Source organism: Arsenicitalea aurantiaca, assembly GCF_003994485.1.
Classification (GTDB): domain Bacteria; phylum Pseudomonadota; class Alphaproteobacteria; order Rhizobiales; family Devosiaceae; genus Arsenicitalea; species Arsenicitalea aurantiaca.
The window spans coordinates 228669-454213 of record NZ_RZNJ01000004.1 but is presented as its reverse complement, the minus strand read 5'-3'; the positions used below and the strand labels follow the sequence as shown (position 1 = coordinate 454213).

The window sequence follows — 225545 nt, the reverse complement described above, 5'->3', positions numbered from 1 at the left end:
CATTCACACGCATTCAAACTTGGCCCTGCCGCCGGCGCATGACGCGCGCGGAGGGCCGGAGATCCCCACATGTCCAAATCCTCCGAACCCCGCATCTTGCTGGGAGAAACCGAACACCAGACCCTGCTTTCGCTGGCCCGCAGCGGCAGAGGCGAGGCGCTGCTCGTCGAACTCGAACGGGCGCGGATCGTCCCTGACCGCAAGGTGCCCGACGACGCTGTAAGGATGGGCGCCCGCGTCACCTATCTCGCCGATGGTCGGCGCGAGGTCACCGTGCGTCTCGTTTATCCCGCCGAGGCCGATATTGCCGAGGGGCGGATTTCGGTGCTGACGCCGGTGGGCACGGCGCTGCTCGGGCTGCGGCCGGGCCAGTCCATCGCCTTCGAAGCCCCGGACGGCTCCGAGCGGAGCCTGACCGTAAAATCGGTCGAGGCCGGATCCCTCAAGGCCCTGCCTTGCCCCCGGGGCCCCGGCGCGCCTAAATGAGCGATGCGGGGCTTCAGCCCTGCGCCCGGGGCCGTTCCGGCACCGGTGGAGGCCCGCCCATGGCTCTGTCCCATCCCCCGCTCCGCCGTCTCGGGCGCCTGCGGCTTGCCACCGCCCACAGGCGCACGCGCTGGGCCGATGGCGTGCTGGCGCTCGTTCTGACTTTCGTTGCCGGTGCGGTCAATGCGGGCGGGTTCCTCGCCATCGGCTGGTACACCTCGCACATGACGGGCATCGTCTCGCTCGCCGCCGACAGCCTCGTGCTGGGCGCGCTCGATCTCGTCTGGCCGGCGCTTCTCGCCGTCCTCGCCTTCATTGCAGGCGCGGCCAGTTCGGCCGTGCTCGTCAACTGGGGCCGGCGCAACCGGCGGTCGCGGCAATACGCCTATCCGATCCTTTTCGAAGCGGCGCTGCTGCTGGGATTTGGCGGGCTCGCCGCGGTTCTCGGCCCCGATGGCCCCTTCGGCCCGCTGATCGGGGTTCTCTGCTTCATCATGGGGCTGCAGAACGCAACGGTGACGAAACTCTCGGGCGCCCGCATCCGGACCACCCACCTCACCGGCATGATCACCGATATCGGCATCGAAATCGGCAAGGCGCTTTATCGCGAGGCGCGGGACGATCCTGCCCACCCGGTCCGGGCCGACCGGGAAAAGCTGAAACTGCTGCTCGGGCTCGTCAGCGCCTTCTTCCTCGGCGGCCTTTCGGGCGCCATCGGCTTTTCGGTCCTCGGCTTCCCCTTCACCATCCCGCTTGCCCTCCTCCTCACCCTCATCGCCCTGCCGCGCATCGGCAGGCGAAAAGGGCGGGCGACGCGGCCTCTGACCCGACCCGGACCGGCCGCACCGCCGGACCGGGCCTGAGCGGAACGATCAGCCCTTTTTTTCGAGGTAGGGCGCGTGGAGGGCGAGGTCGGCGGGGCCGAGCCGGTCGGCGGCGGTGAAGGACTGGTGCCAATAGGGATAAAGGAGCGGGGGCTGACTGACGGCGTCGAGGCGCGCGCGCTCGTCCTCGGTCAGGTCCAGATTGACCGCGGCGAGATTGTCCTCGAACTGGGCCTCGTTGCGGCCCCCGATGATGACCGAGGTGACGCCGGGGCGCCCGAGGAGCCAGGCGAGCGCCACCTGTGCGCCCGACACCCCGCGGGCCTCGGCGACCGAGACGATCACATCGACGATGTCGTAGAGCTTTTCCCAGTCGCGCACCGGCGGCTCCTTCTGGACGCTCTGGTGGCGCGCGCCTTCGGGCTTTTGGGCATCGCGCCGGTACTTGCCCGAGAGCAGGCCGCCCGCAATGGGGCTCCAGACGAGAATGCCGAGGCCCTGATCGAGCCCGATCGGCACGAGCTCGTATTCGGCGTCGCGGGTGTGGAGCGTGTAGTGGATCTGCTGGGAGACGAAGCGCTGGGCGTGGCGCGCATCGGCGATGGCGAGCGCCTTCATCATGTGCCAGCCCGAATAGTTCGAGCAGCCGATATAGCGGACCTTGCCCTGGCGCACGAGGGTGTCGAGGGCCTCCATGGTCTCCTCGAGCGGGGTCTGCCCGTCCCATTCATGGCACTGGTAGAGGTCGATATAGTCGGTGCGGAGGCGTTTGAGGCTCGCCTCGCACTGGGCGATGATGTGGTGGCGGGAAAGCCCCTGGTCGTTGGGGCCGCTGCCGACGGGGAAGCGGGCCTTGGAGGCGATCAGCATGCGCTGGCGGCGGCCATCGGCGATTGCCTCGCCCATGATCGCCTCGGAATTGCCCTGCTGGTAGATGTTCGCGGTGTCGAAGAGGTTGACGCCGTGATCGAGGCAGAGATCGATCTGGCGGGACGCTGATTTCAGGTCGGTCGAGCCGATCGGCGCACCGGGCTCCTTCTTGCCGAAGGTCATGGTGCCCATGGTCATGACCGAGACCTTGAGGCCCGAGCGGCCGAGCAGGCGGTATTTCATCTTTGAGGCTCCTCGATTGATCAGGGGAGCCTAGCCCAAAGCGCAGCGCTTTGCATGGGCGTGGTGCGGGCGTACCGGAATCGGGGTTTGCGCCTCCTGCGCGGGGCGAAAATCTGCTAAGGGGGCGGCGCCAATCGCATTTTGCGCAAGGAAACGGGAAGAGCTGATGAACAGGATCGATCTAGAGGGCCAGTCGGCCGTCGTCACGGGGGGAGCGCAGGGGATCGGCTTTGCCATCGCGCAGCGGCTCGTCGCATCGGGGGCCAATGTCAGCCTCTGGGACATGGACGGCGCGCTGCTCGAAAAGGCGAAGGCCGCGCTGGGGGAGAAGGCGAGCACCGTGACGGTCAACGTGACGGATGCCGAGGCGGTGGTCGCGGCGGAGGCCGAGGCCTCGCGCGTGGCGGGGCCGGTCTCGATCCTCGTCAATTCGGCCGGCATCGCCGGCAAGATCGCCCCGCTCGACGAATATCCGATCGATGAGTGGAAGCGCGTCATCGACATCAACGTGCACGGCACCTTCCTCGTCAGCCGCGCCATCGTGCCGGGCATGAAGGCGCGCAATTACGGGCGGATCGTCAACATCGCCTCGATCGCGGGCAAGGAAGGCAACCCGAACGCCTCGGCCTATTCGGCCTCCAAGGCGGCGGTGATCGGCATGACCAAGTCGCTCGGCAAGGAACTGGCCAAGCACGACATCGCGGTCAACGTGATCACCCCGGCGACGGCCAACACCCGCATTCTCGACCAGGTGACGCCCGAGTTCATCGACTACATGCTCCAGCGCATTCCGCGCGGGCGGTTCCTTGAAGTGGACGAGGCGGCCAACATGGTGGCGTGGCTGGTCTCCAAGGAAAACAGCTTCACCACCGCCTCTGTGTTCGACCTTTCGGGCGGCCGCGCGACCTATTGAGCGCCCATGACGTCAAACAAAAAGGGGCGCCCGCCGGGCGCCCCTTTTTGCTGCCGGTGAGGCACAGGATCAGTAGCGATACTGCTCGGACTTGAAGGGGCCGGCCTGCGGGACCCCGATATAGGCGGCCTGGTCGGGCGAGAGCGTCGTCAGCTTGGCGCCGAGCTTGGCGAGGTGGAGGGCGGCGACCTTTTCGTCGAGATGCTTGGGCAGCACGTGGACGGCCTTCTCCATGGTCTCGCCATTGGTCCAGAGCTCGATCTGGGCGAGGGTCTGGTTGGCAAAGGACGCGCTCATCACAAAGCTCGGATGACCCGTGGCATTGCCCAGATTGACGAGCCGGCCTTCCGAAAGCAGCACGATCCGGTTGCCCGAGGGCAGCTCGATCAGATCGACCTGCGGCTTGACGTTGGTCCATTTGAAGTTGCGCAGCGCGCCGACCTGGATCTCGTTGTCGAAGTGCCCGATATTGCAGACGATCGCCATGTCCTTGAAGAGGCGCACATGGTCGACCGTGACGACGTCGCGATTGCCCGTGGCGGTGACGACGATGTCGGCGCGGTGGGCGGCGTCCTCGAGCGTCACGACCTCATAGCCGTCCATGGCGGCCTGCAGCGCGCAGATCGGGTCGACCTCGGTGACGAGCACGCGCGCGCCGGCGCCGCGCAGGGACTGTGCCGAGCCCTTGCCGACATCGCCATAGCCGCAGACGATGGCGACCTTGCCCGCCAGCATCACGTCGGTGCCGCGCCGGATGGCATCGACGAGGCTTTCGCGGGTGCCGTATTTGTTGTCGAACTTGGACTTGGTGACGCTGTCGTTGACGTTGATCGCGGGGAAGGGCAACTCGCCCTTTTCCTGAAGCTGGTAGAGGCGCATGACGCCGGTCGTCGTTTCCTCGGAGACCCCGCGGATGGCGTCGCGGATGCGTGAATAAAAGCCGGGCGACTTCGCAAGGCGCGCGCGGATGGTGGCAAAGAGGATTTCCTCTTCCTCATTGCCCGGCTTGTCGAGGACCGAAGGATCGGTCTCGGCCCTGGCGCCGCTGAGGACGAGCATGGTGGCGTCCCCGCCATCGTCGAGGATCATGTTGGGCGTGCCGCCATCGCCCCATTCCATCATGCGGTCGGTATAGGCCCAGTATTCCTCCAGCGTCTCGCCCTTGTGGGCAAAGACCGGGATGCCTGCGGCCGCAATGGCGGCGGCGGCGTGATCCTGGGTCGAGAAGATGTTGCACGAGACCCAGCGGACCTCTGCCCCGAGCGCGACCAGCGTCTCGATGAGGACGGCCGTCTGGATGGTCATGTGGAGCGAACCGGCAATGCGGGCGCCCTTGAGGGGCTGGCTGGCCGCATATTCCTCGCGGATCGCCATCAGCCCGGGCATCTCGATCTCGGCCATGCCGATCTCCTTGCGCCCGTAATCGGCCAGGCCGATGTCCCTGATCACGTAATCGGTGGTGCTGCTCATGCTCGCTCTGCCCGGATATGCCTCGTTGCGCGGCTTATACGCGGGGGCCGGCAGCCGATCAACCGGGATATAAAGAAAACTTTATATCCGCTCGCGATAGACGACGCGCCGGCGGCGGAAGGGGAGAACGAGGAGCCAGAGCAGGGCCGAGACGAGGAGCGAGCCGATGAAGAAGCCTGCGCCGGCATAGAGGAAGCCTTCGGGCGTGACGGGCACGGCAGGCCGGAAATTCTCGAGGGTTCGGAGCCCGATCTCGGTATCGGCATAGGCCGGCAGGCGCATGAGGCGCTCGAGCGGATCGGCATTGCGGATATCGGCGAGAAGGCGGCTCAGCTCGGCGTGGCGGGCAAAGGTGCGCGCCATGCTCTCTCCACGGCCCGAGAGGAAGCTGTCGCCGCTCTGGCTGAAGCGTGCGATCGCCGCCTCACGGGTAAGGCCAGCGTCTGTCGCGGCGGTATCGAATTCGGCCGCGATGATGGCGAGTTCGTCCACCGCGCCCCCGAGGCGCTGGGTGTATTGCTGGGCGTATTCGGGGAATTGCGAGAGCGCGATGGCGAGCAGGATGCCGCCGAGAAAGGCAAGGGTGCGTCGCATCGGGTGGGCGGCTCCGCGCAGGCATTGGTGGACGGCAAGGGTGCGCGGCAATCAAGAACGCGTCAACGGTCCGGGCCGCCTCTCACCGGCCTTGCTCTGCCACGGGGACCCGGCGCAAATATGGCGCATGCCGCACGCGCCGGCCGATTCGCCCCCCTGGTGTTCCATGCAGCTGAGCTTTCCCCATCTCGCGCCGATCCTCCTGCTGATCGGATCGAACCTCTTCATGACCTTTGCCTGGTATGGGCACCTCAAATTTCCCGGCACCGCGCTCTGGGTCGCGGTGATGATCAGCTGGGGGATCGCCTTTTTCGAGTACTGGCTGGCCGTACCCGCCAACCGGATCGGGTACGGCACCTATAGCGCAGCAGCACTGAAGACCATTCAGGAGGTGATCAGCCTCACCGTCTTCGCCGGGTTCGCGGTGCTGGTGCTCGGGGAAAAGCTCACCTGGAACCACGGCATCGGGTTCGGACTGATCGGGCTCGGGGCCTTCTTCATCTTCAAGGGGCCGTTGCGCTGAGGCAGTCGACGAGATCGGCCGAGAGCCCCCGGAGCAGCGCCGCATAGAGATCGGCGCCCGGCTCGAGATCGGCCCCTTCGGGATCGAGGATGCCGGTGCGCAACGCGGACCCCTCGGCGATGGCCGCGATGATGGCGGGCTCGAATTGCGGCTCGGCAAAGATGCAGACCGCACCCGCATCGGCGACGCGCGCGCGCAGCTGGTTGATGCGCTGGGCGCCCGGCATGATCTCGGGCGAGACGGTCACCGAACCGGCGACCGAGAGCCCGAAGCGCTGCTCGAAATACTGATAGGCATCGTGAAAGACGATGAAGGGACGATCCGCCACGGGAGCGAGCTCGGCCTCGAGTTCGGCGGCGAGATCGGCGAGCCGGCCGCGCTCGGCCTCCGCATTGGCCTCGTAGGCCTCGGCATTTTCGGGATCGGCCTCGGCAAGGCTCCGGGCGATGGCGTCGACCATCAGCGCGGCATTGTCGGGATCGAGCCAGAAATGCATGTCCGGGCCGCCATGGGCATGATCGTGATGGGCGTGATCATCGCGGCTATGGTCATCGTGGTCGTGGTCATCGTGGTCGTGGGCGGCATGATAGTGGTCATCATGGTCATGGTCATGGTCGTGGTCGTGGTCGTGGTCGTGGTCGTGGTCGTGATCATGGTCATCGTGATCATGAGCGTCGTCATGAGCATGGTCGTGCTCGTCATCATGGGCGTGCGGCTCGAACGCGCCGCCTTCGCGGGTCGGCAGCAGCGTCAGCCCGTCGATCTGGGAGAGGGCAATGGTCGTGGCGCCCGGCGCAAGGGTATCGAGGGCGTCCTCGAGGAAGGTTTCCATGCCATGGCCGGTCCAGAAGACGATCTCGGCGTTCTGCAGATTGCCTGCATCGGAGGGGCGAAGCGCATAGGTGTGGGGCGAGGCGCTGCCCGAGACGAGGAGGGTGGGCTCGCCGACGCCCGCCATCACGGCGCTGACCAGCGCGTGGACGGGCTTGATGGAGGCAACGACCGCAGGGGCGGCGAGGGCCTGGCTCGTCCCGGCCATGAGGATGAGGGCCATCGCCCCGGTGATCGTGGTCCCGGCTATGGTGGTCTTGCGCATCTTGTCCGCTCCGCTTGAAATTCGTCAATCAGCAACGAAATGTTATGACATAACGCTTTCGCGGCGTAACGCTATAACGTAGAGGTTTGCCCCTTACAAGACGGAAGACGCACGCAATGGATTTTGCTGTTTCGGACGACAGGCTGATCGAGATGAGCGGTGCCGGCGTGCGCCGCGACGGGCGCTGGCTCGTCTCCAACGTCGACCTCGCTATCGGGCGCGGGGAGATCGTGACGTTGATCGGCCCCAATGGTTCGGGCAAATCGACCACGGCCAAGCTCGTGACGGGGGTGCTGCGCGCAGATGCCGGCAGCATTGCGCGCGCCCCGGGGCTTCGGATCGGCTATGTGCCGCAAAAGCTCGCGATCGACTGGACGCTGCCGCTGACGGTGAAGCGCCTGATGACGCTGACCGGGGCGCAGAAGCCGGCCGAGATCGCGCGCGCGCTCGAGGCCGTCGGGATCGGGCATCTGGCATCGGCAAGCGTGCAGCAGCTTTCGGGCGGCGAGTTCCAGCGCGCGCTCCTCGCGCGGGCCATGCTGCGGCGGCCCGACCTGCTGGTGCTCGACGAGCCGGTGCAGGGGGTCGATTTTTCAGGCGAAGTGGCGCTTTACGAGCTCATCGCGCGGATCCGGGCGGAGACCGGTTGCGGCATCCTGCTGATCAGCCACGACCTCCATGTGGTGATGGCTGCGACCGACACGGTGGTCTGCCTCAACGGGCATGTGTGCTGCCGCGGCACGCCCCAGACCGTGCTGCAGAGCCCCGAATATCTGCGCCTCTTCGGGCAGCGGGCGGCCGGGGCGCTGGCGCTCTACCAGCACGATCATGACCACACCCATCTGCCCGACGGACGCGTTTCCGATCATGGACACGACCACGGGCACGCTCACGCCCATCATCACGCTCACGGGCATCATCACGACCATGCCGGGGAGAGCCCGCTCGGGCAGGTCGGGACCGGCGCGCCGCGGCAGGACGCTCACTGATGCTCGACGATTTCTTTTCCCGCGCGCTCATTGCCGGGGTCGGCCTCGCGCTCGTCACCGGTCCGCTCGGCTGCTTCATCGTCTGGCGCCGCATGGCCTATTTTGGCGACACCATGGCCCATTCGGCGCTTCTGGGGGTCGCGGTATCGCTTCTGCTCGAGATCGAGATGCAGGTCGGCGTCTTCATCATCGCCGCGCTCGTGGCCATGGCGCTCCTCCTGCTGCAGCGCCGGCCGGGCCTGTCGACGGACGCGCTGCTCGGCATCCTCTCCCATTCCACCCTCGCCATTGGGCTCGTCATGGTGGCGTTCATGAGCTGGCTCAGGATCGACCTCATGGGGTTCCTCTTCGGGGACATCCTCGCGGTGACGCGGGCCGATATCGCGCTCATCTATTTCGGGGGGGCGGTGATCCTCGGGATCGTCCTCTGGCTCTGGCGGCCCCTGCTCGCGGCGACCGTCAGCGCGGAGATCGCCGAAGCCGAGGGGTTGAAGCCGGCCCGCGCGCGCTTCGTCTTCATGCTGCTGATGGCGGGCATCATCGCGATCGCGATGAAGCTCGTGGGGGTGCTGCTGATCACCGCGCTCCTCATCATCCCGGCGGCGACGGCCCGGCGGCTGGCGGCGACGCCCGAACATATGGCGGGCATCGCCTCGGTGCTCGGGGCGATCGCGGTGGCGGGCGGGCTTTTCGGATCGCTGAGCTGGGATACCCCATCGGGCCCCTCGATCGTGGTGGCCGCGCTCGTCCTCTTCCTTTTGTCCATGCTCGTGCCGGCCTTCCGGTCCGGGCGCATTGCTGGCGGAGACACAAGATGACGCCGAACCAGGCGCTGACGCGCAATCAGGCTCTCGTCTTACAGGCCTTGACCCATGCCGAAGCGCCGGTCAGCGCCTATGGGCTGCTCGACCTGTTGCGGGCCGAGGGCCTGCGCGCGCCGCTGCAGGTCTACCGGGCGCTCGAAAAGCTCACCGAACTGGGGCTCGTGCACCGGCTCGAATCGCTCAACGCCTTCGTCGCCTGCGCGCATGGGCACAGCCATGACGCCGATGCCGGGCCCGTCGCCTTCGCCATCTGCGAGGATTGCGGGCGGGTCGACGAGTTTTCCGATCCCGTCGTCGAGGCGCGGCTGGGGGACTGGGCCGAAAAGAAGGGGTTCGTTGCCCGACGGACGACGATCGAACTGCGCGGTCGCTGCGGGGCCTGCGCGCGCGCCTGAGCCGTCACCTGCGCGTCACCGCAACCGGGTATGGTCTTTCAAAGCGCGCCGAACGCGCCTATATCGGTGGAAATGACACAGATGAACCAAACCGACGCGTCTGGGGCCGAGCTTCTCGACCGGATCGCGCTCAAGCCGTTTTCGGCTGCCATTTTCGACATGGACGGCACGCTGCTCGACACTGAACTGGTGTTCCGCGGCATCGTGTTCGACGTGTGCGGGGATCTCGGCTTCGAAATGACCGATGCACTCCATAGTCGCATCGTCGGGTCGAGCCACGAGGCGACCAATGCGCTGCTGGTCGAGGCCTATGGGGTGAGCTTCCCCTATGATCTCTTCGATGAACGCTGCCGCACGCACATGCACGAACGCATGCTCGAGACAGTGCCGGTGAAGGCCGGCGCGCTCGAAATCCTGACCGAGCTCAGGGCGCGGGAAATCCCGATCGCCGTCGCCACCTCATCGCGGGCGCGCCACGCCATGACCCATCTGGGGCGTGCTGGCCTGCTCGAGCTTTTCGAGACGGTGGTGACGCGCGACGACGTCACCCGTCCCAAGCCTCACCCCGAACCCTATCTCACCGCCGCCTCCCGGCTCGGGGTGGCGCCCGAGGCCTGCATCGCGCTCGAGGATTCCCATGCCGGGGTGCGCGCGGCCCATGCCGCGGGCATGCAGACCATCATGGTTCCGGACCTCGTGAGGCCATCCGCCGAGATCGAGGCGCTCTGCGCCGCGGTGATGGACAGCCTTCACCACGTGCACGCCGCCTTCCCGCCGCACCGGCGCTGAGTCGCCTCAAATTGCCGCGCTTCTGACGCCACTCCGGTCTCCGGGGTGGCGTTTTGCATTGCCTCCTGTCGCAGACGCGCAACACTCCGAAGATGATTGCAATTGCACCGATCCGGTTAGGGCCGGGCTCACCACGCAATCATGGATCTGTGCATGACCAGCATTTCCGGGGTGTTCAAGCGGCTGCGCGGTCGTTAACCCTGCTTTAAGAAGTGCGTGCGCATGGTTAACCAGCGGTAAAATTCAGGTTTCATCAACCATGAGCCTCCGCTAGGGTGCCGCAGCTTCGAGTAGACCAAAGACTGGCTCTGCCTTTTGGGGGTGGGTCGGGGGAAGGGACGGGCAATTGTCGCGACAGAGGTTCGCCACCGGTAAGCGCGCGCTTGCGAAACTGTTCACGGTTGCAGCTGCAGCGCTGACTTCAAGCCTTCTGAGCCTGCCCGCCCACGCCGTCGACCTCTCCGAAGCCCGCATCATTCCCGCCAGCCTTTCGAGCGCCGTGATGGCGCAGCGCGCACAGCCGGCCCTCGTGCACGTGCGGGTGACAGACGCGATGCTCGCCGCCTATGTCGAGCGCCAGCAGGCCCTGCGCAATTTCGACGGCTTCGAAGTGCCGAGCGAGGACGAGCTGACCGAAACCGTGCTGCTCGGCTATATCGCCCGGCAGCGCAACATGGCCCTCGAGGCCATCGAGCATGTCGATGTGAGCGGCGCGCCCGCCCTGACCCAGGCGGTTCTTTCGGACTATGCCCGTTCGGACTTCAAGCCGACCCGCAAGAAGGTCGAACTGGCTGCCGACGAGAAGCTTTGCCTCACCCAGGCGATCTATCACGAGGCGCGCGGGGAGACCGAGGACGGCCAGTGGGCCGTGGCCAACGTCATCATCAACCGCGCCTTCTCGCGCAAATATCCCTCGACCATCTGCGGGGTCGTCTTCCAGAACGCCGACAAGGGCCGGTATCGCTGCCAGTTCACCTTCGCCTGCGACGGGCGTTCGGACATGGGCAACGAGAAATCGGCCTGGCGTCGTTCGGCCCAGATGGCCGAGCGGGCCTATGCCGATTTCGTACGCGGTTCGCGGCCGGACGTGGTGCCCGATTCCACGCTCTACTATCACACCACCGCCGTCGCCCCGAGCTGGTCGCGCAGCTTCCGGCGCGTCGCGACCATCGGGTCGCACATCTTCTACTCGCCGGAGTAAGCGCCATAGCGGGCGACGCAAAGCGGCCCGCCAGCCTCCCCCCGACCTTCGCTTTTCCAAAGCATCGTCTCCAGCCTGACGGCTGGCTTTGCACGTCCACTGGGCGGGAGCCGGAAATGAAATCGCCCGCCTCCCTCCTGGGGAGACGGGCGATCCTGCCCGGGTGAGGAACGGGCGTTGGTTATTCGGCGGCAGCTGCGAGGCGTGGGCCGGCCTCGGCGGCCTTGGCCGCTTCGGGGCCGAACTTCCGGAAGTTCTCGACGAAGAGGCGCTGCAGCTTGCCGGCGGCCGCGTCATAGGCATCGGCATCCGCCCAGGTGCGGCGCGGCTCGAGGAGGGCCGGATCGATCCCTTCGAGCGCGACGGGCACGGCAAGACCGAAAAGCGGATCTTCGCGCATTTCGGCGTGGTCGAGCTCGCCCGAGAGCGCTGCGGCGAGAAGCCGGCGGGTGGAGGCGATGTCGATCCGGCGGCCGGTGCCGTAGCCGCCGCCGGTCCAGCCGGTGTTGAGCAGGAAGGTGCGCGCGCCGCTGAGGCGCAGCCGCTCGGCCAGCATCTTGCCGTAGACACTCGGATGCAGCGGCATGAAGGGGGCCCCGAAACAGGCCGAAAAGGTCGCCTGCGGCTCGGTGACGCCGCGCTCGGTGCCGGCCACCTTGGCGGTATAGCCGGAGAGGAAATGATAGACCGCCTGCTCGGGGGTGAGCCGGGCGATCGGAGGCAGGACGCCGAAGGCATCGGCGGTCAGGAAGACGACGGTGCGCGGCTGGCCGCCCGTGCCGCCCGGAGCAATGGCGGGCAGGGTCTCGATCGGATAGGCCGCGCGCGTGTTCTCGGTCAGCGACACATCGTCATAGAGCGGGCGGGAATCCTCCCCGAGCACGAGGTTCTCGAGCACGGTCCCGAAGCTGCGCGTGGCCGCGTAGATTTCGGGCTCGGCGCTGCGCGAAAGCTTCACCGTCTTGGCGTAGCAGCCCCCTTCGAGATTGAAGACGCCCTCGTCGCTCCAGCCATGCTCGTCATCGCCGATCAGCGGGCGCTCCGGATCGTTGGAGAGCGTCGTCTTGCCCGTGCCCGACAGCCCGAAAAAGAGTGCAACATCGCCCTCGCGCCCGACATTGGCCGAACAGTGCATGGGCATCACCCCCTCGCTCGGGGCGTGATAGTTGAAGAGCGAGAAGACCGATTTCTTGATCTCCCCGGCATAGAAGGTGCCGGCGATGAGGACGAGCCGGCGCGCCATGTCGAGTGCGATCACCGTGCTCGTGCGGGTGCCATGGCGGGCGGGATCGGCCATGAAGCCGGGCAGGTGCAGGATCGTCACGGGATCCGCACCGGGCGCCGGCATGTCGGGGGTCGGACGGATCAGCAAATTGCGGATGAAGAGGGCGTGCCAGGCGGTTTCGGTATAGACGCGGACGGCCACCTGGTGGGGCTGGGCGGCCCCGGCGCGCAGATCCTGCTGGTAGAGCGGCTTGCCGGACGCCGCTTCGAGCATGTCCGAAAGCAGGGTTTCGAACGCCTCTGGCGTCATGGCGCCCGAATTCTCCCACCAGATCTTGCCGTCGGTCTCTGCGTCGCGGACGACGAATTTGTCCTTGGGCGAGCGGCCGGTAAAGGCGCCGGTGGTCGTGGCGAAGGCGCCCTCGGCGGTGAGCCGTCCCTCGCCTGCGCCGAGCGCCTTGGTGACGAGGGCCGGCACGTCGTCATTGGCCGAGATCGGCCCAGCGCTCCGGGCGATCAGGGCATGAAGGTCGGCATGGAACTGGGCGGTCATGAGGCGCTCCCGGCATGGGCTGACGGGCCCCGACGGGGCCCCTGTTCCGCACACACCTAGGACAGGGCGCGGGCCCCGGCCATCTGCCAATCGGTCTTAAGACTGAAGTCGGAGCCGACCGATTATGCAGCCAAGTCTGGAATATAAGCGTTGCGTGCCTTAATTAAGCGCAAGTGTGGCAGTCAATCTCCGCCTCTCCGGCAGAGTTGGCGCAGGACGGCGCCAAGGAGAGTGCGCAGAGGCGCACGGCAATCGGGTGTCGCCAGACGAGCGGCGGCACGCGCACAATGAAAGGCTATTGCATGCCCAAGATCGCCCTCGTGGACGATGACCGCAACATCCTGACCTCGGTGTCGCTGACGCTGGAAGCGGAAGGCTATACCGTTTCGACCTATACCGACGGGGCCTCGGGTCTCGAGGGGCTGACGACGGACCGGCCGGACCTCGCCATCCTCGACATAAAGATGCCGCGCATGGACGGGATGGAACTGCTTCGCCGGTTGCGACAGAAATCGGACGTACCGGTGATCTTCCTCACCTCCAAGGACGAGGAGATCGACGAATTGTTCGGGCTCAAGATGGGCGCGGACGATTTCATCACCAAGCCCTTCAGCCAGCGGCTGCTGGTGGAGCGGGTCAAGTCGATCCTGCGCCGTGCGGCGCCGCGCGACCCCGCTTCGCTTGCCGGCCCGGCGGGCGAGGCGACGCCCGGCAAGGCGCTGATCGAACGCGGGGCGCTGGTGATGGATGAGGAACGGCACACCTGCACCTGGAACGGGCAACGCGTGACGCTGACCGTGACCGAGTTCCTGATCCTCCAGGCGCTGGCGCTGCGGCCCGGCGTGGTCAAGAGCCGCAATGCGCTGATGGATGCCGCCTATGACGACCAGGTTTATGTCGATGACCGCACCATCGACAGCCACATCAAGCGGCTTCGCAAGAAGTTCAAGGCCGTCGACGACGATTTCGAGATGATCGAGACCCTCTATGGCGTAGGCTATCGCTTCAAGGAGCAATAGGCCTGGCAGGAGCCCTTTAGGTGGCGATCACAGAGGAGGAGCTCTCCCGACGCAGCCGTGCCGCGGCACGGCGCAGGCGCCGGTCGGGCGGCACCAAGACGCGGATCACCCGCGGCGTGCTGACGCCGCTGCGTATGATGCTGCGCGCCGTGCAGCGCTTCCTCGCGCTGACGCTGTTCTCGAGCCTCACCAACCGCATCATCGTCCTGAACCTCGCGGGCCTCGCCGTGCTTGTGGTCGGGATCCTCTATCTCAACCAGTGGCGGGCGGGCCTGATCGATGCGCGCGTGCAATCGCTGCGCGTGCAGGGCGAGATCATCGCGGCGGCGATCGCCGCCTCGGCCACGGTCGACAGCGACGTCATCACGATCAATCCCGACCGGCTGCTCGATTTCCAGTCGGGCACGCCGATCTCGCCGCTGTCCTTCTTCGATCCGGCGCTCGAATTTCCGATCAATCCCGAACGCGTCGCGCCGCTGCTGCGCAATCTCGTCACCCCCACGCGGACGCGCGCGCGCATTTACGACAAGCAGGGATTGCTGATCCTCGACAGCGCCAACATCTATGCGCGCGGGGACGTGCTGCGCCAGCCTTCGCCGGCGCGCCGGGACGGCTTCTTCCTGACCGACTGGTTCGGCCGGCTGATGACCTGGGTGCCGGGCGACGATTTCCCGCTCTACCAGGAGCACGCCCCTGACGAGGGCATGCGCTATCCCGAAGTCGCGGCGGCGCTCTCGGGCAATGTGGCCGATATCGTGCGGCTCGACGCACAGCGCCAGCTGGTCGTCTCGGTCGCGGTACCGGTGCAGCGCGTGCGGGCGACGGTGGGGGTGCTGCTGCTCTCGACCCAGCCCGGCGAGATCGATGCGATCGTCACCACCGAACGCTGGGGCATCCTGCGGATCGCGCTCATCGCTGGAGCGGTGACGGTGATCCTTTCGCTGCTGCTTGCCGGCACCATTGCCGGGCCCATGCGGCGCCTTTCGGAAGCGGCCGAGCGCGTGCAGGGCTCGATGAACCGGCGCACGGAAATTCCCGATTTCACCGATCGCACCGACGAGGTGGGCCACCTCTCCCGCGCGCTGCGCGCAATGACCGATGCGCTCTACAACCGGATCGAAGCCATCGAGCGGTTCGCGGCGGACGTCGCCCATGAGCTCAAGAACCCGCTGACCTCGCTGCGGAGCGCGGTGGAAACCCTGCCGCTGGCCAAGAACGACAAGGACCGCGCGCGGCTTGCCGAAATCATCCAGCACGACGTTCGCCGGCTCGACCGGCTGATCTCGGACATTTCGAATGCGAGCCGGCTCGATGCCGAGCTGGCGCGCGAAAGCGCCGACCCGGTCGATATCGGCACGCTTTGCGAGACGATGGTCTCGATCCAGGGCGACGTGGCGGCCAAGCGGGAGGTGAAGGTCGTCTACGAGGCGCCCGAGGGTCGGTTCGCGCCGGTGGTGCTCGGCCATGACAGCCGCCTCGCGCAGGTGGTCAGCAATCTGATCGACAATGCGGTCTCGTTCTCGCCGCCCGGCGGCACGGTGCGGGTGGTCGTGACGAGTGGCGAGGACAATGTGGTGATCGCCGTGTCCGACGAGGGCCCGGGCATAAAGGGCGATATCGGCCGCATCTTCCAGCGTTTCTATACCGACCGGCCCGAGGGCGAGAGCTTCGGGGATCATTCGGGGCTCGGGCTTTCGATCTCGCGCCAGATCATCGACGCGCATGGCGGAACGATCAAGGCGGCCAACCGGACCGATCGGTCGGGCGCGCTCTTTACCGTGACGCTCGACCGGGCGCCCGAGGAGCGGGCCGGATTGCGGCTGCGAAAATGAAGCTCGGGACCACCCATGGGACGGGTCTCGTGCTCGGCCGGACGGGGGTTCTCATCCGCGGGGCGTCGGGAGCCGGAAAATCGCTTCTCGCGCTCGAGACGCTTGCGCGCTGGAGCGCGGGCGGACACCGGGCGCTGCTGGTTTCGGACGATCAGGTCGAGCTCTTCGGAGTGGGCGCAGGCCTCGAAATGGCCGCGCCCGCGACCATTGCCGGGCTCATCGAACTGCGCGGCCGCGGCATCGTCAGCCGGCCCTGGTGCGCGCGGGCGCCGCTGCATCTGGTGATCGACCTCGTCGACGCGCTCGAGCGCATGCCCGAGGAAACCGCATTCGAGACCGAGATTGCGGGCGTTGCCCTTCCAAGGGCGCCCATTCCCCGGCGGGGGGTGGTCGATCCGAGCCATCAGGGGCTGCTGCTCGATGAGGCGCTAGCCCAAATCTCGACCAGCGGCAGCGCCATGCGTCAAAAAACCACTTGAACCGGCGCGGTGGCGGGGCAAAACTCCCCTCGCGACCCCCGAGGGGCGTCGACGGCGGGGCGGATGCCCCGTCCATCGCACCGACAAGGACCCGGAGTCCGCCCGATCGACAGCTGTCTCCCGGGTCTTCCGGGGGGCGCGCAGCCCAAGGGATGATGCATGATTGGTCTGGTTCTGGTGACGCATGGCGCGCTCGCCAATGAGTTCAAATCGGCCCTCGAACACGTGGTGGGGCCGCAGGAGTTCTGCGAGACCGTGGCCATCGGCCCCGAGGACGACATGGAGGCGAGGCGCGAGGACATCCTCGCCTGCGTCGATGCGGCCAGTGACGGGGACGGGGTGATCATCCTCACCGACATGTTCGGCGGCACGCCCTCCAATCTCTCGATCTCGGTGATGCAGAACCGCAATGTCGAGGTGATCGCCGGGGTGAACCTGCCCATGCTGGTCAAGCTCGTGCGCGTCAGGGCCGAGCACGACATCAAGACCGCCGTGCGTGAGGCCGCCGAGGCGGGCCGCAAGTACATCACCGTCGCCAATGACGTGCTGGGCAGCTAGGCGAAAACCTCTCCACTTTTCGGCACGCCCGATTATGATGGGGCCATGACCACTGCCGCCAATCCGGGCCGCGCGCTCGCGCAACAATTGACCATCTGCAACCGCAAGGGCCTGCATGCCCGCGCATCCGCGCGCTTCGTGCGGACCGCAGAATGCTTCGATGCAGAGATCAAGGTGACGCGGGACGGAACGACCGTCAACGCGTCCTCGATCATGGGGCTGATGATGCTGGGCGCGGGCCCGGGCTCGACGATCCTGGTTTCGGCCTCGGGCAAACAGGCCCGCGAGGCCCTCGATGCCATTACGGTTCTGGTCAACAATGGCTTTGACGAGGACAGCGAAGGGCTTTCGGCCTGAACCTTGCCGACCGCGCGCCGCTCGGCTAAGCCTTTGGGACAAAAGGGGAGCGGGCAGATGGACAAGCGCAGCATCGCCATTATCGGCATCGGCAAGATCGCCAGGGACCAGCATATTCCGGTGATCGGGAAATCGGACCGCTTCGAACTCGCGGCCACCGTCAGCCAGCGCGGCATCGCCGAAGCCAGCCTGCCCGTCTTCCGCAGCGCGGCCGAACTCTATCGGGAGATGCCGGAGATCGACATCGTCGCGATCTGCACTCCGCCGGGCCCGCGCCACCTGCTGGTGCGCGAGGCGCTGGACGCGGGCAAGCACGTGCTGATGGAAAAGCCGCCCACCCAGACCCTGTCTGAATTCGAGGACCTCGTCCGTCATGGGGAAGCCCGCGGCCTCGTGCTCTTCCAGACCTGGCACAGCCAGTACAACGACGCGGTCGAGCGCACCCGCGAGATCCTCGCCGAGGAGGGCGTGCGCTCGGTCCGCATAGACTGGCGCGAGAGCGTGCGCAAATGGCATCCGGGACAGGACTGGGTCTGGGCGCCCGGCGGGTTCGGGGTCTGCGATCCGGGGATCAATGCCCTCTCCATCTTCACCCGCATCATGCCCATGCCGGTCTTTGTCGAGCATGCGCAGATGGCCGTGCCTGCCAACCGGCAGACGCCCGTCGACGTGGAGATCGGCTTCCGCACCGCCGACGCGCATGGCCCGGCCCTGAGCGCACATTTCAACTGGCTCGAGGAGGATGGCGAGGTCTGGACGATCGCAATCGAGACCGGTACCGGCCGGCAGCTCTCGCTCGAGCGCGGCGGGACGGTGCTGAAGATCGACGGGGAAACCCGGGTTGCCGCACCCTCCGAAGAGTATGAGCGGATCTACGAACGCTTTGCCGAGCTGCTCGACACCGGCCGGAGCGATGTGGACGGCACCCCGCTCAGGCTTCTGGCCGATGCATTCATGATGGCCGAGCGGGTAGAGGCCGAACCGTTCGACTGGTAGCGGGGCTCAGCGTCCAGCCTGGGTCAGCGTCTCCAGATCTTCCTCGGAAAGCTTGAGACTGACGCCGGCCACCAGTGTCTTCAGCTGTTCGAGTGAGGTCGCAGAGGCGATGGGTGCAGTGACCCCCGGCTGGGCGACGAGCCAGGCAAGCGAAATCTCGGCCGGACTTGCCCCAGTGCGGTCCGAGACGGCATCGAGCGCGGCAAGGATGCGGCGCCCCTTGTCGGTATTGTACTTTTCGACCCGCGGACCGCGGGCACCCTTCTTGAAATCCGCATCGGTCCGGTATTTGCCCGTAAGAAAACCGGCAGCGAGACTGAAATAGGGCAGCACGCCGATTTCGAGTTCGATGCAGGCCTGCTGCAGCGGCCCCTCGAAGCTCTCCCGGTCATAGAGGTTGTAGAGCGGCTGCTCGCTCTCATAGCGCGGCAGGGACTTGATGATCGAGATTTCGCGCGCCTCGCGGATCATCTCTGCGGTGTAGTTCGAGGTCCCGATGGCGCGTACCTTGCCCGAGCGCACGAGCACGTCCATCGCCCGCAACGTCTCCTCGTGACCGGTTTCCGGGTCGGGGCGGTGGCACTGATAGAGATCGATGTAGTCGGTCTGGAGCCGGGAGAGCGAGGCCTCGACCGCCTCGCGCACGTAATCGGCCGAGAGGCCCTTCTTGCCGGGCCCCATTTCCGAGCCGAGCTTGGTGAAGAGATGGATCTGGGCGCGATTGCCCCTGCTCTTCATCCAGCGCCCCAGGATCTCCTCGCTGCGACCCTTGCCATACATGTCGGCAGTGTCGATCGCGGTGAAGCCGGCTTCGAGATAGGCGTCGAGCACATCGAAGGCGGCGTCTTCCTCCAGCGTCCATCCCAGCACATTGCCGCCGAACACCAATGGCTCGATGACGAGTTCGGACCGGCCGATCGGGCGTCTCTGCATGAAAGCTCTCCTTGGGGAAGGGTCTGGCGTAAAGCTGGCAAGGGACTAAACGCCCGGATCGGCCATCGGTTCGACCAGGGCCGGACGCCGCGGCGCGCAATGGGCGAGCGCGAGGGTGATGTTGCGCAGCGAACCCCCAAGCGAGATGCTGCTGCCTGGCGGGAGCGGTCCTTCCTCTGAAAGAATGTGTGCGTGGGTGCCCTGCTCGAGCCGGTCGCGCAGCCAGAAGGCGTCGCCCTTGAGCCGGGCACCATAGGGGGTCTCGGTCGCAACCCCGTCGAAAGGTCGCTCTTCCTTGTCGATGGTGATCCGCCAGAGGCCGAGATCGCCACCCGGACGGCTGGTCGTGACATAGAAGCCGACCGAGAAATCGTCCTCGCAGCGCACGACGAGACAGGCATGCTCGCCAGCCGGAGCGTCATCCGCGCAGCCCATGGCCGCACGGTCCCCCTCTCCGGGCAGGGGTGAATAGCTCCATCCCGGCGCCTGCGCGAAAACCGGCAGCGCAGCGCCGGCAATGAGGAGCGTCGCAAGGACGCGTAGGGCTAGCATCAACGGCCTCCTCACCGGGTCGAGGGGCAATCTCAGCAGAGCGCCGCAGGAGACGCAAGAGAATGCCCCGGAACCGCCGCGCCTGCCGCGGATGTGACAGAATTGACCAAATGGTCAAACTCCCCATTGCGCGCGCGAAAAAAACAGGCTTTGTTGGCGACCAAGCTTGCCCGATACGCAATGGCAGGCAGAATTTTCGGGAAATGGGAGACTAAAAGAGATGACATCGGCACTCACCCGTATCGGGGCGGCGCTGCTTGCGAGCTCGATCCTCGTCAGCGCGGCCAGCGCGGAGACCGTTCGCTGGGCACGCGCCAGCGATGCGCTGACCCTCGATCCGCATTCGCAGAACCAGGGCGTGACGCACAATTTTGCGCACCACATCTACGAGACGCTCGTCGACCGCGACGTCGAGGGCAATCTGCAGCCGCGGCTCGCGACCGAATGGGCGGTGAGCGAGGAAGATCCCACCGTCTGGGTCTTCACCCTCCGGCAGGGCGTCACCTTCCATGACGGCGCCGAATTCACCGCCGAAGACGTGGTGTTCTCGCTCGATCGCGCGCGTTCGGAAAAATCCAACATGCGCCAGCTGCATGTGGACGTGGAAAGCGTGACCGCCGTCGACGACCACACGGTCGAAGTGAAGATGGCCGGGCCGAGCCCGCTCTATCCCAACAACCTGACCAACACCTTCATCATGGACAAGACCTGGTCCGAGGCCAATGACGTGGTCGAGGTGCAGGACTATGCCGCCGGCGAAGACAATTACGCGGTGCGCAACACGAACGGCACGGGCCCGTACGTGCTGACCTCGCGCGAAGTGGACGTCCGCAGCGTGCTGACGCTGAACGAGAACCACTGGGCCGAAGAGGCTCCGGCGGTCACCGAGATCATCTATCTGCCCATCGCCGAGAACGCGACCCGTATCGCCGCCCTGCTCTCGGGCGAGGTCGACATCGTACAGGACGTGCCGGTGCAGGACGTGGAGCGCCTCTCCTCGACCGACGGCATCAAGGTCGAGACCGGCCCTGAAAACCGCGTCATCTATTTCGGCTACAAGTTCGGCGAGGAGCCGCTGGCGTCCTCCAACATCACCGACCGCAACCCCTTCAACGATCCGCTGGTGCGCGAAGCCATGCACCTCGCGATCGATCGCGACGCCATCCAGCGCGTCGTGATGCGCGGCCAGTCGATCCCGACCGGCGTCGCCAACCCGCCCTTCGTTGCGGGCTGGACCGAAGAGCTCAACGCCTATTCCGCGCCCGATCTCGAGCGCGCCCGCGAACTGCTTGCCGAAGCCGGCTATCCCGACGGGTTCACCGTGACGCTCGACACGCCCAACAATCGCTACGTCAACGACGAAGCGATCAGCCAGGCCGTCGTCGGCATGCTCGGCCAGATCGGCATCCAGGTGACGCTGGCCTCGCGGCCGGTTGCGCAGCATTCGCCGCTCGTGACCAGCAACCAGACCGATTTCTACCTGCTCGGCTGGGGCGTTCCGACCTTCGACAGCGCCTATGTGTTCAACGATCTGATCCACACCAAGGACGGCAGCTACGGCGCCTACAATGGCGGGCTCTACTCGAACCCCGAGCTCGACGAGATGATCCAGTCGCTCGGCACCGAGGTCGACACCGCCGTGCGTGACGCCACAGTGGCGGAAATCTGGGCGACCGTGCAGGAAGACCGCGTGCTCCTGCCGATCCACAACCAGGTGCTGGCCTATGCGATGCGCGACGACATCACGCTCGCCGTGCATCCGGAGAACCAGCCGATGCTGACCACGGTCACCTTCGGCGAATAGTCCCCGTTAAAACGTCTGAACGCCGCGTCGGAGCGCACCTCCGGCGCGGCGGTTTGGTATCTTGATCGGAGACCACCATGCTGGCCTTCATCCTCCGGCGCCTCGCGCAATCGGTCATCGTCATGCTCGTCGTGGCCCTGATCGCCTTCATGGTCTTCCGCTATGTCGGCGACCCCATCGCTTCGATGGTCGGTGTCGACACGCGTCTCGAAGACCAGGAGATCATGCGCGACCGGCTCGGGCTCAACGACCCGTTCTACGTGCAGTTCGGCCGCTTCATCGGCAATGCGGTGCGCGGCGAATTCGGCATTTCCTATCGCCTGCAGCAGCCGGTGAGCCAGCTCATCCTCGAGCGGCTGCCCGCAACGATCGAGCTGGCCTTCGCCTCGGCGCTGATCGCGCTCGTCTTCGGGGTCGGGCTCGGGGTCTTCACGGCACTCAAGCGCGGCAGCTGGCTTTCGGGCTTCATCATGTCTGCCTCACTCGTCGGCGTATCGCTGCCCACCTTCCTCATCGGCATCGGGCTCATCTACATCTTCGCGGTCGAGCTGCAATGGCTGCCCTCTTTCGGGCGCGGCCAGACGGTGGACCTCGGGTTCTGGCGCACCGGGCTTCTGACCGAATCCGGCCTGCGCTCGCTGATCCTGCCGGCAATCACGCTCTCGCTCTTCCAGCTGACGCTGATCATGCGGCTCGTGCGGGCCGAGATGCTCGAGGTCATGCGCACCGAATACATCCGGTTCGCACGCGCCCGCGGGCTCTCCCAGCGCGCGATCCATTTCGGCCACGCCCTCAAGAACACGCTCGTGCCGGTCATCACCATCACCGGGCTCCAGCTCGGCTCGGTGATTGCCTTTGCGATCGTGACCGAGACGGTCTTCCAATGGCCCGGGGTGGGATCGCTCTTCATCAATTCGGTGCAGGTCGTCGACGTGCCGGTGATGGCCGCCTACCTCATGTTCATCGCGCTCGTCTTCGTCGTGATCAACCTGCTCGTCGACATTCTCTACTACGTGGTCGATCCGCGCCTGCGCGTGGACGCCGCCGGAGGCGCAAAGTAAGCCCATGAGCGAACTCAACACGCCAGGCACGGCCGTGCCCCTCGAACAAAGCCCGATCGCCCCCAAACCGCCGGGGCGGATCCGCCAGGCCCTCGACAGCGACATCGTCTATTCCTACACCCGCTCGCCCGTCACCATCATCGCCTCGATCATTGCGCTCCTGCTGATCCTGATGGCGGTGTTCGCCCCGCTGATCGCCCCCTACAACCCGTTCAATCCGGCGAGCCTCAACCTGATGGACGGGTTCACCCCGCCGAATTCCACGTCGTTCTCGGGCAATTACTTCGCGCTCGGTACGGACCACCAGGGCCGCGACGTGCTCTCGACCATCATGTACGGGCTGCGCGTTTCGCTTTTCGTGGGTGCGCTCGCGACGCTGTTTGCGATGGCCATCGGCATCTCTCTGGGGCTTGCCGCCGGCTATAATGGCGGGACGCTCGATGCGGTGATCATGCGTATCGCGGACATCCAGCTCTCGTTCCCGGCCATTCTCATCGCGCTCCTCATCTTCGGGATAGCGCGCGGGCTCATCCCGCCGAGCCAGCAGGAAGGCGCGGCGGTCTGGGTCCTGATCGTGGCCATCGGGCTTTCGAACTGGGCGCAGTTCGCCCGCACGGTGCGGGGCGCCACCATGGTGGAGCGGCAGAAGGACTATGTGTCCGCCGCCCGGATCATGGGCGTGCACCCCATCGTCATCCTCGTGCGCCATGTTCTGCCCAATGTAATGGGGCCGGTGCTGGTCATCGCCACCATCGGGCTTGCGCTCGCCATCATCGAGGAGGCGACGCTCTCCTTCCTCGGGGTCGGCGTTCCGCCCACCCAGCCTTCGCTCGGGACGCTGATCCGGATCGGCCAGCAATTCCTGTTCTCGGGCGAATGGTGGATCCTGCTCTTCCCCGCCATAACGCTCATCCTGCTCGCGCTTTCGGTCAACCTTCTGGGCGACTGGCTGCGCGATGCCCTCAACCCCAAGTTGCGCTGATGGCCGAACCCGTTCTCTCGGTTAAGAACCTGACCGTCCAGTTCCCCACGCGACGTGGGGTGCTGACGGCCGTGGACGACATCTCGTTCGACATCATGGCTGGCGAAGTGCTGGGCGTGGTGGGTGAATCGGGCGCTGGCAAATCCATGACCGGCGCCGCCGTCATCGGGCTCATCGAGCCTCCCGGGCGCATTTCGGGCGGAGAAATCCGGCTCAAGGGCGAAAGGATCGACAACATCGCGCCGGACGCGATGCGCGCCATTCGCGGGCGCCGGATCGGCATGATCTTCCAGGATCCGCTGACCTCGCTCAACCCGCTCTACCGGATCTCCCAGCAGATCATCGAGACGATCCGCACCCATCTGCATGTGGGCGAAGCCGAAGCGAGAAAGCGCGCGATCAAGCTTCTCGATGATGTCGGCATTCCGGATGCGGCCCGGCGGATCGACGATTATCCGCACCAGTTTTCGGGCGGGATGCGCCAGCGCGTGGTGATCGCGCTTGCGCTCTGCGCGGAGCCGGACCTCGTGATCGCCGACGAGCCGACCACCGCGCTCGACGTTTCGGTGCAGGCCCAGATCATCGATGTGATGAAGGAGCTCTGCCGGGAGCGCAATGCCGCCATCATGCTCGTCACCCACGACATGGGCGTGATCGCCGAGACCGCCGATCGGGTGGCGGTGATGTATGCGGGCCGGCTCGCCGAGATCGGGCCGGTGCGGGACGTCATCAAGAACGCCTTCCATCCTTATACGCAGGGGCTGATGGGCTCGATCCCCTCGCTCACCACCGATCTCGACCGGCTGCTGCAGATCCCCGGTTCGATGCCGCGGCTCTCGGCCATTCCCAAGGGCTGTCCGTTCAACCCGCGCTGCCCGAAAGTCTTCGACCGCTGCCGCATCGAGCGGCCCGATGCCGATCCGGTAGCTCCGGACCGTCGGGTCGCCTGCTGGCTTTATCCCGAGGTGACGCCCGCATGAGCGCCCCCCTTCTCGACGTTCGGCACCTTTCGCGCCGGTTCGACGTCTCCAAACCCTGGCTCAACCGCGTGATCGAACGCATTCCGCGCGTGCACGTGCGGGCCGTCGATGATGTGAGCTTCGAGATCGCCAAGGGCGAAACCTTTGCGCTGGTTGGAGAATCGGGCTCGGGCAAGTCCACCATCGCGCGGCTCATCGTCGGGCTTCTCAAGCCGTCCGACGGCGAGATCATCTTTGATGGCAAGTCGCTTGCGCGCGGGCTCAAGGGCGCGGAAGCCCGGCGGCTGCGGCGCCGCTTCCAGATGATCTTTCAGGATCCCTTCGCAAGCCTCAATCCGCGCTGGCGGGTGACCGAGATTGTTGCGGAGCCGCTCAAGGTCTTCAATACCCACAAATCCGATCGCGAGCGGCGCAAGCGGGTGGGCGAACTGCTGAGCCTCGTGGGGCTTTCACCCGAAGACGGGGCGAAGTTTCCCCACCAGTTCTCCGGGGGGCAGCGGCAGCGCGTGGCCATCGCCCGGGCCCTGGCGGCAAACCCCGAATTCATCGTCTGTGACGAGCCGACATCGGCGCTCGACGTTTCAGTCCAGGCACAAATCCTCAATCTGATGAAGGACTTGCAGGCCGAATTCGGGCTCACTTACGTCTTCATCTCGCACAATCTGTCGGTCGTGCGGCACATGGCGAACCGGATCGGCGTGCTCTATCTCGGGCGGCTCGTGGAGGTCGCGCCATCGCACGATCTCTTTGCCCGGCCGCAGCACCCCTATACCCGGATGCTGCTCGATGCGGTGCCCGATGTCGAGATGACCGGACGCCGGCGCAAGAAGGTGGAGGGAGAGATCCCCTCCCCGCTAAACCCCCCATCCGGCTGCGCTTTCAACCCCCGCTGCCCGTTCGCCAATGAGCGCTGCCGCATCGAAGTGCCGGCGCTGAAGCCATGGCGCGGGCAGCCCGTGGCATGCCACGGGATCGAGGAGGGCCGGATCCCGGACGGGCCCGCTCAGCCGATCGCGAGCGTCACTGCGCCATAGGCGAGGACGCCGAGGCCGAGGAACCAGAAGCTGCCGTCCCGCTCGGGCGGCAGCTCTTCTCTCAATACATTCAATATGATACCGCCGCCGAGAAAGGCGAGGAGCAGGGCTATCGCCTGCGCGCCGAGCAGCGTCATCGCACCGGCAAGCGCGCCGACCAGCACGGAGCCCGCCAGCACCCAGCGGCCCCAACGGGCGTAGCGCGCCTTGTGGTGAACCGCGAAGCGGCGATCATTCACGAGGAAATGCAAGGACATAGCGAGGGCGAAGGGCCAGGGGGACTGGCCTTCGACGAGGCCACCCGCCATTAGCAGATAGCCGACCAGGCCGTTATAGAGGGCGAAGGCGGTGAGGTGGAGGCGGAAGGCGAAGGGTGACGGGGTATCGTCCGAGCTCTCCTTGCGCGAAATTTTCACAGCATGTTCAAGGCCATAGAAGACGACGAGGCCCAAAAGTGCGGCCGAGAAGAGGAGGCGCTCGCCCCCCAGCGGGCCGGTCTCGGCGAAGTGCTCATATTCCGCGGCCGCGAGTTCGGGGAGCAGGTGGAGGAAGACGTAAGCTATTGCAATTCCACCAGAAATCGAGACGAGCGGACTGCGTGGGGCGCGCGCGTGGAAGCCGAGCAGCGGCGTCAGCACATGCAGGGCGGCGAGAAAAAGCGCGGCGATGAAAGGACTTGGCATGATTTCTCCCCGGAAACGCGGCCAGTGTCGCAGCGCCCGGTAGCGGGGACAAGCCTGCCCCAAACCCACCACAATCGAAGCGCTCAGCTTCACTTCGGGGCATCAAATTTGATGGAAATTACACAAAATGCGCATCATTTACGTGATCTGCGCGCTGCTCGTTGCCGTCGGCATTGCGGGGGCGGGATTTTTCGTCGGCGAGAGCCTGGTTGAGAGCCGTCAGCCGCTGCGACTGGTGACGGTGAAGGGGCTCGCCGAACGCGACGCCCAGGCCGATCTCGGCTTCTGGCCGATCAAGTTCACCGCGACCGCCCCGACGCTCGAGGGCGCGCGGACCGCGCTCGAGACCTCGGAAGGCGCCGTACGGAGTTTCCTTAATGCGCGCGGGTTCACCGAGGACGAGATCGCGGTCCAGAACATCATCGTCGAGGACCGGCTGGCCGGCTACAACGCGGCGGGCACGCCCGAGGACGCGCGGTTCGTTCTGACCGAGGAAATGCTGGTGACGACGGGCAAGGTAACCGAGCTCGCCGACGCCTCGCGCAATGTCGCGGACCTCCTGCGCGCCGGGGTCGTCATGTCGTCGGACGCCTATTCGGGCGGCGCGTCCTTCGTCTTTACCGGGATCAATGCGCTCAAATCGGAAATGCTGACCGAGTCGACGGCACGGGCGAAGGAAACGGCCGACCAGTTCGCCCGGGAATCCGGCGCGCAGGTGGGCAATATCCAGACGGCCAACCAGGGCGTCTTCGAAGTGCTGCCCGCGGTGGAAATTCCCAATGACCGGCCCGAAAAGCAGATCGGCAAGAAGGTGCGGGTGGTGACGACGATCACCTATTTCCTCACCGACTGAGCGCTCACCATCTGTTGTAGCGCGCCCGGGGCCCGCCGGGTTGGACCGGGCGGCCGGGCGCGCTAGAACGGGGCATGCGCATGCTGCCGCTCATCATGATCGTCCTGCTGCTCGCCGGGTTTGCCGCGCGGCCGGCGGTGGCCAATGCGATTTTTGCCTGCGATGCGCCGCTCATCGAAACCGCAATGGTTCTCGAGACCGCCGCTGCGGACGAGGCGCCCGCGTCGCCAGGGCTTTTCGGGCAGGCCTGCCACATCATCGGGGTGATGCCTGCGAGCCTCGTGCTGCTGCCGGACGGACGGCACGTGCGCCCCGAAGGCCATGCGCTCGCCGAGGGGCTTGCCCACCCGCCCCATGCGCCGCGTCGGCCGCCGCGAGGCTGAGCCCCACCGCCTTCTTCGTTTTTCCCTGCACTTTCAGGAGGGTGGCCCCAGCGGCTGCCGGACCATTCATGACGCAATTTCATCTGACGCGCCGGGCGATGATGCTCGGCGGCCTCGGGCTTGCCGCAACGACGCTCGCCGCCTGCACCACCACCGGCGCGCCGCGCCCTGAGGCACCGGCAGCGCCGGCCTTTCCTGCGCCCGGGCCCGAATATCTCTCCATGTACGGCCCCCTGCCCGCCGAACGCTTTCCCGTCCCGCGGGCGCGGATCGAAACCATCGACCCCACCTATTGGCGCCAGGAAGTGGACAACCCGACCGGGGAACCGGCCGGCGTCGTCGTCGTCGATACGCCCAACCGCTTCCTCTACTGGACGCTGCCGGGCGGCAAGGCGATGCGCTATGGCGCGGGGATCGGCCGGGACGGGTTTGCCTGGGGCGGACGGGCCCGCATCGCCTACAAGCGCGAATGGCCGCGCTGGACTCCGCCGGCGGCGATGATCGCCCGCCAGCCTGAGCTCGAGCCCTATCGCAACGGCATGGAGCCGGGGCTGGAAAACCCGCTCGGCGCCCGCGCGCTCTATATCCACGACAGCAGCGGGGACACGCTCTATCGCGTGCACGGCACGAGCGAGGAATGGTCGATCGGCAAGGCGGTGTCGTCCGGCTGCGTCAGGCTTCTCGCCCATGACGTGATCGACCTGCACGCCCGCGTGCCGGACGGGACGCCGATTCTGGTGCGGCAGTAGGGGGCCGGTGGGTGGGGCCTTTACCCCCACCTAGCCTCCCCCTGACAGGGGGAGGGATGGATCGGGGGTGGGGCGGGATTTGGTGCCAAGCACAGGGCTGCTCCTCCCCCTCCTTCAGGGGGAGGTTGGGTGGGGGTTTCCTGTCGAGGCGCACGCCAGCGTCTGCTCAAAGACTTGCTTGTCAGAAGGCTGATTGTCAGTAATTCTATTGTACGGACAATGGGGGCAATAATGTCATTTCGAGAAACAGTTGCTGATCTGGCAAAACGAGCGATCAGTGCTCAGGCAATAGCGCAAACGGAAGAGGCGACGAAGAATGCCATCGTCATGCCGTTCTTGCGGGTGCTGGGTTTTGATGTTTTTGACCCCGCGCAGGTGATCCCAGAGTTCGTTGCCGACCTCGGGCTCAAGAAGGGAGAAAAGATCGATTACGCCGTTAAAATTGCCGATCGCATCGAATACCTGGTGGAAGCGAAGTCCGTTTCCACCAACCTGCGGGATGCCCAATACAGCCAGCTGTTCCGATATTTTCACGCATGCGACGCTAATATCGGCATTCTGACCAACGGGCTGCAGATCTGGTTCTTCACCGATCTCGAAGCGCCCAACAAGATGGACGCCACACCCTTCTTCAAGTTCGACCTGCTGGCCTATGACGAGAATGATCTCAAGGAACTGGAGAAGTTCCACAAGGATCAGTTCAGCATAGACAATATCCGCACAGCGGCGTCGTCCCTAAAATATCTGCGGGCAACAATGCGATTTATCGAGGCCCAATGGAATGCGCCGACCGAGGAGTTCGTCCGGTTCGTGGCACGCGACTTTTACGATGGCAAAGTGACCTCAGCCGTGGTGGAGGCCCTGCGACCGATCACCAAGCGCGCGTTCGACGATCTCTTCCGCCAACGCGCACGGCAGCGCATCGACCACGCTTTCGATGGCGGTGAGGAAGAGACGCTGCCGACGGTGGATGCAGAAGGGCTCAAGATCGAGACCACGCCTGAAGAAATGCGCGGCTTCATGATCGTCCAGGCAATCGCGTCGGAACTGGTGCCTGTCAACCGCGTCGTTATTCGGGATGCGCAATCCTATTGCGCGGTGCTCTTTGACGACAACAACCGCAAGCCGATCCTGCGGCTACACTTCAACGGCAAGAACAAGTTTGTCACGCTGTTCAACGCGGAAAAGCAGAGCACGCGACACGACATTGGGCAGGTGGAGGATCTCTATCAGTTACGGGATCCGCTGCGGTCGCTGATCGGACATTACGCCTCTTAGAGAATTGGGGCTGTCGGGCCTCGTCTACCGTCGCCTTTACCCCCACCTAGCCTCCCCGTGATAGGGGGAGGGATGGATCGGGGGTGGGGCGGGGTTGGCGGATAGCACCGGGCGGCTCCTCCCCCTATCAGGGGGAGGTGGGGTGGGGGTTACTTCCTTCGCTGCCTCTCTCGGCTGAGGTCTGGATTGATCCGAGCTGGCGGGGCCTTGGGCCTTACCCCCACCTAGCCTCCCCCTGATAGGGGGAGGGATGGATCGGGGGTTGGGCGGGGTTTGGCGCCAAGCGCAGGACTGCTCCTCCCCCTATCAGGGGGAGGTTGGGTGGGGGTTTTCACGGGGAAAGTCCGTGCTAGCGTTGGCCATGAGCGATCGGATTTCTTTTGCGCGGGGATTGCGGCGGGAGCAGACGCCGGCGGAGCGGCGGTTCTGGCGGATCGTTCAGCCATGGCGCGCGCAGGGGTGGCACTTTCGGCGGCAATCGCCGGTTGGGCCATATGTGGCCGATTTCCGATGCACGCGGGCGGGGCTGATCGTCGAGATCGATGGTGACGATCATTATTTCGCCGATGGACGGGCGCGTGATCTGGTGCGGACCGCTTATCTCGAGCGACGCGGCTATCGGGTACTGCGGTTCAGCAATCTCGAAGTGATGGAAAATGCCGAGGGGGTGTTCGAGGTGATGCGGAAAGTGCTGGGCGAGCCGGGGGGATAGCTCGGTGCCTGGGGCCTTACCCCCACCTAGCCTCCCCCTGATAGGGGGAGGGACGGATCGGGCCTGGGGCGCCGATCCCGGACAGGCACCGCACTGCCCCTCCCCCTGACAGGGGGAGGGACGGATTGGGGGTGGGGCAGGACTTGAGGGCAAGCACCGGGTTGCTCCTCCCCCTGTCAGGGGGAGGTGGGGTGGGGGTAGGCCCCTAATGCGCCTCGTCCCAGTTGGTCGCGGCGTGCGCATCCACCTGGATGGGGATGGAAAAGCGGATGGCGGGTTCGGCGGCGGTTTGCATGATGTCGGTGATGACGGGGATGGCCTTGTCGGCGGTGCCTTCGGGGATTTCGAAGATCAGCTCGTCATGGACCTGCAGCAGCATGTCGGCCTCGATCTTCGCGGCCTTGAGGCCAGGCTCCATGCGGATCATGGCGCGGCGGATGAGGTCCGCTGCCGTGCCCTGGATGGGGGCGTTGATCGAGGCGCGTTCGACGAAGGCGCGTTCGGCGGGGTTTTTCGAGTTGGCGTTGGGGAAGAGGATTTTCCGCCCGAAGAGGGTCGTGACGAAGCCCTCCGATTTCACGCGGCGGCGCATTTCTTCCATATAGTCGCGGATGCCGGGGAAGCGCTCGAAATAAGTCTTGATGTAGTCGCCCGCCTCGCCGCGCGGAATGCCGAGCTGGTTGGCGAGGCCGAAGGCGGAAATGCCGTAGATGATGCCGAAATTGATCGCCTTGGCGCGGCGGCGGATTTCGGACGGCATGCCCTCGATCGGCACCTTGAACATTTCGGACGCCGTCATCGCGTGAATGTCGAGCCCTTCCTCGAAGGCGTCCTTGAGGGCCTGGATATCGGCGATGTGGGCGAGGATGCGCAGTTCGATCTGGGAATAGTCGGCGCTGACCAACTCATTGCCGGGGGCGGCGACGAAGGCGGTGCGGATCTTGCGGCCATCCTCGGTGCGGATGGGGATGTTCTGCAGGTTCGGATCGTTGGAGGACAGCCGCCCGGTCAGCACCGAATGCTGGGAATAGGTGGTGTGGACCCGGCCGGTGCGCGGATTGATGTAGCCGGGCAGCGCATCGGTGTAGGTGCCCTTCAATTTGGTGAGGCCGCGCCAGTCGACGATGACCTTGGCGAGCGGCACGTTTTCGCGCGCGGCGAGATCTTCGAGGACGCCCGCACCCGTCGCCCACTGGCCCGATTTGGTGCGCGTGCCGCCGGGGAGGCCGAGCTTGCCGAAGAGGATGTCGCCCAATTGCTTGGGTGAGCCGAGGTTGAACTTTTCGCCCGCCAGCTCGTGCGCCTCGGCCTCGAAGGCGGCGGCGCGCTGGGCGAAATCGCCCGAAAGCCGCGCAAGGATCTGCCGATCAACCGAAATGCCGCGCGCTTCCATGCGGGCAAGGACGGGGGCGAGCTTGCGCTCGAGCGTCTCGTAGACGGCGGTGGCGTTTTCCGGGACCAGCCGGGCCTTCAATATGTGCCAGAGGCGGAGCGTGATGTCGGCATCTTCGGCGCCATAGCGGGCGGCATCGGGGATGGGCACCTGGGCGAAGGTTTTCTGCGATTTGCCCGAGCCCAGGAGATCCTTGATCGGGATGCCCTCATGGCCGAGCCAATGCCGGGCGAGCTCGGCCATGGTGTTGAACTGCGGACCATCGAGCGCATAGGACAAGAGGATCGTGTCGTCGAACCCTTCGACCGGGAGGCCGAAGCGGCAGAGGACGCCGTGATCATACTTGAAATTGTGGAAGATCTTGAGGATCGAGGGATCGGCAAGGAGCGGGGCGAGGAGCGCGATGGCGTCCTTCATCTCCATCTGGCCCTCGGCATGGCCACCACCGAAAATGTCGCCCTCGCCCGAGACGTGCCCGAGCGGGATGTAGGCGGCCTGGCCGGGGGCGAGTGCCAGCGAGATACCGACGAGATCGGCAGCCTGATTGTCGAGCCCGGTGGTTTCGGTGTCGATGGCGACATGGCCCTGCTGGCGGGCGCCGGCGATCCAGGCGGCGAGCGTCTCGGGGTCGGTGATGGTGGTATAGGCGTCGAGATCGAAGGGGATGGCGCGGATCGCCTCATGGGTGCGATGGGCGTGGAGCACGGCGGGGGCATCGGCCTTGCCGTCGGCGGCGTGGCGGGCAGCACGGGCCTCGGCGCGGGCGGCATTGTCGAAGCCGACGGCGGAGACGGGCTTGGCGGCAAGCGCGGGATCGGCCTCCCAGGCGTCGGGATCGGCATCGAGGAGGGCGGCGAGGCGCTTGGTGATGGTGGTGAATTCCATCGCCTTCAAAAACGGGATCAGCGTGCCCGGATCGATCGGCTGGCGGGCCAGCGCATCGAGCTCGAGGGGGAGCGGGACATCCTGGCTCAGCGTCACGAGCTGCTTTGAGATGCGCGCGAGATCGGCATTGTCGATCAGCTTCTGGCGGCGGGCGGGCTGCTTGATCTCCTCGGCGCGCGACAGCAGGGTTTCGAGATCGCCATAGGTGTTGATCAGCTCGGCCGCGGTCTTGACCCCGATGCCGGGGACGCCCGGGACGTTGTCGACGCTGTCCCCGCAGAGCGCCTGTACCTCGATGACCTTGTCGGGGGTGACGCCGAATTTGGCGAAGACCTCTTCAGGGCCGATCCAGCGCAGCGGGGGCTGGCCGGGGCGGGGGATGGTGTCGAGCATGCGGATCGAGCCATCGGGCTCGATCAGCTGCATCAGATCCTTGTCCGAGGAGACGATGGTGACCTTGCCGCCGGCGCGGCGGGCGGCGCAGGCGTAGGTCGCGATGATGTCGTCGGCCTCCCAGCCCTCGAGCTCGATCGGGGGAATGGAGAAGGCACGGGTGGCGTCGCGCGTCAGGGGGAATTGCGGGGCGAGGTCTTCGGGCGCGGGGGGGCGGTGGGCCTTGTACTCGCCATAGAGTTCGTTGCGGAAGCTCTTGGCGGAATGATCGAAGATCACCGCCATGTGGGTGGGCTCGTCCTCGCCCTTCAGGTCCTCGGTCAGCTTGAAGAGCATGTTGCAAAAGCCCGAGACGCACCCGACCGGCAGCCCGTCCGACTTGCGCGTCAAAGGCGGCAAGGCGTGGTAGGCGCGGAAAATATAGGTCGAGCCGTCAACGAGCAGCAGATGCATCAGGTGATTCCAGTGAGGTCGGGACGAGGGGCACATTAGGGGGTTCGGGCGCCCAAGCGAAGGGGCAAGCGGACGCGATTAATCTCGATCATGGCGGGAACCGCAGCCCGACTGCCGCATTTGCACCTGAAGGCGGCGCGCTGGCCCGAGCACGCGCCTTTCGTTTATCCCGTTTCCAACCCGGTCCGGACATGCTGGCGATCAACCTCATTCCCTCTTGCGACCCGAACGCCGCGAGGGCGCTGCATGAATAGCCTCATCGACGAGCACGACGACACCAAGGCGCGGATCGGCATTGCGGGGCTCGACGACGTGCTCTCGGGTGGGCTGGCGCGTGGGCATCTCTATCTCGCCGAAGGCGCGCCGGGGACGGGCAAGACGACGCTGGCGCTGCAATTCCTGCTCGAAGGGGCAGGACGCGGGGAGACCGGGCTCTACATCACGCTTTCGGAAACGACGGACGAGCTCAAGCTCGCCGCGCGCTCGCATGGCTGGACGCTCGATGGGAAATTCGAGATTTTCGAGCTGACCCCGCCCGAGACATTGCTCGATCCCGACCAGCAGCAGAGCCTGCTCTATTCCTCCGAACTCGAGCTCGGGGAGACGACGCAGGCGATCTTTGCGGCGGTGGAACGGCTGAAGCCGGAGCGGATCGTGCTCGACAGCCTCTCGGAGATCAGGCTGCTCGCGCAGAGTTCGCTGCGCTATCGCCGGCAGATCCTGGCCATCAAGCATTATTTCGCGCGCCAGGGCGCGACGGTGCTGATGCTGGACGATCTGACGAGCGAAGGCATGGACAAGACCGTGCACAGCGTTGCCCATGGGGTGGTGCGGCTCGAAGAGTTGACGCCCGAATATGGTGCGGAGCGGCGGCGGCTGCGGGTGCTCAAGTACAGGGCGCAGCCCTTCCGCGGCGGATTTCACGATTTCACCATAAGGCGTGGCGGGGTGGAGGTGTTCCCCCGGCTGGTTTCGGCAGAGCACCATGCCGATTTCGCCCATGAGGAGCTCAAGAGCGACAATCCGGCGCTCGATGCGCTTCTGGGCGGCGGGGTCGAGCGCGGGTCGAGCTGCATCGTCCTCGGGCCCACCGGCGCGGGCAAATCGCTCGTGACGCTGCAATTCGTGTCCTCGGCGATCGCACGGGGCGAGAAGGCCGCGATGTTCGTCTTCGACGAGGAGCTCGGGCTGCTCATGCGGCGTGCCGGCGCGGTGGGGGTGGATCTGGAGCGCTTCCGGGCCTCGGGCGCGCTCGCGATCGAACAGGTGGACGCGGCCGAACTGTCGCCGGGTGAATTCGCCCACAGGGTGCGGGCGCGGGTCGAGGAGCTCGGCGCGCAGACCGTGGTGATCGACAGTCTCAATGGCTACCAGGCCGCGATGCCGGCGGAAAATGCGCTCTTGCTGCACATCCACGAGCTTCTGCAATTCCTCAACCGGCGCGGCGCGACGAGCTTCATCACCGTGGCCCAGCATGGACTGGTCGGGGACATGAAATCGCCCGTCGACATCACCTATCTCGCTGACACGGTGATCCTGCTGCGCTATTTCGAGGCGTCGGGACGGGTGAGGCGCGCCATGTCGGTGGTCAAGAAGCGCGATGGGGACCATGAGGACACCATCCGCGAATACAAGATCACGCGCGAGGGCCTCGTCATCGGGCCGGCACTGAGCGATTTCCAGGGCGTGCTTCGGGGCGTGCCCACCTATACCGGCGATCAGGCGCCGCTGATGGGAGAGCAATAGGCGTGAATGCGTCTGAACGCGTACTGATCCTGACGCCGGGCGGTCGGGATGCGAGCCTTGCACGGACCCTGCTGCGCGAAGCGCAGAAGGAAGCCGAAAGCTGCGCCGATCTCGGCGCCCTGCTCGCCGGGCTCAAGGGCGGGGCGGGCACGGCGGTGATCGCCGACGAGGCGTTGCGCGAGGGCGACGTGACGGCGCTCAAGAACTGGGTTGCCAACCAGCCGAGCTGGTCGGATTTTCCCTTCGTCTGCCTCTCTCAGCGCGGGGGCGGGCCGGACCGCAATCCGGTGCTCGCCCAGATCAATGCGCTCTTGGGCAATGTCATCTTCCTCGAGCGACCTTTCCATCCCGCAGCGCTGGTGACGGCGGTCGAGAACGGGCTGCGGGCGCGCCGCCGGCAATATCAGGCGCGGGCCAATCTCGACGCGCTCAGTGCCAATGAAAAGCGCCTCTCGCTCGCGCTCGGCGCCGGCCGGTTCGGCACCTTCCAGCTCGACATCGCGACGAGGACGCTCGAGTGCTCGGGCCTCTGCAAGGCTCATTTCGGGCGGCAGGCGGATGGCGAACTCGATCTTCCGGCCCTGATCGGGAGTGTTGCCGAGGACCAGCGCGGCGAGATCGAGCGTGCGCTCACCGTCGATCTCAGCGCGGGCAAGGACATCGCGTTCGACGTCCGGATCACCTGGCCCGACGGGAGCGTGCACTGGGTCGAGATGCGCGCAGGCGTGCTGCCCGACCGCTATGGGCGCGCCGTTACGCTTTCGGGCGTGACGTCTGACGTCACGGACCGCAAGGCGGTGGAAACCGACCGGGAGAGCCTGCTCGAGGCTCTCGCCATCGAGCGCGAGCACACCCAGCAGGCGCTGCGCGGGGAGAAGGCGTTTTCGGGCCTCCTGATGAGCTCGGTGCCGGCCGGGATCGTCGCCTATGACCACGAGCTTGCCATCGCCACCTGGAACCCGGTGATGGAGCGGCTGGTGGGGCTGACCGAACGCGAGGTGGTCGGGCGCAGGCTCTCGGAGGTGATTGCCGAGGACGTGATGGAAGCGATGCGCCCGCGCGTCGAGAAGGCGCTCGGAGGCGAGGCGGGCCCGATCGAGGAGCTGGAATTTGCGAGCGAGCACGGGCCCTCGCTCTGGCTCGAGACCCAGCACGCGCCGCTTTCGGGTGGCGATGGACAGATCGCAGGCGGGGTCGCCTTCTTTCGGGACGTGACGGAGCGGCGGCGGGCCGAGGAACAGCTGCGGCAGGCCCAGAAGATGGAGACCATCGGCCAGCTGACCGGCGGGGTGGCGCACGACTTCAACAATCTTCTCGCTGCGGTGCTCGGCAATCTCGAGCTTCTCGCCAAGAAGATACCGCCCGAGCCGGCACTGCAGCGCCATATCGACGGGGCGATGCAGGGCGCGCGGCGCGGCGCATCGCTGACCCAGCGCCTGCTCGCCTTTGCGCGGCGGCAGGATCTGAAACCCGAGCCGACCGACCTTTCGAGCCTGCTCGAGGGGATGCGCGCCTTGATGGAGCGCTCGCTCGGCCCGCTGATCGCCATCGATTACGACATCGAGGACGGGCTGCCCCCGGCAACGGTGGACCCCAACCAGCTCGAACTGGCGGTGCTCAACCTTGCGGTCAATGCGCGCGACGCCATGCCCGAGGGCGGGCAACTGGTCATTCGGCTCGACAAGCGCGAGCCTCGCCGCAGTTTGGGCCTATTCGGCTCTTATGTGCGTCTATGCGTGGAAGACAGTGGCGAGGGCATGGATGCCGAGACGCTGCAACGCGCAATAGAACCGTTCTTTTCGACCAAGGAATTGGGTAAAGGTACGGGACTGGGCCTGTCCATGGTCCATGGACTGGCAGTGCAACTGGGCGGGGCACTGAACCTCTACAGCGAAGTGGGTCGCGGGACCATCGCTGAACTCTGGCTGCCGGTTTCGGCCGGGCCGATCGAACACGTCAAGGAGCCTGTTGCCATGAACGAAGCTGCGCCCCGCTCGCGCATTCTGGTCGTCGACGACGATGCGCTGATCGCGATGAACACGGTGGACATGGTGGAGGACCTCGGCCACACGGTGCTCGAGGCGTATTCGGGCAAGCAGGCGCTCGAAATTCTGCAAAGCGACGCGGAGATCGACGCGATCATCACCGACTATGCCATGCCCGGCATGACCGGGGTGGAGCTGGCCAACCGCGCGCGCGAAATCCGGCCCGGCCTGCCGATCCTGCTCGCGACAGGCTATGCAGACCTGCCCTCGGGCACGACGACGGATCTGCCGCGGCTGGGCAAGCCCTATCAGCAGCGCGATCTCTCCGAGCAGCTCTCGCGGCTCCTGACCCAGCGCGAGGCGAGCGCAGGGGGCTGAAAGCCCTGCCACTCCCGGCGGGGAGCGGTTGCGTACCGGCGCTTTAACGCGCGCCGGCCCGTGCTATGGTCGGGAAAACCGGCCAAGGAGAGCATCACCTTTTGAACGCGTCATCGCCGGCCATCGACATCGCTGCGATCTTCGAGGCCTCGCCCAATCCCTATGTGCTGCTCGATCCCGGTCTCAGGATCGTGGAGATGAATGCCGCCTATCTCGCGGTGACCCATCGCACGCGCGAGGAGATCATCGGGCGCAACATCTTCGAGGCGTTTCCGAGCGCGCCGGGGTCCGAGAGCGAGCAGATGCTTCGCGCCTCGCTGCAGCGGGTGCTCGACACGGGCGAAGCGGACAATCTGGCGCTGATTCCCTACCCCATCCGGCTGCGCGACGGCACGATGGGTCTGCGCTACTGGAGCGCGACCCATACGCCCCTCAAAGGCCCCGACGGCAAGTTGCGCCATATCTTGCAGCACACGGTGGACGTGACCGAGCTCGAGGAGCTGCGCGCCGCCAACGAGGCGCTTGCCCGGCAGCGCGAGGACGGCATGCGCCGGCGCGCCGCCGCGGTGCAGGCCGAAAACGTGGTGCTGGCTGCCGAGACCCAGCAATTGCGCACGCTCTTCGAGCAGGCGCCGAGCTTCATGGCGGTCCTGTGGGGGTCCGATTACGTGTTCGCGCTCGCCAACGCCGCCTATCACCGGATCACCGGGCATCGGCAGATCCTCGGCCTTCCGCTGCGCGAGGCGCTGCCCGAGATCGAGGGCCAGGGCCTGTTCGAGGTGCTCGACCGGGTGCGCGAGACCGGCGAGCCCTTCATCGGCCGGGATTTTCCGGTGATGCTGCAGACCGCGCCCGACGCGCCGCTCGAGGAGCGTAGGCTCGACTTCGTCTACCAGCCGATCCTCGGGCCGATGGGCAGCGTGCTCGGGATTTTCGTGCAGGGGCACGACATTACCGACCAGAAGCAGGCCGAGCGGGCACTGGCGCGCCAACAGGAGCTGATGCGGCTCGCCCAGGAGGCGGGCGGGGTCGGCACGTTCGAATGGGATATCGAGAGCGGGCTCGTGATGGGCTCGCCGACCTTCCGCCGGCTCTACGGGCTCGACGAGGTCGGGGGCGCCGTGCCGGCGGCCCATTTTGCGACGATCGTGCATCCGGAGGATCGCGAGCAGCTCGCCGTGGCCGAGGACGGACAGCCGATCGAGGACCGGCTACGGACCGAATATCGCGTCGTGACGCCTGGCGGGATACGCTGGATCGGCCGGCAGGGCGAGATCGTGCGCGATGAGGAGGGGCGGCCGGTGCGTGTCGTGGGCGCGGCCTACGACATCACCGAGCGCAAGGAAAGCGAGACCCAGATGCGCCTGCTCATGCAGGAGCTGGCGCATCGGGTGAAGAACATGCTGGCCATGGTCGGCGCGATCACGACGCAGACGCTGCGCAATGCCAGCGACATCGCGACCGCGCGCGAGGCGATCGATGCGCGGCTGCTCGCGCTGTCACGGGCGCAGGATGCGCTGACGGCGGGCAAGGGCGCGAGCGCGCCGATCCACGAGGTGGTCGAAGGCGCGGCGCGGCTCTTGGGCGCGGACGATTTCTCGCGCTTTTCGATCCACGGGCCCGACCTGCTGCTGCCGCCCAAGACGGCGCTGGGGCTCGGGCTGCTGCTACATGAACTGGGGACCAACGCCATCAAATATGGCGCGCTTTCGGGCCGAAGCGGGCGGGTACGGATCGAATGGCGGCTGCCCGACCGGGAGACCGGCAAGACGCGCTTCAGCTGGGAAGAAACGGGCGGGCCGGCCGTAACCCCGCCCGAGCGCAAGGGGTTCGGCAGCCGGCTCATCGAGCGCGGGCTCGTCGGCTATCTCGGCGGGCCGGTCAGCCTCGACTATGCACCGCACGGGGTGCGGTGCAGCGTGGAACTGGCGCTGACCCAGGAAGACTAGGCGAGGCCCCTGCGCGGGGGCCTCGAGGCTCAGCGCAGGCCCGCCTCGTCGAGCAGGCCCTTGCGCTTGGCATCGTAGTAATAGCCGCGCGAATAGAGGCGCACCGCCTGGTCCTCGTTACGGTCGCCCACGATGTAGGCGCCGCGCAGATATTTCACCGCATAGTTGAGATTGGTCTCGGCATCGAGGAGGCCCGTCGCTTCGCCGCGATAGCCCATGGTGCGGGCCGTGGCGTGCTGGATCTGCATGAGCCCGAGGTTCGGGCCATTGCGGGCGCGGGGATTGTAATTGCTCTCGCGCCGGACGACGCGGTGGACGAGGGATTCGGGCACCCCGTGCATGGCCGAATATTTGGCGATCAGCCCGTCGAGCTCGCGCTCGGTGCGCGGCCCGGCAGGCAGGGTGCGGGAGGCGGGGACGGGCGCGGCATAGGCGGCGACCGTGGGGGTGGTCGAGCGGATCATGCCGAGCTGGTCGCTCGAACAGGCCGCGAGGAAAAGCGGCAGCACGAGGCCCGCAGTGACAAGGCGCGAAAGGTTCATTCACATACTCGCAACAGAAGACGGCCCGGCCGTCCGCAGAACGTCTCACTTCCCCCGAGCCCGATCCATACCAGAGGAGCGGTGATTTTGGAACCCGTCGGCGCGCGCGCGCCTTTGGGGCGGGCCGGAAAGCTGCTATGAGCGCGCCCATGCCCCAGCCGAGCCCCCAGACCTTCATCTACACCCCGCCCACCGAGCCCTGGATCGACCCGGTGGCGGTGGACGACGACATCGTCGTGCTCAACAAGCCGAGCGGGCTCCTCAGCGTCGCGGGCCGGGATCCGGCGCTGGCCGATTGCCTGCAGGCGCGGGTGCGCGAGCGGTTTCCGACTGCGACCATGGTGCACCGGCTCGACAAGGACACGTCGGGCATCGTGGTGATGGCGCGCCACAAGGGGGCGCTCGCCCATATCGGGCAGCAGTTCGAAAAGCGCGAGACCGAAAAGCGCTATATCGCGCGGGTGTGGGGCGAGGTGCGCGAGGAGGAAGGGCTCATCGACCTGCCCCTCGGGGTGGACTGGGCGAACAAGCCGCGCCAGCGGGTCGACAGGGAAACGGGACGGCCCGCGCAGACCCGCTATCGGGTGACGGGGCGCGAGGGGGGGATCACGCGGCTCGAGCTCGTGCCGCTGACCGGGCGGACGCACCAATTGCGCGTGCACCTGCTTGCCATCGGCCACCCGATCCTCGGGGATGCGTTCTATGCCGAGGGCGAAGTGCTGGCGGCGGCCGACCGGCTGCAGCTGCATGCGCAGATGCTGGGCTTCCGGCACCCGGCCGATGGGAGCATGCGCGGCTACAGCGCGCCCTGCCCGTTCTGAGCGCGCTCAGGCGCCCTGGTTCATGTGGCGCGAGAGCATGATCTTTTCGAACCAGATGTTGAGGCTGCGCCAGAGCTGAAGGCTCAAGGGCTGCAGCCCCAGATCGAAGCGCGCCTTCATGGCCTGGCCATAGGGCAGGTCGGCGCCCGCATCGATCTCGAGCTCGAAGGCAAACCGCGCCTCGAGCACCGGAGGCGGCGGCGCGCCGGGGGCCGCATCGGGGGGCGGGGCGACCGAGAGGTGATAGTCGCGCAGGATCCGCGCGGGTCGCGTGACGCTCTGGGTGCGCACGGGCCGGACCGTGACCCCTTCGAGGCGCGACCCGATGAGGTCGGCATCTTCCTGGGAGACCACGATGATGGCGGTGCGGGTATCGGTGGGGGGCAGGACGACGCCGAGCGGGTCGCCTTCTTCGACCTGGATGCCGGGCTCCAGCGCATCGGCAAGCTCGAAGCGGCCGGTGGCGGGCGCGGCGACGACGAGCCGGGCGACCGCATCCTCGGCAGACGCGATATCCTCGGCCGCGAAGGCCAGTTCGGCCGCGAGGAGCCCGGCCTCGGCCATGTTGGAGGCAAGGAGCGCCTCGTAGCGCCGCTCCTGGCTGACACGGCCGGCGCGACGGGCATTGAGCTCGGCATGCAGGAGCGGATTGTCGAGAAGGACGAGAGGCTCGCCCGCCGCGACTTCGCCTGCGACCCCGCGCGGCAGGGCGGTGACGATGCCAGCGCCGCCCGAACGCAGCACGCTCTCGGGCGGCAGGCGCACCGCGCCATCGGCGACGACCGCATAGGGGAGCGGGACGAGGAGGAGCCCGCCCAGCAGCACGAGGCCGATGGCGGCGCGGGTCAACACTTTCACCCGCACCGCACCATCGGCCTTTTTGAGGTAGTCGGCCGTGGTGCGGGCCTGTTTGGCGAGCGGCAGGACGATCATCGACATGGCTCCCCAGGCGGCGAGCACCACCCCGAAGACGAAGAAGCGCGGGAAGACATTGATCACCACGAAGAAGACGATGAAGAATTTATAGGCGGTGGAGCCGAGCCCGTAGAGCAGCAGCACGATGCGTTCGCCGGGCGGGGGCATGATGGCGGGCGCATTAGCATCGCCAAGGAAGATACGCCGCGAAAGCCCCCCGATCAGCGCCTGGGCGCGGGTGCCCAGATTGTCCATGCCGATGAGCTCGGAGAGGATGTAATAGGCATCGAACCTGAGGAGCGGATTGGCATTGAAGGCAATGGTGGTGATCGAGGTCAGCACCATGGTGTTGAAGGCGATGAGCCGGACGAAATCATCCGTCGAGACGAGCCAGACGATGAGCGCGCCGAAGGCGAGGACGAACTCCACCATCATGCCGGCAGCAGCGACCGCGATGCGCTGGCGGCGGCGCACGAAGAAGGCGCTGTCGGAGCAATCGACGAACGGGATGGGCATGAAGACGAGGAGCGAGGTGCCGAAATCGCGCACCTCCCCGCCCCAGCGCTTGCAGGCGAGCGCGTGGCCGAGCTCGTGGAGGAGCTTGACCAGCGGAAAGAGCACCGCCATCCACACGAGGCTGCCCGGGGCGAGCGCATGGGTCGCGCCATAGGCAAAGAGCTCATCCCAATTGCCGATGGCGAGGTAGACCCCGAACCCGACCATTGCGAGCCAGGCAATGAGCGCGGGCGGGCTGAAGAGAAGATGGGCGAGCGGGGCGAGCCGCTCGATCAGCGGATCGGGATTGAAAAAGGAAAAGCGCGCAAAGAGCGGGTTCTTGAGCGTGCGCATGAGAAGCCCGGGCTGGGCTATCGGCGCATAGCCCTCTGCGCGGCGCTCGAGGGGGAGGAGGAGCCCGTGATTTTCGGCTGCGCCGAGGATCTGCAGCACCTGCTCGGAAACCGCCGCGGCGCCGGCCTCGGGACGACGGGCCCCGGCAATGCGGGAGAGCTCGAAGACGGTGCGGCCGGCAGCGCAGGCAAGCAGCAGCTCGGCGGCGAGCGGGGTCAGCTCGAGCGTGCGGCCGCCCAGCCGATCATGAGCGCGATAGACGGTGCGCCCGCGCTGGCGGACCGAACCGATGCGCACATAGGGCGCAAGACGCGGGCGCAGGCCGCGCAGGCGCTCGAGGCGCGCCTCGGCATCCGAGGAGGAGCTCGCCGCGGGCGCGGCCCCGAGGGCGGCAGGGCTTACGGAATCCAGCGCCATAGCGCCATGCGGAGCCAGAAGACGAGATCGCGCGTCAGCGTCCAGATGCGGACGGTCTCGCCCGCCTCGATATGGACGACGCCCTTCATGCCGGGGCGGAAGGAGGGATGGGCCCCCTCGATGCCGGCACGGATGTTGAAGGCGCCGGTCTGGCTTTCGCTGTCGGCGGAGGGGGCCACGCGCTCGACCGCGACGGGAAAAGTCTCGAAGGGGAGCGCGGTCAGGCGCAGCGTGCCGGGCTGGCCCGCCTCGATCTCGAGAATGTCCTGCTGGGGCACGTCGATGGAAGCAACGAAGGCGGTGAGCGGGGCGAGGCGGAACATCATTTCGCCCCGGCGCATGGCCGAGCCGATGCGATCGGCCATGTCGCCCGAGACGATGACCGAATCCTCGTTCGCGACGATCCGCGACTGCTCGAGCAGGAGCGCGACGAGATCGCGCTCGGCCTCGAGCGCGTCGATCTCGGCATCGGTGACGCGCAGGGCGGCGGTGTTGAACCCGGCGGCGGCCCCTTCGCGCCGAGAGCGGGCCTGGGCGAGCTGGGCATCGGTGCGGCTCTGGCGGAGGAGGAGCTCGCGCGTGTCGAACTCGGCGATGAGTGTGCCGGCGCGTACGGTTTCGCCGGGCCGCACGTTGACGGCGGTCAAGAAGCCGTCGCGGGTGGCGACGACGCTGGTTTCATCGCGGCTCCTGAGCGTCGCTTCAGCAACGATCATGAAGGGCGCGGGCAGCAGCAGCCAGACCAGAAGCGCAACGCCCCCGAGTGCCAGCCAGGGGCGGAGGGCGAAGGGATCGAGCCAGGGATTGCGCCTGCTCGCAGCCTCCCGGCCGGGCTTCTTGCGCAGGGCGAGGAGCGTCGTCGCAAAGGCCGGCAGATCGGTCGCGAGACGGCGCAGAACGGGCTCGAAATCGGGCCCCGGCCGTTCGGCGCGCTCGGCGAGATAGACGAGCTCGCCCTTGCCATGGCGTTCGGGGAGCGCGACGGCGACGGCCTCGGCCACGCCCTCCCCAGAGGCGAGGACGCCGAGATCGAGATCGACGAGGGCCGGATCGCGCGGGGCGCCGGCCGCATCCTCATGACCCGAGACGACGATGGCGCGGCCCGAACCGGCAAGCGCGAGGATGGCGGCGCGGCGGGCCTGGCCGAGGCGGCTGCCGCGGGGCAGCGGATCCTGCCGGACGGTGCTGCGCACGATCTTGATGCGGCCGCGCCGGACGCGCGCGAGGACGGCGAAATCGGGCGAAAGGGCCGTTCCGAGCCGCTCGTAGAGACCCTGGGTGAAACCGGCCTCGCCCGGTGCGGCGAGGAGGGCGAGGCAATCGGCGGCCGAAAGCGGGGGCGGAGGCGCATCTGGCGCCACGGGCGCTTCGGCCGGGCCGGAGGCGGCGCGCGGCGATGGGCCCGGACGGGGTTCGGGCCGGGGCGCCGGGCGCGGGGCGGCAAGGGCCTCGGCGAGGCGGTGGACGGAGATTTCGAAAGTGGCCGCAAAGCGCGTGGCATCGGGCATGCGCAGGGCGACGGCGGCGAGCGCGATGGCGAGGGTCTGGCCGGCTACGACGAGCGGGATGGCCATGCCGGTGCGCAGGGGCGCATCGGGCAGGGGCGGGAGCGCTGCGAGCTTGAGCTGGCCCCGATCGAGCGCGATGCGCGCCAGGTCCTCGAGGGCTTCGGGGACCGGGCCGCCATCGGGGATGGCGATCGCCGCGGCAAGCCGGCCATCAGGGCCAACAAAGGGACAGGCGAGCACGAGCAGATGCGGCTCGGCGCCGGCGAGCGCATCATGCCATTGGCCGGCCAGCGCCCCGGGCAGCATGCCGGGACGCGGGGGCGGGGTGACGGCGGCGGGGCCGGGCCCGTTCATCGCACGGGCACCGGCGGGAGACGGCGCGCCCGGCTAGAGCTTGACCTCGCCGAAACGGGCTTCATAGGCCTTGACCGTCTGGTTGAGGATGAGCAGCAGGCGCTTGGCGGCATAGGGGCTCAGCACCATGCGGTTGGAGAGCTGGACCTCGACGGACTTGCCGTCCTCGACGCCGCGCCAGTTCTGGTGGGTGCCGAAGAGAAAGAAGAATTCCTCGCGCGTCGCGGTGACGGTGGCGATGTTGGAATACTTGCTTTCGATGTTGTCGTCGTTCCAGGTGATGTTGACACCGCGGTTCTCCCCGCCCGCATTGGCCGAGGCGAGGGCATCGATGGTGGTCTCGTTCATCAGTCACTCCTAAGGGTCTGGGGCCTTGCGGCCCTGTCAGCCTGCCGCGGGGCGGTTGCCGCCGGCAGGCGCTGTTTGGGACGCCTCAACGGCGGTACCATGATTGGCCGACGCCCCATCGGCGGGAATGGTGTTTTCCCCGATTATAAGGTGTTCGGCCAGAAGCTCCATATAGCGCTCGAGCATGATCTCGACCGAGGCGGGAAGCCTGTAGCCGTAAAGATCAAAGAGCGCCATGAGGATCGCCTCGCGCAGTTCGATCTCGAGATCCTCAAAGCCGATGCCGCCGCGCTGGTAAAGGGCGATGAGCGCCAGCATGTCGGGCGAGAGGATCTGCGCGCGCAGGATGGCGTCGAGCCGGTAGAGCTCGACATCGGCCACGGGATCCAGATCGAGCGGCGGGATGGGCGGCAGGTCGGTGAGCCGGTCCCCGTCGAGCACCGCCCAGGGGTCGAAATAGCCGCCATCGGCGAGGCCCCGCTCGTAGACGGGACGCATGAGCACGCCGGCGGACGCACCGAGCTGGTTGGTGCTGATGAGGTCGGTTGGCGCGATACCCAGATAGTTGAAGCGCACCACGATGCCGTTGTGGATGAGCACGCTCCCCTCATCGCCCATCAGCCAGTCGCGGATGGTGTCGCCATAGATGAGGTCGCCGGCGCCGGGCTTTCCGAAATTGAAGAAGCCCGCAAGGATGATGTTGTTGCCGCCACCGCCCTTGAGCACGTCGTCGCCGCCCTTGAAGGGGAAGCGGGATTCGAGGAGCTCCCAGCCATCGTGGAAGTTGACGTAGATCGCGTCATCGCCGTGGATGAGGTCATTGCCCTCCCCGCCATCGACGTAGTCGTCGCCATAGCCGGCGATGACGATGTCGCGCCCGCCATAGGTGTGGATGACGTCGTGGCCGCCCACCCAGTACTCGGTCGATTCGACCGAGCGGATGCGATCGAACGCGCTCTGGCCCGGATGGAGGGCGGGATCGAGGAGATCGAAGATGCCCCAGTCGCCGAGGACGAAATCGTTCGCCTCGCCGCCATGGATGACATCGTCGCCGCGCCCGCCGATGGCGATGGAATTGCCATCCGCAGTGTCGCCCGAGCCGAGCCCTTCATGCTCGCCGCGGCCATTATTGGTGTAGAGCGTGTCATTGCCCCAATGGGCGATGGCCTCGAGGGTGAGGGTCTTGAGCGCGAAGGGGGCGTGCGTATCGTCCCAGGTGAGGCCGGCATAATCGCCGATCACCACATTGGCCCCGCCATTGCCGGCGATCACGTCGTGCCCATGCCCGCCGATGATGATGTCATCGCCATCCCCGCCGCCGATCCGGTCGTTGCCGCCCTGATCGGGGGATTGGGTGGTGAGCGAGCGGGCGTCGAAATCGACGATCGCCCAGTCCCCGATGCCGATGTCGTTGCCGGCGCCCAGATCGATCAGGTCATCGCCATTGCCGCCCATGACGACGTCCGCGCCGCCGCCCGAGGCGATGACGTCATTGCCGCCGAGCTCGGTTGCAAGGCCCATGGCCGAACGCCGCTCGTTCTGGGATGCGAGCGCGGTGAAGGTGATCTCGCCATTGTCGCCGATGACGAGGTCGTCGCCATCGCCGGTGGTGACGTGGTCATCTCCGATGCCGGCGATGACGAGATTGTGCCCGTCGCCCAGGATGATGGTGTCGTCGCCCCCGAGGGCGAAATCGATGGAGCGGACGACCCCGATCCCGTCGATGCCGACATTGTCGATCTCGCCTGCGTCCCCGAGGACGATCTTGTCGCCATCGCCGAGTTCGATGTGGTCGTCGCCTGCGCCGCCGATGATGAATTCGCGGCCGGCGCCCCCGAAGATGTGGTCGTTGCCGCCCAGATCATTGTGGGTCGAGGCCATGTCGCGCAGGGTGAAGCCGGAATTGTCCGGGCCGGTGTCGTTGATGCGGGCGTGGCCGCCGGCGATCGCTGCATTGAGGACGCCGAAATCGCCGATGACGGCGAAGGTGCCTTCGCCCCCGAGCCCGTCCGGGGTGTGGCGGATGACATCGCCGCCATCGCCGCCGATGACGATCGCGTCGCCGCCGCCGGTGATGATGGTGTCGCTCCAGCCCTCGGTATCGGTGCCCTCGCGGGCAAGCTGCGTCTCGGCAGTGAGATCGGGTGCGCCGGCTAGGGCGCGGCCATAGAGGGTGACCGTGCCCAGATCGCCGAGGACGACATCGAAGCCCGAACCGGTCGAGATGGTGTCGGCCCCGCCACCGCCGAGGACAATGTTGTCGCCATTGCCGGCCGAGACCGTGTCGGCGCCCGCAATGGTGCTCGAATTGCCAGCCGCGGCGCTCGTTGCGCCGAAGCGGGTGTTGCCCGTCGCGTCGTGATCGGTGCTGAGCGTGGTCTGGCCGCGCGAACCGTTCTTGGCGGCTTCGAAGCGATAGGTGCCGGTATCCCCGAAGACGACGTCATTGCCATCGCCCGAGGAGATCCAGTCATCCCCGGCGCCGCCGAAGATGATGTCGCTGCCGCTCTGGACTTCATCGCGTCCACCGGTGTTGATGACGTCGTTGTCGCCGGCGTCGAACACGGTGGTGAGGAGATAGGGGCTGAAATCGCCCGAGGCACGCACATCGCCGTAATCGGCGAATATGATCATGCCCTCCGCCTTTGCCCGGAGGTCTTCGAAGCCGTAGAGGAGGCCGGTCTCGATGTAGTCGCCTTCTTCGGCATTGCGCGAGCCGCCTGCGATGATGATCGAGGCGGTGAGCCCGGTATAGATGACGTCGGCGTCATCGCGGGTGCTGATCATCGAGCTGATCTCGGTGATGCCGCGATAGAGATCATTGCCCCGGATTTCGGCATTGTCGCCGATGAGGATGTTGTTGCCGTGCCCGCCCGAGAGCAGATCCCGGCCGCCGCCGCCGACCAGCACGTCGGCAAGGCCCGCGCCAACCAGAATATCGTCGCCCTGCAGATCGGATTCGATATGGGTCGAGCGCACGAGGATGAGCTTGCCGGTCTGGGTGAAGCCGAGCTCGGCGAAATCGCCGATCATGACGTTGTTGAGCCCGCCCGCTTCAAGCACGTCATCGCCGGCGCCGCCGATGAGCACGTTCGAGCCCGAAACGCCCACGAGGCGGTCATCGCCATCGGCGATCGCGTCGGCACTGATCGTGTAGGCGCCCGAGGGCGTGAAATTGACCTGCGGGGTCGTCACTAGAGTGCCGCCGACGGTGATGGTGATCGTGCCGCCTGCGATGATGTCGTTGCCCGAGCCACCGAAGATCAGATCATTGCCCAGGCCGCCCTGGAGGATGTCATTGCCATGGCCGCCCGAGATGATGTCGTCGCCGGCGCCACCCTCGATCCAGTCCCCGCCATCGTCGCGGATCGTGCCTTCGACGAGGGCGCGGAAGTCGGCGACGAATTTGGCGGTATCGGTGACGTTGAGGCCGGCAATGCGATCGGCGAGCGCCACCAGATATTCGGCATCGGTGGTGTCGAGGTCGAACCGTCCCCAGCCCAAGAGCACGTCATTGCCCGAACCGCCGAGGATGATGTCGGCACCTGCGCCGCCCTCGACCCAGTTGTCGCCGCTGCCGGCGCTCAGATCGATCAAATCGTCGCCGCCGCCGCCGAAGACGATGTTGTTGCCGCCATGGGAGATGAGGGTGTCGTTGCCATTGCCCCCGAAGATGATGTCGTTGCCGGTGCCGGTCTCGATATAGACGCTCTGGCTGGAGGCCTTGGTCTGGGCGGTCGGGGTGTAGCCCGACATCGCCGCATTCACCTTGTCGCGGATTTCGGCCATGCCGGCCTCGTCAGGGGTTTTGCCCTGGAAGCGGCTCTGCAGCCACTCGCTGAAGGCGACGAGCTTGCCGTCATGCATGATCTCGAAATTGCCGTCGCCCACGACGATCATGTCGCCGGTGCTGTCGGCCATCTCGACGCGGTTGTTGCCACTGCCGAGGACGATGACGAGATCCTGGCTCGTCGCCGCGGGAAGGTCGCGATCACCCATCTGCTCGCGGATCTGGCCGTAGATCGAACCGGAACCCGCCACGGGCACGCCCGCGGCCGTACCGGTGCCCGCAGGCGCCGTGGGCGAGAGTGGATTGACCGCGAGCGGGGAATAGAGGGCGCCGAACATGGCAAAGCCGGCCATGGCATTGATCGCGGGCGGAGCGACATAGCGGATGACGTTGTCGCCATCGCCCGCCGAGATGATGCCCTGATTGTTGCCGACGGTGATGGTGTCGTTGCCCGAGCCCGTGAAGATCTGGAAGGAGATGTGGCTCGAGAGCCCCGAAAGGTCGATGACGTTGTCGCCCTCGCCGGCATAGATCAGCAGGGTCTGCGTGCCGCCCAGATTCATGGCGCGGCCGTTGACGACGATCTGGCCCTGATCGTTGATGTAGATGACGTCGCTGATGTCGTCCGGGCTGCCGCCGATGGCGCTGCCGGCGCGCGCGCCGACATTGACGGTGGTGACGCCATCGCCATCGCTGGTGAGATAGACGGGATTGGCGAGGAAATCATAGCCGAAGCGCCCGCCGCCCCCGACATCGATGATCTTCCAGGAGCCGCCGAAGGAGGTGAAGAAGAGGTTGATCTTGAAATAGACCGAGAGCGAGAGGCCCCAGCGATACTGGCCCTCGATGAGCGAGGTGATGCCCGGACCGTCGGTCAGAACCCATGCGATCTCGCCGAAGCGCAGCTTGCCGTCCTGATTGGGATCGTTGAAATCGAGCTGGAAGGCGAAATTGCCCGCGAGCTCGAGGCCGGCCTTGATGACGAAGAGGTTGATGCCGACCCGGGCATGGAAGCTGGCTTCGATACCGAAAAGCGGGCGGAAGGAATCGAAATACATGCCGTCGAGGATATCGACGGGGTCGCCCGTGCCGAGGAACTGGGCGATGCCGTAGAGATCGTAGCCGATCGTGATGCCGGCTTCGGCATGGAAGTAGAAACTCGCCGAGAGCCCGCCGAACAACACATCGATCACCTTGCCGGGCAGGAAGCTGACGGCGGATTTGATGATGTTGACGATGTCGATGTTGATGGTGATGTCGAGCAGGGTGAGGTCGACTTCGAAGAGCTCGACATCGGCAAGATTGCCGGTGATGAGGTTGAGGACGTTGGACACGTCCTCGAACAGCAGGAAGTTGAAGGCGATGCCGGGCTTCTTGTTGGCGATCGCCCCATCGAGGTTGAGGGAACTGCCCGTGCCCGTATCGCTGCCGGGGCGCAGATTGCCCATGGCGCGGCTGTTGGAGGTGTCGATGACCCCGGTGCTGCTGGCGGGCGAGAGCAGTGAGAAGCTGCCGAAATAGATGATGCCGCCGGACTGGCTCAGCCCGTTGATGAAGCCCATCACATCATTGAGGGTATCGAGCGCATCGAAGATGAAGAGGGCGGCCGGATAGATCCGCCCCACCGTGTCCTGCAGGATCGAATAGAGCGAATAGCCGCCGATCGCCGTCGTCTTGAGGAACTGGACGATGTTGTAGAGCGGCTCGACATATTTGTAGATCTGCTCGACGACGGGCAGGACGTTGTTGACGAGGAAGTCGCCCGCATAGAGCCCGACATTGCGGAACTCGAGCGTCTCCATTTCGAGCTCGCCGCCGATCTCGTAGCGGGCGTCGAGGACGAAATCGGCGATGGCGCTGGGGAGCTCGTCAATGGTCTGGCCGGTGACCGGATTGACGATGCTGGTCTTCATCGCCATGTCGATCGAGACGAAGAATTCGCCCCGGATCGAGACGGTCTTGTTGCCTTCGCCGGTTGCGGACTTGCTGGTCGACAGCTCGTTGATGCGCACGAGCTTGTCGTAGCGGTCGAGCCAGTCGGTCGCCTCGGTGCCGGGCGCGGTGAAATCGCGGCCGAGGCTGCCGAAGAGGTCGATGGCGATCTCGCCGCCGATCAGAACGCCATAATAGGTATCGTCGCCACGCTGGATGGCGTTGGCGGTGAGCGCGAGGCCGACCGCCGCGAGCGAGGCGGTGGCAACGAAGCCTTCGGACGTGGTGACGATCGCCCGCAGCAGGATTTCGGGGTCGGTTTCGTCGTTGAGGAAGAAAAAGCCCATCTTGTCGATGCCGAAGGCGAGGTTGATCGCGGCATTGACGGTGAACTCGAGAGCCGAGGATTCCCCGACCGAAAGGTTGAACCCCGGAATGCCCAGATCGAACCCGACATCGAGCACGGCACTGAAGAGGATGGCGTCGATATAGAGCTCGGCGACGAGGTAGGGATTGTCCTGATCGGTGTTGAAATAGGCGCGGATGACGTCGTCCTCGACGCCGAAGAGGTCCTTGATCGTGTCGTTGACGAGGCCGGTGAGAAGATCGACCGTGGTGGGCAGCGTGCCGTCTGCCTTTGGTGTGGAGGCGGCCTCGAGGATGGGCTGGACGATGACGCGCGAGATGTCGTCGAAGAAGCCGAGCGCCTGGGTGAGCGTGCTGCCGACGACGGGCAGGTTCATCACGTTGATGACGTTGCGCAGCGTCTTGTCGATCATCTTGAGGATGCTGTCGAGGCCGTTGGCCAGGAGCAGCGGATCGTTGATGATCGCGTAGGGGTTCAGATTGGCGAGGAAATCCTCGAAATCGATCGAGGGGATTTCGTAGCTGACATAGTCAGACGCGGTGAGGCTCGGCAGGACCAGCGCCGGCAGGAAGCCGACGAGGCCGCTATCGGTCGTCTCGAAGAGGTTGACCCCGAGGGTCAGCCGGTCAGTGTCGGGGCTCAGAAGGCCGAGCGACGCCTGCAGCGGCAGCACGACATCGAGCCGGGCGAGCGCTTCGAAGCTGACGATGTCGCCGATGCTGATCGGGGCGTCGGACGAGAAGAGATCGGCGATGGCCGAGAAGTAGAGCCGCCCATCGAGCGCGGCGTCCTCGCCCTGCAGGTAATTGTCGGCCGCATCATTGATGCCGAAGCGGATATAGGCATTGCGGTCGGCCTCGTCGCCGCTCCAGACCAGCGCCTTGCCGTTGACCACATCGACCGAGAGCGGGCCGAGGGCGAGGCGCATGTTGAGCCCCTCCTCCACCCCGGCGATGAAATCGAGCGCGATGCCGGTGCCGCGCAGCTCGTACCCGCCCACGGTGATAGCATCGGTGACGATGAAGGCGCGGGTGCCGCCGGTCTCGGTCTTGGCGGCGAGATCGGCGCCGCGGACGGTGAAGGCGCCGCTTGCGGCCTCGCCGAAGCCATTGGGTGCAAAGCCGAGCGCGGTGGCAAGATTGGAGCCGCCCAGATTGTGGACGAGGATCTGGGCCGAGCCCGCGGCAAGGCCCGTGAGGGCAAAGCTGATGGGATCCTTGCCGATCGCCTCGGCGAAATTGGTGGCCGTGAGCCGGAGCGCGCCATCGACGGTGAGATCGGCGATGAGGAGCTTGGCGAGCGGCAGGTCGACCGGCATGCCGAGCCCGATATCGGCGCGCGAGACCATGGTGGCGGCAAGCGCGGCATTGATCGCGGCGACGAAATCGGCGGGCGTGCGCGGATCATCGCCCGTCGGAAGGGCCGGGATGGTGATGAGGACGGGGTCCGCGCCATTGACGATGATGCGGAAGCTGTGCGCGGCGTCGAGATTGAGCCCCGAAAGGGCGTTGCCGGTGACGACGCCATCGACCGCCTCGAAATCGGCGGCGTTGTCCGTGTCCCCGAAGAGGGTGTTGACGCCGGCATAATTGGTCGGGACGACAGAGGTTTCGACAAAGGCGATGCTTGCGATGTCGGCCGCGGCGGCGGCGCCCGTCAGCGTGCCATCGGCGAAATCGGAGGCCTCGAGGGTCGTCGTCGTGCCATCGGCATGGTGGAGCACGATGGCGATGCCGCCATCGGCCGCGAGCGCGGCGTGGATCTTGCTGAGGGCCTCGCCGACGGTCTGGGCGCCGTCGAGCTCGATCTTGTAGTCCTTGTAGGTGGTGGGGCTGCCCGGCCCGTCCTTGCGCTCGACCGAGACCATGATGTCGCGGCCCTGATGGCCGGACTGGGCGGAGTTGAAGGTGACCTGGCTGACGCCCGCAAGCGCGGTGAGCGCGGTGGCGGCGGTGACCGCATCGAACTGGGCGCCGGCGAGCCCGGGCAGCTCGATGCCGAAGGTGAGGTCGAACCCGACATTGGCGTCGAGCACCAGCCGGCCCTCGCCCGTGACGTTGGCGAGGGAAGAAACGACACCGAGCATGGCGGAGAGGGTCGCGTCGCTGCCCGCGAAGCTGCCCAGCAGCTCCTCGAGGTTGAGCGAGAAATCATAGGCAAGCCCGGCGCCTTCGAGGAAGCCGAGCGAGAGCGAGACGTAGAAGACACCCTCGTCCCAGACGAGGATCAACTCGTCGCTGCCTAGCCCGAAGGCGGAGGCGAGCGCGCCCGAGATCTGGTTCAGCCCCTCATTGGGGTTGGACTTGAAGGCCTGGAGCTTGGCGGCCATTTCCTCGGCGAAATTGAGCGCATCGACGACCGATATGCCGAGGACCGGGATTTCCTCGCCGAGGAAACCCAGATCATCCGAAAGCCCGCCCAGCACCTGATTGACGAGGATCAGGGCGTTGTAGAGCGTGTCGATGAAATCGTCCTTGCCGAGCCCGGTGATGAGACTGGTGAGGGCGCTTTCGCCGAAATCATAGGCCCAGTCGGTGGGCGCGGTGACGTCGATGAGGCTGGCGGTGAAGCTTGGCAGAATGCTGCCGAGCCCGCCGACGCCAGCGACCGCGATATCGAGATCGGAGAGGACGAGCCGGGCGAAGGCGCCATCAGCGCCGACCGTGCCGACGAGATCGAGCTGGCCGATGAGCCCGGCTATGCCGGCGGTGCTGTTGGCCTTTTGCAGGAGCTCGGCGATGGTGAGGCGCTCGGAATAGACGCCATCCTTTTCGCCGACGAGGCTGACATCGAGCGCGGCGCCGATCTCGAAGCTGTTGCCCGCGGATCCGAGGGCGACCTCGACGATGCCGAGCTTTCCGGCGCCGGTGATGTTGGCCGCCGAAGCGCCGAGGGCGACGCTGAGCGCGACGTTTTCGAGGAAGACGTTGTCCGAAAGGCCGGACCCGCTGCCGGTGCCGAGGAGCCCGAAAAGGCCGACGCCGACATCGAAGCCGAAGGCGATATCGGCCCAGAAGCTGAAATCTGCCGAGAGGTTGAGGCTCGCCAGATCACCGAGGCCGCCCGAAATGGTCTGGGTGAACTCTTTCGTAAAGCCCATGCCGAATTCGGGGAGCTTCAGGATCAGCTCGCCCGTGCGCACGTCGAGCACGACATCGGCGGACGGCATGAAGGCGCCGAGGGCGCCCGAGACGAAGGCCTGCAGCCCGTCCAGGCTCGAGATGACGGTGGATTTCGAGACGTCGAGCGCGATGGTGTAGGAGACGTTTTGCGTGCTCGTGACCGTGAAGACGAGGTTGTCGTCCGATCCCGCCTCGACGTCGATCTCGATGCCGACGCCGCCGAATGCAGCCTCGAGCGCCTCGGCGAGGCTTGCAGCATCCCAGCCGCCGAGGGGGGCGTTGAGCGTGATGGTGCGGAAGAGGTCGGTGACGCTCTCTTCGGTTTCCCCGCTGCCAGTGGTGATGGTGCGCTCGACCGAGATCGAGAGCGGATAATTCCTGAGCCAGGGATCGTTGAGGAGCCCCGACAGGCTGCCCCCGGTGAGCGGGGTGCCGGTACTGACGGTGTTGTTCCGGACTTCGAGGCCGAGCTGGCCCATGACATTGCCGCTTGCCGAGGCTGCAGCGGCGAGGATGGCAAAGCCTTCGATGCCCGAGCCGCGAAGCTCGAGCGTGCCGCGCACGACGTTGACGAAGAGCATGTCGGCAAGGGTCGGGACCGGATCGCCGTCTTCGGCATTCGGGGCCTGGAGATGCGGGGTCGGGGTCGCGGCGAGCGCGAGCTTCAGCGCGGCACCCAGGGCAGCGAGATCGGCAAACCCATCCGCAGGGATGGCGAGAGCCACATTGTAGGGATAGGCGACACCCCCGACCGTGACGGCGATGGAGAAGGTGACGGTTTCCCCGCCAAGCGCGGCAAGCACCGAGCCATCGGTATAATCGACCGGCAGGCCGTTGAGCTGGAGGAGGTTGCCGATCGCCTCATTGGTGCCGGCGGACAGGCCCAGCACCGAGAGATCGACCTCCATCGGCTCGAGCAGGCGATCGACGATCTGCTGATAGGCCTTGGCAAGTTTGGAGAGATCGATCTGCTCGAGGAAGGGCAGGTCGAGATCGAGGAGGCGCGAGGCAAAGACGATATCGAGGCTCGACGCCATGGAACGCATGATTTCGACGAGCTCGGTGCCATCGAGCGCCATCAGCCCTTCGGCGAACGCTGCGATCTCGGCAAGCTCGGTTTCATGGCCCACCGAAATGTCGGTCGTACCGTCGAGAAGCTGGGCGGTGGTCGCGACCGATGAGGCGATGCCGGTCGTGCCGCCGGCAAGGGTGAAGGTGCCGGCGAGCGCCACATGGCCCTGATCGACGAAGTCGGCGCCATCGATATGGGCGAGGCCCCAGTCTATGGCGGCGCGGAAATCGATCGCGGCGAGCGCGTAATCGGCTTCCGGATCAAAGGGGACGGCGGACGTGCCGCCCACTTCGGTGACAGAGAGCGCGAAGACGTCGTCATCGGCCCCGAGCGCGCTGCCATCGCGCGTGAGTTCGGCGTTGAGCGCATAGTCGGTCGTCGAGAAACTGAGCGAGAGCGCGGTATCGCCGAAATCGAGCCCGAAGCGGGCAAAATCCATGCCGGTGACGACGCCGCCGACGAGACCGGCATTGAGCCCGAGCCCGTCGACGCGGTCGCCGAGGCCGTCGGGCGCGCCGCCCAGTTCGAGCGTCGCGCCATCGGCGCCCGTAAAACCTGAAACGGTGACGGTGACGGACTGGTGATAGGCGCCGGCGGCGATCTCTGGGCCCTGAACGCTCGAGGCGCCGATTTCGAAGGAGAGCGTGGTGCCGGCGAAAAGCTCGGCAAAGGCGGACCAGTCGGTCATCGTGCCGACGGTGATGCCCATGGCGTCATAGATGCCGTTGAGATCGGGCAGGAGATTGCCGATGAGGATATCGACGCCGATCCGATCGGTCAGGATCGCGTCGGGATCGGTTTCGCTCGCAATGCTCTTGAAGTCGATGATGGTCTTGTCGCCCACCATGATGTCCTCGAGGGTGAGGACGAAATTGGGGACGACGAAATTCTGGTCGAGGCCGGATGCAATCGCCGAGGCAGCCGTGTCGAGGAGGCTCGTGCGCAGCTCGGTCGTGAAGCTTTCGATCTCGGCGCTGGTGATGAGATCGGCTGGCGGCTCGGTGCTGAGCGGATCGACCGAAGCGAAGGAATTGGCCAGTTCGGCGGCATTGCCGAGCACGGTCTGGAAGAGCGCGCTGGGATTGAAGAGATCGGAGAAGCCGAAGCCCGCCATATCGGCGGCGATCCGGGCATCGACTTCGGCGCGGTAGCCCTCATCGAGCGCTCCGAGTTCGCCGGCGACCTTGCCCTGGAGTTCAGACGTGAGTTGGCCGCGGATCGTATCGAGGATGGACTGGAGTTCGCTGCCGAGCCCGTCCCGCACATCGGCAAGCATGGCTTCGCCAAAGCTCTGCCCCAGCGTGCCGAGCGAGGCAAAGACGTTGGCGAAAGGATCGGTGCGATCGAGGAGAAACGGATTGTCGTCGGGATTGGCGTAAAGATCGACTGCGCCCGCGAGCGCCGCGCCCAATTGGCCGCTCAGCCGGTCCCCGAGCGCACCCATTTCTGAGGAGAGATCGCCGGCGAGCGTCAGCAGGTCGCGGATGGCCTCGGTATTGTCTTGGGCGAACTGGGCGTTGAAGGCGGCGGCGAAGCCGAGATCGAGATCGGCGGCATCCATCATGATCCGCGGCTCGAGCGGCACGATGTCGGGCTGGGGCGCGCGGGCACGGGAGGCCGCGGCGACTGCTGCGCGATGCCGGTGGCGGGCTTCGGCCCGCGCCGCATGCAGGGCCGTGAAACGGGCGCGCGCGCCCAGAGCCTTCAGAACCTTGGTCATCTTCGACAGCCCCTGCACTGCCCGATCAGTCCCGGGCACGGACGGCAATAGTTTCAGAAAATACGATTCGGCCGCACGCGGCGGCCCAGCCTCGAAATCATCACGATCACAGGATTATTTCAATGCGGGCGCATGTGCAGGAGAGAGCTAAAAAATGCAGTTCTGTCTTAGGGTTGCATAGGTTGTGCAAAAAATTTTGAGACGGCGCTGACAGGTTTTCGCCACGATTTCGCCCTGTTGTGCTTGTGCGCCTGAAGAGGCGTCGGCGCGTTCTACTTCCGCATTTATTTTTCTATTTGCTGCAGATGTTTTGAGGGGCTCAGCGAAACTTCCCCGACCGTGCCCGGCAAGGGCGCCGGTCTTCAGTCTCGGCAGCTGACGACTGATCGCTGCTTTCTCGATCGACTGCTATCTTTCACGTATCGCATTTCATCGGCGCACTTTTCTTCATTGTCTATGCTTGTGATTTTGATATTTTACAGTCTTACAGCGCATTGCGAAGTCACCGTCCGCGTCTGAGCGCTTTGATAATCGACCGTTAATTCGAGATTAACCATTTTTCATTGGCGATCGACGACCCTTGCACTTGTAGACAAGGGCCGGTTTATTGACAGCGGCGCGCGACGCAGGATAGAGCGGAAGCCGACCCTTTTTTAAGCATAATGAAGTCTGAACATGGCGAGCGCGCGTGGTTTTGCCCTTAGTCTGCTGGCGGCGGCCCTTCTGGCCGGGTGCGGGCACCAGACCGGCCTCATTTCCGCACAGGCGGTGAATGGCGACCTAGCCCGCTGGAATGCGAGCGTTGCCGAGCAGGGCGTGCGCATGAACGCCTCGACCTCGGACCAAGTGATGGCGCTGGCCGCCGACCAGGAGGCGCTGCGGGCGCAGAACGCATCGGCGGTGAGCCTCGGGACGCTCTATGCCAACGGCATTGCCAACAATTACCATATCCGCATCGCGCAGCGGCAGACGGACGTGGCCGACGCCGAGCTCGTCAATGCGGCCATGCGCTTCTTCCCGCGGCTGAGCGGGACGGTGAGCGCGGTGCGCACCAACCAGAACATCCTCGATTCCGACAATGAGGTCTTCGAGCAGGGCCGGGCGGTCTACAACACCTACAATGCCGCGCTCGAAGCGAAGGTGCCGATCCTCGATCTCGAGATCCTCTTCAACTACCGCAAGACCGAAGTCGCGCAGCGCAAATCCTATGTCGAGTATATCGGCACCGCGCAGATGTTCATCCGCGACCTGATCGGGGCCTATATCGACATCGCCGAAGCCAATGCGGTGATCGCCGAATATGAGGAGCGCCTGCGGCTCGTGGGCAATCGCGCCCATGTCGAGCGGCAGCTGCAGGCCGCCGGCAGCGGCCGGCCGGAAGTGACGCTGAGCTTCGAGCAGCAGGTCAGCGACATGCAGGGCCAGCTGGTGGACCACAAGGCGCGCCGGCAGATGGCGATGAGCCGGATCTACGAGCTCACCGGGATGAATGTAGGTGCGGTCAGCGGGCAGGTGCGGGTGGCGGACGTGGTGCTGCCGGCCAACCAGCTGCACGATCTGCGCACGCTGGCGCTGCGCAACAATGTGCAGTACCTCGCCAAGCAGTACGAGCTCGACATGTTCACCGAGGAGCTCTACCGGGCGAGCGCGGCCGATTTCGGTCCGCGGCTCAACGCCTTCGGGACCTATGAGTACGAGGATCGCGGCGGCAGCCAGTTCGGCGGCGGCTCGACGACTGTGCAGGGCGTGGCGGGGATCGAGCTCAAGGTGCCGATCTTCAATGCGGAGGGCAATGGCTATCAGAGCCTGCCGGCCCGAGCGCGCCACGCCAAGGTGGTGGAGGAGCTGGCGCTGACGCGCCGCGAGATCGACACCATGCTGACCCGCGCGCATGCCAATTACGATGCGGCCCGGCAGCGGCTCGCCATGGACCAGCGCACGCTGGCGCGCGGGCAGGACATCATCTACCTCATCAACCGGCGCATCGCCGAGGCCAATGCGGTCAATACCGAGGGGCTGCAGACCCGGCTCGAACAGGCCGCCTATGAGCGGCAGCGCCAGCAGACCCAGTTCCAGATGCTGCGCGAGTGGCTGACGATCAAATATCTCGTCGGCGGGCTCAGCGAAGCCGACATCGCGCTGTTCTCGGGCGGTGCTTAAGGGCCAGACGATAGCTCGGCGCCTGGGGCTGGTGCTGTGGGCGCTGGCCGGCGTGAGCCTGCCGGCGATGGGCCAGGAGAGCGCGGTCAGCTGCCTGATCCTGCCCTGGGAGACGATCGAACTGGCCGCCCCCACCGAGGGGATCGTCACCGCAATCCATGCCGAACGCGGCGAGACGGTGGCCGAGGGGCAGCTGCTCGTGCAGCTCAACGACGCGCTGCAGCGGGCGTATCTGGCGACCGTCAGCGCGCGAGCGGGCGACGAGAGCGCGCTGAGGCAGGCGCAGGTGCGCGTCAACTTCACCCAGAGCGCGGTGGAGCGGAACCGGCCGCTGTTCAACGCCAAGCTGATGACGGCCGATGAGTGGGAGCAGGTGCTCGGCAGCCACGAGATCGCGCTGATCGAGGTTGAAGCGGCACGCGCGGCGCTCGACCAGGCGCGGCTCGAAGTGGACCGGGCCGAGGTCGCGCTGGCGCAGACGCGGATCACGGCACCTGCCGATGCGGTGGTGCTGGAGCGGCTTTCCTCGGTCGGGGAAGCGGCGGGCGGGGAGCCGGTGATGCGGCTCGTCGTCATCGACCGGCTGCGGGTGGAGCTCTTCGTTTCGGCCGAGAGCCATCAGCGCTGGACGAACGGGCGGACCGTCGAGATTTTGGCGCGGTTTCCGAGCGAAGCACGGCACACCGCGACCGTGACCGCGGTCGACCCGGTGTCGGATGCGGGCACGGGCATCCTGCGGGTGCAGCTGGCGCTCGACAATTCCGACCGGCAGATCCTTGCCGGCCAGCAATGCGGGCTCGCCGAGACCGCTGCGCCTTAAGGGCGGAGAGGCGCGGGGGAAACGGCGACCGGCTCAGCGCCCCCCGAAGAGATCCCCGATCAGATCGACGATGGTGCGGGTTTCGCGCACGGGCTGCTGCTGGACCGGCTGCTGGTAGATGTCCTGCGGCATCTCGGCCATGCGGGTATAGCTGCCCGGCAGTTCGGCGACCGTCATGCCCTCATGGGCCTTGGTCATGAACTGCGACCAGATGTCGACCGGCACGTTGCCGCCCGAGAGCGTGGTGGCGGAATTGTCGTCATTGCCGAGCCAGACGCCGGTGACCATGCGGGCGCTGTAGCCAACGAACACCGCGTCGCGCGCATTCTGGCTGGTGCCGGTCTTGCCGGCGATCGGCCAGCCATTGAGGCTCGCGCCCTTGCCGGTGCCGACCTCGAGGGCCGTGACCATCATGTCGTTCATCTCGCCCACGACTTCCGAGGAGATGACCTGGCCCGGGCCGGCCTGGCTGGCCTCGTAGAGGATTTCGCCATCATCGGCGGCCTGGATGCGGGTGATGACATTGGCAATGACGCCATTGCCGCCATTGGCGAAGGGCGCGTAGGCGGCAGTGAGCTCGAGCAGCGACACCTCAGAGGTGCCGAGCGCGATGGACGGCACGGCGAGCATGGGGGTCGAGATGCCGAGGCGCTGGGCGGTGTCGATGACGACCTGCGGGGTGACATCGATGGCGAGCCGCCCGGCAATGGTGTTCATCGAATAAGCGAGGCCGTCGCGCAGGGTGACCGGGCCGACATAGCGGCGGGAGGCGTTTTCGGGGCTCCAGCCCTCATAGGTAAAAGGCGCGTCCTCGGCGATGGTGTCGGGGGTGTACCCCTTTTCCATGGCGGCGAGATAAACGAAGGGCTTGAAGGCCGAACCCGGCTGGCGGCGCGAGGTGACGGCGCGGTTGAACTGGCTCTGGGCGTAGTCGGTGCCCCCGACCAGCGCGCGCACGGTGCCATCGACTTCCATGGCGACGAGCGCGCCCTGGGTGAAGCCGCGATTGGAGCCTTCCTTGGCGACCATCTCGCGCACGACGAACTCGGCATGCTTTTGCAGGTCCCAGTCGATGGTGGTGGAGACGATTACGTCTTCCTTCACCTCGCCGAGATAAGCGGTCATCAGGCTCTCGACCCAGTCGGCGACGTAGTATTCGGCGCCCGCGACGCGGGTGCGGATGCGCCGGTCCGGATCGATCGCGGCGGCCTGGGCCTCTTCGCGGGAGATATAGCCTTCGGCAGCCATTTCGTTGAGGACGACCCGCGCGCGGGCCGCCGCGCCTTCGGGATTGGAGGTGGGGGCGAGCCGGCTCGGCGCCTGCAGGACGCCGGCGAGGATCGCAGCTTCCCCAAGTGCCAGATTGCGCGCGGACTTGCCGAAATAGCGCTGCGCGGCCGCCTCGATGCCGTAGGCTCCGGCGCCGAAATAGACGCGGTTGAGGTAGAGCTCGAGGATCTGTTCCTTGGAGTAGTTCTGCTCGAGCCAGAGGGCGAGCAGCGCCTCCTGCACCTTGCGGCCAAGGGTCTGGTCGGGGGTGAGGAAGAGATTCTTGGCGAGCTGCTGGGTGATGGTTGAGCCACCGCGCGCGACCCGGCCTTCATTGAGGTTGTCGAGCGCCGCTGCGACGATGCCGATCGGATCGACGCCGAAATGGCTCATGAAGCGCTTGTCCTCGATCGAAAGGACGGCGGCGGGGACGTAATGGGGCAGTTCGCGATAGGAGACCGCCTCGCCGCCCATCTGGCCGCGATTGGAGATCAGCTGGCCATCGGCCGAAACGATGCGGATGTTGGCGGGACGCTCGGGCACGGCCCAGCTTTCGGCGCCCGGCATCTGCGCGGCATAGTAGACGACGATGCCGGCGACGACGACGCCACCCCAGATCGAGGCAACGAAGCCCCAATGCACGAGGGTGATGAAGATGCCCCCGAGCGAGAAGCCGCGGCGGCGGCGCTCCTTCCTGGTGCGCTTGGGCTTGCGACGGGGCTTTTCGTCCTCGTCGGCATAAGGGCTCATGGCAAGCTGCGGCTCGAGCCGTTCGCCCTTTTTGGGCTTTTTCGGCCGGCCGGGCGCAGCCTTGCCGCGCGATGGTCCACCACCCACACGATCGTCCGGGGAAATGTTGAAATCCATCGCGATGCCCTGGCAAATGAGGTGACGGGATCCGGCCGGCGCCGGGCGCCCCCGTGGGGGCAGGACGGCACCGATCTCCACCGGCGGCACGAGAGGATCACATGCCCTTTCGCGCTCCGGCCCGAATAGCCCTATCGAGGCTAAATGTGGCCGGTTTATGTGGGCTTAGCACGTTGGTACGCCCTCTGTTGCCCACCGGTGACACTGGACGCGGGCAAGCCCGCAAAGCCTTAATCAAACGTCAAGATTGGCGACGCTCAGCGCGTTGTCCTGAATGAATTCGCGGCGCGGCTCGACGAGGTCGCCCATGAGTTCGGAGAAGAGCTTGTCATTGTCGTCGCTCTCCTTGATCTGCACCTGGAGGAGCGTCCGCGCATTGGGGTCGAGGGTCGTTTCCCAGAGCTGGTCGGGGTTCATCTCGCCGAGCCCCTTATAGCGCTGCAGCGAGATGCCCTTGCGCCCGATGCCGGTGATGGTGGCAAAGAGCGAGGAGGGACCGAAGATATCGTAGCTCTGGTCCTTGCGGGTGAGGGTCGCGACCCCGCCATAGAGATCATCGAGACGCGTCGCGATCTGGCGGAGCTTGCGCGCGTCGGCGCTGCCCAGAAGCCCCGCATCGATCGCGTGACCCTCGGTGACGCCGCGCACGGTGCGGGTGACGCGCAGCCCCCCTTCCCCATCGAGCATGCCCTGCCAGCCGCGCTCGACCTCGTCGGAAACCCGGTCGAGCCGGTCGGAGATGCGCTGGACGACGGTTTCGGCGCGCTCGGGATCGAGCAGGGCTTCGGGATCGAGCCCGCCGACGATGGCCGCCTGCTCGACGAGCGAGCGGTTGTAGCGGGTGTTGAGATTGCCGATGGCGCCCACGATGTCGCGTGCCTGGCGCACGATGGCGAGAAGATCGGCGCCGGCATGGCTCGAGCCGGCACTGGTGGTGAGGACGGCATCCTCGACACCAGTGTCGATCAGGTAATCCTCGAGCGAGCGCTCGTCCTTGAGGTACTGCTCGGAGGAACCGCGCTTGATCTTATAGAGGGGCGGCTGGGCGATATAGATGTGCCCGCGATCGATGAGCTCGCGCATCTGCCGGTAAAAGAAGGTGAGCAGCAGCGTGCGGATATGGGCGCCGTCGACATCGGCGTCCGTCATGATGATGATCTTGTGATAGCGCAGCTTGTCGATGTTGAACTCTTCGCGCCCGATGCCGGTGCCGAGCGCCATGATGAGCGTGCCCACCTGGTCCGAGCCCAACATGCGGTCGAAACGCGCGCGCTCGACATTGAGGATCTTGCCGCGCAGGGGCAGCACGGCCTGGCTTGCCCGGTCGCGGCCCTGCTTGGCCGAACCGCCTGCCGAATCCCCCTCGACGATGAAGATCTCGGACTTGGCTGGGTCCTTTTCCTGGCAATCGGCGAGCTTGCCGGGCAGCGAGGAAATCTCGAGGGCCGATTTGCGCCGCGTGAGTTCGCGCGCCTTGCGGGCCGCCTCGCGGGCTGCAGCGGCCTCGGCGACCTTGCCGACGACGGTGCGGGCCTCGGCCGGATGCTCCTCGAACCACTGGCTGAGCTTGTCGTTGACGACGTTCTCGACGACGGGACGAACCTCCGAGGAGACCAGCTTGTCCTTGGTCTGGGAGGAGAATTTGGGATCGGGCACCTTGACCGAGAGCACGCAGGTCAGCCCTTCGCGGGTGTCATCGCCGGTGACGGACACTTTTTCGCGCTTGGCGATGCCGCTCTGGTCGGCATAGGCGGTGACCTGCCGGGTGAGAGCCGCGCGCAGGCCGGCCAGATGCGTACCGCCATCGCGCTGGGGGATGTTGTTGGTGAAGCACAGCACGTTCTCGTGATAGCTGTCGTTCCACCAGAGCGCGATCTCGACGGTGATCCCGTCCTTTTCGGCAATGAGGGCGATGGGCGCATCCAGAAGTGGCGACTTGGCCTTGTCCAGATAGCGCACGAAGGCCTCGAGGCCGCCTTCGTAGAAGAGCTCGACCTCGACCGGCTCGGGATGACGGTTGTCGCGCAGGATGATGCGCACGCCCGAATTGAGGAAGGCCAGTTCGCGCAGGCGATGCTCGAGCGTCTTGAAGTCGAACTCGATCATCGTGAACGTGTCGGTGGAGGGCATGAAGGTGACTTCGGTGCCCGAACGCCCCGGCGCTTCGGCGACGACCCGCAGCGGGCCATCGGCCACGCCATGGGAGAAGGCGATCTCGTGCAGCTTGCCCTCGCGCCTGATGCGCAGCTTGAGCCAGACCGAGAGCGCATTGACGACCGAGACGCCGACCCCGTGAAGCCCGCCCGAGACCTTGTAGGAATTCTGGTCGAACTTCCCGCCGGCATGGAGCTGGGTCATGATGACTTCGGCTGCCGAGACGCCCTCGCCCTTGTGGATGGCGGTGGGAATGCCGCGACCATTGTCGGTGACGGTGACCGAGCCATCGGCATTGAGGGTTACGGTGACCAGATCGGCATGGCCGGCCAGCGCCTCGTCGATGGCGTTGTCGACGACCTCGTAGACCATATGGTGCAGGCCCGAGCCGTCATCGGTGTCCCCGATATACATGCCGGGGCGCTTGCGAACGGCATCGAGGCCCTTGAGGACCTTGATGCTGTCGGCGCCATATTCGGAAGGATCGACTGGTTCTGGTGTGCTCATCGTGCCCGAATCATAGGGAATTCCACGCTCCAAGGTCTATCGGATCGGGCCCTCATACCCAAGACAAATGGGGTTTTTTGCCCCGAAAGCAAGGGTTGGCGGGGCCTCAGGGCTCCGCAAGGAAGCGTCCGTCGCGCACGGCGATGGTCTGGGCGCGCGCCCCGAGCGCGGCAAACAGTACCGGATCGGTGCCGGTCATGAAGGCCTGGGTGCCGAGACCCTCGAGCGCATCAAAGAGCGCCGCGCGGCGGGCGGGATCGAGATGGGCGGCGATCTCGTCGAGGAGCAGGAAGGGCGCGATGCCGGTCATCTGCCGCACGAGCCGGGCATGGGCGAGGACGAGCCCGATCAGCAGCGCCTTCTGCTCGCCGGTGGAGCCGAGGGCGGCGGGCATGTTCTTCTGGGCGTGGACGACCTCGAAATCGATGCGATGCGGGCCGAGGAGCGTGCGGCCGGCAGCTCGGTCCAGCGCCCGGTCCTGCTGCCAGCGCATGCGCAGCAGCGCCTCGAGCGCGTCGGGCGCCTCGGGCACCGCCATGTCCTCAAAGAGCTGGGTGAGTGCGAGGCCGGCCGCGGGGAAGGCTCCCGCTCCGAGGGTCTCGGCGATGAGCCCCTGGAGATGGGCAAGGCAATCGGCACGCGCGAAATGAATGGCGCTGGCGCGCTCGGCCATCTGCCCCTCGATCGCGCCGAGCCAGAGGGGATCCCCGTCCTCCTCGAGAAGCCGGTTGCGCTGGCGCATGAGCTTTTCGAATTCCCCCACGCTTGCGGAGTGATCGGGAATGAGGGTGGTGACCAGCCGGTCGAGAAAGCGCCGGCGTTCGGCGGCGGGACCAGTGAAGAGCCCATCCATGGCCGGGGTGATCCAGAGGATGCGCAGATAGGCCGAAAGCGCCTCGACGGCGCGGGCATTGGCGCCGTTGATGCGGACGCGCCGGCCGGTTTCCCCCGGACCGCTGCCGGTGCCGAGATCAACGGGCCCATCGGGCGTATCGAGCGTCGCCGCCACCGCCCAGGCGCCGTCCGAGCCATGCGCGGCGAGGGTTTCGAAGCCGGCGCGCCGCAGCCCGCGGCCCGGCGAGAGCAGCGAGATCGCCTCGAGCAGATTGGTCTTGCCCGCGCCATTGGGCCCAACCAGCACCAGATGGCGCGGGCCCAGATCGAGCGCGGCGGTCATGTAGTTGCGGAAGGCGTTGAGGCGGAGCCGGACGAGAACGCGGGCGGGTGTCATCGGCTCATCTGAGGGGCGGGCGCGATCGGCTCAGACCCGCATGGGCATGAGCACGTAGAGCGCGCGGGCCTCGCCCTCTTCCTTGACGAGGGTGGGGGAGCCGGCATCGTTGAACAGGAAGATCGCGCCCTCGGTGCGGATCTGCGCGATGATGTCGAGGAGATATTTGGCGTTGAAGCCGATCTCGAAGCCTTCGGGCTCGAACTCGACGGCCAGTTCCTCGCTTGCGGTGCCGTGGTCGGGATTGGTGACGGAAAGCTCGAGCTGGCCTTCGCGCAGGGAAAGCTTCACGGCCTTGCCGCCGCGGTCCGAGGCAATGGTGGAGACGCGGTCGACGGCGGTCGCGAAGGCGCCCCGGTCGACCAGCATCAGCTTGTCGTTGTTCTTGGGGGTGACGCGCTCGTAATCGGGGAAAGTGCCTTCGATGAGCTTGGAGAGCAGCACGACGCTTCCCAGGGTGAAGCGGATCTTGGTGTCGGAGACCTCGACGCTGACCTCGCCGTCGCCGGCGCCGTCGAGCAGTTTCTGGACCTCGCCTACGGTCTTCTTGGGCACGATGATCCCGGGCATGCCCTCGGCGCCCGACGGCGCGGGGGCCTCGGCGCGGGCCATGCGGTGCCCGTCGGTCGCAACCGCGCGCAGGACGGGCGCGCCATCGACCTCGAGGGCGTGGAAATAGATGCCGTTGAGGTAGTAGCGCGTCTCCTCATTGGAGATGGCGAACTGGGTGCGCTCGATGAGCTCGCGCAGACTGGCGGCGGGCATGGAGAAGCTGTGGGTGAAGCTGCCGGATTTGAGATCGGGGAAGCTGTCGGGCGAGAGGCAGGCCAGATGGAAGCGCGAGCGCCCCGAGGTCAGCAGCATCTGCTCGGCGCCCTCGGTCTCGAGGCGCACTTCGGCGCCGTCGGCGAGCTTGCGCACGATCTCGTAAAGGGTGTGCGCGGGGATGGTGGTGGTGCCCGGAGTGCCGACCATGGCGGGCACGCTTTCGGTGATCTCGATGTCGAGATCGGTCGCGCGCAGGTCGAGAGCACCATCGGCGGCCTTGATCAGCACGTTGGCAAGGATCGGATAGGTGTTGCGCCGCTCGACCACGCGATGCACGTGCGCCAGCGACTTGAGCAGATGGTTGCGCTCCAGAGTGATCTTCATAACCCAGTCCCCTTGCCTAAACCGCCCTGCAGCGGCGGCATCGGGGCCGGCGCGAAGCGGGCCGCGACCTTTGCAATTCGGCTCTCAAAAGGCAAGGGCGGACATGGGGTTTTGGACCGGCGGCAGAGGGTCGCGGGCGGTGGGGGCCGATGATCCGGGGGCTCCGCCGGATTGCCGGGACGGGCGCGGCAATGACGGGGGGAGGGATTGAGCAGATGAAGGGTCAGCGGGGCCGGTGGCGATGCCGGGGAGGGACGCGGGATGGGGTCCCCCTCATCCGCCCCTTCGGGGCACCTTCTCCCACGAGGGGAGAAGGGGGGGCGTGGGGTGGGGGCGGGGTTTGAACGCCGATGCCCCGACCGGCGGAAAGGCCTGCGGGGTCGGGGTGGAGGGCGCCCGGGCCCCTCGACCATAGGTCTCGGGGCGTTCGCCGCTAAAAACGCTCCGCAGGAGCGTTTTTGCCCGGCCCCTACGGGCCGGGCCGCGGTTCACTCCTCCAGCATGCGCTTGAGCAGTTCGATGTCCTGGCAGAGATCGCCATCGTCCTTCATCATCTGCTCGACCTTGCGGACCGAATGGAGGACCGTGGTGTGGTCGCGGCCGCCGAAGCGCCGGCCGATTTCGGGCAGGGAGCGGGAGGTGAGGGCCTTGGCCAGATACATGGCGATCTGGCGGGGCCGCACCACGTCGCGCGAGCGGCGCGAGGAGAGCAGATCGTTGCGCTGCACCTTGTAGTGGCGCGAGACGACGCGAAGAATGTCCTCGATGCGGACGCGGCGGGCTTCGCGCGAGCGCACCAGATCGGCCAGCGTGCGCTCGGCGAGCGGCACGGTGATCGGCTCGTGGGTGAGCTGGTTGGCCGCGACGAGCCGGTTGACCGCCCCGTCGAGATCGCGGCCATGGCTGACGACCACCCGGGCGATGTAATCGATCACCTGCTCGGGGAACTGCACCCCGAAGCGGGTCGCGGCCTGTTCGGCGCGCTTGGCGACGATGGAGCGCCGCAGCGTCACATCGAAGGTGGTGATGGGCACGACGAGCCCGCCCGACAGGCGCGAACGCACGCGCTCATCGAGCATTTCGAGATCGCGCGGGGGCGCATCGCCGGCGACAACGACCTGCTTGGCGCCGGTGAGGAGCGTGCCGATGGTGTGGCCGAACTCGGTCGCGGACTTGCCCTGCAGGAACTGCATGTCATCGATCAGCAGCACGTCGACCCGCCGCAGCCACTCCTTGAAGGCGAGCGCGGACTGGCCCTTCACAGCATTGATGAAGTGGTACATGAAATGGTCGGCGGTGAGATAGACGATGTTGCGCGCGGGATCCGCCGCGCCCGAGGCCCAGGCAATGGCGTTGAGCAGGTGCGACTTGCCCAGCCCGACGGTCGAATGAATGTAGACCGGATTGAAGCTCACCGTGTTGTTGGCCGCCGCATCGGCGACCTGCCGGGCAATGCCGAGCGCCATCTCATTGGGCGCGCCGACCACGAAGCTGTCGAAGGTCATCTTGGGATCGAGCGCGCTGCCATGGAGGGCGTCGCCCTTCAGAAGCCCCGCCTCACGGATCGACCGGACGGGCGCTGCGGGCACGGTGCCCGGCGCGGCCTGGGGCTCGGCTTCGGCAACCGGCGCGAGCCGGGGACGGGCCTGACCATTGACGCGCACGGTGAAGTGCAGGCGCTCGATGGCGGCATTCTCGGTCCGGAAGGTCTCGAGGATGCGCTCGGAATAGTTGGACTGGATCCACGAGCAGAGAAAACGGGTCGGCACCGAGAGATGGGCGCGATCCTCGACCATCTCCTCGAGCTCGAGCCGGGCGAACCAGGAATTGAACACATCCTCGCCGACGGCGACCTTCAGCTTGGCACGGACCCTGGCGAACAGCTCGTTCTCCGAACCTTCGTTGCCCTCATCGCCCATTGCCGCCACCGCCTGCTGTCGTTTGCCCTCTTCCGTGGATGCGGGGGTTTCCCCCCAATGCGTTCGCCCTGCCAAAGCGCCTGTGTTCATTCGTTCAGCCCCATTTGCCGCCTGTGCGCAGCCCCCTCAAAAGGCACTGCGAAACCCTTGGGCGGCCCGCATGCGAGACGCGCCCATTGCTTGGCCGCCGTTGCCCGGCGTCCTTTTCAGACTTTTGTTTTCATGGATCCGGTCGTAGTGGCCCCGGATGAGTCTATCTCTTACGCAAACGCAAGATGATACTGTTGTTACCCAATTACGCTCGGTACGATACCGGACAAAGACTTTCACCCGAGCCTATTTCAACTCGAGCGAGCGCCATGACACTGCCGGCAAGCCGCACCATCAAGCCCCAGAGGCGGAAATTGTCCCCGCTTTTCTTGACCTGACGAGGCCATTCTAGACAGGAGGATTTGGGCAGGCAATGCGCATTTCGCTCAAAATGGGGCTTGACTCTGGAGCCCGAAATCCCCCCCTCGCAGGCCCCGAAAACCCCCGTCCGGCAAGCGCTTGTGACTCCTTGCTGAATCACTTCGCGAGGGCGCCGAGAGCGAGGTCACATCGCCAGAAGGACAGACACGATTCTTTCGCATGACACGCGTGCATCAGACGCAACCCTCTGAAAATGCTTCATAAACAGGCTTGACAGCTTGCCTGACTGGAATCGCACCCACTGTCACATAGCTGCCACAGTGCCGTCACGCCGATGTCATGGAGAGCTGACGAGGGGCGCCTCGCCGCAGCAAAAGCGGACAAAGAAAAAGGCCCCTCGGAGGGGCCTTCGAAAGCGTGTCGGAAGCGTGCGTCCGGAGGGACCGGACGTCCCGATCAGGCCTGCAGAGCGCGCACGCGGCTATTGAGGCGCGACACCTTGCGAGCGGCGACATTGGCGTGAAGGATGCCCTTCTGGGCTGCGCGGTGCAGCTCGGGCTCGGCAGCACGGAGCGCCTCGAAGGCGACCTGGTGATCACCGGCGGTGATCGCTTCCTCGACGCGGCGCACGAAGGTGCGGACGCGCGAACGGCGGGACTTGTTGACGGCCGTGCGGGCCTCGATCTTGCGGGTGGCCTTTTTTGCCGAAGGAGTATTGGCCATGAAAATTCCTCTTGGCGCTGACAACCGGCACCCGGGCGACCTGCGCCCCGCCTGCCGGGAGATGAAATGAGATCGGCGGCAATCCGGCCGCCAAGTTGGGCGCGTTATAGTGAGCCCGCCCTGCCCCGTCAACAGCTTTCGCTGTGGCAGGACCGGCGGGAGGCCGCTCACGGCCCCTTCTGGCAGACCGGGCAGAAAAAGCTCGAGCGGCCCGACTGGACGATGCGCCGGACGGTGCCGGTGCAGAGCGGGGTCGGGCAGGGTTCGCCCTCGCGATCATAAACGGCGAAGCGGTGCTGGAAATAGCCCTCTCCGCCATCGGCCTGGCGGAAGTCGCGCAGAGTGGAACCGCCGGCCTCGATGGCCTCGACGAGCACGGTGCGGACCCCATCGGCGAGCCGGTCGAGCCGCGCCCCGGCGCGACCCGATTTCAGCACGAGCGCGCCAGCGGCACAGTCGGGCCTTATATGGGCGCGGTGCAGCGCCTCGCAGACATAGATATTGCCGAGCCCGGCAACGACCCGCTGGTCAAGCAGCGCCGCCTTGACCGGACCCCGGCGGCCCGCAAAGCGCTCGGCGAGGCTTTCGGCGCTGAAGGCGTTCGAGAGCGGTTCTGGGCCGAGGCCGGCGAGATAGGGGCTCTTTTCGTCTTCTTCCAAGAGATCCATGAAGCCGAAACGTCGCGGATCGGCATAGACGAGGGCGAGGCGGCCCTCGCGCGGATGGCGGAGCTGGACGACGACATGCTCGTGCCGGCCGGCGGGCGCCGAAGGACGATAGCGGGTGGGTTCGGCGAGCAGGCGATCGGCAAAGCCGAAACTGCCCGTCATGCCCAGATGGCCGAGCCAGGTGAGCCCGCCCGAAAGGCGGAAGAGGAGATATTTGGCGCGCCGTTCGATCCGTTCGATCCGCCGCCCGGCGAGGCGCGCAGCAAAGTCGGGCGGGAACGGGAAACGCAGATCGGCCCGGTTGAGCGCGACCGAGAGGATCTCGGCACCTTCGACATGCGGGGCGAGGCCGCGGCGCACGGTTTCGACTTCGGGCAGTTCGGGCACCGGCGCGGGGCTCCTCGGACCTGCGGCGCGCAGCCGCTATCGGGGTTTGCGCCATGGAAAGGGCGGACACTCTGGTCTATGGTGCCGCCAAATCAGCCAAGGCGGAGCCGCAATAGCATGACGACAGCCCGCGAGACGACCCATTTCGGCGAGCGCGAAGTGGCGCTCGAGGACAAGCAGGGCCTCGTCAACGACGTGTTCCATGCCGTGGCGGACCGCTACGACCTGATGAACGATCTGATGAGCGCGGGCGTGCACCGGATCTGGAAGGACGCGATGGTCGCGAGGCTCGCGCCCCCGCGCACCGGAACCCGTCCCTATCGCGTGCTCGACATGGCGGGCGGGACGGGCGACATCGCCGAACGGATCATCAACGCCTCGGTTGGCTATGCCGAAGTCGTGGTCTCGGACATCAATACGGACATGCTGCGGGTGGGCGCGGAGCGGGCGCGCAAATGGCGCTTTCCGGGCCAGGTCTCGTTCGTCGAGGCCAATGCCGAGGCGCTGCCCTTCGAGGATGGGAGCTTTGACGCCTATACCATCGCCTTCGGCATCCGCAACGTGCCGAGGATCGACCGGGCGCTCAGCGAGGCGCACCGGGTGCTGAGGCGCGGCGGGCGCTTTCTCTGCCTCGAATTCAGCCATGTGGACGTGCCCGGGCTCGATGCGCTCTACCGAACGTTTTCGGACCGGGGGATCCCGCCCATGGGACGGATGGTGACCGGGGACGCGCAGCCCTATCAATATCTCGTCGAGTCGATCCGCAAATTCCCCGATCCGGCGCGCTTTTCCCAGATGATCGCAGCCGCCGGCTTCCGGCGCATCACCCATACCCCGTTCTCGGGCAACATCGCCGCGCTGCACGGCGGCTGGAAACTCTAGACCCATGGGCATTGCCGCCTATTTCCGCCTGGCGCGCGCCGGCTACATCCTGGCGCGCGAGGGTGCGCTTTCGATCTTCGATCCCGCGATCATGCCGCCGCCGATGCGGCTCGGCATCCGCATCGGGCGGCTGATCGAGCGGCCAGAAGTGAGGCGCACCGGCCGGGTCGAGCGCCTGACGCGGGCGCTCAAGCGCCTCGGGCCGACCTATGTGAAATTCGGCCAGACGCTGGCGACGCGCCCCGACATCGTGGGCAATGAGGTCGCGGCGGACCTCGCCGTGCTGCAGGATGCGATGGATCCCTTCGATGCCGCGCTCGTGCCGGGGCTGCTCGAGGGCGCGCTCGGGCCACGGGCGGCGGAGCTCAAGGCGCTCTCGGAGCCCATTGCGGCCGCCTCGATCGCGCAGGTCCACCGGGCGGTGCTCGAGGACGGGGCGGGCGGCAAGCGGCGCGTCGCGGTCAAGATCCTGCGGCCCGGCGTCAAGGCGCGGTTCCTTGCCGACATCGAGAGCTATTATTCGGGGGCGCGGCTCGCCGAGGGCCTCGCGCCCTCCATGCGCAGGCTGAGGCCCACCGATGTCGTCGAGACGCTCGAGCGCTCCGCGCTGCTCGAGCTCGATCTGAGGCTCGAGGCGGCGGCGATCTCCGAATTTGCCGAGAACATCAAGGATGACGAGGGCTTCGTCATTCCCGAGGTGAGCTGGGACCACACGGCCGAGACGGTGCTGACGACGAGCTGGGTCGACGGTATCCCGATCCGCGATTTCGCGGCGCTCGAGGCGGCGGGGCTCAACCGCAAGGACCTGGCGCGCAAGCTTCTGCAGGCGTTTCTCCGCCACGCGATCCGGGACGGGTTCTTTCACGCCGACATGCATCCGGGCAATCTCTTTGCGGACCCGCGGACGGGCAATGTTGTCGCGGTCGATTTCGGGATCATGGGGCGGATCAGCCGGCGCGAGCGGCGGTTCCTCGCCGATATTCTCTATGGGTTCATCTCGCGCGACTACCGGATGATCGCGCTTCGTCATTTCGAGATCGGCTATGTGCCGAGGACGCAGTCGGTCGACGATTTCGCGCTTGCGCTGCGCGCGATCGGGGAGCCGCTGCAGGGCCGGACGGCGCGCGACATCTCGATGGCGAACGTGCTGGGCCAGCTCTTCACCACGACCGAGCTCTTCGAGATGCAGACGCGCCCCGAACTCGTCATGCTGCAAAAGGCCATGGTTCTGGTCGAGGGGGTGGCCCGTTCGCTCGACCCCGAACTCGACATCTTCACCATCGCCGAACCGGTGGTGGGGGACTGGGTGCGGCGCGAGGCGGGCCCCCTGGGGCGAATCGAGGATGCGCGAGACGGGTTCACCGTCGCCGCCGAGACGATCGGGCGACTGCCGGCCCTCGTGGCACGGGCCGAAACGGTGCTGGGGCAGATCGAGACCGAGCATGCGGCGCGCCAGGTGATCGTGGGACCGGTGCTGCTGCGGCTCGGCTTCTGGATCGTCGTTCTGACCTGCGTCACGCTGGTCTGGTCCAGCCTCACCTGATCACGCGATCGGTACGCCGAAAGCGGTTCCCAAGGCGCGGCGCTGTGGTCTAGATTGCCGGCCGGCAGCAAGAGCGCGCGAAACGGGAGGCGAGGGATGCATTTTCAGCGATTGGGCCGGGCGGCCGGCATGGTGGTGGCAGTCGGGCTTCTGGCGGGCTGCATCGACGCTTCGGTGGACATCGAGGTGCTGAACACGACCGAGGCCCGCGCCACGCTGAGCCAGACCATGGGCGCCGAATTCTACGCCATGGTGAAGATGGGCGCCGAGCAGGATGGCGCCGAACTCAATTTCTGCGACGAGGGGACGCTCGAGGAGCGTGCCGATGGCAGCGCGGTCTGCACGCTCGTCGACGAAGGCCCGTTCGATGAACTCGACATGGGCGAAGCCGAGGAGGGCGTGCGGTTCACCCTCGAGGGCCCGAACCTGGTACGCGTCAGCCTGCCGACCGCCGAGATGGCGGGCGAAGTGGGTGCCGAGGACGCGGCCGACCCCGAAGCCATGCAGATGATGCAGGCGATCTTCGCAGGCCGGGCAATCACCGTGACGCTGCGCGGCGCCGAGATCGTGGAGAGCAATCTGACGATTTCCGAGGATCGCACCAGCGCCGAGATCGTCATTCCCATGCTCGACCTGATCGGGGGCGATGCGGACCTGCCCGAAGCGCTCTATGCCGTGGTGCGGGTGGATTGATCCGGTGACCGATCCGATCGAGATCGGGCTTTGCGTCCTCCCCCATGGGGCGGGGCTCGACCTGCCCGAGATCCAGAGCGCCGGGGCCGCCGGCGCCGATCTGCGCGCGGCGATGCCCGAGGGCGAAACCCGCATGCTCGCGCCCGGCGAACGCGCGGCGATCCCCTGCGGGATCGCCATCGCCATCCCTCGGGGCTTCGAGGGCCAGGTGCGGCCGCGTTCGGGCCTAGCGCTCAAGCATGGGGTGACGGTGCTCAATGCGCCGGGCACGATCGACAGCGACTATCGGGGCGAGGTGCAGGTGATCCTCGTCAATCTGGGCGAGGCCGCTTTCGCGATCAGGCGCGGAGAGCGGATCGCGCAGCTCGTGGTGGCGCCGGTGAGCCCGGTACGGTTCGTTCAGAGGGAGGCACTCGATGAAACCCTTCGCGGCACTGGCGGGTTCGGCTCGACGGGGCGCTAGGGCGCTTGCGCTAGTGAGCGCGGCCCTCTACGGATCGGCGCTTCTTGCAGCGCCGGCGCTCGCGGGCGACAGCGCGCTGCTCGAGATCCATGGCTATTCCGAGGACGGACGGTACTTCGCCTTTGAGGAATACGGCATCCAGGACGGTTCGGGCTTTCCCTATACGAACCTGTTCGTCGTCGACCTTTCGGCGGACCGCTGGGTGAGCGGCACGCCGGTACGGGCGCGTGACGACAGCGAGATCGACACCCAGACCATGGCCGACCTGCAGAGGATACGCGAAGAGGCGCGGCAGGCAGCGGGGCCGGTGCTGGCCGAGCTCGACATCACGACGCCGGCACGGATCGTGGCGCTGCTCGGGGACGGCTCGCTCGAGGACGGAGAGACGCTCGAGTTCGGCATTCCGGGTTTTACCGGGCCCGGCTCGGTCGGGGAAACCTATCGGCTCGCGCTCGAAACCTTCGAGGCGGGGTCTCCGCACGATTGCGAGACCTTTCTCGGAACCCCTGCTCTGGGCTACGCGCTTTCGATCACCGGCGAGGATGGCGCGCGCGAACTCCATCGGGATGGCGCGAACCTGCCCGCTTCGCGCGGCTGCGCCACGGCCTATCGGCTCTATGGTGTCGTCATTCCCTACCAGACCTATGGGCTCGAGGCTGCGGTGGCGCTCGTTTCGGTCTATCCATTCGGTTTCGAGGGTCCCGACCGGCGGTTCCTCGCGGTCCCGCTCGGCCGATGAGCATGGCTCCGCTCGATGGCGGCGAAGCGCGGCGCTATGCGCGCCAGCTGGTGCTTCGCGGGTTCGGCGGGGCAGGCCAGCAGGCCCTGAAGGCGGGATCGGTGCTGGTGGTGGGTGCGGGCGGCCTCGGCAGCCCGGCCATCGCCTATCTTGCGGCAGCGGGGATCGGCCGGCTCGGCATTGTCGATGACGACCAGGTGGCGCTCTCGAACCTGCAGCGCCAGATCATCCATGACGAAGCGGGGATCGGCACTGACAAGGTGGCGAGCGCGGCGAGGTTCGCTGCGGCGCTCAATGCCGGGGTGCGGATTGAGACTCATAGGGTGCGGCTGTCGCCCGCAACGGCTCAACCGCTGATTAAAGACTACGACCTCGTGCTCGATGGCACGGATAATCTCGGCACCCGCCGGGCGGTGGCGCAGGCGGCCCGGGCCGCGGGAAAAATGCTGGTTTCGGGCGCGGTCTCGATGTTCGACGGGCAATTGACCGTCTTCAGCCCGGACGGCCCCGATTTCACCGCGCTCTATCCCGAGGCGCTCGAGGATGCGGACATGCCCGATTGCGAGGTGACGGGCATCATGGGCCCGGTCACCGGAGTGATCGGCGCGCTGATGGCCATGGAGGCAATCAAGATCCTGAGCGGGGGGGGGGAGCCGCTGGTGGGGCGGCTCCTCCTTTATGACGGACGACGGGCGAAGTTCACCGAACTCGGGTATTAGGCTCAGGCGTCCGGGTGCTTGAAGACGAGGGTGGCGTTGGTGCCGCCGAACCCGAAGGAATTGGAGAGCGCGATGCCGATATCGGCATTGTCGCGGCGCTGCCGGAGGATCGGCATGTCCTCGAATTCAGGGTCGAGCGTCTCGATATTGGCGCTTTCGCAGATGAAGCGCTCGCGCATCATCAGGATCGAATAGATCGATTCCTGAACGCCCGTGGCGCCCAGCGAGTGGCCGGTCAGCGACTTGGTCGCCGAGATCGGCGGGCACTTGTCCTCATTGCCGAAGACGGCGCGGAGCGCCTCGATCTCCTTGCGGTCCCCGACCGGCGTCGAGGTGGCATGGGGATTGATGTAGTCGACCGGGGCGCGGACGTTTTCGAGCGCGATACGCATGCAGCGCTCGGCGCCTTCGCCCGAGGGGGCGACCATGTCGTAGCCATCCGAGGTCGCGCCATAACCGACGATCTCGGCAAGGATAGTGGCGCCGCGGGCGCGGGCATGCTCGAGTTCCTCGAGCACGAGGACCCCTGCCCCGCCGGCGATCACGAACCCATCGCGGTCCTTGTCATAGGCGCGGGACGCCTTTTCGGGCGTGTCGTTGAAATTGGAGGACATGGCGCCCATGGCGTCGAAGAGGTTGGACATGGTCCAGTCCAGATCCTCATGGCCGCCGGCAAAGACGATGTCCTGCTTGCCCATCTGGATCTGCTCGTAGCCATTGCCGATGCAATGCTTGGAGGTCGCGCAGGCCGAGGAGATCGAATAGTTGATGCCCCGGATGCCGAAGGGCGTGGCGAGCGTCGCCGAGGCGGTAGAGCTCATGGCCTTGGGAACAGCGAGCGGGCCGATGCGCTTGGGGCCCTTTTCGCGGGTGATCTCGGCGGCTTCGACCACGGTGCGGGTGGACGGGCCGCCCGAGCCCATGACGATGCCGGTGCGCGGGTTCTTGATGTCGGCGTCCTCGAGCCCGGCCTGGGCGATCGCCTCCTGCATGGCGACGTAGTTCCAGGCTGCGCCCTTGCCCATGAAGCGGGTGGTGCGCCGGTCGAGCAGCTCGAACGGATCGAGGCTGGGAGCGCCATGGACCTGGCAGCGGAAATTGAGATCGGCGTAATCCTTGGCAAAGGAAATGCCCGAACGTGCGGCCCGCAGGCTCTCGGTCACCTCGGCCAGATTGTTGCCGATCGAGGAGACGATCCCCATGCCGGTCACCACGACTCTTCTCATGCCTGCCTCACTTGTTGTTGCAGCACCGTTCTAACCGACTAGATGTCGGTAAAAAGGCCGACGCGCAGATCGCGGGCCTCGTAGATCTGCTTGCCGTCGGCTTTGAGCCAGCCATCGGCAAGGCCCAGCACCAGCCGCGAGCGCATGACGCGCTTGATGTCGATGCCGTATTCGACATGCTTGACGTCATTGGTCACCTGGCCGGTGAACTTGATCTCGCCGCCCAACGCGCGGCCCTTGCCGGGCGATCCGCTCCAGCCCAGGAAAAATCCCGTCATCTGCCAGAGCGCGTCGAGCCCGAGGCACCCCGGCATCACCGGATCGCCCGCGAAATGGCACTGGAAGAACCAGAGGTCGGGGTTCACATCGAGCTCGGCGCGCACCTGCCCCTTGCCATGCGGGCCGCCATCGGCGTCGATATGCGTGATGCGGTCGAACATCAGCATGGGCGGCAGCGGCAATTTGGCATTGCCCGGGCCGAACAACTCGCCACGCCCGCAGGCCAGCAATTCTTCATAGCCATAGGCGTTCTGGCGATCTGCCATGGGGCAACCTTTCTTCGCATGCACCGGCGGTCCCGGCGGGATGGACATTCCGTGTAGAGACGGCGCGGCGGGGGGTCAATACGGCGCATGGGTGCCCGAGCGCGGGGTGCGGCACCCCGCTACAGGCCGGAAAGCTTGTAAGGGCCTCGTGCCAAAGCTATAAGTTGCGGCCAATCGACGACCCCAGACGGACCAAGGACCTGATGCCCGACCGCGCCCTGCCGAGCCGCCCCATCCCCTCGCGCAAGCCGTGCCTCACCGCCGTGCTGCGGATGGCCGGCCTGCGCCCGACGCGCCAGCGCGTTGCGCTGGCCGAGTTGCTGTTCGCCGGATCGCACCGGCACATCAGCGCCGAGCAGCTGCATGGGGAAGCCAATGCCGCCGATGTGAACGTGTCGCTGGCGACCATCTACAATACGCTGCACCAGTTCCAGCAGGCGGGCCTCTTGCGCGAAGTGGCGATCGACGCGTCGCGCTCCTATTTCGACACCGATACCTCGGACCACCATCATTTCTATCTCGAGGACGAGCAGCGGGTGGTCGACATTCCCTCGAGCTCCATCGTCATCCAGAACCTGCCCGATGCGCCGCACGGCATGGTGGTGACGCATGTGGACGTGGTGGTGCGGGTTAAGCGGCAGGACCCCGAGGCCTGAGCGTCAGGGTCGGGCGCCCCGACGGCGCTCGAGATCAGTCGAAAACCTCGTTGACATAGGCGCCCCAGAGCTCGCTCTGGGCGAGCATGCCGGTAAAGGTGCGCCCGCGCCCGCTTTCGGGATGATCGGTGGCGCGTACCTCGCACCAGCGTCCGTCGCAGGAGGAGAGCTCGACGCGAAAGCCCGGCGGCAGATGAGCGCGGACAGGCGCCGATTCGTCCCCGCGGGCGAGGAGCGGCACGGTTTCCCCGCTTGCGCGCCAGGGCGCGACGATGGCGGCGCGATTGCCCGAGAGCAGGTTCTGGTGGATCCAGCCTTCCGAGCCATCGACATCGCGCACCTTGCGCCAAGTATCGAACTCCTGAATGACCTCGACCGGCGTGCCCGGGCGGACATAGACCCAGGCGACGCCATAGCGCGTGCCGGGGCCGACGCGCACATTGATGGGGTTCGAGCGGGTGGTGACGAAGCGCGGCAGCGGCAGGCCGGTGGGCTGGGCGAAGGCAAGGGTCGCCGTCGCAACCCCGAGGAGCAGCGTCACGAGCGCAACAAAGGCCCTGAGACCGGCCCGGCCGGGCCGGCGGAGGCCGCGCGGAACATGGGCGTGGAGTGGGCCGATCATCACTTTCAACGCGTGCACTTTTTTTCTATCACTAGGCCAGAGACCTTAATGGTCGCTGAAGGGATCACTATGGCGGCGATGGGCGGGACGCGGGAGACGGAACGAGAATGACGGCCGGACGGCCATCGATCTTCGTTACCCGCCGCCTGCCCGAGGCGGTGGAGCAGCGCATGGAAGCCCTGTTCGATACCGCGCGCAACCCGTCAGATGCGCCGCTCGAAGCAGAAGCGATCCTTCATGGGCTCAGCGGGCGGGACGTGCTCGTGCCCACCATCACCGACCGGATCGACGCCGATCTCATCGCGCGGCTGCCCCAAAGCGTGCGGCTCATCGCGCAGTTCGGCAATGGCATCGACAATATCGACGTCGAGGCGGCCTATCGGCGGGGCCTGACCGTCACCAATACCCCGAGCGTGCCCACCGAGGACACCGCCGACATGGCGATGACGCTGATGCTGGCGCTGCCACGGCGGCTCGTGGAGGGCGCAACCCGGCTCCTGGCAGAGGGCGAATGGGCGGGCTGGTCGCCGACCGCGATGCTGGGGCAGAGGCTGCGCGGGCGCGCGCTCGGGATCGTCGGGATGGGCCGGATCGGCACGGCGGTGGCGCACCGGGCGCGCGCCTTCGGGCTTGCGATCCATTACTATTCGCGCCATCGCCGCCCGCCCTCGGTTGAAGAGCGGCTCGAGGCGACGCACTGGGCCGATCTCGACGCGATGCTGGGGGCGGTCGACATCGTGAGCCTCCACACCCCCCTCACCCGCGACACCCATCACATCCTCGATGCGCGCCGGATCGCGCTGATGCGCAAGGGCGCGATGGTGGTCAACGTCTCCCGGCCCGAGCTGATCGAGGAGGAGGCGCTGGTGGAAGGCATCGAGCGCGGGCATCTGAGGGGCGCGGCGCTCGATGTCTTCGAGCACAGGGCCGGGATCAACCCGCGTCTCCTCGCGCTGGCCCGCGAGGACCGGGTGGTGCTGACCGGGCACATGGCCTCGGCGACGCTCGAGACGCGCCTCGAGATGGGCGAGACGGTCATCGTCAACATCCGCGCCTTCATGGACGGCCACCAGCCGCCCCATCGTGTCCTGCCTGAAGGGCGATAGCGGCAACCGCAGGGCGGGGAGCGTCGTTGCCCTCTCCGACAAGGAGGCACGCAAAGTGCAGGCAAGCCATCAAATCGCGCCAATCGCGCGGATTTCTGAACCCGGGCGGTTCGCCGAATCAGGCCTGCGCGCTAGCCTTTTCTCTTTCGCCCGCATGTCGGGCCGCCAGCCGGACCGTACATGACCGCGACAGCCGAACCCGAGCCGAACCCGCGGCGACGCCTGCCGACGCCCCGGCCGATCACCCATTATCTCGTCATCCTCGTGCTCGTGGCGCTGCTGCCGGCCTTCGCCTTTTCGGCGATCCTGCTTCAGCGCAACAACGAGGCGCAGGAAAGGGTGGTGGAGAGCCTCATCATCGGCACGACGCGATCGATCGTGCAGGCGGTGGAGCGCGAGATCACCGCCAACATCACGACGCTGAGGATCCTCGCGACCACGCCCTCCCTGCTCGATGGCAATCTCGAAGGCTTCTATACCCGCGTGCAGATGGCCCTCGGCAACACCACAACGAACCTTTTCGTTCTCGACGAGACGCTGACCACCATTCTTTCGACCCGCGTCCCCTTCCCGCCCCAGCCGCAGCGCACCGCCGACCCGCAATCGGCGCAGGCGGCGATCGAGCGGGACGGGGTGGTGGTGTCGGATGTGTTGCTGGGCGCAGTGTCGCGCCAATGGGTCTTCAACATCCTGATGCCGGTCGAAAACGATGCGGGCGAGCAATATGTGGTCGCGCTCAACCAGGATGCGGGCGAGCTGACCACTGCACTGCTCTCAAGCGCGCTGCCCGATGGCTGGAACGTCGTGCTGATCGATTCGGACGCGACGGTGATCGCCGCCTCCCCTGACGGGGGAACGACGGGCGAAACCTTCGCGCTTGCCAGTGCGACAGACCTCACCACGAGCTTTGGCTGGCGGATCGTGGAGCGGGACGGGCGCGCCTATCGCGCGGTGATCCAGCGCTCGCCGCTGACGGGCTGGACGCTCTTTGCCTGGGCGCCGCGCGAGGTGATCGAGCGCCCGCTTCATGAAGCGGTCGCCTCGCTGCTGATCGGGGGGATCCTGCTTGCGCTCGCGGTCATCCTCGTCTGCTACTGGCTGGGGCTCAGGATCGGCCGCTCGGTGCGCGGGCTCGCCCATGACGCCAAGCGCCTCGGCGCGGGACAGAAGGTGACGCGCCACCATTATCCGATCGCCGAGATCGACACGGTTTCGGGCGTGATCGCGGAAGCGGGCGAACAGCGCCAGGCCGCCGAGACGGAGGTACGATTCCTGCTGCGCGAACTGGCCCACCGCTCCAAGAACCAGATGACCGTGATCGCGGCCATGGCCAAGCAGACCGCCAAGGGCGCCGACAACGTTCCCGAATTCGTCCAGAACTTCGAAAAGCGCATCTTCGGGCTCGCGCGCTCGACCGATCTGCTGCTTGCCAATGGCATGATCGGGGTGGACCTGCACGAATTGCTGAGCCGGCAGATCGACCCCTTCTGTCCGGTCGAGGGCAAGCGGGTCAGCCTTTCGGGTCCCGCGGTGCGTCTTAACACGCAGGCCGCGCAGATCATCGGCATGGGTGCCCATGAGATGGCGACCAATGCGGTCAAATACGGCGCGTTCTCGCGCGATGACGGCACGCTCGCCGTCTCCTGGCACCGGACGGGCGACATCGTCAGCCTCGTCTGGCGCGAGAGCGTCGGCACGCTAGCCGAGCGGCCCGACAGGCGTGGCTTCGGCACGACCGTGCTCGAGAACATGGTGGGTTCGGCGCTCGGCGCCGAGGTGACGCGCACGCTCCACACCGATGGGATGGAGTGGCGCTTCGACATTCCCATCGAGGCGCTCGACCCCAGCCATTCCCCCCATGGCGCGATCGAGGAAGAGGCCGGATCGAGCCCCGCTTAAGCCCTGTGCGCGCAGATTTGACTGGCAATCGGGCGCTTCATCGCCTATATGCCGGCCAGTCCGTCCGGGTCCGCCCGCGCGGACGAAATGGCATGCTCTGGACGACATCCCGGGGCATTGCGTCGTCAATCCTCTTTTCGAAAGGACGTTTCCGATGTCGATCACGCCAGAGCGCAAGGCTGCGCTCATCTCCGAATACGCCACCAAGCCGGGCGATACCGGCTCTCCCGAGGTCCAGGTCGCGATCCTCTCGGAACGCATCGCCAACCTCACCGAGCACTTCAAGAGCCACAACAAGGACAACCATTCCCGTCGTGGCCTGCTCAAGATGGTTTCCACGCGCCGCAGCCTGCTTGACTACGTCAAGAAGGGCGACGAGGCCCGTTATCGGAGCCTGATCGAAAGGCTCGGCCTGCGCCGCTAGGCACGGGTGACGACCGGGACGCGAGGCACGCCTCGCGTCCCTGCCTTTTTGGGGCCCGGCTTCGGCCGAACAGCTCCTCAAGGGCCAAGCGTAGGCCGGACAGTCATGCGGAGCATGGCGAGATCATCGGCCGTTCATGCGCCCTGCGGCGCAGCCTCTCCGGGGGCAAGGTGAACGGCTCATCGTCTTGTCCATGTTCCGCGCCCGCCAGAGCCGGCGGGCGCCGGCAACACACAGCGCCGATTTTGAGCCCGGGCCGCACATGGGGTGCGGGGACGGGGCTGGCGCAGCGGAACGATCGCGCAATCGGCTACGCGTTGCGCGTGCCAGTCGTTCCGGCAGAATGGAAAGACATGACATGTTTGATCACCACAAGGTAGAACTGAACTGGGGCGGCCAGCCGCTGACGCTCGAGACCGGCAAGATCGCCCGCCAGGCGGACGGCGCCGTGCTCGCGACGCTCGGCGAGACCGTCGTGCTCGCGACCGTCGTCAGCGCCAAGTCGCCCAAGCCCGGGATCGACTTCTTCCCGCTGACCGTCAACTACCAGGAAAAATACTTCGCGGCCGGCAAGATCCCCGGTGGCTACTTCAAGCGCGAAGGCCGCCCGACCGAAGCCGAGACGCTGACCTCGCGGCTCATCGACCGTCCGATCCGCCCGCTCTTTCCCGCGGGCTATCGCAACGAGACCCAGGTCATCATCACGGTTCTCCAGCATGACCTCGAGAACAATCCCGACGTGCTCGCCATGGTCGCGGCCTCTGCCGCGCTGACCATTTCGGGCGTGCCCTTCATGGGCCCGATCGGCGCAGCGCGCGTGGGCTATGTGGACGGCGAATACGTGCTCAACCTCGCCGTCGACCGGCGCGACGAGAGCAAGCTCGACCTCGTCATGGCCGGCACCGCCGACGCCGTGCTGATGGTGGAATCGGAAGCCCACGAGCTTTCCGAGGAGGTGATGCTGGGCGCCGTGATGTTCGGCCACGCCCAGAGCCGCAAGGTGATCGAGGCGATCATCAAGCTCGCGGAGCTTGCCGCCAAGGAGCCCCGCGACTTCCAGCCTGAGGATCATTCCGAGCTCGAAACCGCCATGCTCGGCTTCATCGAGCAGGATCTGCGCGCCGCCTACCAGAACACCAAGAAGGAGCTGCGCTACGCAGCCGTCGACGAAGCCAAGCAGAAGGTGAAGGATCATTTCGCCCTGCAGGTCGAGAACGGCGTCTACACCGCCGAGCAGATCGGGGGCGTGTTCAAGTCGCTCCAGGCCAAGATCGTGCGCTGGAACATCCTCGACACCGGCCACCGCATCGACGGACGCGACCTCAAGACCGTCCGCCCGATCGTCTCGGAAGTCGGCATCCTGCCGCGCACCCACGGCTCGGCGCTCTTTACCCGCGGCGAGACGCAGGCGCTGGTCGTCGCGACGCTCGGCACCGGGGATGACGAGCAGTTCGTCGACAGCCTCGAAGGCACCTCCAAGCAGAACTTCATGCTGCACTACAACTTCCCGCCCTATTCGGTCGGTGAAGCGGGTCGCATGGGATCGCCCGGCCGTCGCGAGATCGGCCATGGCAAGCTCGCGTGGCGCGCCATCAACCCGCTGCGGCCGAAAGCCGAGGAGTTCCCCTACACGATCCGCGTGGTCTCCGAGATCACCGAATCCAACGGGTCCTCGTCCATGGCGACCGTCTGCGGCACGAGCCTTGCGCTGATGGATGCGGGCGTGCCGATGGCACGGCCCGTGGCCGGCATCGCCATGGGGCTGATCCTCGAAGGCGAGAAGTTCGCCGTGCTCTCGGACATCCTCGGGGACGAGGATCACCTCGGCGACATGGACTTCAAGGTCGCCGGGACCGAAAAGGGCGTCACCTCGCTCCAGATGGACATCAAGATCGCCGGCATCACCGAGGAGATCATGAAGGTCGCTCTCGAGCAGGCCAAGGGCGGTCGCGAGCACATCCTGGGCGAGATGGCCAAGGCCATCACCTCGGCCCGCTCGGAAGTGGGCGAGTTCGCCCCGCGCATCGAATCGATCACCATCCCCACCGACAAGATCCGCGAAGTGATCGGCTCGGGCGGCAAGGTGATCCGCGAGATCGTGGAGAAGACCGGCGCCAAGGTCGACATCAATGATGACGGCACGGTCAAGGTCTCGTCCTCGGACGGCAAGGCGATCGATGCGGCCATCAAGTGGATCAAGTCGATCACCGATGAGCCCGAGGTCAACGCCATCTACCAGGGCACCGTGGTCAAGACGGCCGATTTCGGCGCGTTCGTGAACTTCTTCGGGGCCAAGGACGGCCTCGTGCACATCTCGCAGCTCGCCGAGCAGCGCGTCGCCAAGACCACGGACGTGGTCAAGGAAGGCGACAAGGTGTGGGTGAAGCTTCTCGGCTTCGACGAGCGGGGCAAGGTCCGCCTCTCCATGAAGGTCGTCGACCAGGCGACCGGCCAGGAGATCAAGAAGGGCGAAGAGGCCGTCGAGGCCTGAGCCCCGATCTTTGACGAAAAGAGCCCCGGATCCGATGGATCCGGGGCTTTTCTTTTGGCCGGTGGTCGTCAGTCGAACGTCATCTGCATGGCAAAGCGCGCCGTTTCCCCGGGCGGGAGCAGGATGGTGTTGGGCCTGTCCTCGAGCGCATCGCCCGTTCCTGCCTCAGGCGCAGTGCCGTGCCAGGGCTCGATGCAAAGGAACGGTGCGTCCGGCTTGGTCCAGAGGGCGAGGTCGGGCAGGTTCTCGGACCCGCACCGCACCCGGCGCCCGCCTTCGGCTGAAAAGACGAGGCCCGGCCCCGCGCCATCGGGGAAGATCATCGCATCCTCGGCGAAATGGGCGTGCCGGGGCTCGAGGACGCCTTTTACGAATGGGCTTGGATAGATGTGGCCCCGCCTCAGGAGCCCCTCCCCGTCCACCCGCCGCATTTCGGGCGCGCCACCGCTTTCGAGGGTGACCCTGTGGAGGCGGCCCTCGGAGCCCGGCAGGGGCCAGCGGAGCGCCGGATGAAAGCCGAAGCCGAAGGGCATGGGCACCGCGTCGCGGTTCTCGATCACCACCTCGGTTGCAAGCGTTCTGCCTTCGAGGGCGTGGGTTACGGTGAGGGCAAAGGCGAAGGGGAAGCTCTGGCGGGTCGCTTCGGTGTCGGAGAGGACGAAGCTGCAGCGCGTCTTATCGGCAATGAGCGGGGCAAAGACCGCAGTGCGCGTGAAGCCATGCGGGGCCATGGGAAAGCGCTCGCCCGCGATCGAGACGTGGCCGGCCGGGCTCTTGCCGACGACCGGGAAGAGGAGCGGCGCACGGCCTTTCCAGAAGGTCTCGTCGCCATGCCAGAGCCATTCGGCCCCGTCGGCGCCGGTGATCGATTGCAGTTCTGCGCCGAGCGGGGAAATCTCGACGCTGAGCTCGTCATTGGCGATGCGCATCTGCGCTCCTAGGCGGGGGTGAAGGCGAGGAATCGCCGCGGATTGTCGCGGAGAAGCAGATCGATGTCACCCTCTCCGAGCCCTGCCGCGCGCAGGGCGGGGACGATGGTGCGGGGGATGTGGGCGAAGCCCGGCCCGCCGCCCCAGGCCTCGTGATAGGAGCGGCGCGCCATGTCGCCTGCGATGAGGATCTGCGGGCCGGCGCCGGCCGCGAAAAGTTCGACGATCAGCCGGACGCGCTCGGCATCGGGGAGGTATTTGGCCTTGGCGAACTGGTCGAACCCGAAATAGGCGCCGGTGGCGGCGACTTCGCGGAGATAGGGCAGATCGGGTTTGAGATCGAGATGGCCGAGGAGGATGCGGTCGGGCGCTACGCCATGGCGGGCGAGGAGCTCGACCTGGCCGATGGCCCAGGTGCCCTTTTCGGTGTGGGTCGAAATGGGCGCATTGGTGCGCAGATGGGCGATGGCGGCGGCCTCGAAGACGCGGGCCTCGTTTTCCCCCGGACCATCGAGGCTGGAGGAGGCCTTGATCACCCCGCAGCGGATTTTGCGCGGGCCGGCGCCATTGGCGACGTCGGACGCCATCCAGTCGGCGATCTCGGCGGTCGATCGCGCGGCGCTCAGCCGGTCGGCGAACTTGCCCTTGTTGTAGCCGGTGGCGGCGACGATGTGGACGCCCGAGCGCAGGGAGAGATCGGCGAGGGTCTCGAGATCGCGACCATAGTCCACGGTCGTCATTTCGATCAGCGCGCCGCCGCCGACGGCTTTGAACCGTGAGAGCTCGTCCTCGGCTTTTGTCGGGTCGTCGAGCCGGAGGTCGGGATCGGCGACGTCTTCGGGCGGCACGGCATAGACATGCTCGTGCCCGAGGGTCAGCCCGAGGGTTTCGGGGGCGATGTCGCCCAGCACGGTGCGGATGATCATGAGAGGATCGCTCCCATTTCAAGGAGGCGGGTGCGCAGCGTTTTCGGATCGATCTGGGACGGTTCGGCGCCGTTCGCGACCGAGAGCGCGGCGGCGACGCCCGCGGCCTGGCCCATGGCGAGGCACTGGCCTATCGAGCGCACGCTCGCATGCGCATCATGCGAGGCGCTGAGGCAGCGGCCGGCGACGATGAGGCCATCGACCTGTTGCGGCAGGAGCGCGCGATAGGGGATGTCATAGGTGCCGCTATCGGGCACGTATTCCCAGCGCGTATCGCCGCCGGCATGGTGCTCCTCGATGGGGGCGCCGCACTGGGCGATGGCATCGTCGAATTTTGCCGCCGACAGCACATCCTCGCGCGTCAGCCAGTAGCGGCCCTTGATGCGGCGGGTTTCGCGCACGCCGATCTGGGTGGCGAGACCGCCCAGCACCGCGTTTTCGTAGCCGGGCACTTCGGCCTTGAGGAAGCGCGCGTATTCGAGCGCCTGCGCGCGGCCCTCGCGCTCGGCGGCGGAAAGCTGAACGATTTCGGTGCCGTCGACGCCCCCGACGCGGGTCATGTTGGTGACCATGACGCCCTCATGCGGGGTGATGTGAGCGCTGCCCTCCTTGCGGGGCAGACGGTAGCGATCCGATTTCTCGGCCATCAGCGCCCACATCTCGGCCTTGGGAAACGCCTTGGCGCGCGCGACGTCGACATTGATCATCTTGAAGGTGGTGGTGAGGGACTGGGCGATGCCGAGCGCGCCTGCATCCTCGAAGGGCGCGCCGGCGCGGGCGGCGACATGAGCGTCGCCCGAACTATCGACAATGATCCTTGCGCGGATCGCCTGCGGCCCCTTGGGCGTGCCGACGACGATGCCGGCGAGGCGATCGCCATCTTTCAGGATATCGAGGAAATAGGCGTGAAAGAGCACCGAGACGCCCGCACCGGCGGCAAGTTCGTCCCAGACGACTTTCAGCGTTTCGGGATCATAGGTGAGCCCGGCGCCGGCGCCATAGGTGTTCGGGCGCTTCAAGACCATCTTGCGCTTTTCGAGCCCGGCGATCACCTCGTCGGGGATGCCGCCGACGACTTTGCGCTCGACCGCGCCGGGGGTGTAAAAGCCATAGAATGTGTCGAGCACCATGACGCCGGTGCCGCCCAGAAACCCGTAACGCTCGACCAGCACCACGCGCGCGCCCTGGCGCGCCGCGGCGATGGCGGCGGCCGAACCGGCGCTGCCTCCGCCGACGACCAAGACGTCGCATTCGGCAAGCTCAGGCAGCTCCGCCCGGTAATCGATGCTGTTCATCCTGCCACTCCCCAGCCGCCGGCGACTTCGAGGACACTGCCCGTAACGAAGCCGGCGCGGTCCGTTGCGAGATAGGCGATGGCCTCTGCCACGTCGTCGGCCTTGCCGAACCGGCCGGTCAGGGGCTGGCGGATCTTCATGTATTGAATGGTCGTCTCGTCGGACTGGGCGCGGAGGCTCATCGGGGTTTCGATGAGCCCGGGCGCCACCGCATTCACCCTTATGCCATGGGTGGTGTAATAGGCAGCCATGGCGCGGGTGAGCCCGATGATGGCGGCCTTGCTCGCCGCATAGGCGTGGGTGGCAAAGAGCGCCGACGGCGCGTAGCCGAGCACCGAGGCGGTGTTGACGATGCTGCCCGATTTCGCCGCCATCATCGGCCGGAGCGCGGCCCGGCACATGGCGAGGGTGGTTTTTGCATTGGTGTCCATCACCGCGTCCCACCCCTCATCGGTGCATTCATGAGCCGGCCCGTCCCCGAAGCGGCGCCCGGAAATGCCGACGACGTTGACGAGGATGTCGAGCCGGCCGAAGCGCGCAAGCGTTTCGGCGACGGCGCGATCGGCGCTGCCCTTTTCGGTGAGGTCGGCCTCGATGGTCAGAAGATCAGGGAGTTCGGCCGAAAGCGCGGCGAGGTTTTGATCGCTTCGGTCGACGCAGGCGAGCCGATGCCCCTCCCCCGCCAGAAGCCGCAGCGTGGCGGCGGCGATGCCCGAGCCCCCGGTGACGAGCGCGACGCTTTCCCGATCAGCCGCCATAGACGATCTTCACCCGGTCGCGATAATCGTTATAGGCATCCTCGAAGCGCTGCTTGGAGGCTTCGGCGCCCATGGTGTGGGCGCTGGCCAGCACCAGCGGCATCTGCCCGCGTTGGGCAAGGTCTGCAGCGACGAGGCACTTGAGCGCGTTGACGACGGCAGTGTTGCCGATGGTCGAGCCGGGGCCGACGGGAACGTCGACGCCGGGCACGTCGACCATGCCGTCGCCGGGCACCGCGCAATTGTCGATGACGAGATCGGCGACGTCGGACAGTTTCTTGCCGGAGGAATGGCCGCTCTTCAGAAGCGCCGAATATTCGGCGGCGATGATGGCGATGACCTTCATGCCGCGCTTCTTGGCGCCGAGCGCGATATCGACCACGACGCCATTGGTGCCCGAGGTCGAAAAGACGATCATCACGTCATGTTCGCGGAAGACGAAATTGGAGAGGATGACCTCCCCGAACCCTTCCTGACGTTCGATCCACATGGCCTGGCGCTGGCCGTTGGAGCCGACCACCTGGGTATGATTGGTCATGGACAATTCGACCATGGGGTGAAAGCCGGGGAAGCTGCCATAACGGGGGAACACCTCCTCCACCGCCATGCGCGAATGGCCGGTGCCGAAGAGGTGGACGAGCCCCCTTTTGGCGATGGCGGCGGCGCACCATTCGGCCGCCTGCACGATGGCGTCCATCTGGGTTTCGCGCACCCGCTTCATCAGAGCGTCGGCGGCGTCGAGGTAATCAAGGGCCGGTTTGGTATCCATGGGCTCAATCGTGTTTGCGGGTGATCTGGGTGTTGCCGCCCGAAAGGGTGACGCGGAAGCTCGATTTGTCCCCGCGCCCCCAGCGGCGGGTGAATTCGACGGCCTGCCCGCGATCTGTCGAGACGGTGCGCTCGGTGTAGACGAGCGGGCTGCCTTCGGGGATGTCGAGATGGCGGGCGAGATCGCGATCGGCCGCGACCGCTTCGAGCGTCTCCTCGCCATGGGCGAGGACGAGGCGATAGCGCCGGCCGAGCAGGGCGTAAAGCGAGCCCGAGAGATCCTGCTCGAGGAGGTCTGGCGCGAGCGCCTCGTTGATCGCCGAGATCTCGTAAAGGAGCGGATCGGCATTGACGAGCCGCACCCGCTCGATGAGCGCGACGGGCGCGCCCGGCAGGATGCCGAGGGCGCGGGCGACGCGCGGATCGGCATTGGCGAGCCGGCGCCCGACGAGCCGCGAGGACGGTTCGAGCCCCTGGGCACGCATATTGTCGGAGAAGCCGGCAAGCAGCTCGAGGCGCTGCTCGACCTTGGGGGCATGAGGAAAGGTCCCCCGCCCCTGCCGGCGGACGAGCCAGCCCTCGATCTCGAGCTCCTGGATCGCCTGGCGCACGGTGGCGCGCGAGACGCCGAGCTCGGTCATCAGCTGGCGCTCGGAGGGGATCGGGCTTTCCGCATCCCAGGCGCCATTGCGCAGGCCGTGGAGGAGTGCTTCCTTGATCTGCACAAAGAGCGGCAGCGGGGCCTTGGGATCGATTGCGCTGCGCAGATCGGGCGGCAACATGAGCTCAGCTCTTGGTCTGGACATCCGGTGGTCCGTACCTTTATAGTCTCGGAACCGGCGTTTAGGCAAGGGCCACGAATTGACCCAGTCCACCCCATCAGGGCGCCTGCCCGCGACGATCGGCGTCGATATCGGGGGCACGCGCTACAAGATCTGCTGGCTCGGCGCGGAGGGCGGCCCGCGCGACGTCATCAGCCGCCCCACCGGTGGGCACAGGCAGGTGGGAACGGTGCTCGCGGAAATTGCGGAGGCGATCGCCGAAACGCGGGCCGCGGCCATCCATGCCGGCCATGACATCCTTGCGGTAGGCGTCGGCATCCCCGCCGTACTCGACCTTCAGGGCGGGCGGATCGTGCTGCTGCCCAATTTCTCCGGCTCCTGGCAGAATTTCCGGCTCGCCGCGGCGCTCGAAGCCCTCGTGCGCCTGCCCGTCCACATCATCAACGATGCACGCGCCTATACGCTCGCTGAATCCCGGCTTGGCGCCGGGCGCGGGGTGGCGGACCTGCTCGCGATCACGCTCGGCACCGGGGTGGGCGGCGGGCTCGTGCTTTCAGGCGCGCTCCGGTTCGGGCCCAACCACATGGCGGGCGAATTCGGCCACATCACCTACGATCCCCACGGGGCAAGATGCGGCTGCGGGGCGCGGGGCTGCATCGAGGCCTATGCGTCGGGCTCGGCGATCGCTGCGGCCGCGCTGCGCCCGCTGCTGCAGGGTCGCATGCCGATTTTGCGCGAGCTAATCGGCAACGAACCGGCGCGGCTCGATGCCGATGCGGTGGCGCGGGCGGCGGCTGCGGGCGAGCCCGAAGCGGAGGAGATCTATGCGCAGGTCGCCCATGTTCTGGGGCTCGGCATCGCCCATGTGATGAAGATCGCCGATATTTCCTGCGTCGTGGTCGGCGGTGGCGTCGCGGCGGCGGGAGAGGTGCTTCTCTCACCGCTCCGTGAAGCGGTGCGGGCGAACAGCATCGTATTCGGCGCGTTCCAGCCTCGTATCGTGCGGGCGGAGGTGGAGCAGGCCGGCGCTGCCGGAGCCGCCCTCTGGGCACGCGAAGAGACCATGAAAGGGAGCAGGGCATGAAGAGATGGCGTGTCGCAGGGATCAATTTCGACCACATGCATATGGGGGATCTCCTGCGCGAGGTTTTCGCGCACGAGGACGCCGAGATCGTGGGGCTCTGCGATGCCGATCCCGCCCGCATGCAGGACGCCATCGCCAATTTCTCGGTGCCGCCCGAGCGCGTCTTCACCGATCTCGACCGGTGCATGAAGGAAAGCCGGCCGGACCTCGTCATCCTCTGCCCGGCGACCGCCGAGCATGCCGACCATGTCGAGCGCGTTGCGCCCTACGGCACGGCGATCCTCGTCGAAAAGCCCTTTGCCGCGTCGCTGGCGGACGCCGACCGGATGCTGAAGGCGGTGGCGACCCATGGCAACCGGCTCGTCATCAACTGGCCGCTCGCCTGGTATCCGCCCCACATCACCACCAAGCGCCTGATCGATGAGGGCGCCATCGGTGAGGTGCTTGAAATCCATTATTATGATGGCAATCGCGGGCCGCTCTACCATCGCGCCGACAAGGAGGAGGTAAGCGAGGATGCCGCGATCGTCGAAAAGGCCTCGTCCTGGTGGTATCGGGAGGAAACCGGCGGCGGGAGCCTGCTCGATTATCTGGGCTATGGGGCGACGCTCGGCACCTGGTTCATGGATGGGCGCGCGCCGATTGCCGTGACCAGCGTCGTCGACCAGACGCCCGGGCTCGAAGTGGACGAGCATTCGATCACGATTGCGCGCTACGACACCGGGCTCTCCAAGTTCGAGACGCGCTGGGGCACGTTCAGCGACCCCTGGCTGACCCAGCCGCAGCCCAAATGCGGGTTCGTCGTCGTCGGGACCGAAGGCACCATCGCGAGTTATGACTATGAAGAGACCATTGCGCTGCAGACCAGGGCGCGGCCGGAAATCCATACCCTGCCCGTCGACGTGATCGCCGCCCCCAATCGCGGGCCGATCGAACACGTCCTCGCGTGCCTCGATACGGGAGCGCCCGTGACCGGTCCGCTCGACCCCCAATTGTGCCGGATCGCCCAGCGGATCGTCGACACCGCCCTCCTCTCGGCCCGGGAAGGGCGCACGCTGGAGCTGATCGGATGAACGAGACGAGACACATGGCCGAGGACAGCCAGTACGCGATCGCCAGCAGCGAGGTGCCGCGGATCGCGGCGCCCGACCTGCCCTATCGCCCGCCCCACCCGGAAACCTGGCGGCCCCGGATCGGGCTCGTGGGCGCAGGCGGCATCGCCCATGCACATCTCGAAGCCTATCGCGACCACGGGTTCGACGTCGCGGTGATCATGGACCGGCACGCCGACCGGGCAGAAGCGCGGCGGGACGAGTATTTTCCCGATGCCGAAGCGACCGATGATCTCGCTGCCGTGCTCGGGCGCGAGGACATCGATATCGTCGACATCACCACCCACCCCAAGGCGCGGGTGGAGCTCATCGAACAGGCGCTCGAAGCGGGCAAGCACGTCCTCAGCCAGAAGCCCTTCGTCACCGACCTCGATATCGGGGAGCGGCTCTGCCGGCTGGCCGAAGACAAGGAGCTTGTGCTGGCGGTCAACCAGAACGGGCGCTGGGCACCCTATTTCGCCTATATGCGCGAAGCGGTGCGGCGGGGGCTGATCGGCACGCTGCAGAGCGTGCATCTGGGAGTGCATTGGGACCATAGCTGGACCAAGGGCACCCGGTTCGAGGAGATCGACGATCTCGTCTTTTATGATTTTGCCATCCACTGGTTCGATTTCCTCGGCTCCCTGATCGGGGAGACGGCGACCAGCGTCTATGCCACCCGGGCCCGCGCCGCAGGTCAGGAGATGGCGCCGCCCATGCTGGCGCAGGCGCTGGTGGCGTTTCCCGGCGGGCAGGCGTCGCTGGTCTTCGATGCGCATGCGGTCCATGGCGCGCTTCATACGAGCTTCATTTCGGGCACCGAGGGCGCGCTGATCAGCACCGGCCCCGATCTCGCCGACCAGGTGGTGGAAATCCATACCGCCGAGGGTGTCGGCGTTCCGGCGCTCGGTGGGCGCTGGTTCAATGACGGGTTCGCAGGGGCGATGGGGGAACTCGCCGCCGCCATCGAAGCGGGGCGAACTCCGATCAACGGGGCACGCGAGAACCTTTCGAGCCTTGCGCTCTGTTTTGCCGCGATCGCCTCTTCGCATGGCGGCGGGGCGGTGAGCCCGGGCAGCGTCCGGAGGATCTCGGACTAGGCGTCGGGATCAGCCCGCCTCGGGCACGTTGGGAAAGCAGGCGCTGGCCGAAATGGTCTCGGCCCCGGTCAGGGCCGTCATCACCTGGGGCACGGGCGAGTTGAAGGGCGCCGAGACGACAACGCGCGAGAACCCGCTCGTTCCGGCGCAGGACACGTCGGGCTCGAGGGTGACGCCCTGATCGGCGAGCGCGATCCCCCAGCCGCGCGCGATCGACTGCACATGGGTGCGTGCGGTCGCGGCATTGTAAGTGCCCGAGAGCATGCATTCGGACTGGGGCACGGCGAGGCAGCGCGCGCCGGCAATGGCGGTTTCCTGCAGCGCCTGGCGCGTCCAGAGATAGCGGCCGAACTCGATCGAGCCGAACAGCAGCAGCAGGAGCGGGCCGATGATGAGCGCGAACTCGACCGCGCTTGCGCCCGTCCGGTCGAGGAGGAATTTTTGGCGCCGGATCACTGCACCTGCACCACCGCGCTCACGGGGATTTCCCCACCATCGACGATGCCATATCCGGCAAAGATCGGCTGATAGGAACGGCGCGCCTCGATCTCGACGAACTTGCCGGAAACGAGATTGGTGCCCGTACACTGGGTCGCGCAGGCGACGGTGCTCGTCCAGTTGATGGTGCCGTCGGCGCGGGGGCAGTAGCAATTGTCCGCCGTGGCGGTGCTGCCGCTGGCGGCGGGGTTGCCGCCCGCAACGGTGCGGGTCGCGCCATTGTTGACGGTGACGGTGACATTGGCCCAGCCGGTGCCGCGGCTGTTGGCGGCGACCGCGGCGACGGCCGTGGCGTAGTCGCCCACATCGGTAGCGGTGACGCTCTCGCCCTGCACCAGCGCATAGGCGGCGCTCGCCGAAACCGCCTCGTTGAGCTCGAAACGCGTGTAGAGCGCGCCGCCGAGATCGAGCGTCGCAACGAAGATGAGGCAGAGGACGGGCGCGATGAGCGCGAATTCGATCGCCGAAACGCCCGCCTCGTCCCGAAGAAAACGCCTGCGGGAAATCATTGGACGAGCCTCACCCTGCCGCCATTGGCGCCGCCCTCGGCCTCGGCGAGGACGCATTCGGAGGCTGCCGTGGTGCCCCCTTCGAGCGTGATGCGCGAACCCACCAGCTGGAGGCAGCGTTCGGCCCCGCCCGCCCCGCCAATGCTCGCGCCGCCGGTCATGCTGATCGGGCCGTTGGGCAGGTAGAAGGCGCCCGAGAGCACCGCATCGGCGCCCCCGCTGAACACGGCGCCATGAGTGATGGTGGGATCGGTGGGACCAACGACGGCAAGACCGGTATAAGGCCCGGTGGTGGGCGCGAGGAGCCGGACGTTGGAATAGCCGGCGGTGACGCAGAAGACCTGGTTCTGGCAGGCCCAGGAGGTGGAGGTGGTGCGCCCCGAAAGGACGATGGTGACGCCGGTGCCATGGAGCCCGACGCTCGTGCCGTTGCATGTCACCGCGCCGCCGCCATTGGCGCCGAGAGCGAAATGTCCGTCGATCGTATAGACGCCGGCGCCCATGATGGTGCCGCCGGCCGAGGTGAAATCGCCCCTGATATCGTGATGGGCTGCCGCCGGAATGGTGAGGCAGCTGCCCCCGCCCGAGGCAACATCGACATGGCCCGCCATTTCGAAACGGGGCGCAGGCGTCGTCTGGTCGCCCATGACGGTGATGGCGCCGCCGCCCTGGCGGATGGCCTGGCCGCTGCTCGAGGGGCCGAACCAGAAGCTCGATGCAGTGCCGACCCCGAGATTGAGCCGCGCTCCGCCGGTATTGAAAAAGCCCGAATGGAGCTCGAAGGTGCTCGGCCCGGCAATGGTGAGGGTTGAGGTATTGCAGATGCTGACGAGCCCGCCCCCGGAACAGTCGGACGCGTTGCGGCCCATGCGATAGGTGCCGGCGCCGAAGGTATTGACCGTACCACCGCCGGTGCGCAGCCCCTTGGCGAGTGTGAAATTACCGGCGCCGAACGTGTGGCCACCCGAGGCGTTGAGGGTGAAATCACCCCCCACATGCACATTGCCCGTGCCGAAGCTCTGCACGCCCCCGCCGCTGGTGGTGAAATTGCCCACGACGGTCTTGTTGCCATTGCCGAAGGTGTTGGTGCCCGTGAGCTGCAGATTGCCGCCGACATGGATGTTGCCATTGCCGAAAGTGGTGGTGCCCGCGGTCTGCAGATTGGCGCGGAAATTGTAGTTTCCGTTGCCGAAACTCATCGTCGAGGCGGTCTGCAGGGTGCCGGTGAAATTATAGGTCGTGGGTTGGGCTCCATTCGTCTGGAAGACGAGCTGGATGCCACCGCCAATGGTGAAATTGCCGAAATTATAGGTCTGGCCGGAATTGCAACTCATCGTCCAGCGCGCGGAGGGCGTCGTGGTCCAGACGGCAGTGCAGCCGCTCGGCACGCCGCTCTGGCTGTTCCAGGCGAGGTTGACGTTCGTCCCGTTGGGAACGGTTGGCGCGAGCGGGGCCGCCGGGGCGGCGGGCCCGGTGAGGGCGGCGACCGTCGGCATGCGCTGCTGGGCGAGGATGACGCCGCTGGCATCGGCGAGCGGATCTTCCGTTGCGGCTCGGTTGACCGGCCCGCTGATGCCGTTGCAGCCCACATTGGGCGGCGTGCCCGAATTGTAGTTGACCATGGCGGCCGTGATCCCGGTGCCGCACGGCACGGTGACCGTGTTGTTGGACGAGACCGCGCAGTCATGGGCGACGATGGATGTACCGCCGGTCAGCGTGACGCCGCTCTGCACGCCCGAGAGCGCAAGGATGCAGCCGGCCATCTGACGGGGCGCCGAACCGAGCTCGGCGAAGGCCTCGGCGCGGATGGCAAGGGTATCGGCGACGCCCGGAAGGATGGTCGCGAGGATCAGCCGGTTCTCAGAATTCACCCGGACATGGACGGCCTGGTTGTCGGCGGAGCGCGGCGAGCTGACGAGCTCGACCACCGCGGTCGCGCCATCGCGGCCATTGGCGGTGACGATGGCGCGGGCGGCCGCATCCATTGCATCCTCATCGCTCGTCGCGCTGAAGGCGAGCGCGCCGGCATAGGCGGCCAGATCGGCGATGCGCTGATTTTCGCTGTGGTCGATGAGGCCCGCGCCATATTCGGCGACGAGCGCACTCACCCCCAGGATCACCGGCAGGGTCAGCGCGAAGATCACCGCCACGCTGCCCGACTGCGCTCCGATGAAGCGGCGGGGGCGCCGGGCGCGCAGGACCCCAAGCTCAGGCCAAGCCATCTTTCCGGTTCATCCCCGATACGCTCGATACAGGCCCGTATCTCTACGCGCGCAGGCTTTAAGTTTCCGTGTAACGGGATCGTTCAAATGCCAGCCAAACGCGGCTTTGCCGCGGGGGCGCAAGTGGTTAGGCTATGCGGAGAAGATGAGGAGGAGAGCGCGATGAGCAAGGGCAGGACGACGGGCTGGGCGATATTGGGGACCGGCAACATTGCCCGGGCCTTTGCCCGCGGCATTGCCGAATCCGACACCGGACGGCTCGTTGCGGTGGGCACGCGCGATCCCGGCCGGGAGGGGCTCGCCGAGCATTTTCCGGGCGCCCGCTTCGCGGTCTACGAGGCGGTGCTGGCCGATCCGGAAATCGACGCGGTCTATATCGCGCTGCCCCATACCGGGCACGCCCAATGGGCGATCCTTGCCGCCGAAGCGGGCAAGCACGTGCTGGTCGAAAAGCCGATGGCGCTGACGGCCTTCGAGGCCGACGCGATGATCCATGCCGCCCGGAAGGCAGGGACTTTCCTCGGGGAAGCCTTCATGTACCGGCTGCACCCGCAGACGCAGCGCCTCATCGATCTCATCGCCGAAGGGGCGATCGGGGAGGTCCGGCTCATCCGCTCTTCCTTCGGGTTCAAGCTGCCCGGCTTCATGCCCGAGCACCGGCTCTATGCCAACGACCTCGCTGGCGGGGGCATTCTGGACGTGTGCGGCTACCCCGTCTCGATGGTGCGGCTCGTCGCGGGCGCTGCAACGGGCAGGCCGTTCCTCGATCCGGATCGGGTGGCGGGCGTCGCGCATCTGGGGCAGTCGGGGGTGGATGAATGGGCCTCTGCGGTGCTGCATTTTCCCGGCGGGATCATCGCGGAAGTCTCGGGCTCGATCTCGGTGGCACAGGACAATGTGCTGCGCATCTTCGGGACAGAGGGGCGGATCGAAGTCCAGGATTTCTGGTTCGGCAGCGGCAAGTTCGGCGGCACCGGCGAGATCGCGATCATCGCGCCCGACGGCACGCGCCGGATCGAGACCGTGACCGAAGCGCGCACGATCTACGCCTTCGAGGTCGATGCGGTGGGCCGGGCCATTGCCGAAGGGCGTCAGGAGTTTGCGGCGCCCGGCATGGACTGGGCCGACAGCCTCGGTACGCTCCGGGTGCTCGACACGTGGCGGGCCGATATCGGGCTCGAATATGGGATCGAGACGGCGGCCCGGCGCAGGACGACGCTTTCGGGCCGGCCGCTCGGGCGCAATGGCACGCGGATCCCCAGGCGCGAGATCAGGGGGCTTGCGCGCCCCGCTTCCGTGCTCGCGCTCGGCTTTGAGGACTTCCGCACGTTTTCGAGCGGGGCGATCCTGCTCGACGCCTATTTCGAGGCCGGCGGGAACGTCTTCGACACGGCCTGGATCTATCGTGCCGGGCAGACCGAGACGCTGCTCGGGCAATGGCTCGCCAATCGCGACGTGCGCGATGAGGCGCTCATCATCGGCAAGGGGGCGCACAGCCCACTCTGCCGGCCCGAATGGATCGGGCGGCAACTGACCGAGAGCCTCGAGCGACTCGGCACCGACCACGTCGATCTCTATTTCATGCATCGCGACAATCCGGACGTGCCGGTCGACGAATTCGTCGATGCCATGGACGCCGAGGTGAAGGCGGGGCGGATAAGGGGTCTCTTCGGCGGGTCCAACTGGAGCCGGGAGCGCATGGCGGCCGCGATCGACTATGCCGAGCGCAGCGGCAAGACGGCGCCGGGCGCGCTGTCCAACAATTTCTCGCTCGCGCGGATGGAAAACCCGATCTGGGCCGGCTGCGTATCGGCCTCCGAGCCGCAGTTCCGCGACTGGCTCGTCGACAGGCAGATGCCGAATTTCGCCTGGTCGAGCCAGGCGCGGGGCTTTTTCACCGAACGGGCGGCGCCGGGGCGGCTCGAAGACGCGGAGCTGGTGCACGCCTGGTATTCAGAGGCCAATTTCGCGCGCAAGGGACGGGCCGAACTGCTGGCGGCAGAGAAGGGCTGCAGGCCCATTCACATCGCGCTCGCCTATGTGCTCGGCCAGCCCTTCCCCTCGATCCCGCTGATCGGACCAAGGCGGCTCGGCGAGCTCGAGGACAGCCTGACGGCGCTAAAGATCACGCTCTCGCCCGAGGAGATCGCCTTTCTTGAAACCGGCACGCCGGCTCAGTCCGCTCCATAAGCCATGAGCTCGCGGCCATGGGCCTTGAGCCAGGCGCGGCCGCGCGCCATGTCGGGCAGGGTGCGCTCGACGGTGGCCCAGAAGGCAGCCGAGTGGTTCATCTCGAGAAGATGGGCGACCTCGTGGGCGGCGACGTAGTCGAGCACGAAGTCCGGGGCGAGAATCAACCGCCAATTGTAGTTGAGCCGGCCCGCGCTCGAGCATGAGCCCCAGCGGGTCGCCTGGCTGCGCATGGCGACGGAGCGGATTTCGACCCCGAGCCGGACTGCGTGGAAATCCGAGCGCGCCACGAGATCCGAGCGGGCTTCGGCCTTGAGCCAGTCGGCGAGGCGGCGGGGGAGGTGTTCGGGGGCGCCGGGCACGCTGAGGATGGGACCATCCTCCTCCGACGCGGTGATCTCGACCCGCCCGCGCAAGAGCCCGGTGCCGACGACCAGATGCGGCACGCCGCGCAGGGGCACGCGCGCGCCGGCGGCGAAGGGGATCGCAAGAGGGACGCGGGAGAGCCGGGCGGCAAGCCATCCGGTCTGGCGTCGGAGGAACGCTTCGGCCTCGCGCCACCGCCCGTGAGGGGGCAGCGTGAGCACCGGGCCACCGGCATGGGGGATGGCAAGACGGTAGGCGCGCGCTCGGGGGCTGACCCGCACCCGCACTACAACCTCGCGCCCATCGATGCGCAGGATCGTCTCGTCTGGCGGCCTGCGGGGGAAAAAGAGGTTCATGCCCGCCAATATTTCCGATTCGCGCCCTGCCGTCCCCGGGCGCGGTAACGGTCCCCGGCAACGCAAAAGGCGCCCCGTGGGGCGCCTCGATCAGTCGCGGTCCGCTCAGTAGCTGCGCGGGGTCTCGTCGGTATCGCCGGGGCGATGGTTGCGCTCGCGCATGAAGCGGTCGAACTCCTCGCGGTCCCGGGCGCGCCGCAGGTTCTCCATGTGCTCATGGAAGGCGGCGATCTCCTCGTCGAGGCGGCGACGCTCCTCTTCGAGGCGCTTCAGCTGCTGCTCGCGATAGTCATCGAATGCGGCATTGCCGCTCGAGGTCTGTGCAAAGCCCGTACCGAAGCCGGACTTGCCGTATTTGCCATACTTGGCCTTCTGGCTCTTAAAGAAGGCATCGGCCTTCTCGGCGGAGCCGCCGAATTTCTCGCCCCACAGGATGTAGCCCAGCATGGCGAGCCCAAGGGGCCACCAGAGGATAAAGCCAACCACCATCAGGGCGATGGTAAGCGGCGACCATTGCGGCTTGATAATCGCAGTGCTCATCGTCAGTTTTCTCCCAGTCACGAACTGTTGCTGATGTGGCCCGCATCGCGCCCGTATCAAGAATTGGGGGCAGAAAAAATAAGTCTTGAAATGGGGCGGAGTGGTCCCCATGCAGGGCGGCAAGGGGGGGCGGGACGATGATGATGGTGGACGAACAGAGCGCCGAACGGGCCAATCCGGGCTGGCGGGCCTTGCGGCTCGACACGCTGGTGCGCCTCAGATGGCTTGCCGTGACCGGCCAGACCGCCGCGGTGATGTTCGTCGAATACGGGCTCGGCTATCCGACCCCGCTGCTGGCCTGCATGGCACTGATCGGCGTCTCGGCACTGTTCAACCTCCTGCTGATGGTGCGGTTCGGGGCCGGGCACCGGCCCTCGCCGGTCTTCATCGCCCTTACCCTCGCCTGGGATTGCTGCCAGCTCGGCGCGCTGCTGGCGCTGACGGGCGGATTGCAGAACCCCTTCTCGCTTCTCCTGCTGGCGCCGGTCTCGGTATCCTCGACGACGCTGCCGCGGCGGGCGACCTTCGCGATCTCGGCGCTCGTCATCGCGATTGCCTCGCTGATCTCGCTCGTGCACCTGCCCCTGCCCTGGGATCCGCAGAGCCGGATCGTGTTCAACCGGATCTACGTCATCGGCATCTGGGTCTCGATCGTGTGCGGGGTGGTGTTCATCGCCGCCTACACCACGCGCGTCGCCCATGAAGCGCGGCAGCTGGCGCAGGGGCTGGCGGCAACCGAGCTCGCGCTGTCGCGCCATGAGCGGCTCAACGCGCTCGACGGGCTCGCGGCGGCTGCCGCCCATGAACTGGGCACGCCGCTCTCGACCATCGCGCTTGCAGCCAAGGAGATGAAGGCCGACATCCCGCCCGGACCGCTCGCTGAGGATGTCGATCTCATCATCTCGCAGGCGGCGCGCTGCCGGGCGATCCTGCAAAAGCTGCGCAATCTCGATGGCAACGCCGCTGCGCCCGACCCGTTCGCGGTGATGGCGCTGGGCGAGGTGGTGGCCGAGGTCGCCAAACCCCATGAGGGGGCGGGACGGACCATCCGCATCGTGAGGACCGGCGAGGAAGGGGCCCCCGAACCCGAAGTGGCGCGCAATGTGGGCCTGCTCTACGGGCTCGGCAATCTCATCGAGAATGCGGTGCAGTTCGCCCGGTCCGAGGTGCGGATCGACCTCAGCTGGGACGAGGCGACGGTGGGTGTGACGATCACCGATGACGGGCCGGGCTTCTCGATCGATCTGCTCGCCCGGCTCGGCGAGCCATATCTGACCACCCGTCCGCGCACCGGACCCAATGCAGACCCGACGCGGCCGGGAGGGCTCGGGCTCGGCGTGTTCATTTCCAAGACGCTGCTCGAGCGCACGGGCGCGCGCATCGCCTTCGGCAACGAGACCGATGCGGGCCACGCGCGGGTGCGGATCGTCTGGGCGCGGGAGCGCATCGCGGCACGCGGAACGGGTGAACCGGCGCCACCGGGCCGCGTATAGAGCTTTAACCGGGTGCGGCTTTGCTTTTTCCGCGCCAAGACCCTATGTGAGGGGCATCATGAGCACACTGGAAAATCTACCCGAGAACGAGCGCAGCCTGCTGCTGGTGGACGACGACAAGGCGTTCCTCTCGCGCCTCGAGCGCGCCATGGAACGTCGCGGCTTTGCGGTACGCAGCGCCGATACCGTCGCCCAGGGCCTCGCTGCCGTCGCCGAGAACCCGCCGAGTTTTGCCGTCGTCGACCTGAGACTCGAGGATGGCAACGGGCTCGAAGTGGTTTCGGCGCTGCATGAAAAGCGTCCCGATGCCCGCGTCGTGGTGCTGACCGGCTATGGCAACATCGCGACCGCCGTAACGGCGGTGAAGCTCGGCGCCGTCGATTACCTCGCAAAGCCCGCCGATGCGGACGACGTGATCAACGCACTTCTGGCGAGTGGCGAGACCAAGCCCGAGCCGCCCGAGAACCCGATGTCGGCCGATCGGGTGCGGTGGGAGCACATCCAGCGCGTCTATGAGCTTTGTGAGCGCAACGTGTCGGAAACGGCGCGCCGCCTCAACATGCACAGGCGCACCCTGCAGCGGATCCTCGCCAAGCGCGCCCCGCGCTGACGGCTCAGAGCCGGGGCAGCCTTTCGCCCGGATCCATCAGAAGGTGGATGCGCGCCGCCCCCAGCCGCGCGAGCTTGAGAAGCATCGCCTTGCGCCGCGCGCTGGCGAGAGGCTCGTGCCGCGCCTCGCGCAGGACCAGCGCGCCGTGATTGTCCGCAACCATCAGCCCTTCGGTCTCGGGGAAGATCTCGGCCTCGAGCTCCGGGGGCTTGGCGAAGTAGAAGCGGTCGCAGAAGTCCTTGTAGTGGTGCCATTTGGCGTCGACGCGGAAATCGGCGAGGCTCGACTTGATCTCGATGATCGTGATCTCGCCCTTGGGCCCGAGCCCCAATATGTCGGCGCGACGGCCGTTCGAGAGCGGCACTTCGGCATAGGCACAGACGTCGAGCGCTTCGCGCAGATGGCGCATGACGCCCCGCTGGATGCGGAGCGCCGTGGGCGACTGGCGCAGATCGACGATTGGCCCCGGTTCAGCCATGGGGCGTGACGGGGGCCTCGGCGGGAACGTATTCGGGCTCCTGCCGACGGCTCAGCGCCCGCGCGCCCCAGAGACCGGCGACGATCACCGGCAGGCACACGAGGTAGGAATTGCGGATGCCGAAATATTCGGCGACGAAGCCGAGCAGCGGCGGGGCAAGGAAGAAGACCACGAAGGTCACCTGCCCGAGCGCAGCGACATTGACCGAAGCGGGACGATCGGTGCGTTGCGCGGCGGCGGAAACCGCCAGCGGATAGACCGCGCTGCAGCCGGCGCCCATCAGGACGAACCCGAGGATTGCGAGATAGGGGTGGGGCGCAAAGCCCACGACGCTGACCCCGATGCCGCTGAGCACGAGGAGGGCCGTCGCGACATCGCGCGGGCCGAAACGGTCGACCACCGGATCGATGAAGAGCCGCACCATGGCCATGAAGAAGGCAAAGAGGGTGAGCCCGAGCCCGCCGATGAAGGGTTCGACAGCGAACACGTCACGCATGTAGATCGCCGACCAGTCGATGCCCGCGCCCTCGACGAGGAAGGCCGCCATGCCGATGACGCAGAAGGGCAGGATGGCAAGGGTGGGGAGGGCGATGAGGGGCGCCTTGTCGGTATTGAGCGCGGGGCGGGCGGGCGCATTGGCGATGCCCGACATCGCCCAGAAGCCGACGACGAGGACGATGGCAAAGGTGACGGCGAGATGGACCTCCATCGAGATGCCCGCCTGGCGCACGCTCGCCCCCAATAGCGCCGTGACGAAGAAGCCGAGGCTCCAGAACCCGTGCGAACGGTTCATGATGCGATAGCCGAGCAGCGCCTCGCGCCGGTCGGTTTCGATGTTGAGATTGATCTCGAGCGCGCCCATCAGGAGCCCGGCGATGAAGAGCGCACCGAACCCCCAGACCATGTTGGGCATCCAGGGCACCGTGGCGTAGACGAGTGCGGTGCCCAGGATGGTGATCAGAGCCGTGGTGCGCGCGCCCAGCCGTGCGATCAGCGGGCTCGAGAGCGTCAGCGAGATCAGCGACCCCACCGACATGCCGATCAGCATCAGCCCGAGCTGGGATTCGGTAGCGCCGAACTTGGTCTGCAGGTCCGGCATGCGCGAAAGCATCCCGCCCAGCGCGAAGGCGAAAAGGAAAAAGCACGCATAGATGCGCTGATGCGGCCGCAGGGCCATGATGTGGGACTCCATTGAGGCGGCGACCGGGAGGGCCCCGGGCAGGGCCGCTCAAAGACGATGAGGCCCGGTCTGGCGGGGACGCCGTGAACGGGATGCAAAATACTGAATGCGCGGGAGGCGCACAAGCGGGCGCCGATGCGAAAAGGCCGCCGACCCGGGGGGACGGCGGCCAGATCAGAGCCGAAGCCTGACGCGGGACCCCTCGGGCCGCCGCGACGGGCTCAGAGCTGGGTGATGCACACCTGGGTGTGGCCGGCATTGCGGAAACCGAGTTCCGTCGCGGCTGCCCGGGAGAGATCGATGATGCGGCCACGAATGAAGGGCCCGCGATCGTTGATCGTGACATTGATGGACCGGCCCGTGCGCTGGTCGGTGACCCGGACGCGCGTGCCGAAGGGGAGGGTCTTGTGGGCGGCGGTCATCGCATTCTGATCGAACCGCTCGCCCGAGGCGGCTGTCTTTCCGTGGAAGCCGGGGCCATACCAGGAGGCGCCCCCGCAGTGACCCCCGTTCGCTAATGTCGGTCCAGTAACGGCGAACGCTAGGCCCGTTACGAAGGTGGCGGCAACAACGATACGTTTAATCAAGCTACTGTCTCACACTAGTTTACTGACCGGGCCGAGCTATTGGGCGGAAGTGGCCACAATGTGAGGCAACTGCGACGTTGCGAATCCGCATGGGAACTGTTGCATTTGTGCACCAGAACATCTGTGCGAGGACTGGAAGAAGTGCGGCGAAATCGTGGCACGCCAGCCTGCACGATGTCGCAGTGGAGGGTTTTCGTCGCGAGATTTGACCAATTGATAAAAAAATCCCCCTGCGCTAGCGTTCGGTTCTGGACGCCTTCAGCAAGGGGGAGTGCAATGAGCCAGCCAGTCGTCAAACCCGGGATTGCCGCGGGGCGGCTTGCTCCGGACCGGTACCGGGAGAATTTCTCGGACCTGCACGCCCCGCTCGACAGGCACGAGGCGCTGGTCGAGGCCGATCGGTGCTATTTCTGCTTCGATGCGCCGTGCATGAATGCGTGCCCCACCGAGATCGACATCCCGCTCTTCATCCGGGAGATTTCGACGGGCAATCCGCTGGGGGCAGCCGAGACCATATTCGAGCAGAACATTCTGGGTGGCATGTGCGCCCGGGTGTGCCCGACCGAGGAGCTTTGCGAGGAGGCCTGCGTGCGCGAGGCGGCCGAGGGCAAGCCCGTGCGGATCGGGCTCCTGCAGCGCTATGCGACCGACGCGGCCATGGACGCGAACGCGCAGTTCTTCACGCGTGCGCCCCGGACGGGCCGCCGGATCGCAGTGGTCGGGGCGGGGCCGGCGGGACTGGCCTGCGCGCACGGGCTCGCGGTGCACGGCCATGACGTGACGATCTTCGATGGCCGCCCGAAAGCCGGCGGGCTCAACGAATATGGCATTGCCAGCTACAAAAGCCCGGACGGCTTTGCCCAGGCCGAGATCGACTACGTGACCGCGATTGGGGGCATTGCGATCGAGCTCGGACAAATGCTGGGGCGGGATTTTACCCTGTCCGACCTCGAGGCCCGGTTCGACGCGGTGTTCCTCGGCATCGGGCTTTCCGGCGTCAACGCGCTGCGCGCCGAAGGCGAAGAGGCGTCAGGGGTCGAGGACGCGGTCGATTTCATCGCCGAACTCCGCCAGGCGAACGATCTCTCGCTTCTGCCCATCGGGCAGCGTGTCGTCGTGATCGGCGGCGGCATGACCGCGATCGATGCGGCAATACAGGCCAAGCTCCTCGGCGCCGAGGAGGTGACCATCTGCTACCGCCGCGGCAAAGGGGAAATGAACGCCTCGGACTGGGAACAGGACCTCGCCACCTCCCGCGGGGTGGTGATCCGGCACTGGCTGGCGCCGCTTCGGGTCCTTACCGAGGATGGGCGGGTGTCGGGCATCGAGCTCGAATATACCCAGCTGGTGGATGGCAGGCTGCAGGGCATGGGCCACACGACGAGCATCCCGGCGGACCAGATCTTCAAGGCCATCGGGCAGACCCTCGAACCGCGCCATGCCGAAGGGCTGACCCTGATCGGCGGGCGGATCGAGATCGATGCGGAGGGCCGCACATCGCGCCCCGGCATATGGGCGGGCGGGGACTGCGTTGCCACGGGCGACGACCTCACCGTGACCGCGGTGGCGCAGGGACGCGATGCGGCCCAATCCATCCATCTCGCCCTCGCCGCGCGTTCGGCACCGGCACGGGCGCAAGCGGGAGAACGGATCCATGGCTGACATCAGAAGCAATTTCGTCGGGATCAAATCGCCTAACCCGTTCTGGCTCGCCTCCGCGCCCCCGACCGACAAGGCCTACAATGTCGAGCGCGCCTTCAAGGCGGGCTGGGGCGGCGTGGTGTGGAAGACGCTGGGCGAAGAGGGCCCGCCGATCGTCAACGTCAACGGTCCGCGCTATGGCGCGATCTGGGGCGCGGACCGGCGGCTCCTCGGGCTCAACAACATCGAACTGATCACCGACCGGGCGCTGCAGATCAACCTCCAGGAGATCAAGCAGGTCAAGTTGGCCTGGCCCGACCGGGCGCTTGTCGTTTCCATCATGGTGCCCTGCGAGGAGGAGAGCTGGAAGGCGATCCTGCCCGTGGTCGAGGAAACCGGCGCCGACGGGATCGAGCTCAATTTCGGCTGCCCGCACGGCATGAGCGAGCGCGGCATGGGCTCGGCCGTGGGGCAGGTGCCCGAATACATCGAGATGGTCACCCGCTGGTGCAAGCAATACACCCGCATGCCGGTGATCGTGAAGCTGACGCCCAACATCACCGATATCCGCTATCCCGCGCGGGCCGCCCACCGGGGCGGGGCGGATGCGGTGAGCCTGATCAACACCATCTCCTCGATCGTCTCGGTCGATCTCGACAGCTTCTCGCCCGAGCCTTCGATCAACGGCAAGGGCAGCCATGGCGGTTATTGCGGCCCGGCGGTGAAACCGATCGCGCTCAACATGGTGGCCGAGATCGCGCGCGACCCCGAAACGGCGGGACTGCCGATTTCTGGGATCGGCGGGATCACCACCTGGCGGGACGCAGCCGAGTTCATGGCGCTGGGGGCGGGCAATGTTCAGGTCTGCACGGCGGCGATGACCTATGGGTTCAAGATCGTCGAGGAGATGATCTCGGGGCTCTCGAACTGGATGGACGAAAAGGGGCACGCCGATCTCGACGCCTTTGCCGGGCGGGCGGTCCGCAACGTGACCGACTGGCAGTATCTCGATCTCAACTACATCGCCAAGGCGCGGATCGATCAGGACCTCTGCATCTCGTGCGGGCGCTGCCATATCGCCTGCGAGGACACTTCGCATCAGGCGATCATGAAGGAGAAGGACGGCAAGCGCCATTTCGAGGTGATGGACGACGAGTGCGTGGGGTGCAATCTCTGCGTCAATGTCTGCCCTGTCGAGGACTGCATCACCATGGTGCCGCTCGAACCGGGCATGCTGGACGAGCGGACGGGGCGGATCGTCGAGGATCGCTACGCTAACTGGACCATGCACCCCAACAATCCCTCGACCCGGCCGACGCCGGGCGACGTCTCGGTGGTGGAGCCGGCCGAATAGGGGTTGGTCGGTCGCGCTCTCTAGTTGAGCACGCGGCGCGGCTTGAACTGGCCGCGCTCGACATGGCCGATGGCGATCGCCTCGCCACGCAGGCTCGCCCAAGCGTCATCGAGCGCCACGGGTGCGCCAGCGCCGACGAGCAGCACCGGATTGCCGTGCCGGACGGCCGTCGCCTGATCTGGTGACAGGCGGATTTCAGGGAGGTCGGCAAGCCCCGCCGAGACCGGCAGGAGCGCAGCGTCGCGCGCCTCGAGCGCCATCGCCTCGAGCGCATCGATGGTGATCGCATCGACTTCGGAGAACGGGCCGACTGCGGTGCGCCGCAGCGCCGCGACATGGCCGCGCGTGCCCAGATGCTCGGCGAGATCGCGGGCGAGCGCACGCACATAGGTGCCCTTTTCGCAGACCATCTCGAGTTCGGATTTCACCTGCCCGTGCCCGATGAGCCGCAGGGCAGAAATCACCACCTGGCGGGGCGCCATCTCGACGGCCTCCCCGGCACGCGCCAGATCATAGGCGCGCTCGCCATCGATCCTTATGGCCGAAAACGCCGGCGGCACCTGGGTGATCGCGCCGGTGAACCGGGGGAGGGCGGCGAGGAGCTCGGCTTCGGTCGGGCGATGGTCGGACGTCGCGACCACCTCGCCCTCGGCGTCGTCGGTCGCGGTCTGCGCGCCCCAGGCGATGGCGAAGCGATAGGTCTTCTCGCCATCCTGGATGGCGGGGACGGTCTTGGTCGCTTCCCCCAGCGCAATGGGCAGTATGCCCGTCGCCAGCGGATCGAGCGTGCCGGCATGGCCGGCCTTGGCTGCGCCATAGAGCCAGCGGCACTTGCCGACGGCCTGGGTCGAAGTCATGTCGTAGGGCTTGTCGAGGACGATCCAGCCCGAGATGGGGCGCTTGTTGCGCTTGGGGGCACTCACGCCTTGGGGCCGTCCTCTGCTGCGTCGTCATCGTCCTCGGCGAGATCCTGCTGGACGCGGTCCGAGCGCAGGAGCGCATCGATGCGGCCATATTCCTCGAACGTCTCGTCGACGAAAAAGCGCACGTCGGGCGCGAATTTCAGGTCGAGTTCGGGCGCGATGCGGCCGCGGATGAACTTGCGGTGCCGGTTGAGCGCCGCGACGATCTCCTCGGCGCGCTCGCCGCCCAGCGGCATGACATAGGCGCTGGCGAGCTTGAGGTCGGGGGTCATGCGCACTTCGGGCACGGTGATGACGGCACTGCCGAGCGCCTCGTCCTCGATGTCGCCGCGGGTGAAGAGCGCCGACAGGGCGTGCCGCACGAGTTCGCCCACGCGCAGCATGCGCTGGGACGGGCCGGCGGAAGGTTTGCGGTCTTTTTTCATGCACGGCATCTAGGGGCTCGCCGGGCCGCCGTCAATCGCCACCGGCAGGGGAGGGGATTGCGACGCATGCAAATCGCCCCCTTGCCGCGCGTAACTAACATGCTAGTCTGTCCGTACAAGGCGTGGTTCTGGGAGGGGCAGCGTCTTGCAGAAGGCCCCGAAAAGGGGCGTGCCGGGCGCTGGCCCGGTGACATGGGAGGATGCCGTGCCCGTTTCGGAGCATTGCCAGGCGAGCGTAGAGCGCGTTCGCCAACGCGACAGGCTTGCCTGCATGACGAGGAGCAAGGCGTGACGCCGGGGGGCAGAGACGCGGCCTCGCCGCTCATCCGGCTCAAGGGCGTCTCCAAGGCCTTTGCCGGCATCCGCGTGGTCAAGGACGTGGATTTCGACGTGCGGCCGGGCGAAGTGCACGCCCTGATGGGAGAGAACGGGGCGGGCAAGTCTACGCTCATCAAGATCATTGCGGGCGTCCATCCCCATGATGGCGGCACGATCGAGATCGGCGGTGAGCCGGTCTCCCACCTCACCCCGCGCGAGGCGCGGCGGCGCGGCGTCGCGGTCGTCTACCAGGAATTGCTGCTCTTTCCCGAGCTGACCGTCGCCGAAAACGTCTTTCTGGGGCATGCGCCGCGGACCGGCTGGCGCGGCCTCGACTGGCCGGAGATGCGCCGCCGCACGCGCGCATTGCTCGACAGCCTCGACAGCCCCGATCTCGATGTCGACACCAAGGTCGGCGCGCTCTCGGTCGCCAACCGGCAGCGGGTGGAAATCGCCAAGGCGCTGAGCCAGGACGCGCGTGTGCTGATCATGGACGAACCGACGGCCGCGCTTGCCGAAGCCGACGTGGTGCGGCTGATGGCCGTGGTCAAGCGCCTGCGTGAACGGGGGGTGGGGATCATCTATGTCAGCCACCGGCTGCCCGAGATCTTCGAGCTTGCGGATCGGGTGACGGTGCTCCGCGACGGGGCGCTGATCGGCACGCGGCCGATCGGGGAGGTGACCGCCCAGAGCCTCGTGGCGATGATGGTCGGCCGCGAGATCGACCATCTCTATCCGAAATCCGAAATCGCGCCCGGCGAGACGCTGCTCGAAGTGCGCAACCTCTCCCACGGGCGCAAGGTTCGCGACATCTCCTTTGCGCTGCGGCGCGGCGAGATCCTCGGGGTGGCGGGGCTCGTCGGCTCGGGCCGAACGGAACTCGCGCTCACGCTTTTCGGGATCACCCCGGCGAGCAGCGGAGAGATCCTGGTTTCGGGAAAACCGGTGCGGATCGGTTCGCCGCGCGACGCGCGGGCCCATGGCATCGCCTATGTGCCCGAAGACCGGGGGCTGCAGGGTCTCGTCAAGCCCATGACCATCGCCCAGAACGTCTCGATGGCTTCGCTCGAACGGGTGCGACGGGGGATCATGATGCGGTTTGCCGAGGAGACACGGCGCGCCGCCGCAGCGATCAAGGCGATCGGCATCCGCGCGCGCGGGCCAGGGCAGGTGGTGGGCCAGCTTTCCGGCGGCAACCAGCAGAAGGTTGTGCTCGCCAAATGGCTCGAGACCGCCCCCCAGATCCTCATCATGGACGAGCCCACGCGCGGCATCGATGTCGGCGCCAAGGCCGAGATTCATCAGCTGATGACGAAGCTGGCCGGGGAGGGCATGGGCATCATCATGATTTCGAGCGAACTGCCCGAGGTGCTCGGGATGAGCGACCGGGTGCTGGTGATCAATAACGGGCAGCTGGTGCGCACGCTCGAGAGGGGCGAGGCGACGGCCGAGAGCGTTGGCGCGGCGATGGCCGATGCGCGCCGGGAGGAGGCGGCATGACGGCCGAGGCCCAGACGCTCGGCAGGCGCGAACAGAGCTGGTTCGGGCGGCTCTTTGCCGGCTACGGCCAGGAGATCATCATCCTCGGGGCGATCCTGCTGCTGTTCGTGGTCGTCTGGTCGATCAACCCCCGCTTCATCTCGCCCAACAACCTCAACACGATCTTTTCGGGCAATGCCTATATCGCGGTGGCCGCGATCGGCATGTCGATGGTGATCATCACCGGCAATATCGACGTTTCGGTCGGCGCATTGATCGGCGTGCTCGCGACGATCGCCGGCACGATCGCGGTTTCGGGCTATCCGGTATGGGTGGCGTGGACGGCGCCGATCCTCATCGGGATCGCGGTCAACTTCCTCGTCGGGGTGCTGGTCGCCTACGCGCGCATTCCCTCGATCGTCGTTACGCTCGGCATGCTCTCGATCCTGCGCGGCGGGCTCATCAGCGTTACGGGCGGAGCGTGGATCTCCAACCTGCCGCCCGAATTCCTCCTCGCCCAGCAGCGCCCGCTCGGCATCCCCGCGCCAATCTACTTCATGGTCGGGCTCACCATTCTGGCGGCGTTCTGGATGCGCTATTCGGCCTTCGGTCGCTCGATCTATGCGGTGGGAGGCAATCCCGAGGCCGCGCGGGCGGCGGGCATTCCGATCGAGCGGCGGATCGTTCAGGTCTTCATGATTCACGGCGCCTTTGCGGGCCTCGCGACCATCCTCTTTGCGACCCAGCTGCAGGTCATCCAGTCGACCGTGCCGCCCAATCTCGAGCTGACCGTGATCACCGCCTCGGTGATCGGGGGCGTTTCGATCCTTGGCGGATCGGGCACGGTCATCGGCTCGACGCTTGCGGCCATATTGTTCGCAGCGATCGGCTCGGCCCTCATATTCGTGGGCATCTCCGCCTACTGGCTGCGGGCGGTGATCGGGCTCCTCATCCTCGCGACCGTGCTGGCCGACATGGCCCGCCGGCGACAGGCCAAGTGAGGGCGGGCCGATGAACTGGAAAGCCATTCTCCGGCACGAGACCATTCTCGCCATCCTCGTCGTTCTTGCGCTAGTCGTGCTCGCGGCCCAGTCGGACCGGTTCTTCACCCCGGAGAACCTTCTGAACCAGGGCCGGCTGATGACCGAGGTCGGGCTCGTCGCCATCATCATGACCTTCGTCATCGCCACCGGCGGCATCGATCTTTCGGTAGGTTCGATCCTAGGGCTCGTCGCGATCCTCATCGGGGTGTTCTGGCAAAATCTCGGCCTGCCCCTCGAGGCGGCGATCGGGCTCGGGCTCGTCGTCGGCACGCTGGCGGGGCTTTTCAACGGCTTCATCATCACCCGGTTCGGCGTTCCGCCGCTGATTGCGACCCTCGCGACCCTCGCGCTCTATCGGGGCCTTGCCGAGGGGATCAGCGAGGCGCGCTCGGTGCGCGGATATCCCGACTGGTTCTACGTGCTGGGGCAGGGACAGGTGCTGGGAGTTCCGACCCAGCTCTGGATCCTGGGGCTCGTCGCGATCCTTGCAGCGATCGTGCTCGGGCTGACGAGCTGGGGGCGCGCGACCTATGCGATCGGCTCGAACGAGACCGCGGCCCGGTTCTCCGGCATCCGCGTCGACCGGGTGAAGATGGCGATCTATGCCGCCTCGGGATTCGCTGCGAGCCTTGCGGCGGTGATCTTCGTCTCGCGTGTCTCGACCACCCGCTCGGACATGGGGACCGGGCTCGAACTCGACGCGATCACGGCGGTGGTGCTGGGGGGCACGTCCATCTTCGGGGGCCGCGGCACCATCATCGGCACGGTTCTGGGGCTCATCATGGTGCAGGCGCTGAAAAACGGGCTGTCGCTCGCGGGCGTGCGCGGCGATGGCACCATCGTGCTGATCGGGGCGGTGCTGATCCTCACCATTCTCATCAGCAATCTCTTTCACCGGGACGGCAACCGATGAAATCTCACGCGGACAAGGGCCATGCCGGCAAACAACGGGCCCGCGCGGCAACAGGAGGACGACCGATGATGAAACTTGCGATCGCGACGCTGACCAGCCTCGCGCTGACGACGAGCCTCGTACAGGCCCAGCAGGTCTATACCGGCGGCGACGACCTGCCGACCAACCCGCTCGCCTGCGACGGGACCCCGGGTACCGCCACGCCGATGGATTATGACGGCGGCACCCCGACCAATGCGCCCGACCGCGCCGGCCAGACGCTGACCGTGGTGGACGTGCCCAAGCTCGTGGGCATCGGCTATTTCGCCGCGACCACTCAGGGCATCATGGAGGCGGCGGCCGAGCTCAACATGAACGCGACGACCGACGGGCCGACGCGCGCCAATATCGACGATCAGATCACGCTGATCGACAACTACATCACCTCGGGGGTCGACGGGATCCTCTTTGCCGCCAACGACCCGGTGGCCATCGCCCCGGTGCTGCGCCGCGCGCTCGAAGCGGGCATCAACGTCGTGGGCTATGACGCCAATTCGGAGCCCGACGCCCGGCAGTGGTTCGTCAACCAGGCCGAGTTCAACGGCATCGGCAAGGCGATGATCGACCAGCTCGCCGCCGAAATCGGCGAGGACGGGGCATTCGCCATCGTGACCTCGACCTTCACGACCCCCAACCAGGCGCGCTGGATTTCGGAAATGGCCGCCTACCAGGCCGAGTGCTACCCCAACATGCGCTGGCTCGAGACCGTCGAGGCCCAGGAGGACAACATCCTCTCGTTCAACCAGGCCAACACGCTCATCAACAAATATGGTGATGAGCTCGACGGCATTGCCGGGATGACCTCGGTGGCGACGCCCGCAGCCGCGGATGCGGTGACCCAGGCCGGCCAGTGCGGCAACATCGCGGTGGTGGGGCTGGCAACGCCCAACGCCATGCGGCCCTATATCGAGGCCGATTGCGTGAAATCGGCAGTGCTCTGGAACCCGATCGACCTCGGCTATGCGGCGGCCTATGTGCTGCGCGCGGCGGCCGATGGCACGCTCAATCCCGGCGACACCTCGGTCGAGGCCGGCCGGCTGGGCGAACTGCAGGTGATCAACGGGTCCGAAGTGCTGCTCGGCGCGCCCTTCGTCTTCACCGCCGACAACATCGCCGATTTCGACTTCTAGTCCACGCGGCGGACCGGCGGCGCGGGGGAACATCCTCCGCGCCGCTTTTTCTTATCAAGGGAGACAAACATGCCGGTTTCCGGTTTCGGTGTGCATACCAGCATGTGGGCGATGGACTGGCAGCCGGCATCGGCGGAGATCGCCGTCGCGGCCGCCAAGCGCCACGGGCTCGACTTCGTCGAGATCGCGATGATGAACCCGGCGAGTGTCGATGCCGCGCACACCCGCGCGCTGCTCGAAAACAACGGGCTCGAAGCGGTCTGTTCGCTCGGCCTGCCCGAACGCGCCTGGGCTTCGGTGCGCCCCGAGGCGGCGACGGCGTTTCTCGAGGTTGCGATCGACAAGGCTGCGGCGCTGGGGGCGAAGGCGCTCTCGGGCGTCATCTATGGGGGGATCGGCGAACGGACGGGCCTGCCCCCGACCGAGGCCGAATACGACAACATCACCCGCGTCATGGCCGGCGCGGCCCGGCGCGCCAGGAGCCTCGGGCTGTCGCTCGGCATCGAACCGGTCAATCGCTACGAGAACCATCTGATCAACACCGGCTGGCAGGGCGTCGCGATGATCGAGCGGATCGGCGCGGAGAACGTCTTCCTCCACCTCGACACCTATCACATGAACATCGAGGAGAAAGGCGCCGCCAACGGCATTCTGGCGGCGCGCGAGCACCTCAGATACATCCACCTGTCCGAAAGCGATCGGGGCACGCCGGGCTATGGCACCTGCGACTGGGACGAAATCTTCGCGACCCTCGCCGCCATCGGGTTTTCGGGCGGGCTCGCGATGGAGAGCTTCATCAACATGCCGCCCGAAGTCGCCTATGGGCTGGCGGTATGGCGGCCGGTGGCCGAGAGCGAGGAAGAGGTGATGGGCAAGGGCCTGCCGTTCCTGCGCAACAAGGCCGAGCAATACAGGCTGATCTGAGGGGGCTCTGGCCGCCGGGCGATAGACACCGAAAATGCAAAAAGCCCCGCCGAAGCGGGGCTTTTTTTGTTTGAAAGCGCAGCGGTCAGAGCGTGCGCTGGATGCTTTCGACGCGGAAGCACTCGATGACGTCGCCGACGCGCATGTCCTCGTATTTCTCGAAGGCCATGCCGCATTCCTGGCCCATCTGCACTTCCTTGACCTCGTCCTTGAAGCGCTTGAGGGTCGAGAGCTTGCCCTCGTGCACCACGACGTTGTCGCGGATGAGCCGGACGCCCGCACCGCGCTCGACCATGCCCTCGGTGACCCGGCAGCCGGCGACCTTGCCGACCTTGGTGATGTTGAACACCTCGAGGATCTCGGCATTGCCGATGAAGGTCTCGCGCCGCTCGGGGCTCAGGAGGCCCGACATGGCCGCTTTCACATCGTCCACGAGGTCGTAGATGATGTTGTAGTAGCGGATTTCGATGCCTTCGCGGGCGGCCAGGTCGGAGGCCTGCTTGTTGGCACGCACGTTGAACCCGATGATCACCGCATTGGAAGCGGTGGCGAGGGTGACGTCGGACTCGGTAATCCCGCCCACGCCCGAGTAGAGAATCTGCGCGGAGACCTCGTCGGTCGAGAGCTTGTTGAGCGAAGCGTTGATCGCCTCGACCGAACCCTGCACGTCGCCCTTGATCAGCAGCGGGAACTTGGCAATGCCCGAGGCCTTGAGCTGGTTCATCATCTGCTCGAGGCTGGTCGCCCCACCGCCTGCGGTCTTCTCGCGAACGAGACGCTGACGATATTCGGTGACTTCGCGGGCCCGTGCTTCGTTCTCGACGACCGAGAAGCGGTCGCCCGCCGACGGAACGCCGGTGAACCCGAGCACTTCGACCGGCATGGAGGGCGTCGCCTCCTTCACCTGCTCGCCCTGATCGTTGATCAGCGCGCGGACGCGGGCAAACTCGGTGCCGGCCACCAGGATGTCCCCGATCGCGAGCGTGCCGCGCTGCACGAGCACGGTCGCCACCGCACCGCGGCCACGATCGAGCTTGGCCTCGATGACGAGGCCCTCGGCGCGCCCGTCACGGGCGACCTTGAGCTCAAGCACTTCGGCCTGCAGCAGGATGGTCTCGAGCAGCTTGTCGAGCCCGGCATGGGTCTTGGCGGACACCTCGACGTCGAGCACGTCGCCACCCATGGATTCCACGAACACTTCGTGCTGGAGCAGCTCGGTGCGCACGCGGGTGGGGTTGGCCTCGGGCTTGTCCATCTTGTTGATGGCCACGATGATCGGCACGTTGGCCGCCTTGGCATGGCGGATCGACTCGATGGTCTGGGGCATCACGCCGTCATCGGCGGCAACGACCAGCACGGCGATGTCGGTGGCCTGGGCGCCGCGGGCACGCATGGCGGTAAACGCCTCGTGGCCCGGGGTATCGAGGAAGGTGACCTTCTGACCGTCCTTTTCCACCTGATAAGCACCGATATGCTGGGTGATGCCACCGGCTTCGCCAGAAACCACATTGGCCTCGCGAATGGCGTCGAGCAGGCTGGTCTTGCCGTGGTCGACATGGCCCATAATGGTGACGACCGGCGCGCGGCCGGTGAGGTCCTCGGCACGATCGTCCGAAGGCAGGTCGAACAGACCCTCCTCGACGTCCGCGTCCGAAACGCGCTTGACGGTGTGGCCGAGTTCGGTGGCGATCAGCTCGGCGGTATCGGCATCGAGCACGTCGTTGATCTTGACCATCTGACCCTGCGTCATGAGGATCTTGATCACATCCACGGCCCGCTCGGCCATGCGGTTGGCCAGCTCCTGCACGGTGATGGCCTCGGGGACCACCACTTCACGCGCGATCTTGGGCTGGTTGGCGCCCTGGTTGCGACCCATCTTCTTGTCGCGCCGACGGCGCATGGCCGCAAGCGAGGGGCCACGATCGCGGTCGCCTTCGACCCCGGCATTGGCGAGGGTCAGCCGGCCGCGCTGATTGGTGTCGCCGGCCCGGCGGGCAGGCCGCTCGGGAGTGGCGCGCGAGGCGCGGCGGGCATTCTCGAGTTCGGCGGCGTTGACGAGACCGGGACGCGCGGCGGGCGCGGTACGGGTCTTGCGGCCATCGGCCTCCGAAGGGGGTGCAGGGGGAATGTCGACGATCGGGGCTGAAGCTGGGGCAGGCCGGCGATCGGCCGGACGACGCGATGCAGGCGCGGCACGCTCGGCGGCCGGCCGGGCAGCCTCGGCAGGTGCAGGCGCAGCCTCGGCGGCACTGGCAGCCTCGGCATCCTGCGCCGCGCGATTGCGCTCGGCTTCCTCGCGGGCGGCCTGCTCGCGGATCTGGCGACGACGCTCATCCTCCTCGGCGCGACGCACCTCGTCGGCGGCGGCCTGAGCGGCCTCGTCGGCCTGGCGGGCCGCAGCCTCGCGCAACGCCCTTTCGCGGGCGATGGCCTCGTTATTGGTCAGCCCGCCCGCCCGCAGGGGGGGACGTGCCGACGGTCGCTGGCCGGACCCCGAAGGCGGGGCGGAGCGCTGAGCGCCACCCGAGGGAGCCTGAAAGCCCGGGGCCGCAGGTGCGCCGACCCGTCGGGTCCGCTTTTCCACGACAACGGTGCGCGAAGAACGCGCCATGCCGGGCCGGCCGCCCATATTGGGGGCACCCTTCAGCGTCAGTGTCTTCTTGCCGCCAGCGCCCGCATTGGTGTCGTCGCGCTTGTCGTCGTTGTCAGCCATGTATCTCGCGTCTCTTGCTTGCGATTTCCTGGGGGAGATGCGGCGCGGCCCTCCGCCCCGCATTTCCATTCTGTCCGTCGCGCATTGGCGATGGGCCCCTGCCCGTCACCCGGTCGCGCCGGTCTGGTTCGCGCCTCGCCGCCTGCCCGATATCGGCACAGGCCATGTGAAGCGCCTAATTGGCATTGTACCGGGCCAGTCGAGAGGCCCGCTCCAACGCCGCTTTCGCTGCCGCTCCATGGGTGAGGGCAGCATGTATCACATTTTCGATCCCGAGTGCCAAACCCATTTGGTCTGAACTCAGCAATTCGAAATGGGGCGGCTCCGCCCCCTTCAGTCCCGCCTCGCGAGCGGCATGGGCGCGCCCGCGAACCGAGGACAGCATCTTTGCGCGCCCATCTTCGGCCGCATCGGTCGCGGTGAAGAGCCCGATGCACGTTCCGGTCTCTATTGCGCCGCGCACCTTCATGGCGCCCGTGAGCAGCTGGCCGGCCTTGCGCGCCATCGAGAGCGCCCCGAGCAGCCGCTGTTCTAGCCGCAGCCGCGTCAGTTCCGCAAGCGCCTCGGGCACCGTGACCGGCGCCTTGAGGCTGCGCGCGAAGGCTTTCCGGCGCACCGCCTCCTCGACCTGGCGCGCCCCGAGGGTGATCCAGACGCCCCGGCCTTCCGCCTTGGCGTCCGTATCGGGGACGAGCACATCGTCCGGGCCGACCACGAAACGGATGAGCGCATCGACGGGCATGCTCTCCCGTGTCAGCGCACATTGGCGCATCGTGTCTTCACTGCGGGCCATGGACGGCACCAAAGCGGGCGGCCTAGACCGCCTGCTCCTCGTCGATGATCTCGTCCTCGGCAGGCGCGAGATCGGCTTCGCTGATCCAGCCGGCCTTCAGCCGCGCCTGCAGCACCATTTCCTCGGCTTCCTCGCGGCTCACCGGGAAATCCTTGAGCGTGCCGTCGAAGCGCTTCAGTTCGCCATCCTTGCGTTCGGTCCAGCCCACGAGGTCGTCGGCTGCGCAGCCGGCAAAATCCTCGACAGTCTTGATGTCGTCCTTGCCGAGCGCCACGAGCATCGCGGCGGTGAGGCCGGGAATCTCGTAGAGATCGTCCGAAACCCCGAGCGCGACGCGCTCTTCGTCGAAGGCGCGGTCCTGGGCGGCGAGGAATTCGATGGCGCGGTTCTGGATCTCGCCGGCGGTTTCCTCGTCGAAGCCCTGGATGGAGGCGATTTCGCCGAGCTCGATATAGGCGAGCTCCTCGATCGAGGAGAAGCCTTCGGAAGCCAATAGCTGGGCAACCATCTCGTCAACGTCAAGGGCATCCATGAAGAGCGCCGAGCGCTCGGTGAATTCCTTCTGGCGCCGCTCGCTCTCTTCCTGCTCGGTCAGGATGTCGATGTCCCACCCGATGAGCTGGCTGGCAAGCCGCACGTTCTGGCCGCGCCGGCCGATGGCGAGCGACAGCTGCTCGTCGGGCACCACCACCTCGATGCGCTCGGCCTGCTCGTCGAGCACGACCTTGGCAACGTCAGCGGGCTGGAGCGCGGACACGACGAGATCGGCAATGTTGTCGGTCCAGGGGATAATGTCGATCTTCTCGCCCTGGAGCTCGCCGACCACCGCCTGCACGCGGCTGCCGCGCATGCCCACGCACGCGCCGACCGGATCGATCGAGGAATCCGAAGAGGTCACCGCGATCTTGGCACGGCTGCCCGGATCGCGCGCGATCGAGCGGATGGTGATGATCCCGTCATAGATCTCGGGCACTTCCTGCATGAAGAGCTTGGCCATGAACTGGGGATGGGTGCGCGAGAGGAAGATCTGCGGCCCGCGCTGCTCGCGGCGCACGTCGTAGACATAGGCGCGCACGCGATCGCCATAGCGGTACATTTCGCGCGGGATGAGCTCGTCGCGACGGATGATGGCTTCGCCACGCCCGAGGTCGACGATGACATTGCCGTATTCGACGCGCTTGACCGTGCCGTTCACGATCTCGCCGATGCGGTTGTAGTATTCGTCGTACATCCGCTCACGCTCGGCATCGCGCACCTTCTGCACGATGACCTGCTTGGCGGACTGGGCGGCGATGCGGCCGAATTCAATCGGGGGCAGGGGCTCGGTAACGAAATCGCCGATGCGGGCGGCGTCGTTACGGGCCTTGGCGCTCTTGAGATCGATCTGGCGGCCGGGTTCTTCGACCTCCCCGACGATCTCGAGCAGGCGCCACAGGCGCAGTTCACCCGAACGGGGATTGATTTCGGCCTTGATTTCGGTTTCGGCGCCGTAGCGGGCCTTGGCCGCCTTCTCGATGGCGTCCTGCATGGCTTCGATCACGACCATGCGGTCAATCGACTTTTCGCGGGCAACGGCGTCTGCGATCTGCAGAAGCTCAAGGCGGTTCGCGCTAACGGCCATTTGTGTCACTTTCCTCTGAAAGAGCGTCGTCGTCTATCGTGTCCTCGAGACCCATCTCGAGGGTCTCGATCTCCTCGTCATCGTCGATGGGGTGCTCGGCCTGCTCGAGGCGGGCCTTTTCCATGAGCGCGTCGGTCATGACGAGCTTGGCCTCGGCCAGCATGGCAAGCGGCAGGCGGTGGTCGGGATCGGTGCCCATGGGCGCATCGGGGACGCGGATGGTCACCGTCTCCTCGTCCGACCCGGCGATAATGCCGCGGAAGCGCTTGCGCCCCTCGATCATGTCGCCCAGTTCGACCTTCGCCTCATGGCCGATGAAACGGGCAAAATCGCGGGCGCGCACCAGGGGCCGGTCGATGCCGGGCGAGGAGACCTCGAGGTGATATTCCCGATCGATCGGATCCTCGACGTCGAGCACGGGGGAGAGGTCCTTGGAGAGGCGCTCGCAATCGGAAATGGTGAAGCGCCCCTCGGCGTCCTCGGCCATGATCTGCAGCGTCATGCCGTTCTCCTGGGTGAGCTTCACCCGGACGAGCGCATAGCCGAGGTCATTGGCCACCGGCTCGATGATCTGCGCGATGCGCGCCTCGAGCCCGGTCTCCTTGATGTAGCGTTTCTCGGTAAGATCGAAACCCATGGGTCCCTTCAGCGAATAAAAAAGAGCGGGGCCGGAAGGCTCCCACTCTGCAAGATGCCAGAGATGTTGGAGGGGTTTATAGCGCGCACGGGGTCCGGACGCAAGGGTGCGCCCCCTCAGCCCAGCGCGGCCTCGATTTCGGCGAGCCCGATGCTGCCCGGTTGCAGGCCTTCGGCAAGCATGCGCCGGGCAAGGGCGGCGAAATAGGCGTTGGCCGGCGTCGGTACGCCATGGAGCCGGCCCAGGAGCGCGATCTCGCCATTCAGCCAATCGGTCTCGATCGATCCGGTGCCGCGGCTGAGGCTCTGGGTGGAAGACGATCCCACCCGCTCGGCGCCCGCGATTTCGCCCTCGGTCATCAGCCGGGCGCGGCGCGCGGCATTTGAGCCCACATCTTCATGGGCAAGGCCCGCCGCGGCGAACACCGCTTCGCCCTCGGCGGTGAGACGCCGCGCGATCGGGGGGATCGCTTCATGCCCTTCCCCGAGCGCTGCGCCCACGATGTTGGCGAGATTGACGAGCAGCTTGCCGTTCTTGGCGGTCATCACATCAGGGCGAGCCTGGGCGGCGATCCCGGCCCGGGTCAGATCCGCGGCGATGGCCCGAGCGGTCTCGTCGTCGCCACCCGGATAGCGGCCGATATCGAAGATGCCGTGATGGGGCGTGCCGAAGGCATCGACGATGCCCGGCGTTGAAAAGACCGCCGGCATCAGGACGAGAAGCCCATAGACATTGGGGAAGACGCGGAGCGCCTGGCGCTCATTGTCGATGCCGTTCTGCGCACAGACGATGGCCTGCTCGCTCACCCCGGCGGCCGCAAGGGCCTCGAGGGCGGCCCGAGTGTGCTGGCTCTTGAGGGTCAGGACGATGATGTCGTCAGGGAGAAAGGCGATCGCCGCGGGATCGGGGACGACCGGGAACCGCGCCCGCTGATTGCCCATGGGCGTGCGCAGCAGCAGACCATCGGCCGCGATCGCGTCGTATTGCGGCCCACGGGCGATGCCGAGCACGTTCGCTCCGCTCAGCGCCAGCCGCGCCGCGACCGTCCCGCCGATCGCTCCGATCCCGTAGACGATGTAGCGCATGGCGGTCCCTTCCTTCGGACGGCCCCGCTCAGAGGCGGGTGAAGGTGAAATAAAAGCTCTTCATCCGGCCTTCGCGCCGGGCCTTCTGCTCATAGCGCGTGGGCTGCCAGCCCGGATAGGGCTCGTGCCATTGGCCGGGCCGCCCCGGCGTGAAGGCGAGGCCGGGCGCCCGCAGCACGTGGGCCAGCGTCCAATTGGCATAGTCCTCGATATCGCTCGCAAAGCAGAAGGCGGCACCGGGCTTCAAGACGCGGGCGATTTCGGTCAGCGTCACCGGCGAGACGAAGCGACGCTTGTGGTGGCGCGTCTTGGGCCAGGGGTCGGGATAAAGAAGATAAAGCCCGTCAATGCTGGCATCGGGCAGGGCGACGAGGAGCTTCAGCGCATCATCGGTGAAGAGCCGCACATTGGAGAGCTCGCGCTCGACGATGGTCTGGACCATCTTGCCGATGCCGCCGGTGAAGACCTCGCAGCCGATGAAGCCTGTCTCGGGCTCTTCGGCGGCCTTGCGCGCCAGATGCTCGCCCCCGCCATAACCGATCTCGATGACGATGCGCTTTGCCTGAGGAAAGAGGCTGCGCGGGTCGAAGCGCCCTTCGCCGAGCGCAATCTCGAGATCGGGCAGCGCACCGTCGACCAGCGCCTGCTGGCCGCCATGCAGGCGCTTGCCGGCGCGCCGGCCGAAAAAGGCGCGCGGGGCGCCCGCAAGGGTCTTGGGCAGCTCGCGGGTCATTGCAAAGTCCTTGGCGGGGCCCAGTGGCGCCGAAGAGCAGCGCCCCTGTGCTTACTTGAGGGCGGCCTTCAGCGCCGGCACGAGATCGGTCTTCTCCCAGGAGAAGGCGCCGTCGCGCCCCGCCTTGCGGCCGAAATGACCATAGGCCGAGGTGCGGGCATAGATGGGGCGATTGAGCCCCAGATGCGTGCGGATGCCGCGCGGGCTGAGATCGAGAACGCGCGTCAGAACCTCCTCGAGGCGCGCCTCCTCCACCTTGCCGGTGCCATGCAGGTCGACATAGACCGAGAGCGGCTGGGCGATGCCGATAGCGTAGGAAAGCTGGATGGTGCAGCGGTCGGCCAGATTGGCGGCCACCACGTTCTTGGCAAGATAGCGCGCAGCGTAGGCAGCCGAACGGTCGACCTTGCTCGGGTCCTTGCCCGAGAAGGCGCCGCCGCCATGGGGCGCCGCGCCGCCATAGGTATCAACGATGATCTTGCGGCCGGTGAGCCCGGCATCCCCGTCCGGCCCGCCGATGACGAAGGCGCCCGTGGGGTTGACGTACCAGACGCAATCCTCGGCGATCGAGAGTTCGCCCAGCGCCTCGCGGATGAAGGGCTCGACGATGCCGCGTACGTCGGCGGAGCTCAGCGTCTCGTCCAGGTGCTGGGTCGAGAGCACGATCCGGGTGACTTCGGCAGGTTCGCCGTTCTCGTAGCGTATCGTCACCTGGCTCTTGGCATCGGGACCGAGAACGGCCGCAGGGCCGGAGCCCGACTTGCGGGCACCCGCGAGGATTTCGAGGATCTTGTGGGCATAATAGATCGGCGCCGGCATCAGCTCGGGGGTTTCCCGGCAGGCATAGCCGAACATGATGCCCTGATCGCCCGCGCCCTCGTCCTTTTCGCCATTGGCATCGACGCCGCGCGCGATATGGGCGGACTGGCCGTGAAGCAGCACGTCGATCTTGGCGGTCTTCCAGTGGAAGCCGGTCTGCTCGTAGCCGATGGCGCGGATCGCCTTGCGGGCGGTCGAGCGGAACTTGGCGGGATTGACCACGGGATTGCCGGCCGCGTCGCGCAGCACATTGCCCTCGCGGTCCTTCTTGAGGAGCGTCTCGGGCACGCGCACTTCGCCCGCGATCACCACGCGGTTGGTCGTTGCGAGGGTCTCGCAAGCCACGCGCACCTGGCCCAGATCCATGCCGGTCTTCTTGGCTTCGCGAAAGATCATGTCGAGGATCTCGTCGGAGATCCGGTCGCACACCTTGTCGGGATGGCCCTCGGAAACGGATTCGGACGTGAAGAGATAGGAATTGCGTGCCACGGCATACCCCGCAAGAAAAAGACGCCGCGCCCGTCGGACGCCGCCCGGCAGGGTTTTGCCAGTGGTTCGCCCATGGGTCAAGGCGGATATAAAGAAAGCTTGATATCCCTTCCGGCCCGTGAGGAGAACGTTATGCCAGCGCCTTTCGCGGGCGGCGGCTCGCCCCGATCGAGAGGAGGGCGCCGACGCCGAGCGCAAAGAAGAACGGCCAGTGCCAAAGCCGGTTGAAGAGCGTCGTCTCGAGCTTCTGGGTCGGCACCACATCCATCAGCGCCATTTCTTCGGGCGCGAGACGGGCGGTGATGCGCCCGAGAGGGTCGGAAAGGAAGGTGATGCCGGAATTGCCGACCCGCACCATGGGCAGCCCCGCCTCCACGGCGCGGATCCGCGCGTGATGGGCGTGCTTTTCGGGCCCGATCGACCCGTCGAACCAGGCGTCATTTGTGATGTTGAGGATCCACTGGGCATCGCGCGGATCGGCGCCGAGCTGGCCCGAAAAGATCGCCTCGTAGCAGATGAGCGCGATGAAGGCGGGCGTGCCGGGCGCGGCAACCAGCCGCCGCCCGTCGCCCGGCGCCCAGCCTTCGGTGCCCGGCACGAACTGGCGGATGCCGAAAAGCCCGAAGAGATCGGCAAAGGGCAGGTATTCCCCAAAGGGCACGAGGTGGGACTTGTCGTAGCGCGCGACGATCTCGCCATTGGTATCGATGGCAAGGAGCGCGTTGTAGCCGGGATTGTCGGTGCCCGTGGCGTAGTCGGCCCGCGGGGCGCCGGTCAAGAGGAGCGCGTTTTCGGGCAGCATGCGACCGATCCGCGCCAGCGCATCGGGATACTGCCCCAGAAAGAACGGAAAGACCGATTCGGGCCAGATGACGTGTGTCACCCCGGAAAGCCCCGGATCGTCGGGACCGGTGCGGGTCTCGGTGAGCCCGATCAGCCTGTCCATCACGGTCGCCGGATCGGCGAGGCTCCAATCGACATGTTCGAGCACCATGGGCTGAACGAGCCGCAGGCGGAGATCGTCCCGTTCGGCGAGCGCAGTCGAGGAGAGCCGGACATTGCCCCAGCCCAGCTGCAGCGCAACGAGCCCCAGCGCAAGGCAGACGGGCACGAACCGGCGCGTCAGGGTCCGCCCGTCCGCCGGCCAGACCAGCGCCGGCGCAAAGCCGATCAGCGCGGCGATGAGGGTAAGCCCGTAGATCCCCACGAGGGACGCCGCCTGCACCATCTCGTCGGTACCGGTCAGGGCGTAGCCCAGAAGATCGAAGGGGAAACCGGTAAAAAACGTGCCGCGCGCATATTCGGCAGCGCCGAGGGCCGTCGCGAGGGTCGCGATGCGCCAAGGTCCATTGGACCAGAATGCATGGGCGAGCGCGCTACCCAGGCCCCAGAACAGCCCGATCAGCGCCGCGAGGGCAAGGATGGCGGGCGGCATGAGCAGGAGATAGAGCCCGCCTTCGATAAAGAAGGCCGCACCGAGCCAGTGGAAGGTGACGGTGAAATAGCCCCAGCCAAAGGCAAAGCCGATGGCGAAGGCCGGCCCGAAGAGGCGGTCGACAATCCCCCGTCCGGGCTCCGCGCCATCGAGCGCCCAGACCCAGAAGGGCATGGCGACGAGAAGCGCAGGCAGGATGAAGAGCGGCGCCGCCGACAGGGCGGCGACGGCGCCCGCAACATACAGAATGAGGAAGCGGCGCCAGCCATGGCTCAGCATCAGGGCTTCGGCGAGCCGGGTGACCGGGCTCATCTACGGGCAGGAGAATCAGGGACCATGGGGCACGTTCGCCGCAGGGCAGGGTGCCGTCAAGCCGGGGCGGGCGCGGCCGGGCCTGCCCCGGCCATGACTATTGAGTGAGCTGAGGGGGCTCTGCGTCTCCACGCACGCGCGTCTTGACCCGCTTGATCTTGAGCCGGCGGATCTGGCGGGCGTCGGAGGCCAGCACCTCGAACTCGAAACCGGGGAATTGGCGGATGATCTCGCCCTTTGCGGGGACGCGCCCGGCCAGATCGAAGACGAGGCCACCGACCGTATCGATCTCCTCGGCGCGGGCGCCCGGATCGAAATCGGGGCCGATCACCTCGCGCACTTCTTCGAGTTCGGCGCGGGCATTGGCGAGATAAATGTTGGAATTGACCTTCTTGACCATCGCCTCGTCCAGATCGTCATGCTCGTCCTCGATCTCGCCGACGACGGCCTCGAGCAGATCCTCGATGGTGACGACGCCATCGGTGCCGCCATACTCGTCGATCACGATCGCCATGTGCAGGCGCTTGTGCTGCATCTGCTGGAGGAGATCGCCCACCGGCATGGAGGGCGGCACGAAAAGGACGGGGCGCAGGAGGTCGAGCCGGCCGATCTTGAGCTTCAGGGCCGGGGAAACCAGCCGCACCGGAATGTCCTTGGCGGGATCGGTCACCGCCTCGGTAATGCGCCCCAGCGCATCCTTGACGTGGATGAAGCCCGTGATGTTGTCGAGGGTCTCGGTATAGACCGGGATACGGGAGTGGCCAACCTCACGGAAGAGCGCGAGCAGGGCGCCCAGGGATTGGTCCGCATCTATCGCCTCGATGTCGGCGCGCGGCACCATGACGTCGTCCACCCGCTTTTCCCCAAGCTGCAGCACGTTCTGCAGGATGGTGCGTTCGGAGGGCGAGAAATCGGCGGTCTCGCCATTGGCTTCGCTCTCGAGCGCGACTTCGAGATCGTCGCGCAGAGACGCGGTCCGGAGCGCAAAGAGGGCTTTGAGCCGGGACCAGAGTGTCTGCCCCCGCGGCTGGGCGGAGGCGGGACTAGACCCCGGTTCGGGGTTGGGTTCCTCGGGCAGCTTGACCAACGCCGTGGAACGACGTGCTTCCGGCACGCTCGGACTGTCTGAATCGCTCATTTCAAGGGGCCGCGCGGCGGCTGTTTCTCCTTATTGATAGGGATCGCTAAGACCCAGGCTCGCGAGAATCTGGGTCTCGAGGCCCTCCATGACAAGGGCCTCCTCGTCATCGATGTGATCATAGCCCAGAATGTGAAGGAAGCCATGGACCACGAGATGGGTGAAATGGTCCGTGAAGGGCTTGTCGAGTTCGATCGCTTCGCGCTCGAGCGTCTCGCGGGCAAGGATGATGTCCCCCAGGATGCCGAAAACAGGCGCAAAGGGCTCGATCTGGGGGAAACTGAGGACGTTGGTGGGCTTGTCCATGCCGCGCCACTCGGCGTTGAGGCCCTGCTGTTCGGCATCGTCGGTCAGAACGATCGAAAGCTCGGCCGGGCCGGTCTGGCGCGCGCCCGAAGCGGCAAGGGCCGCGGCGACCGCGGCTTCGGCGAGGGGCTCGAGCCCCTCCGGCCAGCCTTCGGCATTGTGCGCAAAGGCGATCTCGAATGGAGGCGAAGCCATGCGCTAACGCCCTGCGGCCTCGGTGGCGAGGCGCTTGGCGGTATCGGCCTCGTAGGCACGCACGATCCGGCCCACCAGCGCATGGCGCACCACGTCGCGATCCGAAAAGCGCGTGATATGGATGCCCTCGATGCCGTCGAGGAGGTTCACCGCCTCGACAAGGCCCGACTTCTCCCCGCGCGGCAGGTCAACCTGGGTCGGATCGCCGGTGACGATCATCTTGGAGTTCTCCCCGAGCCGGGTGAGAAACATCTTCATCTGCATCGAAGTGGTGTTCTGCGCCTCATCGAGGATGATCACCGAATTGGCGAGCGTGCGCCCGCGCATGAAGGCGAGCGGCGCGACCTCGATCATGCCGGTGGTGAGGCAGCGCTCGACGTTTTCGGGATGCATCATGTCGTAGAGCGCGTCGTAGAGCGGGCGGAGATAGGGATCGACCTTCTCGCGCATGTCGCCAGGCAGGAAGCCCAACCGCTCACCCGCCTCGACGGCGGGACGCGAGAGGATGATGCGGTTGATGTCGCCGCGTTCGAGCAGGGTGGCAGCGTGGGCGACGGCCAGATAGGTCTTGCCGGTGCCGGCCGGGCCCACCCCGAAGACGAGCTCGGAGCGCTCCATGGCGCGCATATAGGCGTCCTGGGCGGGGGTGCGCGCGACGATCGTCGCCTTGCGCGTCGCGATCTGCGCCATGCGCACCTTGCCCTTCTTTTCCATTGTGGGCAGGACGAGCTGGCTGTCCTCGCTCTCGATCATGCGGATCACGGCGTCGACATCGGCGATTTCGACCGGGCGGCCTTCCTCGAGCGAACCGTAAAGCGATTCCAGTACGCGGCGCGCCTGGTCTACGCCCGTGGCCGAGCCCATCAGCAGCACATGATTGCCACGCGGCGTGGCGCGCACCGAAAGGCGCTGCTCGATCAGCGCGAGGTTCTGGTCGAAATCCCCATAGAGCTGGGCGGCCAGACGATTGTCTTCGAAAGCGAGTTCAAGCTGGGAGGAAAGAGCGGTGTCTGGGGCGGATGGCAAGTGCCTGCTCAAATCTGGTTGGCTCCACGAGGCTGCGCCGCCTCATGTTCAGGCGACTGACGCGACCGATTCAACAACGCTAGCAGAGTTCGGTTCCATTCCCGTGACAATTTTGCCCGTGATGGAATTATTTCCAGTGGCCGTGATCAGCACCGGCTGCAGCGTGCCGATCAGGGCTTCGGGCGCTTCGACATGGACGGCCTGGAGATAAGGCGAGCGCCCGCCGAGCTGGCCGGGCATGCGGCCGGGGCGCTCGAGCAGTACGTCGAGCGTGCGTCCCACGCAGGCCTCTGCAAAAGCGCGGGTCTGGGCCGTGACGAGGGCCTGGAGCCGCTCGAGCCGCTCGGCCTTGACCGGCTCTGGCACCTGGTCGCCGAGCCCGGCGCCGGGGGTGCCGGGGCGGGGGGAATATTTGAAGGTAAAGGCCGAGGCGTAACCGACCTCGCGCACGATCGAAAGCGTGTCCTCGAAGTCGGCATCTGTCTCGCCCGGAAAACCGACGATGAAATCGCCCGAGAGCGCGATGTCCGGGCGCGCCGCGCGGATGCGCGCGATGACGTCCATGTACTGGGCGCGGGTGTGGCGGCGGTTCATCGCCTTGAGGATCGTGTCGGATCCCGACTGCACCGGCAGGTGGAGGTAGGGCATCAGCGCATCGAGATCGCGATGGGCCGCGATCAGATCGTCCGCCATGTCGATGGGATGGCTCGTGGTGTAGCGCAGGCGCGCGAGCCCGGGGATCGCCGCGAGGCGATGGCAGAGTTCGCCGAGCCCGATCGTGCGGCCAGCGGCATCCAGCCCGTGATAGGCGTTGACGTTCTGCCCGAGGAGCGTGATTTCGCGCACGCCGGCGGCCGCAAGGTTGCGCGCCTCAGCGAGAACCTGCTCGACGGGGCGGGAGGTCTCGGCACCGCGCGTATAGGGCACGACGCAGAACGAGCAGAACTTGTCGCACCCTTCCTGCACGGTGAGGAAGGCCGTGAGCCCGCGCTTCACCGTGACCTCGCGGCGCGCGGCAGGCAGGTGCTCGAACTTGTCTTCCTCGGGAAAATCGGTGTCGACGACGGCAGCGCCGTTATGGGCCCGTCCGATCAGTTCGGGCAGGCGGTGATAGGCCTGAGGGCCGAAGACGAGGTCGACCACGGGCGCCCGGCGGACGATCTCCTCGCCCTCCGCCTGCGCGACGCAGCCGGCGACACCGATCATCATGTCCCCGCCCGCCGCGCGGCGAGCCGCCCGCATCTCGCGCAACCGCCCCAGTTCGGAGAAGACCTTTTCGGAGGCCTTCTCACGGATGTGGCAGGTGTTGAGGACGACGAGGTCTGCTTCCTCGATCGCGCCGGTCGTCTCATAGCCGTGCGGCGCCAGCGCATCGGCCATGCGGTCGCTGTCATAGACGTTCATCTGACAGCCATAGGTCTTGATGAAGAGCTTCTTGCTCGGTTTTGGCGCGGGCATCTCGGTCATGGCCGGCTCATACAGCAAAACCAGCGGGCTTGCCAATCTCGCCCGCGCGCGTCAGTCCTTGTCGCGGGCCGGCTTGTCGAGCGGGATGGCGTAGAGCTCGAGCCTGTGGTCAACGAGGCGGTAGCCGAGCTTGCGGGCGATGACTTCCTGGATCGCCTCGATCTCCTCGTTGCGGAATTCGATGACGCGGCCCGAGCGGATGTCGATCAGATGATCGTGATGCTCGTCCGGGATGAGCTCGAAGCGGGCGCGTCCGTCCTTGAAGTCATGCTTGGTGACGAGACCGGCCTCCTCGAAGAGGTTAAGCGTGCGGTAGACCGTCGAGAGCGAGATGCGCGAATCGCGCGCCACCGCCCGGCGGTAGAGTTCCTCGACGTCGGGATGGTCGATGGCCTGCTCGATCACCTGGGCGATCACGCGGCGCTGGTCGGTCATGCGCATGCCGCGGGCGGCGCATTGCTCTTCGAGCGTGGGCTCGGTGGATTGCGTATCGTTCATCGGCCGGCCCCTTGTGCGTACAAGCCCCCGGTCGGGGTTAGCCAATATCGCGCGAGAGGACAAGGGCGGTGGCCGGCCGACCATCAGCGCGCGCGTAATAGCCGCTGCGCCGGCCGATTTCGACAAAGCCCGCGCGCCGGTAAAGGGCGATCGCCGCCGGATTGTCCTCGGCAACTTCGAGAAAGAGCTTGCGGGCCGCCGTCATCGAGAGAAAGGAAAGCCCCGCGCGCAGAAGCGCAGCCCCGACGCCCTTGCCGCGCCAGCGCGGATCGACGGCAATGGTGATGAGTTCGGCCTCGTCGCCCGCAAGCCGCAGCATGATGAAGCCCGCGACGCGCCGACGCGCATCCCGTGCGACGAGCACCGGGGAGCGCCGGTCGAGAATGTAGGTTTCGAAATCCTCGCGCGGCCATCCGCGATAGAAGCTATTGGCATGAAGACGCGCCAGGGCCTCGGCATCCCCGGTTTCCCCGCGCGTGATCCCGAGCCCATGGGGCGCCGACCAGAAACCGGTCATTGCTCCTCCCGCCTGCGGGCAATGCGGGCCCGGTCCTGCGGCTTGGCATCCGCGGACCGGACATAGGCCGCTTCGGGCACGAAGTCTTCGGGCGCGGCCGTCTGGGCGAAGCGAGCGAGGAGGGCAATATCGACGAAGGGGCTTTCGATGACGGGCGCGGTCCCCGCGCGGTCCCGCGCGTCTTGCATGGCAAGCACCATGGGCGGCGCGAGCGGCGTCGCCGGCGCTGCAAAGGGCTGGAAATAGGCTTCGCCGCGACGCGCATCGAGGAGGACGGAAAACGGCGTGGCGGCCGGGCCCGAAAACGAGAGAGCCAGAAGGCTCGGCACTCCGATGACGGGAAGGTCGCGTGCGAGCCCCAGGCCCCGCGCCGCGCTGAGCCCGATCCGCAGCCCGGTGAACGAACCCGGCCCCGTCGTGACCGCGATCCGCTCGATCAAGGTATGACCGAGCCCATTGCGCTCGAGCAGTCGGCCGATGCGATCGAAGATCAGTTCGGCATGGCCCTGGGCAAGGTCATCGATGCTGGTATCGGTTTGGCCATCGGGTCCGAGCAGCGCCAGTTGGAGGCGCGGGGCTGCGGTATCGATGGCGAGCACTGTGATCATGGGCCCAACCGATAGTGTGCGTCGGGCCCATGGGCAAGCGCCTTGCCGCGGCCTGCGGCTAGACCTGCTGGACGGCCTCGACGCCGGGCACGAAATGCCGGAGCAGGTTCTCGATGCCGTTCTTGAGGGTGGCGGTCGAGGAGGGGCAGCCCGAGCATGCGCCTTGCATGTGCAGGAACACCGTGCCCTCGCGATAGCCGCGGAAGATGATGTCGCCGCCATCCATGGCGACGGCGGGACGCACGCGGGTGGCGAGCAGTTCCTTGATCACCTCGACGGTCTCGGTGTCCTCGGCCTCGAAGAACTCCTCTTCGGTCTCGTCGGTCGGGATTGCCGCGCCGGCATCCCCGAGCACGGGCCGCCCCGAAAGGAAATGCTCCATGATCGCGCCCAGGATCGCCGGCTTGATATGGGCCCATTCGGTCTCGTCCTTGGTGACCGAGATGAAATCCGAGCCGAGAAAGACGCCGGTGACGCCGGGCAGGCCGAAAAGGCTCGCGGCCAGCGGCGAGGCCATGGCCGTTTCGGGGCTGCGGAAATCGCGCGGCTCGCCCACGAGCACATCGCGGCCGGGGAGGAATTTGAGCGTCGCCGGGTTGGGCGTGGCTTCGGTCTGGATGAACATGGCGCGTCCGATCAGTTTAGAACCGTTCTAGAACGCGAGAGATAGGCTTTTTCGTCCTCGCATGCAAGGCCCGGGCGATCAGCAGACCGCGATGATCTCCTCATCGGTCATCGTGCCCGGCACGATGGTAATCGGGATGCGGAGCGCCGTACCGCCCGAGCGGGTGGCAAAGGCGGTGACCAGCGGACCCGGCCCGTCGCCCGACGCGCTTGCGGCCAGAACCAGGATGGCGATGTCGCGATCCTTCTCGATCAGCTGCTCGATTGCAGCGATGCCGCGTCCCTCGCGGATCACGGTCTCGGTTCGGATGTTGCCGATCTTTTTGAGCCGCGCGATGCGCTTGTCGAGGATTGCCTCGGCCTCCTCCAGCGCTTCGGCACGCAGCACGTCCTCGACCCCGAGCCCGTGGAAGCCAGGGGGATCGATGACCGAGAGCAGCACGACCGTGCCGCCCGTCCGCCGAACGCGATAGGCCGCGAAGGTGAGGGCCCGATCGCACTCCTCGGTGTCGTCGATGACGACGAGGAATTTGCGTTTGTATTCGCTCGATGGCGCGGTTTCGGTCACGCGCTTGCCCCGTCGCTGTTTCGGATGCCGGGAGTCTGCCACCGGGCGGGCCGCCGCACAAGCGGCACCCCGGGCCCGGTCAGCGGACGAAGCCGACGATGTCGCGCACGTCCTTCATCACCGGCGCGGCGATGGCGCGCGCCCGCTCGGCCCCGTCGCGCAGGATCGCGTCCATCTCGGCGCGGTCCGCGAGCAGCCGGCGCATCTCGTCTGCGATGGGCCCGAGCACGGAGACCGCGAGGTCGGACAGGGCCGGCTTGAAGACGCCCCAGCCCTTGCCGCCGAACTCGGAGAGCACCTCATCGACGGACCGCCCGGAGAGCGCGGCATAGATGCCGACGAGGTTTTCGGCTTCAGGTCGGCCAGCAAGGCCTTCGGCGGTTTCGGGAAGGGGTGCGGGATCTGTGGTCGCGCGCTTGATCTTCTTGGCGATCAGAGCGGCATCGTCGAGCATGTAGATGGTGGAAAGGTCCGACGCGTCGGACTTGCTCATCTTGCGCGTGCCGTCCTTGAGGCTTTTGACGCGCATGGCGGGCCCGGTGATCATCGGCTCGGTCAGGGGGAAGAACTCGGGCTCGTGCCCGGCCGCCTTGATCTGCTTTTTGAAGTCGTGATTGAACTTCTTGGCGATGTCGCGGGTCAGTTCGAGGTGCTGCTTCTGGTCCTCGCCGACCGGCACCCCGGTCGCCTTGTAGAGCAGGATGTCGGCAGCCATCAGCGAGGGATAGGCAAAAAGCCCGAGCGAAATGGCCTCGGAATTCTCCCCACCCGCCTCGGCGGCCTTGTCCTTGAACTGGGTCATGCGGGCCATCCAGCCCATGCGCGCGACGCAGTTGAAGATCCAGGAAAGCTCGGCGTGCTCGACCACCTGGGACTGGTTGAAGATGATCGATCTTTTCGGATCGAGCCCGGACGCGATGTAGGCGGCCGCGATCTCGTAGGTCCAGCGCCGCAGGTCCTCGGGCTCCTGCCAGACTGTGATCGCGTGCATGTCGACGACGCAATAGATGCACTCATGGGTCTGCTGCAGCGGCACGAAACGGCGGATGGCGCCGAGATAATTGCCGAGGTGCAGATCGCCCGAGGGCTTGATGCCTGAGAAGACGCGGGGGGTGAAGGCCATGAGCGATATCCAAAAAGAACTGGACCGGCTTATCGCGTAAAGGGGCGGGGCAAGGCAAGCCTTCCCCCATCACCCGCCGCGGCGCAGGCGCCTCAGGAGCATGCCGAGCGGCTGGATGCCGAAGCCATGGATGGCCGCAAAATAGATCGCCATGCCCGATAGGACGAGCCCGCCCAGCGCAAGAAGCTGGATGAGGAAGCTCGCCCCCGGCGAAAAGACCGGGCCGAGCAGCACCGAGAGCCCCGCGAGCAGCAGCGCCATGCCCACGGCAATGACGACGATGCCCGAATGGCGCAGCCACCCGGCCCGGTCGAGCGCGAAATGGCCCCGTCGCGCAAGGAAGGTCGCGAGCAGGATCGTGTTGACCCAGGCCGAGATCGTGGTCGCAAGCGCGATGCCGACATGGGCGAACTGGGCAAAGAGCGCAAAGGCGAGGCCGACATTCACCGCGGCCGAAATGGCCGCAAAGATGGTCGGGGTCACCGTGTCCTGCCGCGCAAAGAAGCCCGGCTGCAGGACGCGCACGAGGACGAAGGCGGGAAGCCCGAGCGAGAAGGCGATGAGGGCGCGCGCGGTCTCGACCGTCGCGACCGCATCGAACGCCCCCCGCTCGAAGAGCACCCGCACGATCGGTTCGGCGAGCGCGGCGAGTGCCGTCGCAGCCGGCATGGACAGCAGCATGGCGATCAGCAGCGACTGGTCCTGCACCCCGCGCGCCTCATTGTCCCTGCCGCCCTTGATGTGGCGGGCGAGCTCTGGCAGCAGCACCGTGCCGATGGCGATGCCGATGATGCCGAGCGGCAGCTGGTAGAGCCGGTCGGCGTAATAGAGATAGGAGATCGCGCTCTCCGCGCCCGAGGCGATGATGGTGCCCACGAAGATGTTGATCTGGGTGATACCGCCGGTAAGGATCGCGGGAACGGCCAGCACCCAGAAGCGCCTTATTTCGGGGGAGAGCGTCGGCAGGCGGAAGGCGGGCCGGAAGCCGGCCTTGGAAATCGCGCGCCAGACCAGCGCCAGCTGCGCGATGCCGCCCGCCATGGTGGCGATGGCAACCCAGATTGCCGCTTCGGCGCCGGTCTCGACCGTCCAGATGACGAGCGGGATCATGGCCGCGACCGAAACGAGGTTCAGCAGCACCGGGGCAAAGGCGGCCGCAAAGAACTTGCCGAGGCTGTTGAGGATGGCGCCATAGGCCGCCATCAGGCTCATGCAGGCGAGGTAGGGGAACATGATCCGGGTGAGGAGCACGGTCAGCTCGTACTTTTCCGGATCGTCGGCAAAGCCGGGCACGAAGGGCGCGAGCACCACGGGCATGAAGATTTCGGCGAGGATGGTGACGACGAGGATCACCGTGACGAGCCACGCCATGATGCGCGAGGCGAGTTCGCGTGCCGAATCGGGGCCATGCTGCTCGAGTGCCCCGGCAAACATGGGCACGAAGGCGGTATTGAACGCCCCCTCGGCAAAGAGCCGGCGGAAGAGGTTAGGAAAGCGGAAGGCGGCGAGAAAAGCGTCGGCCGCCATGCCGGTGCCCAGCACCGCCGCCATCAGCGCATCGCGCACGAAGCCGGCAATGCGGCTCAGGAGGGTGAGCCCGCCGACCGAAAGGAAATTGCGATAGAGGCTCATCCGGCCGACGCGTCCCCTCGGGCGCGCGTCTCAGCCATTGGCCACCTTGGGGGCCTTGTCCTCGCCGCCACGCCGCGCGAAGACCGCGAGCAGGGCATCGCGGATCTTCTTCTGGCGCGTCTTTGAAACGATCTTCTGCCCGGTGAGGTCCGTCACGTAAAAGACGTCGACCGCCTTTTCCCCATAGGTGCCGATATGGGCCGACCCGATGGTGAGGTTGAGATCGGCGATCTCACGGGTCAATTGATGGAGGAGCCCGGTGCGGTCGAGCCCGGAGACCTCGATCACGGTGAACTTTTCCGAGAGTGCATTCGAGACCAGCACGTCGGCGGGCAGCGAGAAGGGCTTGAGGCGCCGGTTGTGCCGGCTTTCCTTGCCCAGATCGATGAGGATCTGGCGCCGGCCCTGCAGCAATTGCTTGACGGTGTCGATGATGCGGGTGGCGCGGACCTTCTCGTCCTCGTCGGAGGTGAAGGCGCGCCTCAACCGGAACGTGTCGACCGCGCGCCCGTCGCGCGTGCCGAAAATCTGTGCCCCGATGATCGAAGCTTCGCACATGGTGCAGGCGCCTGCGATCAGCGAGAGGAGACGCGGATGGTCGGGGGTATAGAAGGAAACCTCTGTGATCCCCTCGAAGGCCTGGATGCGGATGGTGCCGGCAAACGCCTCTTCCGCACGGTCGGCCTGGCGGATCATGCGGGCGTGCTCGATCTGCAGCTCGGGTTCTGCGCGCAGCCAGTAGTGATCGTAGTGACGGCCGAGATACGCCTCGATCTCCTCGGGCTCCCATTTGCCGAGCGCGCCCTTCAGCACCGATTTCGCCGCCTCGATCCGGTCGCGCTGGGTGACCTGGGAATGCCCGCCCGAGAGCAGCGGCTCGGTGGCGAAATAGAGCGCGCGCAGCAGCGAGCCTTTCCATCCGGTCCAGACGCCGGGACCCACCGCACGGATGTCGCAGGCGGTCAGGATCATCAGCAGCGCGAGACGCTGCGGGCTCTGCACGATGTCGGCGAAGGCGCGCGCGGTTTCGGGATCCTGGATGTCGCGCGCCTGGGCGACCTCGCTCATCAGCAGATGATGGCGCACGAGCCAGGCGACGGTATCGGTTTCGGCCGGCGAAAGCCCGATGCGCGGGCAGAAACGGCGGGCGATGCGCTCGCCGGCCTCTGAATGGTCGTCGGGCCGGCCCTTGGCGATGTCATGCAGAAAGAGCGCGACATAGAGTAGCCGCACATCGCTCAGATGGGGCAGTAGCTCATGGGTCAGCGGCAGTTCGTCCCGCAGCCCGCCATTGGCGATCTCGGCCATGACCCCGACCGCGCGGATCAGGTGCTCGTCCACCGTGTAGTGGTGGTACATGTTGAATTGCATGAGCGCGACGATCTTGCCGAACTCGGGCACGAACTTGCCCAGCACGCCACTCTCGTTCATCGCGCGCAGGATGCGCTCGACGCTGGTGGGGTGGGTGAGGATGGACAGGAAATAGGCGTTGGCGCGCTTGTCGGCCCGCAAGTTGCCGTTGATCAGCCGCAGCGAACGGGTGATCTGCTTTATGGCGTCGGGATGAAAGAGCAGGTCGAGCTGGCCTGCGATGTGGAAGCATTTGACGAGGTTGACCGGATCGGCCTCGAAGACACCGGGCTCGGCGATGTTGAGCCGGCCGCTGTCGATGACGAAGGCGGTCTCGCCCTTGATCTTCTGGCGGCCGCGCCGGAAGGGCGACAGTGCCCGGCCCAGCAGGTCCATGTCCTTGGCGTGGTTGAATTCGAGGCTCGTGCAGAAGATGCGGGTGAGGTCGCCCACATCCTTGGCGACGAGGAAATAGCGCTTCATCAGCCGCTCCACACCGAGCATGCCGGCGCGATCGGCAAAGCCCAGCCGTCTCGCGAGGTCGGGCTGGACATCGAAGGTCAGCTTCTCGTCGGCGCGGCCGGTGAGAAAGTGCAAATTGCACCGGATCGCCCAGAGGAAGTCCTCGGCGCGCTGGAAGAGGCGGTATTCGTCCACCGAGAGCACGCCCTTGTCGACGAGCTCGGCGCTGGTCTTGACCCGGTAGAAATACTTCCCGATCCAGAAGAGCGTGTTGAGGTCGCGCAGCCCCCCCTTTCCGTCCTTGACGTTGGGCTCGACCACGTAGCGGGTATTGCCCATCTGGCGGTGGCGCTCTTCGCGCTCGGCCATCTTGGCGGCGATGAATTCGGGGCCGGTGCGCGCAACGATCTCGGTTTCGAACCGGGTGACGAGCTGCTCGAAGAGGCCACGATCGCCCGTGAGATAGCGCGCCTCGAGCGTCGCCGTCCGCACCGTCATGTCGGCCTTTGCCATGCGCATGCAGTCATCGACCGAGCGGACGGCATGGCCGACCTTCTGCCCGAGATCCCAGAGCATGTAGAGAATGTATTCGGTGACCTTTTCGCCCCAGGGGGTCTGCTTGTTGGGCAGGATGAAGAGCAGGTCGATGTCCGATCCCGGCGCGAGCGTGCCCCGGCCATAGCCGCCGACGGCCGCCAGCGCGATCGCCTCGGCGCCCGAGGGGGTCGCGGCGGGATAGACGCGATGGACCGCAAAGGCGTGGATGGCGCGGATGATTTCGTCTTCGGCCAGGCAGAGCGCCATGGCACAGCGCGTGCCGCGGCCGGTCGAGGCGAGATCCGCTTCGGCCGCGGTGCGCGCCTCCGCAAGGGTCCGGCGCATGTGCCCGAGCACTACCGCCCGCGCTTCGGGAGAGGCGGGATCGAGCGTGCCGACCTCCTCGGAAAGATCGGCGAGCAGCCGCTCGGCGCTTCTGGGCGCAAAGCCCTGACGTCGCGGACGGAGGTCAGCTTCTGCGAGCGGCATCACGGAGGGTCTTGAGTTCATATACCAGGTCGATTGCGGCGCGGGGGGTCAGTTCGTCGGGCCGGATGCGGTCGAGCATGTCATCTATGGGATTAACATCGGGCTTAGGCGGCGGGGCAGCGTGCGCGAACAGTGGCAGATCGTCTAGCACGATGGCCGGGGTGCCGGAAGAGCGCTGCTCGAGCGCGGCGAGCACATGGCGGGCACGGGAAAGCACGGTTTCGGGAAGTCCGGCGAGCTTGGCCACGGCAATGCCGTAGGAGCGGTCGGCGGCGCCGGCGGCCACTTCGTGCAGGAAGACGACTTCACCCTCCCATTCGCGCACCGTCATGGTGTGGTTGGAGACCCGCGCCAGCGTCTTGGCGAGCGCCGTCATCTCGTGGAAATGGGTGGCGAAGAGCCCCCGGCAGCGCGTCTCGTCATGAAGCGATTCTACCGTCGCCCAGGCGATCGAGAGCCCGTCGAAGGTCGCCGTGCCCCGTCCGATCTCATCGAGTATGACGAGCGAGCGCTGGGTCGCGCGATTGAGGATGGCGGCGGTCTCGACCATCTCCACCATGAAGGTGGAGCGCCCCCCGGCAATGTCGTCCGACGCACCGACGCGCGAAAAGACGCGATCGACCACGCCGATATGCGCCCGTTGCGCGGGCACGAAGCTGCCGGTCTGCGCGAGGATCGCGATCAGCGCGTTCTGCCGCAGGAAGGTCGACTTGCCCCCCATATTGGGCCCGGTGACGAGCCAGAGGCCGGCATCGGAGAGATCGCAATCATTGGCGACGAAGGGCTGGCCGGCAGCGCTCACCATGGCCTCGACCACCGGGTGGCGCCCCCCTTCGATGGCGAAGGCAAGGCTGTCGTCGATCTCGGGCCGGCAGAAATTGCGCGTCCCGGCGAGGTGGGCGAGGGCGGCGGTGACGTCGAGCTCGGCAAGCGCGTCGGCGGTGGCGCGCAGGCGATCGGTTTGCGCAAGGGTTTCTGCGACGAGTCGCGAAAAGATCGCCGCCTCGATCTCGAGGGCGGCCTGCCCGGCCCGCGCGATCGCCCCTTCGAGCTCGGCGAGTTCGGGGGTCGTGAAGCGCATCGCATTGGCGAGGCTCTGGCGGTGGATGAAGATGTCCCGATGCTCGGGTTCGAGCAGCCGCGCGCCCTGTGCTGCAGGCACTTCGAGGAAATAGCCCAGAACGTTGTTGTGCCGGATCTTGAGGGATTTGAGCCCCGTCTCCTCCCCCAGTCGGGCCTGAAGCGCGGCGATGACGCCGCGCGTTTCGGTGCCGAGCGCACGCTCGCGGTCGAGCGCGGCATCGAACCCCGCCCGCACGAAGCCGCCGTCGCGTGCGCTCAGCGGCGGGCTGTCGTCGAGCGCCGCCGAGAGGGCCTCGGCGAGGCCCGCCGGCGCATCCCCAAGCGTCCGGGCGATCGCCGCGAGCCCGGGAGGAAGCGCGTCTGCGCCGGCAAGGCGTTCGGCGAGTGCACCGGCCGCGCCCACGGCGCGCGCGATGGAGAGGAGGTCGCGCGGGCCGCCGCGGTCGAGCGCCAGACGGGTGAGCCCGCGCGTCAGATCGGGCGCCGCCTTCAGGCCTTCGCGCAGCTGGGTGCAGAGCCGGCTTTCCTCCACCAGCGCTTCCACCATGTCGAGCCGCGCATTGACCGGGTCGGGCTGGGCGAGCGGGGCGGCAAGGCGGCGCGCCAGAAGGCGGGAACCGGGCGGGGTGACGCAGCAGTCGATCTCCCCCAGCAGCGACCCGCGGACCTCGCCGCGCTGGGTGGTGAGCAGTTCGAGCGAATTGCGGGTGGCAAGATCGATTGCCATATGCGCGGCAACCCGCTCGGCGGCGGGCGCGCGCAGGGCGACCGGCGCGCCCTTCTGGCTTTCCCCAACATAGGCGAGGAGGGCCCCGAGCGCCGCGCGCCCGGCGCGGGAAAAGGCGGTGGGGTCGACCTCGGCAAGCGGGAAGACCGCGCCGATCCGCTCGGCGGCCTTGCGGCTTTCGAAGAGGTCGGGCTCGACTTTGGAGAGCACCACCCTGCCGAGGGCCTGGCCGAGCGTGCCGAGGGCCTCGGCGGTCGCGGGTGCAAGGATCAGCTCGGCCGGGGCGATGCGCGCGAGTTCGTCCATGAGCGCCTCGGCGGGCACGTCGGCGACCGCCGTTTCACCCGTCGAGACATCCGCCCAGGCGAGGGCGAAATCGGCCTCGCCATGGCGCAGCATGGAGAGGGCGGCAAGATAATTGGCCTCGCGCGGCGGCAGCAGATCGTCCTCGGTCAGGGTGCCCGGGGTCACGAGGCGCACGACGTCGCGCTTCACCACCGATTTCGAGCCGCGCTTGCGCGCCTCGGCGGGATCCTCGACCTGCTCGCATATCGCGACCTTGTGCCCGAGCCCGATCAGCTTTCTCAGATAATCCTGCGCGGCGTGGATCGGGACCCCGCACATGGGGATGTCCTCGCCCAGATGCTTGCCGCGCCGGGTGAGCACGATGCCCAGGGCAGCCGCCGCGATCTCGGCGTCCTCGAAGAACATCTCGTAGAAATCGCCCATCCGGTAAAACAGCAGGTAACCGGGATTGATGGCCTTGATCTCGAGGAACTGCGCCATCATCGGGGTCACGGCGGCGCTTGCCGGGGCGGTCTGGGCGATGTCGAAAGGCGCCTGGTCCATCACGCATGCTTTGGTCGCGGAAAGGCGCGAACTTATGGCAGATGCCGGCCTGTGCCAACCGGCGCGCCTGCTGTTTCACGTGAATCCGCCATTCCCGTCGCGGCGCGGCCGTCGCCGCCTCTTGGCCGGGGCGGGTCGAACCGCTAGGAAAGGCACGTTGAGGGAGGATTTCTATGACGGTTTCACGCAGTGTTTTCGGCGAGCATGAGGGCAAGCAGGTCGACCAGTTCCGCCTCGTGAGCGATACGGGCGTCGAGGTGGATATCATCTCCTATGGCGTCGTGGTGCGCGATTGGCGCGTGCCGGTCGCAGGTGGCCTGCGCAGCGTCGTGCTCGGGTTCGAAAGCTTCGCGCCCTATCCGGTCCATAGCCCGCATTTCGGTTCGCTCGCCGGGCGCGTCGCCAACCGGATCGGGGGCTCGCGGTTTACGCTGGAGGGCCGCGAATACGTGCTGCCGTCCAATGAGAACGGCAATCATCTGCATGGCGGGCCGGGCGGGCTCGGCCGCCAAGTATGGGAGGGCGAGGTCGACGACGCCGGCACGGGCGTGCGCTTTACCCATTTCTCGCCCGATGGCGCGATGGGCTATCCCGGCAACGTAACCTTTACCGCACATTACACGCTTTCGGGCAATCGCCTTCGGCTCGCGCTTTCGGCCGAAACCGACCGGCTGACCCCGATCAGCCTCGTCCAGCACCAGTATTTCAACCTCGGGACGACCGACACCATCATCGACCATCGCTACCGGATCGCGGCGAGTGCTTTCACCGAGCCGGGACCGCAATTGCTGCCCACCGGCGCCATCCTGCCGGTTGCTGGCACGAAGTATGATTTCCGGACGCCCCGCGTCATGCGCGACGCCGACGGCAGCCCGCAGGATTTCGACGTCAACCTCGTGCTCGATACCGGCCGGGACGCCGGGACCCCGGTTGCCGAAGTCGTCTCGCCCGATGCCGACCTCACCCTCCGGCTCTTCACCGACCGCCCGGGCGTGCAGCTCTACAATGCGGTCTATACCGATATTCCCGTGCCCGGGCTCGAGGGGCGACGGTACGGAAAGCATGCGGGGTTCTGCCTCGAGGACCAGAGCTTTGCCGATGCGGTGCACAATCCGCATTTCCCCTCGATCCTCCATTCGCCCGACCGGCCCTACCGGCACTGGTGCGAGATCGAGATCGGCTAAGGGCCCGCGCGCCCGGCCGCAGCAGAGCGCGCGGCCGGGCGACGAGGGTCAGGCCGCCGAGAGCTTCACGTCGACCGCCTGCCTGATGGCGTGGGAATAGGGGCAGACGTCGTGCGCCTTGGCCATCAGGGCCTCGACTTCGGACGCCTCGAGCCCCGGCACCTTTGCCTCGAGCGCGGCGGCGATGGAAAAGCCCACCCCGTCTTCACGATCGACGAAACCGATGGTCGCGGTCACGGTCGCGTCGTCGGGGATCTTCTTGCCCTCCTTGCGGGCCACCGCCTTCAGCGCACCGAGGAAGCATGCCGAATAGCCGGTGGCGAAGAGCTGCTCGGGATTGGTGCCCGGCCCGCCATCGCCGCCCATCTCCTTGGGCGTCGAAAGGGTGACCGAGACCTTGCCGTCCTCGGTCGCGGCATTACCGGTCCGGCCGCCGGTGGCGGTCGCGCGTGTGCTGTAGAGGGTCTTCATCAGGCTTTTCTCCGTGTTGAGGGGCGGTGCGCCCGCACCACCCGCTAGGGACAGGAACGCATGGGGGAGGCCCGCGGTTTTCAGGCGGCCGCCATATTCAGCCGATAGCTCAGCGCTTCGGCGACATGGGGGCGGCGCACCGCCTCGCTGCCGGCAAGGTCGGCGAGGGTCCTCGAAACCTTCAGCACCCGATGATAGGCGCGGGCCGAGAGGCGGAACCGCTCGGCGGCCTGCAGCAGGAGCGTCTGGCTCTCCGTGTCAGGCGCGGCAATCTCTTCGATCATCCGCGCGCTCGCGGCGGCATTGGTGAAGACGCCCTCGACCCCGGCCTTTTGGTAACGCTCGCGCTGGCGACGACGGGCTTCGGCAACGCGCCCGGCGACCGTAGCTGAGGGCTCGGCGCTCATCGGGGCCAGCATGTCGGCCGCCGAAACCGCCGGCACGTCGATCCGGATGTCGATGCGGTCGAGGAAGGGGCCCGAAACGCGCGACTGATAGTCGGCCGCGCACGCGTCACCGCGCCGGCAGGTGTGGCCGGGCGTGCCGGCAAGCCCGCATTTGCAGGGGTTCATCGCGGCCACGAGCTGGAAGCGGGCAGGGTAGGAAACCCGTGCATTGGCCCGCGCGATCACCGTCTCGCCCGCCTCGAGAGGCTGGCGCAGGCTGTCGAGCACCTGGGGCGCGAATTCGGGCAACTCGTCGAGAAAGAGCACGCCATTATGGGCAAGGGAGACCTCGCCGGGCCGGACCCGGAGCCCACCGCCGACGAGCGCCGCCATCGAAGCCGAATGATGGGGCGCACGGAAAGGGCGCCGGTCCGAAAGCGCCCCGCCGGCAAGTTCGCCCGCGATCGACTGGATCATCGAGACGTCGAGCAGTTCGCGCGGATCGAGCGGGGGCAGGATGGAGGGGAGGCGCTGTGCGAGCATGGACTTGCCGGCGCCCGGCGGGCCCACGAGCAGAAGATTGTGCGATCCGGCGGCGGCGACCTCGAGGGCACGGCGCGCGACCTCCTGGCCGCGCATGTCGGCAAGGTCGGGCAGCCCCTCGGGCACCTTCTGCCGCCTGGCGACGGGTCGGGTACAGAGCTGGTGGCCGGCAAGATGGTTGACGAGCGCAAGGAGGCTTTCGGGCGCAATGATGTCGAGCGCCTCCCCCGCCCAGGCGGCCTCGGGCCCGGAGGGTTCGGGACAGATGAGCCCCAGATCGAGGCCGCCCGCGGCGATCGCCGCAGGCAATACGCCCGAAACCGGAGCGAGCCGGCCATCGAGCCCAAGCTCCCCGAGCGCCATGTGGCCCGAAAGCGCGTCGGAGGGAATGGCGCCGATCGCCCCCATCAGCGCAAGCGCGATCGGCAGATCGTAATGGCTGCCCTCCTTGGGCAGGTCGGCCGGCGCCAGGTTGACGGTGATCCGCTTGGGCGGCAGCGACAGCCCCGAGGCCGTCAGCGCCGCACGGACGCGTTCCCCGCTTTCCTTGACCGCCTTGTCGGGCAGCCCCACGAGAATGAAGCGCGGCAGGCCCGGCGCGATCTGCGCCTGCACGTCGACCGGCACGGCCTCGATTCCCTGGAAGGCGACGGTACGAACACGCGACTGCATCAGGCCAACTCCCCATCCGATAGGGACGCTAGCAGCCCGAATGCCCCGCGACAAGAACGTTTGCGGAACGGGTGATGGCGTTTCGAAGGCACGTTAACCATGGCACCAGCGCCTCATGGCAGGGGCAAGGTTTCATTAAGCGCGCCATGTTGATTCAAATTTTCAGTATCCGCCCATTTGCCTTCGAGTACCCGCGTTCATGGCCCTATCGGTTTTTCGACCCTTCATTCTTTTTTCCAAGGCGCTGCTCCTGATCGGCCTCGTCGTGCTGATCGCGGCCTGTGCGCGCTCGCCGCACTCGATGAAGGGGGACAACTCGCCCCATGACGGGGTGCGCCGGGCCTGGAGCCTGCCCATCCACGGCATCGATGTCGCCCGCTATCAGGGGCGGATCGACTTCCATGCGGCGCGCCGGGCGGGCACGCAGTTCGTCTTCATGAAGGCGACCGAAGGCGGGGACTATATCGACCCGATGTTCTACGAGAACTGGAACGCGGCGCGGAACGCGGGCGTCCCACGCGGCGCCTATCACTTCATGACCTGGTGCCGGCCCGCCCATGAGCAGGCGGCATGGTTCGCGCAGATGGTGCCGAACGATCCCGACGCCCTGCCGCCCGTGCTCGATCTCGAATGGAACAATCATTCGCGCTGCAAGCCGACCCTGTCGCGCGACGAGGCGCTGGGCAAGATCGCCATCATGCTGCAGGCGATGGAGCGCCATACCGGCAAGCTGCCGATCATCTACACCGACATCAACTTCCACCGCGACATTCTCGAAGGCGTGCACCTCGACAATGCCTTCTGGCTGCGCTCGACTGCCGCCGAGCCCCATGAGCGCTACAACAACCGCCCCTGGACCTTCTGGCAGTGGACGCAGACCGGCACGGTGCCCGGCATCGATGTGGAGGTCGACCGCAATGCCTTCTACGGTTCGCCACGCGACTGGCAGACCTTCCTTCTGACCGGGTGCGACCCGCGCGCGCTCAACCGGCTCCGCCCGCAGGGGCGCTGCATCACCTACAAGTAAACCGAAGGCCGGGCCTGTCCCGGCCTCTCGTCCTTCGCCGGATCAGGCGCGGCGGCGCTCGATCGCATCCCAGATCAGCACCGCGATATCGGGGCCGCCGAAGCGCTTGATCTCGCGGATGCCGGTGGGGGACGTGACGTTGATCTCGGTGAGATAGCCCCCGATCACGTCGATGCCGACAAAGACCATGTCGCGCGCCTTGAGCGCCGGCCCGATGGCCGCGCAGATCTCGCGCTCGCGCGCGGTAAGCTCGGAAAGCTCGGGGCGGCCGCCCACATGCATGTTGGAGCGCGCCTCGCCTTCGGCCGGGATGCGGTTGAGCCCCGCGACCGGCTCGCCATCGACCAGAATGATGCGCTTGTCGCCCTTCCTCACGTCGGGGAGGTATTTCTGCACCATGAAGGGCTCGGTGAAGCTCTGCTCGAAGAGCTCGACGAGCGCAGCAAGATTGTGGTCGCCCTCCTGGAGGAAGAACACACCGGCCCCCCCATTGCCGTAGAGGGGCTTCAGAATGATGTTGCCGTGCTCCTTGCGGAAGGCATGGATCATCGCCCGGTCGCGGGTGACGAGGGTGGGCGGCATCAGCTCGGGAAACTCGGTGACGAGGATCTTCTCGGGCGCATTGCGCACCGCCGCCGGCGGGTTCATCACGAAGGTTCTAGGATGGATGCGCTCGAGGATGTGGGTGAGCGTGATGTAGTTCATGTCAAAGGGCGGATCCTGGCGCATCAGCACCACGTCATAGCCCTCGAGATCCTGCCGGCTCGCCTCGCCCAGATCGAAATGCTCGCCCTTGAGGGCATCGGTGACCGTCACCGGCGCGATTTCGGCGCTGACCTTGTTGTCGCGCAGCGCGAGCGACTGGGGCAGGTAGTAGCCCAGCTCGTGCCCGCGCGCCTGCGCCTCGAGCATCAGGGCGAAGGTCGAATCGCCCAAGGGGTTGATCGAGGCGATGGGGTCCATCTGCACGGCAATGCGGAGCGTCATCGAAATTTCCTATTGGACGTCGAAAGCGTTGGTGACATGGCGCGGCAGGGCGAAGGGCGCAAGAAAAATCACGTCGAACCGGAGAGGGGTCTCGGCCAGCTGCGGATGCCGGGCTAGGAAATACTGCGCGGCGCGGCCGATACGCGCCGTGTCGACCGCCTCGAGGGCCTCGGCCTCGTCATCGCTCCTCATGCGCGACTTCACCTCGACAAAGACCGTCACCCGTCCGCGGCGCACGATAAGGTCGATCTCCCCCACCGGCGTACGGTAACGCCGATGGATGATGCGGTAGAATTTCGCCCCGAGATAGAGCGCTGCAAGGGTTTCTCCCCTGCGCCCGAACCCCTCGGCCCGCAGGCGGCGCGCGGCGGGCGTCCGCTCAGCGGGCGGTCTTGAGGGCGAGGGCGGCATCGTAGACCTCCTTGCGCTTGAGCCCGAAGCGCGCCGTCACCGCATCGACCGCAGCGCGCAGCGGCTGGCTCTCCATCTCCTCAAGAAGCGCGGCCTGCCAGTCGGCGGGCGCGGGCGTCGCCGCTTCTGCCGCGCCTGCAACCATGATGACCGCCTCGCCCCGCGTTTCCTCCGCCCCGAAGCGCTCGGCGAGCGCACCGAGGGTGCCGCGGAAGCTGCGCTCGAAGCGCTTGGTCAGCTCGAGCGCGACGACGGCCTCGCGGGTTTCGCCGAAGGCTCCGGCCATCGCCCCGAGCGCCGCATCGAGCCGCCGGGGCGATTCGTAAAAAACCAGCGTCTCGGTACGCCCCGCAAGGGCCTCGAGCGCGCGGGCGCGGGCCTGCTGGCGCGGGGGCAGGAAGCCGATGAAGGAAAAACTGTCGGTGGGGAGCCCCGCGATCGCAAGCCCGCCCAGAAGCGCGGACGGTCCCGGCACAGCAAAGACCGGCAGATCCGCCTCGCGCAGGGCCCGGACCAAGGGAAAGCCGGGATCGGAGAGGAGCGGCGTGCCAGCGTCCGAAATCAGCGCGATGGCCTTGCCCGACGCGATGTCCCCGGCGATCGCCTCGATGCGGGCGCGTTCATTGTGCTCGTGGAGCGCGGCGCGGCGGGTGCGGATGCCATAATGGTCGAGAAGGCGCGCCGAGAGCCGCGTATCCTCGCAGAGGATCTGGTCGGCCGAAGCGAGGGTTTCGAGCGCCCTCAGCGTGATGTCGCGCAGATTGCCGATCGGGGTGGAGACGACGTAGAGCCCGGGCGCCAGCTTTGGCGCGCCAAAGCGCGTGCCGGCGATGAAGTAATCGCTTGCGCCCGCGCTCGTGGATCCGCCTTCGGTCATGCCGCCAGTCTTAGGGTCGGGTCCGCGCTTTGTCGAGGCTAGGCGGCAAGGTCGGCAACGACAGCGTCGAGCACGGGGAACCCTTTTTCGGTCACCCGCAGATTGCCATTGGGGAGGGTTTCGACGAAGCCGTAGCTCTTGAGGTCGGCGATCTGGCGTTCGGCGATCCGGCGACCCGAAAGGGCGGTGAAACGCGCCGGCGAAATCCCTTCCTTGAGCCGCAGGCCCATGACGAGGAATTCGTCGCCCTGTTCTTCCCAGGTGAGGATGTCGTCGGTGACGAGGCCATGCCCGGCCGCCATCACGCGGGCCTGCCAGTCGAAGGGCATTTTTTCGGTCGCGGTGGCGTGGCGCTGGTTGTTGACCAGCAGCCGGCCATGCGCGCCCGGTCCGACGCCTGCATATTCGCCATAGCGCCAGTAGAGGAGGTTGTGCCGGCTTTCCTGGCCGGGACGGGCATGGTTGGAGATCTCGTAGGCGGGAAGACCGGCCGCCGCCGTCAGCTCCTGGGTCAGCTCGTAGAAATCGGCCGCCAGCTCCTCGTCGGGCATGACGAGTTTGCCGGCCCGGTGCAGGTCGTAGAACCGCGTCCCCATCTCGATGGTCAGCTGGTAGAGCGAGATGTGGCCCTGGGCGAGCCAGAGGGCTTCGGAGAGCTCCTCGCGCCAGTCCTCTAGCGTTTGGCGGGGGCGGGCATAGATGAGGTCGAAACTCGAGCGCTCGAAGATCGACTGGGCGAGGTGCACTGCCGCCACCGCCTCGTCGACGGTATGGCGGCGACCAAGCTCGGCGAGCGGCTTGTCGCGCAGCGCCTGCACACCGAGCGACACCCGGTTGACGCCGGCCGCCCGGTAGCCGCGGAAACGCTCGGCCTCGACGCTCGTGGGATTGGCCTCGAGCGTGATCTCCACCCGCTCGTCGATCGTCCAGTGCCGGGCAATCTCATTGAGGATCGCGCCGACCGAGCGCGGATTCATCAGCGACGGGGTACCGCCGCCGAAAAAGACCGATTGCACGTGCCGACCGGGCGTGAGGCTTGCGAAATGGGCGATCTCGCGCGCATAGGCGGCAACATAGCCCGCTTCGTCGAAGGGACCGCGATGAACGTGGGAATTGAAGTCGCAATAGGGGCACTTGGCCGCGCAGAACGGCCAGTGCACATAGACCCCGAAAAGGTCGTTTCCCCGATCAGCGCTCAATCACGCTCTCCACGAGCTTGGCGAAGGCACGCGCCCTGTGGCTAAGGCCCGGGCGCCCAGGCGCCCAGGAATGCTTCTGCTCGGAACTCATCTCGCCATAGGTGATGTCGAAGCCTTCCGGCATGAAGACCGGATCGAACCCGAAGCCGAGCGTGCCGCGCGGAGGCCAGACGAGGGTGCCGGGCGCAATGCCCTCGAACAGCACGTCCCGCCCGTCCGGATGGGCAAGGCAGAGCATGGCGACGAACTGCCCGCGCCGCTGGCCGGGGCTCGTCGCATTGGCGGCGGCCAGCGCATCCTCGACCCGGCGCATGCCATAGGCGAAATCACGCTCGGGACCGGCCCAGCGCGCGGTATGGATGCCCGGCTTGCCGCCCAGCGCATCGACGCAGAGCCCGGAATCGTCCGAAAGCGCAATAAGCCCGGTGCCCTTGGCCGAGGCATGGGCCTTGAGCCGGGCGTTCTCGGCAAAGGTCGTGCCCGTCTCCTCGGGCTCGGGCACGCCCATTTCGCCGGCCGAGACGATATCGAGCCCGAAGGGGGCGAACAGCTCCTGGAATTCACTGAGCTTGCCCGCATTGTGGCTCGCCAGCACCAGCCGGTCGCCCCGCCGCAATGTGAGACTGCCCGCCATCAGCCTTCGAACGCCGCGGCCTGGATCGCCGAAAGCTCGGCAATGCCCTGTTCGGCGAGGCCCATCAGGCTTGCGAGCTCCTCGCGCGAGAAGGGCGCGCCCTCGGCAGTGCCCTGGATCTCGACGAATTTTCCCGAGCCGGTCATGACGAAATTGGCGTCGGTCTCGGCCTCGACGTCCTCGAGATAGTCGAGGTCGAGCACCGGCGTGCCCCGATAGATGCCGCAGGACACCGCCGCGACCGAATCTCGGAAGGGCTCGCCCTTGAGCAGGTCGCGGGCCTTGAGCCAGCCCATCGCTTCGCGCAGCGCGACATAGGCGCCGGTGATGGCGGCCGTGCGCGTGCCGCCATCGGCCTGGATGACGTCGCAGTCGAGCGTGATCTGGTTCTCGCCCAGCGCCTTCATGTCGACCACTGCGCGCAGCGAACGTCCGATCAGGCGCTGGATCTCTTGGGTGCGGCCCGATTGCTTGCCCGAAGCGGCCTCGCGGCGGGTGCGGCTGCCGGTGGCGCGGGGCAGCATGCCGTATTCGGCCGTGACCCAGCCGAGCCCCTGGCCACGCCGCCAGGACGGCAGGCTCGTCTCGACGCTCGCGGTGCAGATCACCCGGGTCGAACCGAACGAAACCAGGCACGAGCCTTCCGCATTGGGGGCGATGCCGCGTTCGATGGTCACGGCGCGCATCTGGTCTGGCTGTCGTCCGGAAGGCCGCATGGGCAAATCACCTCGGAGGATTGTCTGGTTAATCGCCTCTTAACCCTCCGGCGCGGCCATAACAAGCAAGCCCCGCTTCCAAGCACAGGCGTTTGCGCCTAAATGGTGAATAGCGAGGATTGAACGTCACATTCGGTTCAAACATGACCAAAAGACCCGAGGACTTCCTCTCCGCCCTCAATGCGCGCAGCCAGGAGATCTTCAAGAGACTGGTGGAGCGCTATCTCGAGACCGGCATGCCGGTGGGCTCGCGTGATCTGAGCCGCCTCCTGCAGGTCGGGCTGTCGCCCGCCTCGGTGCGCAATGTCATGGCCGATCTCGAGGATCTGGGGCTGATCGCGGCTCCGCACACATCCGCCGGCCGCCAGCCCACCCAGGAGGGCCTACGCTTTTTCGTCGATGCGATGCTCGAAGTCGGCGCGGTCGACGCGCGCGAAAAAGGCGCGATCGCCCGGCAGATCGAGGAACACGCCCAGTCCGAATCGGTCGAGGAGGTGCTGACCGAAGCCAGCCAGCTGCTTTCGGGTTTGAGCCGCGGGGCCGGCGTCGTCATCGCGACGAAGGCCGATCTCGTGCTCAAGCATATCGAATTCGTGCGGCTCGATCCCGAGACGGCAATGGTCGTGCTCGTGGGCGAGGACGGACAGGTGGAAAACCGGCTCCTGAAGCTGCCCAAGGGCCTCACCGCCAGCGCCCTCATGCAGGCTTCGAACTATTTTGCCCAGCACGCGGTGGGCCGGACGCTGGGAGAGGCGCGCACCGCGCTCGTTGAAGCGCGCAACCGGCAGCGCGCCGAGCTCGACGCGCTCGCTTCCAAGCTCGTCGAGGACGGGCTCGCGACCCTCGTCCCCAGCGGGCAGGCGACCCCGACGGTGATCGTGCGGGGGCGGGCCAACCTCATCAACGACGCCATGGCGTCCGAGGATCTGGGACGCATGCGGCGGCTCTTCGACGAGCTCGAGAGCAAGGAGGGGCTGATCGAGCTTCTCGGGGATACCGAAAGCGCGCAGGGCGTGCGCATCTTCATCGGATCGGAGAACAAGCTCTTTTCGCTTTCGGGCTCGTCGGTGATCCTCTCGCCCTATAAGGACGCCAATCAGAAGGTGGTGGGCGTACTCGGGGTCATCGGGCCGACGCGGCTCAACTATGCGCGGATCGTGCCCGTCGTCGACTATACAGCCAACGTCATCAGCGCGATGATCGGGCGGCGTAAATGAGGGTCCGCCGGGCAGCCAGTCCCGGCACAGGGTTGAATCTTGGGACAGGCTGTCCGATATGGCTCAACCAGACCCGGCCGGCTCCGCGGCACGGGGCCAGAAGAACAGCGGATGCAGCAGGACATGATGAGCGACGACACCCAGCCCAATGACGAAACCCGCGCCGACGAGGCCGAGGCCGCTTCCCCGGCCGAGCTTTCCGAAGACAACGGGGTCGAGGCGCTGACCGCCGAGAACGCCGAACTGCGCGACCGCCTCCTGCGGACGGTCGCGGAGATGGAAAATCTGCGCAAGCGTACCGAGCGCGAAATTTCCGATACCCGCACCTATGCGATCGCCGGCTTCGCCCGCGACATGCTGACGGCAACCGATTCGCTCGCCCGCGCCCTCATGGTGCTGCCCGCCGAAACGCGCGAGACCGCCGAAGGCACGCTCAAATCGCTGATCGACGGGATCCAGATGACCGAGCGGGAGATGCAGCGCCTGCTTGCCAAGCATGGCGTGACCCCCATTGAGGCCGAAGGCCAGAAATTCGATCCGCACCGCCATCAGGCCATGTTCGAGGTGCCCGATCCCAGCCGCCCCGAAGGGACGGTGGTGCAGGTCGTGCAGGCCGGCTTTGCGATCGGCGACCGCGTCCTCCGGCCGGCCATGGTCGGGGTCGCCAAGGGCGGACCCCGTGGCGGCGCGGAAGCGCCTGCGGGCTCTCAGGAGGGCGTCGACAAGAACGCCTGAGTTTGTCTCTTAAGGCCATCAAGCCCGTCCGGCGCGCCCGGGCGGGCTTTTTGTTGCGGCGAGCCTCTCAGAGCAGCGTTTCGCAGGTCTCGGGGCGATAGCTCATCTGATCGGCGCTGAATTCCTCGAGCACGCGATTGTCCATGTCGAGGAGCGCATCGGCGAGGTCGGGGGCGGTGGGCGCTTCGGCTTCAAGCCCGGCGCTTGCCCGGTCGAGCAGATGGGCGCCCCATTGCTCGTAGAGCGCCGCATCCTCCTCGTCGCCCGCATCCATCGCATCGCTCGCAAGGAAGAAATAAAGGCTCGAACACCAGAGCAGGTGATCGAGCGCTGCGCTCCGTTCGGAAGGCGCGACTTCGGCCGGGGCCTGCGCCGGCGCAACACCCGGCAGCCCGAGGAGCATCAGCGCCGACAATGGTGCGATCCAACGCTTCATCTTCAATGCCTCCCGGGTTGCGTAAGGATAGGCCGGACCGTGATGGCCGGCAATCAGCCGATATCGGCCGAGGCGGCCCTGACGACGCCCGCCGCGTCGAGCGCGGCATGGGCAGCGCCCAGCGACCCATTGGCATCTATGGCGCGGGTCAGATCCTCAAGGAGAATCGCCTCATGGCCCGAGGCGCGCGCATCGAGCGCCGTCCATGCGACGCAGAAATCGGTGGCGAGCCCGACAAGGAACAGCCTGCCGATGCCGCGCTCGGCCAGATAGCCCGCAAGACCCGTCTGGGTGACGCGGTCGGCTTCGCGAAAGCCCGAATAGCTGTCGACCTCAGAGTGGAAGCCCTTGCGGAGGATGAGCTGGGCATGGGGAATGTCGAGACCGGGCGCGAAGTCCGCGCCATCGGTGCCCATGACGCAATGATCGGGCCAGAGCACCTGAGTGCCATAGGCGAGTTCGATCGCCTCGAAGGGCTGGCGCCCCGGATGGGCGGACGCGAAGCTGCTGTGGCGGGGCGTATGCCAGTCCTGGGTGAGGACGACCGTCTCGAACCGCTGCGCGAGGGCGACGATGGGCGCAACGATCGTGTCGCCCCCGGCGACGGCGAGGCTGCCGCCGGGGAGGAAGTCGTTCTGCATGTCGACGACGACGAGCGCGTCGGTCGGCTTCAGCGAAAGCGGCATGCGAAAGCGCCTCAGGGTGCGGCGGGCGTGGTGGCCGCAGGTGCGTCCGCTGCGGGCGCGTCGGGCGCTTCCACCGCGCCGCCGACATTGGCCGCAGCTTCCGCCTCGAGGAGCCCGAAGCACTGCTCGAAGGTGAAATCCGCAGCCGAAGCCTGCCCTTCGATCTGGGTGTCGGCGCGCGCCTCGAGTTCGCTCGAGCGGGCCTCTGCGCCGGCGCGATCGCCAGCCTCGGTCAGGCCGACGAGCCCGCGCGCCAGGAGGAATTCCGAGCCCGCCTCGAGCTGGCTCGAGAAATCGGCGTCATCCTCGCCGATCTCGGCCGAGACGGTCGCGAAGGCGTGCCCGCACCAGAGGTCCATTTCGGGGCCGGGGCTGGCTGCCTCCTGCGCCGTGGCGGGCAGGCAGAGACCGATCGCGAGAAGGGCCGCAGCGGAAATACGAAGACCCATGATGATATTCCTTTGTTGTGTCGGGCCGGACGGCCGGCGGCATGGAGGGCACGACCGACGGGAGGGAGTCAACTTGCCAGTGTGGCGATCGGTTGCGCATCGGGGCGTTCAATCAACCGGGCGGGAACGAGCCCGCGCACCGAATTGCCGAGAAAGATTGCGTCCGCCCGGGCAAGGTCGGGCAGGTGGAGAACCGCCTCTTCGGCTTCTCCCGAAGCGATCAGCGCCTCGCGCAGCGTGCCCGCGAGCAGGCCCGAGGAGAGGGGCGGGGTCACAAGCCGATCCCCGAACTGCAAAAAGAGCGAGGTGTAGGAGCCTTCGGTCAGTTCGTCCCGCTCATTGAGGAAGACCACTTCGTCGACGCCCTCGGCTGCCATCGTGCGCATGCGCGGCAGATCGTACCGGTCACGCCGCGTCGTCTTGTGGAGGAGATAGGGATCGGTCGAGGCCATCCGCTCGGGCGCAATCGAAAAAAGCATCTCGACGGGCCCCGATGGTGCGGGCAGCGGCGTCGCCGACACGCTGACCTGCCCCTTCGCATCGAGCACCAGACGTACCCGCATCCTCTGGGTAAAGCCCCGAGCGGCCTTGGCGAGTTCATCTTCCGCCACACCCGCGGCGAGCGGGATGCCCAGCCAGGTCGCCGACCGCGCGAGCCGGTCGAGATGGCGGGCCAGCAGCGCATAGCCCTCGCCGGGGACGAAGAGCAGGGTCTCGATCAGGCCCGGGGGCGGAGCGGCATCGGCGAGGAAATCCATCTTGAGGAGCGCCTCGTCATATTCGGCGTCCGCGGTGCTGTCGGCGACGACGCCGCCCCCAATGCCGATTTCACCGCGACCGTCGGGCGTGATCACGGCGGTGCGGATCGCGACGTTGAGCGCGAAATCGGGCGCTGTGCCCCGAGCGACAGGGGCGAACCAGCCGATGGCGCCGGTATAGGCGCCGCGCGGCCCCGCTTCGAGCGCATCGATGATCTCCATGGCGCGGATCTTGGGGGCGCCGGTCACCGAGCCGCAGGGGAAAAGCCCGGCAAGGATATCCCCAAGCCCGATCCCCGGCTTCAGATTCGCCACGATCCCCGAGGTCATCTGGTGGAGGCTGCGATAGGTCTCGATTGTGAAGAGATCGGTCACCCTGACGCTGCCGATTTCGGCGATCCGCCCCAGATCGTTGCGCAATAGATCAACGATCATCAGGTTTTCGGCGCGCGTCTTGGGGTCGGCCGCAAGGGTTTCGCGCGCCGTGCGATCCTCCGGCTCGGTCGCTCCGCGTTTCATCGTGCCCTTCATCGGGCGCGCCGCGAGCCGCCCGCCGGTGGCCGCGACGAAGAGTTCGGGCGACAGGGAGAGGATGGTTTCTTCCCCGGTCTCAATCAGCGCCCCATAGGCGACCGGCTGGCGCATAACGAGCGCGCGATAGAGCGCGACCGGGTCGCCCGAAAGCCTGAAATCGGCCTTGAAGGTCAAATTGGCCTGATAGATGTCGCCGGCCTCGATATAGCGCCGGACGCTCTCGAACGCCGTGCCATAGCGGGCGCGGTCCCAGCGGGGCTCGGGCCGGGAGAGGATTGGTGCGCCCGCGCTGTGGCGCGCAAGAAACCTTTCGACACCCGCCCCGTCGAGCGTCTCCGGGGCTCGGTAGAGCCCGAGCCACAAAAGCGGCGCGTCGCTCCTCGACGCATGCCCCTTGCCAAGCCGTTCTTCGAAGAGCTGGCCGAGCTCATAGCCCAAAAGCCCCGCGGCCCAATGGCCCTCGGCAAGCGCCGCTTCGAGCCGCGCGAGCGCCGCCTCTGCCTCGGCGGGCGTGCGGGCTTTCAGGATTTCGATCGGATCGGTAAAGAGGAGCGAGCGCCCGCCCCCGGGCCCCGGGCCGCTCGAATCGTGCAACAGGACAGTGCCGGGGGCGATCATGGCCGGGGTTTTACTCCGCCCGCCGCCGCTTTCAAATGCAATTCCTAGGGTGCCAGGATGCGGTTGACGCGGCGCAGGGTGAGGTTCAGCCGCCCGCCCTCGGGGAAAAGGTCGCGGCGGCGCGACAGGAGGCTCGAGGTTCCCGGATAGACCTTGTCGATGCCGTGGAAGGCGAGCCGCGTCGGCCCGGCGAGGATCATCACGTCGCCCGAAGCGAGGGTCAGCGTCTGCGCCGGATCGGTGCGCGCCATGCCCCCGAGCCGGAACCGGGCCCCGTCCCCCAGCGAAATCGAAAGGACCGGCGCATCGAAATCCTCCTCGTCGCGATCCTGATGGAGGCCCATCTTCGCGTTCGGCGCGTAGTAATTGATGAGGCAGGCTTCGGGCGGTGCGCCATAGCGGGCATGGCGCGCCCAGAGTTCGAGCAGGGCCTCCGGCATGGCGGGCCAGGGCGCGCCCGTCACCGGATGGTGCGGCTGATAGCGATAGCCCGATTTGTCCGAAACCCAGCCGAGCGGCCCGCAATTGCTCATCTGCACCGAAAAGGGCGTGCCCCAGCGCGGCATGGTCGGCCGGAAGAAGGGCGCCCGCGAGAGCACCTCCATGATCGCATCGAAGAGCGCGATCTGGCGGGCCTGATCGAGATGGTCGCACAGGGGCGAATCGGGGGTGGAAAGGGTTACGATCGGGTGCCTCGCTCCCCGTTTTCCGGGGTCCATTTTCGCCCGGGCCGCGCTTGCAGCCCCAGAGCGTGCCTCCTATATAGCCCCCGAAGGCTCGGTCACGGGCCAATGGATGACAATCTCAACCAGGGATCCGGCTCCTGCAAGGGGCCAAGAGCGGCCGAAGAGTCGGCGTTCCACGCCGGGTTCGCTGAACAAAGAGGCAAGTTAGATGGCTAAAGTAATCGGTATCGATCTGGGCACCACCAATAGCTGCGTCGCGGTGATGGATGGTTCGACCCCCAAGGTAATCGAGAATGCCGAGGGCGCGCGCACCACGCCCTCCATGGTCGCCTTCTCCAAGGATGGCGAGCGGCTCGTCGGCCAGCCCGCCAAGCGCCAGGCCGTGACCAATCCCGAAGGCACGCTCTTTGCGGTGAAGCGCCTGATCGGGCGCCGCTTCGAGGACCCGATGGTCACCAAGGACAAGGGCCTCGTGCCCTTCAAGATCGTCAAGGCCGACAATGGCGACGCGTGGGTGGAAGCTGCGGGCGAAAAATATTCGCCCTCGCAGATCTCCGCCATGGTCCTGCAGAAGATGAAGGAAACCGCCGAATCCTATCTCGGCGAGACCGTGACGCAGGCCGTCATCACCGTGCCCGCCTATTTCAACGACAGCCAGCGCCAGGCGACCAAGGATGCCGGCAAGATCGCCGGGCTCGAGGTGCTGCGCATCATCAACGAGCCGACGGCCGCAGCACTCGCTTATGGCCTCGACAAGAAGAATTCGGGCACCATCGCGGTCTATGACCTCGGCGGCGGCACGTTCGACGTCTCGATCCTCGAGATCGGCGATGGCGTCTTCGAGGTGAAGTCGACCAATGGCGACACCTTCCTCGGTGGCGAGGATTTCGACATGCGTCTCGTCGACTATCTGGCCGACGAGTTCAAGAAAGAACAGGGGATCGATCTCCGCAACGACAAGCTCGCCCTGCAGCGCCTCAAGGAAGCGGCCGAAAAGGCCAAGATCGAGCTCTCGAGCTCGACCCAGACCGAGATCAACCTGCCCTTCATTACCGCCGATGCCTCCGGTCCCAAGCACCTGACGCTGAAGCTCTCGCGCTCCAAGCTCGAATCGCTGGTCGAGGACCTGATCCAGCGCACCATGGAGCCCTGCAAGCTCGCCATGAAGGATGCCGGCGTTACCGCCGCGCAGATCGATGAAGTGGTGCTGGTGGGCGGCATGAGCCGCATGCCCAAGGTGCAGGAACTGGTCAAGCAGCTCTTCGGCAAGGAGCCCCACAAGGGCGTCAACCCCGACGAGGTGGTCGCCATGGGCGCCGCCATCCAGGCCGGCGTGCTCCAGGGCGACGTCAAGGACGTGCTGCTGCTCGACGTGACCCCGCTCTCGCTCGGCATCGAGACGCTGGGCGGCGTGTTCACCCGGCTGATCGATCGCAACACCACCATCCCGACCAAGAAGAGCCAGGTCTTCTCGACCGCCGAGGACAATCAGAACGCGGTGACCATCCGCGTGTTCCAGGGCGAGCGCGAGATGGCGGCCAACAACAAGATGCTGGGCCAGTTCGATCTCGTCGGCATTCCCCCCGCGCCGCGCGGCGTGCCGCAGGTCGAGGTGACCTTCGACATCGACGCCAACGGCATCGTCAACGTGTCGGCCAAGGATCGCGGCACCGGCAAGGAGCAGCAGATCCGCATCCAGGCCTCGGGCGGCCTCTCGGATGCCGACATCGAGAAGATGGTGCAGGAGGCCGAGCAGAACGCCGAGGCCGACAAGAAGAAGCGCGAGGCCGTCGAAGCCCGTAACCAGGCCGAGAGCCTCATCCACTCGACCGAGAAGTCGCTCAAGGATTATGGCGACAAGGTCGGGGCCGAGGAGCGCGGCGCCATCGAAACCGCGATTACCGAGCTCAAGGGCGTGATCGACGGCGACGATGCCGATGCGATCAAGGAGAAGACCGGCGCGCTTGCCGAAGCCTCGATGAAGCTCGGCGAGGCCATGTACAAGGCGAGCCAGGCCGAAGCCGAAGCCAAGGCAGAAGGCGCCGAACGTCCCGAGGACGACGATGTCGTCGATGCGGACTTCGAAGAGGTCAAGGACGACAACCAGAAGTCGGCCTAGGGCTGGCGCGCAGTCCGCGATGCTGGCGCCGCCGGCGCCGCGTTTCACGTGAATCACGAGGCCCGGGGGCGTCCCCCGGGCCTTTTTCTTTGCCCGAGGCGTTCTCGGCCAGCAATCTCTGCCCGGCCCCGGGTTGAAACATGCGCCCCCTATGGTAAGAGCCGGGGGCAGTACCTATTTGAGGCGCTCGGGAGCCCGCACGCCGACGCGGCGGGCCTTTTTCTGACAGATCCGGCGGAAGAAGAGATTGGCCAAACGAGATTTCTACGAGGTGCTCGGCGTCGCACGCGGGTCCGATGAGGCAGTCCTGAAGGGTGCCTACCGCAAGCTCGCCATGCAGTACCACCCAGACCGCAATCCCGGCGACAATGACGCCGAACACAAATTCAAGGAAATCAACGAAGCCTACGACACGCTGAAGGACCCCCAGAAGCGCGCCGCCTATGACCGGTTCGGCCACGCGGCCTTCGAGAATGGCGGTGGACGGCGTGGTCCGCAAGGCTTCGGACCCGATTTCAACTCCTCCATGTCCGACATCTTCGAGGACATCTTCGGGGATTTCATGGGCGGCCAGCGGGCCGGCGGGCGCGGACAATCGCGGCTGCGCGGCTCGGACCTGCGCTACAATCTCGAGATCTCGCTCGAGGAGGCCTATAGCGGGCGCACCGTCGAGATCGACGTGCCCACCCTTGCCGCCTGCACGACCTGCGAGGGCACCGGCGCCAAGCCGGGCACCGGCATGTCCACCTGCCGGCACTGCAGCGGCCATGGCAAGGTGCGCGCGAGCCAGGGCTTCTTCACCATCGAACGGACCTGCCCGGTCTGCCAGGGGCGCGGGCAGATGCTCGACCAGCCCTGTACCGATTGCGGCGGGCAGGGGCGGCGGCAGGAAAATCGCAAGCTCTCGGTTGATATTCCCCGCGGCATCGAGGACGGCACGCGCATCAGGCTCGCCAATGAGGGCGAGGCGGGGCTGCGCGGCGGCCCGGCGGGCGATCTCTACATCTTCGTTTCGGTCAGGCCGCACGACCTCTTCCAGCGCGACGGCGCCGATCTCTATGCCCGGGTGCCCATCGCCATGACGACGGCCGCACTCGGGGGCGAATTCGAGGTCCCGACGCTCGACCTGATGCGCGCCAAGGTGAAGGTGCCCGCTGGCACCCAGCCCGGCCAGCGCGTCCGGCTGCGCGGCAAGGGCATGCCGGTGCTGCGCGAAAAGGAGATGGGCGATCTCTACGTCCAGCTCGACGTCGAGACCCCGCAAAACCTTACCAAGCGCCAGCGCGAACTGCTCGAGGAGTTCCAGATGCTTTCGCGCAAGGCCGACAATTCGCCGAGCTCGTCGGGCTTTTTCGACAAGCTCAAGAACCTCTTCGACGTCTGACCCGGAACAAGCCCATGGCGCGCGCCCTTACCCTCTGCGGATCGATCCGCAAGGGGTCCTACAATGAAATCCTGCGTCGCCATGTGAGCGGCAAGCTCGTGGAAGCCGGCGCCGAGGTCGAGGACATCGATCTTGGCGATTACGCGCTGCCGATCTTCAACGAGGACATCGAGGCCGAGGGCATGCCGGCCGCGGCCGTCGCGCTGGCGGAAAAATTCGCTGCCGCCGACATCGTCTTCATCGCCAGCCCCGAATACAATTCGGGCGCTTCCCCACTCATCGTCAACACCATCTCCTGGATCAGCCGGCAGCGGCTGGGGCAGTTCCGCAAGCCCGTCTTCGGGCTCGGCGCGGTGAGCTCGGGCAAGTATGGCGCGATCGTGGGTATCGGGCATCTGCGCGACAGCCTTCTGAAACTCGGTGCGCTGGTCACCCCGACGCTGCTGGGCATCGGGCCGGCGCGCGACGCGTTCGACGAAACCGGCGCCCCGCGCGAGGAGGCGATCGCAAAGAAGGTGGACCAGCAGGTGCGCGAACTCATCCATTTCTCGCGAGGCGGCATATGAGCGGGCAGCTGATCGTCGCGCTCGACCTCGACAGCCGTGCCGAAGCCGAAGCGCTGATCGACCGGCTCGGCGATGCGGTCGATTTCTACAAGATCGGCTACCAGCTCTTTTACGGCGGGGACGGGCTCGCGCTCGGCAAGATGCTGATCGCGGCGGGCAAGAAGGTCTTTTTCGACCTCAAGCTCCTCGATATCGACAATACGATCGAAAAGGGCGTTGCCGCCTTCGCGCGCACCGGCGCCAGCATGCTGACCATCCACGCCTATCCCAAGACCATGCGGGTTGCTGCAAAGGCCGCGGAGGGTTCGGGGCTCACCGTACTCGGCGTCACCGTCCTCACCTCGATGGACGATGCGGATGTCGCCGAAGCCGGCTATGGGCGCGATGCGGCCGGGCTCGTCGCGCTCCGGGCGCAGCAGGCGCGCGATGCAGGGATCGGCGGGCTCGTCGCCTCGGCCCATGAGGCCGAAATGATCCGCACCATCGTCGGGGACAAGCTCGCCATCGTCACGCCGGGCATAAGGCCGGCGGGCAGCGCGCTCGGGGATCAGAAGCGGGTGATGGGCCCGCGCGCCGCGCTCGATGCGGGCGCGACCCACCTCGTTGTCGGCCGCCCGATCACCGCCGCACCCGACCCGGTGGAGGCGGCGCGAGCCATATTGGCCGAAATGGCCGGAGGGCACCGTCTGGCCTGAAGGCCGGCGGCGCGCTATAGCCGAAGGCGACAAGGGAGGGCCGGGCCATGATCAGGATCGCAGTGATGGGCGCCGGCGGGCGCATGGGGCTCGCCAATCTGCGCGCGGTCGCCGCCGCGCCCGACATGGAACTGGTCGCAGCCATCGACCGGCCGGGCGCCGAAGCCATCGGGCAGGATGCCTATGCGCTCGCCGGGCTGAAGCCGGCAGGCGTCGCCATCGGCGATGACATGGCGGTGGCCCTTGCGCAGGCCGACGCGATCATCGATTTCACCGCGCCTGCCGTCAGCGTCGCCATCGCCAGGGCAGCGGCCGAAAGGGGCCTCGTCCACATCATCGGCACGACCGGCTGCAGCGCGGAAGACGACGCGGCCATCGCAGCGGCCGGCAAAGCGGGCGCGCGCATCGTCAAATCGGGCAATTTCTCGCTCGGGGTGAATGTGCTCGCGAGCCTCGTCGAGAAGGCCAGCGCGATCCTTGCCGAGTTCGACATCGAGATCGTCGAGATGCACCACAACCGCAAGGTCGACGCGCCCTCGGGCACGGCGCTGCTCCTGGGCGAAGCCGCCGCGCGCGGCCGGCAGGTACCGCTCGCTGACCTCCGCCAGCCGCCCTATGACGGCCATACCGGCGCGCGCCAGCCCGGCACGATCGGGTTTGCGAGCTTGCGCGGTGGGACGGTCGTCGGGGATCACACCGTGGTTCTTGCCGGGCCCGCCGAGCGGATCGAATTGACCCACCGCGCCGAGGACCGGGCGCTCTTTGCCAATGGCGCGATCGCGGCGGCCCGCTGGGCGGTCGACCGGCCCGCCGGGCTCTATTCCATGGCCGACGTCCTCGGCCTCTGACCCCAGCATAAAAAGAGGAAACCCCAATGACCGGCACGCTGATCCTCGTCCGCCATGGCGAGAGCGAGTGGAACCTCAAAAACCTCTTCACCGGCTGGCGCAATCCGGCGCTGACCGAAAAGGGTGTCGGCGAGGCCCGCGAAACGGGCAGAAAGCTCAAGGCGGCCGGCATCGTGCCCGACCGGTTCTACACCTCTGGCCTCAGACGCGCCCAGCACACGCTCGATCTCATCCTCGAGGAGATGGGCATCGAGAACGTCACCATCGTGCGCAACACCGCGCTCAACGAGCGCGACTATGGCGATCTCTCCGGGCTCAACAAGGATGATGCGCGTGCCAAATGGGGCGAGGAGCAGGTGCTGATCTGGCGCCGCTCCTACGACGTGCCGCCCCCGGGCGGGGAAAGCCTCGAAATGACGGCGCAGCGCACGCTCCCCTATTACGAAACCGAAATCCGCCCCCATGTCGCGGCCGGCGAAACCGTCCTCGTCGCCGCCCACGGCAATTCGCTCCGCGCCCTCGTCATGGCCATCGAAGGCCTGACGCCCGAACAGATTCTCAAACGCGAAATCGCGACGGGCGAGCCGATTGTCTATCGGCTGAAGGCGGATGGGGCGTTGGACGAGCGGGTTGGGGTTTAGGGGGCGGTGAGAGGGCGCAGGCGGCAGTAGCCCAGCTTTGAACCTGTCTGTGACCAATCCGACATCATTTTTAATTTCCGCTTGTTCTGCGGTAGCCGCCGTTTCGCTTTTGGTTCTCGCTCGCTCACCTGTGGATGATTTCTCAGCTCAGGACTCTAAGCAATAGCTCCAGTATATTGACGCTTTCGATTCTACATTTGGTAGACAATGTCGGACAGCGACGAGACCTACTTTTGGAAGCGCATACCGCGCCACACGTACTACTCCAGACGCATCAGCAGCATTCACGGCGCGCCTGTTCAGCCGCGCCGCTTCTTGTATCGGGTAATTGAAGGTAGGGGGGGATTGGTCGCTGTGAAGGAAGGTAAGGAAGTTGTTTTGCGGCACATGGAAGGCGCGAGATACCAAATCAAGGCTACCCTCTACCAGGACCAGAACCAGATTACTAATCTCACGCTCCAGAAGTGGAACAACAAGGGCGGTCCGCACAAGGAGATCGCTTTTCCGCTCTATGGTCGCGAGATCGACGACCTACTGACCTTCATCAAGGCGGCGGAGACAATGATCTTCGTGGACGAGCTAGGTGGCCGAGTGTCTGACCGCACCCTTGTGCAGTCCACCTTTGACCGGCGTCAAATTGCTCGCGTCTTGGCCGAGGACCCATTGCTTCTCAACACCATCTTGGAGAATGATATCGAGGCACAGGACATCGTGGGACTGGCCCGGCGTCGGCGCGAGCTTGTCTTCTTTCGTCAGATGCTTGACGACCCGGAACTTCGCGCGTCTGAAGGGGAGAAGCACAAGGGTCTTGAAATGGCTTGGCAGGCTTTTTTCGAGCGTAATACGTGGATATTCGGCTACGGTCTGTCCTACATTGCAATGTCCGAGTTGGACGGCCGCGCGCTTCGCAACAAGGTCGCGGGATACAACATCACCGGGCGTGGCAAGGAGGTCGACGGCCTCATGAAAACCGTCGCTGCTATCAACTCACTCTGTTTTGTCGAGATCAAGACGTCCGATACCGAACTAGTCAAATACTACCGCCCTGGCGTCTTTGCCCCCAGTTTGGAGCTGGCTGGGGCAGTGTCTCAAATCCAAGTGACGGTGCAGCGAGCGCTTGAAGACCTGACGGAAGAGTACCGGCCCACCCACTTGGATAGCGGCGACCCCACCGGCGAGACCCTATTTCAGTTCCAGCCACGCTCGTTTCTGGTCGTCGGAGACCTTGGACAGTTCCAAACGCCCAAGGGCACCAACAAGGACAAGTATAGGTCATTCGAGCTTTTCCGTCGCTCACTCCGCTGGCCAGAAGTTATGACGTTCGATGAGCTTTACGCCCGCGCCAAATTCATCGTGGACGACGCCGAAACTTCGATCGAGTAGCAACGCCAGATCCTGGCGGCTCGGGCGTGCCAGCTCTGTGCCTCAGGTCGTGCACTCAGGGCTTTTTGGACTGAACTTTGAGGCTGGTTGCCCCAAGATCATCATTTCCGAAGGTCTACAGTCTGATCCGCATCCCCAAGCTCCCAACTAGTGCCTGAATGGAGTCGGTTTGCCGAGCTAGCTCTCGAACACCACCACCCCGCCCTCCATCCTCCCCGTCGGCGTCGCAACCACCCCCGCTTCCCAGCCCAGCATCGCCCGTTTGCGGGGAACGCCCCAGTGGTAGCCGGTGAGGGCGCCGGCGCTGCCGACGACGCGGTGGCAGGGGACGACGAAGGAGATGGGGTTGCGCCCGACCGCCGCGCCGACGGCGCGGGCGGCCGTGGGGCGGCCCAGCGTTCTGGCGAGAGCGCCATAGGTGGTCGCCGACCCCACGGGGATGGCGAGCAGATGCTCCCACACCTTCACCTCGAAGTCTGTGCCGATCAGCACCACGCGCACCGGCGCCGCGGGGTCCCAGCGGCTCGGATCGAAGATGCGGGCGGCGACCGGGGCGATGCGCTGATCGTCTCGCGTGAACCGCGCATTGGGCCAGCGATTGGCCAGATCCTCGAAGGCGGCCTGCTCGCCGGTTTCGGCGTCCGCAAAGCCGATCCCCGAGAGCCCGTATTCGGTCAGCGTCAGAACCGCCGTGCCGAAGGGGGAGGGGGCGGTGCCCCAGACCATGTCGAGCCCCGCCCCGCTCGCCCGGAAGGCGCCGGGCGGCATCGCCTCATGGGTGACGAAGAGATCATGGAGCCGCGAGGTCGAGGAGAGCCCGACCGCATAGGTCGTGTCGAGCACGCTCTCGCGCCGCGCGAGCAGCGCCCTGGCGTGGTTGAGCGCCACCGCCTGCGCAAAGCTTTTGGGCGACAGCCCGCACCAGCGCCGGAAGAGATCGGTCAGCTGCCGCTCGGAGAGCCCGAGCCCGCGCGCGAAGGCGGGCAGCTCCAGCGCATCGGCCGGCGTTTCCGAAAGGAAGCGGATGGCGGCGCGGACTTTTTCGTAATCTCCGGCCTCTGGGCCGTCGGGAGCGATCGTGTTCATGAGCTAAGATTAGCGCAGGGCGCGCCCCCCGCGCGACCCGGTTTTGACGCGGCCTCTACCCCCGCGCCTTACGGAGCGCACTGCCGAAGACCTTGGCAAAACTCGCCTTGTCCTCGGGGTTGAGGAAGGCGCCGATCTCGAGCTCCCGCTCGCGGGTGCGCAGCCGCAGCGCCGTGGTGCGCTCGTCATAATCGCGCTCGATGACGAGGCGGACGTAGAAGGGGTTGAACCGCTCATGGTTTTCCGCCCCTGCCGCGCTTACCTGGCGGATTTCCAGCGCGTCGGACCAGAGCGTCACCTCCTCGAAGCGCCGCCCCGCCCGGCGCGAGGCCGAGAGCGCCCACCAGACGAGGAGGATGTCGAGCCCCATGAACCCCAGGATCGGCCAGGCGCCGAGCTGGAAGAAAATGAGCGACGGCAGCGCCGCAAGCCCGGCAAAGACGATCATCACATTGCGCAGCCCCGTGGCGGAGAGCGCATTGTGCGGCGTCAGGGTCGCGGCGAAGATCGGCTCAGCTTGCATTTTCTGTCCCGACTTTGCATGGAACGGCAGGCACAAAGGTTCAGATCAGGAGGGCGCGGTGGCCGCGGGCAGGAGACAGAGGACGAAACGGCTGCCCGCTCAAGATGTCGAGGCCATTTTCGGCGCTTTTTCGGCAGCCGAGCCCGAACCCAAGGGCGAACTCCTCCATACCAATCCCTTCACCCTCCTCGTTGCGGTGGTGCTTTCGGCCCAGGCGACCGATGCCGGGGTCAACAAGGCAACGCCCGCACTCTTTGCGCTCGCCGACACGCCCCAGAAGATGGCCGCCCTCGGCGCCGACCGGATCGCGGAGCTCATCAAGACCATCGGGCTCTACCGCACCAAGGCAAAGAACGTCCAAAGGCTCGCCGAGATCCTCGTTGACGAACATGGCGGGGAGGTGCCCCGGACCCGCGAGGCCCTCGAAACGCTGCCCGGCGTCGGGCGGAAGACCGCCAATGTCGTCCTCAACATCGCCTTTGGCGAGCCCACCATCGCGGTCGACACGCACCTTTTCCGCGTCGGCAACCGCACCGGTCTCGCGCCGGGCAAGACCCCGCTCGAGGTGGAACTGAACCTCCTCAAGGTCGTGCCCGAGCATTACCTGCTCCATGCCCATCACTGGCTGATCCTGCACGGGCGCTATGTGTGCAAGTCGCGCAAGCCCGAATGCTGGCGCTGCCTCATCGCCCCCTGGTGCCGGTTCGAGCCGAAGACCCCGGCGCCGGTCGTCAAGGAAAAGGGCGTGCGCTCGCCACCCCTGCCCAAAGCCTAGTAGAGTCCGCGCCGCGCCATCATCGCCGCGAAGATCGGGACGAGAAACAGCAGGAAGAGCTCGATATGGAGAAAGAGCCGCATGCGGCCGATCTCCGCCTCTGGCACGACATAGGCCGGGTCGGCCTTCGCCGCCTTCTTCCATTTCATGATGGCGAGGGTGGGCGGGATCGAGAGGATACCGATGATGACGAGCGCACCCATCTTGCCCCAGAAGGCGTGGCTCGAGAGGTAATATTCGGCCCCCTTGGCGCCCCAGACGACCCGTGCGACACCCGCCACCAGCACCGCGACCGCGCTCAGCCCATAGGCTGCGTCGAGCGCGCTCAGCTGGCCCAGCCGGCGCGGCTCGAGCCCGGGCCTGAGGATCACGAATTCGGCGAAGATGAGCCCCACCAGCGCAAAGACCGCGAGGTGATGGGCAATGGCAAGCACGAGATCGAGCATGGGGAGGCCTCCGGCGGCGTGCCCGAGGATGGCCATGCCCGCCCCGCGCCGTCAACCGTCCCGATGTTGCGCAGCCGGGGCTAATCCTCTATCTCCGGGCGGCCCAGCAAACGGAGACGAAGACGCGATGGTCGAGACCAGATTTGACGTGCTCACCATCGGCAACGCCATCGTCGACGTCATCGCCCCCATCCCCGAGGGTTTCCTCGAGGCCGAGGGGCTGACCGAGGGCATCATGCACCTCGTCGATGCGGATCGCTCCGCCTATCTCTACGATCGCATGCCGGCCGAGAAAGCCCGCATCTCGGGCGGCAGCGCGGCGAACACGGCCGCGGGCGTCGCCTCGCTCGGCGGGCGCGCGGCCTTCGTCGGCAAGGTCGCCAATGACGAGCTCGGCGATGCCTTCGCGGCCGATCTCAAGGCCCAGTCGGTGCATTACGCAACGCCGCGGCTCATCAACGGGGCGGCGACCGCCCGCTCGATGATCCTCTTGAGCGCCGATGGCGAGCGCACCATGAACACCTATCTCGGCGCCTGCCACGAATTGACCGAAGCCGACATCCTCGAGGACGAGATCGGGGCAGCGACCGTCACCTATATGGAGGGCTATCTCTGGGACCCGGTCGAGGCCAAGCGGGCATTCGTCAAGGCGGCCCATTTCGCCCACAAGCATGAGCGGGCCGCCGCGATCACGCTTTCGGACCCGTTCTGCGTCAACCGTTTCCGCGAGGAATTCCTCGATCTCATCCGCTCGCAGACCATCGACTACGTCTTTGCCAATGTCGATGAGCTGATGGCGCTCTACGAGACCGAGGATTTCGGCGCTGCCGTCCGCGAGATCGCCAAGGATGCCGAGTTGGCCGCCATCACCATGGGCGAGAACGGCGCGATGGCGATCTGGAATGGCGAGATCGTCTCGGTGCCCGCCTTTGCCGTCCCCGACGTGGTCGACGTCACGGGCGCGGGCGACCTTTTTGCCTCGGGCTTTCTGCTTGCTGCGGGGCGCGGGCAGGATTTCGAAATGGCGCTGAAGCTCGGCTGCCTCGCCGCGTCCGAAGTCATCTCCCATATCGGGGCACGCCCGGTCGCCGATCTGGGCGCACTCGCGGCAGAGAAGGGGCTCGTCATCGCCCCCTGAGGCCCCGCTCAGAGCCGGCGCAGCGCCACTTCGGCGATGGCGTGGCTCGGACCCTTCTTCAGCACCAGATCGGCCCGGGACCGGGTCGGCACGATATTGGTCTTGAGGTTGGGCAGGTTGATCTCCTCCCAGGCCCAGACGCCGAAGGCGCGCGCCTCCTCCTCGCTCATTTCGGCAAAGCGATGGAAGAAGGAGCTAGGGTCCCGGAACGCGGTTTCGCGGAGCCGGAAGAAGCGCTCGAGGAACCAGCTGCGCAGATCGGCTTCCTCGGCATCGATATAGATCGAAAAATCGAGGAAATCTGAGGCGAAGACGATCGGATTGCCGTCGGCGGGCAATTCGCCCGGCTGCAGGATGTTGAGCCCCTCGACGACGAGAATGTCCGGCCGGTCGATGAGCACCTCCTCGCCGGGCACGACGTCATAGACGAGGTGGGAATAGGTCGGCACCGCGACCTGGGGCTTGCCGGACTTGATGTCGGCGAGGAAGTTGACGAAGCGCCCGCGGTCATAGCTTTCTGGGAAGCCCTTGCGGTCCATGATGCCGCGCCGCTGCAGTTCGGCATTGGGGTAGAGAAAGCCGTCGGTCGTCACGAGATCGACCTTGGGGGAGGTCTTCCAGCGCTGCAGGAGCGCCGCGAGAATGCGCGCGGTGGTCGACTTGCCGACCGCGACCGAGCCCGCCACGCCGATGATGTAGGGCACCTTGCCGTCCGACACCCCGAGGAATTCGCTTGAGGCGCGGTGGAGGGCCTGCGTCGCTTCGACATAAAGCGAGAGGAGCCGCGCCAGCGGCAGGTAGATCGCCTCGGCCTCCTCGAGCGAGATCGGGTCGTTGAGCGCCCGCAACCGGTCGAGATCGGCCGCGTCCAGCGTCATCGGCTCGCCGTCGCGGAACTTTGCCCATTCTGCCTTGGTGAAACGGCGATAGGGTTCGAGGATCGGCTTGCGGCTCGGCATCAGCCCGTGACCCCGCGGCTCGCCTTCTCGGCGAGGCCGGACTGGGCGGTCCTCTGGCCGAGCTCTTCCATCACTGCCTCGAGCGGCACGTCGGCGGCCCGCAGCAGCACCAATAGGTGATAGAGCACGTCCGCGGCTTCCTTGACGAGTTCGCCCTCATTGCGGCCGACGGCGGCGATCACCGCCTCCACGGCTTCCTCGCCCAGCTTCTGGGCGCATGTCTCGACGCCCCTGGAGATGAGGCGCGCGGTGTAGCTCTCCTCGGGCGAGGCTGCGGCGCGCTGCGCCAGCCGGTCGTCGAGGTCCTCGAGGGTCAGCCCCATGATCGCTTCCTATGCCGCTAGCTGGTCGTTGCGGACGGCGATGCCGTTCCGCGCGAGATGCGCCTTCGCCTCGGCGATGGTGAAGGTGCCGAAATGGAAGATCGAGGCGGCGAGCACCGCGCTCGCATGGCCTTCGCGCACCCCTTCGACGAGGTGGTCGAGCGTCCCGACGCCGCCCGAGGCGATGATCGGCACGGTGACGGCGTCCGCTATGGCGCGGGTGAGCGCCAGATCGAAGCCGATCTTGGTGCCGTCCCGGTCCATCGAGGTGACGAGCAGTTCGCCTGCGCCCCGCGCGACGGAGGCCCGTGCAAACTCGATCGCGTCGATCCCGGTCGCGGTGCGTCCGCCATGGGTGAAGATTTCCCAGCGCCCCGGCGAGACCGACTTGGCATCGACCGAGACGACGATGCACTGGTCGCCGAACTTGTCGGCCGCGCGCGCGACGAAATCGGGATCGTTGACGGCGGCCGTGTTGATCGAAACCTTGTCGGCCCCGGCGAGCAGCAGCTTCCTGATGTCTTCAAGCTTCCTGATCCCCCCGCCAACCGTCACCGGCATGAAGCAGTGCTCGGCGGTGCGCGCCACGACGTCGAATATGGTGTCGCGGCCTTCATGGCTCGCGGCGATATCGAGAAAGCAGAGCTCGTCCGCCCCGGCCGCGTCATAGGCGATGGCCGCTTCCACCGGATCGCCGGCATCGACGAGATCGACGAAATTGACGCCCTTCACCACGCGCCCGCCGGCCACGTCGAGACAGGGAATGAGACGGGTCTTGAGGGTCATCGCCTCTCCTCAGCCCCGGCCGCGGCGAGCAGCGCCAGTGCTTCACGTGAATCAATGCGCCCGTCATAGAGCGCGCGGCCCGAAATCGCGCCTTCGAGCACCTGCGCGTCGGGCGCGGTCATGCGGCGGATATCGTCTATTGATGCCAGCCCGCCCGAGGCGATCACCGGGATCGATGTCGCCGCCGCCAGCTCTAGCGTCGAGGGCCAGTTGATGCCGGCCAGAACCCCGTCGCGGTCGATATCTGTGTAGATGATCGCGGCAACCCCCGCACCCTCGAAGCGGCGCGCGAGCTCGATGGCGCTGAGTTCCGACGTCTCCGCCCAGCCCTCGACGGCGACCTTGCCGCCGCGCGCGTCGATGCCCACAGCCACCTGGCCCGGAAACGCCTTGCAGGCGGATTTGACCAGCTCGGGATCCCGCACCGCCACCGTGCCGAGAATCACGCGGGCGAGGCCCTTTTCGAGCCAGGCCTCGATATGGGCGAGCGTCCTGATCCCGCCGCCGAGCTGGACGGGAAAGGAGACCGCATCGAGGATCGCCTCGACCGCCGCGCCATTGACGCTCTCGCCGGCAAACGCACCGTTGAGATCAACGACGTGGAGATATTGAAATCCCTGATCCTCGAAAGCCCGCGCCTGCGCAGCCGGCTTATCGTTGAAGACCGTCGCCTGCTCCATGTCGCCGAGCTTCAGACGCACGCACTGGCCGTCCTTGAGGTCGATCGCGGGAAAGAGGATCATGGACGCCATTTCAAGAAATTGCCGATGAGAGCGAGGCCAAGGGTCTGGCTCTTTTCGGGGTGGAACTGGGTGCCGAAGAGATTGTCGCGCCCGACGCAGGCGGTGAGCGCTGCTCCATATTGCGTCGTTGCGAGGCGCGTCTCGGCACGCTCGGTCACGAAGTGATAGGAGTGGACGAAATAGGCGTGCAGCCCCTCCGGCCCATCCGGAATGCCTTCGAAAAGCGGATGGGGGCGAGCGAACTCCAGCGTGTTCCAGCCCATATGCGGGATCTTGAGATCGCCCGACGGCGCGATCTTCTCGACGCTGCCGGCGATCCAGCCGAGCCCCTCGTGGACGCCCTTTTCGCGCCCCTCGGACGCCATCAGCTGCATGCCGACGCAGATGCCGAAAAAGGGGACGCCCCCGGCGATCACCCGCTCCTCGAGAGCGTCGCGCATGCCGGGCACCGCGGCGAGCCCCGCCATGCAGTCGGCAAAGGCGCCGACGCCCGGCAGCACGATGCGATCCGCCCGGCGCACCAGATCGGGATCGTCGGTCACGCTGATCTGGCTTGCATCAGCAAGCGAGGACGCGGCGCGCTCGAAGGCCTTGGCGGCCGAGCGCAGATTGCCCGACCCATAGTCGATGATGGCGATGGTCTCGGTCATCAGGCGGGACGCCCCCTCAGGAATTCGACCATGGCATGGTCCGCATCGGTGGCGACGACCGCGCCTTCGGCCTCATAGCCCTTCCTGCGCAGCTTCTGCGCCCGCCAGGCCGGCGCTTCAAAACCGATGAGCACGGCCAGAACGCAATAGGCGAGCCGGGCCGCGTCGCCCCCGGCCGCCATGGCTATGCCCGCAACGAGAACGAGGAGGCCGACATAGGCGACGAGCCCGAGCCACAGCCCATGCACGAGCCCGTAGACCGGGGGCAGCAGCGCTGCGAACCAGGAGAATTTCTCGGGCACGATCTCGGGCAGCGGATCATCGCGCCGCGCGAAGACGGTAAAGAGGGCCATGGGCGTGGCTCCAGCAATGGGACGGCGCCGGTTTAGACCAAATCGCCGCTCCGGGCAAAGGCTCAGAGCGTTCCCTTGGTCGAAGGTATGGCATCGGCCATGCGCGGATCGATTTCGAGTGCGTCGCGCAGGGCCCGCGCCACCGCCTTGAAGCAGCTCTCGGCGATATGGTGATTGTTGTCGCCATAGAACGTCTCGACATGCAGCGTGATCGCCGCATTGGTCGCGAAGGCCTGGAAGAACTCGCGGAAAAGCTCGGTGTCGAACTCGCCGATCTTGTCGCGCGTGAACTCCACCCGCCAGACCAGAAAGGCCCGCCCCGACACATCGAGCGCGGCCCGGCTCAGCGTGCCGTCCATGGCCAGGTCGGCGCTCGCATAGCGCCTGATGCCCTTCTTGTCCCCGAGCGCCTCGCGTAGCGCCTGCCCGAGCGCGATCCCCACATCCTCGGCGGTGTGGTGGAAATCGATGTGCAGATCGCCCTTGGCGCGGATCGTCATGTCGATCAGCGAATGGCGCGACAACTGGTCGAGCATGTGGTCGAAGAACCCGATGCCAGTCGAAATGTCGTGACGGCCCGTCCCGTCGAGATCGATTTCAAGCGCGATCTCGGTCTCGTTGGTCTTCCGCTCGATCTTTGCTGTGCGCATAGGGCCTCTCCGATGACGGGCGGTCTCTACCAGCCCCTGCGGGCCGGTGCAAAGCCCCGCATTGTTTTTCGGGTCCGGATGCCTAAATACGGGATAAATCCTTTTGGAGTGGTCAATGAGTAGGGACAGTGATTTCCCCGGCTGGCACGGCACGACGATCGTTTCGGTGCGCAAGGGCAACAAGGTGGTCGTCGCCGGGGACGGCCAGGTCTCGATGGGCCAGACCGTCATGAAGCATGGCGCCAGGAAAGTGCGACGGCTCGCGGGCGGCAAGGTGATCGGCGGGTTCGCCGGCGCCACGGCCGATGCCTTCACCCTTTTCGAGCGGCTCGAAGCCAAGCTCGAGCAATACCCCGACCAGCTGATGCGGGCCGCCGTCGAGCTCGCCAAGGACTGGCGGACCGACCGATACCTGCGGCGCCTCGAAGCCATGATGATCGTCGCGGACAGATCCGAGACGCTGGTGCTGACGGGCAATGGCGACGTGCTCACCCCCGATTACGGCGTCACCGCCATCGGCTCGGGCGGCAATTACGCGCTCTCGGCCGCGCTCGCGCTTGCGGACGCTACCGAGCTCGATGCCGAAGAGATCGCCCGGCGCGCCATGAAGATCGCCGAGCAGGTCTGCGTCTACACCAATTCCTCCGTGACGCTCGAGACCATCGAGCTCGAGAGTTGAGCGGGCCCGGGCCCATTTCGGACGCCGCTCCATCCCAGCAGAGAAGACAGATAATGAGCGAAACCAATTTCTCGCCGCGCGAGATCGTCTCCGAGCTCGACCGCTATATTGTGGGGCAGGGCGATGCCAAGCGCGCCGTCGCCATCGCGCTGCGCAATCGCTGGCGCCGCCAGCAGCTGCCTGCCGAGCTTCGTCAGGAGGTCAGCCCCAAGAACATCCTGATGATCGGCCCGACCGGCGTTGGCAAGACCGAGATTTCCCGGCGTCTTGCGCGGCTCGCCCAGGCCCCGTTCATCAAGGTCGAAGCCACCAAGTTCACCGAAGTGGGCTATGTGGGTCGCGACGTCGAGCAGATCGTGCGCGACCTCGTCGAAGCGGGAATCTCGCTCCTCCGGGACAAGCGGCGAAAGGAAGTCGAGGCGCAGGCCCATCACAATGCCGAGGAGCGCGTGCTCGATGCGCTGGTTGGCTCGTCTGCCTCGCCTTCGACGCGCGACAGTTTCCGCCGCAAGCTCCGCGCGGGCGAGCTCGACGATCGGGAGATCGAGATCGAGGTGTCGCCCACTTCCGGTGGCGGCATGTTCGAGATCCCGGGCATGCCCGGCGCGAACATGGGCATGATCAACATCCAGGAGATGCTGGGCAAGGCGCTCGGCGGGCGAGGGGTCAAGCGCAAGGTCAAGGTGCGCGAGAGCCATGATCTGCTCGTTGCCGAAGAGGCCGACAAGCTGCTCGACCAGGACCAGCTCAAGACCGAAGCGGTCGATCTCGTCGAGAACCACGGCATCGTCTTCCTCGACGAGATCGACAAGATCGTCAATCGCGAGGGCCGGGGCGGGGATGTCAGCCGCGAAGGCGTGCAGCGTGACCTCTTGCCCCTGATCGAAGGCACGACCGTCGCGACCAAATACGGGCCGGTCAAGACCGACCACATTCTCTTCATTGCCTCGGGCGCCTTCCACGTCTCTAAGCCCAGCGATCTCCTGCCCGAATTGCAAGGGCGCCTGCCGATCCGCGTGGAATTGAAGGCGCTCACGCGCGACGATCTCATCCGCATCCTCTCGGACACCGATGCGAGCCTCATCAAGCAATATGTCGCGCTGATGGGCACCGAGGGGCTGACGCTCGACTTTTCGCGCGATGCCATCGAGGCGATCGCGGACGCGGCGGTCAAGGTCAATGCCAGCGTCGAGAACATCGGCGCGCGCCGGCTCCAGACCATCATGGAGCGGCTCGTCGAGGACATCTCGTTCGATGCGCCCGACCGAGGCGGGCAGACCATCGCGATCGATGCGGCCTATGTGCGCGAGCGGATCGGGAAGATGGCCGAGGACACCGACCTCTCGAAATTCGTTCTCTGATCCTTCAACACCAGCGGGCGCCGGCTTTCGGGCTGGCGCCTAGCCCTTGCGTCCGACGCGCCGTATCACTTCATCCCGCAGGAAGACGAGATCCTCGGCATCGAGCCGGTCGATGCCGCGCGCGAGGCGGTTGGCAAGCTCGGTCGCCTCGGGCGCGAGCCCGCCGGTCTCGATCGTGACGCGAGGATCGGAGAGCTCTGCGAGCCGCTGCAGTTCCTCGGCCTCGTCCCAGATGACGTTGAAATAGGCGATGATGCGCTGCATCAGCAGCCAGGTCGGCGTGCCGCGCCGCCCGTGTTCGAGAGCCGAGAGATAGGCGCTCGAGACGTTCAGCGCCTTTGCCATCTCCTTGAGCGATACGCCCCGCGCCTCGCGCAGGCTCCGCAGCTTCTGGCCCAATGGCGTCATCGCGCAGGCCGCCTCAGCCGCACATAGAAGGCCCCGTCTCCACCATGCCCGCGCGCCGCGACGTCGATGCCCGCGACCATCGGGGCGAGCCGCGGCTCGGCGAGCCAGACCGGCAGCATGGCGCGCAAGACGCCCCGCTCCAGCAGATTGGTGCCGTCCTCGGCGGTCCGGCGCAGACCCTTGCCGGTGATGACGAGCACCGTGCGGTCCCCCTGCTGCGCCCGGGCCTCGATGAACCGGCCGAGCGCCGCATGGGCCTCGGACTGGCGCATGCCATGCAGGTCGATTCGCCCGTCAATGCCGATCTGGCCGCGCATCAGGCGTCGTCGCACCCTTGGCTCGATCGGGCGCTCGGGCGGGGTCGCCGCGTTCGGCATCGAGACGGGCGGACGATAGGCCGGCGCGCTGTAGCGGCGGCGCGGCTTTTCGGGAACAGGGGGAGGCGCGGGGGTCGAGGGATCGGGCGGCATGGGGAGCGGAGCCTCGAGCCCCAGCCCCCGTACCCGGTCGGGCCTCAGCGGATCGAGGGTCTTGGTGACCTCGGTCCAGAGATGGAAATCGGCCAGCGCCGCGGCACCTGTCTTTGGGGTCTTCCTGGACATGGGTGCATGGGCGCCGGCTTGGGCTCAGTCGAGCTGGTTGGTGGCGACGAGCTTCCAATTGGGATCGCGCGACTTGGTCGAACGCGCAAAGGTCCACTCGTCAGCAATGCTCGCCACCTGGTCGGCATTGCCCTCGATCAGATTGCCCTCGGCATCGCGTGTCGCCGACACCACTTCGGCGTTGAACCGGATGGTGACCTCGGCGATGCGCTTGTCGTGCTGGGCTTCGCTGATCTCGATCTTGGGGAGTCCCACAAAGGTGAAGTCGACAGTATGTCCGGCCGCCTCGCGCTCAGAGATGGCCCGCTCGAACCCGTCATAGACGTCCTTTTCGAGCAGCATCTTGAGCGTCTTGCGATCCCCTGCGGCAAAACCCGTCACGATCATCTCATAGGCGGCCTTGGCGCCTTCGAGGAAGCTCTTGGGGGTGAAGTTCGGATCGGCCTCGGCAATTGCGCGCAGGCCCGCGGCCAGCTGCTCGTCGCCATGGGAATACTGCTCGATCTCCGCCTCGAGCTTGCGCGCGAAGCGCTCTGCATCCGCATCGGTCTGGGGCTCAGCCGGGCGCGGGCGCATCGGCACGACGTTTTCCTCGCGGCTTTCGGCGCGCGGGCGCTCGAGCGGCGGACGCTCATTGCCGGTGCGCGTGCCGAGCACGGAGCGGAGACGGAACAGGACGACGATCGCCACGCCGATGACGATGAGTGTGGGGAGATCGAAGAATTCGTCCATGAGCCAGGTGCACCGTGGGTGGGGTCGGGGAATTGTACGGTAGCGGTCGCACTGCGGACCGGTTGCCCCTATATATAGGAAAAGCTTTACCCCGAAACCAGTTCACGAATGGGGGAGTTAATTCTTATTGCCGCACCCCGGCATGGCAAGGAAAGGTCTGAGGCTTGGGAAGGCTGTTTTTTCTCCTGTTTCTGCTCGCCCCGCTGATCGAGATCACGCTGTTCGTGGTCATCGGACGGGAGATCGGGGTGCTCGCAACCCTGCTCTGGGTGCTGGCCTCGGCCGTGCTCGGCATCCTCATCATCCGCTGGAAGGGCTTTTCGCTCGCCGGCGACATCCGCGCGACCATGGGCCAGGGCAAGCTGCCCGCGCGGGCGCTCGCCGATGCGATGGCGACCTTCATCGCCGGCATTCTGCTCCTGATCCCCGGCTTCCTCTCGGACGCGATCGCGCTCATCCTGCTGATCGGGCCGCTGCGCACGCTGATCTATGGGCTCCTCGCCCGGCGCATGACGGTGACGACCACGACGACCAGCGCGCATTACCGCTATCGCTCGGGCCCCGAGACGCCGCCGCAGGACCCAGCGCGGCTCAATGACAACACCATCGATCTCGACGAGGACGACTGGCGCAAGCGCTAGCCCCGCGGCCCGCCTCGCCTTGTTCGGGCCCGCCAAAGATGCTAGCCCGAAGCCCGCAACACTTTCACGTAAGGACAACGATTATGGCTGATGAGAATGCGCAGGCAGGTGCGCCCCAGGCCAATGCCGCCAACAGCGCGCCCAGCTTCAACATCATCGGGCAGTATGTCCGCGATCTGAGCTTCGAGAACCCCAACGCCCCCGCCTCGATCATGGCCGGCGCCGGCAATCCGGGCTTCTCGGTCAACATCAACGTCGCGGTCAAGAAGCAGGCCGACGAGGTCTATGCGGTCGAGCTCACGCTCAATGCCAAGGCCGAGCGCGAGCAGAGCGTGCTCTTTAACGTCGAGCTCGTCTATGGCGGCGTCTTCCGGATCCGCAACGTGCCCGAGGCGCAGATGCCGCCGCTCCTGATGGTCGAGTGCCCGCGCCTCATCTTCCCCTTCGCCCGCCAGGTCCTCGCCAGCGTCACCCAGCAGGGCGGCTTCCCGCCGCTGATGATGGAGCCGGTCGATTTCAACGCCATCTACAGGCAGAACCTCGCCGCGCTTGCCGCCAAGCAGCAGCAGGCCGGCGCCGGCGCGCAGCCGGCGGCCAATGCCGCCCCCCAGGCCCCCGCGGAGGGCGGCGAGCCGGACAAGTCCCAGATCAACTGAGGATTTAGGCGCACGATGCGTTCGCCCGCTCCGGATCCCCGGGGCGGGCTTTTTCATGCCTTAGGCCCGTTCAGGCGGACTGGTATTGCCGCCAGAGCGCGGCCTCGCCCATCGCCTCGATCAGGGCCGCATGGGCTGCGCGGGCGTCTGGATCGAGCCGGCCGGGCAGGGGGGTCGGGCGCTGGCGGGCGATCGGCATCGAGCCATCTTCATGCGAAAGCACGACGCGCGTCTCCGAGACGAGCGCCAGCGCCACCTGCCGCCCGCCGATCAGCTCGAGATAGACTTCCGCGAGGATCTCGCTGTCGAGCAGCGCCCCGTGCAGGGTGCGGCGCGAATTGTCGATGCCGTAGTGCTTGCAGAGCGCATCGAGGCTCACCCGCGCGCCCGGATGCACTTCGCGGGCAAGCGCGACCGTGTCGATCACCCTGTTGGTGAGGTTCGGTCGCCCCACTCCTTCGAGTTCGGCTTTGAGGAAACCCATGTCGAAGGGCGCGTTGTGGATGATGAGCGTCCCATCGCCGATGAAGTCGACGAAATCCCCCGCCACCTCCGAAAAGACCGGCTTGTCCGAAAGGAACTGCTCGGAGAGCCCGTGCACGCGGAACGCCTCTTCGGGCATGTCGCGCTGGGGGTTGATGTACTGGTGATAGGTACGGCCGGTGGGAATGTGATTGATGAGTTCGACGCAGCCGATCTCGACCAGCCGGTCGCCCGCCTGGGGGCTGAGGCCCGTGGTTTCGGTATCGAGCACGATCTCGCGCGTCATCGCCTGCATCGGTGCCTTGTCCTCCGGGTCAGCCTCGGGTCAGCCGGGCAATAAGCGCGCCGACCTCCGCTTCGAGCGCCGCGATCGACCCCGAGCCGTCGAGCAGCTCGTGGGCCCGTGCCATCTTTTCGGCCTGCGGCATCTGTCGGGCAAGGATCGCCTCGAGCTTTTCCACACTCATGCCCGGCCGGGCGAGCGCGCGGGCGCGCTGGACCTCAGGATCGGCATGGATGACGACCACACGGTCGAGCCCGTAGTCGAAGCCGGTCTCGAAAAGGAGCGGGATATCGAGCACGACCAGGGGTTCGCCCCGCTCCCGCGCGGCCTTTACGAACGCTGCCATCGCCTCGCGCACCATGGGGTGAACGATCGCCTCGAGCGCGGGGAGCTTATCGGGATCGGCGAGCAGCGCCCTCGACAGCGCCGCCCGATCCACCCCCTCCGGGCCCGTGGTGCCAGGAAAGAGGCTTTCGATGGCGGGTACGGCCCTGTCGCGATAGAGCGCATGAACGGCATCGTCGGCCGAAAAGACCGGCACGCCATGTGCGGCGAATGCGGCTAGCGCGGTCGATTTCCCCGTCGCGATCGAGCCCGTCAGGCCAAGCAGCATCGTCATGGTCGATCCCTTCTGATCCCCTATGGCGAAAGGGTCGCGATCACCGTCTGGCGCAGATCCTCGGTCACTTCGGGCCGCACGCCGAACCAGGCCTCGAACCCCGGCACCGCCTGGTGGAGCAGCATGCCGAGCCCGTCCACGGTCCTGAGCCCGATGGCCCTCGCGTCGGCCAGAAGCGGCGTTTCGAGCGGGGTGTAGACGATGTCGGTCACTACCGCGTCTTTGGGGAGAAGGCCGAGATCGAGCCCTTCGAAGCGGCTGGCATGCATCCCGATCGCTGTCGTATTGACCAGCAGATCGGCGGACCCGGCAAGCCCGGGATAGGCATCGAGCCCACGGGCAAGAAACGGACCCGGCAGGCTCCGGGCCAGGGCTTCGGCCTTGTCGCGCGTCCGATTGAGGATATGGATGCGCGAAAAGCCACGCTCGGCGAGCGCCACGAGGATCGCCCGCGCCGCGCCTCCGGCCCCGAGCACGATTGCTTCGCCCCGGGCGTCATCCCAGCCCGGAGCGGACTGGTCGAGATTGCCCAGAAACCCCAGATAATCGGTGTTGAAGCCATGGATGCGCCCGTCGCGCAGGACGAGCGTGTTGACCGCGCCGATCGTCTCGGCCAGCGGATCGCGGCTGTCGCAGAGCGCGAACATCTCCTCCTTGTGCGGAATGGTGACGTTCCCGCCCGCGAACTCTCCCTCGCGCAGGCGCGCGACAAACGCACCGAGGGCACCGGGCTCGACCGCGATCGCCTCATAGCGTCCGTCTATGGCATGTCGCTCGAGCCAAGTGCCATGGATGAGCGGCGAGCGGGAATGGTTGATCGGAAAACCGATCACGAAGGCCTTGATCATTGCGGGTGGTCCAGAAGCTCGGGCGCATGGTGCCGCAGCGCGCCCAAAAGCGGCAGAAGCGGCAGACCCAGAATGGTGAAATAGTCTCCCGAGACCGCCTCGAAGAGCCTGATGGAGGGACCCTCGAGCCGATATCCCCCGACCGAAGCGAGGATGCGATCGCCTTCGAGCGCGAGGATGGCTTCGCATTCGGCCTTGCTGAAGGCGCGCATGGTGAGCTCGGCCGAATGGACGTCCGCCCACAGCACCTCGCCATCGCGCAAGAGCGCCACCCCGGCGTGAAGGCGGTGGGTCTTGCCCGAAAGCCGCATCAGCTGCTCGGCAGCATCGTCGCGGCTCGCCGGCTTGTGCAGGAGCTCGGTGCCGAGCGCGAGGGTCTGGTCGGCCCCGATCACCACGGCGCCAGGCTCGGTCGCGGAAATATCGGCGGCCTTGGCGACGGCGAGATTGAGCGCGACGTCCCGCGCATCGGGCACGGCGGCGAGTGCGTTCTTTTCCACCGCCCGCTCGTCGATCCGGGCGGGGCGGGCGAGGAAGACAAGACCCGCCTGTTCGAGGAGGGTGTGGCGAGTACGGGACTGGCTGGCAAGAATGAGCATGAGCTGTTTTTCCACACTGTCCCCAACAGCTCAAGGCGTCCGTGGGCCCTCGAAGGGCCGATCGGGGCTATCCACGGTCTGTCCCCGCTCGTCCGAATTCCATCCACAGCCGGGCCCCGCCACAGGTCTTAACAAAAAGTTACGGGGGAATCGTGGATAACCCAAGCACGGTCCGGTCCCTGCTCAACAGGCGCGTTAACACCTTGTTAAGCGGCGCCCGACCGTTAAGGAGTTGTTAACCCGGCGCGATTCCGATCCCGTCCACAGCCCAGACAAACGTTTCTTAACCTCTCGTTAGGCTTTGGGCTGCGCGCTCATGCCACCGCGCCCCGTCATTGTGGGCGGCGCGGAATTCATGCAAAACACCGCCATGATAATTCAGATAAAGAATCTATTCTTTCTTGAGGAAGGCCGAGCGTGAGCCCAGAGAGCGTCGCCAAACCCCTGCTCGGAGCGGTGCGGGGAGAGCGCCAGGCAAGGCCTCCGATATGGATCATGCGCCAGGCCGGCCGGTACCTTCCCGAATACCGGGCGGTTCGGGAAAAGGCCGGGGGGTTCCTCGATCTCTGCTACACGCCCGAGCTTGCAGCCGAAGTGACGCTGCAACCCCTAAGGCGTTTCCCGCTCGATGCGGCGATCCTCTTCTCTGACATCCTCGTCATCCCCGATGCGCTCGGGCAGAACGTGCGCTTTGAAGTCGGTGAAGGCCCGAGGCTCGATCCGGTGGATGCCGAAACCATCGATCGGCTTGGGAAGGCGGACTTCCTCGGTCATCTCGCCCCGGTCTTCGAAACGCTGAGGCGGGTGAAGGCGGGACTCGCCCCCGAAAAGACGCTGATCGGGTTCTGCGGCTCCCCATGGACGGTCGCGACCTACATGCTGGCCGGCCGCGGCACCACCGATCAGGCACCGGCGCGTCTCTTTGCGCTCAGGCACCCAGAGGCCTTCGAGACGCTCATTGACCTGCTCGTCGCCTCCAGCATCGATTATCTCGTTGCCCAGTTCGAGGCGGGGGCCGATGTCGTGCAGCTTTTCGAAAGCTGGGCGCTGAACCTCGATGAAACCGCCTTCCGTGCGCAGGTCATCGAACCCAACCGCCGGATCGTCGAAGGGGTGCGGGCGCGGGTGCCCAATGCCCCGATCATCGGTTTTCCGCGCGGCGCCGCCGGAATGATTGCCGAATATGTCGCCAAAACCGGCGTCAATCTCGTCGGGCTCGATTACGCGACCCCGCTCGATTTCGCGCGCAAGGCACTGCCCTCGGGTTTTGGCGTCCAAGGCAATCTCGATCCCCTGCGGGTCGTTGCCGGTGGCGCTCAGATGGAAGATCGGGCGCGCGAGATCATCGCGGCCTTCGCCGATCGTCCGCATGTCTTCAATCTCGGCCACGGCATCGTGCCCGAAACGCCGATCGCCCATGTCGAGCGGCTCGTCTCGCTCGTCAAGGAAGGCTGATCATGGCTTGGGTCACCGCGCTTCACGTCATTTCCGTCATCGCCTGGATGGCGGGTCTGCTCTATTTGCCGAGGCTTTTCGTCTATCACGCCGATGCGGAGCGCGGTTCGGTGCAGTCCGAAACCTTCAAGATCATGGAGCGCCGGCTCTATCGGGCCATCATGACCCCGGCCATGATCGCGAGCTGGGTCTTCGGGCTCTGGCTTGCGTTCGGCTATGGCGTCGTCGACTGGTCGATGGGCTGGATGTGGCTGAAGGCGGCTCTCGTCATCGCGCTCAGCGGCGCGCACGGATTTCTCGGGCGCGAACTCCGCGCCTTTGCGACCGACAGCAACACGCGCCCGCAGCGCTTTTTCCGCATGATCAACGAGGTTCCAACCCTTCTCATGGTCGGCATCGTTATCGCCGTGATCGTGAAGCCCTTCTGAGCGCCTTTGCGATCGCGTTTCACGTGAATCCGCCCGGTTTCGGCAACCGTCTTGAAAACGGGCCGGTTTCGCGCTAGATAGTCCGCACCACCAGAAGTCGATTGCCCGGCGTGTCCCCCACGCCCTGACGCGGTGCCTTCCCTCCCTACCCGTTCTCGTCCGTGCCCAAAGGGTCTCCCACTCCATGGAAAACATGAAGCTCAGCGAGCTCAAGTCCAAATCGCCTGCCGAACTTCTGGCTTTTGCCGAAGAGCATGAAGTCGAAAATGCCTCGACCATGCGCAAGCAGGAATTGATGTTCGCGATCCTCAAGGAGCTGGCGGCCAAGGAAGTCGACATTACTGGCGAAGGCGTCGTCGAAGTGCTTCCGGACGGCTTCGGGTTTCTTCGTTCCCCCGATGCAAACTACCTGCCGGGCCCCGACGACATCTATGTGAGCCCGAGCCAGATCCGCCGCTTCTCGTTGCGGACCGGGGACACGGTGGAAGGCCAGATCCGCTCTCCCAAGGACGGCGAACGCTATTTCGCGCTCCTCAAGGTCAACACGATCAATTTCGAAGACCCCGAGAACGTCCGGCACAAGGTCAATTTCGACAACCTCACCCCGCTTTATCCCGACGAGCGGCTTCGCCTCGAGCTTCCCGACCCCACGATCAAGGATCGCAGCGCGCGCGTGCTCGATCTCGTCGCACCGCTCGGGAAGGGCCAGCGCGCCTTGATCGTTGCTCCCCCGCGAACGGGTAAGACCGTATTGTTGCAAACCATTGCACAATCGATCGCGACCAACCATCCCGAGTGCTATCTCATCGTGCTCCTGATCGACGAGCGGCCCGAAGAAGTCACCGACATGCAGCGCTCGGTGAAGGGCGAAGTCATTTCCTCGACCTTTGACGAGCCGGCGAGCCGCCACGTCCAGGTCGCCGAAATGGTCATCGAGAAGGCCAAGCGCCTCGTCGAGCACAAGCGCGACGTCGTAATCCTCCTCGACTCCATAACGCGCCTCGGCCGTGCCTACAACACGGTCGTCCCGAGCTCTGGCAAGGTCCTGACCGGTGGTGTCGACGCCAATGCGCTGCAGCGCCCGAAACGATTCTTCGGCGCCGCGCGCAATATCGAGGATGGCGGCTCGCTCACCATCATCTCGACCGCGCTGATCGACACCGGCAGCCGCATGGACGAGGTGATCTTCGAAGAGTTCAAGGGCACCGGCAACTCCGAAATCATCCTTGATCGCAAGGTCGCAGACAAACGCGTCTTCCCCGCGCTCGACATCACCAAGTCCGGCACGCGCAAGGAAGAGCTGCTGGTCGAGCCCGACATCCTCAAGAAGATGTACGTTCTGCGCCGCATCCTCACACCCATGGGCACGATCGACGCAATGGAGTTCCTCCTCGACAAGCTGCGGCAAACCAAGACCAATTCGGATTTCTTCGATTCGATGAACACCTGACGGCATCATGTCGGCCGGCGACACCATAATTGCGCTGTCGAGTGGCAGCCTGCCTTCGGGCGTCGCCATCATCCGGATCTCCGGTCAACTGACGCGAACGCTTCTCGAAGCGTTCGCTGGCGGACCGCCCAGGCCTCGACATGCAAGCCTTCGCACCATCGGCCGCAATAACGCGATCGATGAGGGCCTCGTCCTCTTCTTCCCCGGGCCAAGGAGCTTTACCGGCGAAGATTGTGCCGAACTCCAGGTTCACGGCTCCCGCGCCGTCATTCGCGCACTTCTTTCAGCCCTCGCGGCAGAACCCGGCGTGCGCCTTGCAGATGCCGGCGAATTCACCCGGCGCGCCTTCCTCAATGGAAAGCTCGATCTCGTTCAGGTCGAAGGCCTCTCCGACCTCCTCGCCGCCGAGACCGAAGCGCAGCGCCGTCAGGCCGGCGAGCGCCTGGCAGGCGGCCTGACCCGGGATATCGCGCTCTGGCGGGAAACTCTCATCGAGCTCCGGGTCGAACTCGAAGCCCATCTCGATTTTTCCGATGAGGGCGATGTGGGGACGAATTTGCCGCCCCATCTTGCCACCGGCATCGCGGAACTTGCGAAAACCCTCGAACACGCCGCTGCGCGTTATGAAGGCGGCCGCATCGTCCGTGAAGGCTTTCGCGTCGCGCTCGCCGGACCGCCCAACGCCGGAAAGTCCAGTCTTCTCAACGCACTGGCGCGATCTGACGTCGCAATCGTCACGAGTGAGGCCGGCACCACGCGCGACATCAAGGAGGTCCCGGTCGAGCTCGGAGGGCAGCTCTGTCTCTTCGTCGACATGGCCGGGCTTCGTGACACCGATTCACTGGCCGAGGCTGAAGGCGTTCGCCGGGCGCGGATGGAACTGGATCGTGCTGACTTGGTTCTCTGGCTCGAACCCCCGGACCAAGCCCCGATCGCGCCCCCCGAAACCCGCGCGCCGATGATCGTCATCCCCACCAAGGGCGACCTGCCGGGCGCGGATGCCGCCGCCATCTCTGTCCAGACCGGGCAGGGACTGGACGACCTAATGACGGCAATCCGCAAAGCCGCCGAGCTCGCGATCGGCGAGGGAAGCCTCCTCGTCAGCCATGAGCGCGATCGTCAAGCCTTGTTGCATGCGGCAGGGGCACTCCGGAATGCCGGCGAACGCCTCCATCTTCCGGAACTCGCAGCCGAAGAATTGCGCCGCACCACGCATAGCCTTGAAACCCTCCTGGGCCGCGTCGATGCCGAAATGATCCTCGACCGCCTCTTTGCAGGGTTCTGTATCGGCAAGTGATTCACGTGAAACCCTCAGCTCGCGGTCCTTCAGTTGATTCACGTGAAACATTGCCCTAAACCCCGTCCGTCCTGCACCGGGAGACCGAAATGTCTGGCAAAGCCTATGACGTCATCATCGTTGGGGGTGGTCACGCCGGCTGTGAAGCCGCGGCCGCCGCTGCACGCCTTGGCGTTTCGACTGCGCTCGTCACCCACAAGCGGGCCACGATCGGCGAAATGAGCTGCAATCCTGCCATCGGCGGATTAGGCAAGGGCCATCTCGTTCGTGAGATTGACGCGCTTGATGGCTTGATGGGGCGCGTCGCCGATGCGGCCGGCATCCAGTTTCGCGTCCTCAATCGTCGCAAGGGCCCTGCTGTGCGGGGCCCCCGCGCCCAGGCCGACCGCGCGCTTTACCGCGCAGCAATGCAGAAGGCGATCGCCGAACAACCGAACCTCGAGGTGATCGAAGGCGAGGTCGATGATCTGATCGTGGACCATGGCCGTGTCGAAGGCGTCGCGCTGCTCGATGGCCGAACATTCGGCACCCGCGCGGTCGTGCTGACCACGGGAACATTCCTCCGCGGTCTCATCCACCGCGGCGAGGAGACGACCCCGGCGGGGCGGCTCGGCGAGAAGCCGGTGCTCGGGCTGTCCAAGCGCCTCGAGGCGCTGGGCCTGCAGCTGGGCCGGTTGAAGACCGGCACGCCTGCCCGTCTCGACGGGACCAGCATCGATTTCAGCATGCTCGAAGCCCAACCGGGCGATGAGCCACCGGAGCCCTTTTCGAGCCTCACCGAAACGATCACCAACCGGCAGGTCATGTGCCACGTCACGCGCACGACCGCAGAGACCCACCGGATCATCGCGGACAACATTCATCGTTCGGCCATGTACTCCGGCCGCATCCAGAGCCGGGGCCCGCGCTACTGCCCCTCGATCGAAGACAAGATCGTCCGCTTTGCCGATCGCGACAGTCACCAGATCTTTCTTGAGCCCGAGGGTCTCGACGACCCCACAATCTATCCCAACGGGCTCTCGACTTCGCTCCCGGCAGACGTTCAGGAGGCTTTCCTCCGGAGCATGCCCGGTCTCGCCGACGTGCGAATCGTAAAGCTTGGCTATGCCATCGAGTACGACCATGTCGATCCCCGCGAACTCCTGCCAACCCTCGCGCTGCGGCGGCTGCCGGGCCTTTATCTTGCGGGCCAGATCAACGGAACGACGGGGTACGAGGAAGCCGCGGCGCAGGGGCTGATTGCCGGCGCGAATGCAGCGCTCGCCGTCTCCGACCGCGCGCCGCTCATGCTCTCGCGGACGGCAAGCTATATCGGCGTCATGATCGACGATCTCGTCACACGTGGCGTCTCCGAACCCTATCGAATGTTCACCTCGCGTGCCGAATTCCGGCTGCACCTCCGCTCCGACAACGCCGACCAACGCCTTACGACGCTCGGCGTTGAAACTGGCCTGGTCGGACCGGTGCGGGCCGACCACTACGCAAAGAAAGCGCGCCGCCTCGTAGCCGGCCGCGCCCTTCTTGAAACATCGGTGACGACGCCGTCCGAAGCCCGCGCGACGGGGCTCGCCGTCAATGCGGACGGGCAGAAACGGACGGCTTTCGAACTCCTGTCCTACCCGGACATAGCCGCTGAGGATCTGCTGCGGCGCTGGCCTGACCTCCATGTCATCGCTCCCGAAACCATGGCTCAATTGGCGGTCGATGCTCAATATGCCGTCTATGTCGACCGGCAGCGGGCCGACATCGAAGCGGTGCGCCGTGATGAGGCGATCGCCATCCCCGACTGGGTCGATTACGCCGCCATCTCCGGCCTCTCAATCGAGATCCGCCAGAAGCTGACCGCGCGTCGGCCAGCGACACTGGCGCAGGCGCAGGCCATCGATGGCGTCACGCCCGCAGCGCTGACCCTTATCCTCGCGATCATCAAGCGCGGCGCGCTGCGCAAGGCGAGCTGATGGACAGCCGGCGCGACCCGATCGCCGCATTTGTCGGCGACGAACACGCCGACCGCGTTCTTCGCGATCTGGAATCCTTTTGCAGTCTGGTACGCAAATGGCAGCCCGCGCAGAATCTTGTTTCACGTGAAACAGTAGGGGCGCTGTGGGATCGCCACATCCTCGACAGCCTGCAACTCCACACCCTGTTCGGGCCCACCGATCTTCAATGCGTCGATCTTGGCAGTGGCGGCGGTTTCCCGGCGCTGCCCCTTGCCATAGCCGCCAAGGGGAGTGAGAGGCGCTTCCTGCTCGTTGAATCCAACGCGCGCAAGGCCGCTTTTCTCCGCGCAGCGGCTCGAGAACTCGGCGTCGCAGTTCGCGTAGCCTCTGAGCGCGCGGAATCCCTTGATTCACGTGAAACAGTCGGCGTCGATATCGTCACCGCGCGCGCCCTTGCGCCTTTGGACCGGCTGTTCGGGTGGGTTGCGCCTTTTATGTCATCGAACACGCGCGCGATCCTGCCCAAGGGGCGAGAACATGTTGAAGAGTTGGCGCTGGCGGATGCGCTGTGGCAGTATGACGTGGTAATGCATCAAAGCAGCACCGATCCGGAAGGCGTCATCCTCGAGATCGCCAATCTGCATCGAAAAACCAGATAGTTACCGGAGGCCATTCTTGGCGCCACGGATCCTGACCCTCGCGAATCAGAAGGGCGGCGTCGGCAAGACGACGACTGCCATCAATCTGGCGACCGCGCTCGCCGCCATCGGCGAGCGCGTCCTGATCATCGATCTTGATCCCCAGGGCAATGCTTCGACGGGGCTGGGCATCGCCCGCGCGGGCCGCGAGGTCTCGAGCTATGATCTCCTCGTGGGTGAAGCCGGCATCGCTCAATCGGCGGTCATGACCAGCGTGCCCAACGTCGCGATCATCCCGTCCACCATGGACCTGCTCGGGGTCGAACTCACCATTGCGGCACGCGCCGACAGGGCCTTCCGGCTGCGCGAAGCGCTGAAATCGATCAACGAACTCACCATCGCCGGCAGTCCCGTCACCTATGTGCTGATCGACTGCCCGCCATCACTCAATCTACTGACAGTCAACTCACTGGTCGCTGCGGACGCCGTGCTTGTCCCCCTGCAGTGCGAATTCTTCGCGCTCGAAGGGCTGAGCCAGCTGCTGCAGACCATCGAACAGATCCGCTCGACACTCAATCCGCGCCTCTCCATCCAGGGCGTCGTGATGACGATGTTCGACAAGCGCAACAATCTTTCCGAACAGGTGCTCCAGGATGTGCGCCAGGAGATGGGCGATCTCGTCTATGACACTGTCATTCCGCGCAATGTGCGGCTTTCCGAAGCGCCGTCCTATGGCAAGCCGGCGCTGCTTTACGATCTCAAATGCGCGGGCAGCCAAGCCTATCTGCGCCTCGCCACCGAGGTGATCCGCCGCGAGCGGCGCCTCAATGCGGCCTAGGGTATCAAGATGAACGAAAAACCGTCACGTCTCGGCCGCGGCCTCGCCGCCCTCATCGGCGACATGGGCAGCCTCGATGCGCCGCGCGTTACCGAGAGCGGCTCATCGGGCGCCCGCCGGCTGCCCGTCGAGTTCATCATCGCGAACCGTCAGAACCCGCGCCGAGAGTTCGATGCCGACCAGCTCGAGGAACTGTCGCGCTCCATCCGCGAGAAAGGCGTCATGTCGCCGCTTCTCGTCAGGCCGACAGACGATCCAAACATTTTCGAGCTGATCGCCGGAGAACGGCGTTGGCGGGCCTCGCAAAAAGCCGGGCTTCACGATGTGCCGGTCATCATTCGTGAAGTCGATGATCGTGAGGCGCTCGAACTTGCCATCATCGAGAACGTGCAGCGGGTGGATCTCAACCCACTCGAAGAGGCGCAGGGGTATGGCCAGTTGATCGAGCAGTTCGATTATACCCAGAATGATCTGGCGCAGGTGATCGGCAAGAGCCGCTCGCACGTCGCCAATACGCTGCGCCTGCTCCGTCTGCCCGACGAGGTCCGCGACATGCTGGCGCGCGGCGAGCTCACGGCGGGCCATGCCCGCACGCTGATCACGGCTGAGGATCCGGGCGGTCTCGCGCGCGAAATCGTCGAGGGCGGTCTTTCGGTTCGCGAAGCCGAGGCTTTGTCGCAGCGCGAAGCCCCGCAGAAACGGCCGCGCGGCGAGGCTGCGCCGGCGCGCCAGAAGGACGCCGATACCGTTGCGCTCGAAAAACGCATCACCGATGCCCTCGGGCTCGCGGTCAACCTCGATCATCGCGAGAAGGGCGGGCGAATCGAGATCCGCTATACGACCCTCGAGCAGCTCGACACGATCTGCCACCTCCTCACCGGCCAGCGCTGAAGCCGAAGCGTTTCACGTGAAACGCGCACCTTAGCGGCCATTGGCCTCGCGGGCGAGCGCAAGAAGCGTGCGATGCAGCAGGGTCTCGGCCAGTGCCGGTTTTCGCCGGCTGTCGCCGATTGCGGCCAGCAGCCTTGCGCCGGCGGCGGCCAGCGCAGGCTCGCTCCAGGCTCGCAATTGCTGCTCGAGCAGGGTTTTCCGCGAGAAATGCGGGCGCGGCCTGCTGTTTTCGAGCACGTCGCGTGCAGATCTGCCCTGATCCATCTCCTGCCGCCAGCGCCGCAGCTGGACAAAGTGCATCAACGCCGTAGCGAAGAGCTGTTGCGGGTTGATGTTGGCGGCGAGCGCCCGTGCGAGCGCGTCGTCGAGCCGCTCGGCATGACCGGTGCCCGTTGCATCGAGGATCTGGTCCAGAATCATCGCGCCATTGTCCGCGCATAGCGTCAGCACGTCCTCGCGCGTGATCGTCTTGCTCGATGCCGCAAAGAGTACGAGTTTCTCGAGCTCCCGCCGCGTGATCTCGCGGTCGTTCCCCAGGCTGTCCCGCAGCAGCGCCGGCACGTCCGGGTCGAAGCGGATCCCTTCCTTGGAAAACGTGTCCCGAATGAGCGCGAGCAGCGTTTCGTCGCTGTCGGGATAGCAGGGCAGGGCGCGTCCGAGCTTTGCCGCTTCGACGAGGCTGCGCAGTGGATCGCGCGGCAGCAGGTTCCCCCCTTCGAGGATGATGGCCGCGCCTGCCGGATCGTCTTTCAATTCGCTCAGTGTCATGACGAGGCTCTTGGCAGCGCCACGCACGCGGATGACGCGCTTCTCGCCGAAAAGCGAAGGGGTCTTTGCCTCCACAGCCAGCCGCCCGGGGTCGGCGTCGATCTCGCTGCCGTCGAGCGTCACGATGCTGGCATTGGCATCGTCGCGCGCAAAATGGCGGACGAGGCGCTGCGCCGTCTCCCGCACGAGACCGGCATCGGGCCCGTAGGCGAGGAATATGCCTTCGTCGAGATCGGGCCGCGCCAGATAGCGGGCCACCTCATGGGCCTTGAGGGCGGTCATTGCGCCGTCGCGAGTGCGCCCAATAGCGTCAGCCTCAGCGTTTCGGCAACGGCGCGGGCCGCGCGCTCTGCGGCCTCTGTCTCGGCCGAAACGTCAGCCAGCACCTGCTCGCCCCGTGTGAAGACTGCCGACGCGCTCCGCGTAGCTGTGAACGAAACGGCGCCGTCCGCCTCGGTAACGACGAGGTCGGCGGTGACCACCGCCTCGAACTCGGTGCGCGGATTGTCAGTACGGCTTCGGGCAAGGCGACGCACATCGCTTCGCGCGGTCACCGAAACCCGGGGCGCGCCGGTATCGCCACCCGGTCCGAGCCGCAGCGCGAGGTCCTGGTAGATCACCTGCTCGAGCCGGTTGTTAGGTGCTGCATAGGCCAGCGCCAGCCGGCCCTCGGCAACACTCTGCGGCCCATAGGCGGGCGTGAAGCTCGAACAGGCGGCGAGGGCGGCCAAGGCCGCTCCCAATCCCAGGGCGCGGAGCGTGCGCGCTGCGCTAGACGACCACATTCACGATCCTGTCGGGCACGATGACCAGCTTTCGCGGAGGCTTGCCGTCCAGCATGCGGGCAACCGCGTCCAGAGACAAGGCCTCTTTCTCGATGAGTTCGCGGGCTGCGCCCTTGGGAACCACGATCTCGCCCCGGCGCTTGCCGTTGACCTGCACGGGGAGGGTCACGCTGTCGTCTTCGAGAAGGGCCGGGTCGACCGGCGGCCAGGGCGCATCGGCCAGAAGGCCTTCGCGCCCCAAGACCTGCCAGCAGGTTTCGGCCAGATGCGGCATCATCGGGCCGATGAGCTGCACGAGCCGCTCGACACCCTCGACCAGCACTTCGAGCCGGGCACGCGGCGCAGCCTCGACGAGCCCGACATAGCGCGATAGCGTGTTGGTCATCTCGTAGATCTGAGCGACGGCGCGGTTGAAGCGCAGCCCTTCGATATCGGCACCCACCTGGTGCAAGGCCCGATGCACGGCCTTGCGCACGGCAAGCGCCTCATCGTCGAGCGCGCCTGCGCCGCCCTCGGCCTCCTTGGCCGCGATCGCCATGGCCTCGTTGACGAGCCGCCAGATCCGCTGCTGGAAGCGGCTTGCGCCCTCGACACCGGCTTCGGTCCACTGAACGTCGCGCTCGGGCGGGGAATCCGACAGCATGAACCAGCGCGCGGTATCGGCGCCATAGGTCGCGACGATCTCGTCGGGATCGACCACGTTCTTCTTGGATTTGCTCATCTTTTCGACCGAGCCGATGGTGATGGCCTCGCCGGTCGCGGCATGGCGGGCGCGTCGCGTCTCGCCTTCTGTTTCGAGCACGATATCGGTCGGGGGCACCCATTCGCCCTTGCCGTTGCGATAGGTTTCGTGGGTCACCATCCCCTGGGTGAACATGCCCTTGAAGGGTTCGTCTATGCCGATATGGCCCGTCGCCTTCATCGCGCGGGTGAAGAAGCGCGAATAGAGCAGGTGCAGGATCGCATGCTCCACCCCGCCGATATACTGGTCCACCGGCAGCCAGGCATTGGCCTGATCGAGCACGGTCGGGGTGGCTGCATCTGGCGCGGTGAAGCGCGCGAAATACCATGAGGAATCGACGAAAGTGTCCATGGTGTCGGTCTCGCGCCGCGCCGGCGCGCCGCATTGCGGGCAGTCGACATGCTTCCAGCTCGGATGGTGGTCGAGCGCGTTGCCCGGCTTGTCGAAGCTCACATCCTCGGGCAGCACCACGGGAAGATCCTTCTTGGGCACCGGCACCGTGCCGCAGACCTCGCAATGGATGACCGGGATCGGGCAGCCCCAATAGCGCTGGCGGGAAATGCCCCAGTCGCGGAGCCGATAGTTGACCTCCACAACGCCCTGCGGGCGGCCATCGAGCATGCGTTCGGCGAAATGGCCGGCGATCCGCTGCTTGGCGTCCTCGATCGAGAGCCCGTCGAGAAAGCCCGAATTGAAGATCGTCCCGTCTTCGACATAGGCCTCGTCCCCGATCTCCACCTCCTGCGGATCAAGATCTGGCGGCAACACCACCGGCAACACCGGCAGATCGTATTTCCGCGCGAAATCGAGGTCGCGCTGGTCGTGCGCCGGGCAACCGAAAATCGCGCCGGTGCCATAGTCCATGAGGACGAAATTGGCGACATAGACCGGCAGCGTTTCGCCCTCCGAGACGGGATGGCGGACGTGGAGGCCCGTGAAATGCCCGCGTTTCTCGGCCTTTTCGAGCGTTTCGGTGGCGGTGCCCTGGCGATGACACTCGGCGACGAACTCGGCGAGCGCCGGGTCGGAGGCGGCAAGCGTGCAGGTCAGCGGATGGTCCGGCGACAGCGCAATGAACGAGGCTCCGAAAATGGTATCGGGCCGGGTCGTGAACACCTCGATGCTTTTCGCCTCGATGCGCGGGTCGGGCTCGAGCGCAAAGAGCAGCCGCAGCCCCTCGGAGCGGCCGATCCAGTTGCGCTGCATCACCCGCACCTTGTCGGGCCATTCGGTGAGCCCGTCGAGCGCAGCGAGCAGTTCTTCGGCATAGTCCGAAATCCTGAAGAACCACTGCGTCAGCTCACGCTGCTGCACCTCGGCGCCCGAGCGCCAGCCGCGCCCGTCGATCACCTGCTCATTGGCGAGCACCGTCATGTCGACGGGGTCCCAGTTGACCTTGGATTTCTTGCGCGACACGAGGCCAGCCGCCAGCATGTCGAGGAACATGGCCTGCTGGTGCCGGTAGTAATCGGGGTCGCAGGTCGCGATCTCGCGGCTCCAGTCGAGCGACAGGCCCATGGATTTGAGCTGGGCCTTCATCGCCTCGATGTTCTGGTAGGTCCAGGTGCGCGGGTTGAGCTTGCGCTCGATCGCGGCGTTCTCGGCCGGCAGGCCGAACGCATCCCAGCCCATCGGGTGCAGCACGTTCTTGCCGCGCGCGCGCCAATAGCGCGCCACCACGTCGCCCATGGCGTAGTTGCGCACATGGCCCATATGGATGCGGCCCGAGGGGTAAGGGAACATTTCAAGAACGTAATAGCGCTCTCGCGGATCGTCATTGTCGACGACGAAGGCGCCGTTCTCGTCCCACACGGTCTGCCAGTGGGGTTCCATCTCGCGCGGGTTGTAGCGTTCTGCGCCTTGGCCAGTCACTCGGGGCGTCCTCTTGAGCGTCGGGAATTGCGTTCCGGGGGGATATTGGATACCGGGGACCATCAGCACAAAAAGCGGCGAGGGGTCAAGGAACAAGGCCATGCAGAGCCCAGTCAATGCCGCAGAGCGGCTCGCCATGATCGGTGCGATGATCGAGCGCGCCCGCCGTCGCTTCGGCCAGCCGCCCGAAAAAGTGACGCTCGTTGCGGTTTCCAAGACCTTTCCCGCCGAAGCCATCGCGCCCTTCATCAACGCGGGCCAGCGCGTCTTCGGAGAGAACCGGGTGCAGGAGGCCAAGACAAAATGGCCCGCCCTCCGGGCGCTTCACCCCGATCTCGAGCTTCACCTCATCGGCCCGCTCCAGACCAACAAGGCGCGCGAGGCCGTCGCGCTCTTTGACGTCATCGAGACGGTCGATCGCGACAAGCTCGCCGGCGTGCTCGCCGAAGAGATGGCGCGGGGCGGCCGGCGCCTCCCCGTCTTCGTTCAGGTCAATATCGGGCTCGAGCCGCAAAAGGCGGGCATCGCCCCCCAGGAGGCCGTGGCGTTCGTCACGCGGTGCCGGCAGGTTCACGGGCTCGAGGTCGCGGGCCTCATGTGCATCCCGCCGGAAGATCAGCCGCCCGGCCCCTATTTCGCGCAGCTGGCGATGCTGGGCGGCGAAGCAGGGGTCAACCAGCTCTCAATGGGGATGAGCGGGGATTTCGAGACCGCGATCGGCATGGGCGCCACCCATGTGCGGCTCGGCTCGGCGCTTTTCGGCCAGCGTCCGCCTTTGCCTCAAGGGACGTGATCGAAGCCTCTGCTGCGCAACTTTTCCACGCAACGTCCGTTGCTTGGGGCAGAAATGACTTGCTTGTGATTGGTCCGGGCAGCGATCGCCACCATATCAGGACCGGACAATTGCATGTCACAGGCACAGGCATAAGGACGCACAATGAACAAGCGCCGCCTCTTTCTCGTCGACGATGACGTCGAGCTTCGCAAGACCCTCGTCGACCAGCTCGAGCAATACCGGGAATTCGACATCATCGAGGCCGGCACGGCCCAGGACGCGATCGGCAAGGTACGCGAGGCGCATGTCGACCTCATGATCCTCGATGTCGGGCTGCCGGACATGGACGGGCGCGAGGCAGTGAAGCTCCTGCGGCGCGAGGGCTTCAAGAGCCCCATCCTGATGCTGACCGGCCATGACAGCGACAGCGACGAGATCCTCGGGCTCGAATCGGGCGCCAATGACTATGTGACCAAGCCCTTCCGCTTCTCGGTCCTCTTGGCGCGCATCCGCGCCGCGCTCCGCCAGCACGACCAGAGCGAGGATGTCGTCTTCACGATCGGGCCCTACAGCTTCCAGCCATCGGCCAAGCTTCTCGAGGCCAGCGACGGGGGAAAGGTGCGGCTCACCGACAAGGAAACCTCGATCCTCAAATTCCTCTACCGGCAGGGTCCCAAGACCATCACGCGCGACGTGCTGCTCAAGGAAGTCTGGGGCTACAACAACCGCGTCACCACCCATACGCTCGAAACGCACATCTACCGGCTGCGCCAGAAGATCGAACGCGACCCGTCCAACGCCCGGCTCCTCGTGACCGAAGAGGGTGGCTATCGCCTCGTCCCTTGAGGGACGCTCCCTTGCGGAAAACGCAGAAACCCGTTCCCGTTCCTTTACGCTCGTGGTCTATAAGGGGTGAGGGCCAGCGGGAGTGACGCCCGGGCCGGCGCCGCTGGCTCCGGCGCGGGAACAGGGGCAGTATGCAGCTCGACGACCAGGCGACGATTCTTGCGCGGGCGGATTTCTTCAAGATCTGCACGGGCGAACAGCGTCGCCTGCTAGCTTTTTCCAGCCAGCGCCTGCGCCACGCACCCGGTACCATCATCTACAAGAGCGGCGAGGTTCCTGAGGGCGCCCATGTGCTCGTGTCGGGCAGCGTCGCCTCGGCCTATGACGGGGAAGCCAATCCCTATATCGTCAGCACCAGCGGCGCACTGATGGGGCCGACATCGCTCGTCCTCGCCAAGCCGCGTCCAGTGACCATCACCGCGGTCGACCAGGTCGAGACGCTGCACGTGCCCAGAAGCGCCTTTTTGAAGCTCCTGAACCAGAACCCCGATCTCGCGCAGCGCGCTGCAGACCGCCTGCGCGCGGAACTCACCGGCTATCTGGGCGCGATTTCAGACATCCGGCCGCGCATCCGGCGCGACTGAGCCGCCGCTTCAGGCGAAGTGGACGATCACCGGCACGTGGTCGGACGGCTTTTCGCTCCAGCCCCGGGCCGGCTTGATGATCTCGGCGCCCGAGGTGAAGGCTGCGATATCGGGCGTCGACCAGATATGGTCGAGCCGCCGCCCGCGATCGGAGGCCTCCCAGTCCTTGGCCCGGTAGCTCCACCAGGAATAGAGCTTCTGGTCGTGCGGAATGTGCTTGCGCACGAGGTCCACCCAGCCCCCGCCGCCCGTCAGGAGCCTGTCGAGCGCCTCGGTTTCGGTCGGGGTGTGGCTCACGACATTGAGCAGCTGCTTGTGGCTCCAGACGTCGTTCTCGTGCGGGGCGACGTTGAAATCGCCCGCGATGATGTGCCCTCGTGCAAAGAGCGGCTCGCAGAACCAGGTTTCGAGCTCGCTCAGGAAATCGAGCTTATGGCGGAATTTCGGGTTCAGCACCGGATCGGGCTCGTCCCCGCCGGCGGGAATGTAGAAATTGTGCACCGTCACCGGCCCGCGCCCGAAATCGAGCATGGCCGAGACATGGCGGGAATCGGGGATCTCGCAGAAGGCGCGGCGCGACACGTCGGTGAGCGGGAAGCGCGAGAGCGTCGCCACCCCGTGATAGCCCTTCTGTCCATGCACCGCCTGATGAGAATATCCTGCCGCGGCAAAAGCCTCGGTGGGAAACTGGTCATTGGTGCATTTGATCTCCTGGAGCATCAGCACGTCCGGGCCGTGTTGCCTTAGAAAATCGAGCACGAGCCCGAGCCGCAGGCGGACCGAATTGATGTTCCAGGTGGCAATCGAAACGGGCATGAAAAAGGGCTCCGGGAGGGATCGGAGCCCTTATGGCAATGGGTGGGGCCAAGGACAAGCCTTGGCCCCGTGCCTCAGCGGATCTGCGGCTCGACCGAACGATAGGTGGGGTCGATATAGAAATAGGAGCGCGGGATCTCGACGTTCTTTTGCACGTCATAAAGCGAGAAGGTCAGTTCCGCCCCGCTCGGCTCGACGAGCGACCACTGCACGAGGTCCTTGCTGGCGCTGTCGAAGACGAGCGACACCTCGACCACTCCGATCGGTGTGTCGTCGGCGAGGGTGATGGTGAAGTAATCCGCCGAGCTCGAGACCGCGACGATGTTGGTGTTGAAGAAGTTGATCTCGCTGTCGAGGAACTGCCGTAGCGGAATGCGGTCCTGGGGATAGGCGTACTGGGTCTGCTCGCGCCGGTCGACGACATAGAAGCCGCGCCCCACCGAGATGATCTCCTCGCGGCTCGGGGGATTGTAGCGAAAGCGGATGCGGCTCGGGCGCTCGAGGAAGAACGTGCCTTCGCTGCGTCCACCCTGGCTGTCGATCTGCAGGAAGCGTCCCGCCATGGTGCGGATCGCCGAATTGTGGGTGCCGATCTCGCGGATCATCTGCTCTTCTTCGGCTGTCAGCGGCCGGTCGAGCGCAAAGCCCAGCCGGGCGGTCAGCGGGAGGAAGGCGAGGGCTGCAATCGAGCTCAGAAGGGTCCGGCGGTTCATGGGCGGAGCTGTCCTTGGCGGAATGAAGTGAGGCGTATCTACCCAGCAATTGCGGCGACAGCTGGAAGGTTCCGTTCACCTCCGGTTCAGGCGTTTGAAGGCGGGGCCGGGCCCCGCCTCGTGATCAGTACTCCTGGTCGCCACCCACGAGGATTTCGCGCTTGCCGGCATGGTTGGCCGGCGAGATCACGCCTTCCTGCTCCATGCGTTCGATCAGCGTCGCGGCGCGGTTGTAGCCGATGGCGAGGCGGCGCTGGATGTAGGAGGTCGAGGCCTTCTTGTCCTGCAGCACGATGTTGACCGCCTTGTCGTAGAGCTCGTCCCCCGAGCCCCCGAAGCCGTCGGCCTCCTCGCCGAAGGGCGCATCGCCGTCATCGTCCTCGGAGGTGATGGAATCGAGGTAGTCGGGCGCGCCCTGCGCCTTCAGATGGGCAACGACGCTCTCGACCTCGTTGTCGGCAACGAACGGTCCGTGCAGGCGCCGGATCCGCCCGCCCCCGGCCATGTAGAGCATGTCGCCATTGCCCAGCAGCTGCTCGGCGCCCTGTTCGCCCAGGATCGTGCGGCTGTCGATCTTGGAGGTCACCTGGAAGGAGACGCGGGTTGGGAAGTTGGCCTTGATCGTGCCGGTGATCACGTCGACCGAGGGGCGCTGGGTCGCCATGATGATGTGGATGCCCGCCGCACGCGCCATCTGGGCGAGGCGCTGGATGGTGCCCTCGATGTCCTTTCCCGCGACCATCATCAGGTCGGCCATTTCGTCGACGATGACGACGATGAAGGGCAGCGGCTCGAGATCGAACTCCTCGCTCTCGAAGATCGCCTCGCCCGTCTCCCGGTCGAACCCGGTCTGCACGGTGCGGGTGATCACCTCGCCCTTCTTCTTGGCTTCCCCGACGCGCTGGTTGAACCCGTCGATGTTGCGCACGCCGATCTTGCTCATCTTGCGATAGCGGTCCTCCATCTCGCGGACCGCCCATTTGAGCGCGACCACGGCCTTGGAGGGATCGGTGACCACGGGGGTCAAAAGGTGCGGGATGCCGTCATAGATCGAGAGCTCGAGCATCTTGGGGTCGATCATGATCAGCCGGCACTGCTCGGGGCTCATGCGGTAGAGCAGCGACAGGATCATGGTGTTGATGCCCACCGATTTGCCCGAGCCGGTGGTGCCGGCGATCAGCAGGTGCGGCATGCGCGCCAGGTCGACGATGATCGGCTCGCCCCCGATCGTCTTGCCGAGGCAGATGGGCAGCTTGCCCTTCATCTTCTCGAAATCGGCCGAGGCGAGCATTTCGCGCAGGAAGACGGTCTCGCGCGTCTTGTTGGGCAGCTCGATGCCGATGGCGTTGCGGCCCGGTACGACGGCGACGCGCGCCGAGATCGCGCTCATCGAGCGGGCGATGTCGTCGGCGAGCGAGATGACGCGGCTCGACTTGATGCCGGGGGCCGGCTCGAGCTCGTAGAGCGTGACGACGGGACCCGGGCGGACATTGATGATGTCGCCCTTGACGCCGAAATCCTCGAGCACCCCTTCGAGCCGGCGCGCCATGGCCTCGAGCCGCTCGGGGCGGTGCTCTTCCATCACCCCGTTCTGGCGCGGTTCGGCAAGCAGGCTGAGCGGCGGCAGTTCGAACCCGAACGGATCCTCGAGCAGCGAGCCCTGGGCCTCCCGCGTCGCGCGCTGGCTCGGCACCGGACGGGCGACGGGGGCCGCGACGCGCGCGCTCGGCGCTGCGACGGGCGCGACTGCCGGGGTGCCGCCGCGACGGGCCGGCTGGAAGCGGGAATCCCCCTGCATGCCCTGCCCGTGCTGGATGCCCGGACGGGGTGCGGCGCGCACCGGGGCGGGCGCATGGACCGGCTCGTCCTCCTCGGGGAAGGGATCATCGGAAAAATCCACGTCCTCGACATAGGCTTCGGCATAATCGTCGAGCGGCGCATCGAAGGGCGGTTCGTCGAAATCTTCATGGCCTGCATGTCCGCCATGGACCGGGGCCGGTGCGGGCACGGGCGCGATGCGTTTCTGGGTGCCGAACCCGGGCTCGCGCCTGCCGTCCTGCATGCCGGCATGGCCCGAAAGGGCGGGCTCCACCGCCCCACCCCGCCAGGCCTCGTCCTCGGCGCCGGCGGCGCGGCGGGCGGCAATCCCCGCGCGGGCGCGGCGGAGCGCGGTGCGGGCCGAATAGCCCATATGAGCCATGGCCCCGAGCGCAATGTCGAGCACGCGCGGCCGGTCGTTGCCGCCATCCTCATCGGTCTCTTCGGTCATGCGCGCCCGCGCATTCTCGGCGCGGGAGGCTTTCTTCCTCGTCCGCGCCGGGGTTCCGGTGCCTGCGGCGACCCAGAAGAGCGCGAGCGCCGGCACGGCGAGGATTACGGCAAAGAGGATCGCCGTCACCGGCTGCGGCTCCTCCCCGGTCACGAGCAGGCCCAGATTGGCAAAGCCCTGCCCCACGAGCCCGCCAAGCCCGGTGGGCAGCGGCCACGTCGAAGGGATGGCGAGAAAGGCGAGCACGCCTGCGGCCATGAGGCTCGCCCCGGCCCAGGCGAGCACGCGCAGCCCCATCCGCGCCGGCACGACGAGGCGCATGAATTTCCACGCCCAGAGCGCCGGGGGCACGAGAAGCACCAGCACCGAAAGCCCGAAGACCTGGAAGAGCAGATCGGCGACCACGGCGCCGGGGAAGCCGAGCCAGTTCTCGGGCGCCTTCACCGTCGCATAGGAAAGGCTCGGGTCATCGACCGACCAGGTGGCGAGCGCCAGCATGCAGAACCCCACGAGCCCCAGCAGCATGAAGCCCACGAGCCGCACCGGGATGCGGATGGCGATCGCATGGGCCGGCCTTGTCAGGTCATCGGTCAGGTTCTGTGTCGGCATTTGTCGGGGCTCTCGGGACTATCGGCTGACGCGGGGGAGGGCGTTCGCCCATTGGAGCGTCATGCTAGGCGTCCATGGTTAATCCGACGCTAACCCCGATCCCCTGCCCGAAACGCAAAACGACCCCCGGCGCGGGGCCGGGGGTCGCGTGCATCGCACCTGGAAGGCAAACGGGCTCAGGCGTTGTAGGCGCGCTCGCCATGGGTTGCGAGATCGAGCCCGTCGCTCTCGGCCGATTCGGGCACGCGCAGCCCCCCGAAGATCGCCTTGACGATGAGGAGCGCGACATAGGTCACGACGCCCGACCAGACGATGGCGATGCCCACGCCGATTGCCTGGATGACGAACTGGCCGCCGATCGCATAGCCCTCGGCCGGGCCGTAGCCGCCAAGCGCCGGGGCCGCGACGATCGCGGTGCCGAGTGCGCCGACGATGCCGCCCACGCCATGGATGCCGAAGACGTCGAGGCTGTCGTCATAGCGCAGCATCGGCTTCAGGGTCACGACCGCCCAGACGCAGGCAAGGCTCGCCACCGCCCCGAGCGCCATGGCGCCCGCGGTGCCGGAGAGCCCGGCCGCCGGGGTGATGGCGACGAGACCCGCCACCGCCCCCGAGACTGCGCCGAGCGCACTCGCATGCCCGCGGGTCACCCGCTCGGCCAGCGCCCAGGCGAGCGCGCCGGCCGCAGGCGCGGTGATGGTGTTGAGGAAGGCCTGGGCGGTCAGCCCGTTGGCCTCGAGATTGGAGCCGGCATTGAAGCCGAACCAGCCAACCCAGAGCAGGCACGCGCCCACGAAGGTGAAGGTGAGGTTATGGGGCGCGATCGGCTCCTTCATGAAGCCGGCGCGGGGGCCGAGGACGATTGCGGCGACGAGCGCGGCAATGCCCGAATTGATGTGCACGACCGTGCCGCCGGCAAAGTCGAGCGCGCCGAGCCCGAAGAGGAGGCCGGGGCCGGACCACACCATGTGCGCGATGGGCAGGTAGGAGAAGGTGAACCAGATGGCGAGGAACGCCATCAGCGCGCCGAACTTCATGCGCTCGGCAATGCCGCCGACGATGAGGGTGGCGGTGATGCACGCGAAGGTCAGCTGGAAGACGACGAACACCAGTTCGGGGATCTGTACGCCCTCGGTGAAGGTGTCGACCACCGAATCAGGGGTGATGCCGGCGAGGAAGAGCCGCGAGAAATCGCCGATGAAGGCCGAGAGCCCGCCTTCGGTGGGGCCGGCAAAGGCCAGCGAATAGCCATAGGCGACCCAGAGCAGCGCGATCATCGCAAAGCCCGCGAAAACCTGGGTCAGGACCGACAGGATGTTCTTGGAGCGCACGAGCCCGCCGTAAAATAGCGCAAGGCCCGGAATGGTCATCAGGATGACGACCATGGTCGACACCAGCATCCAGGCGACGTCGCCCTTGTCGACGGTGGCGGTCACGATCTCGGCGGCCGCTTCGGCTGCGGCGTTTGCGGGCTCGGCGGCGGTTCCCAGGGCATCCTGGGCCCGGGCGGCAAGGCCGAGGAGCGGCAGGGCAAGCCCGGCGAGGGCGAGGCTCGACAGGCGTCGGCCGACCGGACTCGTAAATTTGGCGAGGGCAGTCATGGGAAAACTCCGATGGGTGCGGGCTAGAGCGCCGCGGCGCCGGTTTCGCCGGTGCGGATGCGGGTGACGTGTTCGAGGTCGAAGACGAAGATCTTGCCGTCGCCGATGCGGCCGGTCTGGGCGGCGTCGCGGATCGCGCCGGTGATGGCGTCGAGCTGGGCGTCCTCGATGGCGATCTCGAGCTTCAGCTTGGGCAGGAAATGCACTGCATATTCGGTGCCGCGATAGATTTCCGAATGCCCCTTCTGACGGCCATAGCCCTTCACTTCGGTCACGGTCATGCCGTGGACGTCGAGCGCGTTGAGGGCCTGGCGCACCTCTTCGAGCCGCGATGGTTTGATGATGGCGGTAACCAGTTTCATGTCGTGCCCTTCCGGCGCAAATGGACTGGCAGACCAGACTCAAGCCGCGTGCCAAATCCGCTGTGCCAGATTGTTGAGCAGATTGAAGAGATTAGCTCGTCGCCCGGGAAACCTGTCTCAGCCAAGCGCGATTTCTGCACAGTTTTTGGGCAGGCTGCTGCATCGGGGTGCAGATCGAGCACTTGCCCGGGGAGCGTGGCGGGAAAGGGGATGCAGCCCATGCGGTGCGAGTGGGAAGCCTCCGTGGCGGACCAAGAGGGCATGGGCTGCATGCCGTTTCCAGCCGGAGCCGGAACGGGGTGGCGGCCCGGGCGAGGCCCGGACCGCCAGGAGCGTCACTTGAACTCGGGATAGGCCTCGACGCCGACTTCGGACTTGTCGAAGCCGAGGGCTTCCTCTTCCTCGCTCGGGCGCAGCCCGACCACGGCCTTGAGGATCAGCCAGACGATGGCGCTGGTCACGAAGACGAACACACCGACGACGACGATCGCCACGAGCTGGCCGAAGAGGTTCGCATCGGGGTTGGTGAAGACCACCGCGATCGTGCCCCAGATGCCGGCGAACAGGTGCACCGGAATGGCGCCCACCACGTCGTCGATCTTGAACCGGTCGAGCATCGGAACGGTGAACACCACGATGATGCCGCCGACGGCGCCGATCAGGCTCGCAGTGCCCATGCCCGGGGTCAGGGGCTCGGCGGTGATCGAGACGAGGCCGGCAAGGGCGCCGTTGATCACCATGGTCACGTCGATCTTCTTGTACATGAAGTAGGTCGCGACCGCCGCGGCGAGCGCGCCGCCCACGGCACCGGCATTGGTGTTGGCCATCACGCGGCCCACATCGGCGATGTCGCCGACCGTGCCCATGGCAAGCTGGGATGCGCCGTTGAAGCCGTACCAGCCCATCCAGAGGATGAACATGCCGAGCGCGGCCAGCGGCATGGACGAGCCGGGGATCGGGTTGACCGAGCCGTTCTCGTTATACTTGCCCTTGCGTGCGCCCAGGATGATCGCGCCGGCGAGCGCCGCCCAGCCACCGACCGAGTGCACGACCGTGGAGCCGGCGAAGTCGAGGAAGCCGAAATCGGCGTCGAGGAAGCCGCCGCCCCACTTCCAGGAGGCCTGGATCGGGTAGATGAGCGCGGTCAGGACGAAAACGAAGGCGAGGAACGGCCAGAGCTTGATGCGCTCGGCAACCGTACCCGAAACGATCGAGGCTGCGGTGGCGCAGAACATCACCTGGAAGAAGAAGTCCGAGCTCGTCGTTGCATAGGTGAGGTCGGCCGCTTCGGGGGCAAGGCCCACCGGCTCGAGCACGGCGATGCCGATCGCGCCGAGGATGCCGTCGATCAGCCAGCCATCGCCCGGATACATGATCTGGTAGCCGATGACGTAATAGGCGAGCACCGCCAGGGAATACATGGTGATGTTCTTGAGGATCTGCATCGAGACGTTCTTGGAGCGAACGAGGCCCGATTCCAGCATGGTGAAGCCGGCCGCCATCCAGAAGACGAGCACGCCGCCGAACAGCATCAGGAAGCTGTTGAGGATGTACTGGACCTGCTGGGGCACTTCGCCACCGGCGGCAACGACCTCTTCGGCGGCCTCGAGGGCGGGTTCGGCGTCCTGCCCGATCGCGGGCAGGGCGAGCAGCAGGGATGCCAACGCGGCGGTCCCCAGCAATGTCTTTGTTCTTTGCAGCATTAGGGTCAGTCTCCTGTCTCTGGCGTCAGAGGGCCGAGGCGCCGGTTTCGCCGGTACGGATGCGGGTGACATGCTCGAGGTCGAGCACGAAGATCTTGCCGTCGCCGATGCGGCCGGTCTGGGCGGCGTCGCGGATGGCGGTGGTGATGGTGTCGGCCTGGGCGTCGTCCACCGCGATCTCCACCTTCAGCTTGGGCAGGAAGTGCACCGCATATTCGGTGCCGCGGTAAATCTCGGAATGCCCCTTCTGGCGGCCATATCCCTTGACTTCGGTCACGGTCATTCCGTGGACATCGAGCGAGTTCAGCGCCTGACGAACCTCTTCGAGCCGTGACGGTTTGATGATTGCAACCACCAGTTTCATGGATGCCCCTTTCAGTGCTTGGGTCCCGTCTTCAACAGGCCTTGAGACTCAAGACCCGTGCCAAGATGCTGCCTTTATTTGCAAGTCATTGATTTTGCTTGACCTATTCTTGAAATCCAGCGGGGAACCATTGCGCCAGCAGTGCTGACCTTGTTGTTCATGCCCATCAAATAGGCAAAAATGGCGTCTTTGCCCAATCGGTGTGCGCTCGTGTCGCCTTGCTTCGGCCCGGCGGACGCGCCATGTGTTCGGGCACATCGTCTTGGTCAGATCGCAAAAGCCCGAGGACCCCTTCAATGAGTTCGAGCCCCGCGCCGCAGCGCTTCGACGTCGTCATCGTGGGTGGCGGGCCGGTGGGCATGAGCCTTGCGCTCGCCCTCACCCGCTTCATGCCGGGGCTTTCGCTCGCGCTCGTCGACCGGCGCGCTTTCGGGGTCCCGCAGGACCAGCGCGCCTCGGCGATCGCGGCGGGCGTCCGACGCGTTTTCGAAGCGCTCGGGGTTTGGGGGGAACTCCTGCCCGGTGCCGAGCCCGTGCGCGCCATGCGCATCACCGATTCGGGCAAGGGGGACATTTCCCGCCCGCTCTTTTTGAGCTTCGAAGGCGATGTGGTGCCGGGCGAGCCGTTCGCGCATCTCGTGCCCAACCGCGCCATCGCCACCGCGCTGCTCGGCGCGCTCGAGGGCAAGGTCGATTTCGTCGCGCCCGCCACCATCACCGGCTGGTCCGGGGAGGGCGGCGCGGGCCTGCTCACCCTCGAGGATGGGCGGCAGCTTGCCGCCCCGCTGATCGTTGCGGCCGATGGCGCGCAGTCGGGCCTGCGCACCCGCGCCGGCATCGGGGTTCTGGGGCATGAATACGGGCAGGCGGGGCTCGTCACCACCATCGCCCACAGCCTCCCCCATGAGGGGATTGCCTATGAGCATTTCCGCCCACAGGGGCCCTTTGCGAGCCTGCCGCTGCCGGGCAACCGCTCCTCGCTCGTCTGGACCGAGACGCTCGCCGAGGCCGAGCGCATCCGGGCGCTGCCGGCCGAGGCGCTCGGGCTCGAAATCGAGGCGGCGATGGGTTCGGCGCTCGGGCGCGTCACGCCCGAAGAGGGGCTCCAGGCCTATCCCTTAAGGCTCCAGATCGCCCGCAGCTTCATCGGGCCGCGCCTCGCGCTCATCGGGGATGCGGCCCATGTCGTCCACCCCATCGCCGGGCAGGGTCTCAATCTGGGGCTCAAGGACGTTGCCGCGCTGGCCGAAACCATCGTCGAGGCCATGCGGCTCGGTCTCGATCACGGCGCGCCCGATGTCCTCGAGCGCTACCAGCGCTGGCGGCGCTTCGACACCGCCCTCATGGGCCTCGTCACCGATGGCATGAACCGGCTCTTTTCCAACGATGTTGCCGCGCTCCGCGCCATCCGCGATCTCGGGCTCGGCATGGTCGACCGCATGGCGCCGGTCAAATCCGCCATGATCGCCCGCGCCGCCGGCCTCTCCGGCACCGGCCCCCGGCTCCTGAGCGGCTATCCTCTCTGAGCCAGAGAGGCGCTACCCGCGCGCAGCTCCGTTGACGCTTGCCGAAGAGGCGACGAAGTCGATCCCGTTCGCGCGGGACAGCCGGGCGATGCCGAGCGCCGCAAGTCGGGTCTTGAAGCCCTTGCCGCCGATCCGCACGGCCAGCGGCTTGTGCTCTTTGTGAAGGGTCTGGGCGAGGGTCGCGAGCCGCACCGGTTCGGTCTCGGCGAGCCGCCCGATCAGGGTTCTCAGCACCTGGATTTCGGCCGCGGACGGCGCCGTGCGCGGGGCTGGCGTGGTGGCGGCTTTGACCGCCGGCTTGACCGCCTGTTCGGCTTTGGGTTTGGGCGCGGCCGGCGCTGTGGCGGGCGATCTGGGAGCTGGCTCGAGCAGCGCATAGCTGGTGCAGGCCGCGCGCAGTCCCTTGCCGCCATTGCCGATCCCATGCACCTCGATGCCCGCCGCCCGCAGGCGGAGGACGAGCGGCCGAAAGTCGCTGTCCGAGCTCACGAGACAGAGCGTCCCGAGCCTGCCTGAATGGAGCAGGTCCATCGCGGCGATGGTCATCGCGATGTCGGTGGCGTTCCGGCCGCCGTTCATCTGCAGCACGGGTTCGATCGCCTCGGACTGCGAGAGCGTCAGCCAGCTGCCGCAGCGCCCGGCGCTGAAATCGCCGAAGACCCGGAAGATGCCGACGGGTCCGAGCCGCGCGGCATGGGCGAGAATTTCAGCGTGGTGCCGGGCGGGCACGTTTTCGGCATCGACGAGGACGGCAAGCATGCGGGCGCTCCGGCGAGGGTCCCCATCATGGCCGCTCTTCGTTCACGAACGCTTGCCGCACACCTCTGCATTGCAACCAGTCGAAACGGGCGCGACATTCTCACGCGCGCTTGGTGCCGAGCCCGGTCATGAACAGGTTTTCGAGGAATCGCGCCGCGTCCTCGAAGCGGCCTTCGCCATTGCGGCCCTTGCCGAGCACGGCGCGCACCTGCACGTCGAAATCGGCGTAATGCTGGGTCGTCGCCCAGATCGCGAAGATCAGGTGATAGGGGTCGGTGCGGGCGATCTTGCCCTCGTCCATCCAGCGATAGAGCACCTTGGCCTTCTCGTCGACGAGGGCCTTCAGATCCCCCTCCAGCATGTCGATGGTGCGCGGCGCGCCCTGCAGCATCTCGTTGGCAAAGAGCCGGCTTTCGCGCGGATAGTCGCGCGCCATCTCGAGCTTGCGCCGGATGTAGGAGCGGATCTCCGGGATGGGGTCGCCGTCGGGGTCCATCTCGCGCAGTGGCGCCAGCCAGGTCACGAGCAGCTCTGCGATGAGGCGCTTGTGAATGATCTCCTTGGAGGGGAAATAATAGAGCAGGTTCGGCTTGCTCATCCCCGCGGCGTCGGCGATCTGGTCGATGGTGGCCCCGCGAAAGCCGTGCAGCGAGAAGATCTCGAGCGCCGCATCGAGGATGATATCCTGCTTCTCGCGCTGGATACGGGTGAGGGGCTTGCCGCCCTTCCTGATCTTGGCGCGCGCCTTGCGCACCGCCTCGGGCACCGGGTTGGTCCCTGCTGCGGCAGAATTTTTAACCTTGATCGGCGGCATGGGAATGCTAACGTTTTTCCAACTGGTCAAAAATCCTGCTAGCACGCCCCGGCCCCAGTGCCAATAAGATGAGCGTCCTGGTCAGGTTACAACGGGGTCCTGCCGTGTCCAACCGCCGCAACGTCGCGCCGAACGATCTCAGCGCCTTCTGGATGCCATTCACGGCCAACCGCCAGTTCAAGAAGGCGCCGCGCATGTTCGCGACTGCCAAGGACATGCATTACACGACGACCGATGGCCGTCAGGTGCTCGACGGCACCTCGGGGCTCTGGTGCGTCAATGCCGGCCATTGCCGCCCGCGGATCACCGAGGCGATCCAGCAGCAGGCCGCCGAACTCGATTACGCGCCCGCCTTCCAGATGGGTCACCCCAAGGCGTTCGAGCTCGCCAACCGCCTTGTCGAGATCACGCCCGAGGGGCTCGATCACGTCCTTTACACCAATTCGGGCTCGGAATCGGTCGAGACCGCGCTCAAGGTCGCGCTCGCCTATCATCGGGCCAGGGGCGAAGGCAGTCGCTTCCGCCTCATCGGGCGCGAGCGGGGCTATCACGGGGTCAATTTCGGCGGCATTTCGGTCGGCGGCATCGTCACCAACCGCAAGATGTTCGGCACCTTGATGACGGGCGTCGATCACATGCCCCATACCCATGATCCGGCGCGCAACGCGTTTTCGCGCGGCGTGCCCGAGCATGGTGCGGAACTGGCCGACCAGCTCGAACGCATCGTCACGCTCCATGATCCCTCGACCATCGCGGCGGTGATCGTCGAGCCCGTGGCGGGTTCGACGGGCGTCATCCTGCCGCCCAAGGGATATCTCCAGAAGCTGCGCGAGATCACGAGCAAGCACGGCATCCTCCTCATCTTCGACGAGGTGATCACCGGGTTCGGGCGGCTCGGCGCGCCCTTTGGTGCCGATTATTTCGGGGTCACCCCCGATATCCTCGTCACTGCCAAGGGCCTCACCAATGGCGTCATCCCGATGGGCGCGGTGATGGTCACCGCCGACATCCACGACGCCTTCATGACCGGGCCGGAGCACCTGATCGAGTTCTTCCACGGCTACACCTATTCGGGCAATCCGATCGCCTCGGCCGCGGCGCTCGCCACCCTCGAGACCTATCGCGAGGAGGGCCTTCTCACCCGCGGGGCGGAGCTTTCCGAATACTGGGCCGACGCGCTCCATGGCCTGCGCGACTGCCCGCATGTCATCGATATCCGCAATATCGGGCTCGTGGGCGCCATCGAGCTCGAGCCCATCGCCGGCGCGCCGACGCGCCGGGCCTTCTCGGCTTTCCTCAAGGCTTTCGAGGCGGGGCTCCTGATCCGCACCACCGGCGACATCATCGCGCTCTCGCCCCCGCTCATCGTCGAAAAGAGCCACATCGATTTCATCGCCGAGACGCTGAGGGACATCCTGACCGGACTTGAGTGAGGTGGAATAAACATTCTATATGGCATGGAACAGAAAATCCATTCCATAGGAGCGGGAGCATCATGACCATCATCGCCAATGCCATCGGGGGGCGGCTCGTGCCCTCGGCGAGCACGAGGATCGTGCCCGTCTTCAATCCGGCAACGGGCGAGGAGACGGCCCGCCTGCCGCTCTCCACCCTCGAGGAGATCGATGCGGCCGTCGCTTCGGCCAAGGCCGCGCTCCCCGGCTGGGCTGCGACCCCGCCGATGAAGCGGGCGCGGATCCTCTTCCGGTTCAAGGCGCTGCTCGATGCGCATGCGGACGATCTGGCGCGCGAGATCTCGCGCGAGCACGGCAAGGTGCATGACGATGCGCTGGGGGAAGTGGCGCGCGGCATCGACTGCGTCGATTTCGCCTGCGGCATCCCGCATCTGCTCAAGGGCGAGTTCTCGCGCAATGTCGGGCCGGCGATCGACAGCCATTCAGATCGCCAGCCGCTGGGGGTCGTCGCGGGCATCACGCCCTTCAACTTCCCCGCCATGGTGCCGATGTGGATGTATCCGCTGGCGATTGCCTGCGGCAACACCTTCGTTCTGAAGCCTTCAGAGCGCGATCCGTCCGCGCCCATGCTCGCCTGGAAGCTCTTCATGGAAGCGGGGCTGCCCGAGGGCGTCTTCAACATCGTCCATGGCGACAAGGAAGCGGTCGACGCCATCCTCGACCATCCCGACATCAAGGCGGTCTCCTTCGTCGGCTCGACCCCCATCGCCCAATACGTCTATGAGCGCGGCACGCGCGCGGGCAAGCGCGTGCAGGCGCTGGGCGGCGCCAAGAACCATATGGTGGTGATGCCCGATGCGGACATGGACCAGGCCGCCGATGCGCTGATGGGCGCGGGCTACGGCTCGGCCGGCGAGCGCTGCATGGCGGTTTCGGTCGCCGTCCCGGTGGGCGAAAAGACCGCCGATGCGCTGGTCGCCGCACTGCGCCCGCGGGTGGAAAAGCTCAAGATCGGGCCCGCGACCGATCCCGAGGCCGAGATGGGCCCGCTCGTGACCAAAGCCCATCGCGACAAGGTCGTCTCCTATATCGACACGGGCGTCGCCGAGGGCGCCGAACTCGTCGTCGACGGGCGCGGCTTCTCGCTCCAGGGCTATGAGAACGGCTATTATGTCGGGGGCACGCTCTTTGATCGGGTGACCCCCGACATGACCATCTATCGCGAGGAGATTTTCGGCCCCGTGCTCTCGGTCGTGCGCGCCCCCGATTATGCCGAGGCGGTCCGCATGATCAACGCCCATGAATATGGCAATGGCACCGCCATCTTCACCCGCGACGGGGATGCGGCGCGCGAGTTCGCCGACAAGATCGAAGTGGGCATGGTGGGCATCAACGTACCCATCCCCGTGCCCGTCGCCTATCATTCCTTCGGGGGCTGGAAGCGATCGCTCTTTGGCGCCCACGCCATTTACGGCCCCGAGGGCGTCCATTTCTACACACGGCTCAAGACCGTCACCACGCGCTGGCCCGCCGGCATCAAATCGGGGGCGGAATTCACCTTTCCGAGCCTCAAATGACCCGATGGACCCGGCGCGCCCTTCCCACCCTCCCGATGCCGCCAGCGCGGCCGGGCCATATGCGATAGGCGTCTCATGTCTGCTCCCGGAGAAAACCTCAGGATCAATCCCGATCGGCTCTGGGAGAGCCTCATGGACATGGCCCGCATCGGGCCGGGGGTGGCGGGCGGCAACAATCGCCAGACCCTGACCGACGAGGATGCCGAGGGGCGCCGGCTCTTCCAGTCCTGGTGCGAGGCCGCCGGGCTCGAAATGGGCCTCGACGAGATGGGCACCATGTTTGCCCGGCGCGAGGGCGAAGAGCCCGATCTCGACCCGGTCTATATCGGCAGCCATCTTGATACCCAGCCCACGGGCGGCAAGTTCGATGGCGTGCTCGGGGTGCTGGGCGGGCTCGAGGTCGTCCGCACCCTCAATGATCTGGGCATCCGCACGCGCCGCCCGATCGTCCTTTCGAACTGGACCAATGAGGAGGGCACCCGTTTCGCTCCCGCCATGCTCGCCTCGGGCGTCTTTGCGGGCGTTCATACGCGCGATTTCGCCTATGACCGGCGCGACGCGCAGGGCCGGCGCTTCGGGGATGAACTCGAACGGATCGGCTGGAAGGGCGCCGAGCCCGTGGGCGAGCGCAGGATCCACGCCTTTTTCGAGCTTCATATCGAGCAGGGCCCGATCCTCGAGGACGAAGGCGTCGAGATCGGCGTCGTCACCCACGGCCAGGGCCTCAAATGGCTCGAGGTCACCTTTACCGGGCGGGAATCCCATACCGGCTCGACCCCCATGTACAAGAGGCGCAATGCCGGGCTCGGCATGGCCCGGCTCACCGAGCTCGTCCATGAGGTCGCGATGGACTACCAGCCCGATGCTGTGGGCGCGATCGGGCATGTCGAGGTCTATCCCAATTCGCGCAACATCATTCCCGGCCGGGTGGTCTGCACCGTCGACATCCGCTCCCCCGACAAGGCCGTGCTCGAGGAGATGGAGACCCGCGTCCGCCTCGGCGCCGAAACCATCGCCGAAGCCCTTGCCATCGAATGCGCCATCGCTTCGGTCGGCCAGTTCGATCCGGTCACCTTCGATCCGGGATGCGTCGACACCGTGCGTCGCGCCGCCCTGCGCCTCGGCTACAGCCATCGCGACATCGTCTCGGGGGCCGGGCACGATGCCTGCTGGATCAGCCGCGTCGCCCCCACCGCCATGATCATGTGCCCCTGCGTCGACGGGCTCAGCCACAACGAGGCCGAGGACATCACCCCCCAATGGGCCGCCGCCGGCACCGACGTGCTGTTTCACGCGGTAGTGGAAACGGCGGAGATCGTCGGGTGAGCGGAGATCGGGCAGGATCGGCTGCGCTTGCGGTGAAGCATATTTGCCGGCGGCCTGCGCCACCTCTCCCTGGGGGGAGAGGTCGCCGCGCAGCGGCGGGTGAGGGGGCCTTCTGATGCCGAGCCTCTCACGCTTCACCCGCCGCGCCCGGGCATTGCGGCTCAACAGCACCGATGCGGAAGCAAAACTCTGGTCGCGCCTGCGCAATAGGCAGCTCTGCGGACTCAAATTCGTCAGGCAGCACCCCGTCGGCCGCTACGTCGCTGATTTTGCGTGCCGCGAGCGGGATCTGATCGTCGAACTGGATGGCGGCCAGCACGCCGACAGCGCTTCGGATGAGGTCCGGACCGCAGCCCTTGCCGAACATGGCTATCGGGGCGTCCGGTTCTGGAACAACGACGTTCTCGAAAACATCGACGGCGTGCTCGAGGCCCTGGCCGAGGCCGCCGAGGCCCCCTCACCCGGCCTTCGCTTCGCAAATCCCTACCTCTCCCCCGAAGGGAGAGGTGACCGAGCCCCACTCCAGCCGTCAGCACATCACCGGAGGATCGCGTGAGCACCATCATCAAGAACGGCACCGTCGTCACCGCCGATCTCACCTACCCCGCCGATGTGCGGATCGAAGATGGGGTGATCACCGAGATCGGCCCCGATCTGTCGGGCGACAAGACGCTCGACGCCACCGGCTGCTACGTCATGCCCGGCGGCATCGACCCGCATACCCATCTCGAAATGCCCTTCATGGGCACCTACTCGAGCGATGATTTCGAGAGCGGCACGCGCGCCGCACTCTCGGGCGGCACCACCATGGTGGTCGATTTCTGCCTGCCATCGCCCGGCCAGGGCCTGATGGATGCGCTCACCATGTGGGACAACAAGACCGGCAAGGCCGGCTGCGATTATTCCTTCCACATGGCCATCACCTGGTGGGGCGAGGAGGTGTGGCGCCAGATGGCCGATACGGTCGATCGCGGCATCACCAGCTTCAAGCATTTCATGGCCTATAAGGGCGCGCTGATGGTGGATGACGACGAGATGTTCTCGTCCTTCCAGCGCTGCGCCGAGCTCGGCGCGCTGCCGCTCGTGCATGCCGAAAATGGCGACGTCGTCGCGCAGATGACCCAGAAGCTGCTCGATGCGGGCAATTCGGGGCCCGAGGCCCATGCCTATTCGCGCCCGCCCGAGGTGGAGGGCGAAGCCACCAACCGCGCCATCATGATCGCCGACATGGCCGGCGTGCCGCTCTATGTGGTGCATGTCTCTTGCGAGCAGAGCCATGAGGCGATCCGCCGGGCGCGCCAGAAGGGGATGCGTGTCTTCGGCGAGCCCCTGATCCAGCATCTGACGCTCGACGAGAGCGAATACCAGAACCCCGACTGGGACTATGCGGCGCGCCGCGTGATGAGCCCGCCCTTCCGCAACAAGGCCCATCAGGATTCGCTCTGGGCCGGCCTCGCCTCGGGCTCGCTCCAGGTCGTCGCCACCGATCACTGCGCCTTCACCACCGCCCAGAAGCGCACCGGCATCGGCAATTTCGCCAGGATCCCCAATGGCACGGGCGGGCTCGAGGATCGCATGCCGGTCCTCTGGACGCGCGGGGTCGCGACCGGGCGGCTCACCCCCAACGAGTTCGTCGCCGTCACCTCAACCAACATCGCCAAGATTCTCGGGCTCTACCCGAAAAAGGGCGCCGTGCTGGTGGGCGCCGATGCCGATCTCGTCGTCTGGGATCCAGCCCGCCGCAAGACCATTTCGGCCGCAACCCAGCAATCGGCGATCGACTACAATGTCTTCGAAGGCATTTCGGTCGAGGGCCTGCCGCGCTTCGTGTTGACGCGCGGCCATGTCGCCGTCTCCGAGGATGCGCTCGATGTCCGGCAGGGCCATGGCCGCTTCGTCCCGCGCGAGGCGAAGAACCCGGTCAACCGGGCGTTCAGCCAGTGGAAGGCGATCACCGCCCCGCGACAGGTCGAGCGCACCGGCATTCCGGCGAGCGGGGTCTGAGCGTCGTGGGTGGAGAGGTCACGAGTATGAAGTCCCCGGCCGAGGCGCCGGGCTCCAGCGCCGCCCCGGTCATCGCCGCGCAGGGGCTGGGGCTCACCTTCGGCACGGGCGATGGCGATGTCGTGGCGCTCTCCAATGTCGATCTCACCGTCAAAAAGGGCGAGTTCGTCTCCTTCATCGGTCCATCGGGCTGCGGCAAGACCACGCTCCTGCGGGTCATCGCCGATCTCGAACGGCCCACCGCCGGCACCATCAGCGTCAATGGCCAGACCCCCGAAGGCGCGCGGCGCAACCGGGCCTATGGCTATGTCTTCCAGGCGCCGGCGCTCTACCCCTGGCGCACCATCGAAAAGAACGTCGCCCTGCCTCTCGAGATCATGGGCTATCCGCGCGCCGAGCGTGCCGGGCGCATCGCGCGCGCCCTCGCGCTCGTCAATCTGACCGGGTTTGAAAAAAAGCACCCCTGGCAGCTCTCGGGCGGCATGCAGCAGCGCGCCTCGATCGCGAGGGCGCTCGCCTTCGATGCCGATATCCTCCTCATGGACGAGCCCTTCGGCGCCCTCGACGAGATCGTGCGCGATCATCTCAATGCCGAGCTCCTGCGGCTCTGGGCGAGCACGGGCAAGACCATCTGCTTTGTCACCCATTCGATCCCCGAGGCGGTCTATCTCTCGACCACCATCGTGGTGATGAGCCCCCGTCCTGGCCGGGTGACCGACATCATCCGCTCGACCCTGCCGGCCGAACGCCCCCTCGATATCCGCGAAAGCCCCGAATTTCTCGAGATCGCCGCCCGTGTCCGCGACGGCCTGCGCGCCGGCCACTCCTATGAGGAGGCGCTCTAGCCCATGGGTCAGGCGCTTACCCGTTCGACGCCCTTTGCCATCGGCGTGGTGCTCGCCGTCCTCGTGCTCGTCTGGTATGCCGCCGCCATTCCCATGAACGCGCCCTGGCAGCAGGGCGTCTATGGACGGGCGGGCGCGGTCGATGTGCCGTTCACCCAGTTCGTCGGCGATGTCTGGAACCAGGACAAGCCCATCCTCCCGACGCCTCATCAGGTCGTTCGCGAGATCTGGAACACGACCGCGCTCGTGCCCCCGCACATGCCACGCTCGCTTCTTTTCCACGCCTGGATCACGCTTTCGGCGACGCTGGCCGGTTTCGGCATCGGCACGGTGCTCGGCATCGGGCTTGCCGTGCTCATCGTCCACAACCGGGCGACGAACCGCTCGCTCATGCCCTGGATCATCGCGAGCCAGACCATCCCGATCCTCGCGCTCGCGCCGCTTATCGTCGTCATCGGGTTCAACATCTTCACCGGCCAGCTCGGCCTGCCGCCCGACCCGGCGCGCTTCCTCTCCAAGGCGATCATCTCGGCCTATCTCAGCTTCTTTCCGGTCGCGGTGGGCATGGTGAAGGGGCTGCGCGCGCCCGAGCAGATCCAGCTCGATCTGCTCGCCACCTATTCGGCAAGCCCCGCCCAGACCTTCTGGCGATTGCGCTGGCCGAGCGCGCTCCCCTATCTGTTCGCCTCCATGAAGGTCGGGGTCGCGGCAAGCCTCGTTGGCGCGGTGGTGGGCGAATTGCCGACCGGCGCCGTGGCCGGGCTCGGCGCGCGGCTCCTTGCCGGCTCCTATTACGGCCAGACCATCCAGATCTGGTCGGCGCTCTTCGTCGCCTCCATCCTCGCGGCTCTCCTCGTGCTCGCCGTCACGCTCACCGAGCGCCTCGTCAACCGGCGGCTGGGGGCGCGCCCGGCATGAGCATCACCCTTGCGTCCCAAAAACCGCTCGCGCCCAGCGCCCTGCAATCGGTGCTCGGGCTTCTCGTCGGGCTTTCGGGTGTTCTTGCCCTCGCGCTCTTCCTCGGCATGGGTGCGCCGGGCGGGCTCGCGCCGCTCGCAATCTTTAGTGCGCTCGCAGCCCTCTCGCTCCTGCGGTTCGCCCACCCCCTGCCGCTTCTCGCCGATGGCGCGCTGGCGATTTTCGGGCTCGCGGTGATCCTCTTCACGCTCGGGCCGGCCATGCCTGCGCCATTCTGGGCCGGGCTCGTCGCCGTCTGGCTTGCCACCTGGCTTCTGGTCGATCGGCTGAGCCTCGAAATCGCCCTGCGGCGGCTTCCCGAACAGCCCTTTGCGCTCATCATCCCGCTCCTCTTCGGGGTGGTGCTGCTCGTCGGCTGGGAGGCGATCACGCGCGGGGCCGGGGTGCCCTCGGTCATCCTGCCCGCCCCCTCGGCCATCTGGGCACGCATCCTCACCAGCACCGGCACGCTCTGGGCCGATCTGCAGCAGACCTTCAAGGCGGTGCTCGCAGGTTATGCCATCGGGTGCGGGCTCGGCTTCGTTCTTGCCATCGCCATCGATCGCAGCGGCTTCCTCAAGCGCGGCCTCCTGCCGCTCGGAAGCTTCGTTTCGGCGCTGCCCATCATCGGCATCGCCCCCATAATGGTCATGTGGTTCGGCTTTGACTGGCCTTCCAAAGCCGCGGTCGTCGCGGTCATGACCTTCTTTCCCATGCTGGTGAACAGCGTGGCCGGGCTCGGAGCCGCCGGCGCGATGGAGCGCGACCTGCTCTCGAGCTACGCCGCCGATTACTGGCAGACCCTCATGAAGCTGCGCCTTCCCGCCGCGGGGCCCTTCATCTTCAACGCCCTCAAGATCAATTCGACCCTGGCCTTGATCGGCGCAATCGTGGCGGAATTCTTCGGCTCCCCTGTAGTGGGCATGGGGTTCCGGATCTCGTCCGAAGTCGGCCGGATGAATGTCGACATGGTCTGGGCCGAGATCGCGATGGCGGCGCTCGCGGGCTCGGCCTTTTACGGGGTGATCGCGCTCATCGAGCGCGCGGTCACCTTCTGGCATCCGTCTGTGCGTGGTGCATAGGCATGCCGAAACCAAAAGGGGATGTGTCAGCATGAAAACGAAGCTTCTCGGCGCCCTTGTGGGCGCCACGGTTCTGATGGGCGCCTCGGGGGCGTTCGCCCAGGACGCGCTTACCCTCCAGCTCAAATGGGTCACGCAGGGCCAGTTCGCCGGCTACTACGTCGCCAAGGACCTAGGCTATTACGAGGAGGAGAACCTCGACGTCACCATCCTGCCCGGCGGCCCCGATATCGCGCCCGAACAGGTGATCGCCGGCGGCGGCGCAGACGTCATCACCACCTGGATGGCGGCGGGGCTTGCCGCACGCGAGCGCGGCGTGCCGCTCGTCAACATCGCCCAGCCCTTCAAGCAGACCGCGCTGCAGCTGGTCTGCGGGCCGGATTCGGGCATCACCTCGACCGAGGATTTCCCCGGCAAGACGCTCGGGGTCTGGTTCTTCGGCAATGAATATCCGTTCTATGCGTGGATGGCCAAGCTCGGGCTCTCAACCGAAGGGGGCGAGGAGGGCGTCGAGGTCATCCGGCAGGCCTTCTCGGCCGATCCGCTGCTGCAGGGCCAGGCCGACTGCATCTCGACCATGCGCTACAACGAGTTCAAGCAGATCCTCGATGCAGGCATCCCCGAGGAAGACCTCGTCATCTTCGATTATGTCGCCGAAGGCGTCGGCATGCTCGAGGACGGGCTCTATGTGCTCGAGGACCGGCTCGAGGATCCCGCATTCGTCGACCAGATGACGCGCTTCGTGCGCGCCTCCATGCGGGGCTGGGCCTATGCGGCCGAAAATCCCGAGGAAGCCGCCGAGATCATCCTCAACAACGACCAGACCGGCGCGATGACGCTGGACGCACAGATCTATCAGGTCGAGGAGGCCGCGGCCCTGACCCAGGGCTCGAACGGCGCGCTCGACGAGGCCGACTACCGCCAGACCGTCGACACGCTGCTCTCGGCTGTTTCGCCCGACAATCCGGCGATCACTGCCGAGCCCGAAGGCGCCTGGACGAGCATCGTCACCGACGGGCTCTGATCGGTCGCAAGCGAGATCAAGGAAGGGCGGGGGCAACCCCGCCTTTTTTCTGCACAATTTTTGGGCCTGCGCCGCAACCAAAGGTCACGACCCTGTGTTGTGAGTCATCCAATGCGTCAACACGAGGGCATAATCATGAACGGCATCATCTACATCGTCGGTCTTATCGTGATCATCATGGCGATCCTTTCCTTCATCGGCCTGCGCTGAGCCGAATTTTTAAAGGGGCAAGGAGCGCACACATGACCATTCCATCACCAGCCGCATCGGTCGAGGTCATCGAGACCACGAACGGCACCGACAATTCCTCTTACGTCGATTGGCCGGCGATTTTCGGGGGCATCGTCCTCGCTTCGGCCATCTCGATCGTCCTTCTGACCTTCGGGTCGGCGATCGGGCTTTCCTTCACCTCCTTCAATGCCCGCGAAGGCGTCGATCCGCTCTGGGTCGGCATTGCCGCGGCGACCTGGCTGCTCTGGGTCCTGCTGTCGAGCTTCATGGCCGGCGGCTATCTCACGGGGCGTCTGCGTCGCCGGCATTTCGATGCCCGCCCGCATGAAGTCGCGGTGCGCGATGGTGCGCATGGTCTTCTGGTCTGGGGCGGCTCGCTCGTCCTTGGTGCCGTTCTCGCCGTCAGCGGCGTCGGCGCTCTGGCCAACACCGTCGGCTCAATCGCATCGACCGCAACCCTCGCCTCGGCGACTGCTGCCGGCGATGTTGCCGAAGCTGCCGACGGGTTCGACCCCACTGCCTACTTCACCGACGTGCTCTTCCGCCCGGCTCCTGCCGGCACCGAAGAGGCTCCGGTTGCCGAAACCCCGGCTCCGGCAACGCCTGCCGCCCCGGCAACGCCCGTGGCTCCGGCTGATGACGCCGATGCGGACGCCCCGGCGGCACCTGTCACCACCCCGGCGCCTGCTGCCACCACTCCGGCGCCTGTCGCTCCGGTCGCAACGACCACCACTGTCGATACCACCGCGCTTCGCGACGAAGCCGGCCGTATCCTCGCCCGCAGTGCGGTTGAAGGCGAATTCTCCGAAACCGACCGCGTCTATCTTGCTCAGGTGATCGCCACCAATACCGGCCTCACCCAGGAAGAAGCCGAGGCCCGTGTCGACGAGGTCGTCGCCAATATCGATGCCGCTGCGGCTCAGGCCGTCGAGGCCGCCGAGACCGCTCGCCGCACCAGCGTCGTTGCAGCCTTCCTGACCGCCGCGGCCCTGCTCGCCGCTGCCATCGGGGCCTACTGGGCCGCGTCCATGGGTGGCCGTCACCGCGATGAAGGCACCGAGTTCGCCGACGTCTTCCGGCGCTACTGAGAACAAGAGGAGAAACATACCATGTTCAAGGCACTTGGCCTCTGGCTCCTGGGTGTTCCGATCTGGCTGATCATCATCATCGTGCTTTTCATCAGCTGAGGTTCAAGCCCACGACGTTGCTGAAAGACGATGATGAACGAAGGGCGGGGTTTTCCCCGCCCTTCGCTTATTTCCGGGCACTTGTCCCCGGGTTGCGCGCCCGTCCTTAGGATCGGTCACAACGCAATTCCGGGAGATATCGATGGACCAGACCCCGAGGCTCGGCCTCCCCAATATCGCGGCGCAGCAGGGCCTGCGCCAGGTGACCTTCAACGAGGCGATGGCCGTGCTCGAGCGCATCGTCCAGCCCGCCGTCCTCTCGCGCACCCCAACCGTTCCGCCCACCGCGCCTCTCGAGGGCGACGCCCATCTCGTGCCCCCAGCAGCCGCCGGCGCATGGGCCGGGGCGGAGGGGGCGATCGCCCAGTTCCGCGATGGCGCCTGGCATTTCTCCCACCCCCGGCCGGGCTGGCTCGTCTTCGTGCGCGATGAAGAGGCGCTTCTCGTCTTCACCGAAACCGGCTGGCAGGTCTTTTTTTCGACCGGGCCCGCTGGACTTCCGAGCCTCGGCATCAACACGGCGCCCGATGCCACGAACCGGCTCGCCCTGCGCGGTCCTGCGAGCCTTTTTGCCCATGATGGCACCGACCATCGGCTCATGATCGACAAGGCCGGGCCGGCCGATACGGCGAGCCTCGTCTTCCAGTCGGGCGCCTCAGGACGGGCCGAGATCGGTCTATCGGGAAGCGATGATCTCAGCGTCAAGCTTTCCGCCGATGGCAGCGCCTGGTCCGAAGCCCTTCGGCTCTCGGACGAGGGGGTGATGCTCGGGGCGGGCCGGCTCGGCTTTCCAGCCACGCCCGCGCCCAGCGCCGATCCCAACGTGCTCGACGCTTATGCCGAGGGCAGCTTCACCCCCTCGGTCAGTTTCGGCAACGCCTCGGTCGGGGTCGTGCATGGCAGCCAGAATGCCGGCCGCTACACCCGCATCGGGCGGCTCTGCTTCGTCTCGGGCACGCTCCATCTCTCGCAGCGGGGCACCTCGACCGGAGCCGCGCGCCTTACCGGACTGCCCTTTGCGGCAGCGCCCGGCACCATATGGACGACGATGAGCGTCGGCTATTCGACGAGCTTCGCGGTCGTCGGTGCGCTTCAGGGCATCATCGGTCCCAACGCCACCGAAATCGTCCTCTACCAGACCAATGGCGGCGCCTCGAGCGCGGTCCAGCACAGCAATTTCACCAACACGACGCTCATCTACTTTTCCCTCACTTACGAACTGCCCTGAATTTTTTGTGGCCGCGCGGGAACCGATAGCCGTCGCGCCGCGTTCCGCTTCTCAGACAAAGTTCCGCGCCCTCGCCCCTCCTCCGGCAGGGACGCGGCTTTGTCCTTTTCTTTCAATGGGAGTTGTCGCATGCGCCTTGGAACACAGTTGATGGGCGCGGCAGCCGCGCTTGCCCTTACGATCGCCAGCGCGCAGGCGCAGGTCGTCGTCTCCTCCAAGATCGATACCGAAGGCGGGGTCCTGGGCAACATCATCCTCAAGGTGCTCGAAGCCAACGACATCCCCGTCACCGACCGCATCCAGCTCGGCGGCACCCCGATCGTGCGCGAGGCGATCATCGCGGGCGAAATCGACATCTATCCCGAATATACCGGCAACGCGGCCTTCTTCTTCGAGCTCGCCGACGAGCCCGTCTGGAATGATGCGCAGGCCGGCTACCAGCGCGCCACCGAACTCGATGGTGAGGCCAACGACATCGTCTGGCTCTCGCCCGCGCCCGCCAACAACACCTGGGCCATCGCCGTGCGCAGCGATGTGGCCGAGGCCAACGGGCTCGTGTCGATGAGCGATTTCGGCCGCTATGTCGAAGAGGGGGGCGAGGTGGTCCTCGCCGCGTCCTCGGAATTCGTCAACTCGCCTGCCGCCCTGCCGAAATTCCAGGAGGTCTACGGCTTCACCCTCGCGCCCGAGCAGCTGATCACGCTTTCGGGCGGCGATACGGCCGCCACCATCGCCGCGGCCGCCCAGCAGACTTCTGGCGCCAATGCCGCCATGGTCTATGGCACCGACGGCGCGATCTCGGCCTCGGGCCTCGTCGTGCTCGAGGATGATGAGGGCGTGCAGCCGGTCTACCTGCCGTCCCCGATCGTCCGCCGCGAGGTCCTGGACGAATATCCGCAGATCGCCGATCTCCTCGCCCCGGTCTTTGCGGCGCTCGACCTCGAAACCCTCCAGACCCTCAATGGGCGCGTCCAGGTCAATGGCGAGCCTGCCGATGCGGTCGCCGAGGATTTCCTCACCACGGGCGGCTTCCTCTAGGCCCCGATCGATCCCCGCGCGGGGGCGAAGTCGCCCTCGCGCCCGGCCCTCCCGGCCCGCAGCGAGCAGGATGAGTGATGCAGGCCAGCGCCGTGCCCCTTGCCCGCCCGCGCCAGGGACAGTTTCGTTTTCGCCTCGATCTTCTAGGCGTCGTCATCGCGGCGCTCGGGTTCGCCGGCCTCTTCCTCCCCTTCGCCGCCTTTCGCGCCAACCGCATCGTGCCGGGGGAGGGGGCCCAACTCTTTATCGCGCTCGGGCCGGTCTGGGGCGTCGTTCTCTTGTCCGCGTCCCTCCTCGTGCTTGCTGTTGCACTCCTCCGCACCCCGGCGCGCCTGCGGCTCGCGGCGAGCCTTTCTGCTCTCCTCCTTCTCCTCGTACTCATCGGCGAGGCCGGCCGCCATCTGACGCCCGAGGGCGATGCGCTCGCCCGGGTGTCGCCCGGTTCGGGCTTCTGGGTGCTGCTCGCCGCCTTTGCGCTGCTCGCCGCCGATGCGCTGAGCCGGCTTGCGCTCTCGCCCCTCATGCGCATCGGGCTCGTCCTCGGCCTTGCTGCGGTCCTTGCCGCCATCCTCCTGAGCGGCGCCTGGGACGCGCTCTCGGTCCTCCGCGAATACGAAAACCGCGCCTCCGCCTTCTGGCGCGAGGCGGAAACCCATGTCCTCCTCGCTTTCGGTTCGCTCGCCGCCGCAACCCTTGTGGGGGTGCCGCTCGGCATGCTCTGCCACAAGGTGCGGCCCCTGCGCGCGGCCACCCTCAACGTCCTCAACATGGTCCAGACCATCCCCTCGATCGCGCTTTTCGGCCTCCTCATCGCGCCTCTGGCGTGGGTTGCGGCCAATGTGCCCGGCGCCTCGGCGCTCGGGGTTTCGGGCATCGGCACGGCGCCGGCGCTCGTCGCGCTCTTTGCCTATTCGCTGCTGCCGGTCGTCGCCAACACCGTGGTCGGGCTCGGCGCGGTGCCGCGTGCGGCCAATGATGCGGCGCGCGGCATGGGCATGACCAATTGGCAGCGGCTCGCCGGGGTCCAGATGCCGCTCGCCTTCCCCGTCATCCTCACCGGCATCCGCATCGTACTCGTGCAGAATATCGGGCTTGCCACCATCGCCGCGCTGATCGGGGGCGGGGGCTTCGGCGTCTTCGTCTTCCAGGGCATCGGGCAGACTGCGATGGATCTCGTCCTGCTCGGGGCCGTCCCCACCGTCATCCTCGCCATGGGCGCCGGCATCGTGCTCGATGCGCTTGTCGAGCTCGCCTCGCCCCAGAAAAGAGGCCGCTCATGAGCCAGCCGACCGCCCCGATGATCGCAATCGAAGGCCTCTGCAAGGATTATGAGGGCCGCCGCGTCGTCGAAGACGTCTCGCTCACCATCGGGCGCGGCGAGATCGTCGCGGTCGTCGGCACGTCCGGCTCGGGCAAGACCACGCTCCTGCGCATGGTCAACCGGCTCGTCGAGCCCAGCGCCGGGCGCGTCACCATCGAGGGCGAGGACACGCGCGCCCAGCCGCCCCATCTCCTGCGCCGGCGCATCGGCTACGTCATCCAGGGCAACGGGCTCTTTCCCCATCGCACCGTCGCCCAGAACATCGGCACCGTGCCGCGGCTGCTCGGCTGGGATCGCGCGCGCATCGCGGCCCGGGTAAAAGCGCTTCTCGAGATCTTCCAGCTCGATCCGGCCGAGTTCGCCGGGCGTCTCCCCCACGAGCTGTCAGGCGGCCAGCAGCAGCGCGTCGGGGTCGCCCGCGCCCTTGCGGCCGAACCGCACCTGCTCCTGATGGACGAGCCCTTCGGCGCGCTCGACCCCATCATCCGCGCCAAGGCGCAGGAGGATCTCCTCGCCATCCAGAAAAGCTTCGGCACCACCATCATGCTCGTCACCCACGACATGGATGAAGCCATCGCGCTCGGCACCCGCATCGCGGTGATGGATCAGGGGCGCGTCTTGCAATACGCCCCGCCAGAAGACATCATCGCAAGGCCCGCCACCCCCTTCGTCGATGCGCTCCTGGGGCGCGGCGACCGGCCCTTCCGCCTCCTTTCGCTCGGGCATGTGCGCGATCTTCTCGAGCCCGGCACCGCCCAGGGCGAGCCGATCGGCCCCGAGGCGAGCCTGCGCGAAGCCTTTGCCGAATGTCTCTGGTCGGGCCGCGACGCCCTGCCTGTCATCGAGAACGGGCAGGCGCTCGGCATCGTCCGGCGCGAGGCGCTGGCGCGCCAGGCGGGCCGCCCGCAATGAGGCCGGGGCTCGTCATCCGGCTCCTCGTCCTCGGGCTATTGGTCGCGTTCATTTTCGCGCCCGGCGCGTTCGGCTGGGCCTTTGCGCCGCTCAACCGGCCCAACCAGCCCCCGATCTATACCCAGTCGAGCCTTCTCCGGCTCACCCTCAGCCATCTGGGCATCGTGCTCGGCGCAGTGCTCGCCGCGAGCATCGTCGCCATCGGCCTCGCCATCGTCGTGACGCGGCGCGCGGGCGAGGATTTTCTCCCTCTCTCGCGCAGCCTTGCCAATATCGGGCAGACCTTTCCCCCCGTCGCCGTCCTCGCGCTCGCCGTCCCCATTCTCGGGTTCGGCAATGGTCCGACCTTCGTTGCGCTCTTTCTCTACGGGCTCCTGCCGATCTTCGAAAATGCGCTCACCGGGCTCACCGCCACCCCGCCCGCCGTGCGCGAGGCGGCGCGCGGCATGGGCATGACCGGCTGGCAGCGGCTCGTGGGCGTCGAACTGCCGCTCGCCCTGCCGGTCATCCTTGCGGGCGTGCGGCTCTCCATCGTCATTTCGCTCGCCACCGCCACCATCGGCTCGACGGTCGCCGCCTCGACGCTGGGGGAGGTGATCATTGCCGGGCTCCTCTCCAACAACATCGCCTTCATCCTGCAGGGCGGGCTCATCGTCGCGGTCCTCGCCGTCCTGATCTATGACGGGCTCTCGGCCATCGAGCGCCGGCTCGGGCGACGGGGCGGGGCGCCGCTGCCGGCGGCCTGAGCGCTCAGTCGCGCCGGCCGCGCAGTTCGGGCACGGCGGCAACCAGTTCCTCGTCCGAAAGCGGGCGCGCCTCGTCAAGGCTCAAGACCGGCACGCCACGGCGGATCGGAAAGGCGAGCCGCGCCACGGTCGAGACCAGCTCCTCCCCGCCCGCGGTCAGCGTCAGCCGGGTCTTGGTCAGCGGGCAGACGAGCATTTCGAGCGTCCTGGGGTCGACCTTTACCCGGGGCTCCGGCTTTCCGGCCGGCGCCGCCGCAGCGGGGCCGCCCGGTTCATCTTCGCTCACTGCAGCACCGGGCCGTCCGACTGGCCGCGCGCCATCTCGTATTCGGCCATGGCGATCAGCGTCTCGGCCCGCTCCTCGAGCGAGGGCGCTTCGAGCAGCACCTGCTTTTCGGCCGCCCCATAGGGGCTGACCATGCAGCAGAAATTGACGAGGTCGGCGGTCCCGGTCTTGTTGATCTCGTCCCAGTTGAGCTCGAAATCACCGAAATCGGCATAGTCGCGCATCATCTTGAGGAAGCGATCGCGATCCACCGCGCCCTCGCCATGGGTGCGCTCGAAATCGGATTCGAAGCGGCTCGCATCGATCACGCACTGGCGGAAGGGCGTGCGCACGTTGAGCTCGGAAACGAGCGCGAACCGGCAGATCCCCTCGAGGATGATGAAATAGCGCCCCTCGCTCGTCTCCTCGAAATGGGTGAGCCGCCCCACGCAGCCGACCGATTTCAGCGGCGCGCGGCCGAGCGGGCTCTCCTCTTCCCCGTCAGGCTCGGCGGGCTGGATGAGCCCGATCAGCCGGTCCCCTGACAGGGCGTGGTCCACCATTTCGATATAGCGCGGCTCGAAGATGTTGAGCGGGCGCTGCGCGAAGGGCAGGAGCAAGGCGCCCGAAAGCGGGAACACCGGAATGCTCCGGGGCAGGTCCTTGGTGGTGTGCGGGCGCTTGTGCATGGGCCTCGTCTTCAGGAAAACAGCAGGGCCGAAAGCAGCCTGCGGCCCTTGAGCGTTGCGGGGTCCTTCGGGCCCCAGGCCTCGAAGAATTCGAGCAGCTTGCGCCGCGCGCCGTCCTCGTTCCACTCCCGGTCGCGCTTCATCAGCGCCACCAGCGCTTCGGCCGCCTCGACCCGGCGGTTTTCCCCATTGCGCAGGATCGCAAGTTCGAAACGCGCTTCATGGTCGTCCGGATCAGCAGCAAGCCGCGCCTCGAGCTCTGCCCCGCCGCCCGAGAGCTCCGCCGCCTCGGTCGCAAGGCGCAGCGCCGATTCGACCGAAGCAAAGCCTGCGCCCGTGCGCTTGGGCTCGGGCACCTGGTCGAGCGCCGCCCGCGCCTCGTCGAGTTCGCCCACTTCGAGATAGAC

The 225545-nt window shown here is 66.4% G+C and carries 204 protein-coding genes and 1 pseudogene (1 of these 205 only partly in view); 99 read left to right on the top strand and 106 right to left on the bottom strand.

Features of this window, described 5'->3' with window-relative positions:
• Positions 1 to 69: 69 nt before the first annotated feature.
• Entirely contained in the window at positions 70 to 486 is a 417-nt protein-coding gene (gene rnk, locus EMQ25_RS13375; protein WP_127189078.1) for a nucleoside diphosphate kinase regulator, read from the top strand.
• Positions 487 to 545: 59 nt separating this feature from the next.
• The gene (locus EMQ25_RS13370) at positions 546 to 1349 is read left to right on the top strand and encodes a YoaK family protein (protein ID WP_127189077.1); all 804 of its coding nucleotides are present in this window, start codon (positions 546 to 548) and stop codon (positions 1347 to 1349) included.
• Positions 1350 to 1358: 9 nt separating this feature from the next.
• On the opposite strand, the gene EMQ25_RS13365 is transcribed toward EMQ25_RS13370, so the two are convergent.
• Entirely contained in the window at positions 1359 to 2423 is a 1065-nt protein-coding gene (locus EMQ25_RS13365) for an aldo/keto reductase (RefSeq protein ID WP_127189076.1), read from the bottom strand.
• Positions 2424 to 2589: 166 nt separating this feature from the next.
• On the opposite strand from EMQ25_RS13365, the gene EMQ25_RS13360 reads away from it, so the two are divergent.
• Positions 2590 to 3336 carry an SDR family NAD(P)-dependent oxidoreductase gene (locus tag EMQ25_RS13360; RefSeq protein WP_127189075.1) on the top strand — a complete coding sequence of 249 codons (747 nt, stop codon included), beginning with the start codon at positions 2590 to 2592 and terminating at the stop codon, positions 3334 to 3336.
• Between the two features lie 69 nt (positions 3337 to 3405).
• On the opposite strand, the gene ahcY is transcribed toward EMQ25_RS13360, so the two are convergent.
• Together ahcY and EMQ25_RS13350 are read right to left on the bottom strand one after the other, a co-directional pair.
• Positions 3406 to 4806 (bottom strand): adenosylhomocysteinase, encoded by a 1401-nt coding sequence (gene ahcY, locus EMQ25_RS13355; protein ID WP_127189074.1) that lies wholly within the window; start codon positions 4804 to 4806, stop codon positions 3406 to 3408.
• An 81-nt stretch (positions 4807 to 4887) separates the two neighbouring features.
• Complete coding sequence (locus EMQ25_RS13350; protein WP_127189073.1) at positions 4888 to 5400, bottom strand: DUF2937 family protein; 513 nt, start codon at positions 5398 to 5400, stop codon at positions 4888 to 4890.
• A 166-nt stretch (positions 5401 to 5566) separates the two neighbouring features.
• On the opposite strand from EMQ25_RS13350, the gene EMQ25_RS13345 reads away from it, so the two are divergent.
• The gene (locus EMQ25_RS13345) at positions 5567 to 5923 is read left to right on the top strand and encodes a DMT family protein (protein ID WP_127189213.1); all 357 of its coding nucleotides are present in this window, start codon (positions 5567 to 5569) and stop codon (positions 5921 to 5923) included.
• On the opposite strand, the gene znuA is transcribed toward EMQ25_RS13345, so the two are convergent.
• Positions 5904 to 7019 carry a zinc ABC transporter substrate-binding protein ZnuA gene (gene znuA / locus EMQ25_RS13340; RefSeq protein WP_127189072.1) on the bottom strand — a complete coding sequence of 372 codons (1116 nt, stop codon included), beginning with the start codon at positions 7017 to 7019 and terminating at the stop codon, positions 5904 to 5906. The genes EMQ25_RS13345 and znuA overlap by 20 nt on opposite strands.
• Before the next feature lie 116 nt (positions 7020 to 7135).
• Between znuA and EMQ25_RS13335 the strand changes: the two genes are divergently transcribed.
• The 5 genes from EMQ25_RS13335 (at position 7136) to EMQ25_RS13315 (ending at position 11217) form a co-directional block, all read left to right on the top strand.
• A complete protein-coding gene (locus tag EMQ25_RS13335) occupies positions 7136 to 8008 on the top strand; it encodes an ATP-binding cassette domain-containing protein (RefSeq protein WP_127189071.1) in 873 nt (290 codons plus the stop codon).
• On the top strand, positions 8008 to 8826 hold the full coding sequence (gene znuB, locus EMQ25_RS13330; protein ID WP_127189070.1) for a zinc ABC transporter permease subunit ZnuB: 819 nt from the start codon (positions 8008 to 8010) through the stop codon (positions 8824 to 8826). Before EMQ25_RS13335 ends, znuB begins: the two co-directional genes overlap by 1 nt.
• Positions 8823 to 9227, top strand: a complete 405-nt coding sequence (locus EMQ25_RS13325; RefSeq protein ID WP_127189069.1) for a Fur family transcriptional regulator — start codon at positions 8823 to 8825, stop codon at positions 9225 to 9227. Before znuB ends, EMQ25_RS13325 begins: the two co-directional genes overlap by 4 nt.
• A gap of 81 nt (positions 9228 to 9308) precedes the next feature.
• A complete protein-coding gene (locus tag EMQ25_RS13320) occupies positions 9309 to 10016 on the top strand; it encodes an HAD family hydrolase (RefSeq protein WP_127189068.1) in 708 nt (235 codons plus the stop codon).
• Positions 10017 to 10362: 346 nt separating this feature from the next.
• Positions 10363 to 11217, top strand: a complete 855-nt coding sequence (locus tag EMQ25_RS13315) for a cell wall hydrolase (RefSeq protein ID WP_127189067.1) — start codon at positions 10363 to 10365, stop codon at positions 11215 to 11217.
• A gap of 181 nt (positions 11218 to 11398) precedes the next feature.
• On the opposite strand, the gene pckA is transcribed toward EMQ25_RS13315, so the two are convergent.
• Complete coding sequence (gene pckA, locus EMQ25_RS13310; protein WP_127189066.1) at positions 11399 to 12994, bottom strand: phosphoenolpyruvate carboxykinase (ATP); 1596 nt, start codon at positions 12992 to 12994, stop codon at positions 11399 to 11401.
• A gap of 302 nt (positions 12995 to 13296) precedes the next feature.
• Between pckA and EMQ25_RS13305 the strand changes: the two genes are divergently transcribed.
• The 6 genes from EMQ25_RS13305 (at position 13297) to EMQ25_RS13280 (ending at position 18235) form a co-directional block, all read left to right on the top strand.
• A complete protein-coding gene (locus EMQ25_RS13305) occupies positions 13297 to 14013 on the top strand; it encodes a response regulator transcription factor (protein ID WP_127189065.1) in 717 nt (238 codons plus the stop codon).
• A gap of 20 nt (positions 14014 to 14033) precedes the next feature.
• Positions 14034 to 15845, top strand: coding sequence for a stimulus-sensing domain-containing protein (locus EMQ25_RS13300; protein WP_342210656.1), 1812 nt, complete (start codon positions 14034 to 14036; stop codon positions 15843 to 15845).
• A complete protein-coding gene (locus EMQ25_RS13295) occupies positions 15842 to 16324 on the top strand; it encodes an HPr kinase/phosphorylase (protein WP_127189064.1) in 483 nt (160 codons plus the stop codon). The genes EMQ25_RS13300 and EMQ25_RS13295 overlap by 4 nt, the downstream gene beginning before the upstream one ends.
• A 159-nt stretch (positions 16325 to 16483) precedes the next feature.
• Complete coding sequence (locus EMQ25_RS13290; protein WP_127189063.1) at positions 16484 to 16882, top strand: PTS sugar transporter subunit IIA; 399 nt, start codon at positions 16484 to 16486, stop codon at positions 16880 to 16882.
• 45 nt (positions 16883 to 16927) lie between these two features.
• A complete protein-coding gene (locus tag EMQ25_RS13285; RefSeq protein ID WP_127189062.1) occupies positions 16928 to 17239 on the top strand; it encodes an HPr family phosphocarrier protein in 312 nt (103 codons plus the stop codon).
• Positions 17240 to 17296: 57 nt separating this feature from the next.
• Positions 17297 to 18235 carry a Gfo/Idh/MocA family protein gene (locus tag EMQ25_RS13280; protein WP_127189061.1) on the top strand — a complete coding sequence of 313 codons (939 nt, stop codon included), beginning with the start codon at positions 17297 to 17299 and terminating at the stop codon, positions 18233 to 18235.
• Between the two features lie 6 nt (positions 18236 to 18241).
• On the opposite strand, the gene EMQ25_RS13275 is transcribed toward EMQ25_RS13280, so the two are convergent.
• Positions 18242 to 19168: an aldo/keto reductase gene (locus EMQ25_RS13275; protein ID WP_127189060.1), complete on the bottom strand. Its 927-nt coding sequence runs from the start codon at positions 19166 to 19168 to the stop codon at positions 18242 to 18244.
• 45 nt (positions 19169 to 19213) lie between these two features.
• On the bottom strand, positions 19214 to 19720 hold the full coding sequence (locus tag EMQ25_RS13270) for a hypothetical protein (protein ID WP_127189059.1): 507 nt from the start codon (positions 19718 to 19720) through the stop codon (positions 19214 to 19216).
• Between the two features lie 220 nt (positions 19721 to 19940).
• On the opposite strand from EMQ25_RS13270, the gene EMQ25_RS13265 reads away from it, so the two are divergent.
• The 5 genes from EMQ25_RS13265 (at position 19941) to EMQ25_RS13245 (ending at position 25581) form a co-directional block, all read left to right on the top strand.
• On the top strand, positions 19941 to 21524 hold the full coding sequence (locus EMQ25_RS13265; protein ID WP_127189058.1) for an ABC transporter substrate-binding protein: 1584 nt from the start codon (positions 19941 to 19943) through the stop codon (positions 21522 to 21524).
• A gap of 77 nt (positions 21525 to 21601) precedes the next feature.
• Positions 21602 to 22585 (top strand): ABC transporter permease, encoded by a 984-nt coding sequence (locus EMQ25_RS13260; RefSeq protein ID WP_127189057.1) that lies wholly within the window; start codon positions 21602 to 21604, stop codon positions 22583 to 22585.
• 4 nt (positions 22586 to 22589) lie between these two features.
• Positions 22590 to 23567 (top strand): ABC transporter permease, encoded by a 978-nt coding sequence (locus tag EMQ25_RS13255; RefSeq protein WP_127189056.1) that lies wholly within the window; start codon positions 22590 to 22592, stop codon positions 23565 to 23567.
• Positions 23567 to 24547 (top strand): ABC transporter ATP-binding protein, encoded by a 981-nt coding sequence (locus tag EMQ25_RS13250; RefSeq protein WP_127189055.1) that lies wholly within the window; start codon positions 23567 to 23569, stop codon positions 24545 to 24547. Before EMQ25_RS13255 ends, EMQ25_RS13250 begins: the two co-directional genes overlap by 1 nt.
• Positions 24544 to 25581 carry an ABC transporter ATP-binding protein gene (locus tag EMQ25_RS13245; protein ID WP_127189054.1) on the top strand — a complete coding sequence of 346 codons (1038 nt, stop codon included), beginning with the start codon at positions 24544 to 24546 and terminating at the stop codon, positions 25579 to 25581. The genes EMQ25_RS13250 and EMQ25_RS13245 overlap by 4 nt, the downstream gene beginning before the upstream one ends.
• Here EMQ25_RS13245 and EMQ25_RS13240 read toward each other — a convergent pair.
• Positions 25551 to 26264: a hypothetical protein gene (locus tag EMQ25_RS13240; protein ID WP_127189053.1), complete on the bottom strand. Its 714-nt coding sequence runs from the start codon at positions 26262 to 26264 to the stop codon at positions 25551 to 25553. The two genes, EMQ25_RS13245 and EMQ25_RS13240, sit on opposite strands and share 31 nt — an antisense overlap.
• Before the next feature lie 127 nt (positions 26265 to 26391).
• Between EMQ25_RS13240 and EMQ25_RS13235 the strand changes: the two genes are divergently transcribed.
• From EMQ25_RS13235 to EMQ25_RS13215, 5 genes are all read left to right on the top strand, one after another.
• Positions 26392 to 27117, top strand: a complete 726-nt coding sequence (locus EMQ25_RS13235; protein WP_127189052.1) for an SIMPL domain-containing protein — start codon at positions 26392 to 26394, stop codon at positions 27115 to 27117.
• An 80-nt stretch (positions 27118 to 27197) separates the two neighbouring features.
• Positions 27198 to 27500: a hypothetical protein gene (locus tag EMQ25_RS13230; RefSeq protein ID WP_127189051.1), complete on the top strand. Its 303-nt coding sequence runs from the start codon at positions 27198 to 27200 to the stop codon at positions 27498 to 27500.
• Positions 27501 to 27568: 68 nt separating this feature from the next.
• Positions 27569 to 28249: a L,D-transpeptidase gene (locus EMQ25_RS13225; protein ID WP_127189050.1), complete on the top strand. Its 681-nt coding sequence runs from the start codon at positions 27569 to 27571 to the stop codon at positions 28247 to 28249.
• 231 nt (positions 28250 to 28480) lie between these two features.
• Positions 28481 to 29527 (top strand): type I restriction enzyme HsdR N-terminal domain-containing protein, encoded by a 1047-nt coding sequence (locus tag EMQ25_RS13220; RefSeq protein ID WP_158626078.1) that lies wholly within the window; start codon positions 28481 to 28483, stop codon positions 29525 to 29527.
• Positions 29528 to 29777: 250 nt separating this feature from the next.
• Complete coding sequence (locus tag EMQ25_RS13215; RefSeq protein ID WP_342210650.1) at positions 29778 to 30239, top strand: endonuclease domain-containing protein; 462 nt, start codon at positions 29778 to 29780, stop codon at positions 30237 to 30239.
• A 205-nt stretch (positions 30240 to 30444) separates the two neighbouring features.
• Here EMQ25_RS13215 and polA read toward each other — a convergent pair whose 3' ends face one another.
• A complete protein-coding gene (gene polA, locus EMQ25_RS13210; RefSeq protein WP_127189047.1) occupies positions 30445 to 33363 on the bottom strand; it encodes a DNA polymerase I in 2919 nt (972 codons plus the stop codon).
• A 246-nt stretch (positions 33364 to 33609) separates the two neighbouring features.
• Between polA and EMQ25_RS13205 the strand changes: the two genes are divergently transcribed.
• From EMQ25_RS13205 to EMQ25_RS13195, 3 genes are all read left to right on the top strand, one after another.
• Complete coding sequence (locus tag EMQ25_RS13205) at positions 33610 to 35109, top strand: ATPase domain-containing protein (protein ID WP_127189046.1); 1500 nt, start codon at positions 33610 to 33612, stop codon at positions 35107 to 35109.
• 2 nt (positions 35110 to 35111) lie between these two features.
• Positions 35112 to 37472 (top strand): hybrid sensor histidine kinase/response regulator, encoded by a 2361-nt coding sequence (locus tag EMQ25_RS13200; RefSeq protein ID WP_192895667.1) that lies wholly within the window; start codon positions 35112 to 35114, stop codon positions 37470 to 37472.
• Between the two features lie 101 nt (positions 37473 to 37573).
• Positions 37574 to 39421: a PAS domain-containing protein gene (locus EMQ25_RS13195; RefSeq protein WP_158626077.1), complete on the top strand. Its 1848-nt coding sequence runs from the start codon at positions 37574 to 37576 to the stop codon at positions 39419 to 39421.
• Positions 39422 to 39450: 29 nt separating this feature from the next.
• Here EMQ25_RS13195 and EMQ25_RS13190 read toward each other — a convergent pair.
• Positions 39451 to 39858, bottom strand: a pseudogene (locus EMQ25_RS13190) (transglycosylase SLT domain-containing protein); the annotation flags it as partial.
• Positions 39859 to 40100: 242 nt separating this feature from the next.
• Here EMQ25_RS13190 and EMQ25_RS13185 point away from each other — a divergent pair.
• Positions 40101 to 40784, top strand: coding sequence for a pseudouridine synthase (locus EMQ25_RS13185; protein WP_244606583.1), 684 nt, complete (start codon positions 40101 to 40103; stop codon positions 40782 to 40784).
• 6 nt (positions 40785 to 40790) lie between these two features.
• Here the strand turns inward: EMQ25_RS13185 and EMQ25_RS13180 are convergent, their stop codons facing one another.
• The 4 genes from EMQ25_RS13180 to EMQ25_RS13165 are packed head-to-tail and all read right to left on the bottom strand — an operon-like array spanning position 40791 to position 57178.
• The gene (locus EMQ25_RS13180; protein ID WP_127189043.1) at positions 40791 to 42965 is read right to left on the bottom strand and encodes a zinc metalloprotease; all 2175 of its coding nucleotides are present in this window, start codon (positions 42963 to 42965) and stop codon (positions 40791 to 40793) included.
• Complete coding sequence (locus tag EMQ25_RS13175) at positions 42947 to 44827, bottom strand: RND family efflux transporter (RefSeq protein WP_127189042.1); 1881 nt, start codon at positions 44825 to 44827, stop codon at positions 42947 to 42949. Before EMQ25_RS13175 ends, EMQ25_RS13180 begins: the two co-directional genes overlap by 19 nt.
• A 33-nt stretch (positions 44828 to 44860) precedes the next feature.
• Positions 44861 to 45175: a DUF3467 domain-containing protein gene (locus EMQ25_RS13170; RefSeq protein ID WP_127189041.1), complete on the bottom strand. Its 315-nt coding sequence runs from the start codon at positions 45173 to 45175 to the stop codon at positions 44861 to 44863.
• 36 nt (positions 45176 to 45211) lie between these two features.
• On the bottom strand, positions 45212 to 57178 hold the full coding sequence (locus tag EMQ25_RS13165) for a beta strand repeat-containing protein (protein WP_127189040.1): 11967 nt from the start codon (positions 57176 to 57178) through the stop codon (positions 45212 to 45214).
• A gap of 675 nt (positions 57179 to 57853) precedes the next feature.
• On the opposite strand from EMQ25_RS13165, the gene EMQ25_RS13160 reads away from it, so the two are divergent.
• Positions 57854 to 59338, top strand: coding sequence for a TolC family protein (locus EMQ25_RS13160; protein ID WP_127189039.1), 1485 nt, complete (start codon positions 57854 to 57856; stop codon positions 59336 to 59338).
• A 31-nt stretch (positions 59339 to 59369) separates the two neighbouring features.
• Positions 59370 to 60158, top strand: coding sequence for an efflux RND transporter periplasmic adaptor subunit (locus tag EMQ25_RS13155; RefSeq protein ID WP_127189038.1), 789 nt, complete (start codon positions 59370 to 59372; stop codon positions 60156 to 60158).
• Between the two features lie 33 nt (positions 60159 to 60191).
• On the opposite strand, the gene EMQ25_RS13150 is transcribed toward EMQ25_RS13155, so the two are convergent.
• The 7 genes from EMQ25_RS13150 to mutM all read right to left on the bottom strand — a co-directional run bounded on the left by EMQ25_RS13150 (position 60192) and on the right by mutM (position 71446).
• Complete coding sequence (locus tag EMQ25_RS13150; RefSeq protein ID WP_127189037.1) at positions 60192 to 62294, bottom strand: transglycosylase domain-containing protein; 2103 nt, start codon at positions 62292 to 62294, stop codon at positions 60192 to 60194.
• A gap of 234 nt (positions 62295 to 62528) precedes the next feature.
• Positions 62529 to 64955: a DNA topoisomerase (ATP-hydrolyzing) subunit B gene (gene gyrB, locus EMQ25_RS13145; RefSeq protein ID WP_127189036.1), complete on the bottom strand. Its 2427-nt coding sequence runs from the start codon at positions 64953 to 64955 to the stop codon at positions 62529 to 62531.
• Between the two features lie 106 nt (positions 64956 to 65061).
• Positions 65062 to 66186 (bottom strand): DNA replication/repair protein RecF, encoded by a 1125-nt coding sequence (recF, locus tag EMQ25_RS13140; protein WP_127189035.1) that lies wholly within the window; start codon positions 66184 to 66186, stop codon positions 65062 to 65064.
• Between the two features lie 30 nt (positions 66187 to 66216).
• Positions 66217 to 67338, bottom strand: a complete 1122-nt coding sequence (gene dnaN / locus EMQ25_RS13135) for a DNA polymerase III subunit beta (RefSeq protein ID WP_127189034.1) — start codon at positions 67336 to 67338, stop codon at positions 66217 to 66219.
• Between the two features lie 488 nt (positions 67339 to 67826).
• Complete coding sequence (gene dnaA / locus EMQ25_RS13130; RefSeq protein ID WP_244606582.1) at positions 67827 to 69257, bottom strand: chromosomal replication initiator protein DnaA; 1431 nt, start codon at positions 69255 to 69257, stop codon at positions 67827 to 67829.
• Between the two features lie 867 nt (positions 69258 to 70124).
• Positions 70125 to 70391, bottom strand: coding sequence for a 30S ribosomal protein S20 (rpsT, locus tag EMQ25_RS13125; protein WP_127189032.1), 267 nt, complete (start codon positions 70389 to 70391; stop codon positions 70125 to 70127).
• Positions 70392 to 70558: 167 nt separating this feature from the next.
• The gene (mutM, locus tag EMQ25_RS13120) at positions 70559 to 71446 is read right to left on the bottom strand and encodes a bifunctional DNA-formamidopyrimidine glycosylase/DNA-(apurinic or apyrimidinic site) lyase (RefSeq protein ID WP_127189031.1); all 888 of its coding nucleotides are present in this window, start codon (positions 71444 to 71446) and stop codon (positions 70559 to 70561) included.
• Positions 71447 to 71563: 117 nt separating this feature from the next.
• On the opposite strand from mutM, the gene ubiE reads away from it, so the two are divergent.
• The 6 genes from ubiE to moeB all read left to right on the top strand — a co-directional run bounded on the left by ubiE (position 71564) and on the right by moeB (position 76485).
• Complete coding sequence (gene ubiE / locus EMQ25_RS13115) at positions 71564 to 72328, top strand: bifunctional demethylmenaquinone methyltransferase/2-methoxy-6-polyprenyl-1,4-benzoquinol methylase UbiE (protein WP_127189030.1); 765 nt, start codon at positions 71564 to 71566, stop codon at positions 72326 to 72328.
• 4 nt (positions 72329 to 72332) lie between these two features.
• On the top strand, positions 72333 to 73871 hold the full coding sequence (ubiB, locus tag EMQ25_RS13110) for a 2-polyprenylphenol 6-hydroxylase (RefSeq protein WP_127189029.1): 1539 nt from the start codon (positions 72333 to 72335) through the stop codon (positions 73869 to 73871).
• Positions 73872 to 73967: 96 nt separating this feature from the next.
• Complete coding sequence (locus EMQ25_RS13105) at positions 73968 to 74564, top strand: hypothetical protein (protein ID WP_127189028.1); 597 nt, start codon at positions 73968 to 73970, stop codon at positions 74562 to 74564.
• Positions 74542 to 75027 carry a dUTP diphosphatase gene (gene dut, locus EMQ25_RS13100; RefSeq protein ID WP_127189027.1) on the top strand — a complete coding sequence of 162 codons (486 nt, stop codon included), beginning with the start codon at positions 74542 to 74544 and terminating at the stop codon, positions 75025 to 75027. The genes EMQ25_RS13105 and dut overlap by 23 nt, the downstream gene beginning before the upstream one ends.
• Positions 74981 to 75766 (top strand): DUF2259 domain-containing protein, encoded by a 786-nt coding sequence (locus EMQ25_RS13095; RefSeq protein ID WP_127189026.1) that lies wholly within the window; start codon positions 74981 to 74983, stop codon positions 75764 to 75766. The genes dut and EMQ25_RS13095 overlap by 47 nt, the downstream gene beginning before the upstream one ends.
• On the top strand, positions 75763 to 76485 hold the full coding sequence (gene moeB / locus EMQ25_RS13090; protein WP_127189025.1) for a molybdopterin-synthase adenylyltransferase MoeB: 723 nt from the start codon (positions 75763 to 75765) through the stop codon (positions 76483 to 76485). The genes EMQ25_RS13095 and moeB overlap by 4 nt, the downstream gene beginning before the upstream one ends.
• Positions 76486 to 76487: 2 nt before the next feature.
• Here moeB and fabB read toward each other — a convergent pair whose 3' ends face one another.
• Positions 76488 to 77711, bottom strand: a complete 1224-nt coding sequence (gene fabB / locus EMQ25_RS13085) for a beta-ketoacyl-ACP synthase I (RefSeq protein WP_127189024.1) — start codon at positions 77709 to 77711, stop codon at positions 76488 to 76490.
• A 38-nt stretch (positions 77712 to 77749) separates the two neighbouring features.
• Positions 77750 to 78256, bottom strand: a complete 507-nt coding sequence (fabA, locus tag EMQ25_RS13080; protein WP_127189023.1) for a 3-hydroxyacyl-[acyl-carrier-protein] dehydratase FabA — start codon at positions 78254 to 78256, stop codon at positions 77750 to 77752.
• Between the two features lie 203 nt (positions 78257 to 78459).
• On the opposite strand from fabA, the gene irrA reads away from it, so the two are divergent.
• Complete coding sequence (gene irrA / locus EMQ25_RS13075) at positions 78460 to 78912, top strand: iron response transcriptional regulator IrrA (RefSeq protein ID WP_127189022.1); 453 nt, start codon at positions 78460 to 78462, stop codon at positions 78910 to 78912.
• Between the two features lie 34 nt (positions 78913 to 78946).
• Here irrA and EMQ25_RS13070 read toward each other — a convergent pair whose 3' ends face one another.
• Positions 78947 to 79534 carry an SH3 domain-containing protein gene (locus tag EMQ25_RS13070; protein ID WP_127189209.1) on the bottom strand — a complete coding sequence of 196 codons (588 nt, stop codon included), beginning with the start codon at positions 79532 to 79534 and terminating at the stop codon, positions 78947 to 78949.
• Between the two features lie 107 nt (positions 79535 to 79641).
• Here EMQ25_RS13070 and EMQ25_RS13065 point away from each other — a divergent pair, with 107 nt between their 5' ends.
• The 4 genes from EMQ25_RS13065 to pnp all read left to right on the top strand — a co-directional run bounded on the left by EMQ25_RS13065 (position 79642) and on the right by pnp (position 85454).
• Positions 79642 to 80640, top strand: a complete 999-nt coding sequence (locus EMQ25_RS13065) for a 2-hydroxyacid dehydrogenase (protein ID WP_127189021.1) — start codon at positions 79642 to 79644, stop codon at positions 80638 to 80640.
• A 180-nt stretch (positions 80641 to 80820) separates the two neighbouring features.
• The gene (locus tag EMQ25_RS13060) at positions 80821 to 82539 is read left to right on the top strand and encodes a sensor histidine kinase (RefSeq protein WP_127189020.1); all 1719 of its coding nucleotides are present in this window, start codon (positions 80821 to 80823) and stop codon (positions 82537 to 82539) included.
• 154 nt (positions 82540 to 82693) lie between these two features.
• Positions 82694 to 82963 (top strand): 30S ribosomal protein S15, encoded by a 270-nt coding sequence (rpsO, locus tag EMQ25_RS13055; protein ID WP_127189019.1) that lies wholly within the window; start codon positions 82694 to 82696, stop codon positions 82961 to 82963.
• A 358-nt stretch (positions 82964 to 83321) separates the two neighbouring features.
• A complete protein-coding gene (gene pnp / locus EMQ25_RS13050; RefSeq protein ID WP_127189018.1) occupies positions 83322 to 85454 on the top strand; it encodes a polyribonucleotide nucleotidyltransferase in 2133 nt (710 codons plus the stop codon).
• Positions 85455 to 85522: 68 nt separating this feature from the next.
• On the opposite strand, the gene EMQ25_RS13045 is transcribed toward pnp, so the two are convergent.
• From EMQ25_RS13045 to EMQ25_RS13020, 6 genes are read right to left on the bottom strand one after another with little or no spacing between them, the layout of a single operon-like run.
• Positions 85523 to 86383 (bottom strand): aldose 1-epimerase family protein, encoded by an 861-nt coding sequence (locus EMQ25_RS13045; RefSeq protein WP_127189017.1) that lies wholly within the window; start codon positions 86381 to 86383, stop codon positions 85523 to 85525.
• Positions 86384 to 86391: 8 nt separating this feature from the next.
• Positions 86392 to 87309 (bottom strand): phosphotriesterase family protein, encoded by a 918-nt coding sequence (locus tag EMQ25_RS13040; protein ID WP_127189016.1) that lies wholly within the window; start codon positions 87307 to 87309, stop codon positions 86392 to 86394.
• Entirely contained in the window at positions 87306 to 88604 is a 1299-nt protein-coding gene (locus EMQ25_RS13035) for an FAD-dependent oxidoreductase (protein ID WP_127189015.1), read from the bottom strand. Before EMQ25_RS13035 ends, EMQ25_RS13040 begins: the two co-directional genes overlap by 4 nt.
• Complete coding sequence (locus tag EMQ25_RS13030) at positions 88601 to 89362, bottom strand: SDR family NAD(P)-dependent oxidoreductase (RefSeq protein ID WP_127189014.1); 762 nt, start codon at positions 89360 to 89362, stop codon at positions 88601 to 88603. The genes EMQ25_RS13035 and EMQ25_RS13030 overlap by 4 nt, the downstream gene beginning before the upstream one ends.
• Complete coding sequence (locus EMQ25_RS13025) at positions 89352 to 90131, bottom strand: sugar isomerase domain-containing protein (RefSeq protein WP_127189013.1); 780 nt, start codon at positions 90129 to 90131, stop codon at positions 89352 to 89354. Before EMQ25_RS13025 ends, EMQ25_RS13030 begins: the two co-directional genes overlap by 11 nt.
• Positions 90132 to 90135: 4 nt before the next feature.
• Positions 90136 to 90936, bottom strand: coding sequence for a GntR family transcriptional regulator (locus EMQ25_RS13020; protein WP_127189012.1), 801 nt, complete (start codon positions 90934 to 90936; stop codon positions 90136 to 90138).
• 55 nt (positions 90937 to 90991) lie between these two features.
• Here EMQ25_RS13020 and EMQ25_RS13015 point away from each other — a divergent pair, with 55 nt between their 5' ends.
• From EMQ25_RS13015 to EMQ25_RS13005, 3 genes are read left to right on the top strand one after another with little or no spacing between them, the layout of a single operon-like run.
• Positions 90992 to 91996 carry an ROK family protein gene (locus tag EMQ25_RS13015; protein ID WP_127189011.1) on the top strand — a complete coding sequence of 335 codons (1005 nt, stop codon included), beginning with the start codon at positions 90992 to 90994 and terminating at the stop codon, positions 91994 to 91996.
• Positions 91993 to 93069, top strand: a complete 1077-nt coding sequence (locus tag EMQ25_RS13010; RefSeq protein ID WP_127189010.1) for a Gfo/Idh/MocA family protein — start codon at positions 91993 to 91995, stop codon at positions 93067 to 93069. Before EMQ25_RS13015 ends, EMQ25_RS13010 begins: the two co-directional genes overlap by 4 nt.
• Positions 93066 to 94187, top strand: a complete 1122-nt coding sequence (locus EMQ25_RS13005) for a Gfo/Idh/MocA family protein (RefSeq protein WP_127189009.1) — start codon at positions 93066 to 93068, stop codon at positions 94185 to 94187. The genes EMQ25_RS13010 and EMQ25_RS13005 overlap by 4 nt, the downstream gene beginning before the upstream one ends.
• 9 nt (positions 94188 to 94196) lie before the next feature.
• Here EMQ25_RS13005 and EMQ25_RS13000 read toward each other — a convergent pair whose 3' ends face one another.
• From EMQ25_RS13000 to EMQ25_RS12990, 3 genes are read right to left on the bottom strand one after another with little or no spacing between them, the layout of a single operon-like run.
• The gene (locus tag EMQ25_RS13000) at positions 94197 to 94643 is read right to left on the bottom strand and encodes a TadE/TadG family type IV pilus assembly protein (RefSeq protein ID WP_127189008.1); all 447 of its coding nucleotides are present in this window, start codon (positions 94641 to 94643) and stop codon (positions 94197 to 94199) included.
• Positions 94640 to 95194: a TadE/TadG family type IV pilus assembly protein gene (locus tag EMQ25_RS12995; RefSeq protein ID WP_158626076.1), complete on the bottom strand. Its 555-nt coding sequence runs from the start codon at positions 95192 to 95194 to the stop codon at positions 94640 to 94642. Before EMQ25_RS12995 ends, EMQ25_RS13000 begins: the two co-directional genes overlap by 4 nt.
• Positions 95191 to 97416, bottom strand: a complete 2226-nt coding sequence (locus EMQ25_RS12990; RefSeq protein WP_127189006.1) for a pilus assembly protein TadG-related protein — start codon at positions 97414 to 97416, stop codon at positions 95191 to 95193. Before EMQ25_RS12990 ends, EMQ25_RS12995 begins: the two co-directional genes overlap by 4 nt.
• A 162-nt stretch (positions 97417 to 97578) precedes the next feature.
• Here EMQ25_RS12990 and EMQ25_RS12985 point away from each other — a divergent pair, with 162 nt between their 5' ends.
• Entirely contained in the window at positions 97579 to 99606 is a 2028-nt protein-coding gene (locus tag EMQ25_RS12985) for an aldo/keto reductase (RefSeq protein WP_127189005.1), read from the top strand.
• On the opposite strand, the gene EMQ25_RS12980 is transcribed toward EMQ25_RS12985, so the two are convergent.
• Together EMQ25_RS12980 and EMQ25_RS12975 are read right to left on the bottom strand one after the other, a co-directional pair.
• Complete coding sequence (locus tag EMQ25_RS12980; RefSeq protein ID WP_127189004.1) at positions 99591 to 100328, bottom strand: M48 family metallopeptidase; 738 nt, start codon at positions 100326 to 100328, stop codon at positions 99591 to 99593. The two genes, EMQ25_RS12985 and EMQ25_RS12980, sit on opposite strands and share 16 nt — an antisense overlap.
• 105 nt (positions 100329 to 100433) lie before the next feature.
• On the bottom strand, positions 100434 to 100868 hold the full coding sequence (locus EMQ25_RS12975) for a DUF2852 domain-containing protein (protein ID WP_127189003.1): 435 nt from the start codon (positions 100866 to 100868) through the stop codon (positions 100434 to 100436).
• Between the two features lie 137 nt (positions 100869 to 101005).
• On the opposite strand from EMQ25_RS12975, the gene EMQ25_RS12970 reads away from it, so the two are divergent.
• Positions 101006 to 102361 carry an ActS/PrrB/RegB family redox-sensitive histidine kinase gene (locus EMQ25_RS12970; protein ID WP_244606579.1) on the top strand — a complete coding sequence of 452 codons (1356 nt, stop codon included), beginning with the start codon at positions 101006 to 101008 and terminating at the stop codon, positions 102359 to 102361.
• Between the two features lie 58 nt (positions 102362 to 102419).
• A complete protein-coding gene (locus tag EMQ25_RS12965) occupies positions 102420 to 102971 on the top strand; it encodes an ActR/PrrA/RegA family redox response regulator transcription factor (RefSeq protein WP_127189002.1) in 552 nt (183 codons plus the stop codon).
• A 4-nt stretch (positions 102972 to 102975) separates the two neighbouring features.
• Here EMQ25_RS12965 and EMQ25_RS12960 read toward each other — a convergent pair whose 3' ends face one another.
• The 3 genes from EMQ25_RS12960 to EMQ25_RS12950 form a co-directional block, all read right to left on the bottom strand.
• Complete coding sequence (locus EMQ25_RS12960) at positions 102976 to 103449, bottom strand: MmcB family DNA repair protein (RefSeq protein ID WP_127189001.1); 474 nt, start codon at positions 103447 to 103449, stop codon at positions 102976 to 102978.
• On the bottom strand, positions 103442 to 104626 hold the full coding sequence (locus tag EMQ25_RS12955; RefSeq protein ID WP_127189000.1) for an MFS transporter: 1185 nt from the start codon (positions 104624 to 104626) through the stop codon (positions 103442 to 103444). Before EMQ25_RS12955 ends, EMQ25_RS12960 begins: the two co-directional genes overlap by 8 nt.
• Positions 104627 to 104850: 224 nt before the next feature.
• Entirely contained in the window at positions 104851 to 105216 is a 366-nt protein-coding gene (locus EMQ25_RS12950; RefSeq protein WP_425290239.1) for a septal ring lytic transglycosylase RlpA family protein, read from the bottom strand.
• A 276-nt stretch (positions 105217 to 105492) separates the two neighbouring features.
• Between EMQ25_RS12950 and EMQ25_RS12945 the strand changes: the two genes are divergently transcribed.
• Together EMQ25_RS12945 and preA are read left to right on the top strand one after the other, a co-directional pair.
• Positions 105493 to 106878 (top strand): NAD(P)-dependent oxidoreductase, encoded by a 1386-nt coding sequence (locus tag EMQ25_RS12945; RefSeq protein WP_127188999.1) that lies wholly within the window; start codon positions 105493 to 105495, stop codon positions 106876 to 106878.
• Entirely contained in the window at positions 106871 to 108211 is a 1341-nt protein-coding gene (gene preA / locus EMQ25_RS12940) for an NAD-dependent dihydropyrimidine dehydrogenase subunit PreA (protein WP_127188998.1), read from the top strand. Before EMQ25_RS12945 ends, preA begins: the two co-directional genes overlap by 8 nt.
• Before the next feature lie 20 nt (positions 108212 to 108231).
• Here preA and truB read toward each other — a convergent pair whose 3' ends face one another.
• Both truB and rbfA read right to left on the bottom strand, forming a co-directional pair.
• The gene (gene truB / locus EMQ25_RS12935; RefSeq protein ID WP_127188997.1) at positions 108232 to 109134 is read right to left on the bottom strand and encodes a tRNA pseudouridine(55) synthase TruB; all 903 of its coding nucleotides are present in this window, start codon (positions 109132 to 109134) and stop codon (positions 108232 to 108234) included.
• Entirely contained in the window at positions 109131 to 109559 is a 429-nt protein-coding gene (gene rbfA / locus EMQ25_RS12930; protein WP_127188996.1) for a 30S ribosome-binding factor RbfA, read from the bottom strand. Before rbfA ends, truB begins: the two co-directional genes overlap by 4 nt.
• Before the next feature lie 288 nt (positions 109560 to 109847).
• On the opposite strand from rbfA, the gene EMQ25_RS12925 reads away from it, so the two are divergent.
• The 5 genes from EMQ25_RS12925 to EMQ25_RS12905 all read left to right on the top strand — a co-directional run bounded on the left by EMQ25_RS12925 (position 109848) and on the right by EMQ25_RS12905 (position 115405).
• Positions 109848 to 111377: a sugar ABC transporter ATP-binding protein gene (locus tag EMQ25_RS12925; RefSeq protein ID WP_244606578.1), complete on the top strand. Its 1530-nt coding sequence runs from the start codon at positions 109848 to 109850 to the stop codon at positions 111375 to 111377.
• A complete protein-coding gene (locus EMQ25_RS12920) occupies positions 111374 to 112357 on the top strand; it encodes an ABC transporter permease (protein ID WP_127188995.1) in 984 nt (327 codons plus the stop codon). The genes EMQ25_RS12925 and EMQ25_RS12920 overlap by 4 nt, the downstream gene beginning before the upstream one ends.
• Before the next feature lie 10 nt (positions 112358 to 112367).
• Complete coding sequence (locus tag EMQ25_RS12915; protein ID WP_127188994.1) at positions 112368 to 113312, top strand: ABC transporter permease; 945 nt, start codon at positions 112368 to 112370, stop codon at positions 113310 to 113312.
• A 65-nt stretch (positions 113313 to 113377) separates the two neighbouring features.
• Entirely contained in the window at positions 113378 to 114481 is a 1104-nt protein-coding gene (locus EMQ25_RS12910) for an autoinducer 2 ABC transporter substrate-binding protein (protein ID WP_127188993.1), read from the top strand.
• A 69-nt stretch (positions 114482 to 114550) separates the two neighbouring features.
• Complete coding sequence (locus EMQ25_RS12905) at positions 114551 to 115405, top strand: sugar phosphate isomerase/epimerase family protein (protein WP_127188992.1); 855 nt, start codon at positions 114551 to 114553, stop codon at positions 115403 to 115405.
• 85 nt (positions 115406 to 115490) lie between these two features.
• Here EMQ25_RS12905 and infB read toward each other — a convergent pair whose 3' ends face one another.
• From infB to mutS, 21 genes are all read right to left on the bottom strand, one after another.
• Positions 115491 to 118118, bottom strand: a complete 2628-nt coding sequence (infB, locus tag EMQ25_RS12900) for a translation initiation factor IF-2 (protein ID WP_127188991.1) — start codon at positions 118116 to 118118, stop codon at positions 115491 to 115493.
• Between the two features lie 175 nt (positions 118119 to 118293).
• Positions 118294 to 118911, bottom strand: coding sequence for an RNA-binding protein (locus EMQ25_RS12895; protein WP_127188990.1), 618 nt, complete (start codon positions 118909 to 118911; stop codon positions 118294 to 118296).
• Positions 118912 to 118933: 22 nt separating this feature from the next.
• Positions 118934 to 120532 (bottom strand): transcription termination factor NusA, encoded by a 1599-nt coding sequence (gene nusA, locus EMQ25_RS12890; RefSeq protein WP_127188989.1) that lies wholly within the window; start codon positions 120530 to 120532, stop codon positions 118934 to 118936.
• Positions 120522 to 121169 (bottom strand): ribosome maturation factor RimP, encoded by a 648-nt coding sequence (rimP, locus tag EMQ25_RS12885; protein ID WP_127188988.1) that lies wholly within the window; start codon positions 121167 to 121169, stop codon positions 120522 to 120524. The genes nusA and rimP overlap by 11 nt, the downstream gene beginning before the upstream one ends.
• Before the next feature lie 116 nt (positions 121170 to 121285).
• Entirely contained in the window at positions 121286 to 122254 is a 969-nt protein-coding gene (locus tag EMQ25_RS12880; protein ID WP_127188987.1) for a ketopantoate reductase family protein, read from the bottom strand.
• A 28-nt stretch (positions 122255 to 122282) separates the two neighbouring features.
• A complete protein-coding gene (trmB, locus tag EMQ25_RS12875) occupies positions 122283 to 122987 on the bottom strand; it encodes a tRNA (guanosine(46)-N7)-methyltransferase TrmB (RefSeq protein ID WP_127188986.1) in 705 nt (234 codons plus the stop codon).
• Between the two features lie 51 nt (positions 122988 to 123038).
• Positions 123039 to 124295 (bottom strand): methionine adenosyltransferase, encoded by a 1257-nt coding sequence (metK, locus tag EMQ25_RS12870; protein ID WP_127188985.1) that lies wholly within the window; start codon positions 124293 to 124295, stop codon positions 123039 to 123041.
• Between the two features lie 130 nt (positions 124296 to 124425).
• A complete protein-coding gene (lnt, locus tag EMQ25_RS12865; RefSeq protein WP_127188984.1) occupies positions 124426 to 126042 on the bottom strand; it encodes an apolipoprotein N-acyltransferase in 1617 nt (538 codons plus the stop codon).
• A gap of 97 nt (positions 126043 to 126139) precedes the next feature.
• Entirely contained in the window at positions 126140 to 127180 is a 1041-nt protein-coding gene (locus EMQ25_RS12860) for a hemolysin family protein (protein ID WP_127188983.1), read from the bottom strand.
• A 30-nt stretch (positions 127181 to 127210) separates the two neighbouring features.
• On the bottom strand, positions 127211 to 127681 hold the full coding sequence (gene ybeY, locus EMQ25_RS12855; RefSeq protein WP_127188982.1) for an rRNA maturation RNase YbeY: 471 nt from the start codon (positions 127679 to 127681) through the stop codon (positions 127211 to 127213).
• Between the two features lie 3 nt (positions 127682 to 127684).
• On the bottom strand, positions 127685 to 128719 hold the full coding sequence (locus EMQ25_RS12850; RefSeq protein WP_127188981.1) for a PhoH family protein: 1035 nt from the start codon (positions 128717 to 128719) through the stop codon (positions 127685 to 127687).
• Positions 128720 to 128755: 36 nt separating this feature from the next.
• A complete protein-coding gene (miaB, locus tag EMQ25_RS12845; protein WP_127188980.1) occupies positions 128756 to 130174 on the bottom strand; it encodes a tRNA (N6-isopentenyl adenosine(37)-C2)-methylthiotransferase MiaB in 1419 nt (472 codons plus the stop codon).
• A 51-nt stretch (positions 130175 to 130225) separates the two neighbouring features.
• Entirely contained in the window at positions 130226 to 130672 is a 447-nt protein-coding gene (locus EMQ25_RS12840) for a Fur family transcriptional regulator (RefSeq protein WP_127188979.1), read from the bottom strand.
• Between the two features lie 37 nt (positions 130673 to 130709).
• On the bottom strand, positions 130710 to 131189 hold the full coding sequence (gene rimI / locus EMQ25_RS12835) for a ribosomal protein S18-alanine N-acetyltransferase (protein WP_127188978.1): 480 nt from the start codon (positions 131187 to 131189) through the stop codon (positions 130710 to 130712).
• Entirely contained in the window at positions 131186 to 131797 is a 612-nt protein-coding gene (tsaB, locus tag EMQ25_RS12830) for a tRNA (adenosine(37)-N6)-threonylcarbamoyltransferase complex dimerization subunit type 1 TsaB (RefSeq protein WP_127188977.1), read from the bottom strand. Before tsaB ends, rimI begins: the two co-directional genes overlap by 4 nt.
• A 58-nt stretch (positions 131798 to 131855) precedes the next feature.
• Positions 131856 to 132422, bottom strand: a complete 567-nt coding sequence (locus EMQ25_RS12825; RefSeq protein ID WP_127188976.1) for a NifU family protein — start codon at positions 132420 to 132422, stop codon at positions 131856 to 131858.
• A gap of 78 nt (positions 132423 to 132500) precedes the next feature.
• On the bottom strand, positions 132501 to 132989 hold the full coding sequence (locus tag EMQ25_RS12820) for a universal stress protein (protein WP_127188975.1): 489 nt from the start codon (positions 132987 to 132989) through the stop codon (positions 132501 to 132503).
• A gap of 79 nt (positions 132990 to 133068) precedes the next feature.
• A complete protein-coding gene (gene trpS / locus EMQ25_RS12815; protein ID WP_127188974.1) occupies positions 133069 to 134112 on the bottom strand; it encodes a tryptophan--tRNA ligase in 1044 nt (347 codons plus the stop codon).
• Positions 134113 to 134181: 69 nt separating this feature from the next.
• Positions 134182 to 135744: a murein biosynthesis integral membrane protein MurJ gene (gene murJ / locus EMQ25_RS12810; protein WP_127188973.1), complete on the bottom strand. Its 1563-nt coding sequence runs from the start codon at positions 135742 to 135744 to the stop codon at positions 134182 to 134184.
• Between the two features lie 30 nt (positions 135745 to 135774).
• Positions 135775 to 138582: a [protein-PII] uridylyltransferase gene (locus tag EMQ25_RS12805; RefSeq protein ID WP_127188972.1), complete on the bottom strand. Its 2808-nt coding sequence runs from the start codon at positions 138580 to 138582 to the stop codon at positions 135775 to 135777.
• A complete protein-coding gene (mutS, locus tag EMQ25_RS12800; RefSeq protein WP_127188971.1) occupies positions 138563 to 141241 on the bottom strand; it encodes a DNA mismatch repair protein MutS in 2679 nt (892 codons plus the stop codon). Before mutS ends, EMQ25_RS12805 begins: the two co-directional genes overlap by 20 nt.
• A gap of 173 nt (positions 141242 to 141414) precedes the next feature.
• On the opposite strand from mutS, the gene EMQ25_RS12795 reads away from it, so the two are divergent.
• Positions 141415 to 142425 (top strand): aldose epimerase family protein, encoded by a 1011-nt coding sequence (locus EMQ25_RS12795; RefSeq protein ID WP_127188970.1) that lies wholly within the window; start codon positions 141415 to 141417, stop codon positions 142423 to 142425.
• Positions 142426 to 142473: 48 nt separating this feature from the next.
• Here the strand turns inward: EMQ25_RS12795 and EMQ25_RS12790 are convergent, their stop codons facing one another.
• Both EMQ25_RS12790 and EMQ25_RS12785 read right to left on the bottom strand, forming a co-directional pair.
• On the bottom strand, positions 142474 to 142896 hold the full coding sequence (locus tag EMQ25_RS12790) for an organic hydroperoxide resistance protein (RefSeq protein WP_127188969.1): 423 nt from the start codon (positions 142894 to 142896) through the stop codon (positions 142474 to 142476).
• An 80-nt stretch (positions 142897 to 142976) separates the two neighbouring features.
• Positions 142977 to 144497 carry a YifB family Mg chelatase-like AAA ATPase gene (locus tag EMQ25_RS12785; protein WP_127188968.1) on the bottom strand — a complete coding sequence of 507 codons (1521 nt, stop codon included), beginning with the start codon at positions 144495 to 144497 and terminating at the stop codon, positions 142977 to 142979.
• A 199-nt stretch (positions 144498 to 144696) separates the two neighbouring features.
• Between EMQ25_RS12785 and EMQ25_RS12780 the strand changes: the two genes are divergently transcribed.
• A complete protein-coding gene (locus EMQ25_RS12780; protein ID WP_127188967.1) occupies positions 144697 to 145524 on the top strand; it encodes a glycoside hydrolase family 25 protein in 828 nt (275 codons plus the stop codon).
• Between the two features lie 42 nt (positions 145525 to 145566).
• Here EMQ25_RS12780 and gshB read toward each other — a convergent pair whose 3' ends face one another.
• The 6 genes from gshB to rph are packed head-to-tail and all read right to left on the bottom strand — an operon-like array spanning position 145567 to position 150348.
• On the bottom strand, positions 145567 to 146511 hold the full coding sequence (gshB, locus tag EMQ25_RS12775; protein WP_127188966.1) for a glutathione synthase: 945 nt from the start codon (positions 146509 to 146511) through the stop codon (positions 145567 to 145569).
• 9 nt (positions 146512 to 146520) lie between these two features.
• Positions 146521 to 146922 carry a YraN family protein gene (locus tag EMQ25_RS12770; RefSeq protein ID WP_127188965.1) on the bottom strand — a complete coding sequence of 134 codons (402 nt, stop codon included), beginning with the start codon at positions 146920 to 146922 and terminating at the stop codon, positions 146521 to 146523.
• Positions 146891 to 147799: a 16S rRNA (cytidine(1402)-2'-O)-methyltransferase gene (gene rsmI, locus EMQ25_RS12765; RefSeq protein ID WP_127188964.1), complete on the bottom strand. Its 909-nt coding sequence runs from the start codon at positions 147797 to 147799 to the stop codon at positions 146891 to 146893. Before rsmI ends, EMQ25_RS12770 begins: the two co-directional genes overlap by 32 nt.
• 38 nt (positions 147800 to 147837) lie before the next feature.
• Positions 147838 to 148998 carry a radical SAM family heme chaperone HemW gene (hemW, locus tag EMQ25_RS12760; protein WP_127188963.1) on the bottom strand — a complete coding sequence of 387 codons (1161 nt, stop codon included), beginning with the start codon at positions 148996 to 148998 and terminating at the stop codon, positions 147838 to 147840.
• Positions 148988 to 149632, bottom strand: a complete 645-nt coding sequence (locus EMQ25_RS12755; RefSeq protein WP_127188962.1) for a non-canonical purine NTP pyrophosphatase — start codon at positions 149630 to 149632, stop codon at positions 148988 to 148990. The genes hemW and EMQ25_RS12755 overlap by 11 nt, the downstream gene beginning before the upstream one ends.
• Positions 149632 to 150348 carry a ribonuclease PH gene (gene rph, locus EMQ25_RS12750; protein WP_127188961.1) on the bottom strand — a complete coding sequence of 239 codons (717 nt, stop codon included), beginning with the start codon at positions 150346 to 150348 and terminating at the stop codon, positions 149632 to 149634. Before rph ends, EMQ25_RS12755 begins: the two co-directional genes overlap by 1 nt.
• A 143-nt stretch (positions 150349 to 150491) precedes the next feature.
• Here rph and hrcA point away from each other — a divergent pair, with 143 nt between their 5' ends.
• Together hrcA and grpE are read left to right on the top strand one after the other, a co-directional pair.
• Positions 150492 to 151565, top strand: coding sequence for a heat-inducible transcriptional repressor HrcA (gene hrcA, locus EMQ25_RS12745; protein WP_127188960.1), 1074 nt, complete (start codon positions 150492 to 150494; stop codon positions 151563 to 151565).
• Between the two features lie 111 nt (positions 151566 to 151676).
• Positions 151677 to 152300 (top strand): nucleotide exchange factor GrpE, encoded by a 624-nt coding sequence (grpE, locus tag EMQ25_RS12740; RefSeq protein ID WP_244606576.1) that lies wholly within the window; start codon positions 151677 to 151679, stop codon positions 152298 to 152300.
• A 67-nt stretch (positions 152301 to 152367) separates the two neighbouring features.
• Here the strand turns inward: grpE and EMQ25_RS12735 are convergent, their stop codons facing one another.
• The 5 genes from EMQ25_RS12735 to EMQ25_RS12715 form a co-directional block, all read right to left on the bottom strand.
• Positions 152368 to 152736: a hypothetical protein gene (locus EMQ25_RS12735; protein ID WP_127188959.1), complete on the bottom strand. Its 369-nt coding sequence runs from the start codon at positions 152734 to 152736 to the stop codon at positions 152368 to 152370.
• Between the two features lie 53 nt (positions 152737 to 152789).
• The gene (locus EMQ25_RS12730) at positions 152790 to 153422 is read right to left on the bottom strand and encodes a nicotinamidase (RefSeq protein ID WP_127188958.1); all 633 of its coding nucleotides are present in this window, start codon (positions 153420 to 153422) and stop codon (positions 152790 to 152792) included.
• An 11-nt stretch (positions 153423 to 153433) separates the two neighbouring features.
• Complete coding sequence (locus EMQ25_RS12725) at positions 153434 to 153871, bottom strand: hypothetical protein (protein WP_127188957.1); 438 nt, start codon at positions 153869 to 153871, stop codon at positions 153434 to 153436.
• A gap of 68 nt (positions 153872 to 153939) precedes the next feature.
• Positions 153940 to 155781, bottom strand: a complete 1842-nt coding sequence (locus EMQ25_RS12720; RefSeq protein ID WP_127188956.1) for an aminodeoxychorismate synthase component I — start codon at positions 155779 to 155781, stop codon at positions 153940 to 153942.
• Positions 155782 to 155825: 44 nt separating this feature from the next.
• Positions 155826 to 156500: an alpha-ketoglutarate-dependent dioxygenase AlkB gene (locus EMQ25_RS12715; RefSeq protein WP_127188955.1), complete on the bottom strand. Its 675-nt coding sequence runs from the start codon at positions 156498 to 156500 to the stop codon at positions 155826 to 155828.
• 175 nt (positions 156501 to 156675) lie between these two features.
• On the opposite strand from EMQ25_RS12715, the gene dnaK reads away from it, so the two are divergent.
• The 7 genes from dnaK (at position 156676) to EMQ25_RS12680 (ending at position 164103) form a co-directional block, all read left to right on the top strand.
• Complete coding sequence (dnaK, locus tag EMQ25_RS12710) at positions 156676 to 158586, top strand: molecular chaperone DnaK (protein ID WP_127188954.1); 1911 nt, start codon at positions 156676 to 156678, stop codon at positions 158584 to 158586.
• Positions 158587 to 158833: 247 nt separating this feature from the next.
• On the top strand, positions 158834 to 159970 hold the full coding sequence (gene dnaJ / locus EMQ25_RS12705; protein WP_127188953.1) for a molecular chaperone DnaJ: 1137 nt from the start codon (positions 158834 to 158836) through the stop codon (positions 159968 to 159970).
• 14 nt (positions 159971 to 159984) lie between these two features.
• The gene (locus EMQ25_RS12700) at positions 159985 to 160536 is read left to right on the top strand and encodes an NADPH-dependent FMN reductase (protein ID WP_127188952.1); all 552 of its coding nucleotides are present in this window, start codon (positions 159985 to 159987) and stop codon (positions 160534 to 160536) included.
• Positions 160533 to 161231, top strand: coding sequence for an orotidine-5'-phosphate decarboxylase (pyrF, locus tag EMQ25_RS12695; protein WP_127188951.1), 699 nt, complete (start codon positions 160533 to 160535; stop codon positions 161229 to 161231). Before EMQ25_RS12700 ends, pyrF begins: the two co-directional genes overlap by 4 nt.
• Positions 161232 to 161281: 50 nt before the next feature.
• Complete coding sequence (dapB, locus tag EMQ25_RS12690; protein WP_127189204.1) at positions 161282 to 162079, top strand: 4-hydroxy-tetrahydrodipicolinate reductase; 798 nt, start codon at positions 161282 to 161284, stop codon at positions 162077 to 162079.
• A 26-nt stretch (positions 162080 to 162105) separates the two neighbouring features.
• Positions 162106 to 162720 (top strand): 2,3-bisphosphoglycerate-dependent phosphoglycerate mutase, encoded by a 615-nt coding sequence (locus tag EMQ25_RS12685; protein ID WP_127188950.1) that lies wholly within the window; start codon positions 162106 to 162108, stop codon positions 162718 to 162720.
• Positions 162721 to 162927: 207 nt separating this feature from the next.
• Positions 162928 to 164103, top strand: a complete 1176-nt coding sequence (locus EMQ25_RS12680; RefSeq protein ID WP_127188949.1) for a Shedu immune nuclease family protein — start codon at positions 162928 to 162930, stop codon at positions 164101 to 164103.
• 177 nt (positions 164104 to 164280) lie between these two features.
• Here the strand turns inward: EMQ25_RS12680 and EMQ25_RS12675 are convergent, their stop codons facing one another.
• Complete coding sequence (locus EMQ25_RS12675) at positions 164281 to 165189, bottom strand: bifunctional helix-turn-helix domain-containing protein/methylated-DNA--[protein]-cysteine S-methyltransferase (RefSeq protein ID WP_127188948.1); 909 nt, start codon at positions 165187 to 165189, stop codon at positions 164281 to 164283.
• A 55-nt stretch (positions 165190 to 165244) separates the two neighbouring features.
• On the bottom strand, positions 165245 to 165712 hold the full coding sequence (locus tag EMQ25_RS12670) for a DUF2244 domain-containing protein (protein WP_127188947.1): 468 nt from the start codon (positions 165710 to 165712) through the stop codon (positions 165245 to 165247).
• A 58-nt stretch (positions 165713 to 165770) separates the two neighbouring features.
• Between EMQ25_RS12670 and nth the strand changes: the two genes are divergently transcribed.
• The gene (nth, locus tag EMQ25_RS12665; protein WP_425290238.1) at positions 165771 to 166487 is read left to right on the top strand and encodes an endonuclease III; all 717 of its coding nucleotides are present in this window, start codon (positions 165771 to 165773) and stop codon (positions 166485 to 166487) included.
• Here the strand turns inward: nth and EMQ25_RS12660 are convergent.
• On the bottom strand, positions 166484 to 166969 hold the full coding sequence (locus tag EMQ25_RS12660) for a DUF2214 family protein (protein WP_244606575.1): 486 nt from the start codon (positions 166967 to 166969) through the stop codon (positions 166484 to 166486). The two genes, nth and EMQ25_RS12660, sit on opposite strands and share 4 nt — an antisense overlap.
• 91 nt (positions 166970 to 167060) lie before the next feature.
• On the opposite strand from EMQ25_RS12660, the gene EMQ25_RS12655 reads away from it, so the two are divergent.
• Complete coding sequence (locus tag EMQ25_RS12655; protein WP_127188945.1) at positions 167061 to 168071, top strand: adenosine kinase; 1011 nt, start codon at positions 167061 to 167063, stop codon at positions 168069 to 168071.
• Positions 168072 to 168079: 8 nt separating this feature from the next.
• Here EMQ25_RS12655 and coaA read toward each other — a convergent pair whose 3' ends face one another.
• The 7 genes from coaA to hisB all read right to left on the bottom strand — a co-directional run bounded on the left by coaA (position 168080) and on the right by hisB (position 172535).
• Positions 168080 to 169030 (bottom strand): type I pantothenate kinase, encoded by a 951-nt coding sequence (gene coaA, locus EMQ25_RS12650; protein WP_127188944.1) that lies wholly within the window; start codon positions 169028 to 169030, stop codon positions 168080 to 168082.
• Positions 169030 to 169356 (bottom strand): phosphoribosyl-ATP diphosphatase, encoded by a 327-nt coding sequence (locus tag EMQ25_RS12645; RefSeq protein ID WP_127188943.1) that lies wholly within the window; start codon positions 169354 to 169356, stop codon positions 169030 to 169032. Before EMQ25_RS12645 ends, coaA begins: the two co-directional genes overlap by 1 nt.
• Positions 169357 to 169362: 6 nt before the next feature.
• On the bottom strand, positions 169363 to 170139 hold the full coding sequence (gene hisF / locus EMQ25_RS12640) for an imidazole glycerol phosphate synthase subunit HisF (RefSeq protein WP_127188942.1): 777 nt from the start codon (positions 170137 to 170139) through the stop codon (positions 169363 to 169365).
• Positions 170136 to 170882, bottom strand: a complete 747-nt coding sequence (hisA, locus tag EMQ25_RS12635; protein ID WP_127188941.1) for a 1-(5-phosphoribosyl)-5-[(5-phosphoribosylamino)methylideneamino]imidazole-4-carboxamide isomerase — start codon at positions 170880 to 170882, stop codon at positions 170136 to 170138. Before hisA ends, hisF begins: the two co-directional genes overlap by 4 nt.
• Positions 170879 to 171532 (bottom strand): imidazole glycerol phosphate synthase subunit HisH, encoded by a 654-nt coding sequence (hisH, locus tag EMQ25_RS12630; RefSeq protein WP_127188940.1) that lies wholly within the window; start codon positions 171530 to 171532, stop codon positions 170879 to 170881. Before hisH ends, hisA begins: the two co-directional genes overlap by 4 nt.
• Positions 171532 to 171885, bottom strand: a complete 354-nt coding sequence (locus tag EMQ25_RS12625; RefSeq protein WP_127188939.1) for a DUF2628 domain-containing protein — start codon at positions 171883 to 171885, stop codon at positions 171532 to 171534. Before EMQ25_RS12625 ends, hisH begins: the two co-directional genes overlap by 1 nt.
• 62 nt (positions 171886 to 171947) lie before the next feature.
• Positions 171948 to 172535 carry an imidazoleglycerol-phosphate dehydratase HisB gene (hisB, locus tag EMQ25_RS12620; RefSeq protein ID WP_127188938.1) on the bottom strand — a complete coding sequence of 196 codons (588 nt, stop codon included), beginning with the start codon at positions 172533 to 172535 and terminating at the stop codon, positions 171948 to 171950.
• A gap of 115 nt (positions 172536 to 172650) precedes the next feature.
• On the opposite strand from hisB, the gene hslV reads away from it, so the two are divergent.
• On the top strand, positions 172651 to 173214 hold the full coding sequence (gene hslV, locus EMQ25_RS12615; RefSeq protein WP_127188937.1) for an ATP-dependent protease subunit HslV: 564 nt from the start codon (positions 172651 to 172653) through the stop codon (positions 173212 to 173214).
• A 53-nt stretch (positions 173215 to 173267) separates the two neighbouring features.
• The gene (gene hslU, locus EMQ25_RS12610; RefSeq protein ID WP_127188936.1) at positions 173268 to 174575 is read left to right on the top strand and encodes an ATP-dependent protease ATPase subunit HslU; all 1308 of its coding nucleotides are present in this window, start codon (positions 173268 to 173270) and stop codon (positions 174573 to 174575) included.
• A gap of 39 nt (positions 174576 to 174614) precedes the next feature.
• Here the strand turns inward: hslU and EMQ25_RS12605 are convergent, their stop codons facing one another.
• Genes EMQ25_RS12605 through EMQ25_RS12595 form a run of 3 tightly spaced genes read right to left on the bottom strand, consistent with a single transcriptional unit; the run spans position 174615 to position 176317 of the window.
• Positions 174615 to 174983: a helix-turn-helix domain-containing protein gene (locus EMQ25_RS12605; protein WP_127188935.1), complete on the bottom strand. Its 369-nt coding sequence runs from the start codon at positions 174981 to 174983 to the stop codon at positions 174615 to 174617.
• Positions 174980 to 175585: a Smr/MutS family protein gene (locus tag EMQ25_RS12600; RefSeq protein WP_127188934.1), complete on the bottom strand. Its 606-nt coding sequence runs from the start codon at positions 175583 to 175585 to the stop codon at positions 174980 to 174982. The genes EMQ25_RS12605 and EMQ25_RS12600 overlap by 4 nt, the downstream gene beginning before the upstream one ends.
• Positions 175586 to 175609: 24 nt before the next feature.
• A complete protein-coding gene (locus EMQ25_RS12595; protein WP_127188933.1) occupies positions 175610 to 176317 on the bottom strand; it encodes a Tim44/TimA family putative adaptor protein in 708 nt (235 codons plus the stop codon).
• A gap of 164 nt (positions 176318 to 176481) precedes the next feature.
• Between EMQ25_RS12595 and EMQ25_RS12590 the strand changes: the two genes are divergently transcribed.
• On the top strand, positions 176482 to 176958 hold the full coding sequence (locus tag EMQ25_RS12590) for an FxsA family protein (RefSeq protein ID WP_127188932.1): 477 nt from the start codon (positions 176482 to 176484) through the stop codon (positions 176956 to 176958).
• 83 nt (positions 176959 to 177041) lie between these two features.
• Positions 177042 to 177614, top strand: coding sequence for a protein-export chaperone SecB (secB, locus tag EMQ25_RS12585; RefSeq protein WP_127188931.1), 573 nt, complete (start codon positions 177042 to 177044; stop codon positions 177612 to 177614).
• Positions 177615 to 177684: 70 nt separating this feature from the next.
• Here the strand turns inward: secB and dnaQ are convergent, their stop codons facing one another.
• Genes dnaQ through EMQ25_RS12565 form a run of 4 tightly spaced genes read right to left on the bottom strand, consistent with a single transcriptional unit; the run spans position 177685 to position 180446 of the window.
• Positions 177685 to 178392, bottom strand: a complete 708-nt coding sequence (gene dnaQ / locus EMQ25_RS12580; protein ID WP_192895666.1) for a DNA polymerase III subunit epsilon — start codon at positions 178390 to 178392, stop codon at positions 177685 to 177687.
• A gap of 19 nt (positions 178393 to 178411) precedes the next feature.
• A complete protein-coding gene (gene coaE / locus EMQ25_RS12575) occupies positions 178412 to 178993 on the bottom strand; it encodes a dephospho-CoA kinase (protein WP_127189201.1) in 582 nt (193 codons plus the stop codon).
• A gap of 26 nt (positions 178994 to 179019) precedes the next feature.
• Positions 179020 to 179847 carry a shikimate dehydrogenase gene (locus tag EMQ25_RS12570; RefSeq protein ID WP_127188930.1) on the bottom strand — a complete coding sequence of 276 codons (828 nt, stop codon included), beginning with the start codon at positions 179845 to 179847 and terminating at the stop codon, positions 179020 to 179022.
• Positions 179844 to 180446, bottom strand: a complete 603-nt coding sequence (locus EMQ25_RS12565) for a Maf family protein (RefSeq protein ID WP_127188929.1) — start codon at positions 180444 to 180446, stop codon at positions 179844 to 179846. The genes EMQ25_RS12570 and EMQ25_RS12565 overlap by 4 nt, the downstream gene beginning before the upstream one ends.
• Positions 180447 to 180863: 417 nt before the next feature.
• On the opposite strand from EMQ25_RS12565, the gene hemE reads away from it, so the two are divergent.
• The 8 genes from hemE (at position 180864) to EMQ25_RS12525 (ending at position 189383) form a co-directional block, all read left to right on the top strand.
• The gene (gene hemE / locus EMQ25_RS12560) at positions 180864 to 181901 is read left to right on the top strand and encodes a uroporphyrinogen decarboxylase (RefSeq protein WP_127188928.1); all 1038 of its coding nucleotides are present in this window, start codon (positions 180864 to 180866) and stop codon (positions 181899 to 181901) included.
• A gap of 2 nt (positions 181902 to 181903) precedes the next feature.
• Entirely contained in the window at positions 181904 to 182329 is a 426-nt protein-coding gene (hemJ, locus tag EMQ25_RS12555; RefSeq protein ID WP_192895665.1) for a protoporphyrinogen oxidase HemJ, read from the top strand.
• Between the two features lie 184 nt (positions 182330 to 182513).
• A complete protein-coding gene (rho, locus tag EMQ25_RS12550) occupies positions 182514 to 183779 on the top strand; it encodes a transcription termination factor Rho (RefSeq protein WP_127188926.1) in 1266 nt (421 codons plus the stop codon).
• Positions 183780 to 183786: 7 nt separating this feature from the next.
• Positions 183787 to 185076, top strand: coding sequence for a tRNA uridine-5-carboxymethylaminomethyl(34) synthesis GTPase MnmE (mnmE, locus tag EMQ25_RS12545; RefSeq protein WP_127188925.1), 1290 nt, complete (start codon positions 183787 to 183789; stop codon positions 185074 to 185076).
• Positions 185077 to 185165: 89 nt separating this feature from the next.
• Positions 185166 to 187034, top strand: a complete 1869-nt coding sequence (mnmG, locus tag EMQ25_RS12540) for a tRNA uridine-5-carboxymethylaminomethyl(34) synthesis enzyme MnmG (RefSeq protein WP_127188924.1) — start codon at positions 185166 to 185168, stop codon at positions 187032 to 187034.
• A complete protein-coding gene (gene rsmG, locus EMQ25_RS12535; RefSeq protein ID WP_127188923.1) occupies positions 187034 to 187675 on the top strand; it encodes a 16S rRNA (guanine(527)-N(7))-methyltransferase RsmG in 642 nt (213 codons plus the stop codon). The genes mnmG and rsmG overlap by 1 nt, the downstream gene beginning before the upstream one ends.
• Before the next feature lie 16 nt (positions 187676 to 187691).
• Positions 187692 to 188492: a ParA family protein gene (locus tag EMQ25_RS12530; RefSeq protein WP_127188922.1), complete on the top strand. Its 801-nt coding sequence runs from the start codon at positions 187692 to 187694 to the stop codon at positions 188490 to 188492.
• 9 nt (positions 188493 to 188501) lie between these two features.
• Complete coding sequence (locus tag EMQ25_RS12525; protein ID WP_127188921.1) at positions 188502 to 189383, top strand: ParB/RepB/Spo0J family partition protein; 882 nt, start codon at positions 188502 to 188504, stop codon at positions 189381 to 189383.
• A 30-nt stretch (positions 189384 to 189413) separates the two neighbouring features.
• Here EMQ25_RS12525 and holA read toward each other — a convergent pair whose 3' ends face one another.
• From holA to leuS, 3 genes are read right to left on the bottom strand one after another with little or no spacing between them, the layout of a single operon-like run.
• Entirely contained in the window at positions 189414 to 190433 is a 1020-nt protein-coding gene (gene holA, locus EMQ25_RS12520; RefSeq protein WP_127188920.1) for a DNA polymerase III subunit delta, read from the bottom strand.
• On the bottom strand, positions 190430 to 190882 hold the full coding sequence (locus tag EMQ25_RS12515; protein WP_158626075.1) for a hypothetical protein: 453 nt from the start codon (positions 190880 to 190882) through the stop codon (positions 190430 to 190432). Before EMQ25_RS12515 ends, holA begins: the two co-directional genes overlap by 4 nt.
• A gap of 40 nt (positions 190883 to 190922) precedes the next feature.
• On the bottom strand, positions 190923 to 193550 hold the full coding sequence (gene leuS, locus EMQ25_RS12510) for a leucine--tRNA ligase (protein ID WP_280177640.1): 2628 nt from the start codon (positions 193548 to 193550) through the stop codon (positions 190923 to 190925).
• Positions 193551 to 193650: 100 nt separating this feature from the next.
• On the opposite strand from leuS, the gene EMQ25_RS12505 reads away from it, so the two are divergent.
• The 3 genes from EMQ25_RS12505 to EMQ25_RS12495 all read left to right on the top strand — a co-directional run bounded on the left by EMQ25_RS12505 (position 193651) and on the right by EMQ25_RS12495 (position 195755).
• Positions 193651 to 194343 carry a YggS family pyridoxal phosphate-dependent enzyme gene (locus EMQ25_RS12505; protein WP_127188918.1) on the top strand — a complete coding sequence of 231 codons (693 nt, stop codon included), beginning with the start codon at positions 193651 to 193653 and terminating at the stop codon, positions 194341 to 194343.
• Positions 194344 to 194487: 144 nt separating this feature from the next.
• Positions 194488 to 195171 (top strand): response regulator transcription factor, encoded by a 684-nt coding sequence (locus EMQ25_RS12500; RefSeq protein WP_127188917.1) that lies wholly within the window; start codon positions 194488 to 194490, stop codon positions 195169 to 195171.
• Positions 195172 to 195302: 131 nt separating this feature from the next.
• A complete protein-coding gene (locus EMQ25_RS12495; RefSeq protein ID WP_127188916.1) occupies positions 195303 to 195755 on the top strand; it encodes a Crp/Fnr family transcriptional regulator in 453 nt (150 codons plus the stop codon).
• A gap of 9 nt (positions 195756 to 195764) precedes the next feature.
• Here the strand turns inward: EMQ25_RS12495 and EMQ25_RS12490 are convergent, their stop codons facing one another.
• The 7 genes from EMQ25_RS12490 to EMQ25_RS12460 form a co-directional block, all read right to left on the bottom strand.
• Positions 195765 to 196571 carry an exodeoxyribonuclease III gene (locus EMQ25_RS12490; protein ID WP_127188915.1) on the bottom strand — a complete coding sequence of 269 codons (807 nt, stop codon included), beginning with the start codon at positions 196569 to 196571 and terminating at the stop codon, positions 195765 to 195767.
• 74 nt (positions 196572 to 196645) lie between these two features.
• Positions 196646 to 197284, bottom strand: coding sequence for a LolA family protein (locus EMQ25_RS12485; RefSeq protein WP_127188914.1), 639 nt, complete (start codon positions 197282 to 197284; stop codon positions 196646 to 196648).
• Between the two features lie 124 nt (positions 197285 to 197408).
• Positions 197409 to 200162, bottom strand: a complete 2754-nt coding sequence (locus EMQ25_RS12480) for a DNA translocase FtsK (RefSeq protein ID WP_127188913.1) — start codon at positions 200160 to 200162, stop codon at positions 197409 to 197411.
• 176 nt (positions 200163 to 200338) lie between these two features.
• On the bottom strand, positions 200339 to 201763 hold the full coding sequence (locus tag EMQ25_RS12475) for an ammonium transporter (protein WP_127188912.1): 1425 nt from the start codon (positions 201761 to 201763) through the stop codon (positions 200339 to 200341).
• Between the two features lie 23 nt (positions 201764 to 201786).
• Complete coding sequence (locus EMQ25_RS12470) at positions 201787 to 202125, bottom strand: P-II family nitrogen regulator (protein WP_127188911.1); 339 nt, start codon at positions 202123 to 202125, stop codon at positions 201787 to 201789.
• Between the two features lie 335 nt (positions 202126 to 202460).
• Positions 202461 to 203828, bottom strand: coding sequence for an ammonium transporter family protein (locus EMQ25_RS12465; protein WP_127188910.1), 1368 nt, complete (start codon positions 203826 to 203828; stop codon positions 202461 to 202463).
• Positions 203829 to 203853: 25 nt separating this feature from the next.
• Positions 203854 to 204192, bottom strand: coding sequence for a P-II family nitrogen regulator (locus tag EMQ25_RS12460; protein WP_127188909.1), 339 nt, complete (start codon positions 204190 to 204192; stop codon positions 203854 to 203856).
• 296 nt (positions 204193 to 204488) lie between these two features.
• Between EMQ25_RS12460 and EMQ25_RS12455 the strand changes: the two genes are divergently transcribed.
• Positions 204489 to 205718: an FAD-dependent monooxygenase gene (locus EMQ25_RS12455; RefSeq protein ID WP_127188908.1), complete on the top strand. Its 1230-nt coding sequence runs from the start codon at positions 204489 to 204491 to the stop codon at positions 205716 to 205718.
• 12 nt (positions 205719 to 205730) lie between these two features.
• Here EMQ25_RS12455 and EMQ25_RS12450 read toward each other — a convergent pair whose 3' ends face one another.
• Both EMQ25_RS12450 and EMQ25_RS12445 read right to left on the bottom strand, forming a co-directional pair.
• The gene (locus EMQ25_RS12450) at positions 205731 to 206477 is read right to left on the bottom strand and encodes an NYN domain-containing protein (protein WP_127188907.1); all 747 of its coding nucleotides are present in this window, start codon (positions 206475 to 206477) and stop codon (positions 205731 to 205733) included.
• 100 nt (positions 206478 to 206577) lie between these two features.
• Entirely contained in the window at positions 206578 to 207243 is a 666-nt protein-coding gene (locus EMQ25_RS12445) for a TetR family transcriptional regulator C-terminal domain-containing protein (RefSeq protein ID WP_244606574.1), read from the bottom strand.
• A 152-nt stretch (positions 207244 to 207395) separates the two neighbouring features.
• Here EMQ25_RS12445 and aptA point away from each other — a divergent pair, with 152 nt between their 5' ends.
• From aptA to EMQ25_RS12370, 15 genes are all read left to right on the top strand, one after another.
• Positions 207396 to 208724 (top strand): omega-aminotransferase AptA, encoded by a 1329-nt coding sequence (gene aptA, locus EMQ25_RS12440; protein WP_127188905.1) that lies wholly within the window; start codon positions 207396 to 207398, stop codon positions 208722 to 208724.
• 62 nt (positions 208725 to 208786) lie between these two features.
• Positions 208787 to 210283: a CoA-acylating methylmalonate-semialdehyde dehydrogenase gene (locus EMQ25_RS12435; RefSeq protein WP_192895664.1), complete on the top strand. Its 1497-nt coding sequence runs from the start codon at positions 208787 to 208789 to the stop codon at positions 210281 to 210283.
• A 75-nt stretch (positions 210284 to 210358) separates the two neighbouring features.
• Entirely contained in the window at positions 210359 to 211609 is a 1251-nt protein-coding gene (locus tag EMQ25_RS12430) for a Zn-dependent hydrolase (protein WP_127188904.1), read from the top strand.
• A gap of 115 nt (positions 211610 to 211724) precedes the next feature.
• The gene (locus tag EMQ25_RS12425) at positions 211725 to 212165 is read left to right on the top strand and encodes an endonuclease domain-containing protein (protein WP_127188903.1); all 441 of its coding nucleotides are present in this window, start codon (positions 211725 to 211727) and stop codon (positions 212163 to 212165) included.
• A complete protein-coding gene (hydA, locus tag EMQ25_RS12420; protein WP_127188902.1) occupies positions 212162 to 213613 on the top strand; it encodes a dihydropyrimidinase in 1452 nt (483 codons plus the stop codon). The genes EMQ25_RS12425 and hydA overlap by 4 nt, the downstream gene beginning before the upstream one ends.
• 26 nt (positions 213614 to 213639) lie before the next feature.
• Entirely contained in the window at positions 213640 to 214458 is an 819-nt protein-coding gene (locus EMQ25_RS12415) for an ABC transporter ATP-binding protein (RefSeq protein ID WP_127188901.1), read from the top strand.
• Positions 214459 to 214461: 3 nt separating this feature from the next.
• On the top strand, positions 214462 to 215376 hold the full coding sequence (locus EMQ25_RS12410; protein WP_127188900.1) for an ABC transporter permease: 915 nt from the start codon (positions 214462 to 214464) through the stop codon (positions 215374 to 215376).
• Entirely contained in the window at positions 215373 to 216497 is a 1125-nt protein-coding gene (locus EMQ25_RS12405) for an ABC transporter permease (protein WP_204570026.1), read from the top strand. The genes EMQ25_RS12410 and EMQ25_RS12405 overlap by 4 nt, the downstream gene beginning before the upstream one ends.
• 31 nt (positions 216498 to 216528) lie before the next feature.
• Complete coding sequence (locus EMQ25_RS12400; RefSeq protein WP_127188899.1) at positions 216529 to 217521, top strand: ABC transporter substrate-binding protein; 993 nt, start codon at positions 216529 to 216531, stop codon at positions 217519 to 217521.
• 242 nt (positions 217522 to 217763) lie between these two features.
• On the top strand, positions 217764 to 218840 hold the full coding sequence (locus EMQ25_RS12395) for a hypothetical protein (protein WP_127188898.1): 1077 nt from the start codon (positions 217764 to 217766) through the stop codon (positions 218838 to 218840).
• Between the two features lie 241 nt (positions 218841 to 219081).
• Positions 219082 to 220167: a DUF2793 domain-containing protein gene (locus tag EMQ25_RS12390; protein ID WP_127188897.1), complete on the top strand. Its 1086-nt coding sequence runs from the start codon at positions 219082 to 219084 to the stop codon at positions 220165 to 220167.
• 129 nt (positions 220168 to 220296) lie between these two features.
• Positions 220297 to 221205 (top strand): glycine betaine ABC transporter substrate-binding protein OsmF, encoded by a 909-nt coding sequence (gene osmF, locus EMQ25_RS12385; RefSeq protein ID WP_127188896.1) that lies wholly within the window; start codon positions 220297 to 220299, stop codon positions 221203 to 221205.
• Between the two features lie 77 nt (positions 221206 to 221282).
• A complete protein-coding gene (locus EMQ25_RS12380; protein ID WP_127188895.1) occupies positions 221283 to 222485 on the top strand; it encodes an ABC transporter permease in 1203 nt (400 codons plus the stop codon).
• 17 nt (positions 222486 to 222502) lie between these two features.
• Entirely contained in the window at positions 222503 to 223438 is a 936-nt protein-coding gene (locus EMQ25_RS12375; protein ID WP_127189197.1) for an ABC transporter ATP-binding protein, read from the top strand.
• On the top strand, positions 223435 to 224184 hold the full coding sequence (locus EMQ25_RS12370; RefSeq protein ID WP_127188894.1) for an ABC transporter permease: 750 nt from the start codon (positions 223435 to 223437) through the stop codon (positions 224182 to 224184). The genes EMQ25_RS12375 and EMQ25_RS12370 overlap by 4 nt, the downstream gene beginning before the upstream one ends.
• A gap of 4 nt (positions 224185 to 224188) precedes the next feature.
• On the opposite strand, the gene EMQ25_RS12365 is transcribed toward EMQ25_RS12370, so the two are convergent.
• The 3 genes in view from EMQ25_RS12365 to trxA are tightly spaced (at most 11 nt apart) and all read right to left on the bottom strand, a layout consistent with a single transcriptional unit that may run on beyond the window.
• Positions 224189 to 224470, bottom strand: coding sequence for a Trm112 family protein (locus EMQ25_RS12365; RefSeq protein WP_280177639.1), 282 nt, complete (start codon positions 224468 to 224470; stop codon positions 224189 to 224191).
• On the bottom strand, positions 224467 to 225138 hold the full coding sequence (locus EMQ25_RS12360) for an LON peptidase substrate-binding domain-containing protein (RefSeq protein ID WP_127188893.1): 672 nt from the start codon (positions 225136 to 225138) through the stop codon (positions 224467 to 224469). The genes EMQ25_RS12365 and EMQ25_RS12360 overlap by 4 nt, the downstream gene beginning before the upstream one ends.
• Positions 225139 to 225149: 11 nt before the next feature.
• Positions 225150 to 225545 carry the final stretch of a thioredoxin gene (gene trxA / locus EMQ25_RS12355; protein WP_127188892.1) on the bottom strand. It continues 549 nt past the right edge of the window, so only the last 396 of its 945 coding nucleotides appear in the window; the start codon falls outside the window, past its right edge; the stop codon is at positions 225150 to 225152.

Excerpts from the sequence above, each read along its gene's own strand:
- rnk (WP_127189078.1), top strand. The coding sequence starts at position 70 with ATGTCCAAATCCTCCGAACCCCGCATCTTGCTGGGAGAAACCGAACAC.
- EMQ25_RS13370 (WP_127189077.1), top strand. The coding sequence starts at position 546 with ATGGCTCTGTCCCATCCCCCGCTCCGCCGTCTCGGGCGCCTGCGGCTT.
- EMQ25_RS13365 (WP_127189076.1), bottom strand. The coding sequence starts at position 2,423 with ATGAAATACCGCCTGCTCGGCCGCTCGGGCCTCAAGGTCTCGGTCATG.
- EMQ25_RS13360 (WP_127189075.1), top strand. The coding sequence starts at position 2,590 with ATGAACAGGATCGATCTAGAGGGCCAGTCGGCCGTCGTCACGGGGGGA.
- ahcY (WP_127189074.1), bottom strand. The coding sequence starts at position 4,806 with ATGAGCAGCACCACCGATTACGTGATCAGGGACATCGGCCTGGCCGAT.
- EMQ25_RS13350 (WP_127189073.1), bottom strand. The coding sequence starts at position 5,400 with ATGCGACGCACCCTTGCCTTTCTCGGCGGCATCCTGCTCGCCATCGCG.
- EMQ25_RS13345 (WP_127189213.1), top strand. The coding sequence starts at position 5,567 with ATGCAGCTGAGCTTTCCCCATCTCGCGCCGATCCTCCTGCTGATCGGA.
- znuA (WP_127189072.1), bottom strand. The coding sequence starts at position 7,019 with ATGCGCAAGACCACCATAGCCGGGACCACGATCACCGGGGCGATGGCC.
- EMQ25_RS13335 (WP_127189071.1), top strand. The coding sequence starts at position 7,136 with ATGGATTTTGCTGTTTCGGACGACAGGCTGATCGAGATGAGCGGTGCC.
- znuB (WP_127189070.1), top strand. The coding sequence starts at position 8,008 with ATGCTCGACGATTTCTTTTCCCGCGCGCTCATTGCCGGGGTCGGCCTC.
- EMQ25_RS13325 (WP_127189069.1), top strand. The coding sequence starts at position 8,823 with ATGACGCCGAACCAGGCGCTGACGCGCAATCAGGCTCTCGTCTTACAG.
- EMQ25_RS13320 (WP_127189068.1), top strand. The coding sequence starts at position 9,309 with ATGAACCAAACCGACGCGTCTGGGGCCGAGCTTCTCGACCGGATCGCG.
- pckA (WP_127189066.1), bottom strand. The coding sequence starts at position 12,994 with ATGACCGCCCAGTTCCATGCCGACCTTCATGCCCTGATCGCCCGGAGC.
- EMQ25_RS13305 (WP_127189065.1), top strand. The coding sequence starts at position 13,297 with ATGCCCAAGATCGCCCTCGTGGACGATGACCGCAACATCCTGACCTCG.
- EMQ25_RS13295 (WP_127189064.1), top strand. The coding sequence starts at position 15,842 with ATGAAGCTCGGGACCACCCATGGGACGGGTCTCGTGCTCGGCCGGACG.
- EMQ25_RS13290 (WP_127189063.1), top strand. The coding sequence starts at position 16,484 with ATGATTGGTCTGGTTCTGGTGACGCATGGCGCGCTCGCCAATGAGTTC.
- EMQ25_RS13285 (WP_127189062.1), top strand. The coding sequence starts at position 16,928 with ATGACCACTGCCGCCAATCCGGGCCGCGCGCTCGCGCAACAATTGACC.
- EMQ25_RS13280 (WP_127189061.1), top strand. The coding sequence starts at position 17,297 with ATGGACAAGCGCAGCATCGCCATTATCGGCATCGGCAAGATCGCCAGG.
- EMQ25_RS13275 (WP_127189060.1), bottom strand. The coding sequence starts at position 19,168 with ATGCAGAGACGCCCGATCGGCCGGTCCGAACTCGTCATCGAGCCATTG.
- EMQ25_RS13270 (WP_127189059.1), bottom strand. The coding sequence starts at position 19,720 with ATGCTAGCCCTACGCGTCCTTGCGACGCTCCTCATTGCCGGCGCTGCG.
- EMQ25_RS13265 (WP_127189058.1), top strand. The coding sequence starts at position 19,941 with ATGACATCGGCACTCACCCGTATCGGGGCGGCGCTGCTTGCGAGCTCG.
- EMQ25_RS13260 (WP_127189057.1), top strand. The coding sequence starts at position 21,602 with ATGCTGGCCTTCATCCTCCGGCGCCTCGCGCAATCGGTCATCGTCATG.
- EMQ25_RS13255 (WP_127189056.1), top strand. The coding sequence starts at position 22,590 with ATGAGCGAACTCAACACGCCAGGCACGGCCGTGCCCCTCGAACAAAGC.
- EMQ25_RS13250 (WP_127189055.1), top strand. The coding sequence starts at position 23,567 with ATGGCCGAACCCGTTCTCTCGGTTAAGAACCTGACCGTCCAGTTCCCC.
- EMQ25_RS13245 (WP_127189054.1), top strand. The coding sequence starts at position 24,544 with ATGAGCGCCCCCCTTCTCGACGTTCGGCACCTTTCGCGCCGGTTCGAC.
- EMQ25_RS13240 (WP_127189053.1), bottom strand. The coding sequence starts at position 26,264 with ATGCCAAGTCCTTTCATCGCCGCGCTTTTTCTCGCCGCCCTGCATGTG.
- EMQ25_RS13235 (WP_127189052.1), top strand. The coding sequence starts at position 26,392 with ATGCGCATCATTTACGTGATCTGCGCGCTGCTCGTTGCCGTCGGCATT.
- EMQ25_RS13230 (WP_127189051.1), top strand. The coding sequence starts at position 27,198 with ATGCTGCCGCTCATCATGATCGTCCTGCTGCTCGCCGGGTTTGCCGCG.
- EMQ25_RS13225 (WP_127189050.1), top strand. The coding sequence starts at position 27,569 with ATGACGCAATTTCATCTGACGCGCCGGGCGATGATGCTCGGCGGCCTC.
- EMQ25_RS13220 (WP_158626078.1), top strand. The coding sequence starts at position 28,481 with ATGTCATTTCGAGAAACAGTTGCTGATCTGGCAAAACGAGCGATCAGT.
- EMQ25_RS13215 (WP_342210650.1), top strand. The coding sequence starts at position 29,778 with ATGGATCGGGGGTTGGGCGGGGTTTGGCGCCAAGCGCAGGACTGCTCC.
- polA (WP_127189047.1), bottom strand. The coding sequence starts at position 33,363 with ATGCATCTGCTGCTCGTTGACGGCTCGACCTATATTTTCCGCGCCTAC.
- EMQ25_RS13205 (WP_127189046.1), top strand. The coding sequence starts at position 33,610 with ATGAATAGCCTCATCGACGAGCACGACGACACCAAGGCGCGGATCGGC.
- EMQ25_RS13185 (WP_244606583.1), top strand. The coding sequence starts at position 40,101 with ATGAGCGCGCCCATGCCCCAGCCGAGCCCCCAGACCTTCATCTACACC.
- EMQ25_RS13180 (WP_127189043.1), bottom strand. The coding sequence starts at position 42,965 with ATGGCGCTGGATTCCGTAAGCCCTGCCGCCCTCGGGGCCGCGCCCGCG.
- EMQ25_RS13175 (WP_127189042.1), bottom strand. The coding sequence starts at position 44,827 with ATGAACGGGCCCGGCCCCGCCGCCGTCACCCCGCCCCCGCGTCCCGGC.
- EMQ25_RS13170 (WP_127189041.1), bottom strand. The coding sequence starts at position 45,175 with ATGAACGAGACCACCATCGATGCCCTCGCCTCGGCCAATGCGGGCGGG.
- EMQ25_RS13165 (WP_127189040.1), bottom strand. The coding sequence starts at position 57,178 with ATGACCAAGGTTCTGAAGGCTCTGGGCGCGCGCGCCCGTTTCACGGCC.
- EMQ25_RS13160 (WP_127189039.1), top strand. The coding sequence starts at position 57,854 with ATGGCGAGCGCGCGTGGTTTTGCCCTTAGTCTGCTGGCGGCGGCCCTT.
- EMQ25_RS13150 (WP_127189037.1), bottom strand. The coding sequence starts at position 62,294 with ATGGATTTCAACATTTCCCCGGACGATCGTGTGGGTGGTGGACCATCG.
- gyrB (WP_127189036.1), bottom strand. The coding sequence starts at position 64,955 with ATGAGCACACCAGAACCAGTCGATCCTTCCGAATATGGCGCCGACAGC.
- recF (WP_127189035.1), bottom strand. The coding sequence starts at position 66,186 with ATGACACCCGCCCGCGTTCTCGTCCGGCTCCGCCTCAACGCCTTCCGC.
- dnaN (WP_127189034.1), bottom strand. The coding sequence starts at position 67,338 with ATGAAGATCACTCTGGAGCGCAACCATCTGCTCAAGTCGCTGGCGCAC.
- dnaA (WP_244606582.1), bottom strand. The coding sequence starts at position 69,257 with ATGGGCGATGAGGGCAACGAAGGTTCGGAGAACGAGCTGTTCGCCAGG.
- rpsT (WP_127189032.1), bottom strand. The coding sequence starts at position 70,391 with ATGGCCAATACTCCTTCGGCAAAAAAGGCCACCCGCAAGATCGAGGCC.
- ubiE (WP_127189030.1), top strand. The coding sequence starts at position 71,564 with ATGACGACAGCCCGCGAGACGACCCATTTCGGCGAGCGCGAAGTGGCG.
- ubiB (WP_127189029.1), top strand. The coding sequence starts at position 72,333 with ATGGGCATTGCCGCCTATTTCCGCCTGGCGCGCGCCGGCTACATCCTG.
- EMQ25_RS13105 (WP_127189028.1), top strand. The coding sequence starts at position 73,968 with ATGCATTTTCAGCGATTGGGCCGGGCGGCCGGCATGGTGGTGGCAGTC.
- dut (WP_127189027.1), top strand. The coding sequence starts at position 74,542 with ATGCCGTGGTGCGGGTGGATTGATCCGGTGACCGATCCGATCGAGATC.
- EMQ25_RS13095 (WP_127189026.1), top strand. The coding sequence starts at position 74,981 with ATGAAACCCTTCGCGGCACTGGCGGGTTCGGCTCGACGGGGCGCTAGG.
- moeB (WP_127189025.1), top strand. The coding sequence starts at position 75,763 with ATGAGCATGGCTCCGCTCGATGGCGGCGAAGCGCGGCGCTATGCGCGC.
- fabB (WP_127189024.1), bottom strand. The coding sequence starts at position 77,711 with ATGAGAAGAGTCGTGGTGACCGGCATGGGGATCGTCTCCTCGATCGGC.
- fabA (WP_127189023.1), bottom strand. The coding sequence starts at position 78,256 with ATGGCAGATCGCCAGAACGCCTATGGCTATGAAGAATTGCTGGCCTGC.
- irrA (WP_127189022.1), top strand. The coding sequence starts at position 78,460 with ATGCCCGACCGCGCCCTGCCGAGCCGCCCCATCCCCTCGCGCAAGCCG.
- EMQ25_RS13070 (WP_127189209.1), bottom strand. The coding sequence starts at position 79,534 with ATGATCGGCCCACTCCACGCCCATGTTCCGCGCGGCCTCCGCCGGCCC.
- EMQ25_RS13065 (WP_127189021.1), top strand. The coding sequence starts at position 79,642 with ATGACGGCCGGACGGCCATCGATCTTCGTTACCCGCCGCCTGCCCGAG.
- EMQ25_RS13060 (WP_127189020.1), top strand. The coding sequence starts at position 80,821 with ATGACCGCGACAGCCGAACCCGAGCCGAACCCGCGGCGACGCCTGCCG.
- rpsO (WP_127189019.1), top strand. The coding sequence starts at position 82,694 with ATGTCGATCACGCCAGAGCGCAAGGCTGCGCTCATCTCCGAATACGCC.
- pnp (WP_127189018.1), top strand. The coding sequence starts at position 83,322 with ATGTTTGATCACCACAAGGTAGAACTGAACTGGGGCGGCCAGCCGCTG.
- EMQ25_RS13045 (WP_127189017.1), bottom strand. The coding sequence starts at position 86,383 with ATGCGCATCGCCAATGACGAGCTCAGCGTCGAGATTTCCCCGCTCGGC.
- EMQ25_RS13040 (WP_127189016.1), bottom strand. The coding sequence starts at position 87,309 with ATGATCATCCGCACCGTGCTGGGCGACATCGCCCCCGAAACCCTCGGG.
- EMQ25_RS13035 (WP_127189015.1), bottom strand. The coding sequence starts at position 88,604 with ATGAACAGCATCGATTACCGGGCGGAGCTGCCTGAGCTTGCCGAATGC.
- EMQ25_RS13030 (WP_127189014.1), bottom strand. The coding sequence starts at position 89,362 with ATGGCGGCTGATCGGGAAAGCGTCGCGCTCGTCACCGGGGGCTCGGGC.
- EMQ25_RS13025 (WP_127189013.1), bottom strand. The coding sequence starts at position 90,131 with ATGGATACCAAACCGGCCCTTGATTACCTCGACGCCGCCGACGCTCTG.
- EMQ25_RS13020 (WP_127189012.1), bottom strand. The coding sequence starts at position 90,936 with ATGTCCAGACCAAGAGCTGAGCTCATGTTGCCGCCCGATCTGCGCAGC.
- EMQ25_RS13010 (WP_127189010.1), top strand. The coding sequence starts at position 91,993 with ATGAAGAGATGGCGTGTCGCAGGGATCAATTTCGACCACATGCATATG.
- EMQ25_RS13005 (WP_127189009.1), top strand. The coding sequence starts at position 93,066 with ATGAACGAGACGAGACACATGGCCGAGGACAGCCAGTACGCGATCGCC.
- EMQ25_RS12995 (WP_158626076.1), bottom strand. The coding sequence starts at position 95,194 with ATGATTTCCCGCAGGCGTTTTCTTCGGGACGAGGCGGGCGTTTCGGCG.
- EMQ25_RS12990 (WP_127189006.1), bottom strand. The coding sequence starts at position 97,416 with ATGGCTTGGCCTGAGCTTGGGGTCCTGCGCGCCCGGCGCCCCCGCCGC.
- EMQ25_RS12985 (WP_127189005.1), top strand. The coding sequence starts at position 97,579 with ATGAGCAAGGGCAGGACGACGGGCTGGGCGATATTGGGGACCGGCAAC.
- EMQ25_RS12980 (WP_127189004.1), bottom strand. The coding sequence starts at position 100,328 with ATGAACCTCTTTTTCCCCCGCAGGCCGCCAGACGAGACGATCCTGCGC.
- EMQ25_RS12975 (WP_127189003.1), bottom strand. The coding sequence starts at position 100,868 with ATGAGCACTGCGATTATCAAGCCGCAATGGTCGCCGCTTACCATCGCC.
- EMQ25_RS12970 (WP_244606579.1), top strand. The coding sequence starts at position 101,006 with ATGATGATGGTGGACGAACAGAGCGCCGAACGGGCCAATCCGGGCTGG.
- EMQ25_RS12965 (WP_127189002.1), top strand. The coding sequence starts at position 102,420 with ATGAGCACACTGGAAAATCTACCCGAGAACGAGCGCAGCCTGCTGCTG.
- EMQ25_RS12960 (WP_127189001.1), bottom strand. The coding sequence starts at position 103,449 with ATGGCTGAACCGGGGCCAATCGTCGATCTGCGCCAGTCGCCCACGGCG.
- EMQ25_RS12955 (WP_127189000.1), bottom strand. The coding sequence starts at position 104,626 with ATGGCCCTGCGGCCGCATCAGCGCATCTATGCGTGCTTTTTCCTTTTC.
- EMQ25_RS12945 (WP_127188999.1), top strand. The coding sequence starts at position 105,493 with ATGAGCCAGCCAGTCGTCAAACCCGGGATTGCCGCGGGGCGGCTTGCT.
- preA (WP_127188998.1), top strand. The coding sequence starts at position 106,871 with ATGGCTGACATCAGAAGCAATTTCGTCGGGATCAAATCGCCTAACCCG.
- rbfA (WP_127188996.1), bottom strand. The coding sequence starts at position 109,559 with ATGAAAAAAGACCGCAAACCTTCCGCCGGCCCGTCCCAGCGCATGCTG.
- EMQ25_RS12920 (WP_127188995.1), top strand. The coding sequence starts at position 111,374 with ATGACGGCCGAGGCCCAGACGCTCGGCAGGCGCGAACAGAGCTGGTTC.
- EMQ25_RS12915 (WP_127188994.1), top strand. The coding sequence starts at position 112,368 with ATGAACTGGAAAGCCATTCTCCGGCACGAGACCATTCTCGCCATCCTC.
- EMQ25_RS12910 (WP_127188993.1), top strand. The coding sequence starts at position 113,378 with ATGATGAAACTTGCGATCGCGACGCTGACCAGCCTCGCGCTGACGACG.
- EMQ25_RS12905 (WP_127188992.1), top strand. The coding sequence starts at position 114,551 with ATGCCGGTTTCCGGTTTCGGTGTGCATACCAGCATGTGGGCGATGGAC.
- infB (WP_127188991.1), bottom strand. The coding sequence starts at position 118,118 with ATGGCTGACAACGACGACAAGCGCGACGACACCAATGCGGGCGCTGGC.
- EMQ25_RS12895 (WP_127188990.1), bottom strand. The coding sequence starts at position 118,911 with ATGGCCCGCAGTGAAGACACGATGCGCCAATGTGCGCTGACACGGGAG.
- nusA (WP_127188989.1), bottom strand. The coding sequence starts at position 120,532 with ATGGCCGTTAGCGCGAACCGCCTTGAGCTTCTGCAGATCGCAGACGCC.
- rimP (WP_127188988.1), bottom strand. The coding sequence starts at position 121,169 with ATGGGTTTCGATCTTACCGAGAAACGCTACATCAAGGAGACCGGGCTC.
- EMQ25_RS12880 (WP_127188987.1), bottom strand. The coding sequence starts at position 122,254 with ATGCGCTACATCGTCTACGGGATCGGAGCGATCGGCGGGACGGTCGCG.
- trmB (WP_127188986.1), bottom strand. The coding sequence starts at position 122,987 with ATGACCCGCGAGCTGCCCAAGACCCTTGCGGGCGCCCCGCGCGCCTTT.
- lnt (WP_127188984.1), bottom strand. The coding sequence starts at position 126,042 with ATGAGCCCGGTCACCCGGCTCGCCGAAGCCCTGATGCTGAGCCATGGC.
- EMQ25_RS12860 (WP_127188983.1), bottom strand. The coding sequence starts at position 127,180 with ATGAGCGATTCAGACAGTCCGAGCGTGCCGGAAGCACGTCGTTCCACG.
- ybeY (WP_127188982.1), bottom strand. The coding sequence starts at position 127,681 with ATGGCTTCGCCTCCATTCGAGATCGCCTTTGCGCACAATGCCGAAGGC.
- miaB (WP_127188980.1), bottom strand. The coding sequence starts at position 130,174 with ATGACCGAGATGCCCGCGCCAAAACCGAGCAAGAAGCTCTTCATCAAG.
- EMQ25_RS12840 (WP_127188979.1), bottom strand. The coding sequence starts at position 130,672 with ATGAACGATACGCAATCCACCGAGCCCACGCTCGAAGAGCAATGCGCC.
- rimI (WP_127188978.1), bottom strand. The coding sequence starts at position 131,189 with ATGACCGGTTTCTGGTCGGCGCCCCATGGGCTCGGGATCACGCGCGGG.
- tsaB (WP_127188977.1), bottom strand. The coding sequence starts at position 131,797 with ATGATCACAGTGCTCGCCATCGATACCGCAGCCCCGCGCCTCCAACTG.
- EMQ25_RS12825 (WP_127188976.1), bottom strand. The coding sequence starts at position 132,422 with ATGTTCATCCAGACCGAAGCCACGCCCAACCCGGCGACGCTCAAATTC.
- trpS (WP_127188974.1), bottom strand. The coding sequence starts at position 134,112 with ATGGCCTTCACCCCCCGCGTCTTCTCAGGCATCAAGCCCTCGGGCGAT.
- murJ (WP_127188973.1), bottom strand. The coding sequence starts at position 135,744 with ATGAGCCTCTATCGCAATTTCCTTTCGGTCGGCGGGCTCACCCTCCTG.
- EMQ25_RS12805 (WP_127188972.1), bottom strand. The coding sequence starts at position 138,582 with ATGCCGCTCGCAGAAGCTGACCTCCGTCCGCGACGTCAGGGCTTTGCG.
- mutS (WP_127188971.1), bottom strand. The coding sequence starts at position 141,241 with ATGGACCAGGCGCCTTTCGACATCGCCCAGACCGCCCCGGCAAGCGCC.
- EMQ25_RS12795 (WP_127188970.1), top strand. The coding sequence starts at position 141,415 with ATGACGGTTTCACGCAGTGTTTTCGGCGAGCATGAGGGCAAGCAGGTC.
- EMQ25_RS12790 (WP_127188969.1), bottom strand. The coding sequence starts at position 142,896 with ATGAAGACCCTCTACAGCACACGCGCGACCGCCACCGGCGGCCGGACC.
- EMQ25_RS12785 (WP_127188968.1), bottom strand. The coding sequence starts at position 144,497 with ATGCAGTCGCGTGTTCGTACCGTCGCCTTCCAGGGAATCGAGGCCGTG.
- EMQ25_RS12780 (WP_127188967.1), top strand. The coding sequence starts at position 144,697 with ATGGCCCTATCGGTTTTTCGACCCTTCATTCTTTTTTCCAAGGCGCTG.
- gshB (WP_127188966.1), bottom strand. The coding sequence starts at position 146,511 with ATGACGCTCCGCATTGCCGTGCAGATGGACCCCATCGCCTCGATCAAC.
- EMQ25_RS12770 (WP_127188965.1), bottom strand. The coding sequence starts at position 146,922 with ATGCCGCCCTCGCCCTCAAGACCGCCCGCTGAGCGGACGCCCGCCGCG.
- rsmI (WP_127188964.1), bottom strand. The coding sequence starts at position 147,799 with ATGACCGAAGGCGGATCCACGAGCGCGGGCGCAAGCGATTACTTCATC.
- EMQ25_RS12755 (WP_127188962.1), bottom strand. The coding sequence starts at position 149,632 with ATGGCGGGCAGTCTCACATTGCGGCGGGGCGACCGGCTGGTGCTGGCG.
- rph (WP_127188961.1), bottom strand. The coding sequence starts at position 150,348 with ATGCGGCCTTCCGGACGACAGCCAGACCAGATGCGCGCCGTGACCATC.
- hrcA (WP_127188960.1), top strand. The coding sequence starts at position 150,492 with ATGACCAAAAGACCCGAGGACTTCCTCTCCGCCCTCAATGCGCGCAGC.
- grpE (WP_244606576.1), top strand. The coding sequence starts at position 151,677 with ATGCAGCAGGACATGATGAGCGACGACACCCAGCCCAATGACGAAACC.
- EMQ25_RS12735 (WP_127188959.1), bottom strand. The coding sequence starts at position 152,736 with ATGAAGCGTTGGATCGCACCATTGTCGGCGCTGATGCTCCTCGGGCTG.
- EMQ25_RS12730 (WP_127188958.1), bottom strand. The coding sequence starts at position 153,422 with ATGCCGCTTTCGCTGAAGCCGACCGACGCGCTCGTCGTCGTCGACATG.
- EMQ25_RS12725 (WP_127188957.1), bottom strand. The coding sequence starts at position 153,871 with ATGGGTCTTCGTATTTCCGCTGCGGCCCTTCTCGCGATCGGTCTCTGC.
- EMQ25_RS12720 (WP_127188956.1), bottom strand. The coding sequence starts at position 155,781 with ATGATCGCCCCCGGCACTGTCCTGTTGCACGATTCGAGCGGCCCGGGG.
- EMQ25_RS12715 (WP_127188955.1), bottom strand. The coding sequence starts at position 156,500 with ATGGACCCCGGAAAACGGGGAGCGAGGCACCCGATCGTAACCCTTTCC.
- dnaK (WP_127188954.1), top strand. The coding sequence starts at position 156,676 with ATGGCTAAAGTAATCGGTATCGATCTGGGCACCACCAATAGCTGCGTC.
- EMQ25_RS12700 (WP_127188952.1), top strand. The coding sequence starts at position 159,985 with ATGGCGCGCGCCCTTACCCTCTGCGGATCGATCCGCAAGGGGTCCTAC.
- pyrF (WP_127188951.1), top strand. The coding sequence starts at position 160,533 with ATGAGCGGGCAGCTGATCGTCGCGCTCGACCTCGACAGCCGTGCCGAA.
- EMQ25_RS12685 (WP_127188950.1), top strand. The coding sequence starts at position 162,106 with ATGACCGGCACGCTGATCCTCGTCCGCCATGGCGAGAGCGAGTGGAAC.
- EMQ25_RS12680 (WP_127188949.1), top strand. The coding sequence starts at position 162,928 with ATGTCGGACAGCGACGAGACCTACTTTTGGAAGCGCATACCGCGCCAC.
- EMQ25_RS12675 (WP_127188948.1), bottom strand. The coding sequence starts at position 165,189 with ATGAACACGATCGCTCCCGACGGCCCAGAGGCCGGAGATTACGAAAAA.
- EMQ25_RS12670 (WP_127188947.1), bottom strand. The coding sequence starts at position 165,712 with ATGCAAGCTGAGCCGATCTTCGCCGCGACCCTGACGCCGCACAATGCG.
- EMQ25_RS12660 (WP_244606575.1), bottom strand. The coding sequence starts at position 166,969 with ATGGCCATCCTCGGGCACGCCGCCGGAGGCCTCCCCATGCTCGATCTC.
- EMQ25_RS12655 (WP_127188945.1), top strand. The coding sequence starts at position 167,061 with ATGGTCGAGACCAGATTTGACGTGCTCACCATCGGCAACGCCATCGTC.
- coaA (WP_127188944.1), bottom strand. The coding sequence starts at position 169,030 with ATGCCGAGCCGCAAGCCGATCCTCGAACCCTATCGCCGTTTCACCAAG.
- hisF (WP_127188942.1), bottom strand. The coding sequence starts at position 170,139 with ATGACCCTCAAGACCCGTCTCATTCCCTGTCTCGACGTGGCCGGCGGG.
- hisA (WP_127188941.1), bottom strand. The coding sequence starts at position 170,882 with ATGATCCTCTTTCCCGCGATCGACCTCAAGGACGGCCAGTGCGTGCGT.
- hisH (WP_127188940.1), bottom strand. The coding sequence starts at position 171,532 with ATGACCGAGACCATCGCCATCATCGACTATGGGTCGGGCAATCTGCGC.
- EMQ25_RS12625 (WP_127188939.1), bottom strand. The coding sequence starts at position 171,885 with ATGGCCCTCTTTACCGTCTTCGCGCGGCGCGATGATCCGCTGCCCGAG.
- hisB (WP_127188938.1), bottom strand. The coding sequence starts at position 172,535 with ATGCGCACAGCAAAGATCGAGCGGAAGACCAACGAGACCGAGATCGCG.
- hslV (WP_127188937.1), top strand. The coding sequence starts at position 172,651 with ATGAGTAGGGACAGTGATTTCCCCGGCTGGCACGGCACGACGATCGTT.
- hslU (WP_127188936.1), top strand. The coding sequence starts at position 173,268 with ATGAGCGAAACCAATTTCTCGCCGCGCGAGATCGTCTCCGAGCTCGAC.
- EMQ25_RS12605 (WP_127188935.1), bottom strand. The coding sequence starts at position 174,983 with ATGACGCCATTGGGCCAGAAGCTGCGGAGCCTGCGCGAGGCGCGGGGC.
- EMQ25_RS12600 (WP_127188934.1), bottom strand. The coding sequence starts at position 175,585 with ATGTCCAGGAAGACCCCAAAGACAGGTGCCGCGGCGCTGGCCGATTTC.
- EMQ25_RS12595 (WP_127188933.1), bottom strand. The coding sequence starts at position 176,317 with ATGGACGAATTCTTCGATCTCCCCACACTCATCGTCATCGGCGTGGCG.
- secB (WP_127188931.1), top strand. The coding sequence starts at position 177,042 with ATGGCTGATGAGAATGCGCAGGCAGGTGCGCCCCAGGCCAATGCCGCC.
- dnaQ (WP_192895666.1), bottom strand. The coding sequence starts at position 178,392 with ATGCAGGCGATGACGCGCGAGATCGTGCTCGATACCGAAACCACGGGC.
- coaE (WP_127189201.1), bottom strand. The coding sequence starts at position 178,993 with ATGCTGCTTGGCCTGACGGGCTCGATCGCGACGGGGAAATCGACCGCG.
- EMQ25_RS12570 (WP_127188930.1), bottom strand. The coding sequence starts at position 179,847 with ATGATCAAGGCCTTCGTGATCGGTTTTCCGATCAACCATTCCCGCTCG.
- EMQ25_RS12565 (WP_127188929.1), bottom strand. The coding sequence starts at position 180,446 with ATGCTCATTCTTGCCAGCCAGTCCCGTACTCGCCACACCCTCCTCGAA.
- hemJ (WP_192895665.1), top strand. The coding sequence starts at position 181,904 with ATGGCTTGGGTCACCGCGCTTCACGTCATTTCCGTCATCGCCTGGATG.
- rho (WP_127188926.1), top strand. The coding sequence starts at position 182,514 with ATGGAAAACATGAAGCTCAGCGAGCTCAAGTCCAAATCGCCTGCCGAA.
- mnmE (WP_127188925.1), top strand. The coding sequence starts at position 183,787 with ATGTCGGCCGGCGACACCATAATTGCGCTGTCGAGTGGCAGCCTGCCT.
- mnmG (WP_127188924.1), top strand. The coding sequence starts at position 185,166 with ATGTCTGGCAAAGCCTATGACGTCATCATCGTTGGGGGTGGTCACGCC.
- rsmG (WP_127188923.1), top strand. The coding sequence starts at position 187,034 with ATGGACAGCCGGCGCGACCCGATCGCCGCATTTGTCGGCGACGAACAC.
- EMQ25_RS12525 (WP_127188921.1), top strand. The coding sequence starts at position 188,502 with ATGAACGAAAAACCGTCACGTCTCGGCCGCGGCCTCGCCGCCCTCATC.
- holA (WP_127188920.1), bottom strand. The coding sequence starts at position 190,433 with ATGACCGCCCTCAAGGCCCATGAGGTGGCCCGCTATCTGGCGCGGCCC.
- EMQ25_RS12505 (WP_127188918.1), top strand. The coding sequence starts at position 193,651 with ATGCAGAGCCCAGTCAATGCCGCAGAGCGGCTCGCCATGATCGGTGCG.
- EMQ25_RS12500 (WP_127188917.1), top strand. The coding sequence starts at position 194,488 with ATGAACAAGCGCCGCCTCTTTCTCGTCGACGATGACGTCGAGCTTCGC.
- EMQ25_RS12495 (WP_127188916.1), top strand. The coding sequence starts at position 195,303 with ATGCAGCTCGACGACCAGGCGACGATTCTTGCGCGGGCGGATTTCTTC.
- EMQ25_RS12490 (WP_127188915.1), bottom strand. The coding sequence starts at position 196,571 with ATGCCCGTTTCGATTGCCACCTGGAACATCAATTCGGTCCGCCTGCGG.
- EMQ25_RS12485 (WP_127188914.1), bottom strand. The coding sequence starts at position 197,284 with ATGAACCGCCGGACCCTTCTGAGCTCGATTGCAGCCCTCGCCTTCCTC.
- EMQ25_RS12480 (WP_127188913.1), bottom strand. The coding sequence starts at position 200,162 with ATGCCGACACAGAACCTGACCGATGACCTGACAAGGCCGGCCCATGCG.
- EMQ25_RS12475 (WP_127188912.1), bottom strand. The coding sequence starts at position 201,763 with ATGACTGCCCTCGCCAAATTTACGAGTCCGGTCGGCCGACGCCTGTCG.
- EMQ25_RS12470 (WP_127188911.1), bottom strand. The coding sequence starts at position 202,125 with ATGAAACTGGTTACCGCCATCATCAAACCATCGCGGCTCGAAGAGGTG.
- EMQ25_RS12465 (WP_127188910.1), bottom strand. The coding sequence starts at position 203,828 with ATGCTGCAAAGAACAAAGACATTGCTGGGGACCGCCGCGTTGGCATCC.
- EMQ25_RS12460 (WP_127188909.1), bottom strand. The coding sequence starts at position 204,192 with ATGAAACTGGTGGTTGCAATCATCAAACCGTCACGGCTCGAAGAGGTT.
- EMQ25_RS12455 (WP_127188908.1), top strand. The coding sequence starts at position 204,489 with ATGAGTTCGAGCCCCGCGCCGCAGCGCTTCGACGTCGTCATCGTGGGT.
- EMQ25_RS12450 (WP_127188907.1), bottom strand. The coding sequence starts at position 206,477 with ATGCTTGCCGTCCTCGTCGATGCCGAAAACGTGCCCGCCCGGCACCAC.
- EMQ25_RS12435 (WP_192895664.1), top strand. The coding sequence starts at position 208,787 with ATGACCATCATCGCCAATGCCATCGGGGGGCGGCTCGTGCCCTCGGCG.
- EMQ25_RS12430 (WP_127188904.1), top strand. The coding sequence starts at position 210,359 with ATGTCTGCTCCCGGAGAAAACCTCAGGATCAATCCCGATCGGCTCTGG.
- EMQ25_RS12425 (WP_127188903.1), top strand. The coding sequence starts at position 211,725 with ATGCCGAGCCTCTCACGCTTCACCCGCCGCGCCCGGGCATTGCGGCTC.
- EMQ25_RS12415 (WP_127188901.1), top strand. The coding sequence starts at position 213,640 with ATGAAGTCCCCGGCCGAGGCGCCGGGCTCCAGCGCCGCCCCGGTCATC.
- EMQ25_RS12410 (WP_127188900.1), top strand. The coding sequence starts at position 214,462 with ATGGGTCAGGCGCTTACCCGTTCGACGCCCTTTGCCATCGGCGTGGTG.
- EMQ25_RS12405 (WP_204570026.1), top strand. The coding sequence starts at position 215,373 with ATGAGCATCACCCTTGCGTCCCAAAAACCGCTCGCGCCCAGCGCCCTG.
- EMQ25_RS12400 (WP_127188899.1), top strand. The coding sequence starts at position 216,529 with ATGAAAACGAAGCTTCTCGGCGCCCTTGTGGGCGCCACGGTTCTGATG.
- EMQ25_RS12395 (WP_127188898.1), top strand. The coding sequence starts at position 217,764 with ATGACCATTCCATCACCAGCCGCATCGGTCGAGGTCATCGAGACCACG.
- EMQ25_RS12390 (WP_127188897.1), top strand. The coding sequence starts at position 219,082 with ATGGACCAGACCCCGAGGCTCGGCCTCCCCAATATCGCGGCGCAGCAG.
- osmF (WP_127188896.1), top strand. The coding sequence starts at position 220,297 with ATGCGCCTTGGAACACAGTTGATGGGCGCGGCAGCCGCGCTTGCCCTT.
- EMQ25_RS12380 (WP_127188895.1), top strand. The coding sequence starts at position 221,283 with ATGCAGGCCAGCGCCGTGCCCCTTGCCCGCCCGCGCCAGGGACAGTTT.
- EMQ25_RS12375 (WP_127189197.1), top strand. The coding sequence starts at position 222,503 with ATGATCGCAATCGAAGGCCTCTGCAAGGATTATGAGGGCCGCCGCGTC.
- EMQ25_RS12370 (WP_127188894.1), top strand. The coding sequence starts at position 223,435 with ATGAGGCCGGGGCTCGTCATCCGGCTCCTCGTCCTCGGGCTATTGGTC.
- EMQ25_RS12360 (WP_127188893.1), bottom strand. The coding sequence starts at position 225,138 with ATGCACAAGCGCCCGCACACCACCAAGGACCTGCCCCGGAGCATTCCG.